Origin of the sequence: Exiguobacterium sp. s191 (assembly GCF_018618955.1) — a bacterium.
In the GTDB taxonomy this organism is placed as follows: Bacteria; Bacillota; Bacilli; order Exiguobacteriales; family Exiguobacteriaceae; genus Exiguobacterium_A; species Exiguobacterium_A abrahamii.
In genome coordinates, this window is record NZ_JACSNC010000001.1 from 1,077,305 (window position 1) to 1,307,990 (window position 230,686).

General features: G+C 46.5%; 249 protein-coding genes, 2 tRNA genes and 2 pseudogenes (3 of these 253 running past the window's edge). 31 read left to right on the forward strand and 222 right to left on the reverse strand.

All coding sequences use genetic code 11. From position 1 onward, the window contains the following. On the forward strand, position 1 holds a 1-nt sliver of the coding sequence (locus KNQ09_RS05845) for a Na(+)/H(+) antiporter subunit F1 (protein WP_369792030.1). It extends 236 nt beyond the left edge of the window; just 1 of its 237 coding nucleotides falls inside the window; the start codon falls outside the window, past its left edge; the stop codon is cut by the window's left edge — 1 of its three bases falls inside, at position 1. Then, positions 1-359, forward strand: the 3' portion of a protein-coding gene (gene mnhG / locus KNQ09_RS05850; RefSeq protein ID WP_023468544.1) for a monovalent cation/H(+) antiporter subunit G. Its footprint begins 16 nt before the window's first position; the window shows 359 of its 375 coding nt (coding positions 17-375); the start codon falls outside the window, past its left edge; the stop codon is at positions 357-359. The genes KNQ09_RS05845 and mnhG overlap by 17 nt, the downstream gene beginning before the upstream one ends. A 53-nt stretch (positions 360-412) precedes the next feature. Here the strand turns inward: mnhG and KNQ09_RS05855 are convergent, their stop codons facing one another. The 11 genes from KNQ09_RS05855 to KNQ09_RS05905 all read right to left on the reverse strand — a co-directional run bounded on the left by KNQ09_RS05855 (position 413) and on the right by KNQ09_RS05905 (position 11,387). After that, positions 413-856: an Rrf2 family transcriptional regulator gene (locus tag KNQ09_RS05855; protein ID WP_149427544.1), complete on the reverse strand. Its 444-nt coding sequence runs from the start codon at positions 854-856 to the stop codon at positions 413-415. Positions 857-1,073: 217 nt separating this feature from the next. Next, positions 1,074-1,970, reverse strand: coding sequence for a glycerophosphodiester phosphodiesterase (locus tag KNQ09_RS05860; RefSeq protein WP_214857853.1), 897 nt, complete (start codon positions 1,968-1,970; stop codon positions 1,074-1,076). A gap of 153 nt (positions 1,971-2,123) precedes the next feature. After that, positions 2,124-3,380 (reverse strand): 2-oxoglutarate dehydrogenase complex dihydrolipoyllysine-residue succinyltransferase, encoded by a 1,257-nt coding sequence (odhB, locus tag KNQ09_RS05865; RefSeq protein ID WP_050678279.1) that lies wholly within the window; start codon positions 3,378-3,380, stop codon positions 2,124-2,126. 35 nt (positions 3,381-3,415) lie between these two features. Next, on the reverse strand, positions 3,416-6,256 hold the full coding sequence (locus KNQ09_RS05870; protein ID WP_214857854.1) for a 2-oxoglutarate dehydrogenase E1 component: 2,841 nt from the start codon (positions 6,254-6,256) through the stop codon (positions 3,416-3,418). A gap of 312 nt (positions 6,257-6,568) precedes the next feature. Beyond that, on the reverse strand, positions 6,569-7,297 hold the full coding sequence (locus tag KNQ09_RS05875) for an amino acid ABC transporter ATP-binding protein (RefSeq protein WP_023468549.1): 729 nt from the start codon (positions 7,295-7,297) through the stop codon (positions 6,569-6,571). Beyond that, positions 7,294-7,938: an amino acid ABC transporter permease gene (locus tag KNQ09_RS05880; RefSeq protein ID WP_023468550.1), complete on the reverse strand. Its 645-nt coding sequence runs from the start codon at positions 7,936-7,938 to the stop codon at positions 7,294-7,296. Before KNQ09_RS05880 ends, KNQ09_RS05875 begins: the two co-directional genes overlap by 4 nt. 31 nt (positions 7,939-7,969) lie before the next feature. Continuing rightward, positions 7,970-8,737, reverse strand: coding sequence for a transporter substrate-binding domain-containing protein (locus tag KNQ09_RS05885; RefSeq protein ID WP_023468551.1), 768 nt, complete (start codon positions 8,735-8,737; stop codon positions 7,970-7,972). Between the two features lie 202 nt (positions 8,738-8,939). Beyond that, positions 8,940-9,023 (reverse strand) — tRNA-Leu (locus KNQ09_RS05890). Positions 9,024-9,065: 42 nt separating this feature from the next. After that, the gene (locus KNQ09_RS05895; protein WP_029341930.1) at positions 9,066-9,998 is read right to left on the reverse strand and encodes an alpha/beta hydrolase; all 933 of its coding nucleotides are present in this window, start codon (positions 9,996-9,998) and stop codon (positions 9,066-9,068) included. 21 nt (positions 9,999-10,019) lie between these two features. After that, a complete protein-coding gene (locus KNQ09_RS05900) occupies positions 10,020-10,361 on the reverse strand; it encodes a hypothetical protein (RefSeq protein WP_050678281.1) in 342 nt (113 codons plus the stop codon). Positions 10,362-10,376: 15 nt separating this feature from the next. Beyond that, positions 10,377-11,387, reverse strand: coding sequence for a S66 family peptidase (locus tag KNQ09_RS05905; RefSeq protein WP_149427548.1), 1,011 nt, complete (start codon positions 11,385-11,387; stop codon positions 10,377-10,379). Between the two features lie 48 nt (positions 11,388-11,435). Between KNQ09_RS05905 and KNQ09_RS05910 the strand changes: the two genes are divergently transcribed. Then, positions 11,436-11,576, forward strand: coding sequence for a hypothetical protein (locus KNQ09_RS05910; RefSeq protein WP_214770581.1), 141 nt, complete (start codon positions 11,436-11,438; stop codon positions 11,574-11,576). On the opposite strand, the gene KNQ09_RS05915 is transcribed toward KNQ09_RS05910, so the two are convergent. The 11 genes from KNQ09_RS05915 to gltB all read right to left on the reverse strand — a co-directional run bounded on the left by KNQ09_RS05915 (position 11,573) and on the right by gltB (position 26,933). Continuing rightward, a complete protein-coding gene (locus tag KNQ09_RS05915) occupies positions 11,573-11,935 on the reverse strand; it encodes a DUF779 domain-containing protein (protein WP_023468555.1) in 363 nt (120 codons plus the stop codon). The genes KNQ09_RS05910 and KNQ09_RS05915 overlap by 4 nt on opposite strands. A gap of 22 nt (positions 11,936-11,957) precedes the next feature. Continuing rightward, complete coding sequence (gene adh / locus KNQ09_RS05920) at positions 11,958-13,478, reverse strand: aldehyde dehydrogenase (protein WP_023468556.1); 1,521 nt, start codon at positions 13,476-13,478, stop codon at positions 11,958-11,960. A 196-nt stretch (positions 13,479-13,674) separates the two neighbouring features. Beyond that, positions 13,675-14,199, reverse strand: a complete 525-nt coding sequence (locus KNQ09_RS05925) for a TraR/DksA C4-type zinc finger protein (RefSeq protein WP_023468557.1) — start codon at positions 14,197-14,199, stop codon at positions 13,675-13,677. A gap of 68 nt (positions 14,200-14,267) precedes the next feature. Then, positions 14,268-15,065, reverse strand: a complete 798-nt coding sequence (locus KNQ09_RS05930; RefSeq protein ID WP_050678284.1) for a hypothetical protein — start codon at positions 15,063-15,065, stop codon at positions 14,268-14,270. 236 nt (positions 15,066-15,301) lie between these two features. Next, positions 15,302-16,444, reverse strand: coding sequence for a mannitol-1-phosphate 5-dehydrogenase (locus tag KNQ09_RS05935; RefSeq protein WP_214857855.1), 1,143 nt, complete (start codon positions 16,442-16,444; stop codon positions 15,302-15,304). A gap of 2 nt (positions 16,445-16,446) precedes the next feature. Beyond that, positions 16,447-16,884 (reverse strand): PTS mannitol transporter subunit IIA, encoded by a 438-nt coding sequence (locus tag KNQ09_RS05940; protein WP_231884652.1) that lies wholly within the window; start codon positions 16,882-16,884, stop codon positions 16,447-16,449. 34 nt (positions 16,885-16,918) lie between these two features. Next, the gene (locus KNQ09_RS05945; protein ID WP_064299708.1) at positions 16,919-18,349 is read right to left on the reverse strand and encodes a PTS mannitol transporter subunit IIBC; all 1,431 of its coding nucleotides are present in this window, start codon (positions 18,347-18,349) and stop codon (positions 16,919-16,921) included. A gap of 192 nt (positions 18,350-18,541) precedes the next feature. Next, positions 18,542-20,554 carry a BglG family transcription antiterminator gene (locus KNQ09_RS05950; RefSeq protein ID WP_064299707.1) on the reverse strand — a complete coding sequence of 671 codons (2,013 nt, stop codon included), beginning with the start codon at positions 20,552-20,554 and terminating at the stop codon, positions 18,542-18,544. Next, on the reverse strand, positions 20,547-20,840 hold the full coding sequence (locus KNQ09_RS05955; RefSeq protein ID WP_050678288.1) for a PTS sugar transporter subunit IIB: 294 nt from the start codon (positions 20,838-20,840) through the stop codon (positions 20,547-20,549). The genes KNQ09_RS05950 and KNQ09_RS05955 overlap by 8 nt, the downstream gene beginning before the upstream one ends. A gap of 157 nt (positions 20,841-20,997) precedes the next feature. Beyond that, positions 20,998-22,464, reverse strand: coding sequence for a glutamate synthase subunit beta (locus tag KNQ09_RS05960; protein ID WP_214857856.1), 1,467 nt, complete (start codon positions 22,462-22,464; stop codon positions 20,998-21,000). After that, entirely contained in the window at positions 22,461-26,933 is a 4,473-nt protein-coding gene (gene gltB / locus KNQ09_RS05965) for a glutamate synthase large subunit (protein ID WP_214857857.1), read from the reverse strand. Before gltB ends, KNQ09_RS05960 begins: the two co-directional genes overlap by 4 nt. Positions 26,934-27,227: 294 nt before the next feature. On the opposite strand from gltB, the gene KNQ09_RS05970 reads away from it, so the two are divergent. Further along, complete coding sequence (locus KNQ09_RS05970) at positions 27,228-28,070, forward strand: transporter substrate-binding domain-containing protein (RefSeq protein ID WP_058705360.1); 843 nt, start codon at positions 27,228-27,230, stop codon at positions 28,068-28,070. A 2-nt stretch (positions 28,071-28,072) separates the two neighbouring features. Continuing rightward, positions 28,073-28,750 (forward strand): amino acid ABC transporter permease, encoded by a 678-nt coding sequence (locus KNQ09_RS05975; protein WP_064299703.1) that lies wholly within the window; start codon positions 28,073-28,075, stop codon positions 28,748-28,750. 85 nt (positions 28,751-28,835) lie between these two features. On the opposite strand, the gene KNQ09_RS05980 is transcribed toward KNQ09_RS05975, so the two are convergent. Then, the gene (locus KNQ09_RS05980; RefSeq protein ID WP_483299310.1) at positions 28,836-30,677 is read right to left on the reverse strand and encodes a putative bifunctional diguanylate cyclase/phosphodiesterase; all 1,842 of its coding nucleotides are present in this window, start codon (positions 30,675-30,677) and stop codon (positions 28,836-28,838) included. 145 nt (positions 30,678-30,822) lie between these two features. Here KNQ09_RS05980 and KNQ09_RS05985 point away from each other — a divergent pair, with 145 nt between their 5' ends. Beyond that, positions 30,823-31,452 (forward strand): FMN-dependent NADH-azoreductase, encoded by a 630-nt coding sequence (locus tag KNQ09_RS05985; protein WP_214857861.1) that lies wholly within the window; start codon positions 30,823-30,825, stop codon positions 31,450-31,452. Here the strand turns inward: KNQ09_RS05985 and KNQ09_RS05990 are convergent. The 8 genes and pseudogenes from KNQ09_RS05990 to KNQ09_RS06025 form a co-directional block, all read right to left on the reverse strand. Next, on the reverse strand, positions 31,449-32,324 hold the full coding sequence (locus tag KNQ09_RS05990) for a helix-turn-helix domain-containing protein (protein WP_214857863.1): 876 nt from the start codon (positions 32,322-32,324) through the stop codon (positions 31,449-31,451). The two genes, KNQ09_RS05985 and KNQ09_RS05990, sit on opposite strands and share 4 nt — an antisense overlap. Before the next feature lie 28 nt (positions 32,325-32,352). Then, a complete protein-coding gene (locus tag KNQ09_RS05995; protein WP_214857864.1) occupies positions 32,353-33,219 on the reverse strand; it encodes a helix-turn-helix domain-containing protein in 867 nt (288 codons plus the stop codon). A gap of 36 nt (positions 33,220-33,255) precedes the next feature. Beyond that, positions 33,256-33,810: pseudogene (locus KNQ09_RS06000) on the reverse strand (tetratricopeptide repeat protein); the annotation flags it as partial. A 14-nt stretch (positions 33,811-33,824) separates the two neighbouring features. Continuing rightward, positions 33,825-34,094 (reverse strand): annotated as a pseudogene (locus KNQ09_RS17585) (helix-turn-helix domain-containing protein); the annotation flags it as partial. Between the two features lie 125 nt (positions 34,095-34,219). Then, positions 34,220-35,152, reverse strand: coding sequence for a helix-turn-helix domain-containing protein (locus tag KNQ09_RS06010; RefSeq protein WP_214857867.1), 933 nt, complete (start codon positions 35,150-35,152; stop codon positions 34,220-34,222). Continuing rightward, a complete protein-coding gene (locus KNQ09_RS06015; RefSeq protein WP_214857869.1) occupies positions 35,149-36,045 on the reverse strand; it encodes a helix-turn-helix domain-containing protein in 897 nt (298 codons plus the stop codon). The genes KNQ09_RS06010 and KNQ09_RS06015 overlap by 4 nt, the downstream gene beginning before the upstream one ends. A gap of 12 nt (positions 36,046-36,057) precedes the next feature. Beyond that, the gene (locus KNQ09_RS06020; RefSeq protein WP_214857871.1) at positions 36,058-36,945 is read right to left on the reverse strand and encodes a helix-turn-helix domain-containing protein; all 888 of its coding nucleotides are present in this window, start codon (positions 36,943-36,945) and stop codon (positions 36,058-36,060) included. Positions 36,946-37,034: 89 nt separating this feature from the next. Beyond that, a tRNA-Thr gene (locus KNQ09_RS06025) sits at positions 37,035-37,105 on the reverse strand. Positions 37,106-37,543: 438 nt separating this feature from the next. On the opposite strand from KNQ09_RS06025, the gene KNQ09_RS06030 reads away from it, so the two are divergent. Beyond that, positions 37,544-38,719, forward strand: coding sequence for a MalY/PatB family protein (locus KNQ09_RS06030; protein ID WP_214857874.1), 1,176 nt, complete (start codon positions 37,544-37,546; stop codon positions 38,717-38,719). Positions 38,720-38,979: 260 nt separating this feature from the next. Continuing rightward, a complete protein-coding gene (gene putP / locus KNQ09_RS06035) occupies positions 38,980-40,452 on the forward strand; it encodes a sodium/proline symporter PutP (RefSeq protein WP_064299697.1) in 1,473 nt (490 codons plus the stop codon). Between the two features lie 56 nt (positions 40,453-40,508). Here the strand turns inward: putP and KNQ09_RS06040 are convergent, their stop codons facing one another. Both KNQ09_RS06040 and KNQ09_RS06045 read right to left on the reverse strand, forming a co-directional pair. After that, positions 40,509-41,300, reverse strand: coding sequence for a class I SAM-dependent methyltransferase (locus KNQ09_RS06040; RefSeq protein WP_214723522.1), 792 nt, complete (start codon positions 41,298-41,300; stop codon positions 40,509-40,511). A 41-nt stretch (positions 41,301-41,341) separates the two neighbouring features. Then, on the reverse strand, positions 41,342-41,656 hold the full coding sequence (locus KNQ09_RS06045; protein ID WP_023468579.1) for a hypothetical protein: 315 nt from the start codon (positions 41,654-41,656) through the stop codon (positions 41,342-41,344). A 204-nt stretch (positions 41,657-41,860) separates the two neighbouring features. Between KNQ09_RS06045 and KNQ09_RS06050 the strand changes: the two genes are divergently transcribed. The 3 genes from KNQ09_RS06050 (at position 41,861) to KNQ09_RS06060 (ending at position 43,583) form a co-directional block, all read left to right on the forward strand. After that, positions 41,861-42,343: a GNAT family N-acetyltransferase gene (locus tag KNQ09_RS06050; RefSeq protein ID WP_064299696.1), complete on the forward strand. Its 483-nt coding sequence runs from the start codon at positions 41,861-41,863 to the stop codon at positions 42,341-42,343. 125 nt (positions 42,344-42,468) lie between these two features. Then, entirely contained in the window at positions 42,469-43,167 is a 699-nt protein-coding gene (locus KNQ09_RS06055; RefSeq protein ID WP_214857879.1) for a queuosine precursor transporter, read from the forward strand. Between the two features lie 161 nt (positions 43,168-43,328). Beyond that, positions 43,329-43,583, forward strand: coding sequence for a PilZ domain-containing protein (locus KNQ09_RS06060; RefSeq protein ID WP_251138100.1), 255 nt, complete (start codon positions 43,329-43,331; stop codon positions 43,581-43,583). Between the two features lie 193 nt (positions 43,584-43,776). Here the strand turns inward: KNQ09_RS06060 and KNQ09_RS06065 are convergent, their stop codons facing one another. Next, positions 43,777-45,447 (reverse strand): glycoside hydrolase family 13 protein, encoded by a 1,671-nt coding sequence (locus tag KNQ09_RS06065; RefSeq protein WP_214857880.1) that lies wholly within the window; start codon positions 45,445-45,447, stop codon positions 43,777-43,779. A gap of 224 nt (positions 45,448-45,671) precedes the next feature. On the opposite strand from KNQ09_RS06065, the gene KNQ09_RS06070 reads away from it, so the two are divergent. From KNQ09_RS06070 to KNQ09_RS06080, 3 genes are read left to right on the forward strand one after another with little or no spacing between them, the layout of a single operon-like run. Continuing rightward, complete coding sequence (locus KNQ09_RS06070; RefSeq protein ID WP_064299693.1) at positions 45,672-46,289, forward strand: hypothetical protein; 618 nt, start codon at positions 45,672-45,674, stop codon at positions 46,287-46,289. A 48-nt stretch (positions 46,290-46,337) separates the two neighbouring features. Next, complete coding sequence (locus KNQ09_RS06075; protein ID WP_055968468.1) at positions 46,338-47,132, forward strand: thymidylate synthase; 795 nt, start codon at positions 46,338-46,340, stop codon at positions 47,130-47,132. Then, complete coding sequence (locus KNQ09_RS06080) at positions 47,129-47,605, forward strand: dihydrofolate reductase (RefSeq protein ID WP_214857881.1); 477 nt, start codon at positions 47,129-47,131, stop codon at positions 47,603-47,605. The genes KNQ09_RS06075 and KNQ09_RS06080 overlap by 4 nt, the downstream gene beginning before the upstream one ends. A gap of 51 nt (positions 47,606-47,656) precedes the next feature. Here KNQ09_RS06080 and KNQ09_RS06085 read toward each other — a convergent pair whose 3' ends face one another. Together KNQ09_RS06085 and fumC are read right to left on the reverse strand one after the other, a co-directional pair. Beyond that, a complete protein-coding gene (locus tag KNQ09_RS06085; RefSeq protein WP_214857882.1) occupies positions 47,657-49,174 on the reverse strand; it encodes a GGDEF domain-containing protein in 1,518 nt (505 codons plus the stop codon). An 80-nt stretch (positions 49,175-49,254) separates the two neighbouring features. After that, positions 49,255-50,649 carry a class II fumarate hydratase gene (gene fumC / locus KNQ09_RS06090; protein ID WP_035396940.1) on the reverse strand — a complete coding sequence of 465 codons (1,395 nt, stop codon included), beginning with the start codon at positions 50,647-50,649 and terminating at the stop codon, positions 49,255-49,257. Positions 50,650-50,766: 117 nt separating this feature from the next. Here fumC and KNQ09_RS06095 point away from each other — a divergent pair, with 117 nt between their 5' ends. After that, positions 50,767-52,071 carry a hemolysin family protein gene (locus tag KNQ09_RS06095; RefSeq protein ID WP_055968472.1) on the forward strand — a complete coding sequence of 435 codons (1,305 nt, stop codon included), beginning with the start codon at positions 50,767-50,769 and terminating at the stop codon, positions 52,069-52,071. A 22-nt stretch (positions 52,072-52,093) separates the two neighbouring features. Here KNQ09_RS06095 and KNQ09_RS06100 read toward each other — a convergent pair whose 3' ends face one another. The 3 genes from KNQ09_RS06100 to KNQ09_RS17590 are packed head-to-tail and all read right to left on the reverse strand — an operon-like array spanning position 52,094 to position 54,649. Beyond that, positions 52,094-52,495, reverse strand: coding sequence for a reverse transcriptase-like protein (locus KNQ09_RS06100; protein ID WP_214857883.1), 402 nt, complete (start codon positions 52,493-52,495; stop codon positions 52,094-52,096). Next, positions 52,488-53,447: a CobW family GTP-binding protein gene (locus tag KNQ09_RS06105; RefSeq protein ID WP_214857884.1), complete on the reverse strand. Its 960-nt coding sequence runs from the start codon at positions 53,445-53,447 to the stop codon at positions 52,488-52,490. Before KNQ09_RS06105 ends, KNQ09_RS06100 begins: the two co-directional genes overlap by 8 nt. A gap of 11 nt (positions 53,448-53,458) precedes the next feature. Further along, entirely contained in the window at positions 53,459-54,649 is a 1,191-nt protein-coding gene (locus KNQ09_RS17590) for an HD domain-containing protein (protein WP_214857885.1), read from the reverse strand. Between the two features lie 140 nt (positions 54,650-54,789). Here KNQ09_RS17590 and KNQ09_RS06115 point away from each other — a divergent pair, with 140 nt between their 5' ends. After that, a complete protein-coding gene (locus KNQ09_RS06115) occupies positions 54,790-55,275 on the forward strand; it encodes a hypothetical protein (RefSeq protein WP_064299688.1) in 486 nt (161 codons plus the stop codon). 269 nt (positions 55,276-55,544) lie between these two features. Here KNQ09_RS06115 and KNQ09_RS06120 read toward each other — a convergent pair whose 3' ends face one another. The 11 genes from KNQ09_RS06120 to yvfG all read right to left on the reverse strand — a co-directional run bounded on the left by KNQ09_RS06120 (position 55,545) and on the right by yvfG (position 65,248). Continuing rightward, positions 55,545-56,111: a deoxycytidylate deaminase gene (locus tag KNQ09_RS06120; RefSeq protein ID WP_064299687.1), complete on the reverse strand. Its 567-nt coding sequence runs from the start codon at positions 56,109-56,111 to the stop codon at positions 55,545-55,547. A gap of 47 nt (positions 56,112-56,158) precedes the next feature. Beyond that, a complete protein-coding gene (locus KNQ09_RS06125) occupies positions 56,159-57,367 on the reverse strand; it encodes a toxic anion resistance protein (RefSeq protein WP_023468594.1) in 1,209 nt (402 codons plus the stop codon). Next, entirely contained in the window at positions 57,354-58,097 is a 744-nt protein-coding gene (locus tag KNQ09_RS06130) for a 5-bromo-4-chloroindolyl phosphate hydrolysis family protein (protein WP_050677413.1), read from the reverse strand. The genes KNQ09_RS06125 and KNQ09_RS06130 overlap by 14 nt, the downstream gene beginning before the upstream one ends. A 251-nt stretch (positions 58,098-58,348) precedes the next feature. Then, on the reverse strand, positions 58,349-59,692 hold the full coding sequence (locus KNQ09_RS06135) for a sodium-dependent transporter (RefSeq protein WP_214805123.1): 1,344 nt from the start codon (positions 59,690-59,692) through the stop codon (positions 58,349-58,351). A 173-nt stretch (positions 59,693-59,865) separates the two neighbouring features. Continuing rightward, complete coding sequence (locus KNQ09_RS06140) at positions 59,866-60,738, reverse strand: diacylglycerol/lipid kinase family protein (protein WP_195864827.1); 873 nt, start codon at positions 60,736-60,738, stop codon at positions 59,866-59,868. Beyond that, on the reverse strand, positions 60,735-62,252 hold the full coding sequence (locus KNQ09_RS06145) for an ABC transporter permease/substrate-binding protein (protein ID WP_214857887.1): 1,518 nt from the start codon (positions 62,250-62,252) through the stop codon (positions 60,735-60,737). The genes KNQ09_RS06140 and KNQ09_RS06145 overlap by 4 nt, the downstream gene beginning before the upstream one ends. Next, positions 62,249-62,980, reverse strand: coding sequence for an ABC transporter ATP-binding protein (locus KNQ09_RS06150; RefSeq protein WP_214857889.1), 732 nt, complete (start codon positions 62,978-62,980; stop codon positions 62,249-62,251). The genes KNQ09_RS06145 and KNQ09_RS06150 overlap by 4 nt, the downstream gene beginning before the upstream one ends. A gap of 184 nt (positions 62,981-63,164) precedes the next feature. Further along, on the reverse strand, positions 63,165-63,800 hold the full coding sequence (locus KNQ09_RS06155) for a 3D domain-containing protein (RefSeq protein WP_064299685.1): 636 nt from the start codon (positions 63,798-63,800) through the stop codon (positions 63,165-63,167). A gap of 348 nt (positions 63,801-64,148) precedes the next feature. After that, positions 64,149-64,358, reverse strand: a complete 210-nt coding sequence (locus KNQ09_RS06160) for a hypothetical protein (protein ID WP_023468601.1) — start codon at positions 64,356-64,358, stop codon at positions 64,149-64,151. A 60-nt stretch (positions 64,359-64,418) separates the two neighbouring features. Continuing rightward, positions 64,419-65,030 (reverse strand): NUDIX hydrolase, encoded by a 612-nt coding sequence (locus KNQ09_RS06165; protein WP_058704911.1) that lies wholly within the window; start codon positions 65,028-65,030, stop codon positions 64,419-64,421. Next, a complete protein-coding gene (yvfG, locus tag KNQ09_RS06170) occupies positions 65,027-65,248 on the reverse strand; it encodes a protein YvfG (protein ID WP_023468603.1) in 222 nt (73 codons plus the stop codon). Before yvfG ends, KNQ09_RS06165 begins: the two co-directional genes overlap by 4 nt. Positions 65,249-65,336: 88 nt before the next feature. Between yvfG and KNQ09_RS06175 the strand changes: the two genes are divergently transcribed. Both KNQ09_RS06175 and KNQ09_RS06180 read left to right on the forward strand, forming a co-directional pair. Further along, on the forward strand, positions 65,337-66,911 hold the full coding sequence (locus KNQ09_RS06175) for an FAD-dependent monooxygenase (protein ID WP_050677419.1): 1,575 nt from the start codon (positions 65,337-65,339) through the stop codon (positions 66,909-66,911). 33 nt (positions 66,912-66,944) lie between these two features. After that, positions 66,945-67,262, forward strand: a complete 318-nt coding sequence (locus tag KNQ09_RS06180; protein WP_214857891.1) for a hypothetical protein — start codon at positions 66,945-66,947, stop codon at positions 67,260-67,262. Between the two features lie 44 nt (positions 67,263-67,306). Here KNQ09_RS06180 and KNQ09_RS06185 read toward each other — a convergent pair whose 3' ends face one another. The 7 genes from KNQ09_RS06185 to recU form a co-directional block, all read right to left on the reverse strand. Beyond that, a complete protein-coding gene (locus KNQ09_RS06185; protein ID WP_214857893.1) occupies positions 67,307-67,861 on the reverse strand; it encodes a nuclease-related domain-containing protein in 555 nt (184 codons plus the stop codon). A gap of 129 nt (positions 67,862-67,990) precedes the next feature. Continuing rightward, positions 67,991-68,305 (reverse strand): cell division regulator GpsB, encoded by a 315-nt coding sequence (gene gpsB / locus KNQ09_RS06190; protein WP_050677422.1) that lies wholly within the window; start codon positions 68,303-68,305, stop codon positions 67,991-67,993. 5 nt (positions 68,306-68,310) lie between these two features. Beyond that, positions 68,311-68,871, reverse strand: coding sequence for an SLOG family protein (locus KNQ09_RS06195; protein ID WP_023468608.1), 561 nt, complete (start codon positions 68,869-68,871; stop codon positions 68,311-68,313). Further along, on the reverse strand, positions 68,868-70,052 hold the full coding sequence (locus KNQ09_RS06200; protein ID WP_251138101.1) for a ribonuclease H-like domain-containing protein: 1,185 nt from the start codon (positions 70,050-70,052) through the stop codon (positions 68,868-68,870). The genes KNQ09_RS06195 and KNQ09_RS06200 overlap by 4 nt, the downstream gene beginning before the upstream one ends. A 17-nt stretch (positions 70,053-70,069) precedes the next feature. After that, positions 70,070-72,334 carry a DEAD/DEAH box helicase gene (locus tag KNQ09_RS06205; RefSeq protein WP_064299682.1) on the reverse strand — a complete coding sequence of 755 codons (2,265 nt, stop codon included), beginning with the start codon at positions 72,332-72,334 and terminating at the stop codon, positions 70,070-70,072. A 103-nt stretch (positions 72,335-72,437) separates the two neighbouring features. Next, positions 72,438-75,104: a PBP1A family penicillin-binding protein gene (locus KNQ09_RS06210; protein ID WP_064299681.1), complete on the reverse strand. Its 2,667-nt coding sequence runs from the start codon at positions 75,102-75,104 to the stop codon at positions 72,438-72,440. Between the two features lie 20 nt (positions 75,105-75,124). Further along, positions 75,125-75,751: a Holliday junction resolvase RecU gene (gene recU / locus KNQ09_RS06215; protein ID WP_035396916.1), complete on the reverse strand. Its 627-nt coding sequence runs from the start codon at positions 75,749-75,751 to the stop codon at positions 75,125-75,127. Positions 75,752-75,825: 74 nt separating this feature from the next. On the opposite strand from recU, the gene KNQ09_RS06220 reads away from it, so the two are divergent. The 4 genes from KNQ09_RS06220 (at position 75,826) to KNQ09_RS06230 (ending at position 77,876) form a co-directional block, all read left to right on the forward strand. Then, complete coding sequence (locus KNQ09_RS06220) at positions 75,826-76,128, forward strand: DUF1798 family protein (RefSeq protein ID WP_023468613.1); 303 nt, start codon at positions 75,826-75,828, stop codon at positions 76,126-76,128. A gap of 175 nt (positions 76,129-76,303) precedes the next feature. Further along, positions 76,304-76,435, forward strand: coding sequence for a hypothetical protein (locus KNQ09_RS17540; RefSeq protein ID WP_285801428.1), 132 nt, complete (start codon positions 76,304-76,306; stop codon positions 76,433-76,435). 234 nt (positions 76,436-76,669) lie between these two features. Beyond that, positions 76,670-76,870 (forward strand): hypothetical protein, encoded by a 201-nt coding sequence (locus KNQ09_RS06225; protein WP_214857895.1) that lies wholly within the window; start codon positions 76,670-76,672, stop codon positions 76,868-76,870. A gap of 205 nt (positions 76,871-77,075) precedes the next feature. Then, complete coding sequence (locus tag KNQ09_RS06230; RefSeq protein WP_214857897.1) at positions 77,076-77,876, forward strand: hypothetical protein; 801 nt, start codon at positions 77,076-77,078, stop codon at positions 77,874-77,876. 18 nt (positions 77,877-77,894) lie between these two features. Here the strand turns inward: KNQ09_RS06230 and KNQ09_RS06235 are convergent, their stop codons facing one another. From KNQ09_RS06235 to KNQ09_RS06470, 48 genes are all read right to left on the reverse strand, one after another. Further along, the gene (locus KNQ09_RS06235) at positions 77,895-78,578 is read right to left on the reverse strand and encodes a peptidoglycan-binding protein (RefSeq protein ID WP_214857899.1); all 684 of its coding nucleotides are present in this window, start codon (positions 78,576-78,578) and stop codon (positions 77,895-77,897) included. Then, positions 78,578-79,096 carry a phage holin family protein gene (locus KNQ09_RS06240; RefSeq protein WP_214857901.1) on the reverse strand — a complete coding sequence of 173 codons (519 nt, stop codon included), beginning with the start codon at positions 79,094-79,096 and terminating at the stop codon, positions 78,578-78,580. The genes KNQ09_RS06235 and KNQ09_RS06240 overlap by 1 nt, the downstream gene beginning before the upstream one ends. A gap of 145 nt (positions 79,097-79,241) precedes the next feature. Next, on the reverse strand, positions 79,242-82,841 hold the full coding sequence (locus KNQ09_RS17430) for a pyocin knob domain-containing protein (protein WP_251138102.1): 3,600 nt from the start codon (positions 82,839-82,841) through the stop codon (positions 79,242-79,244). Positions 82,842-82,858: 17 nt separating this feature from the next. Next, a complete protein-coding gene (locus KNQ09_RS06250) occupies positions 82,859-83,485 on the reverse strand; it encodes a hypothetical protein (RefSeq protein WP_251138103.1) in 627 nt (208 codons plus the stop codon). A 17-nt stretch (positions 83,486-83,502) separates the two neighbouring features. Further along, the gene (locus KNQ09_RS06255) at positions 83,503-84,672 is read right to left on the reverse strand and encodes a baseplate J/gp47 family protein (RefSeq protein ID WP_214857903.1); all 1,170 of its coding nucleotides are present in this window, start codon (positions 84,670-84,672) and stop codon (positions 83,503-83,505) included. After that, entirely contained in the window at positions 84,672-85,028 is a 357-nt protein-coding gene (locus KNQ09_RS06260) for a contractile injection system sheath initiator (RefSeq protein ID WP_214857905.1), read from the reverse strand. Before KNQ09_RS06260 ends, KNQ09_RS06255 begins: the two co-directional genes overlap by 1 nt. After that, a complete protein-coding gene (locus tag KNQ09_RS06265; RefSeq protein WP_214857907.1) occupies positions 85,025-85,369 on the reverse strand; it encodes a Gp138 family membrane-puncturing spike protein in 345 nt (114 codons plus the stop codon). Before KNQ09_RS06265 ends, KNQ09_RS06260 begins: the two co-directional genes overlap by 4 nt. Next, the gene (locus tag KNQ09_RS06270; RefSeq protein WP_214857908.1) at positions 85,369-86,256 is read right to left on the reverse strand and encodes a phage protein; all 888 of its coding nucleotides are present in this window, start codon (positions 86,254-86,256) and stop codon (positions 85,369-85,371) included. The genes KNQ09_RS06265 and KNQ09_RS06270 overlap by 1 nt, the downstream gene beginning before the upstream one ends. Beyond that, a complete protein-coding gene (locus KNQ09_RS06275; protein WP_214857910.1) occupies positions 86,243-86,620 on the reverse strand; it encodes a phage baseplate plug family protein in 378 nt (125 codons plus the stop codon). The genes KNQ09_RS06270 and KNQ09_RS06275 overlap by 14 nt, the downstream gene beginning before the upstream one ends. Positions 86,621-86,628: 8 nt before the next feature. Further along, on the reverse strand, positions 86,629-87,195 hold the full coding sequence (locus KNQ09_RS06280; RefSeq protein WP_214857912.1) for a LysM peptidoglycan-binding domain-containing protein: 567 nt from the start codon (positions 87,193-87,195) through the stop codon (positions 86,629-86,631). Further along, positions 87,195-90,764: a hypothetical protein gene (locus tag KNQ09_RS06285; protein WP_214857914.1), complete on the reverse strand. Its 3,570-nt coding sequence runs from the start codon at positions 90,762-90,764 to the stop codon at positions 87,195-87,197. Before KNQ09_RS06285 ends, KNQ09_RS06280 begins: the two co-directional genes overlap by 1 nt. A 12-nt stretch (positions 90,765-90,776) precedes the next feature. Continuing rightward, positions 90,777-90,929 (reverse strand): hypothetical protein, encoded by a 153-nt coding sequence (locus KNQ09_RS06290; RefSeq protein ID WP_214857917.1) that lies wholly within the window; start codon positions 90,927-90,929, stop codon positions 90,777-90,779. Positions 90,930-90,978: 49 nt separating this feature from the next. Further along, positions 90,979-91,251, reverse strand: coding sequence for a hypothetical protein (locus tag KNQ09_RS06295; RefSeq protein ID WP_214810925.1), 273 nt, complete (start codon positions 91,249-91,251; stop codon positions 90,979-90,981). A 100-nt stretch (positions 91,252-91,351) separates the two neighbouring features. Next, positions 91,352-91,744 (reverse strand): phage structural protein, encoded by a 393-nt coding sequence (locus KNQ09_RS06300; protein ID WP_214857919.1) that lies wholly within the window; start codon positions 91,742-91,744, stop codon positions 91,352-91,354. A 23-nt stretch (positions 91,745-91,767) separates the two neighbouring features. Further along, on the reverse strand, positions 91,768-92,757 hold the full coding sequence (locus tag KNQ09_RS06305) for a DUF3383 family protein (protein ID WP_214857920.1): 990 nt from the start codon (positions 92,755-92,757) through the stop codon (positions 91,768-91,770). Positions 92,758-92,772: 15 nt separating this feature from the next. Beyond that, a complete protein-coding gene (locus KNQ09_RS06310) occupies positions 92,773-93,237 on the reverse strand; it encodes a phage neck terminator protein (RefSeq protein ID WP_251138104.1) in 465 nt (154 codons plus the stop codon). Next, positions 93,234-93,596 (reverse strand): head-tail adaptor protein, encoded by a 363-nt coding sequence (locus KNQ09_RS06315; RefSeq protein WP_214857921.1) that lies wholly within the window; start codon positions 93,594-93,596, stop codon positions 93,234-93,236. The genes KNQ09_RS06310 and KNQ09_RS06315 overlap by 4 nt, the downstream gene beginning before the upstream one ends. Positions 93,597-93,607: 11 nt before the next feature. Further along, the gene (locus KNQ09_RS06320; protein ID WP_214857922.1) at positions 93,608-94,117 is read right to left on the reverse strand and encodes a hypothetical protein; all 510 of its coding nucleotides are present in this window, start codon (positions 94,115-94,117) and stop codon (positions 93,608-93,610) included. Beyond that, complete coding sequence (locus KNQ09_RS06325) at positions 94,114-94,371, reverse strand: hypothetical protein (protein WP_214857923.1); 258 nt, start codon at positions 94,369-94,371, stop codon at positions 94,114-94,116. Before KNQ09_RS06325 ends, KNQ09_RS06320 begins: the two co-directional genes overlap by 4 nt. Before the next feature lie 17 nt (positions 94,372-94,388). Next, complete coding sequence (locus KNQ09_RS06330) at positions 94,389-94,799, reverse strand: phage head-tail connector protein (RefSeq protein ID WP_214857924.1); 411 nt, start codon at positions 94,797-94,799, stop codon at positions 94,389-94,391. Then, a complete protein-coding gene (locus KNQ09_RS06335) occupies positions 94,774-95,016 on the reverse strand; it encodes a Rho termination factor N-terminal domain-containing protein (RefSeq protein WP_251138105.1) in 243 nt (80 codons plus the stop codon). Before KNQ09_RS06335 ends, KNQ09_RS06330 begins: the two co-directional genes overlap by 26 nt. 47 nt (positions 95,017-95,063) lie before the next feature. Continuing rightward, positions 95,064-96,017 carry a major capsid protein gene (locus tag KNQ09_RS06340; protein ID WP_214857926.1) on the reverse strand — a complete coding sequence of 318 codons (954 nt, stop codon included), beginning with the start codon at positions 96,015-96,017 and terminating at the stop codon, positions 95,064-95,066. A gap of 26 nt (positions 96,018-96,043) precedes the next feature. Further along, entirely contained in the window at positions 96,044-96,727 is a 684-nt protein-coding gene (locus KNQ09_RS06345) for a capsid assembly scaffolding protein Gp46 family protein (RefSeq protein ID WP_214857927.1), read from the reverse strand. A 128-nt stretch (positions 96,728-96,855) separates the two neighbouring features. Further along, positions 96,856-97,074, reverse strand: coding sequence for a hypothetical protein (locus KNQ09_RS06350; protein ID WP_214857928.1), 219 nt, complete (start codon positions 97,072-97,074; stop codon positions 96,856-96,858). Further along, on the reverse strand, positions 97,071-97,997 hold the full coding sequence (locus KNQ09_RS06355; RefSeq protein ID WP_214857929.1) for a phage minor head protein: 927 nt from the start codon (positions 97,995-97,997) through the stop codon (positions 97,071-97,073). The genes KNQ09_RS06350 and KNQ09_RS06355 overlap by 4 nt, the downstream gene beginning before the upstream one ends. Then, on the reverse strand, positions 97,998-99,431 hold the full coding sequence (locus KNQ09_RS06360) for a phage portal protein (protein WP_214857930.1): 1,434 nt from the start codon (positions 99,429-99,431) through the stop codon (positions 97,998-98,000). It lies immediately after the preceding gene. A gap of 13 nt (positions 99,432-99,444) precedes the next feature. Continuing rightward, positions 99,445-99,588: a hypothetical protein gene (locus KNQ09_RS06365; protein ID WP_214857931.1), complete on the reverse strand. Its 144-nt coding sequence runs from the start codon at positions 99,586-99,588 to the stop codon at positions 99,445-99,447. A gap of 12 nt (positions 99,589-99,600) precedes the next feature. Next, the gene (locus tag KNQ09_RS06370; protein ID WP_214857932.1) at positions 99,601-100,911 is read right to left on the reverse strand and encodes a PBSX family phage terminase large subunit; all 1,311 of its coding nucleotides are present in this window, start codon (positions 100,909-100,911) and stop codon (positions 99,601-99,603) included. Next, a complete protein-coding gene (gene terS / locus KNQ09_RS06375; RefSeq protein WP_214857934.1) occupies positions 100,898-101,665 on the reverse strand; it encodes a phage terminase small subunit in 768 nt (255 codons plus the stop codon). Before terS ends, KNQ09_RS06370 begins: the two co-directional genes overlap by 14 nt. A 435-nt stretch (positions 101,666-102,100) precedes the next feature. After that, positions 102,101-102,517 (reverse strand): hypothetical protein, encoded by a 417-nt coding sequence (locus KNQ09_RS06380; RefSeq protein ID WP_214857936.1) that lies wholly within the window; start codon positions 102,515-102,517, stop codon positions 102,101-102,103. A 160-nt stretch (positions 102,518-102,677) separates the two neighbouring features. After that, positions 102,678-102,815 carry a hypothetical protein gene (locus KNQ09_RS06385; RefSeq protein ID WP_214857938.1) on the reverse strand — a complete coding sequence of 46 codons (138 nt, stop codon included), beginning with the start codon at positions 102,813-102,815 and terminating at the stop codon, positions 102,678-102,680. A 404-nt stretch (positions 102,816-103,219) separates the two neighbouring features. After that, positions 103,220-103,654, reverse strand: a complete 435-nt coding sequence (locus tag KNQ09_RS06390; RefSeq protein ID WP_214857939.1) for a hypothetical protein — start codon at positions 103,652-103,654, stop codon at positions 103,220-103,222. Between the two features lie 377 nt (positions 103,655-104,031). Continuing rightward, positions 104,032-104,865, reverse strand: coding sequence for a hypothetical protein (locus KNQ09_RS06395; RefSeq protein WP_214857941.1), 834 nt, complete (start codon positions 104,863-104,865; stop codon positions 104,032-104,034). A gap of 6 nt (positions 104,866-104,871) precedes the next feature. Beyond that, positions 104,872-105,390, reverse strand: a complete 519-nt coding sequence (locus KNQ09_RS06400; RefSeq protein WP_214857943.1) for a hypothetical protein — start codon at positions 105,388-105,390, stop codon at positions 104,872-104,874. Between the two features lie 44 nt (positions 105,391-105,434). Beyond that, positions 105,435-106,016 (reverse strand): hypothetical protein, encoded by a 582-nt coding sequence (locus KNQ09_RS06405; protein ID WP_214857945.1) that lies wholly within the window; start codon positions 106,014-106,016, stop codon positions 105,435-105,437. 291 nt (positions 106,017-106,307) lie between these two features. Next, positions 106,308-106,748 carry a hypothetical protein gene (locus KNQ09_RS06410; RefSeq protein ID WP_214857947.1) on the reverse strand — a complete coding sequence of 147 codons (441 nt, stop codon included), beginning with the start codon at positions 106,746-106,748 and terminating at the stop codon, positions 106,308-106,310. 157 nt (positions 106,749-106,905) lie between these two features. Further along, positions 106,906-107,142, reverse strand: a complete 237-nt coding sequence (locus KNQ09_RS06415; RefSeq protein ID WP_214857949.1) for a hypothetical protein — start codon at positions 107,140-107,142, stop codon at positions 106,906-106,908. After that, on the reverse strand, positions 107,139-107,372 hold the full coding sequence (locus tag KNQ09_RS06420; RefSeq protein ID WP_214857951.1) for a hypothetical protein: 234 nt from the start codon (positions 107,370-107,372) through the stop codon (positions 107,139-107,141). Before KNQ09_RS06420 ends, KNQ09_RS06415 begins: the two co-directional genes overlap by 4 nt. Positions 107,373-107,383: 11 nt before the next feature. After that, entirely contained in the window at positions 107,384-108,286 is a 903-nt protein-coding gene (locus KNQ09_RS06425; RefSeq protein WP_214857953.1) for a DnaD domain protein, read from the reverse strand. A 10-nt stretch (positions 108,287-108,296) separates the two neighbouring features. Continuing rightward, a complete protein-coding gene (gene recT / locus KNQ09_RS06430; protein ID WP_214857955.1) occupies positions 108,297-109,181 on the reverse strand; it encodes a recombination protein RecT in 885 nt (294 codons plus the stop codon). 2 nt (positions 109,182-109,183) lie between these two features. Beyond that, complete coding sequence (locus KNQ09_RS06435) at positions 109,184-110,161, reverse strand: YqaJ viral recombinase family nuclease (RefSeq protein WP_214857957.1); 978 nt, start codon at positions 110,159-110,161, stop codon at positions 109,184-109,186. Between the two features lie 12 nt (positions 110,162-110,173). After that, positions 110,174-110,311: a hypothetical protein gene (locus KNQ09_RS06440; RefSeq protein ID WP_214857958.1), complete on the reverse strand. Its 138-nt coding sequence runs from the start codon at positions 110,309-110,311 to the stop codon at positions 110,174-110,176. Continuing rightward, positions 110,308-110,556 carry a hypothetical protein gene (locus KNQ09_RS06445; RefSeq protein ID WP_214857960.1) on the reverse strand — a complete coding sequence of 83 codons (249 nt, stop codon included), beginning with the start codon at positions 110,554-110,556 and terminating at the stop codon, positions 110,308-110,310. The genes KNQ09_RS06440 and KNQ09_RS06445 overlap by 4 nt, the downstream gene beginning before the upstream one ends. Positions 110,557-110,608: 52 nt before the next feature. After that, entirely contained in the window at positions 110,609-110,758 is a 150-nt protein-coding gene (locus KNQ09_RS06450; RefSeq protein ID WP_214857962.1) for a hypothetical protein, read from the reverse strand. 102 nt (positions 110,759-110,860) lie between these two features. Next, entirely contained in the window at positions 110,861-111,160 is a 300-nt protein-coding gene (locus KNQ09_RS06455; RefSeq protein WP_214857963.1) for a hypothetical protein, read from the reverse strand. Beyond that, complete coding sequence (locus KNQ09_RS06460; RefSeq protein ID WP_214857964.1) at positions 111,147-111,440, reverse strand: helix-turn-helix domain-containing protein; 294 nt, start codon at positions 111,438-111,440, stop codon at positions 111,147-111,149. The genes KNQ09_RS06455 and KNQ09_RS06460 overlap by 14 nt, the downstream gene beginning before the upstream one ends. 16 nt (positions 111,441-111,456) lie before the next feature. Continuing rightward, a complete protein-coding gene (locus KNQ09_RS06465) occupies positions 111,457-112,134 on the reverse strand; it encodes a BRO family protein (RefSeq protein ID WP_214857965.1) in 678 nt (225 codons plus the stop codon). Between the two features lie 78 nt (positions 112,135-112,212). After that, positions 112,213-112,422, reverse strand: a complete 210-nt coding sequence (locus KNQ09_RS06470; RefSeq protein ID WP_214857966.1) for a helix-turn-helix domain-containing protein — start codon at positions 112,420-112,422, stop codon at positions 112,213-112,215. A 151-nt stretch (positions 112,423-112,573) separates the two neighbouring features. On the opposite strand from KNQ09_RS06470, the gene KNQ09_RS06475 reads away from it, so the two are divergent. The 4 genes from KNQ09_RS06475 (at position 112,574) to KNQ09_RS06490 (ending at position 115,908) form a co-directional block, all read left to right on the forward strand. Then, positions 112,574-112,984 carry a helix-turn-helix domain-containing protein gene (locus KNQ09_RS06475; RefSeq protein ID WP_214857967.1) on the forward strand — a complete coding sequence of 137 codons (411 nt, stop codon included), beginning with the start codon at positions 112,574-112,576 and terminating at the stop codon, positions 112,982-112,984. Between the two features lie 527 nt (positions 112,985-113,511). Then, positions 113,512-114,888 (forward strand): SNIPE associated domain-containing protein, encoded by a 1,377-nt coding sequence (locus KNQ09_RS06480; protein ID WP_214857968.1) that lies wholly within the window; start codon positions 113,512-113,514, stop codon positions 114,886-114,888. A gap of 153 nt (positions 114,889-115,041) precedes the next feature. Further along, positions 115,042-115,545 (forward strand): hypothetical protein, encoded by a 504-nt coding sequence (locus tag KNQ09_RS06485; protein ID WP_214857970.1) that lies wholly within the window; start codon positions 115,042-115,044, stop codon positions 115,543-115,545. Between the two features lie 126 nt (positions 115,546-115,671). After that, entirely contained in the window at positions 115,672-115,908 is a 237-nt protein-coding gene (locus KNQ09_RS06490) for a hypothetical protein (RefSeq protein ID WP_214857972.1), read from the forward strand. A gap of 85 nt (positions 115,909-115,993) precedes the next feature. Here KNQ09_RS06490 and KNQ09_RS06495 read toward each other — a convergent pair whose 3' ends face one another. The 3 genes from KNQ09_RS06495 to KNQ09_RS06505 all read right to left on the reverse strand — a co-directional run bounded on the left by KNQ09_RS06495 (position 115,994) and on the right by KNQ09_RS06505 (position 117,234). Beyond that, on the reverse strand, positions 115,994-116,152 hold the full coding sequence (locus KNQ09_RS06495) for a hypothetical protein (RefSeq protein ID WP_214857974.1): 159 nt from the start codon (positions 116,150-116,152) through the stop codon (positions 115,994-115,996). A 193-nt stretch (positions 116,153-116,345) separates the two neighbouring features. Then, complete coding sequence (locus tag KNQ09_RS06500) at positions 116,346-116,870, reverse strand: ImmA/IrrE family metallo-endopeptidase (RefSeq protein ID WP_214857975.1); 525 nt, start codon at positions 116,868-116,870, stop codon at positions 116,346-116,348. Positions 116,871-116,886: 16 nt separating this feature from the next. Beyond that, the gene (locus KNQ09_RS06505) at positions 116,887-117,234 is read right to left on the reverse strand and encodes a helix-turn-helix domain-containing protein (protein ID WP_214857976.1); all 348 of its coding nucleotides are present in this window, start codon (positions 117,232-117,234) and stop codon (positions 116,887-116,889) included. 355 nt (positions 117,235-117,589) lie between these two features. On the opposite strand from KNQ09_RS06505, the gene KNQ09_RS06510 reads away from it, so the two are divergent. Then, entirely contained in the window at positions 117,590-118,582 is a 993-nt protein-coding gene (locus tag KNQ09_RS06510; RefSeq protein WP_214857977.1) for a tyrosine-type recombinase/integrase, read from the forward strand. Positions 118,583-118,629: 47 nt separating this feature from the next. Beyond that, the gene (locus tag KNQ09_RS06515; RefSeq protein ID WP_353049747.1) at positions 118,630-119,520 is read left to right on the forward strand and encodes a DUF3800 domain-containing protein; all 891 of its coding nucleotides are present in this window, start codon (positions 118,630-118,632) and stop codon (positions 119,518-119,520) included. A 188-nt stretch (positions 119,521-119,708) separates the two neighbouring features. Here the strand turns inward: KNQ09_RS06515 and nth are convergent, their stop codons facing one another. The 13 genes from nth to bshA form a co-directional block, all read right to left on the reverse strand. After that, the gene (gene nth, locus KNQ09_RS06520; protein ID WP_149427574.1) at positions 119,709-120,365 is read right to left on the reverse strand and encodes an endonuclease III; all 657 of its coding nucleotides are present in this window, start codon (positions 120,363-120,365) and stop codon (positions 119,709-119,711) included. A gap of 4 nt (positions 120,366-120,369) precedes the next feature. Beyond that, positions 120,370-120,948: a DnaD domain-containing protein gene (locus tag KNQ09_RS06525; protein ID WP_023468616.1), complete on the reverse strand. Its 579-nt coding sequence runs from the start codon at positions 120,946-120,948 to the stop codon at positions 120,370-120,372. Between the two features lie 75 nt (positions 120,949-121,023). Continuing rightward, on the reverse strand, positions 121,024-122,313 hold the full coding sequence (asnS, locus tag KNQ09_RS06530) for an asparagine--tRNA ligase (protein WP_174316766.1): 1,290 nt from the start codon (positions 122,311-122,313) through the stop codon (positions 121,024-121,026). Positions 122,314-122,342: 29 nt separating this feature from the next. Next, positions 122,343-123,524: a pyridoxal phosphate-dependent aminotransferase gene (locus KNQ09_RS06535; RefSeq protein WP_058704903.1), complete on the reverse strand. Its 1,182-nt coding sequence runs from the start codon at positions 123,522-123,524 to the stop codon at positions 122,343-122,345. A 14-nt stretch (positions 123,525-123,538) separates the two neighbouring features. Further along, entirely contained in the window at positions 123,539-124,006 is a 468-nt protein-coding gene (locus KNQ09_RS06540; protein ID WP_023468619.1) for a hypothetical protein, read from the reverse strand. Beyond that, positions 124,003-124,173 (reverse strand): YpmA family protein, encoded by a 171-nt coding sequence (locus tag KNQ09_RS06545; protein ID WP_012370646.1) that lies wholly within the window; start codon positions 124,171-124,173, stop codon positions 124,003-124,005. Before KNQ09_RS06545 ends, KNQ09_RS06540 begins: the two co-directional genes overlap by 4 nt. Positions 124,174-124,235: 62 nt before the next feature. Further along, positions 124,236-127,049, reverse strand: coding sequence for an ATP-dependent DNA helicase DinG (gene dinG / locus KNQ09_RS06550; RefSeq protein ID WP_058713749.1), 2,814 nt, complete (start codon positions 127,047-127,049; stop codon positions 124,236-124,238). 105 nt (positions 127,050-127,154) lie between these two features. Next, complete coding sequence (gene panD / locus KNQ09_RS06555; protein ID WP_029341994.1) at positions 127,155-127,538, reverse strand: aspartate 1-decarboxylase; 384 nt, start codon at positions 127,536-127,538, stop codon at positions 127,155-127,157. 2 nt (positions 127,539-127,540) lie between these two features. Continuing rightward, on the reverse strand, positions 127,541-128,371 hold the full coding sequence (gene panC / locus KNQ09_RS06560) for a pantoate--beta-alanine ligase (RefSeq protein WP_023468622.1): 831 nt from the start codon (positions 128,369-128,371) through the stop codon (positions 127,541-127,543). After that, a complete protein-coding gene (gene panB, locus KNQ09_RS06565; RefSeq protein ID WP_035396844.1) occupies positions 128,368-129,207 on the reverse strand; it encodes a 3-methyl-2-oxobutanoate hydroxymethyltransferase in 840 nt (279 codons plus the stop codon). Before panB ends, panC begins: the two co-directional genes overlap by 4 nt. 248 nt (positions 129,208-129,455) lie before the next feature. Next, on the reverse strand, positions 129,456-130,427 hold the full coding sequence (locus KNQ09_RS06570) for a biotin--[acetyl-CoA-carboxylase] ligase (RefSeq protein WP_214857979.1): 972 nt from the start codon (positions 130,425-130,427) through the stop codon (positions 129,456-129,458). Further along, the gene (locus KNQ09_RS06575; RefSeq protein WP_235515908.1) at positions 130,397-131,530 is read right to left on the reverse strand and encodes a CCA tRNA nucleotidyltransferase; all 1,134 of its coding nucleotides are present in this window, start codon (positions 131,528-131,530) and stop codon (positions 130,397-130,399) included. Before KNQ09_RS06575 ends, KNQ09_RS06570 begins: the two co-directional genes overlap by 31 nt. Continuing rightward, positions 131,517-132,659, reverse strand: a complete 1,143-nt coding sequence (gene bshA / locus KNQ09_RS06580) for an N-acetyl-alpha-D-glucosaminyl L-malate synthase BshA (protein WP_050677434.1) — start codon at positions 132,657-132,659, stop codon at positions 131,517-131,519. Before bshA ends, KNQ09_RS06575 begins: the two co-directional genes overlap by 14 nt. Positions 132,660-132,829: 170 nt before the next feature. Between bshA and KNQ09_RS06585 the strand changes: the two genes are divergently transcribed. Next, positions 132,830-133,717, forward strand: a complete 888-nt coding sequence (locus tag KNQ09_RS06585; RefSeq protein ID WP_029342000.1) for a YitT family protein — start codon at positions 132,830-132,832, stop codon at positions 133,715-133,717. Between the two features lie 42 nt (positions 133,718-133,759). On the opposite strand, the gene KNQ09_RS06590 is transcribed toward KNQ09_RS06585, so the two are convergent. From KNQ09_RS06590 to prsW, 26 genes are all read right to left on the reverse strand, one after another. Further along, the gene (locus KNQ09_RS06590) at positions 133,760-134,440 is read right to left on the reverse strand and encodes a zinc metallopeptidase (RefSeq protein WP_023468628.1); all 681 of its coding nucleotides are present in this window, start codon (positions 134,438-134,440) and stop codon (positions 133,760-133,762) included. A gap of 45 nt (positions 134,441-134,485) precedes the next feature. Beyond that, a complete protein-coding gene (locus tag KNQ09_RS06595) occupies positions 134,486-135,088 on the reverse strand; it encodes a DUF1405 domain-containing protein (RefSeq protein WP_251138171.1) in 603 nt (200 codons plus the stop codon). Between the two features lie 54 nt (positions 135,089-135,142). Then, entirely contained in the window at positions 135,143-135,934 is a 792-nt protein-coding gene (locus KNQ09_RS06600; protein ID WP_055968607.1) for a menaquinol-cytochrome c reductase cytochrome b/c subunit, read from the reverse strand. Positions 135,935-135,974: 40 nt separating this feature from the next. Next, positions 135,975-136,646, reverse strand: a complete 672-nt coding sequence (gene qcrB / locus KNQ09_RS06605) for a menaquinol-cytochrome c reductase cytochrome b subunit (protein ID WP_012370658.1) — start codon at positions 136,644-136,646, stop codon at positions 135,975-135,977. 3 nt (positions 136,647-136,649) lie between these two features. Beyond that, positions 136,650-137,156, reverse strand: coding sequence for a ubiquinol-cytochrome c reductase iron-sulfur subunit (locus KNQ09_RS06610; protein WP_035396830.1), 507 nt, complete (start codon positions 137,154-137,156; stop codon positions 136,650-136,652). 104 nt (positions 137,157-137,260) lie between these two features. Then, complete coding sequence (locus KNQ09_RS06615) at positions 137,261-137,701, reverse strand: DUF2487 family protein (protein ID WP_023468632.1); 441 nt, start codon at positions 137,699-137,701, stop codon at positions 137,261-137,263. 181 nt (positions 137,702-137,882) lie between these two features. Next, a complete protein-coding gene (locus KNQ09_RS06620; RefSeq protein ID WP_029342003.1) occupies positions 137,883-138,413 on the reverse strand; it encodes a ReoY family proteolytic degradation factor in 531 nt (176 codons plus the stop codon). 28 nt (positions 138,414-138,441) lie between these two features. Beyond that, positions 138,442-139,728, reverse strand: a complete 1,287-nt coding sequence (locus tag KNQ09_RS06625; protein ID WP_251138106.1) for a tetratricopeptide repeat protein — start codon at positions 139,726-139,728, stop codon at positions 138,442-138,444. 11 nt (positions 139,729-139,739) lie between these two features. Continuing rightward, positions 139,740-140,996: a 3-phosphoshikimate 1-carboxyvinyltransferase gene (gene aroA, locus KNQ09_RS06630; protein WP_214857980.1), complete on the reverse strand. Its 1,257-nt coding sequence runs from the start codon at positions 140,994-140,996 to the stop codon at positions 139,740-139,742. Continuing rightward, positions 140,987-142,048, reverse strand: a complete 1,062-nt coding sequence (gene aroB, locus KNQ09_RS06635; protein ID WP_214857982.1) for a 3-dehydroquinate synthase — start codon at positions 142,046-142,048, stop codon at positions 140,987-140,989. The genes aroA and aroB overlap by 10 nt, the downstream gene beginning before the upstream one ends. Continuing rightward, positions 142,045-143,199: a chorismate synthase gene (gene aroC / locus KNQ09_RS06640; RefSeq protein WP_064299671.1), complete on the reverse strand. Its 1,155-nt coding sequence runs from the start codon at positions 143,197-143,199 to the stop codon at positions 142,045-142,047. Before aroC ends, aroB begins: the two co-directional genes overlap by 4 nt. Before the next feature lie 19 nt (positions 143,200-143,218). Continuing rightward, positions 143,219-143,995: a CheR family methyltransferase gene (locus tag KNQ09_RS06645; protein WP_023468638.1), complete on the reverse strand. Its 777-nt coding sequence runs from the start codon at positions 143,993-143,995 to the stop codon at positions 143,219-143,221. A gap of 192 nt (positions 143,996-144,187) precedes the next feature. Continuing rightward, complete coding sequence (ndk, locus tag KNQ09_RS06650) at positions 144,188-144,604, reverse strand: nucleoside-diphosphate kinase (RefSeq protein ID WP_058704890.1); 417 nt, start codon at positions 144,602-144,604, stop codon at positions 144,188-144,190. 93 nt (positions 144,605-144,697) lie between these two features. Then, positions 144,698-145,660, reverse strand: coding sequence for a polyprenyl synthetase family protein (locus tag KNQ09_RS06655; protein ID WP_023468640.1), 963 nt, complete (start codon positions 145,658-145,660; stop codon positions 144,698-144,700). Position 145,661: 1 nt separating this feature from the next. Continuing rightward, entirely contained in the window at positions 145,662-146,369 is a 708-nt protein-coding gene (locus tag KNQ09_RS06660) for a demethylmenaquinone methyltransferase (RefSeq protein ID WP_050677440.1), read from the reverse strand. Positions 146,370-146,391: 22 nt separating this feature from the next. Then, a complete protein-coding gene (locus KNQ09_RS06665; RefSeq protein ID WP_023468642.1) occupies positions 146,392-146,970 on the reverse strand; it encodes a heptaprenyl diphosphate synthase component 1 in 579 nt (192 codons plus the stop codon). 140 nt (positions 146,971-147,110) lie between these two features. Further along, positions 147,111-147,383, reverse strand: a complete 273-nt coding sequence (locus KNQ09_RS06670) for an HU family DNA-binding protein (protein ID WP_012370671.1) — start codon at positions 147,381-147,383, stop codon at positions 147,111-147,113. Between the two features lie 85 nt (positions 147,384-147,468). Further along, entirely contained in the window at positions 147,469-148,203 is a 735-nt protein-coding gene (locus KNQ09_RS06675; RefSeq protein WP_029342012.1) for a hypothetical protein, read from the reverse strand. Further along, a complete protein-coding gene (locus KNQ09_RS06680) occupies positions 148,200-148,376 on the reverse strand; it encodes a DUF2768 domain-containing protein (protein ID WP_034786022.1) in 177 nt (58 codons plus the stop codon). Before KNQ09_RS06680 ends, KNQ09_RS06675 begins: the two co-directional genes overlap by 4 nt. Positions 148,377-148,415: 39 nt before the next feature. Continuing rightward, positions 148,416-149,441: an NAD(P)H-dependent glycerol-3-phosphate dehydrogenase gene (locus tag KNQ09_RS06685; protein WP_214857984.1), complete on the reverse strand. Its 1,026-nt coding sequence runs from the start codon at positions 149,439-149,441 to the stop codon at positions 148,416-148,418. Between the two features lie 14 nt (positions 149,442-149,455). Next, complete coding sequence (gene der, locus KNQ09_RS06690; protein ID WP_023468646.1) at positions 149,456-150,766, reverse strand: ribosome biogenesis GTPase Der; 1,311 nt, start codon at positions 150,764-150,766, stop codon at positions 149,456-149,458. 123 nt (positions 150,767-150,889) lie between these two features. Then, a complete protein-coding gene (gene rpsA, locus KNQ09_RS06695) occupies positions 150,890-152,023 on the reverse strand; it encodes a 30S ribosomal protein S1 (protein WP_023468647.1) in 1,134 nt (377 codons plus the stop codon). Between the two features lie 102 nt (positions 152,024-152,125). Further along, on the reverse strand, positions 152,126-152,725 hold the full coding sequence (locus KNQ09_RS06700; RefSeq protein ID WP_214857986.1) for a lysophospholipid acyltransferase family protein: 600 nt from the start codon (positions 152,723-152,725) through the stop codon (positions 152,126-152,128). Beyond that, positions 152,722-153,396: a (d)CMP kinase gene (cmk, locus tag KNQ09_RS06705; RefSeq protein WP_050677444.1), complete on the reverse strand. Its 675-nt coding sequence runs from the start codon at positions 153,394-153,396 to the stop codon at positions 152,722-152,724. The genes KNQ09_RS06700 and cmk overlap by 4 nt, the downstream gene beginning before the upstream one ends. Positions 153,397-153,472: 76 nt before the next feature. Next, positions 153,473-154,129 (reverse strand): flagellar brake protein, encoded by a 657-nt coding sequence (locus KNQ09_RS06710; RefSeq protein WP_214723564.1) that lies wholly within the window; start codon positions 154,127-154,129, stop codon positions 153,473-153,475. A gap of 19 nt (positions 154,130-154,148) precedes the next feature. Beyond that, positions 154,149-154,826, reverse strand: a complete 678-nt coding sequence (gene prsW, locus KNQ09_RS06715; RefSeq protein ID WP_023468651.1) for a glutamic-type intramembrane protease PrsW — start codon at positions 154,824-154,826, stop codon at positions 154,149-154,151. A 168-nt stretch (positions 154,827-154,994) separates the two neighbouring features. Between prsW and KNQ09_RS06720 the strand changes: the two genes are divergently transcribed. Further along, on the forward strand, positions 154,995-155,963 hold the full coding sequence (locus KNQ09_RS06720) for an asparaginase (protein ID WP_195864806.1): 969 nt from the start codon (positions 154,995-154,997) through the stop codon (positions 155,961-155,963). Positions 155,964-156,015: 52 nt separating this feature from the next. Here the strand turns inward: KNQ09_RS06720 and KNQ09_RS06725 are convergent, their stop codons facing one another. The 8 genes from KNQ09_RS06725 to KNQ09_RS06760 all read right to left on the reverse strand — a co-directional run bounded on the left by KNQ09_RS06725 (position 156,016) and on the right by KNQ09_RS06760 (position 163,904). Next, complete coding sequence (locus KNQ09_RS06725; protein ID WP_214857988.1) at positions 156,016-157,005, reverse strand: YpdA family putative bacillithiol disulfide reductase; 990 nt, start codon at positions 157,003-157,005, stop codon at positions 156,016-156,018. Positions 157,006-157,126: 121 nt separating this feature from the next. Next, positions 157,127-158,392 carry a Glu/Leu/Phe/Val family dehydrogenase gene (locus KNQ09_RS06730; protein WP_023468654.1) on the reverse strand — a complete coding sequence of 422 codons (1,266 nt, stop codon included), beginning with the start codon at positions 158,390-158,392 and terminating at the stop codon, positions 157,127-157,129. Between the two features lie 134 nt (positions 158,393-158,526). Then, on the reverse strand, positions 158,527-159,471 hold the full coding sequence (locus KNQ09_RS06735; protein ID WP_214857989.1) for a D-alanine--D-alanine ligase: 945 nt from the start codon (positions 159,469-159,471) through the stop codon (positions 158,527-158,529). Between the two features lie 139 nt (positions 159,472-159,610). After that, positions 159,611-160,201 (reverse strand): adaptor protein MecA, encoded by a 591-nt coding sequence (locus KNQ09_RS06740; RefSeq protein WP_214857990.1) that lies wholly within the window; start codon positions 160,199-160,201, stop codon positions 159,611-159,613. A gap of 56 nt (positions 160,202-160,257) precedes the next feature. Further along, positions 160,258-161,142, reverse strand: coding sequence for a MerR family transcriptional regulator (locus KNQ09_RS06745; RefSeq protein WP_195864802.1), 885 nt, complete (start codon positions 161,140-161,142; stop codon positions 160,258-160,260). Positions 161,143-161,213: 71 nt separating this feature from the next. Further along, positions 161,214-161,408: a hypothetical protein gene (locus KNQ09_RS06750; RefSeq protein WP_023468658.1), complete on the reverse strand. Its 195-nt coding sequence runs from the start codon at positions 161,406-161,408 to the stop codon at positions 161,214-161,216. Positions 161,409-161,451: 43 nt separating this feature from the next. Beyond that, a complete protein-coding gene (locus KNQ09_RS06755) occupies positions 161,452-162,882 on the reverse strand; it encodes a RecQ family ATP-dependent DNA helicase (protein ID WP_251138107.1) in 1,431 nt (476 codons plus the stop codon). Further along, on the reverse strand, positions 162,882-163,904 hold the full coding sequence (locus KNQ09_RS06760) for a YpbB family protein (protein WP_214857992.1): 1,023 nt from the start codon (positions 163,902-163,904) through the stop codon (positions 162,882-162,884). Before KNQ09_RS06760 ends, KNQ09_RS06755 begins: the two co-directional genes overlap by 1 nt. 230 nt (positions 163,905-164,134) lie before the next feature. On the opposite strand from KNQ09_RS06760, the gene KNQ09_RS06765 reads away from it, so the two are divergent. Further along, positions 164,135-164,383, forward strand: coding sequence for a ferredoxin (locus KNQ09_RS06765; protein WP_023468661.1), 249 nt, complete (start codon positions 164,135-164,137; stop codon positions 164,381-164,383). A 129-nt stretch (positions 164,384-164,512) separates the two neighbouring features. On the opposite strand, the gene KNQ09_RS06770 is transcribed toward KNQ09_RS06765, so the two are convergent. From KNQ09_RS06770 to KNQ09_RS07100, 67 genes are all read right to left on the reverse strand, one after another. Continuing rightward, positions 164,513-165,472 (reverse strand): ABC transporter permease, encoded by a 960-nt coding sequence (locus KNQ09_RS06770; protein WP_214857993.1) that lies wholly within the window; start codon positions 165,470-165,472, stop codon positions 164,513-164,515. After that, positions 165,472-166,542, reverse strand: coding sequence for an ABC transporter permease (locus KNQ09_RS06775; RefSeq protein ID WP_214857995.1), 1,071 nt, complete (start codon positions 166,540-166,542; stop codon positions 165,472-165,474). The genes KNQ09_RS06770 and KNQ09_RS06775 overlap by 1 nt, the downstream gene beginning before the upstream one ends. Next, positions 166,539-168,068 carry an ABC transporter ATP-binding protein gene (locus KNQ09_RS06780; protein ID WP_023468664.1) on the reverse strand — a complete coding sequence of 510 codons (1,530 nt, stop codon included), beginning with the start codon at positions 168,066-168,068 and terminating at the stop codon, positions 166,539-166,541. Before KNQ09_RS06780 ends, KNQ09_RS06775 begins: the two co-directional genes overlap by 4 nt. Before the next feature lie 66 nt (positions 168,069-168,134). Continuing rightward, positions 168,135-169,208, reverse strand: coding sequence for a BMP family lipoprotein (locus tag KNQ09_RS06785; RefSeq protein WP_050677451.1), 1,074 nt, complete (start codon positions 169,206-169,208; stop codon positions 168,135-168,137). Positions 169,209-169,337: 129 nt separating this feature from the next. Then, the gene (locus tag KNQ09_RS06790; protein ID WP_023468666.1) at positions 169,338-170,057 is read right to left on the reverse strand and encodes a GntR family transcriptional regulator; all 720 of its coding nucleotides are present in this window, start codon (positions 170,055-170,057) and stop codon (positions 169,338-169,340) included. 222 nt (positions 170,058-170,279) lie between these two features. Beyond that, complete coding sequence (locus KNQ09_RS06795) at positions 170,280-171,293, reverse strand: BMP family lipoprotein (protein WP_214857997.1); 1,014 nt, start codon at positions 171,291-171,293, stop codon at positions 170,280-170,282. A 332-nt stretch (positions 171,294-171,625) separates the two neighbouring features. Further along, on the reverse strand, positions 171,626-173,773 hold the full coding sequence (locus KNQ09_RS06800; RefSeq protein ID WP_214857999.1) for a DNA translocase FtsK: 2,148 nt from the start codon (positions 173,771-173,773) through the stop codon (positions 171,626-171,628). Between the two features lie 68 nt (positions 173,774-173,841). Then, positions 173,842-175,506: a ribonuclease J gene (locus KNQ09_RS06805; protein ID WP_023468670.1), complete on the reverse strand. Its 1,665-nt coding sequence runs from the start codon at positions 175,504-175,506 to the stop codon at positions 173,842-173,844. A gap of 153 nt (positions 175,507-175,659) precedes the next feature. Beyond that, positions 175,660-176,322: a M15 family metallopeptidase gene (locus KNQ09_RS06810; protein ID WP_251138108.1), complete on the reverse strand. Its 663-nt coding sequence runs from the start codon at positions 176,320-176,322 to the stop codon at positions 175,660-175,662. After that, complete coding sequence (locus KNQ09_RS06815; RefSeq protein WP_029342035.1) at positions 176,322-177,581, reverse strand: lipid II:glycine glycyltransferase FemX; 1,260 nt, start codon at positions 177,579-177,581, stop codon at positions 176,322-176,324. The genes KNQ09_RS06810 and KNQ09_RS06815 overlap by 1 nt, the downstream gene beginning before the upstream one ends. Beyond that, positions 177,578-179,041: a UDP-N-acetylmuramoyl-L-alanyl-D-glutamate--2,6-diaminopimelate ligase gene (locus tag KNQ09_RS06820; protein ID WP_075642534.1), complete on the reverse strand. Its 1,464-nt coding sequence runs from the start codon at positions 179,039-179,041 to the stop codon at positions 177,578-177,580. Before KNQ09_RS06820 ends, KNQ09_RS06815 begins: the two co-directional genes overlap by 4 nt. A 59-nt stretch (positions 179,042-179,100) precedes the next feature. Beyond that, complete coding sequence (locus KNQ09_RS06825; RefSeq protein ID WP_214858000.1) at positions 179,101-180,333, reverse strand: M16 family metallopeptidase; 1,233 nt, start codon at positions 180,331-180,333, stop codon at positions 179,101-179,103. A 74-nt stretch (positions 180,334-180,407) separates the two neighbouring features. Then, positions 180,408-182,627 carry a polyribonucleotide nucleotidyltransferase gene (pnp, locus tag KNQ09_RS06830; protein ID WP_023468675.1) on the reverse strand — a complete coding sequence of 740 codons (2,220 nt, stop codon included), beginning with the start codon at positions 182,625-182,627 and terminating at the stop codon, positions 180,408-180,410. Positions 182,628-182,765: 138 nt separating this feature from the next. Then, positions 182,766-183,035: a 30S ribosomal protein S15 gene (gene rpsO / locus KNQ09_RS06835; protein ID WP_023468676.1), complete on the reverse strand. Its 270-nt coding sequence runs from the start codon at positions 183,033-183,035 to the stop codon at positions 182,766-182,768. A 123-nt stretch (positions 183,036-183,158) separates the two neighbouring features. Next, positions 183,159-184,088, reverse strand: a complete 930-nt coding sequence (locus KNQ09_RS06840) for a bifunctional riboflavin kinase/FAD synthetase (protein ID WP_214858002.1) — start codon at positions 184,086-184,088, stop codon at positions 183,159-183,161. A 16-nt stretch (positions 184,089-184,104) separates the two neighbouring features. Then, positions 184,105-185,013, reverse strand: coding sequence for a tRNA pseudouridine(55) synthase TruB (gene truB / locus KNQ09_RS06845; RefSeq protein ID WP_214858004.1), 909 nt, complete (start codon positions 185,011-185,013; stop codon positions 184,105-184,107). 50 nt (positions 185,014-185,063) lie between these two features. Then, positions 185,064-185,405 (reverse strand): 30S ribosome-binding factor RbfA, encoded by a 342-nt coding sequence (rbfA, locus tag KNQ09_RS06850; protein ID WP_023468679.1) that lies wholly within the window; start codon positions 185,403-185,405, stop codon positions 185,064-185,066. Between the two features lie 39 nt (positions 185,406-185,444). After that, positions 185,445-187,616, reverse strand: a complete 2,172-nt coding sequence (infB, locus tag KNQ09_RS06855) for a translation initiation factor IF-2 (RefSeq protein WP_050677459.1) — start codon at positions 187,614-187,616, stop codon at positions 185,445-185,447. A gap of 15 nt (positions 187,617-187,631) precedes the next feature. Then, on the reverse strand, positions 187,632-187,934 hold the full coding sequence (locus KNQ09_RS06860; RefSeq protein WP_023468681.1) for a YlxQ family RNA-binding protein: 303 nt from the start codon (positions 187,932-187,934) through the stop codon (positions 187,632-187,634). Beyond that, positions 187,927-188,196 (reverse strand): RNase P modulator RnpM, encoded by a 270-nt coding sequence (gene rnpM / locus KNQ09_RS06865; protein ID WP_023468682.1) that lies wholly within the window; start codon positions 188,194-188,196, stop codon positions 187,927-187,929. Before rnpM ends, KNQ09_RS06860 begins: the two co-directional genes overlap by 8 nt. 3 nt (positions 188,197-188,199) lie before the next feature. Then, on the reverse strand, positions 188,200-189,309 hold the full coding sequence (gene nusA, locus KNQ09_RS06870; RefSeq protein ID WP_023468683.1) for a transcription termination factor NusA: 1,110 nt from the start codon (positions 189,307-189,309) through the stop codon (positions 188,200-188,202). 17 nt (positions 189,310-189,326) lie between these two features. Next, complete coding sequence (gene rimP, locus KNQ09_RS06875; protein ID WP_023468684.1) at positions 189,327-189,794, reverse strand: ribosome maturation factor RimP; 468 nt, start codon at positions 189,792-189,794, stop codon at positions 189,327-189,329. A 129-nt stretch (positions 189,795-189,923) separates the two neighbouring features. Further along, complete coding sequence (locus KNQ09_RS06880; RefSeq protein WP_483299311.1) at positions 189,924-194,213, reverse strand: PolC-type DNA polymerase III; 4,290 nt, start codon at positions 194,211-194,213, stop codon at positions 189,924-189,926. Positions 194,214-194,342: 129 nt separating this feature from the next. After that, positions 194,343-196,043, reverse strand: coding sequence for a proline--tRNA ligase (locus KNQ09_RS06885; RefSeq protein WP_214858006.1), 1,701 nt, complete (start codon positions 196,041-196,043; stop codon positions 194,343-194,345). A gap of 34 nt (positions 196,044-196,077) precedes the next feature. Then, entirely contained in the window at positions 196,078-197,319 is a 1,242-nt protein-coding gene (gene rseP, locus KNQ09_RS06890) for an RIP metalloprotease RseP (RefSeq protein ID WP_023468687.1), read from the reverse strand. Positions 197,320-197,333: 14 nt separating this feature from the next. Further along, positions 197,334-198,488 carry a 1-deoxy-D-xylulose-5-phosphate reductoisomerase gene (locus tag KNQ09_RS06895; protein ID WP_058704866.1) on the reverse strand — a complete coding sequence of 385 codons (1,155 nt, stop codon included), beginning with the start codon at positions 198,486-198,488 and terminating at the stop codon, positions 197,334-197,336. A 14-nt stretch (positions 198,489-198,502) separates the two neighbouring features. Next, positions 198,503-199,303, reverse strand: coding sequence for a phosphatidate cytidylyltransferase (locus KNQ09_RS06900; protein WP_023468689.1), 801 nt, complete (start codon positions 199,301-199,303; stop codon positions 198,503-198,505). Between the two features lie 19 nt (positions 199,304-199,322). After that, positions 199,323-200,063, reverse strand: coding sequence for an undecaprenyl pyrophosphate synthase (locus KNQ09_RS06905; protein ID WP_029342046.1), 741 nt, complete (start codon positions 200,061-200,063; stop codon positions 199,323-199,325). A gap of 79 nt (positions 200,064-200,142) precedes the next feature. Next, a complete protein-coding gene (gene frr / locus KNQ09_RS06910; RefSeq protein ID WP_058704863.1) occupies positions 200,143-200,700 on the reverse strand; it encodes a ribosome recycling factor in 558 nt (185 codons plus the stop codon). Between the two features lies 1 nt (position 200,701). Continuing rightward, a complete protein-coding gene (pyrH, locus tag KNQ09_RS06915; protein ID WP_029342047.1) occupies positions 200,702-201,421 on the reverse strand; it encodes a UMP kinase in 720 nt (239 codons plus the stop codon). Between the two features lie 111 nt (positions 201,422-201,532). Next, positions 201,533-202,414, reverse strand: a complete 882-nt coding sequence (tsf, locus tag KNQ09_RS06920; RefSeq protein WP_023468693.1) for a translation elongation factor Ts — start codon at positions 202,412-202,414, stop codon at positions 201,533-201,535. Positions 202,415-202,496: 82 nt separating this feature from the next. Further along, on the reverse strand, positions 202,497-203,231 hold the full coding sequence (gene rpsB, locus KNQ09_RS06925) for a 30S ribosomal protein S2 (RefSeq protein ID WP_012370721.1): 735 nt from the start codon (positions 203,229-203,231) through the stop codon (positions 202,497-202,499). 129 nt (positions 203,232-203,360) lie between these two features. Further along, complete coding sequence (locus KNQ09_RS06930) at positions 203,361-203,789, reverse strand: hypothetical protein (RefSeq protein WP_214858007.1); 429 nt, start codon at positions 203,787-203,789, stop codon at positions 203,361-203,363. 11 nt (positions 203,790-203,800) lie between these two features. Beyond that, positions 203,801-204,574, reverse strand: a complete 774-nt coding sequence (locus tag KNQ09_RS06935) for a FliA/WhiG family RNA polymerase sigma factor (protein ID WP_047393832.1) — start codon at positions 204,572-204,574, stop codon at positions 203,801-203,803. A gap of 13 nt (positions 204,575-204,587) precedes the next feature. Next, positions 204,588-205,070 carry a chemotaxis protein CheD gene (locus KNQ09_RS06940; RefSeq protein ID WP_029342052.1) on the reverse strand — a complete coding sequence of 161 codons (483 nt, stop codon included), beginning with the start codon at positions 205,068-205,070 and terminating at the stop codon, positions 204,588-204,590. Beyond that, the gene (locus KNQ09_RS06945) at positions 205,063-205,671 is read right to left on the reverse strand and encodes a chemotaxis protein CheC (RefSeq protein WP_029342053.1); all 609 of its coding nucleotides are present in this window, start codon (positions 205,669-205,671) and stop codon (positions 205,063-205,065) included. Before KNQ09_RS06945 ends, KNQ09_RS06940 begins: the two co-directional genes overlap by 8 nt. Continuing rightward, a complete protein-coding gene (locus tag KNQ09_RS06950; protein ID WP_029342054.1) occupies positions 205,664-206,092 on the reverse strand; it encodes a chemotaxis protein CheW in 429 nt (142 codons plus the stop codon). The genes KNQ09_RS06945 and KNQ09_RS06950 overlap by 8 nt, the downstream gene beginning before the upstream one ends. Positions 206,093-206,103: 11 nt before the next feature. After that, positions 206,104-208,107, reverse strand: a complete 2,004-nt coding sequence (locus KNQ09_RS06955; protein ID WP_133207499.1) for a chemotaxis protein CheA — start codon at positions 208,105-208,107, stop codon at positions 206,104-206,106. Between the two features lie 21 nt (positions 208,108-208,128). Beyond that, positions 208,129-208,983: a MinD/ParA family protein gene (locus KNQ09_RS06960; RefSeq protein ID WP_214858009.1), complete on the reverse strand. Its 855-nt coding sequence runs from the start codon at positions 208,981-208,983 to the stop codon at positions 208,129-208,131. Continuing rightward, entirely contained in the window at positions 208,980-210,023 is a 1,044-nt protein-coding gene (locus KNQ09_RS06965; protein WP_149427587.1) for a flagellar biosynthesis protein FlhF, read from the reverse strand. Before KNQ09_RS06965 ends, KNQ09_RS06960 begins: the two co-directional genes overlap by 4 nt. 3 nt (positions 210,024-210,026) lie before the next feature. Further along, the gene (gene flhA, locus KNQ09_RS06970; RefSeq protein WP_214858011.1) at positions 210,027-212,051 is read right to left on the reverse strand and encodes a flagellar biosynthesis protein FlhA; all 2,025 of its coding nucleotides are present in this window, start codon (positions 212,049-212,051) and stop codon (positions 210,027-210,029) included. A 14-nt stretch (positions 212,052-212,065) separates the two neighbouring features. Next, positions 212,066-213,157 carry a flagellar biosynthesis protein FlhB gene (gene flhB, locus KNQ09_RS06975; RefSeq protein WP_214858013.1) on the reverse strand — a complete coding sequence of 364 codons (1,092 nt, stop codon included), beginning with the start codon at positions 213,155-213,157 and terminating at the stop codon, positions 212,066-212,068. A gap of 4 nt (positions 213,158-213,161) precedes the next feature. After that, a complete protein-coding gene (gene fliR, locus KNQ09_RS06980; RefSeq protein ID WP_029342060.1) occupies positions 213,162-213,929 on the reverse strand; it encodes a flagellar biosynthetic protein FliR in 768 nt (255 codons plus the stop codon). Further along, positions 213,926-214,198 (reverse strand): flagellar biosynthesis protein FliQ, encoded by a 273-nt coding sequence (gene fliQ, locus KNQ09_RS06985; RefSeq protein ID WP_023468705.1) that lies wholly within the window; start codon positions 214,196-214,198, stop codon positions 213,926-213,928. The genes fliR and fliQ overlap by 4 nt, the downstream gene beginning before the upstream one ends. Positions 214,199-214,209: 11 nt before the next feature. Next, complete coding sequence (fliP, locus tag KNQ09_RS06990; protein ID WP_029342061.1) at positions 214,210-214,878, reverse strand: flagellar type III secretion system pore protein FliP; 669 nt, start codon at positions 214,876-214,878, stop codon at positions 214,210-214,212. Beyond that, positions 214,875-215,366: a flagellar biosynthetic protein FliO gene (locus KNQ09_RS06995; protein ID WP_133207502.1), complete on the reverse strand. Its 492-nt coding sequence runs from the start codon at positions 215,364-215,366 to the stop codon at positions 214,875-214,877. The genes fliP and KNQ09_RS06995 overlap by 4 nt, the downstream gene beginning before the upstream one ends. Next, positions 215,363-215,728: a response regulator gene (locus KNQ09_RS07000; protein ID WP_029342063.1), complete on the reverse strand. Its 366-nt coding sequence runs from the start codon at positions 215,726-215,728 to the stop codon at positions 215,363-215,365. The genes KNQ09_RS06995 and KNQ09_RS07000 overlap by 4 nt, the downstream gene beginning before the upstream one ends. Positions 215,729-215,740: 12 nt before the next feature. Next, positions 215,741-216,874 carry a flagellar motor switch phosphatase FliY gene (gene fliY, locus KNQ09_RS07005; RefSeq protein WP_149427590.1) on the reverse strand — a complete coding sequence of 378 codons (1,134 nt, stop codon included), beginning with the start codon at positions 216,872-216,874 and terminating at the stop codon, positions 215,741-215,743. 1 nt (position 216,875) lies between these two features. Beyond that, positions 216,876-217,859, reverse strand: a complete 984-nt coding sequence (gene fliM / locus KNQ09_RS07010) for a flagellar motor switch protein FliM (protein WP_029342065.1) — start codon at positions 217,857-217,859, stop codon at positions 216,876-216,878. A gap of 9 nt (positions 217,860-217,868) precedes the next feature. Further along, on the reverse strand, positions 217,869-218,318 hold the full coding sequence (locus KNQ09_RS07015; RefSeq protein ID WP_029342066.1) for a flagellar basal body-associated FliL family protein: 450 nt from the start codon (positions 218,316-218,318) through the stop codon (positions 217,869-217,871). Then, complete coding sequence (locus tag KNQ09_RS07020; protein ID WP_029342067.1) at positions 218,293-218,529, reverse strand: flagellar FlbD family protein; 237 nt, start codon at positions 218,527-218,529, stop codon at positions 218,293-218,295. The genes KNQ09_RS07015 and KNQ09_RS07020 overlap by 26 nt, the downstream gene beginning before the upstream one ends. Further along, entirely contained in the window at positions 218,526-219,380 is an 855-nt protein-coding gene (gene flgG, locus KNQ09_RS07025) for a flagellar basal body rod protein FlgG (protein WP_029342068.1), read from the reverse strand. Before flgG ends, KNQ09_RS07020 begins: the two co-directional genes overlap by 4 nt. Continuing rightward, complete coding sequence (locus KNQ09_RS07030) at positions 219,380-219,850, reverse strand: flagellar hook capping FlgD N-terminal domain-containing protein (protein WP_029342069.1); 471 nt, start codon at positions 219,848-219,850, stop codon at positions 219,380-219,382. Before KNQ09_RS07030 ends, flgG begins: the two co-directional genes overlap by 1 nt. Continuing rightward, entirely contained in the window at positions 219,843-220,961 is a 1,119-nt protein-coding gene (locus KNQ09_RS07035; RefSeq protein ID WP_214858015.1) for a flagellar hook-length control protein FliK, read from the reverse strand. Before KNQ09_RS07035 ends, KNQ09_RS07030 begins: the two co-directional genes overlap by 8 nt. A 13-nt stretch (positions 220,962-220,974) precedes the next feature. Further along, a complete protein-coding gene (locus KNQ09_RS07040; RefSeq protein ID WP_050677477.1) occupies positions 220,975-221,520 on the reverse strand; it encodes a MotE family protein in 546 nt (181 codons plus the stop codon). Continuing rightward, on the reverse strand, positions 221,517-221,951 hold the full coding sequence (locus KNQ09_RS07045) for a flagellar export protein FliJ (RefSeq protein ID WP_214858017.1): 435 nt from the start codon (positions 221,949-221,951) through the stop codon (positions 221,517-221,519). Before KNQ09_RS07045 ends, KNQ09_RS07040 begins: the two co-directional genes overlap by 4 nt. 12 nt (positions 221,952-221,963) lie before the next feature. Continuing rightward, a complete protein-coding gene (gene fliI / locus KNQ09_RS07050; RefSeq protein WP_029342073.1) occupies positions 221,964-223,277 on the reverse strand; it encodes a flagellar protein export ATPase FliI in 1,314 nt (437 codons plus the stop codon). Beyond that, positions 223,270-224,007: a FliH/SctL family protein gene (locus KNQ09_RS07055; RefSeq protein WP_214858019.1), complete on the reverse strand. Its 738-nt coding sequence runs from the start codon at positions 224,005-224,007 to the stop codon at positions 223,270-223,272. The genes fliI and KNQ09_RS07055 overlap by 8 nt, the downstream gene beginning before the upstream one ends. Continuing rightward, complete coding sequence (gene fliG / locus KNQ09_RS07060) at positions 223,991-224,998, reverse strand: flagellar motor switch protein FliG (protein WP_050677479.1); 1,008 nt, start codon at positions 224,996-224,998, stop codon at positions 223,991-223,993. The genes KNQ09_RS07055 and fliG overlap by 17 nt, the downstream gene beginning before the upstream one ends. Before the next feature lie 4 nt (positions 224,999-225,002). Beyond that, positions 225,003-226,538: a flagellar basal-body MS-ring/collar protein FliF gene (gene fliF / locus KNQ09_RS07065; RefSeq protein WP_251138109.1), complete on the reverse strand. Its 1,536-nt coding sequence runs from the start codon at positions 226,536-226,538 to the stop codon at positions 225,003-225,005. Between the two features lie 61 nt (positions 226,539-226,599). Next, the gene (fliE, locus tag KNQ09_RS07070; protein WP_029342077.1) at positions 226,600-226,887 is read right to left on the reverse strand and encodes a flagellar hook-basal body complex protein FliE; all 288 of its coding nucleotides are present in this window, start codon (positions 226,885-226,887) and stop codon (positions 226,600-226,602) included. A gap of 17 nt (positions 226,888-226,904) precedes the next feature. Continuing rightward, positions 226,905-227,303, reverse strand: a complete 399-nt coding sequence (gene flgC, locus KNQ09_RS07075; protein WP_214858021.1) for a flagellar basal body rod protein FlgC — start codon at positions 227,301-227,303, stop codon at positions 226,905-226,907. Between the two features lie 3 nt (positions 227,304-227,306). Beyond that, entirely contained in the window at positions 227,307-227,669 is a 363-nt protein-coding gene (gene flgB, locus KNQ09_RS07080; RefSeq protein ID WP_214858022.1) for a flagellar basal body rod protein FlgB, read from the reverse strand. 249 nt (positions 227,670-227,918) lie between these two features. After that, the gene (gene codY / locus KNQ09_RS07085) at positions 227,919-228,698 is read right to left on the reverse strand and encodes a GTP-sensing pleiotropic transcriptional regulator CodY (RefSeq protein ID WP_023468725.1); all 780 of its coding nucleotides are present in this window, start codon (positions 228,696-228,698) and stop codon (positions 227,919-227,921) included. 16 nt (positions 228,699-228,714) lie between these two features. After that, positions 228,715-230,088 carry an ATP-dependent protease ATPase subunit HslU gene (gene hslU, locus KNQ09_RS07090; RefSeq protein ID WP_035406964.1) on the reverse strand — a complete coding sequence of 458 codons (1,374 nt, stop codon included), beginning with the start codon at positions 230,086-230,088 and terminating at the stop codon, positions 228,715-228,717. Then, entirely contained in the window at positions 230,081-230,632 is a 552-nt protein-coding gene (gene hslV, locus KNQ09_RS07095; RefSeq protein ID WP_023468727.1) for an ATP-dependent protease subunit HslV, read from the reverse strand. The genes hslU and hslV overlap by 8 nt, the downstream gene beginning before the upstream one ends. 14 nt (positions 230,633-230,646) lie before the next feature. Continuing rightward, positions 230,647-230,686, reverse strand: partial view of a tyrosine recombinase XerC gene (locus KNQ09_RS07100; RefSeq protein ID WP_023468728.1) — the 3' end only. It continues 839 nt past the right edge of the window; the window shows 40 of its 879 coding nt (coding positions 840-879); its start codon lies off the right edge, out of view — the gene reads right to left on this strand; the stop codon is at positions 230,647-230,649.

Sequence of the window (230,686 nt, forward strand, 5' to 3'; positions counted from 1 at the left end):
AATTGATCGTCGCGGTCTTCGCCTTGCTCGGTATGGGATTTAGTCTCGTCACCGCGCTTGGTCTGATCCGCTTACCGGATGTCTATACGCGTGCTCACGCTGCATCTAAAAGCGCGACATTAGGTGTCATGTCGATTTTAATCGGCGTCATCATCTATTTCGTCACTGAAGATGGATTCTTCTCCTCTCGTGTCGTTCTCGGCATCCTGTTCGTGCTCATCACAGCACCGATTGGAGGACATCTGATCGCTCGTGCTGCATATTACAGCAATGTTCCGTTGTGGAAATCGTCTGTTCGTGACGACTTGTCCCAGAATAAAGAACATGTGGAACCAAAGAAACGCCAAGATGACGTATAAGTATCGATATGACAAAACCCTCGCTTCCATTCACGGAAACGAGGGTTTTTTGATTAGGAACGCTGTAAAGATGAGGCAGCAAACAAGAGCGCCAACTCATCACGATTATCTAACAATTCTTCTAATGTATGCTGTTCCAGTTCCCGGATAAAAGCTCGAAGCGCTCGTCCGAGCACACCTTTTAGACGGCATCCTGGTTCGATGACACAATGACCGTTGCTTCCAAAACACTCGACGATATCCATCGGTTCCATTTCCCGAACGACTTTCCCGATGTTGATGTCTTTTGGATCACGAATCAAACGGAGTCCGCCTGACCGACCTCTTGTTGATTCGACATAGCCAAGTTTCGCTAATTGTTGTGTCACCTTCATTAAATGGTTGGATGAGATGCCATAATGATTTGCAATCTGCGGCATTGGTGTGATGACATCCCGGTGCACCCCGAGATACATCAACACACGTAGTCCATAATCCGTATACTGTGTAATTCTCACGATCCTCACTCCATTCCTTCCCAAAACTGCACTGTTATCGTACCATGAAATACGAAACTGACTACATTGTTTTGTCTCATGATTCGAAATTCTGATAAACCTCTATTAGGTTTACGTATAGAATGAAATATTGGATTTAAAATACGAGTTTTAAAAACAAAAAAACTATTTCTTCTTTCCTGTTCGAAAGAAGAAATAGTCCTGTGTCGTCCTTACTTTATTTTTTGTATAGTCCTTTCACGACATCATTAAAACGGTCGGCATAGTTCGTGAAGACTCCTGTGACACCATAGTCGAGCATACGAACCATATCCGCTTTTTCATTCACAGTATACGGGTGAAGTAACAAATCATGAGTCCGAATCGCTGAGATGTTTTCACGTGTCAATGCTTTGTAGGAAGGACCAACACCGACTGCATACTGACGGATTGCGGTTAATCGATCATCCGTCAAAGCCTTGACTTCATTTGCTTCCATCAACTGAACCAGTGGAACGTTCGGGTCGATGGCTCTGACTTTTTGAAGACTCGCTTCACTAAACGACTGAATCAAGACTTGTCCTGGTTTGACCTTGTTACTCGACAATCCGTTCTGCTTTAGTACGTCGAGCAATTTCTGTTCCATTCCGGGATACACTTCCGGTGATTTCGTCTCGATATAGTAATTCGCATGCTTCCCATACTTACTCAAGACTTCTTGAAGCGTCGGTACTTTCAAACCGACATATGACTTTTTCGCAAGCGTCGGGTTCGCTTCATTAAACCAGCTACCAGCATCAAGTTTCTTGATTTCAGAAAGCGTTTTATCTTTGACGGCACCTGTTCCGTTCGTCGTCCGATCAATCGTTTCATCGTGCATCGCAATCAATTGACCGTCTTTCGTCATCTGTAAATCAATTTCGATGTAATCTGCTTTGAATGTCTTATGTCCCATTTCATAAGCTAGCATCGTATGCTCTGGCGCGTACCCTGAAGCTCCACGGTGAGCAACATTGATGATTCGATTTGGATCAAGTAACGATTTGCCTTTTGATTGTGCGCTGACATCTTCTGTCGGAAGCCCTGTGCTTAATACGGCTCCTGCTACCATCGTCAATCCAAATTGTTTCAACATAATCAATTCCCCCTTGAAATATTCTTACAACACTTATCCTATATCGTTTGTATGAAGCTGATATAGAGAAGACGTAAATGTCGTTTCGTGATTTGATGACAAAATGATATCAACAAAAAAAAAGACCCGCATCTAAAACGGGTCTTTTTATGATTACGCTTCGAAAATCAATGACTCTGGATCTTCAAGGAGATCTTTAATGTGCTTCAAGAACGTAACGGCTTCTTTTCCATCAACGATTCGGTGATCATAAGAGAGTGCGACATACATCATCGGACGGTTTTCCATGCGTTCAGCATCAATCGCTACAGGACGCAAGTTGATTGCGTGCATTCCGAGAATCGCGACTTGTGGACCGTTTAAGATCGGTGTCGACATGAGTGAACCGAACGTACCACCATTCGTGATCGTGAACGTACCACCCGTCAAATCAGATAGACCGAGTTTATTATCACGCGCCTTAACCGCTAGTTGAATGATGTCTTTTTCAATCTCAGCGAAGTTCTTCTTATCCGCATCACGAACGACCGGAACGACGAGACCGTCTGGTGCTGAAACGGCAATACCGATATCATAGAATTTTTTGAGGACGATTTCATCGCCTTGAATCTCAGCATTCAAATATGGCATCTTTTTAAGTGCTGCGACTGCTGCTTTCGTAAAGAATGACATGAAGCCGAGCTTGACTTCGTTTTCCTTCACGAATTTCTCTTGGCGACGTTTACGCAGTGCCATGACCGCTGACATATCGATCTCATTGAATGTCGTCAACATTGCTGCCGTTTGTTGAACTTCAACGAGTCGGTTCGCGATTGTCTTACGACGGCGTGACATCTTGATTCGCTCTTCCGGTTTCCCAGGAGCGGCTGCTGGTGCTGGTGCCGGTGTAGCAGGTTTCGTAGGAGCCGGTTTTGCTTGCTCACGTGGTGCTACTTCAAACGTCGCGACGTCTTGCACGCGAATCCGACCGAGCGGATCTTGCGTTGCCACTTGTGCTAAATCAATTCCTTTTTCACGAGCCAGTTTACGGGCAGCAGGTGAAGCAATCGGACGATCCGCAACAGATGTACTTTCAGTCGCTGCTGCAGCCACCGGTTGTTCCGCTTTTTCTTCTGCTTTAGGTGTCTCTTTTGGAGTTTCTTGTACTGTTTCTGCCGCAGCCGGTTTTGGAGCCTCGCCACCAGCAGAGATGACAGCAATCGTTTCCCCGACGCGGACTGTATCTCCTTCAGCAGCCATCACCTCCGTCAACGTACCAGCTTCATCTGACGGTACTTCGATGTTGACCTTATCTGTCTCGAGCTCAACGATGGCTTCCCCTTTTTCCACGTGATCACCTGGTTGTTTTAACCAAGACGCCACCGTTCCTTCTGTAATTGATTCGGCAAGTTCTGGTACTTTGATTTCCATCGTATTCTCCCCCTATGACTCGATTCTATCTTAAGTTATGATGTGTGATTTGATACGTGTGATGGTGCTGTTGGAGTAGAAGCAGTCGATGTGAGTGCATCATTGATGATACGTGCCTGCTCTACTTTATGACCTGACGGGTCACCTTCTGCTGTACTGGAACGACGACGACGACCGATGTAACGGACGGTTTGGATACCATTCGGTGCGACTGTCTCAAGTCGAGGTTCCATGAAGGACCACGCCCCCATGTTTTTCGGTTCTTCTTGCACCCAGACCATCTCTTCGACGGATTCATAGCGCGCGATGACTTCTTTTAAGGCTTTTGCCGGGAATGGATACAACTCCTCGACCCGGACGATTTGTAGCCAATCGAGATTCTCATCTGATTTCGAAACGGCTTCAGCTAGGTCGATTGCCATCTTACCAGAACAGAACACAAGACGTTTGACACGATCTGGCGCTTCTCCGAGCCCTGACTGTTCGATGACACGTTGGAAACTACCTTCCGTCAACTCAGAGACATCCGATGTTGCAAGCGGATGACGCAAGAGACTCTTCGGCGTCATGACGACGAGCGGTCGGACTTCCTCTTTTCCGAGAATCGCTGCTTGTCGGCGCAATAAATGGAAGTACTGGGCAGCACTCGATACGTTCGCGACCGTCCAGTTTTTCTCACCCGATAACGTCAAGAAGCGTTCTAAACGACCACTCGAGTGTTCTGGTCCTTGCCCTTCATAACCATGCGGAAGCAACATGACGAGACCTGATGTTTGTCCCCATTTCGCTCGGCTAGCTGAGATGAACTGGTCGAAGATGACTTGACCTGAGTTCGCAAAGTCCCCATATTGCGCTTCCCATAATACGAGCGTTTCCGGAGCGAAGACGTTATAACCGTATTCAAAACCAAGTACACCTGCTTCAGACAACGGACTGTTGTAGACCGAGAATGATGCAGTTGCCGTTGATAAGGCATGGAGTGGCGAGAAGCCTTCTCCTGTTTTCACATCATGAAGATTAATGTTCCGTTGTGCGAACGTTCCTCGTTCAGAATCTTGACCGCTCAAGCGGATTGGTGTTCCATCTGAGAGAATCGAAGCAAACGCCAATGTTTCGGCATGTCCCCAGTCAATTCCGTTCTTTGTCGAGAACGCATCCGTCCGGCGCTTCAGGACCTTCTCAAGTTTATGGAACACTTGGAAGCCATCCGGCCACTGTAACAATTCTTCGTTGTACGCCGTCAATGTTTCAATCGAGACCCCTGTCTCAATCGTCGGAACGCCTTTAAAGACGACGTCCGGCATGACCCCACCATACTCTTTCTCCGCGTTCGGTACTTTTTCACGAGCCGCTTTCATTTGATCATTGATCGACGTTTCAATCGATTGAATTTCGTCAGCTGTCGCATCCCCGTTCGCGACAAGCGTTTTCCCGTACAAGACACGAATTGGATCATGTTTATGAATCAAATCGTATAAGACCGGGTTCGTATTCATCGGTTCATCCATTTCGTTATGACCAAAACGACGATATCCGATTAAATCAATCATGACATCCTTCTTAAACGTTGCCCGGTACTCGCTCGCGAGCAAAGCGACTGCGAGACAGCTTTCCGGCTCATCCGCGTTGACGTGGAAGACTGGGATCTCGTAACCCTTAGCCAGGTCACTTGAGTAGCGCGTCGAACGGGAGTCCGTCGGCTCCGTCGTGAAGCCGATCGTGTTGTTCGCGATGATGTGAATCGTTCCACCGGTGTTATATCCTTTGAGGTTCGCTAAATTTAATGTTTCAGCAACGATTCCTTGACCTGGGAACGCAGCATCACCGTGTATCAGGATTGCAGCAGCAGCCGCTTGCTCTTGGCGTGGTGCACCTTTTTGTGAGCGATCATCTTGTGCCGCACGTGTGAAGCCTTCGACGACTGGGTCAACGAACTCAAGATGCGACGGATTGTTCGCAAGCGTCATCCGCACGTTACGTGTCTCTTGCTCGAGTTTTCGGTTTAAACCGAGGTGATACTTCACGTCGCCCGTCCAACCGTACGTGATCCCGATCGATCCTTCAGATGGTACGAGGTCGTGGTTCGGTGCATGCTGGAACTCAGCAAAGATCATTTCATATGGCTTCCCAAGTACGTGCGCCAAAACGTTCAACCGTCCACGGTGTGCCATTCCGATATTGATCGTCTCCGACCCATTCGAGATGAGGTGTCCGACGATCGTGTCGAGCAATGGCACCATCGCGTCAAGTCCTTCAATCGAGAAGCGTTTTTGACCGACATATGTTTTGTGCAAGTATTTTTCGAAGAGGTCCGTTTCAGCTAAGCGTTTGAACAACTGTTTCTTTTGTTCAGCGTCTAGCGTCGCCGTCAAAGCACCTTGCTCGATTTTCTGTCGGAGCCATTTCTTTTCATCGAGATCGTCGACATGCTGGAACTCAACTGCGGCTGCTCCCGTGTACTGCGCTTTTAAATGTTCGATGCCTTCAAACGCGTCCTGTACACCAGTTGGTGGTTCAGGACAGACGAGTGAGACTGGCATTTTTCGAAGATCTGCCTCTGTCAATCCGTACTGACTCAATTCGAATAATCCTGTTTCTCGCGGATGGTCCTTCAGCGGATAGATATCCGCCGCAAGATGTCCTTTTGCACGAATTTGTTCCGCTAAACGATTCGCCGCAAGATATTTTTCGAAATCTCCTGTCTCGACTTGCATCGGTACGACTGGTTCCGTCACGGGTGCACCATGCTCTTCGAAATAAGCACGTGTCTCCTCATCAACGGATGTCTTGTCTTCTAAAAAACGCTCGTACAATTCAATGATGTAGCCAAGGTTTGGTCCATAGAATGCTTGTTGATCTTGCTCGTGGCCTGCCATGTACGGTTCCCCCCGTTTCTATATTTCTCCCCACACATCCAGTGGATACTCGATGTGTTTCCAGCCCTCTACCTGTTAGCGCTTTCAAAAGGAATTGCATGAATAAAACGCTGAACTTCATGAGAAGGAATGAACGTGTCATTCTTCCATGAAAGTGCCTTCGTTACTATATTACTACTCTTTTCCTGTGTGTGCATTTCGAATTCCCAAATTCTCACGCTTAAATGTATAAGTTTTTCTTATGAGCGCTTAGCCAGTTATTTATGATTCGTTAAAAAACCGGCGTATCCGAATTTAGATACGCCGGTTTCATCATAAGACTTTACTAAGGAACGATTGCGTCCGTTCGTGTTGTGGAGAATCAAACAATGCTTGTGGTACGTTCTCTTCGACGATATAGCCACCATCCATGAATAAGACGCGATCTCCGACCTCACGAGCAAATCCCATCTCATGGGTCACGACGACCATCGTCATGCCTTCAAGGGCAAGTTGTTTCATGACGGCAAGCACGTCACCGACCATTTCCGGGTCGAGCGCTGACGTCGGCTCATCAAATAACATGATTTTCGGATTCATTGCAAGCGCGCGGGCAATTGCGACCCGCTGTTTTTGCCCCCCAGATAATTCACCTGGATAATTATCCGCTTTTTCACGTAATCCGACTTTATCGAGTAGTTCAAGTGCCCGCTGTTTCGCCTGTTCTTTATCCGATTTACGCACTTTGATCGGTGCAAGCGTGACGTTTTCTAGCACGGTCTTATGCGGGAAGAGATTAAAATGTTGAAAGACCATCCCGACTTCTTCCCGGACCTTGTTGATATCGACCTTTGGACTCGTAATATCGAAATCATCGACGATGACGGTACCACCTGTAATCTCTTCCAATCGATTCAAACAGCGTAAAAACGTACTTTTCCCAGATCCCGACGGACCGATGACACAAACGACTTCTTTTTCGGCAATCGAGACGTTGATGTCTTTTAAGACTTCATTCGAACCGAATGATTTCTTTAGATTCTTTACTTCTATGATACTCATCGTAATGTAAACCTCCGTTCCAAGAACTTCGCCACTAAGGACAAGAGATAAATGATGACGAAGTACATCAATCCGACGACGGACCAGACGATGAATGGTTCAAACGTCGTTGACTGCTGCACTTGACCTTGTTGTGTCAAGTCAGCGATCCCGATAATCGACAACAACGATGTATCTTTTAAGCTGATGATCGATTGGTTCGTAATCGTTGGTAACATCCGTCGGAATGCTTGCGGTAAGATGATCTGTACCATCGTTTGACGCCCTGTCATCCCGAGTGAACGCGCAGCTTCTGTTTGTCCTTTATCAATCGACTGGATACCAGCTCGAATGATCTCCGCAAAATAAGCACCGGCATTGATTGCGACCGTCAGTATCCCTGCATACATCCGGTCCATCGATAACCATTCGAGCGAATTGAGTCCAAAATAGATGAAGAATAACTGAACGATGAACGGCGTTCCGCGAATGACATCAATATAGACAATTGCGATCCCGTTTAAGATTTTTGATGGTGATAACCGCATCAATGCGACGACTAAGCCAATCAGAAAGCCGACGATGACCGCGATGATGAAAATATACAATGTGACTTGAAGCCCTTCCAAGAAAAATGGAAATGCGGTTTTGACCACTTCCATTGGCTATCCCACTCCCTTATCGCCTTGCGACTTATTTCAGATACGTGTCAACGATTTTATCGTATTCACCGTTTTCTTTCAGATTCGCAAGTCCTTTGTTGATTTTCTTCATCAGATCCTCGTTCTCACCTTTTAAGACAGCGATTCCGTAGTTGTCCCCGTTGAGACGGTCTCCGACAAGTTTTAATCCAAGGTTTTGTTGTTTGTTTGCATATGAGATGACAGGATAATCTTCAATCAAAGCAGCAGCGTTACCGTTCTTCACTTCTTGGAACATCGCTGGACTGTCATTGAACTGTGTGACCGTGAATCCCAGTTTGTCTGCGTTATCCGTTGCATATTTCGCACCCGTCGTTCCCTTTTTGACGGCTACTTTTTTCCCTTTTAAATCGTTGACGGATTTAATACCATTCTCATCTTCTTTGACGACTAGAATAAGACCAGCTTTGAAGTATGGATCCGAGAATGTGACGACTTTCTTCCGTTCTGGCGTAATACTCATACCAGCAATGGCAACGTCCAATTGATTTGCTTGAAGTGCCGGAATAATGCCGCTAAAGTCCATCGCTTCAAATTGAATCTTGAAGTTCTGATCTTTCGCGATTGCTTTCATGAGATCGATGTCGATTCCTTTGTACGTATCCCCGTCTTTATATTCGAATGGTGGATACGTGACGTCAATGCCGACCTTATAAGTCTTTCCTTCAGACGACTCTTCTTCTTTCGAACCGATGCTACATGCACCAAGTACGAGAACACAGCTCATCAAGAGCGCTAGCAAGATACTCCCTTTTTTCATGTTTGTTTCCCCTCTCCTATGTGTTAAAGATTGTCTACTTCACTTAGTACTTTCCCTGAAGAGTACCCTCTTTAAAACGTATTTTACCAGAAAAATTCTAAAAAGATAAATATTTCTGAATTTTTATTCGTTGTAATCGTTTTCTATTCAGCAACAAAAAAGAAGGCAACCCCTTGCTGGGATTGCCTCCTTCAATCATTTATGCCGCCGAGAGGACTTGAACCTCCACGGTGTTGCCACCACTAGATTCTGAGTCTAGCGCGTCTACCAGTTCCGCCACGACGACGTTGATTTATGATATTAATATAGCGGGTAACGAACTGAGTTGTCAATCATTTCGCAAGATGTTGCGAACGAACTTCTCGACGACATCATCATACAATGCCGGATCCTCAAAATAGGCCATCGCGTGAGCGGCATTTGGAATGACGACGAGCTCTTTTTCCGTTGGACAAGCTTCATACAGCTCATATACCATATCTGTCGGTACAAACGTATCCGCCCCACCATGGATGAACAAAATCGGTACCTGTGCTTTTTTGACTTGTTTCAACGCTGATGCTTCACGGAACGTATAACCTGCCTTTAGCTTCGTCAATACGCTCGTCATGCCTAAGAACGGAAAGTGTGGTAGTCGATACATCCGCTTCATCTGATACGCAAGGACAGCATTGACGGACGTATAGGCACAATCAGAAATGATTCCTTTGATTTGTGGTGGGAGTTGTTCGCCACTCGTCATCAATACGGTCGCCCCTCCCATCGACACCCCATGCAAGAACAGTTTCGCATCCTGTCCGATCCGTTCAATCAGATAGTTCGACCAACTGAGACAATCTTCCCGATCATGCCATCCGAATCCGATATAGTGACCGTCACTCATTCCGTGTCCACGATTATCGGGCATCATGACATGGAAACCGGCCTGATGGTACAGATAGGCGAATCCGGCTAAATCCGTTCCGACGCCTCCGTACCCGTGCACGAGAATGACGATCCGATCTGACGGAACAGGTGACGGAAGAAAATGCCCGCGTAACGTTAAACCGTCTTTCGCTTCAATCTCGATCCGCTCAAGCGGTTGCTCCTTGATCCACGTCTGACCAGGTTGCATCAATCGGACCATCTCGTCACTTAAATCTCGATTATTCGATAAGAATGGCTTTGGATTCGTGGCGATTGCCATCTCATAAAAATAATAACTCGCTGCTACTAATCCGGATCCGATGACTCCGATTCCAATTTTTGTTCTGCGACGCATCTGCCCCACTCCTTCTTTCCGTTATAGCTCGATCTTCAGTTGAGCAGCATGGTCATCCTCTTCATCCTGCAAGACTTGTTGACGTAATCGTTGTTCTTGTTGCTGACGCCGGTAGGCAAATTCCTGGACAAGCTCTGTACCCGTGAATCCATCTTCTACGAGTTCGCTCAATAATTCCGTTTCTGTCTCGACGACCTCCCCCGGACGTCGCATGACGAGAACATCTCCGACTTGTGCAATCAGCAATTCATCTTCTAGACGAAGTGCATCGTAAAATGGTTCCGGTAACGTCATTCGACGTGTCTCCGGATTGATATGGACGCGTTTATAAACGCCTAATGCTTGAAACTTACGACGTGCCATTGCGTGCTCTCCTTTTTAGTTGAACGTCAGATCGATTCGTGAATCTTTCCCTTGAATACGAACCGTCCCCGTCGCTCCATTGATTAACGTCAACTGTGGCGGTTGATGACCGATGTCAAGATCATATAAGACTGGTAAGCCCGTCTCATCCGCGAGATATTGATATACGTCTAGCCATGTCAGATCTTCTATAATCCTTGCAGACGTACGGCCAAATAAAAAGCCAGCCGCATGGTCGAACCACCCAGCATACGCCATTTGTCGCAGCGTCCGGTGTACCTCTGCAGAATTCGCTTCAGACACCTCAAAGTACCAGAGTATCGGTTCTCCGTTGATCTCTTCACGCTGGAAACGCTGCACATCTCCATACGGTGTCCCAATCAGATGGCGAATCGTCTCCAGACACCCACCAAGTAACCGTCCAGCCACTTCTGTTCGCTCATCAAGTGCTTTCCATTCCGTCGCTTCCGTTAGCTGAAATAACGAACCTGTTGGACGTTCTTCATCAGTCCACTCGGGTTGATAACGATCGGAAGCCCATTGTGTGACGGTTCCTCCAGTTGGCGTCGCGAGCACCCGTCGCCAGGCACTTGTCGTCTCGTCCCATTCTTCACTCCGAAGCTCAACGAAATTCGGACCATGTGCTGTCGCGATTCCCGTCTGAAGCGTCAGACTGAGCAATAACGTACTGATATCGGAATAGCCAAGCAACCATTTTGTTTGGTAAGTAGCTAGCGTCAACTCGGGTAAAAGATCAATGGCGCGTTCCCCACCAAATGGCGGGATGACGGCATCAATCGTCTCATCCGTCATCATGTGATTCAATTCCTCCGCCCGTTGTTTGACCGGTGCACTCTCAGCAAGTTGATGCGACCAAATCGTTTCGCCTAAACGGACGTTCATTTGCCGTGCTTGTACCTGTTCAACTGCTTGTTCGACCCATTCCTGTTGCTGTTCACGTAATCCGGAGGAGGGCGCCGTCACTCCGATCGTTTGACCTGTCCAACCTAAAAATGGATATTTCATGGTGACCCCCTATAATGTCATAGTGTGAAACTATCTTCTCGTCAAAATATGAGTTCATTATACCGTTCTTATGCCGCATTACCAACTTTTATCCTGTTCGAACGTCGTGATACGAACAAAAAAACACGATTCCGTACGAGCGACCTGAATGAACAAGTCAACTCGACGAAACCGTGTTTGATTCCTTAGCTTGATGCTGATAGTTCAGCGTATTCCTCTTGCGTGAACGCACGGGAGCGTGTCAAAAAACGTTTCCCTTCGACACCTTCAAGAGAGAACATTCCGCCTCGACCATCCACGACATCAATGATGAGTTGCGTATGTTTCCAGTACTCATATTGATCTTCATGAATATAAAACGGACAACCACCGATCTCTCCCAGTTTTTTATCCTGATCTCCCAGGAATAGATCACCCTGCGCAAAACACATCGGGGAACTGCCATCGCAACAACCACCAGATTGATGAAACATCAACGGACCGTGTTTTTCTCTCAACTGGTCGATTAACTCTAGACAAGCTGCTGTCGCCTGAACACGTTCCACCATTTGCATCCACGTCCTTTCCGACTTAGAAGAAACCGAGTTTATTCGGGTTGTAACTAACGAGTAGGTTTTTCGTCCGTTGGTAATGGTTGAGCATCATCTTATGGTTTTCACGTCCGATCCCTGACATTTTGTAACCACCAAACGCCGCGTGAGCTGGATATTGGTGATAACAGTTCGTCCAGACGCGTCCTGCTTCGATCGCACGCCCAAACCGATAAGCACGGTTCATATCACGTGTCCAGACGCCCGCACCAAGACCATATAACGTATCATTCGCAATTTCGAGTGCTTCTTCTTCCGTCTTGAATGTCGTGACCGATAGAACCGGTCCGAAAATTTCTTCTTGGAAGATTCTCATCTTATTGTGTCCTTTGAAGATCGTTGGTTGGATGTAATATCCTTCTGCGAGATCCCCTTCGAGCATGTTGCGCTCTCCACCGATGAGACATTCTGCGCCTTCTGACTTACCGATTTCAAGATATGAAAGAATTTTCTCCATCTGCTCGTTCGAAGCTTGAGCACCCATCATGACGTCCGAATCAAGGGGATTTCCGATCTTGATGGCTTTGACGCGCTCAAGAACACGTTCCATGAACGGTTCGTAAATCGATTCTTGAATCAAGGCACGCGACGGACACGTACAGACTTCTCCTTGGTTCAACGCGAACATCAGTAATCCTTCGATTGCTTTATCGAAGAAAGCATCGTCTGCCTGCATGATATCCTCAAAGAAGATATTCGGTGATTTCCCACCGAGTTCGAGTGTGACTGGAATCAAATTTTGTGATGCGTACTGCATGATCAAACGTCCTGTCGTCGTCTCACCCGTAAAGGCGATTTTTGCTATCCGTTTGCTCGACGCGAGCGGTTTCCCTGCTTCAAGACCAAAACCGTTGACGATGTTAAGAACACCCGGTGGGAGTAAATCCTCAATGAGCTCAACGAGTACCATGATGCTCGCTGGTGTTTGTTCTGCTGGTTTTAAGACGACGCAGTTCCCTGCCGCGAGTGCTGGCGCTAGTTTCCAGACAGCCATCAGGAGTGGGAAGTTCCATGGAATGATTTGACCAACGACGCCAAGGGGCTCATGGAAGTGATACGCTACCGTGTCTTGATCGAGTTCGCCGACCGAACCTTCTTGGGCACGGATGACGCCGGCGAAATAACGGAAGTGATCGATTGCGAGCGGTAGATCGGCGTTGAGTGTCTCACGGACCGCTTTCCCGTTCTCAAGTGTCTCTGCATAAGCGAGCATCTCAAGGTTTTCTTCCATCCGATTCGCGATTTTATTTAAAATGTTTGAGCGTTCCGTTACAGACGTTTTCCCCCATGCTTCTTTTGCCGCGTGTGCTGCGTCAAGAGCCAGTTCGATATCTTCTTTACCGGAACGAGCGACTTGGCACAATACTTTACCGGTGACAGGTGTGACATTATCAAAATATTCTCCCCCGACAGGTGCCGTCCACTTTCCGTTGATGTAATTTTCATACCGTTCCTTGTACTGTACTTTTGACCCTTGCTTGTTCGGAATGTCATAAATCATGCATTATTTCCTCCCTCAACTAAAATGGTCAAGCAGTGAGACGGATGCTTGTATGCGCTTACATTTTAATATAGGCTAAAACAGCCCCCTCGATACCATCGTACCAAAATTATATGAAAAGTCAAAAAATTCCGGTAACTATTTATGATTTTTTTCGAGAAAAAAACATCTCCATTTTCGGGAGATGTTTTGCCGGTCAAGACCGTGTCGGGTCAATTCCGTCTTCTTGGTCAGACGGTGTATCGGAACTACCGAAATCACTTACTTTCGAGAATCCATCCGTATCACCGTCGATGTCTTTCCCGCGGGCTGTGACAGATGGATCCAGTACGTCTTCTTCGCTTGGTCGCGAATTCGGGTCGTTCTCGTTTTGTTCTGCTTCTTCTTTTGCATGCTCGATGCATAATAACGTTTCCGGAATGATATCAAGACGTTCAATCTCAATCTCTTTTCCACAGACCTTACAAATGCCATACGTTCCGTCCTCGATCGCTTTTAGGGCACGGTCCACATCCGAGAGCATATCCTCTTGCATGTCCGTGATTGCTTGATCGCGTTCCCGCAAGAACAATTCATCGCCGGAATCGGCAGGATGATTATCGTAACTCGACAATTCACCTTCATCGTAATCGGTATCGCGTTGTTCGATGTTTGATGTCGTCTTTTCTTTTTCCTTTAATAACCGTTGCTTGAATTCTTCCGTCTGTTGTTTAGATAACATGATTGTTCGACTCCCCTTCGTTAGAACCTCTGTTAAGAATGTAGCCTATTCGAAGAAGAGTTAAACCATCACGAACACTTATAAGAACGAATTGATCCATGAAGATCACAGATGACCGTCATGCATTCATTCCCATCGTTAAAACAAATCTGATGTGATCGTCCGTTCTTGGATGTCGTGATGTCATCAATCCACAGTTGCGAAGCATCTGCCGAAGACAGCATCGCAATTTTGTCACGAATCATGAATAAATCAAATGGTAACAGATTCAAGGATTGAATCGTCAAACCATGTTTACGGAAGAGTGGATCAAGCTGATATTGCGAAAGACTATACAAACACTTCTCGGCCCCACCAATCAACAACTGAATCGAATGGGAGGGCTCATGACTATCGATGCGCTCCTTGTGCAGGATGATTCGTCCTCGAACACCAGACTCATTGAAAATTCGTTGCGTATCCTCTTGTGAAAGGCGTGGTCCACCTTCCTTCACCTTTAAGACGATGTGGGCGAATTCAGCAAAATCAGGTTTCCCGATTTCAAGAGCCGGGATATGACGGACTTCTTCGCGTTCAATGATTTCAATCAAGTCACGCTCGACTTGGACACTGACCGTATCTGTTGAAAAGACACGGACGTCGATCACGAATTGATCAAGTACCGCATTTACTTCGATCGTATACGTCAAATCAAGATTTTTTTCTTGTTCAACCAACAAACGATTCAAGATGAGTTGATGCAATAAATGGACTGGCGTACGCGAAGAAAATTGACTCGAATAAATCAAATGTTTTGGTCCGGTTCCTTTTGTAGTTTTTGGTCGTGCTCCGTTTAATCTATATACGTTCACTTTATAATTCAACATATGATCACCTTCTCTTACCTGAAAAATCGGAATAGAGATGTTCCGTTCATATAGCGTACAATGTATTTTAATCGCTAAATATTCGTTTTCGAATATTCCAAATTTAATATACAAATTGTAATCAAATTGTGATAGAAGAATTTCAAAAACTGATCATTTCGATGAGGACGTCGCATTTAATTCGATATACAAAAACACCTTTCACATCCCGTGAAAGGTGTTGAGAACACTTATTCTTAAGCAATCGAATTGACTTGGTGTTGCATCGCTTCGTAATGTTCGATGATTCGAGATCCAAGTGGATCCGTTGCCGATAATTGTAAATACGCGTTTAGCGCATCTTCGATTCCATGTTTCGTAATATATGCATTTAATTCTGAAGATTCTGAATCATTTGGATCGAAATAGGTTAGAGCTGCTGCGATCCCACGCGCTAATCCATCTGCTTCGATGCCACGCTCCATCAATTCCTTTGCTGGTTTGACGAGTCGGTCACTTGGACTCAGTTTACGAATCGGTGAACGAGCGACACGTATGATTTCATCATGAATCCGCGGGTTTTCAAAGCGTTTCATATTCTTTTGGATATACGCACTATGATCGACCGGATTAAAGCCGTACTTTTCAAGTAATAGCCATCCTGTTTCGTAAAGTGCTGTCTGGACACCACGACGGATGCGTGGATCCGTTAGACTTTCAGCGATCGTCTCTTTATGGAATAGTGCTCCGAGATAAGAAGCGATCGCATGTCCCGTGTTGACGGTGAACAGCTTCCGCTCGATGAACGGTTCGATGTTCTCGACATAGGTGACACCTTCGATCCGTGGATAGGCTTCCGGTAGTCCAGTCGTCTCAATCACCCATTCAAAGAATTCTTCCACTTCGACGTACAACGGGTCTTCGTGATGTTGAAGCGGTACGATCCGGTCAACCGCTGCATTCGGGAAATACCAGTTTTCCGCTACGGGGTGATGTTTCGCTATCTCTGCTTGCAAGTGTTTTGACCCACCAATCATGTTCTCACACGCAATGACGTAGACAGATGTCTTTTGATCACGTTGACGTAACCCTTCCGCGATCAAAGGAGCTACTTTCGACAACAAGCTCGGACCGACAGCTGTTGTAATCACATCTGCATCGCGAATCGCTGCAATGACTTGATCCGGTTCAGACAAACTGTTGAGCGCCGTTACGCCGTCGACCCGTTCACGTCCCCCTTGTTCAGAGGCATAACCGACCTCATAGGTATGGCGTGCTTTTAATGCATCGACGACCGTCGTATTGACATCTACGAAACAGACTTCGTAACCCGTCTTGACAAGTTGTAAGCCGATGAAACCACGTCCGATGTTACCGGCACCAAAATGGATGGCTTTCATGGTTACACCTCCGCTGTCAATAAGGCGATGATTTCTTCTTTTGATGTCGCTGCCACGATACGCTCGACGTTCTCCTCATCGGAGCAAATGACCGCGATATTCGAGAGCAACTCGAGATGTTCGTCCCCGACGCCAGCGATACCGATGACGAGTCGTGCTTGTTCCGTTCCGAACGTTACGCCTTGCGGTACTTGTAGAATCGATAGTCCTGTTTTCTTGACTTGTGATTTAGCCGACTCTGTTCCGTGGGGAATTGCGACATGATTACCGATATAGACCGTTGATAAAGCGTGACGCTCTTGCATTGAATCGATATAACCCGCTTCGACATATCCATGATCGACGAGGAGTTGACCGGCAGCCGTAATGGCTGCCGTCTCGTCTGCGAATTGTTGGTCCAGTAATACAAGTTCCGGTGAAAGGTTCATTGTCGTTGTCATGTTTATTCCTCCTTGAATATCTCTATCTTTATTTTTAAGAAATCTTATTTCTTGCTGTTTCGATCTCATGAACGAGTTGATCATAATATCCGGCATTTAAGAAATTATCGACTGATCGGTGTTCTGCCGTTGGTACCTGTTCCTTCGCCCGCTCCGTCAAATCACGATGCGTGATGATCAGTTCGGCGTTTGGCGGCAATTGACTGATCGACGTATTCGTTACCTTGATAGGTAAGCCCGCTTTATTGATCTTATTGCGAAGGACGGATGCTCCCATCGCACTCGATCCCATACCAGCGTCACAAGCGAAGATGATATGTTCGACTTCCGCAAGTGGTTTGGCATCAGCTGAAACGAGTGTCGAGGCAATCGATTGTTTTCCTTTCATCGCACTGACGTTCGCGCTTGCTTCTTCAAGGGATGTCTCTTTTGCTTTGCTTGTCTTCAGCAGAACAGTTGAGACAACAAAGGTCACAGATGCTGAAACAAGGACACCGGCGATCAATCCGACGTAAGAACCGCGGGATGCCATTGCAAGAACCGCAATGATACTACCTGGTGAAGCAGGTGCAACTAAACCGACATCAAATAGGACGAATGTGAGGATCCCACTCATACCGCCTGCGATCATCGCAAGCAATAAGACCGGCTTCATCAAGACATACGGGAAGTAGATTTCGTGAATCCCACCGATGAATTGAATGAACGCGGCACCCGGTGCTGTTTTCTTTGCTGCACCAGAACCGAAGAACGAGTAAGCGAGTAACAATCCGAGACCCGGACCGGGGTTAGCTTCGAGTAAGAACAGAACTGATTTGCCCGCCTCGTTTACTTGATCGAGACCCAGTGGGCTTAAGATGCCGTGGTTGATGGCGTTGTTCAAGAATAAAATTTTCGCTGGTTCGATGAACAAGCTCGCTAATGGTAGCAAGTGTGCACTGACGATCGCACCAACTGCTGCAGCCATGATGTCGTCAAGACCTGTCATGAGTGGTCCGAATACTTTGAATCCACCGAGCATCAACAAACCACCGATGATTCCGACCGAGAAATTGTTGACGAGCATTTCGAGACCTGGTTTGATTTTTCCTTCGATCAACTGATCGAACTTTTTGATGACGTATCCGCCAAGTGGTCCCATGATCATGGCACCGAGGAACATCGGAATCTCTGTTCCGACGATGACCCCCATCGTCGCGAGCGTCCCGACGACGCCCCCTCTGACGTCATGCATTAATTTTCCGCCTGTGTATCCGATCAGCAACGGTAAAAGATAGGTGATTGTCGGACCGACGAGTTCACCGAGTTCCTTATTTGGTGCCCATCCAGTTGGGATGAACAGTGCCGTGATGATCCCCCAGGCGATGAATGCACCGATGTTCGGCATAACCATACCGCTTAAAAAGCTTCCGAACCGTTGAACTTGTACACGGATGCCCCGTGCTCCATTTTGAGCTGTCGCCATTGCGTTAGCCTCCATTTCGTGTATGAGTTGATAAGATGATTGCTTTGCTATGACCTTATTGTAAGAGTACTGCAAGCGCTTACTCAATCTTTCCTAGTTCAGTCTTTGTCCAAGAAGTTGGACAGACTGAAAAGAAGCCTGCTTGACGTGAAAAAATCCCTGTCACTTCAGGAATGGAGTGACAGGGATTTTTCAAGTGTGACCTAGGAATTGATCAATGACCGTTCGAAACGTTCGATTCAAAAGCAGACGAATCGTCTGTTCCTCCCCGAACTCGAATTGATCCATTTGTTCGGGACTCTCGATGATCGCAGCACTGATCGAACTGAGTAATTCAAGCAGTTCGTTCGAGGTCTCTTCCGGTGCGACCAAGACGAGGAGCCGTTCGACGGATTGTAACTGTTGATCCATTCCGAGCAAGTCGATCGGTTCAGGCAATTCAAAGATGAGGAATCCCCCTCGTTGAATCGTCGCATCGCGTCCGTGAAACAGCGCAAGCCGCGTTCCCGGAATACCAAGACCTGACATCTCATGACGACGTAGCAATTGTCCAGAGAGCGAAACAGCTGACTTCGCCAATCCTTGCTCGACCATGCGTGTACTGATCTCAAACAAGAGCGATTCAATCCCATCGCCCACGCGCTCTAACCGTTCCATTCGGAATCCGTCCGATACTTGAATGGACGATGCAACGAGCCGATGCAATTGTTCAAGATCGAGCCATTCCGTTTTCGTCTTTCGCGGTGCCGGTTGAAAGGATTTAGGCAAGGCGAGAATTAATTTCCGGATCCGTTCGACCTCATCCTGAGGAAGCAACGGGTTGACGAGAAGATGTGGTGGGCGAATATCAGGCAACGGCACAGTCGACAAAACGAAGTCGTACGAGTCGATTGGTAACCGTTCGATGCCAAACAGGGACGAGTTATCGATGTGCTCGAGTTCAGCGAATTCTTGCCGTAACCGGTTCATCAATAACTTCGAAGAACCGAGTCCAGCAGAGCAAACGACTAGAACACGATATGGTAGTTTAGGTGTCGGTTTACTCAGGACAGCTCCGAAATGCATGACCCAAAATGCTAAATCTACGTCTTCAAATGTCGCATCGGTGAAGATAGACAGCGCTGCTTGTTTGACCGCATCGAACAAGCGCGGATATTCCCGTTCGATTTGTTTGATGACATAGGACGGATTGACGCTATTTTGACGTGTGTACGATTGAATATGCGAGACGAGTCCGCGTTCTAGCGCATGATCCTTCGTAAAGTTCGTTCCATATAGTAAGGAGACATGCTCAATCAATCGTTTTACACGAAGGCGCGTGACGAGTTCTTCCGTATCCCCTGCGTCCGATTGAAAGAAAGCACGCAATTCTTCTGATAACCATTGGCGTTCAGCAATCGACAACGTGTCAGGTAAACGCTCTTCGACGCGTTCCACCCATTTGAGGATTTCGACCGGATACGCTTTTAACTCGTAACGCATCGGAAACTGATCTTTGCGTAACGCTTGTAAAGCTAAGCTGAGTGTCGCACGCATGATTTGTCGGTCATTGAGACGCCCTTCTTTCGTCAATGGTGCTATGACCGCGTACGCTTGATTGATCATCTCAAGCCAGGATGTTCGATTCATGCGTAACAGATGAGGTAATTGCCCGGCGTCGCCTTGTAACAAGCGATAGAAAGCAAGAACATCCCATTGCGTAAAGATCAATGAAATCAGTAAACGGCGTTTGTTGATTTCTTCGCCGATGACTTCGGCACCAATACCTTTTTTTCGCTTGATTTCAAGGTCATATTGTAGAAACCATTCATCAATCCGCTCTAAATCCTGGCTAACCGTGCTCGGAGCCACATACATCGCATGGGCGATTGCCTGTAATTTGACCATCCCTTCTTCTTGTAGTAGCCGATACGCTAACTCGACTTGGCGATCTTCAGCGTTCGGTAATTGTTTATGTGACAACAAGAGTTGGTCCCGTAATGCATGTTTGGCTTCGTCTGTTCCTTCAATTAAGAGACCTCTGCCGCGGACATATGTCAAACGCAAGTCATGATCTTCTAAAGATTGGGCAAGACGATCGCGTTCACGTTGAATCGTTCGTTCCGATGTCTCGAGTGTTTCCGCGATCTCTTGTATTTGAACAGGTTCTTCGCGTGATAAGAGGAAAAATAAGATATCATGTTCCCGTGGTGTAAATTCAGTCATGCAGCCTCACTCTTTTCTGCCAAGATTCGAGGATGACATCATATGCAGTCGGATCAAGAACCCGATCGACTGGATGCACCGAACAATGTGTTTTCCATACGTGTCGATGGACGAGTTGCGTTTCTCCGACGATAAAAGATGCCTGATCAGGTAGTTCTGCGATCCGACATGTCTTAACGTCTGTCGTAATACCGCATTCAAGTAAGCGCTTTCTTAAAATCGTAGCACCCATGACACTACTCGCCATTCCACTCTCGCATACGAAATAGATGATTTCTGAATTCATCTGTCATACCTCCTCTTCATTTTATAAGAATAGCAGAAATATTTTCGGTGTTTCACCTTGAAACAAAATCAATAGTTATTTTTGAACTGGCAGCTTTCTTTGCCAAACACAAAAAAGCCTGGATTTCTGATGATGCCAGAAATCCAGGCTATGTGATTTAGCCTGTTTGTTGCATTGCTTTTAAATATTGTCCGACGGCTTCCGCTACTTCACGACCTTCGCGAATCGCCCAGACGATCAATGATTGACCCCGTCTTGCGTCACCTGCGGCAAATACGCCTGGCCGGTTCGTCGCGTAACGCGTCGTCTTGATTTTCCCTCGTTCCGAGGCGACCGCTAAATGTTCGAGTACATTCTCTTCGACACCACTGAATCCGATGGCGATCCAGACTTGATCGACCGGGAAGTAACGATCGCTCCCTTCGATCTCCTCAAAGATCACTGTACCCGATTCATTTTTTGTTTTCGTTGTCTGAATCGTCCAGACACCCGTGACTTGACCCGATTCACTTGTTGTGAATCGCTTGATCGCGATCAAGTATTCACGAGGATCCCGACCGAATTGTTGAAACGCTTCTGCGTACCCATAATCGATGGAGTAGAGTGACGGTGTATCCGGCCACATGTTTCCTGTTGCACGCGTCGTACCCGGTTGTTCATGTTTACCGAATTGGACGACGGAGCGACAACGTTGACGGAGTGCTGTTGCCACACAGTCCGCTCCGGTGTCGCCTCCACCGATGACGAGAATATCTTTATCTTTTGCGTCATGATCAGCAGACAACGGTTCTTGCGAGAGCACGTGACGTGTCACCCCTGTCAAATAATCCATCGCATAACCTACTCCACGCGTTGGCGCTTCCGTTAATTTGCGCGGTTCCGTCGCGCCGACACATAAGATCACCGCGTCATACTCCGCTTCAAGTGTCTCGAGAGTGATATCTGCGCCGATCGTGACGTTCGTCCGGAAGTGAACCCCTTCCGCTTCAAGCAAATCAACACGGCGCTGTACGACCTCTTTATCGAGTTTCATGGCTGGTATACCGTACGTGAGTAATCCGCCAATCCGATCTTCCCGCTCAAAGACCGTCACTTGGTGACCGGCTTGATTCAGCTGATCGGCAGCCGCAAGACCGGCAGGACCAGATCCAACGATGGCAATCGAACGTGTCGATCGTATTGCTGGAATTCGGGGCACGACCCATCCTTTTTCAAAGCCGATATCGATGATCGTCCGTTCGATATCTTTGATCGCGACCGCAGGTTCATGAATCGACAACGTACACGATCCTTCACATGGCGCTGGGCAGACACGACCCGTGAATTCTGGGAAATTGTTCGTCTCAAGAAGGCGATCGAGTGCCTCTTGAAAACGTCCTTCTTCTACGAGCAAGTTCCATTCTGGAATCAAGTTATAGACTGGACAACCAATCTTCACTTGATCAAATACTTCCCCTACATGGCAAAACGGGGTGCCACAATCCATACATCGACTTGCTTGTTGACTCGCTTCCGCTTCCGTCAAAGCCGTCTTATATTCCTTAAAGTCACCCACCCGTTCGCTTGGATGTCGTTCCGTCCCACCCGAACGAGCAACTGTCATGAATTGATCGCGTCGTTTCATCGTACCCCTCCTGTTCTGCGCCCTAGATGTGTCTCAAATGCGAGCAACATCGCTTCTTCGGTGTTGTGTCCTTGTTTTGCGAAATCAGCCATCAACGTCGTCACTTTCTCATACGTCGAAGGAATGACGCGGATGAACGAATGAATGACATGATCCCAGTTCGCTAGAATCGCATCGCCCTGCTCACTACCGGTCCGTGCAACGTGACGTTCGATAAACGTCTTCAGTCGAGCAATCTCTTCGACATGCGTGACGGGTCCCGTCGTGACGAGTTCGCGGTTGACGCGCTGTAAAAATTGCTCAGGATTACGCGGTAAGACATAGGCGACACCACCTGACATACCGGCAGCAAAGTTTTTTCCGACATCGCCAAGGACGACGACGGATCCACCGGTCATATACTCGAGTCCATGATTACCGATTCCTTCGACGACAGCGACTGCTCCGCTGTTTCGAACCGCAAATCGCTCACCTGCCTGACCGTTGACATAGAGTTCTCCACTCGTCGCCCCGTAAAGTGCGACGTTACCAATGATCGACTGATCGGACGAGACGAACGAAATCGAACGTGGAGGATGAACGGCGATGATACCTCCGGACAATCCTTTCCCGACGTAATCATTCGCTTCTCCCGTGACATCAAGCGTTACTCCGCGTGGTAAATACGCGCCTAAACTTTGTCCGGCAGATCCATTCAGTTCGAGTTTCAATCGATCCGTCGGCAGACCAAGTGCTCCAAACCGTCTTGTCAGCATGGCACCGGTCTGTGTTCCAATCGCACGGTCTGTATTTTGAATCGTTAAACGTAGTGTCTGAGGCTGACTGAAATCTGCCGCCTCCAAATACGGCGATATTTCACGAGCGTCAAAGGAACGCTCGACATGATGCTGTTGTTGTTCAGCCGGACCGTGTGTCACATGGACGAGGAGACGCGAAAAATCAAGACTCTTCGCTTTCCAATGTGTCCGTTGTCGCTCCGATGGTTCGAGTAAATCCGTACGCCCTACGAGATCTTGCAGCCGTCTTACACCGAGTTTCGCTAAATGTTCTCGTACTTCCTCAGCAATGAACGTCATGAAATGGACGACGTCATCGGCAGATCCCGTGAATTTCTTACGGAGCTCTGGATCTTGCGTCGCGACACCAACAGGACACGTATCGAGATGACAAGCACGCATCATGATACATCCGACGGCGATGAGCGGAGCTGTCGCAAACCCATACTCATTCGCTCCGAGCATCGCGGCGAGGATGACGTCGCGACCAGTCAATAGCTTTCCGTCGGTTTCAAGGACGACACGCTCGCGCAACCCGTTTAATGTCAACGTTTGGTGCGTCTCAGCAAGACCAAGTTCCCATGGCAGTCCGGCATGTTGAATACTCGTCTTCGGCGAGGCACCCGTGCCGCCGTCATGACCACTGATGACAATGACGTCCGCAAGCCCCTTCGCAACTCCAGCCGCGATCGTTCCAACGCCACCTTTGGCGACAAGTTTGACGCTAATCCGGGCTTGATCGTTCGCACGTTTTAAGTCATGAATTAACTGGGCCAAATCTTCAATCGAATAGATATCATGGTGTGGAGGTGGGGAAATCAATCCAACACCTGGTGTTGATGCACGCACCCGTGCAATCCACGGATAGACTTTTTCACCAGGCAATTGACCGCCTTCACCGGGTTTCGCACCTTGTGCTACTTTGATTTGTAATTCGTCCGCGTGAACGAGGTAATGACTCGTCACCCCAAAACGACCAGAGGCGATCTGTTTGATCCGGCTCATCCGGAAGTCACCATTTTCATCCCGTTCGTATCGTTCCTCCTCTTCACCGCCTTCACCACTATTACTCTTTCCGCCTAAGCGGTTCATCGCGATCGCAAGCGTCTCGTGCGCTTCTTTTGATAACGAGCCGTATGACATCGCACCCGTCTTGAAGTATTTGACGATTTCGCTGACAGGCTCAACTTCTTCAATTGGGATCGCCTTCGTCTCCTTGAACGTCAACAGATGTCGTAGCACCGTTGCCGGTTCCTCCTGAATGCGTTGAGCGTACTTTTGATAAAGCCGGTAATCATTCGTACGGCATGCGTGTTGCAACAAATGAATCGTTGCTGGGTTAAAGGCATGATGTTCTCCTGCTTGACGGTACCGGAAGACACTACCGGACTCTAAATAAATCCGTTCATCTGCAACCTGTTGTGCTCGTCGGACTTCTTCTTCCATCAGTTCAAGCGTCATCCCGCTCAATTGAGAGACCGTACCCGTGAAATGCTGCTCGATGACGGAACGATCGATTCCGACTGCTTCAAAGATTTGCGCACCACGGTAGCTGAAGACCGTCGAAATGCCCATCTTCGACATGACTTTGACGACGCCTTCCGTGACTGCTTTTTGGTAACGTTTGTCGACATCCGTAAAACGATCCCCTACCGCTTCTTCAAGCGTCGCATATGCTAGGTACGGATAAATCGCATCCGCACCATATCCGAGCAACGTCGCGACATGGTGGACTTCACGAATCTCTCCCCCTTCAACGATCAAGCTGAGATTTGTACGTAATCCCTTGCGGATCAGCGCATGATGAATCGCACTCGTCACTAAGAGGATTGGCATCGGCAATGTGCCGGGGCGTACGAGACGATCCGATAATGTCAATAATTCATACCCGTTTTGTGCAGCGGTCACAGCCTCATCAACGATCATGTCGAGCGCTTCTGCAAGCGAGTCGGTGAACGTCGTCGAAATCGTTTTTTGCTTAAGTCCACTTTGTTTAAGCGCATGGGCTTCGTCTGGTCGCAGAATCGGGGTCTCTAAGCGAATACGACGACAGTTCGCGCGGTTCGGCGTCAGCAGTTCCCCTTGTCGACCAAGCCATGTCAGCGTCGAGGTGACGATCTCTTCGCGTAACGCGTCAATTGGTGGATTCGTGACTTGTGCGAACAGTTGCTTGAAGTATCGGAACAAGGATTGAGGGCGTTCACTTAAGACCGCTAGCGGTATATCCGTCCCCATCGCACCTAACGGATCCTTTTGTTCTTCGACGAGCGGGATCAAGTATTGATCGATATCTTCACGGGTATATCCGAAGTGTCGTTGTTTCGTTCCAAGTTCAACAAGTGTTTCCTTGAAGTCGTTACTTGAAAGGGAAACGACTTCTTGCGCGAGCCACTCCGCGTAGGGGTGCCGTGTCGCTAGTTCCCGTTTGATCTCTTCATCTGCGATCAACTGACCGGACGCAAAGTCGAGTAAAAGCAGTTCACCCGGTGCTAATCGTTTTTTGTACAGAATGTCTTGTTCACGAAGAGGGAGTACTCCTGCTTCTGACGACAACATGAAGTGACCATCGCGCAACAATACATATCGCGCTGGACGTAAACCGTTTCGGTCAAGCGTCGCACCAATCTGCTTTCCGTTCGTAAAGACGATCGCAGACGGACCATCCCATGGCTCCATCATGCTACTGTGGTATTCATAGTACGCACGCTTCGCTGGTCTGATTTCAGCATGTTCGAATGGTTCCGGTACGAGCATCAGTGCTGTCTCAGCGAGCGAGAGTCCGGACAGATGAAGAAACTCAAACGCATTATCAAGCATCGACGAGTCGCTACCTGTCTCATCTAGAATCGGTAACACTTCCTCTGCCCGATTACCATATGTCGTCTCAGCAAGTCGACGTTCTCGACCGCGCATCGCCCGAATATTTCCTTGCAACGTATTGATTTCGCCGTTGTGAATCAAATAACGGTTTGGATGGGCACGTTTCCAACTTGGGAACGTATTCGTACTAAAACGCGAATGCACGATACCAAATCCAGACTGATAGCGCTCGTCTTGTAAGTCATCGAAGTACGCACGCAATTGATCCGTCGTCACGAGTCCTTTGTAAACGATTGTTTCACTCGAGCTACTCAGGACGTATTGTTCAAGACCGAGTTGCTCCGATTCACGTTCAAATGCGCGACGAATCAAAAAGAGTGTTCGTTCAAATGTCAATCCTTCCATCGCCTTTGCACCAATGAAACATTGACGAATGACTGGCTCTGTGCGGCGGGCACCCGACCCAAGCACTTCGGACTGGACGGGTACGGTTCGCCATCCTAAGACGTCTTGTCCTTCCGTCAAAATGATTGACTCTAACGTTCGTTCGAGTCGCATCCGTTCCCGTTCCTCACGTGGTAAGAAAATCATGAAAACGCCATAATCCCCTTTTTTAGGAAAGGAAATGTGACGAACCGTTTCACGAAACAAACGATCTGGTAATTGCGTTAAAATACCCGCCCCGTCTCCCGTCTTCGCATCGCTTCCTTGTCCACCACGGTGTTCCATTTGACAAAGCATGGCCAATGCATGTTCAACGATTTCATGACTCGCTCGTCCTGTTTGATGTGCGTAAACCCCGATCCCGCACGCATCATGTTCCATACGAGGGTCGTATAATCCCTGCTGTTCAGGGTATTGATGAAATGTCATAGTAGCACTCTCCTTGCCTTCTTAATTTTCTGTATATTCAGTTAAATTATACTTTACACCCTTTTATGTTTATTCGCTACTATGCATAATCACCATTTTGTTCAACCTCTAGAGATAGAATTACCATATATCAACATTGATAACGCTTACACAAACTTGGATATTCATTCAATATTTTTTTTGGTTGAATTCTACACTTTGTGCGCGTATTACTTTGCCCGAACATATGATTCCGTGGTATTTTTAACTATGAAAAGAGTTATTGATCATGGAAATAAAGAGAGGAATAATACGATGAAAAAAACAATGCAATTTACGGGTCTCTTGATCGCAGGAAGCTCGATCTTATTAAGCGCATGTGGTCAGCAAGAGGAGAAGGCAACCGCATATGACAAGATTCAAAAAGAAGGAACGATTGTCGTCGCTACGGCTGGTACACTTTATCCGACATCTTATCATGAAGAGAAAAACAATAAGTTGACTGGATTCGACGTTGAAGTCGTCAAAGAAGTAGCAAAACGTCTTGATTTGAAAGTGAAATTCAAAGAGATGTCATTTGACGGTATGTTGACAAGCGTCAATACAGGTCAAGTCGATCTTGCCGCCAACGACATTACGATCACCGATGATCGTAAAGAAAAATTCGCGTTCTCAAAACCATATAAATATACGTATGGTACGGCAATCGTTCGTAAAAGTGATTTGTCAGGCATCAAGTCTCTCGAAGATCTAAAAGGAAAAAAAGCTGCCGGAGAAGCCACAACGACGTATATGCAGATTGCTAAAAAATATGGTGCAAAAGAAGTCACTTACGATAACGCGACGAACGATCAATATCTACGAGATGTCTCAAATGGTCGAACAGACGTCATCTTGAATGATTACTACTTGCAAACACTCGCTGTCGATTTCTTCAAGGACTTCGATATTACGATTCATCCTGATATCGCTTATAATCCAAGTCAGGTTGGTTTAATCATGGATTTAGATAACAAGGAACTTCAATCCAACATTAACGAACAACTCGATAAAATGAAGGAAGACGGCACGTTAAAGGAAATTTCGAAGCAATTCTATGCTGGAAAAGATGTCTCCCAAATGCCTGACGTCAAAACGACGATCGTCGATGTGAACTGACGATGTCTTCGATTGATTGGCGGTCCGTCTTCAATCCGGAATTGGCGGTCGAATCGTTTCCTTATATTTTGAGTGGACTGGGACAGACGCTATGGATTTCCTTGCTCAGCATGGCCATTGGTCTCGGAATCGGGTTAATCCTTGCCCTTTGCCGTCTGTCTCACCTTCGACTTTTACGCATCGGGGCTAGCGCTTATATCTCGTTCATGCGTGGTGTTCCGATTCTCGTGTTGCTGTTCATGTTGTATTTCGGACTGCCGGTCATCAATATTCAACTTGACGCGTTAACAGCAGCAATCACCGGTTTTAGTTTGAATAGTGCTGCGTACATGGCAGAGATCATTCGTTCTTCCTTATTATCGATTGATCGTGGGCAAGAAGAGGCGGCAGCGTCACTCGGTTTATCCAGGTATCGGACGTTTGTTGGCATCATTTTGCCACAAGCGATCCGGATTGCCATCCCACCACTCTCAAACGTCTTGCTTGATCTGGTCAAAGCTTCATCGCTTGCTGCTATGATTACAGTTCCTGAGATTTTTCAAAAAGCAAAAATCGTCGGTGGGCGCGAATTCGATTATATGACCGTTTATTTTGTTGTTGCGTTCATCTACTGGGGAATCTGTTCTTGTATCGCAGTCATTCAAGAGGTTCTCGAACGTCGTTTTGCGCGGTATCTGTGATTCATTGATAAATAGCTATACGAACAGGCGATGGACCATGTCCATCGCCTGTTTACTTTCTTTCTTTGATATATCATATCGTCAGTCAGCCTTCTCGATACATCGTTAAAAAGTGTTCTAATTGTCTTGGTTGTAACGGGCGATGGAAGAGATATCCTTGCAACGTATGACATCCCAATCGCTCGAGCAATGTCGCCTCTTCTTCTAATTCAATCCCTTCAGCTACGATTGTCATATCTAATCGCTTTCCTAACTGAATGATCGTCTCGATCATCGCTCGTTTTTTCTCTGAATGAATGGCTTCTTGAACGATTTCTTTTGGGATCTTCAATTGATCGAACGGTAACTCCACTAACGATTGCATCGATGAAAATCCCGTTCCGAAGTCATCGAGCGCAATCCGAATCCCGTATAAATGGAGTGCATTTAATGTCTCGATGATTTGCTCAGTTCCTTCGATGAAGATGTGTTCTGTCATTTCGATTTCGAGTAATGATGGAGGAAAGCCTGACTGTTTTAAGATCGCTAATACACGCTCCGTAAAATCGGGTTGGCGCAGTTCCCACGGCGAGACATTCACGGAAATCGTTAAAGGTTCCTTCCCCCCTTCCAACCATGCTTTCCCTTGGAAACAGGCTTGACGCATGACCCAACCTCCGAGAGTCTCAATAAAACGTGTCCTTTCCGCAAGTGGAATAAACTCAATTGGCGGAACAAGACCATATTCCGGATGATTCCAACGAATCAATGCTTCGACTCCTGTAATTTGACGCGTTTTTGCATTGACTTGAGGTTGAAATAAAATAAAAAAGTCGCGATCCAACTCTGCATCGTATAAGTCGCGTGTTAACTGAAGCGCCCGTTTTCGTTCATTTTGTGTCGCCAAATCTGTAATCGCATACGTATTTTTCCGATTGGATTTAGCAGTGAACAAGGCAATCTCCGCATCATTAATGACATGGTCCGTCGTTTCGTCATTTACATAGGAAACACCGATACTTGCAGTGACGTTAATCTGTTTAAAGTCAATTTGAACGCGCTCTGATACACTCGATAAAATATCGTCACAAAGGCTTCGTGCATCGTAATGGTTTGGAGCATGCAGTAAAAAAGCACTTCCGCTCGCTTTCGCAATCGTACAATCCGGAAAGCGATTCATTAACCGACGACCAATGATGTGCAAAGTGCGGTCACCTGTCCGGTAACCAAAAGCATCATTGACGGTTTTAAAATCATCCAGATCAACCAGACAAATCATGTCGCCTTCTCGTTTTTTCTTGTCCACTTCTATGACAAAAGAAGAACGGTTCGACAAACCTGTCACAGTATCCGTAAATGCTTGTTCTTGTAAACGTGCTAAGTAGTCAATATTACGTTCAAGACGGGTGACGTATTGATTATGGATCAATAAACTGATGATCGTCGCAATTAAGATAAGTCCAATTCGTGCGATATGATCAGACGCAAACATCGTAACGTTTTCTAATGAAGGAGTTTGATACCAGATATAGAGTAGGGAGATCGTCGTGATGCTTGTTGCATACAGTAGCATCGTCCGGTTGATGACGACTAAGGACGCTAAAATGAAAAGAAGGGCACATGCCCAAACCGTCTGGACTCCCCGATCGATGAATGGATAATAAATATAAGGAATCAATAAAAAAATACTCGACATCATATGAGGTTTTAAACGATCTGACAACGAACTTTTACCGATGAAATATTGCACGATTCCAGCACTTGCAATGACAAGTGCACGTATCCAATCCTCCCCGTTCAGACCAGAACGACTAAATACGTTGGCAACGATATATAAAACGGCACCACAACTCGTCAATACAAAAATGATCATCCCGAACAATTGATAATTTGCTCGAATCTCTCGATGATATTGCAGACTATTGGAAGAACGTCGCTGTGTATTCACCGCCATCCCCTCTTTCTAGTTCCTGTCGTTTATTTTCCTTATCAGAACCGAAATAAAACCTGAATTTTCTAAAAATAATAAAATATTGGGAAGTCATGATTTTAAGTAGAATGGGAATAGAGAGGTATAGAAAGGAGTAATGTTTATGTCACATTTACTATTCATTGAAGCGAACGATAGCACACATCAAAAAAAAGGCATTAGCTCTGAAATGAACGATGCCTTTTTGAACGCGTATCGTGAAACACATCCGGATGATACAGTTACGGTTTTAAATTTATTTGAAGAACGTCTTCCCTTCTTCGATTTGAAACTGGCGAGCGCGGCAGGTCGCCTCTTTAAAGGCGAGGAATTAACTGGAGAGGATGCGACACATGCACAGCGACTTCAGGAGTATTTAAACGGCTTCTTAGATGCCGATAAGGTCGTCTTCTCATTTCCGATGTGGAACTTGACGGTTCCGGCACCGCTGCACAATTATATGGATTACCTTGCTCAAGCTGGTCAAACATTTCGTTATACGGCCGAAGGTTCGATTGGACTTGTTGAAGACAAACAAGTCCTGTTGATTCATTCACGCGGTGGTGATTACTCGACGAAAGAGAAAGCACCGAGTGAACACGCTGTTCGCTACATGCTCGATCTATTGGCATTTTTCGGCATTGAGGATGTATCGACTGTCATTCTCGAGGGACATCAGCAATATCCGGAACGTGCCTCTGAATTAATCGAACAAGCACTTCAAGAATGCCGACAATTCGGTCGTTCGTTCTAAGTTGGGAAGAGAACGTACTCTGCATGTTCTTCCAGAAGCAGTTTTTCATGAAGTGGCATATCAAATGCTCGAAAGACGGAATAGGCCATCGTAAAATCGCGTTGGATAGCTGAAAGATCGCCATTCAGTTGTTGAGTGAAATATCCTCGCTGATAATAAAAGTGACCTAAGAAATGACCATCTTCTATTTGAAGACTCTCTTGAATACCTTGTTCGGTGATTTTTAGACCGGCAAGGTATTTTTTTTGCCTAGAAAGTTGTTGTCCATAGTTATATAAAATCTTGATTCGAACCTTTTTCAATTCGATGGATGGATAATTCGATTGAATCAATGCCTGGAAGATACCCTCCGCTAAATCGAAGTCACCGTGTTCAACATACAAATTCGCTATCGCCATCTGAATTCTTATATACAGAATAGCTGATTCAAACCAAAGGTGTTCTTTATTAACTAATCGTTCGAGCAATTGAATGGCTTTTAAGTAGTGAAGTTGACCACTTTTTTCCTGAACGATGACTTGATAATATGCTGCCAAATCACGAACTTCCTCAAAATCTACCGTTGAAAGAACATGTTCGATCATCTCTAAAGCATCAACGTATTGATTAGTACGCAATAGTTCTGCTAATTGCTCGTCATACGATTGAAAAACATCGCTTCGTAAATGATCCTGAAACAACATCGACAATGGTACTTTTAATCGTTTTGCGACTTGTTGGAGCAAATCGATGGTGGGTGAATTTTTACCATTTTCGATTTTACTGATTTCAGCTTGGCTACAAATGCCTTCACACAATTCTGCTTGTGTAATCTTTTTTTCTTTTCGAATTCGCTTGATTTCATAACCAATCGAGACGGGTAAGTGATCCATTATATCGTCCTTTCTTTCACTTCCGTCCTCACATTTGAAAGTGGAGAAATTGTTTTTTTCCTTTTAAGACTAACGCGGCATGATTATCATTGCCAAAGGCAGTAAAAAGGGAATAGGCAAGAGTAAACGCATCATGAATATCACACTTTCGATAATTCAATTCTTCATAGAAACATCCTCTTTGATAAAAGAAATGTCCTAACATCGCTGTATCTTTTCGTTCGATGGATAAACAAATTCCTTGTTCAGTAACCTGTAGTCCTGTTTTAAAGTCATTTTGAAAATACAACTGTTGCGCATGATTATATATGATTTTACACTGTAATTTTTTGAGTGCGTATGTCGAATACTCATACGTTAATAAATCTTCGTAGATTTTTCGTGCATATGGATATTGACCGTTCAAATAATAATAGTTCGCGACTGACATTCGAATACGTAAATAAATAACAGGATACTCTATTTCCATTTGGTGTTCATCCGATAAGCGAAGCAATTGAGAGATACATGTCCGGTAATCGATATCTTTTTTACCTTCGCGAGCGACCCAGTCAAAATATTGAATCAATAATTGAACGGAAGGAGGAAGACTAGTCGGTAAACGTTTCATAAATTCTAGCATTTCATCATAACGACGTTGCCTAGAAAAGTCCGACAGTTGTACGTCATAGTCCTGAAATAGCTTTACTTCATTTGAATCGATAAAGATTTGATCCATTGAAATATGTAATTTTTGAGACAAACGTTGAACAAGATCGATCGTTGGAATTATTTTTCCATTTTCAATCTTACTTAATTCCGCTTGACTACATACACCCTTCGCTAATTCTTTTTGTGTTAAATTTTTCTCGATTCGTAGTTGTTTTATCTGTTTACCAAATGACTCGGTACGCAATCTTCCTCCTCCTTTCTTATATTTTTTGTAGTAATCTTAGTCCAGTACAGATTGTAGAAAAGAACGTTTCGTCTTTAGAACGATGGTAGCGTATTGTTTCATCTGAAAAGCAGAGAATAATTCATACGCCATCGTATAATCATGTTTCATCTGCATAAAATTCGTATCCATCCGTTCATGAAACTCGCCACGTTGATAATACAAGTGCGCTAAGTAGGAAGTCTGTCTCAATTGTCGACTGAGCTGTATGCCTTCCTCGATGATACGAAGACCCTTTTGAGACTGATCCATTTTATATAATAATTTTGCATAGTTATAAAGGATCTTTAGTCGCTCACTCTTCAGACCACTGATTTCTGTAGTGATGCGTAATACTTCATCATAAATCTTTTCTGCTTGTTGATACTGTCCGCACTCTGCATATAAAATGGATAATGCCATCTTGATTCGAAAGTAAAGCACCGGATCTTTCACCCATAAATCCTCTTGATCCATCCATCGCGTAAATAAAACGGAGGTCGTTCGATAATCAACTTGTTTTTTTCGATATGCAATCACAATTTCATAGTAGGTCATTAATCGTCTTATTTCATCAGAAGATTCACTTACTGAGTTTTTTTCATTTCATGAAAACATTCATCGAAAGCATTCTCGCGTAGTAAGGTACTAAGTTTTTGATCAAGGATATTTACCTGCTCCAATTGATGTTCAGAATTGCTCTTTAATAATTCTGATATAGGAACACGAAGTACTGTTACGAGTTGTTGTAATAATTCCACAGTCGGCATCGTCTTCCCGTTCTCGATCTTACTAATTTCAGCTTGACTACAAATCCCTGCACTCAGTTCTTTTTGCGATAACCCCTTCAATTGTCGAAAAAATTTGAGTTACTTACCAATAGAATGTTCGTCCTTCATCTAATCACCTCTTTGAAATAAACGAGTTGCACTTTTCATGAAAAAACCTCCTTGTTTACCAAGAAGGTCACGTATCCTTTTCATTAATTCTCAAAAGTGAACAACATATACGACTCCTTCATACGAAGAATCATCTTTTTCCGAACGTCGTGTTCAAACGCATGAAACAGTGCATAGGCGACTGAGTACTGTTTTTGGAGTGTTGTATCTTTCTCACCTAGATGTTCATTATAATGAGCGAGTTGATAATAAAAATGACCGAAGAGAAATGTATGATTATGCATCAAGCATAACTCATATCCTTTTTTTGCGATGACAATACTTTCCTCAGACTTCCCTTGGTACTCAAGGATTTGACAATGATTGAAGTAAATTTTCAATAGCGAATTTAGATGGATAGTGGACTGAAGAACTTCGATTTCATTTTCTAATTCCTGATACACGGATTCCGTTAAATGAAATAAGTCTTGCTCTGAATACATATTCGCAATCGCCATTTTGATTCGAATGAACAATTGAATGGACTGAGACCAGACTTCTTTTTCAATCAACAAGTTGCTGAGTAGGCTTGCCGCTGACCGAAAATCGATTCGATTTTGCTTTAGGTCAATGATCGTCTTGATGTAGCTTTTTAAAATGTCGATTTCGACGATGCTATCCTTTTCTTGCTGGTGAATTCGCTCTAACGCCTCTTTGTATTTCTCTTCTCGAAGCAAATCGGATAAGAATCGATCTAGTTGAAAGAACTTTTCCTGATCGGTATGTTCTTGAAACAACAAAGAGATGGGAACTTGCAACCTTACAGCAAGTTGTTGTAATAAATCAACTGTCGGAGAATTTAAGCCGTTTTCAATTTTACTAATTTCAGCCTGACTACATAAATCAGCACATAGTTCTTTTTGAGAATACCCCTTTTGAACACGAAATCGTTTTAAGTTTTCTCCAATTGGATTAGCTTTAACCATTCTATCAAATCCTCCAAATATCTTAAAACGTCTCACTGTATTTTGAATCATGCTTCGTGTTTAACGGTAGACTCAAAAGTAAATAATAAATGTTCTTTCTTTAGGTCAACGACTAATTGTTTCGTCGTTTCGAATTCAAATGCGTGTAGCAATGTATAAGCTATCGTATATGTCTTTTGAAATAAAGCGTTACCGACAGCTTCTTGATAATTTCCTAATTGAAAATAAAAATGCCCTAACAGGAAAGTCTGTTGAGAATCTAAGCATAAATTAATTCCTTTTTGAATAAACACGTTCGCTTCTTCAAATAAATCTTGATACAAAAGAATTTGAGCATGATTAAAATAGATTTTTATCAAAGAAGTAATATATAAGGAACTTTTGAGTCGTTCTAATAGCGTTTCAATGTCGGAATAAGTACCTGTAGTTAAATGATATAACTCATGTTCAGCATATATATTGGCAATTGCCGTTTTAATCCGAATGAATAAAGAAATGGATTCGTTCCAAACATCATACTTGTTTAAAAGGTTACTTAATAAGGAAGTGGCTGTTCTAAAATCAAACCGATTTTGTTTCATATCCACGATGATCTGAAAGTAAGCACTTAATATGATTAAATTCATATTCTCTTTGTAATCATACTTTGAAATGAATTGTATGATTTGATCAAAATTCTCTTCTCGAAGTTGATCTGAAATAAATTTATCAAAAAAATCTATTTCTTCATTAGCTTGAGGATTCTCGAATAAAAGTGCAATCGGACTATTTAAACGAGCGGCAATTTTTTGTAACAATTCTACGGTTGGTGAATTTAAGCCGTTCTCGATTTTACTGATTTCAGCCTGACTACATAAATCAGCACATAGTTCTTTTTGGGTCATTTGCTTTTCGATACGAAATTGTTTGATTTTTGTACCAATCGATGAAGTTAAATCATCCATCTTCATCATTCCTCACTCACTTCCATCTACAGGAAATAGCAATAGATCTGATAAATGTGTTTCAAGAATTTTTCGGTATGCGTGATTATTCGTCGCAGTGAAAAATGAGTAAGCAATTGTATACGCTTCTTTAATACTTTTCTCGGAAGCGTTTAACGCTTCTAAAAAGAAGCCCTTTTGATAATAAAAGTGACCAATGTATGTTAAATCTTCTAGCTCTTTGGTTTCTTTTATCGCGTGTTCAACTTCTTTTAACCCTTCCTCGAATCGCTTTAACCGATATAAGTTACGTAAGTAATTATATATGATTTTCATTTTAATTTTTTTATACTCGCGTGTACGGTAAGGTAGTTTTAATAGCGCTTCATAAATTTGATGAGAATGCGTGTAATCCTCATGATTCGTATATAAAACAGCAATTGCCATCTGAATTCTTGTGTAGAGAAGAAATGACTTTTCAACTAAACTTTCTTCAATGACTAATTTTAATAACGCAGAAATACATGTTCTAAAATCGATGTTTCCTTTTTCATGTAATAACAGCTTTTGATGATATCGAATTAACACTTGAATTTCAAATTCAGTATTTGCTTTTGCATATTCTTCTAAATCCTTCTCCATAGCTGAGTAAGTTTTCTCTCTCATATGGCGCAACATTCGTTGGTCTATTTCATTTAATTTTTGTGAGACGATCTCATCTTCAAAAAACAATGAAATCGGGATGCGTAGTCTTCGACAAATCTGCTGTAACAAATCAATCGTTGGGGAATTTCGACCATTTTCGATTTTACTGATTTCAGCCTGACTACAAATTCCTTCACAAAGTGCTTTTTGTGTCATTCCTTGTTTTTTTCGTTCTTGTTTGATTTTATCACCAACAGAATGAATGACTGGATGCATAGAGGTCACTCCTCAAATCAAAAATATCGAACTCATGAAAAAAGTCTTCCGTTTCAAGTATATATCACTTGAGACGGAAGACGTGTCTATGCTTCCGGCGAGAATCGAACTCGCACTGCAGCATTACCATTGCTGAGGTCTGCCATTAACCTACGGAAGCTTGCAAAACCTGATTCTAGTATAACTTATAGAAAAAGACAAAACAAGAAGTCGATGCTTTTTCAGCTCAACTTCTTGTCACTAATTTACAATGTAGTTTTCGTTAGCGAGTTATCATAAACGACTAAAACTGAATAATGTTCATCCGCTTTAGACGCAACGAATGTTGAAAATTTTAATGTAATGATGGCGTTCGATCCGACCCCATTATTTTCAAAAAAGTCATTTAGTCTTTCCTCTAATTCTTCAGGCGATCGCCCGACGACTACTTTAGAATGCAACATGATCATCACTCCGTTCCGTTATGGTAGGTTCGAGTTTAGTAATTTCCTTATCGAATAAAAGTTAAACCTTTATTTTTTCGACTTGCCCCACTCTCTCCCTATCCGCTATGGTGAAATGGAGTCATTCAATTATTAAAGAACAGGAGTGAAGTCTGATGGAACAAATCAATTTCGATGAAACGATCGAGAACCGAAATACAGGATCCGTCAAGTGGGACGGGCTCCCTTCGCTGTATGGATCAGATGAGCTGATTCCGATGTGGGTTGCCGACATGGACGTCCGTCCACCACACCATTTGACAGAACGATTGACAAGACGTGCTGCTACAGGTCATTTCGGTTACTCGATGTTTGAAGACGAAGCAAAACGAGCGATTCAGCATTGGTTTCAAAAGCGGTATGACGTCACAATCACTACTGATTCCATTCTCTACTCAAGTGGTGTCGTTCCAGGACTTGCACATACGGTCCTCGCATTGACGGAACCGAGTGATGAAATCATCATCCAGACACCGGTCTATCCTCCATTTCATCAAATCATTCAGTCTAATCAACGACAACTCATTGAAAGTCCGCTTCTTTTAGACGGTGAGACGTATCAGACAGACTTTCCACTTCTCGAACGGCAAATGCGAACAGCACGTATGATGATTCTCTGTAGCCCGCATAATCCAAGTGGTAAAGTTTATCCGAGAGAAGAATTACAACAAATCGTCGAACTCGCGAAGCAACATGATGTTTATCTTGTATCCGATGAGATTCATGCGGACCTCGTCTATACAGGTTCCATGCACACGCCTATTCTCGGTTTGGATTATGAAAAACTCATTTTAGTGAGTGCCCCATCCAAAACGTTCAATATTCCGGGTCTATATGCGTCTTATTTGATCGTACCTGACATCTCGATTCGTCAACAGATCGAGCGTATCCAGCAACGTCATTTCGTTCATCCGAATGCATTGGCTTCAACTGCAATTTCGGCAGCGTATGGTGATGCTATGAGTGAACAATGGCTCTCACAATTGCTTGTTTATTTAGAAGGAAATCGTGACCATGCCATCCGTCGGATTCGCCAAGAGATGCCAAAATTAGACGTCGTCATTCCAGAAGCAACTTTCCTGTTGTGGATCGACTTCAAAGCACTAGAACTAGATAGTAAAACACGATCAGATTGGCTCGTCAAGGAGGCAAAAATCGCTCTAACGCATGGTTCTTCGTTCGGGTCTGGTGGAGAAACATTTGAACGTTTAAACATCGGTTGTCCTCGTACACAATTAGATCAGGCACTAGACCGTTTAAGCACCGCATACCAACGGTTTTGGACCAATTAACATGACATAAATGATCCTAATTTATTAGGGTCATTTATGTTTTATTTAATTATTCAGAATATTTCTAATTGATGAACTTTAACAGGGACTAAAACCGTCCCAATCCCTTAAGGCACTAGGCGTGGCAGCACTTTTCATGAAAATGAAGTGACTTGCAAAGTCGTTTTATCCCCTGTAAGGTGGGGAACATATCATTTGGCGAACAAGTCAATACATGCTTAATCGCTGAAAAAACTATTGCATTTGGAGGATTTAACTTTATGACGCAAGAATGGATTTCGATCATCCTGTATCTTGTTCTCATGTTGGCAATCGGTTATTTTGCCTACAAGCGAACGACAAATACAGAAGATTACATGTTAGGCGGACGCGATCTCGGTCCAGGTGTCACAGCACTCTCTGCTGGTGCATCGGATATGAGTGGATGGATGCTCATGGGACTTCCCGGCGCCATGTATGCAACAGGTGTATCAGCCCTTTGGCTCGCACTCGGTTTATTGATTGGATGTTACGTAAACTATATCGTACTCGCACCACGTTTCCGTCTCTATACGGAAATGGCAAACGACTCAATTACGATCCCTGATTTCTTAGAGAATCGCTTTGAAGACAAATCACGCGTGCTTCGTACCGTATCGGCACTCGTTATCATCATTTTCTTCACGTTCTACACATCAGCTGGAATCGTATCTGGCGGAAAATTGTTCGTCAGCTCATTTGGATTTGATTACCACTATGGTATGCTCTTGACGATTGCGGTCGTAATCGCCTACACACTTTTCGGCGGTTTTCTCGCAGTTAGTTGGACCGATTTCGTCCAGGGCTGTATCATGTTCGTCGCACTCGTTCTCGTACCGATCGTCGCATTGACAGACGTTGGTGGAATCGACGGTGCGTACAATTACGCTGAAAACTTAGATCCTACACTGTTTGATCCACTTAAAGGAACGACGATTCTTGGAATCATTGGATTCCTTGCTTGGGGACTTGGTTACTTCGGTCAACCCCATATCATCGTCCGCTTTATGGCGATTCGTTCCGTTAAAGATTTAAAAAGTGCCCGTCGCATCGGGATTGGTTGGATGTTCGTCTCTATCATCGGTGCGATGATGACTGGTCTTGTCGGAATTGCTTATTTTGAAGGACAAGGCAATGGACTCGGGGATCCAGAAACAGTCTTCATCCGTTTCTCGGATGTACTATTCCACCCGTATATCACAGGATTCTTAATGGCTGCGATTCTTGCAGCGATCATGTCGACGATTTCATCACAATTGCTCGTTACTTCGAGTGCGTTGACAGAAGATTTTTATAAGACGTTCTTGAAAAAAGACGCATCGGATAAAGAACTCGTCCTGACAGGTCGAATTGCCGTTCTTGTCGTTGCCGTCATCGCAAGTATTCTCGCGTGGAACCCATCAGCGACGATTCTTGCACTTGTCGGTTATGCATGGGCTGGATTCGGTTCTGCCTTTGGTCCGATCATCTTGCTTTCTCTTTACTGGAAACGGATGACGAAACAAGGCGCACTAGCTGGTATTATCTCAGGTGCCTTGACTGTCATCATCTGGGTTCAACTCGGACTCAGTACGACGCTTTATGAAATGGTACCTGGCTTCTTCACAAGCTTGATCTTTACGGTCGTTGTCAGCTTGATGACGAAACAACCGGTCAATGCCGTTCAGGAAACGTTTGAAGAGATGGAAGACGAATTAAAAGACGCCGTTCAATAATCAGCGAATTACAAAAAAGACCTCTGCCGAAACATCGGCAGAGGTCTTTTTTTGACTTACAATTCAATCACGCCATAATGCAACTTCGACGTCTTCCGCTTTGTTCGTTCGAACCCAAACCGTTCAAACAAGGGACTTTCATAATGTGCTTTTAACACGATGCGCTGACGTGCCACACGCTTCGCCTCCACCATCGCTTCCTCGGATAAGGCTTCATAATTCGCAAGCGTTCGTAAAGCGTCGAGATGCGTCGATTCTTCGACGGTCTGTTCGAACATAGGATCAAAGTAGATGACATCAAAGGAATTATCCGGACATTCTTTCAAATAGGCGAGATGGTGTTTGACTCTCACTTCAATTCGTCGCATAGCTTGATTGATCGGTTCGTAGGATTCTTCCCACCGTTTTAATCCGTTCTTGACGACAAATGCTGTCTCAACCCGGCTTTCTAACCCGATGATCCGCCCCCGCTCTCCGATGGCATGACTCATGACGATGGCATCTGCTCCAAGACCAAGTGTGCAGTCAAGCACACGCATCCCTTCCGATAAGCGTCCGATCGCAATGAGAGGGTCGCCTCCACCTGCATCAATTTGTTTGATGCGAAACACCGCACTCGAAGGATGGAAAAAGAACGATGTCGTCTCGCCTAATGGATATAAATCAAGCCGTTGTTTATCGACGACAAGCACCGGTAATCCTGTCTCCTGTTGCAAGTGTTCTATGCTTTTTTTCTGACGCACGACGTAGATAAAATGTATCGTCTCATCCGCTAACAACTGCTTCACACGATGATGTACGTCGTCAGTCGGACGAAGACATGTCGTCAGTCCAATGGTTGGTTTCATAATGTGTTCCTCCATAAAAAAATAAGCTAGCCGGAGCTAGCTCATTTCTTTTTCTTCAATAATCCTTCGATATCTTCAATCAATGCTTTTTTCGAAATCAGGTCTTCTTGCTTTTCCTGTTCGACTTTTGCATCGACCGTCGTCCGCTTCATGAGTGCCTGAAGCGTCTCATCGATGCTTGACTTCAAATGATCGCGGTCTTCTTTATTAAGGGAAAGATCATGTTGAACTTCATCCCCTTGTTCATCTAATTGGCGTAAGCGTTCCGTCAATTGTTTCGCTTCACGATTCAAGTCCGAATACAATCGTTCGATTTGCTCTAGACGCAATTTGATTCCGTCACGTTCTGTGAACACGTTTTCCAGCCCCTTCCAGTATGCAGTTGTCTACATCATTACTTTACCATATTCCGAGGTAATTAAAACAATCACAAGATGATTACAGAATGACTTTTTTTAGATTTCTTCCTGCGGATCGATTCCAGTTAATTTTTGCAATTGCACGGAGGGTATCGCTATAATGTAAACGAAGCATCAATTGGGATGAGGGAGGATTTTGTGATGGAATTGAGACGTCGAACATTACGTCATGTCGATCAAGCTGAGTATGATCATTTCTTGAAGTATGGCGAGCAAGCATATGGACTGACTCCGCAAGAAATCAAAGGGTATGACCATGAGCTTGGAGAAGAGCGGGCTTTTGATTCCGTCGAGCACAGTTATCCTGAAGATTATTACTTTGATATCGTTGAAGCAGATACAATCGTGGGACGGGTTCTGCTCTTAAAAATGGGTCACTACTTCCAACTCGACTTCATGGTGTTTGATCCCTATACGCGTCGGGGTCTAGCTACTCAAGCAGTTGCTGAAGCATTGACGTATTCCGGGGTACTAGATCGTCACGAAGTACGCGCGCGCGTCCTTGAACAATCACCGCACGCTTCGTTTGCAAAACGCATTTTGGAAGCGAATGATTTTACGTCGACAGAGAACTATTACGTCAAAGGAAGACGTCGTCGGTACTCGCTGCAACGAATGGGCTAAAGACCGTCCGAAAGACCATGGAACTCATGGTCTTTTTTTAATGTCCTCATCGCTTCATCACCTTTGACAGTTGATCGATTTCAGCGTACAATTTTCATCTGTATGAACAGAAAGGAGTACATCTCATGAACGAATGGTTATGGATCCCTTCCATTTTTTTAACGATGGGATTATTGATTTTCAGTTATTATTTATTTGGTAAGACAGGATTGTTGATGTGGATTGCCATCGCAACAATCATTGCAAACATCCAAGTTACACAAACCGTCGATATTTTTGGTTTCGTCTTTACGTTAGGGAATGTCGTATATGGCAGTTGTTATCTAGCGACAGATATCCTCAATGAAAAATACGGAAAACAGGTCGCTCGTAAAGGCGTCTATATGGGGTTCTTCTCCCTGATCACGACGACCGTCCTGATGCAGTTCAGTCTCTTATATACACCACTTGCTGATAAGGCTGCACTCGAAACATCCGATTCCTTGCATTTATTGTTTGGACTCTTACCATGGATTGCTGTTGGTAGTCTTGCCGCTTATCTCGTCTCGCAACTATTCGATGTCTTTATCTATTCAAAGATCCGTCAGAAGACAGGCGAACGTAAGCTTTGGTTACGGACAACAGGGTCAACCGTATTAAGTCAATTGCTTGATACGTTGACGTTTTGTGCGATTGCCTTTCACGATATGCCCTTCTCCATCTGGTGGCAAATCTTCATTACGACGTATCTTGCGAAATTCATCGTCGCTTGGTTCGCGACACCATTCATGTATTTAGCAAAACGTATCCACCCAACGAAACAATCGACAGACGCTGCTGCATGACCTAAAAAAAACTAGAAGACTTGACGAAATTGTCGGATAATGGGAGTGGAGGTGCCTACATGAAAATCAAACGGAATGAACCATTTCGATATACGCTGAAAAAACCAATAACAGGTGAATTTCATTTATTGAAAAATAACCAGCGTACTCCCAATGGACTGATGAAAATTCATAATATCTCACCGAACGGACTAGCAATCAGCACAGAACTAAAACTTCCACTTCACAAATCAATGAAAATCGTTGTTGAGTTCTCATTGATCGAGGGTCAAGAACCTTTATGCATCGAAGGTCAGTTATTGCATGAGAAGCCAGTGGGTCCCGAGAGACTGTATGGCATCCGCCTCAATCCGTCAACGACTGATCGCGATACGATCATCGCTCAGGTTAAACAAGTTGCTCAATTGGAACGATAATTTATAAGAAAATGATGCGTCTCACTCAACTTCTATAGGAAACAGCGCATTTATGCGCTTCAGAGACAAACAAGACCCGGTTTCCTGCTTGAATGAAGCAGGAAACCGGGTCTTGTGTCTCGCCTGAGGAAGCGGCGTGAAAAGGCGCGTCATTCTTTTTTTGAGTCAGCTCTCTGTTTTATGCCTAGATGAATTAACCTTCAAACGTACGGAAGACGACTGCTTCATAAGGTCGAAGCGTGAGTTCGTCGGTAACAACGGACCCATCATAGTTTCCGATGACCCGGTCTGACGTATCATGCGTAGACGGAATATTCACATCATGATCCGCAAACGAACAGTAGACATACCAGGTCTCCCCTTCAAGCGTTCGTGAGTAGGCGTATACTTTTGGATGATCTTCGAGTAAGAGTTCATAGCGACCATAGACCACGAGCTCATGGTCATGTCGTAGACGAATCAACTGTTGATAGTAATAAAAGATGGATTGCTCATCTGCAAGCGCCTGTTCGACGTTGATTTCCGGATAGTTCGGATTGACCTTCAACCATGGTGTTCCCGTTGAGAAACCAGCGTTCTCCGACGCATCCCACTGCATCGGTGTCCGCGCATTGTCACGTCCTTTGACATGGATGGAACGTAGTAGTTCAGCCGGTGATGCCCCTTGTTCCGTACGTTCTTTCCACATGTTCCGAATTTCGATATCTTCATAGTCCGCGATGTCTTCAAAAGCGACGTTCGTCATGCCGATTTCCTCGCCTTGATAGATATATGGTGTCCCTTTTAACAAATGCAATAATGTAGCAAGCATTTTAGCTGACTCGACGCGGTACGTCGTGTCATTTCCGAATCGACTAACGACACGCGGTTGATCGTGGTTGTTCCAATAGAGCGAGTTCCAGCCCGTCTCATGTAAGGCCGTCTGCCATTTGGTAAAGTTTTGCTTGAGTTTAAGTAAATCAAACGGAATGACGTCCCATTTCCCATTGGGACCTGAATCGATATCCATATGTTCGAACGTAAAGACCATGTTGACCTCTTTACGTGCCGGATCCGTGTAAAGAATGGCATCATCCGTCGTCGCTCCTGGCATCTCACCGACTGTCAGGACATCATATTTACCGAAAGAGGCTTCATTCATCTCGTGTAAAAATTCATGGACACGTGGTCCATTGATATAATGTTCTCCACCATCTCCATACAGTGCTCCTGGATGGACCGTCGCATCTGGTAAGCCGGGTGTCTTCGAAATCAAGTTGATGACATCCATTCGGAAACCATCAATCCCTCGATCCAACCAACGACGAATCATCCCGTACACATCGTGACGCATCTGCTCATTTTCCCAGTTCAAGTCAGGCTGCTTCTTCGAGAATAAGTGTAAGTAATACTCATTCGTTGTTTCATCATATTCCCAGGCAGGTCCAGAGAAAATCGATCCCCAGTTGTTTGGTAGCGAACCGTCTGGATTTGCCGGGCGCCACATATAATAATCCCGATATGGATTGTCCTTGCTTTGACGCGACTCCGCGAACCACTGATGTTCATCTGACGAATGATTGATGACGAGGTCCATGACGATTTTGATATCTCGTGCATGTGCCTCATCTAGAAGACGATCAAAATCATCCATCGTCCCGAATTCCTTCATGATGGCTTCATAATCACGAATATCATAGCCATTATCGTCATTCGGTGAATCATAGACAGGACTTAGCCAAATAACGTCGATACCAAGCGTCTTCAAATAATCCAACTTTTCGATGATTCCGTTCAAGTCACCGATTCCATCCCCATTCGAATCATTATAACTACGTGGGTAAATTTGATAAACGACACTATCATGCCACCATTTACGTTCCATCCTCAACACTCTCCTCTTTTATGTACGTATCGTGCTACATATTGAGCAAACGATTGCATCAATTTGTAAAAGCGCTTTCAATTATCACAACGTCATCTTAACATGTCCATGAGAGGTGCTCAAGCAAGAACCTTAACATATTTGATATCATGAAATATGAAATACAAGTGTTTACTACATCCAAGATGATGGGAAAGAAAGGTATGAGAAAGGAGTGTGGACAAATGTATCGTCGATATTTGCTCTTCCTTGTCTGGGCGATTGCTATTGTCTTCATCTTATTATTTGGAAATAATCGTGTCTTTCCAGAAGGTTTCTTGATTTCGTTTTTACGTTTCGACCAAAGTCAATTTGATACATCCGCGTTAAGTTTATTTGCCTTACTCGGTATTTATCCGTTCGCTTTCTTTTTACTATTTCTAGATGAGAAACGATTCATGCGCCCCGGACCGCTCGTCGCAAGTATTGGATCGTTCTTCTTAGGTGCCTTCGTGTTGATGCCTTATGTCGCCCTCGCTATTCCAAGGAAAACGTTTCTTCCTTTTCGTCGTCGCGGGTGGATTCCTACCGTCGTCGCCTTACTTAGCGTCGTGACGACATTATTGCTTTGGATTGCTCTTGCTCGATCTGATTGGAGTATATTCCGCATCTACTTTGAGACCAATCAATTCGTTCGAACGATGACCGTCGATTTGTTATTATTCTACATTCTGCAAGTCTATCTGCTCCGGCGCATTCGTGTTCGGAATGCACAATCATTAGAGTGGCAAGACGTGATTCCGCTCTTTGGCTTATTTCGTTATCTATTCGCAAGACATTTACCGACATCCTCAAAATCTTAATTTATGGTACAATGAAATTTGGATTTTTCGAAAAGGAGATGTCATCCGATGGAACAATATCATGCACTTTGCGAACACATTTTGGAACACGGAACAAAAAAGGAAGACCGGACGGGAACGGGAACACTCAGCGTGTTTGGTCACCAAATGCGCTTCTCCCTTCAAGATGGTTTTCCTCTCATTACGACGAAAAAGTTACATATGAAGTCGATCATCCATGAGTTGATTTGGTTCATCTCGGGTGATACGAATATTCGTTATCTACAGGAAAATGGTGTGCGGATTTGGAACGAATGGGCCGATGAGAACGGAGATCTAGGTCCTGTTTACGGGGCACAATGGCGCTCTTTTCCACGTCCAGATGGCACGACGGTCGATCAGCTGGCACAAGTCATTGAACAGATCAAAACGAATCCGGATTCTCGTCGTTTGATCGTCAGTGCTTGGAATCCTGGACAAGTCGATGAGATGGCTTTACCGCCCTGTCATCTCTTGTTCCAATTTTATGTCGCTGACGGAAAACTATCATGCCAATTGTATCAACGTTCAGCTGATGTTTTCTTAGGCGTACCATTCAATATTGCATCTTATGCGTTACTGACACATATGATTGCTCATGTGTGTGGACTTGAAGTCGGAGACTTCGTTCATACGCTCGGTGACGCTCATATCTATTCAAATCATATTGAACAAGTCAATCTTCAGTTGACGCGTACCCCGAAAAAATTACCGACGCTGCGCTTCGCTCGAACAGTCGATCGTATCGAAGACTTCCGCTTCGAAGACATCATTATTGAAGGCTATGATCCTGATCCGCACATTAAAGGTGTGGTAGCCGTATGATCACACATATCGTAGCGTATACGAAAAATCATGTCATTGGTCGTGACAATGCGATGCCTTGGTATCTTCCAGCTGATTTGGCTCACTTCAAGCGTACGACGATTGGCAAACCGATCATCATGGGACGAAAGACGTTCGAATCCATCGGACGACCGTTGCCCGGTCGAGAGAACATCGTCATTACGCGCGATCAGACGTTTGCAGCCGAAGGTGTAACGGTATGGCATGATCTATCTGCTTTACAACCATACGTCGATTCAGAAGAAGAAGTCTTTTTGATTGGTGGTGGAGAGTTGTTTGCTCAAACGCTTCCTCTTGCTCGCCGCCTGTATGTCACTGAAATTGATACGGTTCTTTCTGGAGATGTACATTATCCCGAAATCCCATCTTCATTTCAGATTACTTCCGAAACACATTATGATGCGGTCGAGGGAAACGATTATCCGTTCATCATTCGTCGATATGATCAGTAACTAAAAAACAGCCACATTGCTCCGTATGACGGACAAATGTGGCTGTTTTTTTTAAGGAATTTGCATGATCCATTCAGCAATCCATTCCTCCATATCAGAATCGAACTGTGAGGTCATGATATAGTCTGTCGCACCGCATGATAGCGCATTGGCTAAACGATCGTCTTCTTGATTTGTCACGACCAAAGCATCAATGATCGATTCCCGTTGTTGTCTCCACTCCTCTAATCGTACAAAGTTCTCGCTTGCTAACTGATCGAGTGAAAGAATCGCCAATTGTATTGGCGACGTCCGTTGATCATCTAGCGGAATCACCTCAATATGGTATTTCGGATGATCCGGCATATCAAGCGTATGTACCTGTTTAAGGAATCCTTCCTCGACACGGATATAGACTGGTATTTTTTCGATCGATATCGCTGTCGAATAGGACACCACTTGATTACGACCATTACGTTTCGCTTGATACAGAGCTTCATCTGCCTCTGCTGTTGCTTGCGCCAGGGATGTGTGGAGATCAAAAGCAAAGGAGAGACCAATCGAAACTGTTACTTTTAATCCGTTCGCAAAAATATGGCGCTCGACACGCTCGCGAATTTTATTCATACTCGCAACTGCTTGCGGTACTGTTTCTGCTGAAAACAATAAGATGAATTCCTCACCACCGAAACGAATGAATTCATCATCGAGACGAGCGGCTTGTTGAACGACGGTAGCTAGTTCGGAGAGGACCAAATCCCCCGTTGGATGTCCATGTAAATCATTGATCCGCTTAAAATGATCGATATCAAAAATCGCTAACCCAAATGTCCGCTGTTCACGTTCGAGACGTGCTACGCGACGATCATAGGCACTTTGGAGGTATTTCCGGTTATAAGCTCCCGTCAGTTCATCGACTAAGATCGTCGAAGATACGACCCTTAATTTTCGTAATAGTCTCGCTAGACGAACATGTCGTTCTTCATTCGTCACTGTCTCATCCCAGTAGTCATCAGCTCCCATCTCATAGCTGACTTGACGAATGTCAGACCGGTTCGGACCTACGATGATGACGGGAACGAATGCCGACTCCATTTGTTTGATCAGTTTTTGAGTCAACTCTAAGGATTCCGCGATAGATGCATGGTCGATGATGACAGCATCCATAGCAATATCATGTGATATCGACAACGTGTCTTCCACCGAACTGAAGAATCGTGACATATAGCGCTCCTGTTCGAGCGATTTTTTCCATTTGATATTCTCAAGAAAACGTCTTGTCACAGTGACGACCAATTCTTTTCGAATCCGATTGGCGCGTGAGCGTTCAGACAACTGGTCGACGATTGGCCGCAGTAATTCTTTAACGATCGGCTGCGTGATGACCGCATTCATTTGCTCCCACGTCGCTTTTTCCCGACTCACTTGATCGGCAAGTCCTTTAAACAGTTCCTCTCTCCCGAGCCCTTCAAGCCAGCTTGCTAATGCGAGTAATTCTGTCCGTGGCACGGTCGGCATCCGAAGTAACGTCTCCACCATGATGATCGTCTGTTGCAGTTGTTTCTCTATCCGTTTTCGACTCCGTTCCATCCAATCCCCTCTCTTTCCATACATCCGAAGAACCGTCTTCGGATAAAGAGAAAGCGAGGGAATTCCCCCGCTTTTTCAACTCACGCTTTTAAGTTTGGACGGACCATATCTGCTGGTACAATCCATTGATCATATTGTTCTTCTGTTAGTAGACCAGTCGCAAGTGCTGCTTCTTTTAAAGTTGACCCGGATTGATGCGCTGCCTTTGCAATTTTCGCCGCATTCTCATATCCAATGTGCGGGTTGAGTGCAGTGACAAGCATCAACGAACGTTCGACGTTCTCAGCGATGACGGATTGTTCTGGTTCAATTCCGATCGCACAGTGGTCATTGAACGAATGCAAGGCGTCTGTCAGTAAACGAACTGATTGTATGAAGTTATACATAATGACCGGCTTGAAGACGTTTAGTTCGAAGTTTCCTTGACTTGCAGCAAAACCAATCGTCGCATCGTTTCCAAGGACTTGCGCAGCGACCATCGTCAACGCTTCACTTTGAGTCGGATTGACTTTCCCAGGCATGATTGAGCTTCCCGGCTCATTTTCTGGAATCGTGATTTCGCCGATCCCTGCTCGTGGACCTGATGCGAGCCAGCGAACGTCGTTTGCGATCTTCATCGCGTCCATCGCTAACGCTTTGACCGCACCATGCGTAAAGACGAGTTGATCGTGGCTTGTTAGGGCGTGGAATTTGTTTTCCGCACTCGTGAATTCATATCCCGTTTCTTCACTCATCTTTTGCGCAGCCAAATCACCGAAGTCCGGATGTGCGTTGATGCCCGTTCCAACAGCCGTACCGCCGATTGCTAATTCCGTTAACGGATCAAGCGTCCGTTCGATCATTTGCTTCGAAAGTGCAAGCATCCGGACCCAACCGCTGATTTCTTGACCGAGTGTGATCGGTGTAGCATCTTGCAAGTGTGTCCGTCCGATCTTGACGATATCTGCAAACGCGTTCGCTTTTTCGTCAAGTGTCGCATGCAAAGCATCGATTGCTGGGAATAGTGATTCCAACAAGACTGTCTTCGCCGCTAAATGCATCGCTGTCGGATATGTATCATTTGAACTTTGTGATTTGTTGACGTCATCATTCGGATGAATCGTCGTCTCACTGCCTTGTTCTTTCAACTTGCGTGTCGCGACCCGAGCGATCACTTCGTTGACGTTCATATTTGACTGTGTACCTGAACCCGTTTGCCAAACGACAAGCGGAAACTCATCATCGAATTTCCCCGCGATGATCTCGTCACATACTTCAGCGATGACACCTGCTTTTTCTGCCTCAAGCACGCCCAAGTCGCGGTTCGCAAGCGCCGCTCCTTTTTTCAGGACTGCAAAGGCACGAATGACTTCAATCGGCATTTTTTCCGTTCCGATCTTAAAGTTTTCTAGACTACGTTGTGTTTGTGCGCCCCATTCCTGCGCTTCTGGTACACGAATTTCCCCCATCGTGTCACGTTCTACACGGTATTCCATAAACAAATTCCCCCTTTTGATTATTTCTCTTTTAGTTTAACGCAAAAGTAGACAGAATGGGAATGAGAGAGACAGTTTTGGGGAATAGTTTATTATCGAAAAAGGAGTGAAGATTTCATGTGGTTGATTAACTTAACGATTGTACTGCTTTTGATTCTAGCAAACGGTATTTTTGCGATGACCGAACTCGCTTTGCTTTCCTCAAAACGGTCGAAATTAGAGAAAGCAGCGAATGATGGCAAAAAGTCAGCCCATGTTGCGTTAGAGTTACTTGATCGACCAACCGATCTGTTATCGACTGTTCAAGTCGGCATCACGTTAATCGGCATCGTCAATGGTGCCTTTGGTGGTGCCGCTCTCTCAGGACCGGTCATCAAGTGGCTTGCTCAATTCGCGTGGCTCGCCCCTTATGCCAGTACGATCGGCTATATTCTCGTCGTAACGATCATCACCTATATTTCACTCGTCATCGGTGAACTCGTTCCTAAGCGTGTCGCCCTTGTCAGTCCAGAACGGGTCACGATGTGGCTTGCCCCACCGATGCGTTTTTTCTCGATTGTGCTTCGACCATTCATTTGGGTTCTAAGTAAGTCGACGAGTTCCATCTTCCGTTTGATTGGTCTGGATCGACTGCAAACAGAAGACGAGACGGAAGATGAAGTCCGGCAATTACTGATTCGTGGTACGCAAGAGGGAACCTTCAATCGGTCTGAAGCGGAGCAAGTCTCTCGTGTTTTTGATTTTCATGATTTGTACGCGTACGAACTGATGGAGCCGCGTACCGTTACCGAATGGATTGACTTAGCGGATGACTCCGATACGATCTTACAAGAGCTCCGGCAAGCGCGACATCGAAACTTACCGGTTGGTCATGGTGACTTGGATCACTTCGTCGGTTTCATCGATGCGAAAGAGGTGCTATCAACGGAACGACCTGTTCAAGAACTTGAACGGCTGATTCAATCACCGCTGATCGTTCCCCGTCAATTAAAAGCAACCGTCTTGCTTGAACGGATGCGCAAAGAGACGGTATCAATCGCATTTGTTCTCGATGAATACGGTGGTTTCCTCGGCATGATCACCTTATTCGACATCCTCGAAGCATTCGTTGGCGAAATTTCAAGCGTTGAGGAAGAACCGGAACTCGTCATGCGAAAGGATGGTTCCTTCCTCGCGGATGGTCTATTGCACATCGATGATTTAAAGCGGACGCTCGGTTATACAGAAGACTTACCCGGTGAACAGTTGAACGCCTATCATACGGTTGCTGGTTTGATTCTATATACGTTAGGTGATGTCCCCTCCCGTGGGAGTACTGTCGAAATTGGACCGTACCGGTTTGAAGTCGTTGATTTAGACGGACGACGCGTCGACCAAATTCTGATCGAGCGCATCGAACATGAACAAACACCCCTACCGTGAGGATAGGGGTGTTTGTCGTCAATCATGCTTCGTATAATCGTAACGCCTCTCGTGCGACACGATCTGCTTTGTTCTCCGACCGTGGAATCCACTTCACGAAAGCGAGTGGTAACAGTTGATAACGCGCAAAGGCAGGATCAAAAATCGTCTGCGTTCGTTTGTTCTTGACGAATTCGCGTTCGACTGCGAGTGCAACGGCTTCTGAATCCGTCCGAAACGAAATGACGCTCTCGCCTTGTGCAATCAGTTCGTGCGCCCACTCGACGGCTGTCGCAAAAGCAATAAATTCTGCTTCATGATTATTGATCGCTTGAATTTGATACATTTTTTCCGTGACTTCGCCCTCGGAATTTTTACTAAACAGCCCAACCGCCGCTTCATCATTTGAAGGACGGACCGTACCGTCAAAATAAAGTTCAACCATGTTCAATTGCCGCCTCGATTCCTTTTCGTATCGCTTGTTCATCCAGCCCTTTCCCAATGAAGACGAGCGTCGTCTTTGGTTGTTCGCTAAATGGTTCTCTGATTGCTGTGCCATAAATCATGCCAGTACCTTGTAAAATGACCTTTCGATCCGTATCTGCAAAATGAATGATTCCTTTATAGCGATAGAGATCTTCCGCATACGCTTCTAACACCTCACGTAGGACCATTCCAAATCGATTTCGGTTCAAGGGTCGTTCCTCGACAATCGTCAATGCCGTGAAATCCTCAACCGATTGATGAATCTGATCCGTTTGTTGACTGAGTCGTACTTGCTCTTCTTTTGGAAAATGGAACGTTTCAAACAGTCGGTCCGATTCAAGTTGAGCCTGTTCCGTTTCAATGATAGCTGCAGAAGGATTTCGTTCGCGAAGTAAAGCGGACAACGTTTCGCGCTTTGACTCGACAATCAAATCCATTTTATTCAGGATCAGGACGTCAGCAAAGCCGATTTGTTTCACATTTTCTTGGAACGTCAGTTGACGTTCCAAGTGATACGCATCGATGACCGTAACGACACTTGAAATCTGATAGGACTGTTCAACAGCCGGCTCAAAGTAGAATGTCTGTAGAATCGGCCCTGGATCAGCAACGCCTGTCGTCTCAATCAATAATCGATCAAACGATAACTCCCCATCTCGACGGCGTTTTGCGATCCGTAGCAACGCATCCCGTAAATCACCGCGAATCGAACAACAAATGCAACCATTCGTCAATTCGATCATCTCTTCGTCACTTCGTTCAATCAATGCTTCATCAATATGAACAGAACCTACTTCATTGACGAGCAAGGCAAACTTTTCTGTCGGTTGAGAAACGAGATGATTGAGTAGCGTAGTTTTACCGGCACCTAAAAAACCAGTAATGACGGTCGTACGTATTTTGTCTTGCATGATTTCACTCCTTAGCGTCCTTGTTGCTGACGCCATTTTTCTTTTCGTGCATCGAGTAGATCAATCGCATGAAGATACCAAGCATCTGTCGTTTGCGGCGTAACACTTGATCCCCACTCGCGTTTACCATGGTGTGATAATACCATATGCATGAGACGGTGATAAACAGCACGAGGTAATCGGATATCTTCTTCTCGAAGTGTTTGTTCGAGAACAAAACAACCATACGGCATATGACCCATCAATACACCGTCCGGATCAAGCGCAATACCCGCCAGTTCTTCCTCTTCTTCTGTTACGTGCAACAGTCTTGAAAAACGATCTGTCGATGCACCCGCATGCGTATACTCCCATAGCTTTCCGATGTCGTGCAATAAAATACCGAGCAACAACTCATTCGGATTCGGTCGTTGATCTAACAGAGCAATCCCTTTTGCCGCTTGATAGAGGGCATCAAAACTGTCATCCCAAGAAAATTGACGTATCTCTCGTTCAGCTGCTTGGAAGAGTTCATTTTTATGATCGGCTTCTGCTTCTTGAATACATTTGAGTAGCATCAAGTATGGTTGTTCACTATCACAAATTCCTCGACCAATCGTCATCATACAAGCAGTATGTTTCAGCAAACCACCGATATAGGCATGGTGATGAAACAGCGCAGCCGGTCGTGTTGAAAAATCCGCCCAGTACTGTCGCAGAATCGAGAGCGCGATTTCTTGGTAAGGAGAATCAAGTTGACCGACTAGTCCAAGCAACTGATCACGATACGTTTCAAGCGATTCATCTGCTGGTAATTGTGGTAGGAACTGCGTCGGTGAGGCGTCATGAATCGGAGTGACGCGCTGAACGGTCAATGACTTGTTTCCGGATTGCGGCGGATATTCCTCTACCTTTGCCTCGACCCGAACGATTCGTGTTTCGAGATATGGACGAAGTGCTTCTTCTGCCGTTCCTTGATTGATCCACTGTTTCCCCTTACAAGATCCAGCGGGCGAATTGAACGTGAACTGCAGCCATTCTCGTCCGGTTTGACCTGTGCGGATTTCACCCGAGGCAACGAGTAACACTTCTTCGATTCGTTCACCCGAAACAAGCGTCTCTATCGAAAGTCCAATCGGTTGATTCGATTGATGGATGGAAAAAGTATCATTTTCATAAGAAGGCATCGTCACTTCCGGAAGTGCTTTGAATAATTGAATCACGTCATCTCACTCCTTTTTCTTCACTCATATCATAGCAGACACGATTTCATCACGACTACTAGTAAACAGATATTGTAAGCGTTTTCTAAATGAATTATGATGAAACTGGAAGTCTATTTTATGCTTAAGGAGGAGAAACGATGATTCGACCACTTACTCAACTATACAGTGAAGCTGTTGGCACACTCGATCAATGGACGGTATCCGAAATCGTGACCCGCGATCAAATTCGGCAAGCTGTCCAGTTGTACGATCCATATCAAATGCATACGTCGTATGCTTTGGAACATTTGTTGATTCATGAATTGCGTGAGGCTTGTCATTATGTCCAAGAACAAGGGCTAACGTTGGCTGATGCGCAAACAGAGCTTCTCATCCTCTCTGCTTTCCAAAGTGATGCCGGCTATCAAGCAGAGGAAATTCAAGATATGTCTCCCACTGCAATCAAACGGCACTTATCTTCGCTAGACGCCGCCTTCAACCGACTATTACATCAACTATTTTTACATCAATCGCAACCAGACATCCTCTGTCAGCGATTCATGACGATCCTTTCAGGTGCGGTCGCCACAAAATGTGCAATCCGTGCTAAACGCCTCAAGGAAGCGACACTTGTTCATCCATAAAAAAAATCCTGACTCATGTGAGTCAGGATTTTTCATTCAACGACCTGGCATTCCAGCTCCTTGATTGGTTTTGTATGAAAATGCGGCGTTCCGCTTCGTCATATTCTATATTCATCATGCCAAACTATTCAAGGTCTGTCAATTCTTTTCTAAAAAAAAGTGGACCGATTTTCGATTGAAAATCAGTCCGAATGGAAGAGTGAATAATTACCATGGCAATGCTTGATTTCATCATACAATGCAATGGAAGCGTTTACAACCCCTTTTCGTTAAATTTTTTCAAGAAAATATTCGTTTGCGAGTGGCAAGTGGATGACTTCGATTCCACTTTGTCGCATGAGATTCAATCCGTCCCCATATTCATAACCTGTCGAATAAACGACACGATCGATTTTAGAAGCGATGAGCGCTAAACTACACGCATGACACGGACTATGTGTGACATAAGCTGTTGCATGACGAGCGCTCGTCGAATCAGCTGCTAGCTTACCGAGCGCGTTGATTTCAGCATGAATCTCATGTTGCTTCGACCATTCATGGTGTTCTTCCTGATTTTCGCACCGATAAAAGAGAATCCCGTTTCGTTCAATCAATTCTTCAACAATCGGGTGGTCAGGACGCGATGTATAGAGAATACCATCTTGCTTTAAGTAAATTTCGTTGCAATTCACATGCTGACTAGGTGTTCCGTTTATTCCAATTGAAATCGGCTTTTCATCTTTGACGATGACACAGGCAACGGATTTTGAGGCACATTTTGAATGACGGTCTGCCATCATCCGTGCGAATAATAACCATGTCGTATCCCATTTCAACTGCTTCTCTTCATTATTCATTCAAACTCTCCTTTCATGAAGGAAAGGAACACGAAATGTCGTGTTCCTTAGTATGGTCGATTCGGTAATTCTCTGCTTTTTGAGGCGACTTCGATGACTTTTTGTTTCAATTCATTCTCCATTCGCTCTAGTTCATGCTCTGCGTCGCGGCGCTTTTGTTTTCCTTCTTGTTGAATGCGTAATGTCTCATCCAGTGTCTCGATCAAGTTTTGGTGCGCCACTTTTAACGATTCAACGGATACGATACCTTTTTCGTTTTCTTCCGCAATTTCAATCGACGATTCCTTCAGCAACTTCGAATTTTGCTCAAGTAACTGGTTCGTCGTATTGGTGACATCCTTCTGCATTTCAAGCGCTGCTTTTTGACGCGACAGACTCAAAGATAGGACAACTTGGTTCTTCCAAAGTGGAATCGTATTGACGACTGCTGATTCAATTTTTTCCGCTAGAATTTGGTTATTTTGTTGAATGACACGAATTTGCGGTGCCATCTGCAAGCTAATCGTTCGGGATAATTTTAAATCATGGATTTTCTTTTCAAAACGATCCGTCAATTGAATCAAGTCATTCAATTCCTGTAACTTCGTTTGATCCCGCGATACCTCGACTTCCGTTCGTAACGGTTCGATTTCATGTTGACGAACGTGAGCGATTTTCGTCTCGCCAGCTGCAATATAGACGTTTAATTCTTCGAAATAACGCTTGTTCTTTTGATACATTTGATCGAGTAACGTGATGTCCTTCATCAATCCAAATTTTGATCGATCAAGATTGTGTACGACTTCTTCGAGATAAGCGCTCATTTTCTCGTATTGCAAGAAATACGTTTCCGCTTTTTTCTTCGCCCGACCGATGACCGGCACGTTCGACCAGAAGCTCTTTTTTTCTTGAAGCGTATCTGGATCCATTTGGCGGACACGCTGCATTAAGTCACTCAGCAATTTCCCTGCTTCCCCGCCGTCCTTCATCTTCACCTCACTTAAGACTTGATCAGAGAATTGTGATAGTTCACGCTGGACTGGCGCCCCGAATTGCATGACGGCATCCGTTTTTTGTAGATCGATCACCTGCAGTAGACGTTCAATCTTTTGTCGTTGTTCTGCCGGAACATCCGAAGGAATCATTTCTTCGACAGGGCGAGCCGGCATTTTGGGCGGTGTCTCCGCTACGTTTAAGTCGACCGACGGATCAGAAATCGTCGGTTGATCTTGCTCATCAGGCCATTGTTGCCATGTATCTTTATCAGAATGGGTCATGTCGGTAACTCTCCTCCTGTTTTCGTTGTTCAGTCTCTTGCGTCAACACCTTTTCAATCGTCAAGAGTTCCCGTTCTAAATCAACGGTATCCCCTTCAAGCAACAAGGTTTGTTGTTGCTTTAATTTTTGTCCGATCATTTTCAAGTTCGAAATCAATTGATTTTTCGTATCCAATTGAACTTGAGCGCCACGGCGTTCCAAATCGGCATATTTTTCTGAAATCGACAATAAGGAATCCAGATAGAACGTAAAGAAGTCCCGAACTTTTTTGACGTCGCGTGGACTTTCATATAACTCCTCGAACAAGACATGTGCTTCCCGTGAGACGATCCGCATCTCACTTCTGATTTCACCATCTCGAATCGAGGGAACGATTTGATCGTACGTCTGGATTTTTGTGAATCCTTCTTCGATCGTCCGTTGCAATACTTGAAGTTCTAAATCATCCGTCTCTTCAAATCGGCGTGTCGCCCGTTCCGGTTTTAAAATGACACTTCCGACGAACTCATCTTCGTCATCAAGTAGTAATTTCTTTTTCACATTTTTCCGCTTGATTTCGGTCGATTTCCGTTCTGTCCGATATCGTCGACCTGGTTTTGTTCGATAACCGCTCCAAATGAACCACAAACCAAGAGCGATGAAGATTCCCGAGAAGTTGAACGTATCGGCCAATTGTAGAAATACGAACATCATACCGATGGAACCAAATATCCACCATGAAGACTTCATGTCATCCCCTCTTCCTTCGTACTGATTCTTCTATCAGGTTTACGTGTCTTTATTTTAACATTACGTAACGTCTAACAAAAAGTTTCCCGTTTTTGCGAAATGTTATGCCTCGTGTATTTATATTTCAACATACTTTTAAAAATATCGCATCAGACCGAAGAATGAACTATCCGTTCTTTCTTTCGCATGATTCTTTTGACAACAAATAAGGTAGTCGACAAAATTGTCGACTACCTTAAAAAAGTGATCAATTATCCGAATAATGGCCATACAAGGATGATCAAAATCGCGATTGGACTCAAGTAACAAACACTCACACGCCACACAGGTACGATTTTTTTCATGAATGGACTCGTCACGAGTTCCTGTTCGACAAGAGTACGATCGAGCTTGTACCCAGCAAAAATCGAAATCAGTAAAGCACCAATCGGCATTAAAATATTCGAGACAAGGAAATCAACGCTGTCAAAGAACGTTTTCCCCATGAATTGAGCATCACTCAACATACCAAACGAGAGTGCGGACGGAATTCCGACGATCGCAATCGCAAGTGTCGCGAACCATGTCGTCCGCTTTTTATCACGCGATGTCGCATTCTCCTTACGATCCGTTAATGAAGCAACAACGACCTCAAGCATAGCAATCGATGACGTGATCGATGCGAAAGCAAATAGAAGGAAGAACAGTGTTAAGAACAACGAGCCAAACTGGATCTGACTGAAAACAGTCGGCAATACGATGAAAAGCAATGCCGGTCCTTCTGCAGGGTCAAGACCCGAAGCAAAAACAGCTGGGAAAATCGCGAATCCAGCTAATAATGAGACGGCGACATTCATCGCGACGATCCATGCGGCGGAACGATTAATCTCGCCACGTTCCTTCATGTAGGAAGCATACGTCAGCATCGCCGATACACCGAGCGATAAGGAGAAGAACGCTTGGCCAAGCGCACTCAGGACAGAAGTTCGGTTGAGGACCGAAAAATCAGGCTGTATGAAGAATTTAACACCTTCCATTGCACCATCAAGTGTCAATGATCGAACGACAAGGATGATGAAGCACACGAATAATAATGGCATCATGATTTTACTCATTTTTTCAATACCGGATTGAACACCACGTAAGACGATCCAACATGTCAAAGCGAGGAAAATCAATTGCCCTGAAATGACATATAACGGTGAGGCGGAAATCGTTCCGAACAATTCACCAAGCGCACCACTGTCCATCGTCGTCAGGCGACCTGTGAAACCAAGAATGGTATAAATCAAGACCCATCCTCCGATGACGCTGTAGAAAGAGAGCAACAAGAAACAAGCGATGACACCAAGTACACCAATGAATGTGAACTTCTTATGACCAAGTGCCGAGAACGCTTGAAGTGCTGTTTTTCCACTCGTACGACCGATTAAAAACTCGGCAATTAAAACGGGCAGTCCAAGTAATAAGGTAAACACGAGGAACAAGAGTAAAAACGCGCCTCCTCCGTTCGTTCCAGTCGTGTACGGGAATTTCCAGATGGCCCCCAGACCAATGGCGGATCCCGCTGCTGCTAAAATAAATCCAACTTTTGAAGCCCATGCGTTTCCTTTCATGGTGCTCCACCTCCTTTTCAAAATACTTTTTCATTGTACAGAAAGAATCATTGAAAGTCATCCTTTATCAAATATTTTCTTTAAAGCGTCAAAGCATAACCGCATATATGTACTGAAAGATAAAAAAGAAGGCCGTTTTTTATGACGACCTTCTTTTCATTCATTACTTTATATTATTGTGTGCCTCCATACATGCGCAGATACTCCGGCAATACTTTAACCGTAACCGGCGTATGGATGGCTTTCTCACCATCTGTATCGATGACTTTTGCGTCTTTTGTTTTCAACTGAAACCCACTCGTCAAGATATGTGTAAAGGAAGGATCATTGGCAAGACCAATTTTTTGAAGGATCACATCTCGAATAGTTGTCAAGTTTACTTCATCGACGATCACTAAATCAAGTTTGCCGTCATTATAGGCTCCATCTGATAAGTTCGTCTCGATTCCACCGAGCGATTCTCCGTTTGCTGCAAGAATGAGAACCGCTTCGCCGGTCATGTGACGGCCTTCATCTAAAATCAGTTCATATTCGAAGGGTTGTGCTTCTAGACTTGAGCGAATCGTCGATAGATAATATCCCATCTTCCCGAGGCGTGCTTTTTCTTCTGTATCGATGCCAATCGATGCCTCTGCGACAAGACCGACACCAAGGAAATTCAAGAAATAGCTATTTTCGACTTGTCCGAGATCGACCTGAACAACGTGTTGCATCGCGATCGCTTCTGCAGCAAGCCGAGGAGCCATCGGTAAACCAAGCGTTCGAGCGAAGTCGTTACAGGTCCCTCCAGGAATGATGCCGAGTATCGGGCGATCATCCAGTTTTGCGATCCCGTTGATTGTCTCGAACACCGTTCCATCTCCACCGATGACGACGACCGCATCAAATGCGGACGAATCTTCCGCAAATTGCATCGCATCTCCAGCTTGCTTCGTATTCTTGATGACGATTTCATCGAATAATGTACTTAATGGTTCGATGACTTCTCCAAGTAAACCCGTGCCGTTCGTCCCAGCTGTCGGGTTACTGATCAGTAAAAGTTTCATTGAATGACGCCTTCCTTCTTCAGGTAATCACGGGCGACCTCATTCGCCGTCTTCCCGCCGTATGCGACAGCTTCATTCATTTTTGACATCTCTTCATCTGAAATTTTACCTGACAATTGCTCAAGTGCTTGTTTTACTTCTGGATACTCCTCGATCGTCTCTTGTCGCAGAAGAGGAGCTCCTTCATATGGAGGGAATAGTTGCTGATCGTCTTTTAAGACGACCATGTCGTATTTCGCAATCTCCGGATCTGTCGAGTAGGCATCAATGACATCGATCTCACCTGACTCGATTGCTTTATAGCGCAATTTTGGTTCCATCGTGACGACTTTCTGGAAATTGACATCATATTTATCTTGAATCCCTTTATACCCATCCTGTCGATCCTTAAATTCTAACGTGAATCCAGCCGTCAACTGATTCGCGACCTGTTTTAAATCAGAGATCGTCTTCAAATCGTAGCGTTCTGCTAATTTCTTTGGAACAGCTACAGCATAGGTATTGTTATAGTTCATCGGTGGTAGCAAGGCTAAATCTTGTTTTTCAAGACCGGCTTTTGCCTGTTCATACACTTCTTTTGCATCATTCGACTTCGGTTTTTCATTCGTCAAACTAGCGAGAACTGTTCCTGTGAACTCTGGATACGCATCGATATCACCTGATTCGAGTGCCTTATAGACGAAGGTCGTCTTCCCGAAGTTCGGTTTGACTTGTACCGTCAAATCCGTTTCATCTTCAATGACGATCTTATACATGTTCATTAAAATTTCCGGTTCTACACCTAGTTTTCCAGCGACGACGAGATCTGGTCGTTCACTGCGACCGAAGGCAAAAGGTGCGACGACGATCGCAACCATCAAGACGACTGCCGTCACGAGACGTGCTGTTTGTCGTTTACGTGTCGCTACTTCCGTTTGACGTAATAAGCCATCAAATAAAAGCGCGAGCAGTGCTGCCGGAATCGCACCGAGCAATAATAGATAGTTATCGTTACGGTCAATCCCGAGGAGAATGATCGAGCCTAATCCTCCAGCACCAATCAAGGCAGCAATCGTCGCCGTACCAATGATCAGTACCATCGCGGTCCGAATCCCGGCCATCATAACAGGTAAAGCTAGTGGGAGCTCGACTTTCCAAAGGCTCTGCATCGGAGTCATCCCACATGCGCGTGCCGCTTCCTTAATCGAAGGATCAACTTCGGCAAGCCCTGTATAAGTGTTTCGAACGATCGGTAATAAAGAATACAAGACAAGTGCAATAATCGACGGGACTGTACCGATTCCGACAAGTGGTATCATCAGACCGAGTAACGCGAGTGATGGAATCGTCTGGATGACAGAGGTTACACCAATCGACCACTCACTCAGACGTTTGTTACGTGATAAGTAAATCCCAAGCGGAATAGCGATTACACAGGCAATGAGCAAGGAGATAACAGATAATTGGATATGTTCGATCAACGCTTGAAGCAATTCAGTCTTCCGGTCTTGATACGTTTCGATCAATCCATTCATTCGACACTCCCCCTGACTTGACGCATGAATTCTTGAACGAACGGATCGTTACTTGCTAATACCTCTTCCTTTGTACCGATGAAAGCAATCTCTCCAGCGTTCATCAGACAGATACGACTGCCTAGTTTCAACGCTTCGTTCATATCGTGCGTGACGAACAAAATTGTTTTACCAAGCTCTTCGTTTAGATGCAACAAATCATTTTGTAGTTGTTCACGTGAAATGGGATCAAGCGCAGAAAATGGTTCGTCCATCAAGATGACGTCTTGTTCTGCTGCGAGTGCCCGCATAACCCCAACACGTTGTTGTTGTCCACCAGAGAGTTCACTTGGATATTTTTTCTTAAGTGAGGTATTTAACCCAGTCAACCGAAATAATTCATCGACCCGTTGTACTACTTTCTCCTTATTCCACTTCAATAACTCAGGCACGACGCTGACGTTCTCCTCAATCGTCATATGTGGAAAGAGGGCAATCTGTTGTAAGACATAGCCAATTCGCCGACGGAGTTCATGTTCATTGATCGACATGATCGGTTCACCATCGATCCAAATTTGTCCTTCCGTATGATCAATCAATCGATTGACCATTTTCATCGTCGTTGTTTTACCGCACCCTGAAGGGCCAATCAAACAAAAAATCTCGCCTTGTTCAACCGTAAAATTCACGTGTTGCACTGCCTTTGTTCCGTCTGCATACGTTTTGCCGACATCCTTGAATTCAATCACGAACCATCCCTCGTTTCCCGGTTTATTATCTTTGTAAAATTCCCCTTTCTTAGACATTCTAAAACCTATTCCGTTCACTCTTTCCCCTGTTTTCTAAATCCAACATCGAACAGTTCGTTATTATATTCTTCATCAAAACAAAAAAGACGATGGAAACTATCCATCGCCTAACCATATACGTCTCTTATTCGAACGTCACCGTGACTTGACGGCGACCCCATTCTAAAGCTTCTTGTTTTGAACCGACAAGAAGATCCATGATTTTCCCGCGAATCGCACCACCTGTATCAAGCGCAATCGCATCGCCGAAACCTTCTACATGTACCTTAGTTCCAAGCGGTACGACCGATGGATCGACAGCAACGATGCGACGTCCTTCGTATGTAATCGTATTCGTGACGTCATAACCCGATGCCGTTAAGGCACGACCATTATACAAACGGCTTCCATTGTTTTCTGGATTCGTCGTATATGCTGTCGTCTCAAATGTTTCCGTACGTTTTGTGGAACGGTCAGCGTTTGCTTGTGTTCGACTTTGTTTCTTTACCTGTTGTGCTTCCTTTTTGGCTTCTTGTGCTGCTTTTGCTTTTTGCTCTGCTTTTGCTTTTTGCTTAGCCAAGGCTTTTAGACGCGCTTGTTTTTTCGCCTCTGCTTGTTCACGCTTTTCTTGAGCAGCTTGGCGTTTCATCTCTAATGGATTTTGTACGATCGTCTTCTCCGTACCGATCCCGATTTGTGCTGCCGATGCTTCATGATGCGGCAAAAGAATAAATATGAATCCCGTTAAACAAAGGGATAAAAGGAATGATGTTCGTTTCATGTTGATGCCAACCTTTCTCGCCGTTTTACGACCCGCACAACGTATCATGGTGACAAATAGTTTGAAAAGCGAACACTATAAATTGAAATATATCTGTCAAAAAGTAACGAAATGGTTACACGCTTACAAAAAACGCTCTCAATCGTTGTGTATCAACGTTTTTATATTTTGTAACCGTTCTGTTACGAATTAGTCTTTGTTACTCTTTTGTAATAAATGTATCTTTTCGATGTTTTCAGTCATTTTGTCCAATTCTTCAAAAATTAAAAGAATGTATGATTTCATTATTATTCAGTTCACTGGATGATCATAAAAAAGCACACCAATTATATGGTGTGCTTTCATACATTATTTTGTTTTACGTTCTAACAATTCAATCTCTGACTTTAATAAGACTTGTTTTTCGAACTCTAAGCCGAGTGCCTCAAAGTTTTTCGTGTGGGATACATCACCAACGACCGTATTTGTCAATACAGCCGTTACTTCTGCTACCCAGCCTTCTTTCGTTTTTACCATATCGCCAACGATATAATCGAATAACTCTTCTGTTTCTTCCATTTGACTCATCTCCTGACACGTTCAATTACAGTTAATCATATAAAATAACGACCGAAAAAGCTAGTCACGCGTCAATTGAGCCAAGAACTGGCGCAAGATTTTAGCGGTTAATCCCCAAATCAGATAATCACCGTGCTCATAAAAATGCTCCGTGACTGTATACGTACGATCCAGGTATGCTTCTCGATTCGCCATGCGTTCGGTCGGCACTTCCTTACCAGGGCGAATCCGCCACTCCATATCTCCTTTAATCGGCTTCGAAGTCATTAATTCCGTTAATGACACGAGAAACACATGATCGACTTCGGCCGGAGAAGGATTAAAGTCTGTCGCATGGAGAATGCCAAGATACGGGTAAATGATCGACCGGTTCGGTGTCACGAGTGGTTCTAGCGTTCCAATCACTTCGATCTCAGAAGCACTGACATTTAATTCTTCGACCGTTTCACGGATAGCCGCTGCTTTCGGTAATTCACCGCCATCGATCCGACCACCCGGAAAAGCGATTTCACCTGGTTGCGAACGTAATGTCTTGGCTCGTACTTGAAATAACAAATAGACTTCGCCATCCTGCTCAACTAACGGAACGAGTACGGCTGCCGCATGACGAGGTAAACGTTCTTCAGAATCTACGTAATGCTTTCGGATATCGGCTAAGTTCACCTGTTTCATCGCCCTTCTTGTGCAACGTGTTGGTACGCCTCTTCCAGATGGCGCATACGGACGATGAGATCCGCATTCTTAGCAATCCGGTCCGATAAAATCGATCCTGCTACCGTCTTGTAATAGGCGTTTAAGGCATGTCGTTTCGTCAGATGTGCCTCGTTCTGACGGATGTATTCCTTAAAATTCGCAATCAATCGTTCTGTCGTAAAAAGTTGTTCGTTCACAAGTTTCATCCTTTCACACGTCAAGCGTGTCATCAATAGTTTAATGGTAACGAGTTTTGGCTAAGATGTAAATTAAGGGGGGTTATCCGTGAATAAAAAATTAGATGTCCTCATTATCGGTGCCGGACCAACCGGTTTAACACTCGCACTCGCACTCTCGCGCTATGGATTATCCTTTCGCATCGTCGAACGTGCAAGCGGACCATCCGTCGTCTCAAAAGCGATTGGGATTCAAGCGCGTTCTCTGGAGTTGTTCGCAAGGCTTGGTGTTGCAGAAGACTTGATGGAGAATGCGATTAAAATCAATCAAGGAAACCTCTATGTCAATGGCGCATGGCAGGCAAAACTTGATTTTACGGATTTGAACACACCCTTTCCGTTCGTCACGCTGTTACCTCAAAGTGAGACGGAACGGATTCTTGAAGCACGACTCGCCACATATGGACACGTAGTCGAGCGCGAAACAGAATTAACAGGGTTTGCTCAATTTCCAACGTTCGTTACTGCATCCTTACAACATAAAGGAGAAACAGAGACGGTCGATGCTTCCTTCATTATCGGAGCAGATGGCGCGAACAGCTTCGTCCGTCGAGAGCTCGGACTCCCATTCAGTGGAAAGTCGTTCAAAGAATCGTGGGCACTGGCTGACATCGAGGTCGACTGGCCGCTCTCTTCTGAGGAGGTTCATATCTTCTTCTCTGATCATGGCGTCATCGAGTCTTTCCCACTTCAGTCGAACTTGTTCCGGATTACCGGCAATCTAACGAGCGGACCTGTTCCGACCGACCATAAAGCGATTGACGATTTTTTACAAAATCGAGCCAAAGTACCGTTTGAGCTCAAAAAAGTCCATTGGTATTCCATGTTTCGCGTCCATAACCGGATTATCGAGAAATTCGGACACCACCGGATTTATTTGATCGGGGATGCAGCACACATCAATTCACCCGTCGGTGGTCAAGGAATGAATACCGGAATTGCTGATGCGATGAACCTCGCTTGGAAACTATGGTGTGTCCATCAGTTTAAGGCGAGTTTTCCGTTACTTGATTCTTATAGCGTCGAACGTCGAGAAGCGGCACAAGGGATCTTACGATCAACCAATCTTGCGACGGAACTTTTGCAAATCAATATTCCTTTTTTATTGCCCTTGCAGGAAAAAGTCATTCGAAATAGTCTCAAGATCGCACCCTTACATCATTTCGTGACGAACCGAATTGCACAGCTTAACAGCCACTACCCAGCGAGTTCGACCTTCGTCACACAAGGACACTTTAGTCCATTGACACCAAAACCAGGTGAACCGATGCCTTACAGTGAAGTCGTTCACCCGCGGACGAAAAAGAACGAACTATTGTTACGTCGTGCCGATCGGAATTTCTTATTACTACTGTTCTTACCAAAAAATGCAACCGATGATCTTCTTGAGCCATTCAAGGAACTCGCCTATACCTATCCCGATCTATTTGAGACAGTACCGATCCATCAATCCCTTAAAGAGGATGGTGTCGTCGATCAAGGCGGTGAACTGGCACGACGCTTTGGCATCAAGCAATCCGGATTATATTTAATTCGCCCTGACGGTTATATCGCGTATCGCCAACAAGGTTTGAAAAGTAAATCGTTCGCCCGCTATGTTGAACGTTTACTTTATGCGCGTTAACTCGGTATGATAGTAAATGAGGTGAAGGCAAAGATGGATATACAGCTAGTTCGAACGGTTTTAATCATTCTTTTAGTCATTGCATTTCTCGTCATCGTCAGCAGACGAACGAAGGAAAACCTTCGATGGTCACTAATCGGGGAAGCATTTGGTGAAAAAAGAGAAGATTTATTAAAGGACGCTGCGCGACTCGAAGCAGCTGACTTAGAGATTCGAGTCGAACGCGGCGTCAAAACTTCGTTTTTATTCCGACGTTTCAGTAAAGACTTGGATGATCGCGTAGCGGTGTATGTCTTGAAAGAAGACTTGGATCAAGCTGAAGACATTCTTGCGTCTCGACCAAGACGATGAATTCAAACGAAAAGGCAGTGAAGCGAGCGCTTCACTGCCTTTGTTCATTCCTGTTGCTGCGCGAGATAAAACGCAACTTGTTTTCGTTCTTGCTCTTGAACAGGGGAGGATTTCTTTGAGACGATGAACGCCCGCACATCTTTAAAGCTGTGCCCCGTCGGGAATTTAATTCGTTCCGTCCGCATCTGTGGTGCATTCGGAAAAAGTGTAATGCCATGAATCGGAATGATGATCCCTTGTTCTTTTAGCGTTTTTCGAACCGCTTGAACGATTTGTTTCGACTGATGGATGGGATGAGGTGCAAACACTTTTCTTCCATGCTCAGAATCCATGACATGACAAGATTCCTCCGTCATCCATTCTACGACCGCATCGTTTTGTAACACGAGGAACAATCCTTTTGGTCCGATCAGCGCAAAAGGAATGACAATCGTGTCAGAAAGACGAATCCGATCAAACAACATCCAATCAAAACGACAAACATGACGGATTTCATTACAGAGTACATCCGTCTCACTCGTCGTCGTACTCACTTGTTTACTTGCAAAAAAACGACGGCGCGGTGGTTCAGGAACAGAAGCAGTCATGACTTGTAACATGGTTCATCATCCTTTGTAGTATGTATTATTAGTTATCTTAACACCGTTTTCGTTCAGATGACGATTCTTTCAAAAAGAAGGAAATAAAAAAGACACTTCTGATCTGACAGAAATGTCTTTTTTGATGCGTCAATCTTGGTGCGGACGTCCGAAAACGGCCTTCTCTAGATTCGAAATACGACGTAACATATCATAGTTCGATGAACTTGATACTTGTGGTTCCGCTTGTTCGACGCGGCGTTCTTCACGTCTTACCGGTTGTGCTGGTGCTTGTTTTAACGCCTCGTTCTCTTTCTTGAGACGTTCGATCTCACGTTCGAATCCTTCATAATCTTTAATGATTTGATCCAAGTATCCATCGACATCTTCGATGACATAGCCACGGAGGCCGGTTTTGAATTCCTTTTTGTAAATATCGTCCGCTGTCAACAATGGCTTATACATCCTCTTCACTCCCACTGATCATTGTATTGTAATTCTTGTTCGAGCCAAGATAAATCATCTTGTGTAATTAAAAACAACTGATAATCGGATTGTTCCATTTCTATTCTAGCACGCTCTACTAAAAATTTCGCCGATCCTCCATGTTCTTCATCAAATACCGACAATAATCCTTGGCTTTTTTGAATCATGAACTCGGTTTTATTCCGTAACTGCGATGGATCCGTATACGGTTTCTGACTGATTGCTTCGACGAAGTCCGCTTGTTCAAGAATGGAAAGGTACTGGGCTTGAACGGGCTCTTTCCAGCGTGCTTCCTGTTCCAAGAACGGCAAAAGAATACCGAGACGAATATGGGGATACTCTTCCTTTAATTCAAGTACGACCTCGCATGCCCAGATTTCGCAACCCGGTGAGGCATTCGTGATAAACCACTCTGTGCCTCGATCCTCAATTAAGCGAATCATCCGCTCTCGATAGGCTGCCTTTAAGACCCGGATACCAGGGTGTTTTTGATCAAAGATACCTAGTTCATTGGGTTTGTATCCTGTGATGGCGACAACTTTCACGCGTCACACTTCCTTTTCAACCGACGTCCTCGATGATCCAGCTCTGCCAAGATTCGTTCTTTTTTAGTAATCAACCAATGATGTCGCTCGACGTGTTGTCGTGCTCGTTCCGTATAATCATAAGCAAGCACTGGATCTTTTGCAATGTGCTCTGCCCACTTCGCAAGCTCAACATACCCTAAATAACTGTCGCTCTTCAAGAAACAATCTCGAGCTTGTTCATGGTTCTTCATTTTTTTATGCAAATATCCTTGGCGCAACCATCCTTCTGCTGATAGTTCTTTGACTTGTTGAAAATGAGCGTGTGATCCTTCATGAATTCCGAGATCTGCCAGCCAAATCGCGATGTTTTCTTGAATTGGGGAAGGCGCCTCCGCTCGATGTGTGACGAGTCGGTTGCACGCATCATACAGTCCGACAAGCGTCAGACAATCATCCAGATGATGTTGTAAGACCCCTGTCATGATATCCGGATGCTGGTGTTCGACGTACTGGAAGTAATGCATCGGTGCCAAAAATCCAGGTAGATCCCCTTCCCGTTCAAATCCGATTCGCTCTTCCATCGCAGTCAATCGATAGGAATCATACATTCCTTTAAAGATTCGCCGCGCAACATGAAGTAAATCGAGATGGCCGACTTTCGGCAAACGAGGAACACGTTCCCGAACGAAGACATGACGTGTCTTGATTTGCGGCCAATCAAAGCTTTTCCCGTTATAGGTCACAAAGCGGACATCATCTCCGATATCGTGCAGGAAGTGATGGTAAAAGGCAGCTTCAAAGTGCGGATGCGGTAAGAAATATTGTCGCATCAGCAATCCGCCCTGCTCAAAGCGCGCGAACCCGAGTAAAAAGATCGTCGTTCCGGTTCCTCGTAATCCTGTCGTCTCTGTATCAAAGAAAATGACCTGCTCGAGCGGGACATCTAACGCAAGCGGCGGATGCGGCAATTGTAAGGACTCATACACTTCAGCAAAGCTTCGGTCTCCATGTCGATCTGTTAATGCATATCGCTTGTCGATCCTGACAATCCACTCTTCTTCGAACGTCAAGATATCGGCCCCACGATCAATCCAGGCTTGCTGTTCGTCAGTCCATCCGATTGGTGTCTTCAGCGTCTCCACTTCAGGAGCGGAAGACACTTGATCCTCCGTTGCGGCGTCTGATGTAGATTTCAGCATACGTCTAAGACGATTTTTCATGATAGTTCCTTCTCCATTTCTGCTAACAACTGAATCGTTCGTTCTTTCTCATCTGATACGCCAACCATACCGATACAAGCAGGACAACCGTCCTGACAAGGGCATGTGACGATCGAATCACGGGCGGCACGCAACATGACACCGCGTTGCTTATAAATCGACTCCGCGAGACCGACACCCCCTGGATAACGATCATATAGATAAACAGTTGGCTGTTGCGTGTGTGTCGCCTTGACTTGCGGCACGACGAAGACATCACTGGCATCACACATCAAATAAAGCGGTGCGACACGTCTGAGACTATTCGCGACCCCTTCTAACACTTGTTCGAGCTCTGTCGAAGAGCGTGCGTGATCGGGTAAAGTGAACCAAACACCTGTTGTATGAATTTCTCGTTCCGGTAAGTGAATCGGACCAGACCCGATGTTCTCATGCGTACCGAACTTAATCTTCTTAAACATCGTTGCCATTCCGCGGACGCTGACATCGCCGCGCGCAACACTATATTCTCCCTCTGCATACTGTTCATCTTCTTCGAGCACGGAAAGGTCGACTGAAAAATTAGCATCCGTATAATAATCAACGTCCACGGCACGGACGAACGCTTTTTTCTCTTCAAAATCCAAATGCTCAACTTGGTATTGATCGGCTCCGTGAAGATAAATGGCCTCGTCATGTAACAATGTCATCGCACTAAACGTATCCATTTCACCGATGACTCGATTCGGTACCTCGGTCTGATCGACGATGATGACGTTCTCTTGATCACTCGACCGAAGCGATATTCCATGAGCCGGAAACGCATCGTTCATCCAATAAAAGCGATCGCCACGTTCGTGCAGGACACGCTCTTCGACTAAGTATTCGAGGATATCTTCCGTCTCGAGAGTCCCAAATGATTCTCCTTTCGTAAAAGGCAGTTCAAACGCTGCACATTTGACGTGATCGACGGCAATGATCAGATTATCCGGATCAAGTCGGGCTGCTTCCGGGGATTGATTCAAGAATAACTCTGGTCGTTCTGCGACATATTGATCGAGCATACCGGAAGAAGCGACGAGAATGATTAGTGCATCATCTTGTCGACGTCCCGCACGCCCTGCCTGTTGCCAGAGCGAAGCAATCGTTCCCGGATAACCATTCATGATACAGACTTGCAGTTGCCCGATGTCGACACCAAGTTCGAGAGCATTCGTCGAGACGATACCGGTGATCTCTCCTTGACGTAACCGTCGTTCGATATCCCGTCGCTCACTCGGCAAATAACCGCCCCGGTACCCTTCGATGGATCGAGGACCGAGTTCATGAGGATAGATGCTTCGTAGATACGTCAGCAAGACTTCAACGCGAACGCGTGACCGTGCAAAGACGATCGTTTGGAACTTTTTCTTGATGAAGCGCATCGCCAGTTGTTTCGTCTCAAGCGTCGCTGAACGTCGAATGCCGAGTTGTGCGTTGACGATGGGTGGTTGATAGACGAGAAAATGTTTACGTCCTGTTGGCGCACCGTTATCATCAATCAAACCGACTGTTTTTTCTGTCAGTCGTTCTGCTAGTTCCTGCGGATTGGCGATCGTTGCACTCGTCATGATGAAGACGGGATCACTACCATAATACCGACAAATCCGTCGCAGGCGACGAATGACATTGGCGACATGGCTACCAAACACACCACGATATGTGTGTAATTCATCAATGACGATATACTTCAAGTTCTCGAACAGTTCGATCCATTTCGTATGGTGTGGTAGGATGCCGGAATGTAGCATATCCGGATTCGTGATGACGATATTACCAGCTTTTCGTACTTTTGTTCGAATCGTCGGTGACGTATCTCCATCATAGGTAAAACATCGGATCGGCGCCTCTAATTGATCGATCAGTTCAAGTAATTCACTATTTTGATCCTGTGCGAGGGCCTTTGTCGGATAGAGATATAATGCCCGCGCGTTCGGATGCTCTAACAAATGCGATAAGACCGGTAAGTTAAAACAATAGGTCTTTCCGGAGGCAGTCGGTGTGACGATGACCGTCGACTCTCCCGCTTGTACACGTTCAAATGCTAACCCTTGGTGACGGTACAATTGCGTGATCCCACGTGTTCGAAGAGCTTGTCGTAAACGCTCCGGTAGTCGTTCTGGAAAATCGACATACCGCCCAGCTGTCGCTTCCATCGTTTTCATATACGTAATCCGCTCCATGAACGAGCGGTCCTGTTTCAATTCTTCGAGAAATGCAACGAGCGTTTGTTTCGCTTGCATGCCTTCACTTCCTTCCACTTCTCATTATACAAAAAAAGAGGCAAGACCAAAGAACGAACTACTCGTCTTTGGTCTTGTCTACTTTACAAGTGACGCTCCTTTATTAATCTTCAGAGTCATCTCCATTGTTATTCGGATTGTTGGTATTGTTGTTTCGTTCCGTCGAACCATTCGAATTGTTTTGCGCGTTTGCTCCATCATTCGAATTCGGTGCATCTGTTGCTGGTTCGTCCGTCGTCGGTTCATCCGTTGCCGGTTCATCCGTCGTCGGCTCGTCCGTCGTCGGTTCGTCCGTTGTCGGTTCGTCCGTTGCAGGTTCATCCGTCGTCGGCTCGTCCGTCGTCGGTTCATCTGTCGATGGTTCGTCCGTTGCAGGTTCATCCGTCGTCGGTTCATCTGTCGATGGTTCGTCCGTTGCAGGTTCATCCGTCGATGGTTCATCCGTCGTCGGTTCTTCTGCTTCAGGATCGGTAACCGTTACCGTCGTCGAGACCGGACCAGATTCCTCTCCAGACGCTTTCGCTACGACTTGGAACGTTGACCGTCCTGGTTTCAAACCATTGATGGCAATTCGATTCGTCGTGCTCGTACCAATCGTTGATGTTTCACCGTCAGCATCTGTCATCGTCACTTCAAACGATACATCGTCATACCCATTGGCACGAAGCGCAGCATCATTATAGTTCCAAGTCAGTTCACCGCTCTTTGTGTCTTCATCGTAAGATGCTTGTAATCCAGTCGGAGCGGGTACCGTCTTTTTTTCAACGACAGGTTCCTTCGTCCCTTTCACGTACAATTCGTTTCCGATACTGAGGACAGAACTAGGTTGTTCAAATGGTGCTGGCGTACGATCACGTGTCTTCGTGATGAAATCTTTCCAGATTTGCTGTGCCATCGTACTGTTGTACGGACCGCTAAGTCCGGCTCCATTGTTGTTTCCGGATTTCGTCGTCCCAGTCCAGACACTGATTGAGACATCCGATGTATATCCTGCGAACCAGACATCTTTATAGGCATTCGTCGTTCCTGTCTTACCGGCTGCATCAAATGACAATCCAGCACTCGGGAACGTACCACCTGGTTTTAAGACGTCACGCAGCATATCCGTCAACATATACGCTGTATAGTCTTCCATTGCCTTTTTCGATTTGATTGGTGATTTGATTTTCGATCCATCACTATACTCAATCGATTTGATGACGTGTGGCTTGATATAATCGCCACCATTACCAAGTGTGGCATACGCTCCTGCCATCTGTGTCGTATTGAAACCGTGTTTCATCCCACCAATCGCATACGCAGGCGAAATCGACTCATCGTCTTTCATCTTTAAGCCAGATTTTTCAGCGAACGCCTCGACTGAATCACCGCCGATTTCTTGATACGTTTGGATGGCCGGTGTGTTTGCCGAGATTTTTAACCAGTGGCGGATCGTATTCGTGCCACGGTATCCATCGTAATAGTTACCAATCTCTTTTCCGTTGACTTCTGTCGGTTTATCCGTCAATTGTTTCGCAGTCGACCACTTATCATTTTCGATCGCTGGTCCGTAAGCGAAGAATGGTTTTGCGGACGATCCCGGTTGATGCGGTTCATTCGCAAAGTTTCGTCGCGCTGTGCCTTTACCTGGATTTTTACCATCAACGACCGCAAGGATTTCTCCAGTTTGCGTGTTGACCGCTGTCGCAGCTGTTTCCGCATATTCCGGTAACTGAACGATTTGGTCTTTCTTGATCGCTTCATTCATATAGTCGTGCATCGGTTTATCGATCGAAGTATAGATCTTCAACCCTTGACCGTAGATGTCTTTTCCTTCTAAACCAAAATCATCTTCTAACTCTTTTGATACCATATCGAAGATGACGCTGTCGTACGATTCATCCTTCGTCGACTTTGGCGCCGGATTGATTAATTTTGAGATCGGTTGTTTGACTGCCTTGTCTCGTTGCGCTTGTGAGATGACGCCTGTCGTCAACATCGCATCAAGAACTTGTGTCTGGCGCCATTTCGTCAGTTTTGGATCTCCTTTAATTGGATCGTATGCGGTCGGACGTTGTGGCAGTCCTGCGAGCATCGCAGCTTCCGCGTAATTCAACTTATCAACTGATTTGTTGAAGTAAGCTTTTGAAGCCGTCTGAATCCCAAACGAGTTTTGACCGTAGTAGTTTTTGTTCAAGTACATCTCTAAAATTTGATCTTTTGTATAGTCCTGCTCTAAACGAATTGCGAGCCATTGTTCTTGGACTTTCCGCGTGACCGTTTTATCGAAGCTAAGGAATGATTGTTTGACGACCTGTTGTGTGATCGTCGACGCACCTTCCGATCCGAAACCATCCGTCACGTTCGCGATGATGGCTCCGCCCAGACGACGGAAATCAATTCCGTTGTGCTGATAGAAACGACGGTCCTCAATCGAGATGAATGCGTCTTTAACGACTTCCGGTACTTCATCGATTGACACGTATTCTCGACTCGTTCCGCCTTTCGTAATCTCTTCCTTATTGCTCGCATAGATTTTCAATGGCAGAGCATCTCGAAGTTCTGTCTCATCGAGCTCAGGTGCCGTAGCAATCGCGTAAGCGGCAAATCCGCCTCCGACTAACATCATGACGATGAATAATCCGGTAGCGATCAGCAATAACTTTTTCCAAAGTGGACCTTTCCCACCGGAACCTCCACCTGACTTTTTCTTTTGGGGACGTTTCGTCCGTTTCATCTTTTTCTCAGATGACTTCGTCTCTTCACGACGTGCGACACGACTTCTTTCCATATGCTATCCTTCTCCTTCAATCAAAAAGTGTCTGAATTGAAATATAGTTCGTCCACTGCCTTTAAATAATCGATGGCAGGGTACGCGCCAGTCTCGACTTTGATACCGTCTCGTTCAATGACCGTCAGCGGAATTGATTTTCGTCCGCTTTCTAGCTGATCCCACCAGGGGAACACGTGCTCGACTGAAAGCACATATTGCACATTATACAGACTGAAACGAATGATGACAAAACAAATTCCTCCATGTTCGACACATTGACGCATGTGTGCGATTTGATGGGGGTGAAAATTTTTTATCGGGAAGGACGTTTTATTCGTCGTCTCCTTCGCTTCGAAATCAATATATTTTCCGCGATAAACACCGTTATAGTCCGTCGTCGACGGTTGCTTGAAATAGGCTTCCTTGACGACCGCTGCCGACCGTTTCGGATAATCAACTTGGACGATTTGTAACGGAGTGGGTTTCTTGTGAATGATTGCCCGATTATGGGTCAGGTAAAACGTATTACTTTCATTCAATAATTTTTCGAGCGTCATCCCTCGATTCGAAAAGGTGGAATCGGTTGATCGCGCCTTCTTGATTCGGGTTCCATGCGACTCGAGTGGCTTTTGAAATTTTTTACCGTTCGGGTAATTCAAAACGATTCCCCTCCTATCGCGTTTATTGTACCATGATATGTGATTGTACCGTATCGGCCGAGAGGAGTAGTTAAAAACCAATGACAATTGAACCGTTATTACAAGAGATTGAACGTATTTATCAAGAAGGACGTGCCGGAACCGAATATGACTTCAATCGAGACGTCGTACCGTTCGTTGAACGAGCGGATCAACTGATTGCACAGTGGCAAACGAATGCCCAAGATAGTCCTTACTTACGACCTAGCATGGTCGAAAGCGCCGTTGATCAATTGAAGCAAATTTCCGTCCAAGCATTTCAGCCGAAAACGAGTCTGAAGCGCTTCAATGAAACGATTAAATCCGTTCGTTATATCGATCGCTTGATGAATGGTGAAGAATAACGATTAAAAAACAGGAATTATCTTCCTTAAGTCGAACACCTAATCATACGAAGGAATGTTTCTACGGTTTCACTTATCAGGCTATAGCTTTTCAGCCGCCTAGCGTGTAAAGTGGCATCAAGAGCATTTCTTTCGAAAAGACTGTGTAATTATTGTGCAATTGGAGGAGATTCATTTGAACAAACGGGTACAATCGAACGTCAAAGGCGTTGACGTCAAAGGATTTCCTAAGAATTCGACCCCTGCCCCGAAGAAATACATCATGTTTGTCGACGAGACGGGGAAACTCCAATTGCCCACTATATAATAGGAAGTTACGCGAAACTGTTCTCAAACATGATTGATTCCCCGTCACTTTTAGATGTATTGCTTGTGTGAAATCAGGTGTGCAATCGCACGTTTTTACTATAAGTGTGCAATGAGGTGTGCAATTAAAAATTGCACACCTCATTGTGTTTCTAAGTATTCTTTAGGTGGTAAATACTCATAAATTTATGTAATTGTGCAGCTGCTCGTCGTGGGAACGGGAGGCAAAAAGAAGATGAAGATTCTACTACTTGGAGAAAATCAGCTAGCAATCACTGGGGACGTTACTGAAATTAAACGTGTCGTCGATACACTCACGACGGGTAGTCAAGTTGATCTACTGCTCAAAACTTCTTGCATGAAAAAAATCAATGTCATCCTTCCAAATAATCGAGATATCGTCACGAATGAGCAAGTTGCCTTCGTCTTTGAATAATAAAACGGGAAAGGGGAGGTCCCCTTTCGCGAATTCCAGTCGTCATACCCTTTCGACTTCGCCCGATTTCGCCCGACCTCTCCCTGGTTCCCTTATGGGGAGTCTTAATCATATCATTAATTATCCATATTTACCCATTTTTAAATCATTGTATTTTTCCTCCTGTTTTATTATTGTGATATTTATGATGAAGAGGAGGAAAAGCATGGCGTTCAGCGTTTGGATTGATTCAGCAGCTGCAATTGCTGCGGCAGTTGCTGCCGGTTTTGCAGGTTGGTCTGCTACAGTAAGTAATAAACAGTTTGAAGCACAAAAGAAAGAAAAAGAAGAATCAGAAAGACCTCGATTGTTACCTGTAAATAAAAATATTTCAGTTGAAGTTGCTTCTATTTTTACTGATTGGGATTTGAACAAAATCAATCTAACTCCCATTAAAGATAAATTCGTAAAAGCACCTATCGAGATGATTAATACAGGCAAGTCATTCGCTGTCAATATCGAATATAGCTATCGTTTACTTGATAACAGTAGTGAATTTAAAGATTTTGATGACGAATACTCAATAAAATTCATAAAATCACATGATGGTATTTTGACGATAAGCGCTAAAAGCGAATTTGAAAATATCTATTACAGAACTGATGGAAATGATGTATTTAAAAATACTAATGTTAGAAGAGATATGAATGTACTACCTTATTTAAGATACCATCCTCTTCTTAAAAGTGAAGAATCTGCTTTTCTTTTAGTGCCAAACTATTTCGTTGTACTTACAAACCATTACATATTTCAACACTCAAGGTTAAACGAGGACGGAATAAAGTTACCTAGATTATCACTGAGGATAAAGTATAATGATCAACTTCAAAATGAGTACGTTGATATTTATGAAATGATTGCAAGTACCAAGCAGATACAGACGAATGATCAGCGATACGAAGGTTGGATTGATTTTCACCTATTGCATAGTGAAGCACCTAAAAAGAAGTCTCCTCGTTATTTCTGAGGAGACTTTTTTGGGTATTTAAAACAACATATTCCAAGTAGCTAGTCCGACGACACCATCTGAATTAAGCTTCTTCCGCTTCTGGTACGCTTCGACGGCTTTCTCAGTAGCCATGTCATACTTGCCAGTGACTGAAGCTCCGACAGCTCGTTGGATGCGTTCTACATCCTTTTTGACCATGCCTTTCGCTCCTTTGTAGAGCGGCTTACCAGGATACGGAACGATAGCTTTCCCGTCACCTTGTGATGACTTCGGTTTAACTGCAGGTTTTGAAGCTGGTATAGATCCAAGTACCTTGTCCGTGCCGTATCCTTTGTACTCATACTGCAGGTGCGGTGAATCGATGAATGTTTCATCACGTTGATTACCGTCCGAGTCCCAATCTCCGCCCCATGTGAAACCGAGACGTTGTGCTTCTTTGATTGCCTTTTGAATAACTGCCGTGTTGTATCCACCCCACACTGCTTTACCATCTTTGATTGGTACAAAATCGAGTGCTTGGCCAACGATATGATACGAGTACATCGTCTGCGACGCTCCAGAATTAACGTTATCGCGTTGTTCTGCTACTGTGCGACGAGCATCGTATACTAATACTTCAATACCATTTTTAACGAGATACTCGTACCATTTGAGTGCAAGTCGTTTTGTATTTGGAGCCAGTTCGTTCAAAGTTGCTCGATTTCGTTTATCGTAATACATTATTTTGCCTCCTTTTGTTTTTCATCCGATTTCACTTCTGCAATACTTACTTCGCTTGAGATAGGTGTAACCTGTTCTTCTTCTGCTGCAGCATTCTCGATGATCGAATCGATTGCACGCGGTTGTTTCTCTTCTTGAAGTTGCGTCAATACATCTACTAGTTGTTGCGGCAACGGGACTCCGAGCAATGCGAAATTTTCAGTGACAGATAATGCTTCTCGTGCAATGTAGTAATAGAGCACAAGCGTTCGCATGATAGGCAAGCCGTTATTGACCAGTTCGTCTACCAACACTGCGATGATGACCACAATAAAAACGACGCCCTTTCGGACGCCGCCCCAAAACATTACATCAGAATTGACTTTTTTCAACTTGTAAGCAGCTAAAAAACCGCTTAAGTAGTCGACCACCATTAACACCACTAAAATTTTCAGTGCAGTATCCCATCCTCCCATTAACGCTGTAATAACTGTCCCTAATACGGCAGTAGCTCCTTCAAATAGATAATGTGTCTTCATATGTCCACTCACTTTCTTTATAAATACTAACTCAGATAAATAAAGTTACTTAAGACCATTTTCGTATCTTATTCATTAGAACAATCCCGCTATATGTCAAAAAAGCAACACTAGAGTTGCTTTTGAGTTGTCTTATCTCTTCAATTTATAGGACCATCCACGATGTACTGATTGGAAAGAAATCGCTCGCAGTTTGAGCGTTGTCGCTCGTCCGTTGCATCGAAATTTGTCCACTGTTGTTGATTTGCCAGCGAGCGAAACGAGCGCCACCGCTTGTCGTGGTTGCCTGTGAGAAGATATGCGCTTGACCAATTGGTCTGTAGTCTGCTGGCAATGTGGCGATGATCGTATCCGCTGCAGTTACGTTTTTTACCGCCCCTCGCATGTGGACCATGTTCCCCACCTTGACGATTTGAGGTGTCCAAGCGGTTCCGTACTCGACCACGCCGTTTGAAAGGGTGAGGTTCGACCAAGATGGAGACGTGGTCATGGTCTCGACCCAAGAGCTCCACGTTCCGCCTGTCATGGATCTGTTCCACATCCGACCCGTGTTATCAAAACCAACTTGGATGCCTGATGTCGACGTACTCATCAAGACCCAAATCCGATGATAGTTGCTGTTTCCGGAAGGACTGTTGGTTAGGTTGTTTCCGTAGAAGAAACCGGACCATGTGAGACCGTTCAGGTCATACCCGCTGATTCCGGCAGTGTACCCGTCATCCTGCGTGAGCTTGAAGAGTTGCGCATCCTCTGTGTAGAGCGTCTGTTTCCAAGCTGTCCACACGCCACCACGGCAAACACGGGTATAAATTTTTGCAGCCCAGTCGTTCGAAAGATTCGTGAAACGCTGGACACAGTTCCCTGTCGTATCTGATCCCCATACTTCGAGGATCGCCAAGTCGTTCGAGTTGAACGGACGGTTGAGCAATGTACTATTGATCGGGATGTTATAAATCCCCGGAGACAGGACAGAGTTGAGATCGGTACCGGACACGACTTTCGCGGATCCGCTGTCTTGCGTGAACTTGACCTTTTGCGGAGCGTCGAGCTGTGCTTGCAGTCCGGAAATGTCGGCTGTCGTGAGTGCTTGCCATGATGGCGAGGCGGCTGTCGCACCTGATTTAAGGAATTTCCCGTTGTTCGTCGTGCCTGTTGCTGGAACGTGAAGGTTCCCGTCACCTGTCGGGTGCGTGTACACTTGCGCCGCTGTTCCGTCGATTGAGATTTCACCGTTGTTCGCGGTGTTCAAGACCTTGTTTGCTCCTGTCGATACTCCGTCGAGTTTCGTCTTGTCCGCGGCACTCATGAGACCGTTCGCCGTCGTCGTCGCTACCGCTGTGCTTGCTTTTGCCGTCCATGCCGCTTTTTCTGCGTCAGTGGCGAAACGGTGTGTCGCATCTTCAACGATCATGGTTGCGGCATGGGTTGACGGATGGGTATAGACCGTGACTTGAGCCCCGTCGATCGCGATGTTCCCGTTCGTGGCACTGTTCGCCGCTTTCGTCGCACCTGTCGAGATCCCGTTCAATTTCGCTTTATCAGCTGCACTCAAGAAGCCGGAGACCGTTGTCGTCGCATCTGCGTGGACGTGAGACGTCGCGGATTTCCCGTCGAGTGCCGCTTGCAAGCCTGTGACCTCTGCAATCGTGTGACCGTGTGAGGATGGCGTATAGGTAGCTGGCTTGTTGACGATGTCTGTCCAGTCGATGTTCGCCCATGCGAGTGATCCTGCTGTCGCTCCGGCTTCGAGGAATTTTCCGTTATTCGTCGTTCCGGTCGCAGGTACGTGCAAGTTTCCGTCTCCTGCTGGATGAACATAGTTGTTCGCATTGGAGGCGACCCCGTCGAGCTTTGACTTATCCTCTTTTCTCATCAAGCCATCGAGAACCGATGTCGCGAGATCCGTGTGAGCCAGCTCGTTCCATGCGCTCCATCCATAACTAGAATAATAGTTTCGGATGAACAACCGCGGATTGCTGGAGTTGTACGCCTGTGCCGTCTGACTCCGGTTGGATGTGGCACTGACGGACGAATAGAAGCGCGTTTCGATATGCCAGTACAATCCAAGACCCGGACTGTTGACGTGGTTCGTGAGGATATACCCTTCGAGCGTCGCATTCGGATCGGCTGTCGTGCCTGTCGTCGCCATGTTGACCGCATAGGCTTTCGCGGCATTCAGAGCGGCGTCCGCTTTCGTCTGTGCCCCTGTTGTCGTTTCCTTGGATGCGTAGGATGCTTTTTCCGTATCGCTAACGAATCGGTTACTGGCATCTTGAGCAATGATCGATGGTGGATGCGTCGACGGGTGTGCATAGACGACTTGATCCGTACCGTCGATGTTGATGTTCCCGTTCGTGGCGCTGTTGACAGTCTTCGTTGCCCCGTTCGATACACCGTTCAGTTTCATCTTATCAGCGCCGGACATGAGACCGGAGACGGCCGTTGTTGCATCCGGTGTCGAGTTGATGATTGTGACCGTATCATTCACGGCATCCGGAGTAATCGTGATGTTGTTTCCAGCGATCAATTCAAGCGTATCGCTTTGAGCCTCGGCGACGACCGTCGTAGTACCGACCTTCACGTTCGAGAAGGTGTTTTGGTTCACTTGTGCGCCGGACGCCACTCCGTCTAGCTTTGTCTTGTCGGTAGAACTCATCAGACCGTTTGCCGATGTCGTGGCGACGGTTGTACTGGCTTTCGCGTTCCATGCGGCACGTTCCGGAGCTGTGATGTGTTTGACTGCGTCTGATGCATGCGTATCGACTTTCGTCTGTGCGCCCGTCGTCGTCTCGACCTCGTTCCAAACGTTCCAAACACCATTGAAGTTGACGCGCCAAAACTTCCGGTTCCCTGTCGCTGTATTCGTGTTGATCACAAACTCCTGTGTCGTGTAGTTCGCATTGACCGCATGAACCAAGAGCCAGCCTGTGACGGTTCCAGTTGGTCCGTTTGTCATGCTCGAACCGTAATAGAATCCCGTATCTTTTACCGTGTTGAGGTCGGCAGTTGATTTGTCTTGCGAATACCCGCCTGCTTCTGTCAACTTCTTGAGCTGTGCGGCGTTCCATGTCGCACGTTCCGGACCGGTGATATGTCGGACATTGTCCGCGTTGTGGTTCGTCAGGTCGCTGTCGACTTCATTGATCGCGAGGACGACGCTTCCCTTTGCGCTTGTGACGAGCGTTGCGAGTGAGCCGACCTTTACATCGGTTGCGAGCTTGGCGTCTGTCACCGAGCCGTCCGTGAGGTTTGCGGTCGGGATGAATGGCAATTGTGCGACCGGAATCTTCGTCGTGCTGTCGAGCGTCGCCACTCCGTTTGCTACACCTTTTTGAGAGAGCAGTACTTTTTGATCATCGGATGCTTTTACCTCGTTAATGGCAGCCGTGACGGATGTCTTAGTCGCTGTCGTGAGCGTTGCCAAGGAACCGACCTTCACGTCTGTCGACAAATCCGTGTTCAGGATGGAGCCGTCCGTGATTTGAGCCGAACCGATCGCGGGAAGCTGTGCGGCAGTCAGTTTGGAATCTGCTCCGAGGGTAGCGACACCGCTGGCGACTCCGAGCTTCTCGGTATGGACGGCACTAATCTGTAATTCTTGTAAGGCATAGTACGAGTTGTACATCCACCAGTTCCACCATGCGGCAGGTGGTTTATCACCGATTGCCCATCCTGCATCGATCTTGGACTGTGGTGGTTTCGTTCCGGCGTTCTTCCATTCCGGAAGTGGTTTAGAAAATGGCATGGTTTAACCCCCTGTTGTTAGATTGGTAGGACGATTTCATCGTCAGGATCGAACGATCCGGACAAGGTTCCGCCTGTTGCTTGTGTCGTTGGTGCGAATCCGGTTGCTGTGTTGTTTTCTAGGACGTCGTATTGCGACGAAAAGTCAAACGTACCGTTCAAGTCGATAGCGGCGACACGGACACCGGATGCGACGACGCGCTGGGTGATTTTCCCGAACTGGACGGCACTCATCCCTGATTGGTTGATGACTTCGATTGGTAGATCAGTGATGACAATGGCAGCGGGTTCGGGTGTCAGAGAATCGTTGTACAGTTCCTTGATGCCGAACTTGTCCGGTGTCGTGTTCAGGGTGACGGCGAGAGATTGAATGATGCCGTCCAGTGTACCGTTTGATAGGTTACGAGCGACACGGGCACGAATCAGGATGCGAAGTACCTCATCGGTCGCAAGACCCCTCATTTGCCCGACGTTTGCCGCGATCAGGTCGAGTGTTTCCCCTTCGGCTTGGTTGATGTCTCGCCAGTCCTCTATTTTCCGGAGCGTCTCGTCCAAGTCTTCCATTTGACCCGACACGAGCAGGATCAATTTCCCGATGTTGCTGTTCGGGTTCTTCGTGTAGGACTCTGTCAAACTCCGAATCATGTTTTGAAAGATGCCCATTAGATCACCGTCACTTTCGACGTGTCCGTCTGTGCGACTTGGTTGTCAACGATGACGAGGTTTGCCGTTCCGAGAGAGCCGGCCGCTGTTCCGACACGTACCTTGGCGTCGTCAATCCCTGTGATGTTGAATACCGCCCGTGTCAGTTGAGACACGATGACGTCCTCTCCCATTTGAGAGCCGACATAGATCGTGCCGTCGCTTGCCGTACCCCCGATGAGCCGGACGATCTCGTCCTTGACCAGCGTGATGCCGTTGATAGGGAATCCGGCGTTCGTCGTGATGTCGACCTCGACGTAAATGCTGACTTGTGTCGCATAATCGAAGCGGACGGTCTGTGGGTTGCCGCATGCATCAATGACAGTCCGGACTTGAGAACCCATCGGCTTGATCCCGCCAGCCTTTTTCTCATAGATGGCTTCTGCGATGGCTTGCGCATCTCCACCGAGCACGTATGCATGAATCGATTTCGGGTCATTGCCCCCGACTGCCGTATTCTCATTGTTTTCGATGACGGAGACCGCTCGAACGTTGGGTACTTCGAGAATGGCAGCACGAATCGCGTTCGTCGTACCGTAGCCATTACCAGCCGTCGAGTCGAGCAAGCGTCCGACGAGTTCCAAGTCCGTCTCGATGTCTCGCCCTTCTGTCGCCCCGAGCGGGTTAGTGACGGTCAGGACGTCTGCTGACGGTTCTGCCTGAATCGTGATCGTGTTGGCGGGTACGTTCCCTGCTGGACCTGCAAACAGAGCGACGGCGGCTCCCGTTCCCGTTCCTGATACACTGAGTTTGACGTCTTGCGTCAGGACGAAATAGACGTCGTTCTCGGTCGTGAATTGCGTACCTTCCAAGATCGTGAAGTTCGGTGTGCCCGTGAAAGCCAGGTTGACGACTGCCGCCTGTTCCGGATTCCGCTTGGTGTTGTACAGTGGCGTGAGATAGTCGAGCTGTACGCCCTCCGCCTTGCTGACGAATGCCGAGTTATAGACCTTCTCCGCCAGCTCCCATCCCTTCGAATGGAACCATGCAAAAAGACGAATCAGAATGCCGAGCGGGGAACGCTCCGAGGTGTTGATGTCATCCCCGAATAGCTCCCTTGCCTTGACTTCCATTTCGTCGTATATGTCACTATAATTCTTCTTTTTGAATCCATTGGCATCGAGCCCCATCAAATCTCCACTCCTTCCAGCACGATGGTTTCATCTGTGTTCAATTTGGTCAGCTCCATCCTCACCTTCAGGCGACGGGTCTTGAAATCTGGTGTCATCTCGATTTCAGCGACTGCCTCGATGCGTTCGTCTGCCGTAGCCGCTTCAACGAGTGCGAGTCGTGCCGCTTCTTCATTGAACGGTTTCTCTTCGAACGGCTCACGATCCATGCCGTACTCCTCATCGAGGAACCATTCACCCTTTGCGGCTTCGATGTTCATCCGAACCGATTGAGCCAGTTCTTCATTGTCCGAGATCATGGCAAAATCCCCGTTACTGATTACGAGGTCGCCTGCTGTGACTTTCAGTGTTCTCATAGTTCGATAACCCCCAATACAACCGCGTCTCGAATGTCATGCAATCGGCTGGCGTCAGGATCGAACGGTTCTTTCTGCAGATTGTCGAGTGCTCGTTCTGCAAAACCGACGAACACGATGTCATCCTTCGATAATGCCCCGACGTGCTTGAGACAGATCGCGCTCTCAATCAGTGGGTACCGTTCCGTCGAGCCGTCCTTGTAGACGGTCATGAACAAGAGCTCGATGTCTGCTTCTTTATTGGCGGCGTCATAGCTGACGACACGAGCCGGAGCCAGTGTATGAACGGCCAAGCGGATCGAACGACTGAACTCATCGAAAAATCGTGTATTGTTCGCCATCAGACCATCTCCATTTCCGTGAAAAAGTCGTCTCGAGTCGCTACATGCTTACCGCGTACGGCTCGAAACCTTCCTTTGGCGGTCGAGGACTTGACTTGGATGATGCTGGCGACCGTTATCCGGTGCTGGAGCAACATCTTCGCCTTGTAGCCTCGTTCCTTGTCATCGTCATAGGGTTCCGGTGACGCGATCAATCCGGTCTCGTTACTAAGCGTAAACCGTTCATCGAATCCTTGCTTGAGCGGACGGATGACCAGCCGACCCCGACGATAATGAATGATGGAGCCACAATCACGGACGACCTCTTCCAAGTTGTTCAGGATGAGACCCGTGACCGTATACCCTTTCTTGTAGACTTTGTCTCGGACCAGTTCCGGCTTGGCTGCCAATTTGATGCCGAGGATTTTCACCAACTTGTTGATGATCGTCGAGCCTTTCGTGCCTTTCTTGAAGGCAATCTGTATCTTTTGTTTCTTGTCCTGCCCCTTCTTCTTACCGGACGTGTATTTCTCCGCCGGATCCGCTGTCTTAGCCGTGACCTTGATGCGAGAGTAGTCATCACCTTCCATGACGAAAACCCGCGTGATCTTATCGACACCTTCACGTCTCGTTAGGACGCGTGAAACGATGCCGGAGGATAATACACCTACATCACCGACGTAACCCGCCTCAAGGGTACAGCGGACGCCTCGTTTGATTTTCGATGTACTGTCACGGGATAGGTTGAAAATTTCGATTTCCGTCATGTTCGGTTTAGGGTCGTCGTCGAACGGCACCTCGAAGCGAATCTCAAGACCTTCGTCGCCGTCGCTCTTATAGGTCGCCTTATAGCTGCCACTGTCAAACGTGACCCGCTTGACCCGTCCGAACTGGTTAGTTCTCGCCATCTACCTCATCCTCCCCGCCACCATCCACGATATATAAGAAAACGGACTCCCCGAAGTTGTCGAAGGAAATCCGTTTCGCATTCAAGCCTATATCCAATGGGATCAACGTGGGAGCTGGTAGATCGACACGCGGTACTTCCTCCCACAATGCCCGACCGAGGATGAGCTTCTCGCCCATGATGAACTCGACGTCTTCCCCTGTCTCGCCTGTCGTGTAAAGATCAACGGTGAAAAAGTCGCCCGTCTCGTTGTAATTGAACTGCATGACGAACGTCTCGTTCCCTAAATCGATTTCGAACCGTTCAGGGAGTTCCGTCTTGTCGACCGGAATGAAGTCATATACCTGATTAGCATCGATGACCATGTTTTCACCTACTTTATCCGTAATTTGACCCCGATCGGGATGCGTCGGTCAGGGTATTTGTTGAAGGCGCGGAGCTTCGAGACCGTCGTGCCATACTTCCGAGCGAGATCCCAGTACGTGTCGCCTTTCTTGACGAGATGGTACACCTTCGGACTCGGTCGCGGTTTCTTGGACGTCGGTTTCTTCTTCCCGCCACGGGAGACAGGCTTCTGCCCCTTCTTCTTGACCCATGGACTTTTTGTGATTCTGATTTTCTGAACATCTATCGTTAGCGCAATCCCGTTCCGGATCTGTGCGTTGTAGTCACGATCAACACGGGTGATGACGACCGACGAAGCGGCGGTACGTCCGACATACTTGACGACCGTACCTTTGTTCATGTAGTTGCGTAGAGTGTTGAGACGTGTCGAGTAGTCATTCCCCAGCAGGTGAGCGGAGAACCGGAGTTTCGGTGTCGTACGTTCGACATGGTCCGAGAACGGCTCTCCTTTCTCCACTGGGTACTCGGTGACGCGGACTTCCTCGCCGACGTTCTCATTATCCACGTGAATTTTTACACTTCCGAGTTTCGCCATTAGTAAAGTACCTCCTCGTTGAACAGATCGCGAAGGTCAGCGAACATGTCGTCTGATGCGTCTTTGACTTGATCACGTACCGATTCACCGTCTGCGTTGCCATTCACCGTGATGTGGAACACCGGAGCGAATTCGATGGATACGTGTCTGCTGTTGTTCGTCGTGCTACCGCCTTGTGGTACGCCGCTGTAATCAGACGAGACAGCCATGGCGCTCTTGAGTTCCATCTGTGATGGGAGAGCGGGCATTTTCGGCATGGTCATCGCTGGTAACGCTAGATCCTTCGGCATAGCAATCGTTGAAGCGCTCATCTGTGGCATAGCCGGCAGAGAGATAGCTGGAGCGTTCATTTGTGGCATGGTTGGTGCGGCTATAACCATTTGTTGAGCTTTCATCTCTGGAGCTTGTGGGATAGCGGCTTTCGCTATGTTACGCGACATGTCGCTGACCATCCGTAGGTTGTCGGAGATACCAATCGCGAACCCTTCGGACGTCCAAGCACCGATTTGGAACAATTCTTTCGATGGTGACGCGATACCGAGAACACCTTTGACCATGCCCATGGCTTTCTCTGCGATACCGCCTGCCGCTTTCAGGATGCTGTCTCCCATCGACATGATACCGTCGAGGAATCCGCGCATCATGTCTGCCCCTGCGCCCGATAGGTCGACACTCATGATGCTGTCGAGTATGCCTTTTCCGAGTGCGATGATGGCTTGCAGGATGGCGTTCTGCATCTGATTGATTCCGTCAAGCAACGCTGTGATGAGCTTGACCCCTGCCGAGAGTAATTCCGGTAGGTTTTGGAGAATCGCTTGGATCATCGCAAGAATGAGCTGAATGGCAGCCTGTGAAAGTGCTGGCAACATCTGATTGAGTCCGGAAATCAACGAGTTGATGATTTGGACACCGGACTGAATGATCTGCGGCAGATTTGCGACCAACGTGTTCACGACTTGAGTGATCAAATTGATTGCCATCGTGACGAGCTGTGGCAACATCTGCGTGATTCCCTGAATCAGAGAGGTCAGGAGTTGCATTCCCGTCGTGATGAGCTGTGGCAAGAGCGTGACGAGCGTATTCACCAACTGATTGATGATGGACATCGCTGTCGTGATGATGATCGGTAGCAAGAGCATGATACCGTCTAGCAATGCCTGTAGAATCTGCATCCCCGCTGTCAGAAGAAGCGGAAGGTTTTGCACGATAGCATTGACCAGCGCCATGATGAGCTGGAGCGCTCCGTTCAAGATCAACGGCAAGGCTTGGACGATTCCGTCAAGCAATCCTTGTATCAATTGGACGCCCAACTGTAGGAGCTGGGGAATCAACGTGACGAGCGTGTTGATCAACGTCATGATAATTTGAATCGCAATCGGAATCAGCGTCGGGATCATGCCAAGGATTCCATTGACCAGCGTCATGATGATGTCAATTCCCGTCGTCAATAAGACCGGAAGGAGCATGACGATTCCAGCAATGAGCGCTTGTAGAATCTGCATTCCTGCTTGAAGGAGTGCCGGCAGTAACGTGTTCAAACTGTTCACGATCGTCAGTAGGACTTGAGAGAGCGCTGTGACGACTTGAGGAAGTGCTTGAGCAATCCCCTGAATCAAACTTGTTATAATCTTGACGCCTTGATTCACAAATTGTGGAACCTGTGTGACAAGGAACGTCGTAATCGCTTGGACGACCTTACCGATGACGCCTGACAACTGTGTCGCGTTCGATTGCATGCCTTCGGCAATCGCTGGGATGAATCGTGCTCCGGCAACAAGCAAGCCAGGAATCCCGCCCATCAGAAACCCGATAAGGGATGGCACGATTTGTGCGAAGATGTCACCGATCTTGCTGAAATCTCCTTCGAATACGGCAGAGATTGCAGAAGCGAACGTCGAAGCCTGCTGGACGATCTCGTTAAAGATTGGCGTCAGGAACTTCGCGAGGAATTCAAACACTTGCTGTGCGACGTCTGAAATGTTTTGCCATGCTTTCGTCACGACGTTCCGGAACTTCTCGTTGTTTTGGTACAGAGTCGTCAATCCGACGGCTAGAAGACCCAGCGCTGTCAGGATGAGCGGTATTGGACCAAGTGTAGCGAGTAACCCCGTAGCGAATGCCATGACTGCCGGAGAGGCGAGCGCTGCCATGACGATCTTGGCGGCGATACCAAGTGCGAGCAATCCTTGAGCGACTCGGTACAAGACCGGATGCGCCTTCTGGAATGCCGAAGCAAAGGCTTGGACTTTCGTGACAACGTTGAACAGGAACACGAACAGAGCGGCAAAGGCATCTGTCAGACCACCGAACACCGTGACGATCGCGCGACCGACTGCGGACATGGCTTTCAGGAATCCGCCCCCGAGCTTGCTGGTGAGGGAATCGATCATCTTCGCAAAGGCTTCGTTTTCACGGTATGCCTTCCGGAATCCGGCGACCATTCCGACAATGGCAGCGGCAACGAGATACACGGTACCGGACATCGCGGCAAGACCCGCGATGAGTGGACCAATGAGCATCCATGCGGCACCGAATGCGGCTTTCAATCCGAACAGTAATCCGATACCAATGGCAAGCGGTGACAGGATCAACGTGAGCGCCGGAATCAACATCAGGAATCCTTGTAGGAGTCGAGCGGTTGCCGGATGTGCGTCGTTGAATGCCGACACGAGATTGGCGAGCGTCGTAATGAAGTCATAGACTTTCTTCATGACCGCCCCGAAGACCTGAACCATCGGCTCAAAGGCTCTCCGTACCGCTTTTTGCATGCGGTTGAATGCTTTTTCGAAACCAGCGACACTTTTCATAGCCGCTTTGTGGAGTGAAGAGTACAAGACTGCTGACGTAATAGCGGCTGCCATCGCGACCATCTGCATCCGCATGAGACCTTGTGAGATCATCATGGTCATTTCGTTCAACTGCTTCATGTTGGCATTCGGACCAAGCATTTGAAGCGCGAGAGCGGCGGGTTGACCTTGCATCGCTATCCGGTTCATTCCGTCAGCGACTGCGAGTGCTCCCTTGTTGACCTGATAGAGCGGGTTTCTCATCCGGTCGAAGTTAGCCGCGATCTTGTTGGCTTGCGTAGATCGTGCAAGCATCTGACTGACACCTTGAATGAAGCCCATCTTCGCCATCTTGTCGGCGGCTATCATGGCGTCAGTGACTTTCTTGTGCGCCAGTCCAGCCTTCTGTACTTCCCTTATGAATTGGTTAGCGGATCCGCGATATGTATCAGCGGCTTGCGTCAGCTTGAACATGTCATACTGCGCTTTCATGAGCTGGTTACGGTATGGGATCATGGCGTCGCGCTGTGCACGATAGGCAGCCATCATTTCCCCCTTCATTTGTAGCGCTTCTTGAGACATGCCTCGTGTCTGCATCATCATCCAGTTCGTCGAATCACCCATCTTACGAAAGGCTCGGTCATAGTTGCCGCCTGTCCGGTTGATCGTGTGTTCCATCTCCCGTACTTGCCGGATGACGTCATTGATTCGTCGGTTGATCTCTCGAAGCGGGTCAGCGTTCGCCATAATGTCGACAATGATTTGATCCTCACGTAATGCCATGTCTGCACCTCCTTACTGTCGTTTTTTCTTCTGTGCCTGCTTCATGCGTTGATCTTCTTCCTTGCTATGCCGCTGGAGTGCGATGTGAGCCTTCCGGAACGTGTGAGGGTCCATTTCATTCACTTCGGTGAAGCTGAACTTCTCACTGAACACAAGCGCCCACATTGCCCACTCCTCATTGACTTCCTTTGCATAGACCTGAGTCGGAAGCGGTTTAACCCATAAGAAAGTCGCCTGTCTCTTTCATGAGCTCCGTGAAATTCGTGTTGCCGATCTCTTCGACCGTTTCCCATGTAACACGTGGCTGGACGATGACGTTCTTCATGTACTCGTCATAGAGTTTTTCCTCGACGATGTTTCCGAATTGGTTCTTTGCACGGTCACGGATCTTGACACCTTCACGAACGCCCGGATGTTGGAGCGTGTATTCTACTTCACCGATTGTTACGACCTTCTGTGTTCCGTTTGCTGTTTTAGCGTTTGCCATTGCGAGCATCTCCCTTTTTTTAGATGGACTGTTAGCCATGATTTTTTAACTCCCTTTGATGTAATAAAAAGAGCGGAGCAAGCGCCCCGCTTCATTCGTCTTACTTATCCGTGTAATCGAATACGCGAATCTCGAGCTCACGGTCTTCGATCTCGTCGCTCAAGCCGCCGGATGGTGACTTGACGAACATTGCTTTCGTACCGCCGACCGTCTCCGATGGTGTCTTGACCCAAATCGGGAACATGGCACGTGAAGCCGCCAAGCGTTTCAATGCTGGTAACGATGGTGACGTTTGAGACAACGTGAGCGTAATTGTACCTGTGTTGTTGTTCGTGATGGCGACGGAAACCTCTCCAAGCGCCGATACTTTAGCGTTGAAGTTGTCCTCGTCCTTCTCCCACTCGACGTAAGAGCCTTCTGCGAATCCTGTGACAAAAAGATTGTTGATATTGACGGACGTTTCTCGTGCGTCATGTGAGCGTACATCTGGCATGTTGTTTTACCCCCTTGTTTGGTTCAGAAAGTGATTTGTCCGTATACGTCGACTTCGTGGATGGCTCCTGCCGCCGTGTAGCGGAATGAGAGACCTTTGTACACACGATTTGCACGATCCGAAGCGGTTGATTCTTCACGAGACAATGCTGTGATCTCGTAGTCCGGCAACTTGTCCTCTGTCTGTGCAATGATGCCTTGATTGAAGGCACGTTGGAGAGTCGTTGTTGCCGCTCCCTCGATTAACCCGATACCACGATTGTCGTACGGGATCTTCGGTGCGTTCTGCAGTACGGTTTGAATCTCGTTCTCCATGTTGACCTTGACGAAGTCTTTCCCGTGAAGGTTGTCGATGAATTGCCCTGTGCCCGTGATACCGTTCGAGAGCTGACCTTTACCGCCTTTGACGACGTATGCGATGGCATTGTCTTGTTCGATTTCCCCGAGCTCCCCTTCTGACAGGTAACGTGGCGTCACTTTGGCAAATCCGCCTTTGAACTTCCACGTGATCGAGCCGACTTCGAGCGAACCAAGTGCGCCGACTGCCGCCGCATCGAGATGTTCTCCAGCCGTTGGATGGTCGAAGATGATCGTCCGCTTGTAAACCTTGAGTGCTTCTCGCCCTGTGTTGTCCGAGACTTGCGCCGCGAAGAACTTGAAGTCGAGACCATCGACGAACTGTGCGACCTTGACTTGATCGGCAGAGACCGAGCTGACCAAGAGTGCGAAATGCCATGCGCGGTTGGCGAACTGCAACAAGGCTGAATCCGGCGCGCCCGTCTGATACGTGGCAACGGCAACCATCGCATCGTGATTCGCTTGAGACAAGTACGTCTCTGCTTTCTTGAATGTAGCCGTGTCCGCTGGGAAATCGACTGCGAGTGCTTCAAGACTTGTGTATTCCTTGTATGATACGGCTCCCGTTTTCTCGACGAGGATCAACGGACGACCGAGACCGACCAATGGTGCTGGTGTAGCCAGGTCGATAATTACTGATACGTCTTTTAATGGCATGATGTGTGCCCCTCCTTATAGTTGTTGTTCGTATTCTACTGTTTCGATGAGCTCACCGCTCGACGTCTCGATGTGACGAGTCCGGAACCGGATGTCGACTCCGTATTTTCGTTCAGTGTCAATCGATAGGAACGTGTCACGGCTTTGGATGCCCTCCACCTTGACGAATGAAATGCCAAGATCACCGAGCGCTTGTCGATGTTGTGTCAGCTTGAAGAGCATGACCGTCTGATGTGCCAACTCCTGTACCTCTGTCGCGTCGGTAGAGTGCCACGTGAAGGAGAACACCATCTCGACGTCCTCAATCAACTGACCATCTACCTCTGCCTCTGAAACGGGCAGATACGGAGAAGTTAGGGTATAGGCACAGAACGGGTACGCTGGCTGTGTATCATTCGACCCTTGCAAGATGACCTCATGACCCGTATGCGTCTTGATATGCTGGACGAGGATGCGTTTGATCTCGCGGTAATTGATCATGTGTCCACCTCGTTGAAGACGCTGACGTACTTGACCGTGTACGAGTTGAAATCTGAATAGTTGTCATACGGATTGACCCGCACGATGCTGTACAGTTTGTCTTCGTGTGCAATCCGTGTACCTTCTTTCAAGCGCTCTCCTGTGAAATAGAGCGTCCTGTCGGCTTCTGTGAGCGTTCCGCCGCTTTGTGCTATTTGACGTTCCCCCAAGGGTACTAACGCGCCACGGTGAGACTCCCAGCTCCTCTCGCCGTCCTTCCATTCCCCAATGTCGTCACGTTCGCCAGCGGAGACCACCTCAAGCAGGAAGTCGAGACTGAATTGATCGATTAACCCTTTGAACTGAAATATTTGCGGCATGTTCTCGCCTCCTACTCAATTTTGTGGTCCATGCTGCCAATCATGTTACCCGAATCGACCAGCGGGTTACTTGAACCCTTCTGTTTAATCGTCAGACCCGCGTTTGCTGGGTCTTTGAGATCGCGAGCAAACTCTTGGAGCTTGCCTTGTGCTTCGAGCGCGAGAGCGGAGAGTAGCGCTTCGGGTGCGACCCCGTTAAGGATGGCTTCCCCAATCAATCGCGTGTACTTGTCGAGGATGTCCGGACCATGTTGATCCCATCCCGCTCGAATGAACGAACGTTCCGGAATCCGGATGACGGTGGTAGTCTTTTTCAAGCTGATACCGAACTGGAAACGGAAGAAGCCTCTCATCTTGTCCGTCACGGGGATGTCACAACCAAATTCATGGATGTGAGCAAGCATCTGCGGGAATCCCTCCCCGAAGTACCCGACACGGATCCAGCGACCGTCGAATTTATGTGATGTGGCGATGGCTTTCGGTATGTTGTTCTTACTTTTGATGCGCGTACGTGCCCTCATGACTTCTTCGCCGCCGATGCTTTGGCTGGTTTCGCTTGCAATGCCTTGAGCACGAGTCGCAAGTCGCCCACCTTCGCATCAGGGTCATAGTTCGCACCGAGACGATCCAGCTCCGCGATCACTTCCTCGCGGGTCATTTCGACGACGGTCTTCTGTGTCCAGCCAAGCGGTTTGTAATAGAGTCGGAAATCCCGCTCTGTCACATCCAGCTCATAGCCGTCACGTTCAATCGTGATGATGTCGCTATCTGCCATTTGTAAAACCTCCCCTCTCAGCGTTTATATGAGTCGTACGCGCTCGTCACCGGTGTGAATTTCATGCGCTTGTACTTGCGCCATAGTCCAAATACGTCCGCATAGGTCGAGCTTGCACTTGCCCCTGTGACGAACGTTTGAGACATGCCTGCCATCGATTGGGATTGGACTCCCTCACGACCAATGGCAGCGGTATCGATTTGAATCATCTTCACGATCCCCTTCTTGATGGGTCCAGGCAGTCGTAAGACGCCCAACTCATCTCGAAAGGTGTTGTTACACCACTCAACGGCGTATTCGTAACCGTCCACGATGTCGACCTCTAATGCCGCGTCTCGCGTCGTGTCGTCCTCACGAACACCTAGTCTTTGCTTGATGTCCGGAAGAAGCAGATTGACCTCCTCAGGTGTCAGGGTTATCAGTTCCATCGGTGTCACCTTCTTCCTCGGCTTGAAGCGCTTCGAGTAACTCGTCTTTCTTCATCGAGCCGTACCCTTCGATGCCTTTTTCCTTGGCCAAGTCTTTCAGCTCATCCACCTTCATGTCTTTCAGCGGCTTCTGCGCGTTTTGATCATCGTTCTGTTTCGCTTCGACTTCTGCTTCAGCTTTCAAACGTCGCATCCGGTTAAATGCTGCCATTCCCATTCGTCTCACCTCCATGAACGAAATAAAGAGCGCTCAAAGGCGCTCCATTACCCAAGTTTGTGTTTGTATTGTACGACGCGGATCTTCTTCGGATCGAAGACACGAGTCCAGTTGGCAGCCGTAGCAATCTCGACGTTCGTTGGAGATACGCCAGCGACAGATGCCTCGTTCCATTTCACGCCACGTGGGTGAAGGACGAAGTGACGACGGTTGATGAGGTAGTCTTCCCCTTGCAACGAGTCACGGTCTGTTTCAGTCGGTACTTTCGGAGATCCATTCGCATAACCGAATGCTCCACGACCGAAGAGGTAAGACGTGTACACGCCACCGACGACCGGCATGTTGTCATCGACCACAATGTCAAGTCCGCGGTATTTCGCGATTGGCTTGCCTTGTGAGTCTGGAATGAACTCGATCATGTCTTTCTCCAACATAGCGGCATACGTCATCGAATGGACTGCGATGGCTGTGAGTGCGTCGTATGCATCACCGAGTTTGAATTGAGCCGTGAGGAATCCTTTTGATGAGAACAATTCAGAGCCGTCAGTCGCCGCGGATGGGTCGTAGATGTTTCCTGTCATGTTAGCGGCAGAGAAGACACCTTTGAGCGATGCGATGAGGATGCGTTGCTCATCACGTACCCAGAAGTCCGAGACCAGCTCGCCGATCGCTTTCATTGGGTCAGAACCAGCAAGAGCACCAGCCAAGTCGTTTGCTCCCCAAGCATTCCCGCGCATATGGAGACGAGCTTGGTCTTGACCAGTCGTGATCTTGTCGACGTTCAACGGTACTGTGTCCGAAAGGACTTGTGATTCCCCTCCGAGATCGTTCCAGTGTGGCATGTGGATGATTTTCCCGCCTGCTGATGCGAGAGCATCGAGTTCAGGGTTCGTTGCGATGATGCCTGAACGGACGAGAGCGGATTTATCTGTGACACGGTTAATGACGTAAGGGTTGAAAATCTCCGGTACGATTACGTCAGCAATTTTAGTTGTTGGCATGGGTGAAGCCTCCTAGTTCGATAGTTTTATAGTGTGTAGCCATGTTGTGAAGCCATCTGACGAGCTTTGCCAGCGTCTTCACGGAAAAGTTGTCCTTGAGCCGTGAGGTCGAAATGCTCCGGTGACCAAGGATTCTTATCTGGTCCGCCTGCTCCGCCGCCTCCTGCTGGATTCGTGCTATGATCTTTGAACTTTTTCTGCACCTCTTCTGCGACCAGCTCGTCGATATGAGACTTGAGCGATGTAACCCGCTTCGAAATCTCCTCTTCTGTGTCAGCGAGAACGAAATCTGCAAATTTCTGTGGGATTTTAGCGTCGTCCAGCTTGTCGCGTACAATCAAGCGGTTCTCACGGTCCTGTAATTGCTTCTCACGATCCGCGAGTTGTTTCTCAAGGTCTTGCGCCTTCTGTTCTTGCTGTTGTTTCTCATAGTCAGCTCGTTGCTTGTCCGTCATTGCGTTCTTCTTGAGTTCCTCGAACTGACCGGACAGGTCGGTGAACTGACCCTCAATCTTCTTCTTGTCCTCAACGAATTGATTCGTACGACGATCGAGCTCACGTTGGAACTCTTCTTGCGTGTACGTCTTGACTTGCTGTTTATCTTTGTCATCAGGATTACCGCCTCCGCCACTAGACGGGTCCGGATCATCTGCAAAGAACTGAAGGTTGAGTGGTAAACGATAGTTTGATTGCTTGATAGATTGTTTCACGTTGATTGACTCCTTTGTGCGTTACCATATCGCCGCCCCGTCGTTCGCCCCAGTGTTCAGCCCCAGTTCCCCGTTGCCTACTGACCGTTGCTACTTGCCGTTGGTTTGTTATGATCCCGCGAGTAGTTTTATTGGATCGTGTTACTGATTGTTTGATCTACCGGATAAAAGCCGCCTGCTGGGTCGAATGAGTAGACCTTGACTTGAGCATAGTTCCGGATGAGCTCGCCATGTTTTGACTCACGGATGGGAACCGCAAAAAATAACTGCCCTTCAATGGCAGCCACTTCATGAAGCGTCTCTTCTCTTGTATAGAAGCGGTCACCGACTTGGTATAACTGCATCACACCGCACCTTCCTTCCATTTGTTGAAATCACGGGTTAAGTTCTCCTGACCAGTCTTGAAATCAATCTGCTTGACGCCAGCGACTTCATAGCGGGCAACACATCGACAGTTGATGTCGTTCTGTGGCGTTCCGCTGTGACCTGGCATCTGTGCTCTCACGCCGTGTAACAAATCGAAAGGCTCGTTGAGCTGGCGCTTCTGTCCTTCCAATACGATGTGATTGGCTTTGCCTGTATGACGTACCTTCTCATCGCCCATGTTCATCCAATACTTGACCATCAGGATGCCTTGAGCGTCTGCATTCTGTGCGCTGTCGTTGTTGGCTTTCTCACGGACTCGGTGTGACTCGGTCTGTGTGATCACTTTGGCGCGGTTGTAATCCATCGTGAACACCGTTTGAATCTCTTCGGCCATCTCTTGAAACGTGTAGCCAGCGACGAGACCATTCTGTATCGATCGGTTGATGTCCGCGACAATCTTGGCTCGTGAGCTTTCGAGTGACTTGTCTAAGCGGAGACCATAGACCGGATTGTCCTCCATGATCGCAAGGAGTTCTGGCATCCGTGGCGTCTTGTTCACCAGTGTCTTGTCGATAGTGTTCTCAATGCCGAATGACATCCAGTCGTAAGAGAGCTCGTAGATGTCTTCCAGTAGCTTTCCGATGACAGTACGGTTGTACCTACCCAAGCGGTTCGCTTGAGCCATGGCGGTCTGTTTTAGCCGCTGTAGCTCACGATAACTCTTGATGTCGGCATAACCGATTTTGCCATCCTTGCCAAGACGTGAGTAAATGACCCCGACTTGACCGATGAGGTCACGGACGACTGTCTCGTATTCCCTCCGGATCGCTCGGACGACTTCTTGTTCCCGTTTCGTCATCAGTTTGTACACATAATCGAAGAATCGTGTCCATTTACATCGCATTTAGACCACTTCTTTCGGTTGTGGGTCAGTCAATGGCGTATTGGCGAGTGGATCAAGCTGTTCGTATGCCGCTCTGTCCTTCTCGTTCTGCTGATCGATGAGCTCTTGCTCCTTCTCCGGATCCGTAATCTTCGGGAATAGTGACAAGCGGGTGATGTTGCTGACCGCTCCCATGAGTAACTTCTGTACTCGTGCCTCATACTCAAGGTCTTCCGGTAGATTCCGCTTGAACTGCATCTTCATAGCGAATGGGTCGAACACGATGTTCTTCTTGCTCCAAGCGGTAGCAAGTACCTCGAACATGCGGATGCTGGACGCCTTGTACTTCTTCTCGAACGTCGAGCGCTTGTTTTCGAAGCCTGTGAGCTTGTGTTCCAGTGAGACGCCAGTGGCATTCCCAGCGAAGCTGTCGTCATTCATGTTCGGTGTCGAGGACTTCTCATAGATCTCGTCCTTCATGCGTGTGAGGTGGTTCTCAATCGCCGTGTCGTTGATCTGTTGTGAGAAGAAGTCGATGTCCATGTCTGCCTCGTCGAGGTTGAACACGCCCGTCTTTTGGACCATCTCAATCATTTCCTCATCGACTGCGAATCCCCGCGCCTTCATGTAGGCAAGACGCCAGCTCTCGATGAAGCTGTTCATGTCTGACAAGGTGCGGTCATACCCGTCTATCAGGCTTAGATGCTTCTCGATGTCACTCAAAAGCTCCGAGTTGTTCTCATAGCCGATGACCGGACATAGATCGTACAGGTGAGCCATCGGGTTGATGTGCTCGTCTTCGTCCTTGATAAAGCCTGACCCGTTATCGATGTAATAGAACACGAACGTGTCGGTATAAAACTCGACCCGCTGCACGATTTCTCCTGCATTGATCTCGTAGTCGTAATAGCGAATAGCGAATTCCGGTTCGGAAATTCCATCATCTCCAAGGAGAATCGTTTCCCATGGCTTGAGCGTCTTGATGCGTTCCTCTCCACCCTTGAGATAGAGCAAACGGGCACCATACCCGCATAACGAGCAAAACTTGGTGACTTCCTCGTCTTTGTCGTCGATGATGTTGCGCTGGGTGAAGGTCTCGAGCTGGCTGTTGGCTCGCTCAAACTCCGGCTTGGTCTTGTCGTAGCTGTATGCTATCGGCTCACCGGCGAAATATCCTACCTTCATGTCGACAATCTGCCCGACGAAATCGACGTTAATCTTGTTGTTCACGGCTTTGCTGTTCCGCTTGAGCTCACGAGTGAAGATGGGTACGTCCATCTCGTCCTCTCGGGCAAGGTAGCGGCGGAAGTTCTTCTTCATGACCTCTGCTCGTTTTATGTGCTTGTTGATAGCACTCTTGAGCGTTTCAGCAGATGGCTCTGACTGCTCGCGGATTTCTTTGCGGAATTGGCGTAGCTCGTAGTTAAAATCCGGCAATACTGACTCGGTCGACACGTTATCACCTCTTTCATTCTTCTTTGGCTTGTTGGATCGTGCGGAACACTTCTGCCGCTTCGTGTAGGTCCATCTTGTCTGTCTTATCAATCAGCTTGATGATGAGTTTCTTTTCGAGGTCTTCCCTCAATTCCTCAAGGCTCTTGCCCTCGCTCATGGTCAACCCTCCTTAAATCGGAACGGCAACACCAACTGAAGCACCTTTTCGCATGACAACCGTTTGACAGAAATAGCGGAGTGCATCCATCGCATGATCGTGCTCTTTCATCGGTTTGTCCTCACCGCGATCCTTTGCCGCCTTCTCATCCCATATATAGGAATGGAACTCGCGGAACGTGTGATTCAGTCCTGCGAAGAATTTGATCTTGCCTTGAATCATGGCCGTCTTCGTGTTTCGTATGCCGTCGATGACTTCGTTATGAGCCTTCTTGACTCGGAAACCGTCACGGCGCAATTGTGTGATGAACGAAGCCGCGGATGGGTCGACGATGATCCGCTTCACCTTGAATCCAACGATGAACTCCCGCATAGCTTCGCTGTACTCGCTGTCCGTCTTCTGACGCGAGGTTTCCCGACCGGAATGGTAATACTCCTTGATGGCATACCATGTCTTGCCGAGCAATCCCCACAGGATGAACACTGTCGGGTTCTGTGTACCATAGTCGACACTGACCTCAAAGTCTGTCATGCGTCCAACAAAGGCGTTCTGCTCCGCTGGACTATTGAATCGCTTGACGTCCTTCTCTTTGTCGAAATTATCAAAGATAAGTCCTTCCGACATGACCCAAAGCCCCATAATATAGCGCTGATAGAACACACCGCTGTATAGTCGCTTATATCGTCCTCTCACCTCGTCTGAAAGTGACGGGTTGTCGTCCATCGTAAAGTGAATATGAAGTGCATTCTTCTCTTTCGTCTGATCAAGCCATTCCAGCTTGAACCAATGGTAAGGACCAGCGGGGTTCATGTTGAACCAGAGCTTTGATCCCGTCACTGAACAACGAGCGGTCGCTTGATTGACGAATGATCGTGGCATGAGTGCTGCTTCATCAAAGAACATGCCGGCAAGCGTGATACCCTGAATCAAGTCCTGCGAGCTCTCATCTTTCCCACCGAATACATAAAACGTATTGAACTTGCCGCCCTTGCTAACTTCGAGGCAGTTATCTGCCCGTTTATCTTTGACCTTGTATCCGCGACCTTTCAGCATCTTCTTGAGCGGCTGAATGACGTTCCGTCTTAAAGAACCGATTGTTTTCCCTGCCATGCCGAGCTGTTCGTCATCAAATGTTTCCATTGCCCACAGAACGTAAGAGAGTGACATGATCAGCGTCTTTCCCGATCGTACAGATCCGTCACAGATGATGGCATCATGCTGTTTCGCGGATGGATGCTTCCACCACGTCAACACCTTCATCTGTTTGTTCGAGAACGGTTTGAACTTGAAAACGTTCCCTTTCGATTTCTTAGACGTCTTCATGATCTTCACTCCATACTTCGTCCACTTTGCCTTCCAACGCTTGGATGAATCCGTCATCGTCCATCTCGTCCGGTTCGTCCTCTCTTCTGAGACGATCGATCTCCACTTTCAATTTCTCAAGACGTAGCTGCTTCTCTTCATCGCCATTCGTCAGATGTTCATACGAACGGATCATGCTGTCGAGCCGTCCTTGGGAACGAGCGAGTGCTGCCATGAACGACGCTTGTTTCTCATAGGCGAACATGACTTTCCAGCCATCTTTCTTTTCGCCTTCTTCCGTCTGCTCTTTCGACAAATCATCTTTGTCTTCTACATACATTACTTCAAGCGAATGTAAGATGTTCGCATACATCAACTGGATCTGGTCCCACAGCATGTCAGCGGGATTACGGTCGTGTACGATGTCCATGATGTCCCGTATCTTCTGGGGTAGGTACTCGGCATAAAGTCCATGCAGCCGTGCGTTCTGATTGCCAGCAGGAGCACCGCCAGCATTCCCTAATGCATGCGTATTTCCTTTCTTCGCACCACGGACACGTTTAAGAGCGCTCCTATTCGAATTAGGAGCGCTATTATTCGTATCTTGATTGCTTTCATCTTCCCAGCGGTCGGTGGCTTTCCACTTTCGAACGGTATTTGGAGTGACTTCGAGTTGTTTTGCGAGATCGACAAGTTTTAAGTCTCTTCCCTCTTTTACACTCAAAATCCATTTCCGCTTCGCCTCGTCCCGCCGGGGGTCTCGAGGTCTAGCCACTTCTACCACCACCCTTCATGAGCACTGTTCGTCCTCGATTTGATTATGTGTTGTTCCGCAGTCAACTGATCCTACGTCTCACGATTAACGTTCTGTGCGTCTGACGCTTCGCTCCTGATGCAATGATGCGATTCACATGCCAAGATGTGTCCCGCTCGTAGCGTGCTTCATATGGGATTCTGACGATGCTTTTTCGCTTCGACTGCTCGACTACTTTACTCATTCTCTCTTTCACACTTTGAAAGAATGCCTTGACCGCATCCCACATTTTCCGAGCAGCTGTTGCAAACGCCCGAAACGCTTCCCGTATCAATGATCCGTTTGAAGTCATCATCATTCTCCTCTCTTATGCTCTCCAACGAACCGACTAGATCAATCTCCATCCGCTCGTTGCAAGGCACAAAAAAAGCATCCCGAAGGATGCTAAACAAACAATCAATCTTCTTTTGCTAATTCTTTGAGTTCACCTTCTACGAATTCATATATTCCACTTAAATCAGCGCCAATACCCACAAGTGATGAGATTTGCATTAGTACGCTACTTAGAGTTCTTTTCTTTTCCTTTTGTGAGGCTTCCATCTGCATCATTATTTGAACAGTAAAACGAATAACAGCGTCGCGTTGTTCATTTGCATTTTCACTAACTTTTAACAGCTCTGTAAGTTTCTTAACTTGTTGTTCCAAGAAGTCGACTTGTTTTTCCGAAAGTTTGACGAGTTCTTTATTTCCTTCGACTATTTCTTCATGCCTTCTCTTCTTTTCATCATGCACTTCTTGAATAGCACGTCTTCTTATTTTATCTGCTTCTCGTTGTTGTCGTCTTAAAGCGTTTAACGGGTGCTCATGACTCATTTCAATTCCCCCTTATAATGTAACTCAAGATACATTGTAAGGGATTAAAACATAGATGTCGCTTAATTTACTTTTCTTCCCAACAACGCACGACTACTCCGCCCTCGTGTTTGATTCACGTTTCTATTGGCTGCGTCGCACGCTGTTGGCAAGAAGCGAATCATTTCATTCGCTCAAGTTCTTTCTTCCAGAGGTATTTCAACCAATCACTTTGCGGGATTTTCTTTACTGCTCCCGTTCGTTTGTCTTTACGATTCTTGTCTACCTTCCAGCTGATTATGAATGGCTTTTCCTTCATCATGTTTAACTCCTTTATATGTACAAATATCCGGATGAGTACGACAGCTTCAGGCATCTGGGGAATGACAGGGAGCTATGGTAGTAATTGATTGAGGAGGTCATCACCTCATCCGGATACTTCTGCATACAAAAAAGACGCCCTGTCCGTTACAAGGCGTCTGCTATGTGAGTAATGCTTGTGTCCTGTAGAACAATGCAACCGTCGTCGCACCCGCTTCGTCTACATGGAAAGAATATCACGTATTTGGCAAGTTTTTGTATCAAGATTGTATCAAAAGAGTATTAAAAGTGTATCAATATAAAAAATAAATATGAACTATTTATCATTTTATTTCACCAGAATATTTTTTTATAAATCTTATTGATATTTAAGGTACTAATTTAAAAGAAAACACATGGTTATTAAGCGTCTTTTTTGATTAATAATGATTCTGTAAGTATTAGCATATGTCTTAAATACAAGACCTCGACAACGTCAAAATTATATAAAATATGTAAACAGTAATTTATCAACTCTTCTCTTTGATTTCTAAAACTTTCGTTATCATAAATTTTATCCTCTTTAAACGGATCTCTAAGCAAAGCCAACATTCCATCGACATCTGAAATTAGTAAATTAATTTCGTCATAGTACTCTTCATCATTTTTAATAAATAATTGATACGATTGTACCCTCATACACAACGATTCTATTGTATGCAAAATTGAGTCATCGAGTTCTAAATTCGGGTTAGTTATTGTTTCGACCCTACCACTATGGAAAAGCTTCGCTATATCCAATAGTTTATCCTGTAGTGAATCCGTCAATATAGTAACGTTGCTTTTTAATTCTAGCATTCTTTGGTAAAGCGCATCATTTTTATCAACATATTAATGAATCAACTTACTTTTTTGTTAAAAATTATTCATCAATTCATTCTTGTATTCGAAAGTATATGTTTATGAGGAGAGCGATAGCTACAGGCAACTATGAATGATATGAAGCTACCTTAGTAATAATGATCTAGGTAGTCATTACCTCATTGGGATATTTTCGCATACAAAATAACGCCCTGCTAGTCACAAGGCGTCTACTATTTGAGTAATACTTATGTTCTGTAGAACAATGTAACCGCCATCGTCTTGCTTTGTCTACATGAAATGAATACCATCTATTTAGTAAGTTTTCTTATCAAAATTGTATTATGATTCAGAAATGAAAAATTTATCATGATTTATTTACAAAATACAATTGATTTATCTTTCCCGTACAACGAAATAAAACCATCATTCCATTTTTGAAGAAAATCTTGAATAGATTGTTTATAAAATTCGTTATCAGTACGTTTCAATGCGTTATTTAACTTATTTGTTATAAACGTATAGTCGTCTTCATCAAGTGTATTGTAACTAGCTAATATAACTGAAACTTCACTTATTTCACTTCTCACTGAAATTTTTTCAATTAATCCGTTCATTAAAAATATTTTTTTTAAAGATTCTTCAGATCTTTCAATTTTCCTGTTTGCTCTAGCAAAAAAACTTAAAACATCTGCTTTACATTCTATAAAAGTTAACTTTCCTTTTTCTTTTTCAATAAAATAAAGAAAATCTAAATCACTATTTACTTCTGCAACAATAGAAATTGCTGAATTAGAGGTAGTTACAATCACTTCCCTAATTAAACTCAATTGTTCTTCACTAAATTTTTCTTTTATAGCAGAATCCCAAAATTCTTCTAAAAGAACTCCTCTATAATCGTTAAGTTCAGGAGGATTTAACCCCATTAATGATTCAAATATACTCTTTACTTCATCAGAGTAAAACTCAATTTCCTCGTCAGTTAAACTACTAGCATCTATAAAACTCTTAAATATTTCATTATTCTTCTCCCACAAAAAAGCACTACTTGGGGTCTTAAAATGTAATAAGAATTGAAATACGATTTCAGCGAATCGAGAATCTTTTAGCATTATCGAAATTAAAGGCTCCATCAAGGAAAAATTCTCAGGAGTTTTGGATGCGGTTTTTGAATTAAAAACTAAACAATCGCTATTTAAATTTGACATAGCTGATTACCTTACTTCTTTATCAATATTTGCTTGTCTACTTATCATGCTCTCTACAACGTTATCAGTTAAAGAAAGTTCTTCATAATTAGTTTGGGACAAAGACATATTAAAAACTAATTTAAATTTTGATATTGTATTTTTCACCATTTGCAATCTAAATTCTCTAGATGTTACTTCATCAATATCTTCATGACTTACTGGTTCCGTAAATTCAACTTTATATTGAGTTTGACTTCTAAAAATCATCTCATCTTCATCAAACTCATCATTATCTTTTGGATTCTCACGATCCTCTAAAAACGTAACAAAAGAAAAGTTAACCAAGGCGTAATTATAATCGCTATCCTCAGGATTGCTAACATTATATTCAAAATAAGCACCAATAATAAACCTATCTTTTAATAAATTCCTTTCTTTATTGCTGATTATTTCCATTACCTCTTTTTCATTTACCACTTCACCTAATTCAAAAGAATATAATTTCATTTTTATAGAATCTGTATCGTAAAATTTATGAACCACAAGAATACCTCCAATTGAATTTCTTTTTCTTTCTAACACCCTTTTTAAATGAGTGGTAAATTTATTCTATGGGATAGTGAGCGTTTAACGGTCTTTGTTTTTAATCTTTTCTTAGAAGTCATCAATAAACTAATCAACATAATAACTTTATCTTCATTATCAATTTCACCAAAAAATTCGAGGTTTTTTTCAAGAAAACTTATTTCTTTTTTAATATCATTTTCACTTGGTTTTCCGCTCATATTTTCAAAAGCTTCACTTTGAAACAAATAAATCTCTAAGTCATCTTCAATATCATCAGTCATAGGAATATGCTTTAAAAAATCCCAAATTTTTTTATCTAAGTTATTATAAATAACATTTAAACTTTTTTGATGATCTTCAATACTTTTAGATTTAGCTCTCGCCTTTTTACTTATTTCTGTAATGTCAATTGCTTTAATATCTTCTTGGAAAGTAATATTTTGCAAGCTAAATAATCGGATTATTTCATCTGTGTACATTGGTATTATAGTTTGTTGATGTTTTGATATATTAGTTTTAATTCTACTAGTTGATGTTATAGAATTTCTTCTATCTTTTTCATGAATTTGATTTACCTTTTTAAGATAAAATAATTTACTCATCCCCTTGTCTCCCCTTATATATTCAATTTAATTTGCAATTTTAAAAGTGAAATTTTGAATGATTATTATTTAGAGTATCATTTTTGATAAACTTTTGATAACTTTCGATAGCCTTAATCATAATACATACTTAACTATTAACTTTTGCCCTTTTTCACTTATTAGGTAAACATTATTTCTATAATAATAAATTTTATAATTTCTTTCTGGAATTAAATAATGCTATATTCCTATATAAACCACTATTTTTAGTTATTTCATCGTATCACAATCCTGTATTGTGAAACCATGTTAATAGTCTCTCCAAATACTCAATCGATCCGCGACGATACCAAGTAGCTTGTCTTTCGCTTCGTAATACGTGTTCCGGTTGCCGTATCTCATCATTTCGATGACGACGTTGTCCGTATATTTGAACTTCGGACGGTACCGGAGATTCCAGATCTCGTTCAAGTCCGGATCCGTCTCTTCCAACTCCTCACGAATCCGAAGCAAGAGTCGTTGTTCTGCTTCCGCCTGTCGGAGTTGTTCGAGCAGTATGACTGCTTTCTCGACGTTGCTTGACGGACGACTATTTCGCTGAACCTCACTTGCTTTATAGCCAGCTGTAATCGACGGGGCAGAACGTTCCTTCAAAGACTCGATACGAGCTGGAAGCGTGTAAAGACTTTTCAATTTGTTCTCGACAAGGACACGCTGTGATTTCGTCAGCTTATGTGCGATATATTCCATTCAGTGCCGTCTTCCCTTTCGTGTTAGAATCGGGTTGGTGGCCACCCATCCTTGATCATCTTCTGCGTTTCATGTTGCGTGGCTTCTGGGATGTACAGCACTATGTACTGTTTCTTTTCGTAACGCTTGAATAGTTGTGGCTTCGTGCCACTATGTTTTATACGTCGAGTTGGTCAGGCCAACGTCGTGTCACCTCATGTTCATCAAGAGCACGACCTTCAAGCATCCATTCCTTCCGTTCCCTTGAGAGCATGACCGCAATACCGATCGGTCGTAGACCTTCCTCGATCTTGATCAATCGTCCTCCACTTAACGTGTGGCGACGGATCTGATTCGAGATGAACAGGACTTCTTCACGATTATCATGCTTCTTTCGAAAAACGAGTGTTTTCATCGTCTAATCCCCTTTCTTGGCTTTCGCTCTGGGAGTTCCATCACTGCGACATAACGAATATATTCATTTCGTGAAACGAACGAGACACGACCAGAGAATTCATCTTTCGAGAACTGCTTACTACCTTTTACGAAATGATCCCGCCGGACGAGCCGGGCTCCACGGTTCTCATGGTCCGCGATACGCCGGTCAAGTCCTGCCTCACTGACATCCGTCAATTTGAACTGCATGCAGCACCCTCCTAGTCTTGATGGAGAGAGCGAAGGAGTTCCTCCACTTCCGCATCATCCGGAACGTTACTTTCGAGTTCTTGCTTTCTGCGTTGTTCGAATGCTTGTTGATCTTCCTTCTCTTTAGCGAGCCAGGCCGGTTCTTTCATCTTGGAATGGCTTCGACGATTGCGACCGTACCCTTTCGGCGCTTTTGAATTACTTCGCTTCGCTTCGTGCAGCTGGATTGCTTCGAGCGTGAACAATTTCTTTTCTGCAAGTTTACGGATGATCGCTTTGGCATACTTCCAGTTCCGTACGTCGTTGAGAACGGATTGTTCGAGAGCGTATTGAATGAGCTCGTAGGATGTGTCGTTGAGCGTATGCTGGATATCATCAATGACGTAACTGGACGCCAGTCCAATTTCTTTTTGAAAGAAGCTGACCAATTTCGAAAGATCATCGGAATGATTTGATACGCCCTCTGATGATGATGAATTACTTAAAGGGTTATTCTTAATAGGGTTATTCTTAGGGTGCATCTCCTGCACTACCCCAGGTGCACCTTGTGCACTACCCCAGTGCATCTCCTGCACCACCCCTAGTGCATCCTGTGCACCCCTAACAAAATGGTTAATGGTGTAAATGTTCGATGTTTGATCACCCATCCGATCTACCCGTGTCTTTTTCGAGATTAGATTTCGATCAACAAGAGATTGTACTGCATCAATAGCTTTTCGTTTAGAACACTGTGCTTCTTTCGCGATAGTTGCATACGATGGGAACGCCCCAGTACCATTGACCGCATGACTCTTCAAAATGAAGTAGACCATCTTTTCGTAGATATCCCCGAAGGTCGCATTATCGCGTACGACCTCGTGGGGAATCATCGTGAAAGGTATCGTATTACTGTCGTGAATCTGATCTTGGCTCATATTCCTCACCTCACGCATCGAACGGGAACTGTTGCCCCTCGGACGACTCGTCTTCGACTGGTGGCGGTACTTGCTCCGAATCTTCTTCCGTGAACTCAGCATCCGTATAGTCGATTGCTACTGGATCCGATGTGATGTCTTTTCGGACCGTTTCATCTTTCGATACGTTGTCCTGAATCTCGATGGAAATCGGCAAGTATTTGAACATGCGACGAATGACGGTTTTCTTTGCCATCTCTTCGTAATGATCTTTCCAAGGTCCATACGTTCCAGCTTTGGAACTACCTTTGATCCGCTCGATTTCCGTCTTACTCATGATTTCCATGTGATATCCACCATCTTTGAAGTGTGCGACCCCGTAGACATAAATCAATGCACCTCGGTCACCGATTGCTGGCTTATGATGCAACTTTGGTTCGAGTCCGAGTTCATACTCGAACGCATCATTCTCGTGGACCGTATAGGCATAGATGTTTTTCATGTGTCCGGACCGTCGTGCGAGATCAATCATTCCCTTGTAACCAATGAGGAACTGGACGTCCTTCTGCCATACATCTTTACCATCGATCTTCTTTTTGTTGTTGAATGGGACGAAGTAGCAGTGACCAATCAACCCCGGCTCGAGCCCAAGTTGTGCTGCTTGGACAACCGCTCCTAGAAGAGAAGGGATGGTGCATTCCAGTAATTTCGGATTGGAGCGAATCACAGTTAATGCGATGTTCGTCATCCGTTCTGGTGTCATGTGAGCCGGCAATGCCTTAGAGATATCTCCTTGCATGCTCTCGAGGTAATGTCTGACCTGTTGCTTAGGTGTGAGTTGTGATACATCCTTCTTCGCTACCGTACCGTTGGCTTTATTAGCGAGTGCCGCTTTCGTATCGTTGACGTTTGCCATGATTATTTCGCTCCCTTAATTTTCTTGATCCCGAATCGACGTGAGACGGATGGCTTGATGACTGCTTCGTAGACATCCGGATATTCCGTTTTTAACAGTTTGCTGTCGACTCGGTTCGATATCGTCGACTTCCATGTCACGATATGATCCGATGTTTGCCCCGTCTCCATGTCTCCCATCATCTGCTTCAACCGGTTCTCGTACGTCTTGACGAGCTCATCGATTTTCTTCTTCGATTCTTTCGCTTCTTCCAGTTCACCAATCAATTCATCTGCAGCATCATCGAGCTCCATCTCGGAACCCGGTTCACCTCGGAACATGTTCGAGAGGAAGTCGGTCGAGGCATCGGAACCATCGATTGCCGGTGCGAACCCGGTCCTCACGTGGTTCTCCCAAAAATCCTTTTCGATGGCAATCAGATGATCGATGACCTCTTCATCCCGTTCGATGCGTTTATAGACGAATTTATTTCCTCCGATCAGGACGGCGAACCAGACCGCTTTCGCACCCGTGACTGCAAGGTAATGCATCCCTTGGATGTAGTATTGTTGAGGAAGCTCTTCTCCTTCCCACTCACCCTTGAGATATTCGGATGCCGTCTTGCATTCGAGAATCTCATTGGTCCCGACGACGCGACGATCGATGTTCGCAAGCATCCATGGGTATTCAGGATGCGCCATCATGCGGTTATCCCGTCGAACCTTTAACTTGGAACGGAGCGTGAACTCTGCGGCCACTTTCTCCTCGTTCGCATTACCGAAATATGCTGCTTCGCTGCCACTCAGAAAGGCACCGTCTTCGTCCGTGACGTAGACTTCATCCGACACGACCTGACCTGTCTTTTCAAGGAAAAGCGTGAATGGAGACTTATACTTATTCAGCCCAGCGACGACGGCTGCATCACTTCCTCCGATTCCTTTGTTACGTAGTGCGAGCCATTCACTGCGCTCCATGTGTTTCGTATTTGCAATGACGTTCATTCCAGTTCCTCCTTATAGGACGGCGTTTCGATAATCGCTCAGCTGTTCCTTAAGTTCCGGATCCAGTTCGAACGTATCGAAGCCTGATTCAGTAGTAGTTTCATCTGACTCATGATCTTCGACGAGATCATTCCAATGGTCGGTAGTCATTTCGACCCCTCCTTCGCCGTGTCTAAAGCAATTTTCAACGTCTCGATTTGATTTTGAAGCACCTGGACGAAGGAATAAGCCGGTGCATATGTGCCGAGTACGAATCCTAAACGAGACAACGTCTGCTCTATATCAGCGATGGTCTGGTCGACAGATTCTGCAGCACGGTCGAGTTCAATGTCCGCCTTCTGCTTTTTGATGAAGAGCAGCCGCCCGATCCGTTGCGCGCGATTGATCGTGTTCATGGTTTTCCTCCTGTCCGGAGCGTGATACACTTAAGTTCCTACGCAAAAGTGGTCATCGCTCTCTCGAGTGATGGCTTTTTTTCATTTCTTTTCGCTTGTCTTCAGCACGTTCTGCCCGGTGCTCAAACCACATGGCTGGAGTCAAGAACACAACGCCGATCACCCAAGCGACTGAGAGCATGTACGTCAGTTCCGGTGACATTTCCTCACCTCCTTTCCCATTTGCTCTTCCGTTCGTCCCACCACCAGCCACCGAACGCTGTCAGTACAGCAACCGATGCAAAACCATAGATGATGTACGCATTCATTTCAGCTTGATCAATGGGTCCATTTGAATCAGGTGCATTTCGAATGTGTCTTCCATCAGGTGCAGGACATGCTGCTTGTTGATGGCATCAATCACGATAATCGGATCATTCTTGACCATCTGCTTGAAATGAACCATGGCATCCTGCTCTGATTCCTCGACCATCTCCCGTGTGACATCGACGAGGATGTTTGAGATGACGTCTTCGACATTGATGAGCGGTAAGAGTGTCGGGTTCTCATGGAATCGATCTACGAGCGTATTGGCTAACACATCGAGATTTTTATACAGTGGCATGTCGTTTCACTCCTTCGATTGATTGATTCCAGTCATTGCACTCGACTCGCTGATCGAGCCATTTGTACAGATGTTCGCGACGGATGATGATTTTGCCGTCGACTCGAGTGATCGGTAATCCATTCTCTCGAATCTGTTTGTCGATCATGCTGCGGCTACAGCGGAGTTCCTCGCATACTTCCGGAACCGTCAGATATTCGCGTTTACGAGCGATGGCTGCGAGTGACTCTGCAATCCCGTCTGCAATCATGCGCTTGAATTCTTGCTCGTTGAATAACATGACCTTCCTCCTTTCTTCAGACGAGCGCTGGGCGCCAATGCTTGACGTACAAGAGTGCTTCTTCGAATTGATTCTGACGGATGTCACGATAGGATGAGACGGCAAAAGCCCGCTTGATGTCGCTACCGAAACGACCGTAAAGTTTGCCTTTCGTGTCATACAAATCAGATGGCTTTTCGATCAACTCTCTCCAAAGTTCTTCCGCTCGACGTTTCTTAGCTTGTTCGATCGCCAGCTGTTGTGCGTAATCCAGAGTCATGCGTAAATCAATCTTTTCTGTGAGCACTGTGATCGCGCTCTCCGTCTCCTCTTGCTTCTCGAGTAGTTGAGCGGTCGCTTGGAACAATTCAGCGAATGGGATGTTTTTTGGTACTTCATACGATCCCGTACTGCGGATTGAAGGTAGGATATCTTCCATGATCCAGTTTTCGAAATCTTGTGCTGCAGGTAACTTCGAGTTGATCACAAGTCGATAGACATCTGATTCTCGGATGACTCGCATTTCCTGAACTCGACCTAACGAATCCGTGATGCCCCGTTTCAGGGTGACACCCTTACAGTGACGATTGATCGCGTTATTCGGTTTTTGATATCCCAGGGTAAAGGCGACATCTACTGCAACAAACAGCGGAGTTCCTTTTTCTTCAACCATCCGAATGTTGTTGCCATTAAATACTTTAGTGAGTTGGCTCATTTGTTCGATCCTTCATGATTTTCAGTTTTAGAAATCGGGTAAACATAATTTAGATAGGCGTAATTACCGATTCGGTAATCAATCAACAAAAAAATAATCTAACGGCTTTCCGTACAATGTTGATAATTTCTTTAGAAGTGTTGATTTGATTCCACGCTTTCCAGACTCGATTCTACTGATTGTCGCAGCTGACTCATAGCCTGTAATTTCAGCAACTTCCCTGAGTGAGAGGTTGCGCTCTTTGCGAGCCAGCTTCAATCTGGATAAATCAATTTGAGGATCTCCCATTGTCTTTCACCTCTCCTCTCATTACCAATTCGGTAACTTGTATATTCAATTTACCTTACCAATAAGGTAATAGTCAATACCTTATTTCCATTTTGGTAATAAACATTTTCCATTTTGGCAAAAGTGCTATATTGAAAGGAGATAATTGATTATGGAGATGATGATTATGGAGAAAGCCTTTAGAGGAGATCGTCTTAAAGAATTACGCCTAAACCGCGGATGGCCACAAGATGATACCGCCGCAAAACTCGGCATTACACCAGCAACTTTATCTAGATTCGAAAACGGTAAACGACAGCCGGATCCGTCTACCCTAGTGTTATTAGCTGATACGTTTGATGTAACTGTAGACTATTTGGTTGGTCGAGTAGACAACCCTGAAAATACACTGACTGATTATATCGAACAAGTATCAATCACTAATAAATTGATTGGAATGCACTTTACTGAAGAAGAGCTCAACACCTTAACGCAAGAAAAGATAGATAAAATTGTTTCATACATGAAGGACCAAATTGCCTTGTCTATCTCTGAAACATCGAATAAAGAACAAAAAAAATAAAACTAATCGACGCGTCTAGTTAGAAGCGTCGATTAGTTTTATTAGGGAGTCATGCCATAAGTCAGATTTAGAATTTCTGATTTCAAGATCACAATTCGTAAAGAGTACGTATGCTTCTAATTCCTCACTCCAACATCCAATCAAAGGAATAAGCCCCTCTTTTGTTTTCAACAATATTTTCTCATTGTGCAAATCATTCATCCTAATCCCCCTAAATAAGAACACACGTTCCTTATGCTGTTTTTAGTATGCATTATGTAATTTTTATTTTCAAGTATCATCCTGTTCTTCACAATCTCAATAATTCGACATTTTTAACACTCTCTTTCTATCAACAAACCTGTATTTCAGAATAGTGAAAGTGATTGATACAGATTTTTGCCGAAAGCTTTATTCTTTAATTAGATTATAGTTGTCGAAAATTGTCGGATGTTTTTTCACATTCTCTACCTTTATTTACACAAATGTAATTAAAAGTAATCATTTATTAGTAAAATTAGAATGAAGTAGTAAAAGGAGGAAATGTAATGTGGTTTAATGATTGGTTAAATGCTAGTAAAAATCGGAAAGAAGTAGAGCGATTAACAAAAGAACTTGAACTAATTCAACTTTCTAAGGAAGAGCTTGAGTATTTAGATGTAAAACGAGAACTTGAATTAATTAGAGAACAATTTGCTAAAGAAAAAACTGACTTGGAAGAAGAACATCTGAAACTTGGAATAAAACTTGAGAATGAGCATATGAGTCAACGTGAGAACCTTAAAAAAAAGTTTGAAGCAGAAAAACAAGACCTTCTTGAGAGTAATAAAAAACTTAAAGCTTTAAAACTAGAATTAGGTGAATATGAAGATAGACATTTGATGCATGAACACGGTCTTTACGAACCTACTTTTGAATTTGATACCTCAGATGGTTATAAAAACATGCTAACCACAATTCGATCAGAACAAAAAGAAATGATACGTAAAAAAATTGCTACTGATCATCCAAATCAATACTTCGTCGACGGAGATAAAAAACGAGGTAAAGAGTTTGTTAATGACACTATTAAACTTTCTCTTAGAGCTTTTAATAACGAATGCGATGTAATCGTTTCAAACGTTAAATCAACTAACCTTGAAAAATCTCATGCAAATATCGAAAAAGCATTTAAACAGATTAATTCATTAACTGATATGCAAACTATATCTATTCGGAGACAATACCTTCAATCAAAGCTTCGTGAGTTGCATCTTAAGCATGAATTAGAGGTAAAGAAGCAAGAGGAAAAAGAAGAACAACGCGTTATTAAAGAACGTATACGTGAGGAAGCTCGTGTCTTAAAAGAGATAGAGAACGCACGCAAGAAAGTCGAAAAAGAAGAATTTCATTTCAGAAGTGCCGTCACTTCGGTACGTGCCAAGCTAGAAGAAGCCGATAACTCCGAGAAACAGGCACTTCTCTCGAAACTTGCTGAACTAGAAGCCAAGCTGGCTGAAGTTGAGTTGATCAAAGACGACATCGAAAACCGTGAGAAGAATACACGTGCTGGTTACGTCTACGTCATTTCGAACATCGGTTCGTTCGGTGAGCATGTCTACAAGATTGGAATGACGAGACGCCTTGAACCACTCGATCGGATCCGTGAGCTTGGGAGTGCCTCTGTACCGTTCACGTTCGACATTCATGCGATGGTCTTCTCAGAAGATGCCCCGACTCTTGAAAACAAACTTCATCATCGATTTGCAACTAAACGCGTCAACCAAGTGAATCTACGTAAGGAATTCTTCAAAGTCGAAATTGAACAGATTGCGAAAGTCATCAAGGAAGAGTTCGATGAAACACTTGAAATCACGTTGGCGGCACAAGCTGAAGACTACTATCGTACATTGCAATTGCGTGAATCAGCAATTATAAATCTCTAAAGAAATGTCAATTGAACCATCGTTCCCTCCTTGTTAAAAGAAGAGTATATAAACACCTATTAACGGGTAAAATTATACGGTAGAAATCTTTGCAAAAAATAAGCAATTGAATCCTAAATTTCTAAATTCATTTAAGAAACGGAGGCATTTGTTATGATCACCAACTTTACAAAATTGAACGAGCGGTTCGCTTTAATTGAGTTTCCAGTAACGTTAACCACTATGGATGAAATCAAGATGGAATTTCCTAAAAGTGAACGTGCCTTCTATGAAATTACGTTGAAGGAATTAAAAAAGCATTTCAAACCGACCGATCAGTTGTTTACTTTCGAGGGTGTGCAGCCTACCATGACAAAGTATGGATTTATGATTTTGATGAAGGATGAGATTGTATTATCCCTTCATTCACCTGGACTATTCCCAAAAGCAAACCTCGAGCGGATTCCTATGAAGAAAGTTACTGAAGTCGACTTTGATATCGCTCCGACTCCTTTCGGTAATCCAGCGAACTTCGGTTTAGGTGTCATTCACATCAGCTACAGTAAAACATTCGGCACAAAAAAATTTACGATTCGAAATATCGATACTCAGAACTTAGATAATATAGTAGCTCGCACTCGTGCTCTAGTAAAGCAGGCTCAAGAAAGTAATGACTAAGCACCCATTCAGGGTGCTTTTTTGTACATATAAGAGTATATTCTTTGATTATTTTTGATCAAATCCAGCATAATGAGAAGCAGCAAGATGCTACACAACTTTATCCACTATGAAAGGATGTTGTTTATGTCATCAAAAGAAGTTTGGTCAGTGGAAGGATACGAAAAAGCCGATAACAATCTAGACTTGGAGTACGCCTTTACGAACGAGGCTGAAGCACGCGAGTCTGCTAAGGAGATGGCTGGTCTGTACGATAATCTTGCTGTATATGTCAAATATACTAAAACGGTTAACGGCGGCATAATAGAAGAAAGCCACTTCAATTCTAATGGAACTTATGATGATGAAGGTGAACCCTGGTAACAACGCTGCCGTCTATATGACGGCTTTTTTATACAAAAAAAGCTTGATCGAAAAGGGGCTGCACCCTCATCCATCAAGCTGTTGATTAATCTTCTGTTTCGTTCTCTAGCTCATCAACTGGAATGAACCACGCTTTCAAGCCGTAATTCTTTGCCCACATTTTTTGCTGGGTTTTCGGATTAGTACGCCAAGGGCGGAACACTCCGTAACATCCGTATTTCTCGCTGTAATATAATTTTCCCATGATTATCATGCCCCATTTCTAAAGTTTACACTTGTAAAGGGGCCAACTAATTTGATATTATGAGTCTGTACTTCCCGACCAAAGTTAGTACAGGATCATAATGCAGCAAATCAAATGATGTATCTTTACTTCGTTGGCCCTCTACAAGGGCTATTTTTTTTGACCATTTGTAAATCTCCTCTCTTAGAAGTGCTTATTTATTATTTTGGACGTCGTTAAATCTTTTCAATGCTGCCTGTCGCGAAATTCCGAATGTAGATGCAATTTCTGATGGCGAAAGATTTCCAAGCAGATGAGATGGTGCTAAAAATTCTGCTGCAAATACATCCGCTTGCCATTCTGGATCCTCGTAAATTTTTCTTTTCACGTCTGATCGGGCAAGTTGTTTTACGTTTTTATGCAAAAACAAATGCCCGATTTCATGTGCAATCGTAAAGCGATGACGCGGATTCATATTAGCAGCCGCAAGATACACATCTTCACGAATAATGATTTTATTCAAATCAAATCGATAAAGTGCATATTCTTCCATTTCACACGTTTCGACTATTTCAAGTTCTAGCGACTCACCAAATGCTCCTAGTAAGTCATGTTCGAGTATGCGGATGATGTCAATTTGAGGTACGTCTTCCATCTCAAGAGCGCTTCTTAGCCCAAATGCAAACTCCCTAAGATCCCTCTTAGACCTCGGCTTAGCTTTAAATTGCGATTGGCTCATTTGTACCTCCTGAGAATTAGTTCAAGATTTCGAACATTTTTTTCAACTGCTCTTCGGAGAGATCACCTGATTTTCTAGCCAGAGCTTTTAATAAAGCTGTACTGTTCTCTCCTGTTTCTTCCAATGAGAATGAAATCATTTTTTCTGACTCGATGATCGCCTCTTTCAATTCCCACCGTTGTTCATCCCCCAGACCATACGCGTCTGAAATCATCTGCTCCCAAGATGCTGGGACACTCCGTTTACCATTTTCGACCGCCGATAAATATGAAACAGTCACATTTAAGTCGGAAGCCATGTCTTTTAGGATTTCGTTCCGATCAATCCGAAGTTTACGACAGAATTTTCCGAATGGAGTAAGCAAAATGAAACCTCCTTTTTCACAACCCTTGATTTCCTACATCCTTATCTTACAACATTAAAAATAATTATTCAACATTTTTGTTGAATTAATTCTATTTTTAATTGATTCTAGCTTTTCTTCTTCTAATGAGCAATTGCTCATAAATGAAATTCTTACAAATTATATGGATAAATTTGATAAGATGAAAGGTGAGAACAGTATTTGTCGTGCAGGAAGGGGAAGCTATATGACGAATATAAAAAAGAACCCCACTACAGGTAAATGGGAAACGAGGGTCAGCCTAGGCTTTGATGAGCGAGGAAAACGTATCCAACGCTTTAAAAGCGCGGATACGAAGCGAGAACTGGAGTATTGGATGGCCAACCTACTCAAGGAACGCGAGGATGGATCCATCAAACGGCGACAAACGAAAATGAAGGTAGCAGATCTGATTGCGGTCTATTACGAACGTCGTGCTCCTCAACTTGCAAAAGCAACACTCTACAACCGTCGTAAGATTTCAGGACTGCTCGAGAAGGAACTCGGTAAGATGTTGCTCGAAAACGTCCGGACACACCATCTAGCGGATGTCATGATGAAATATGCGGAGTTGCGGGAGTGGAACGCAAACAGTTATAATACGATGCTCCAACAAGTCCGCGCCTTCTTCCGGTATGCCGCCGAGATGGAGTACCTCAAGGAAGATCCAAGCGCTGCTCTTGCACAGGACCGTCGCCGCGCCGTCAAGAATCATCAGGTATGGAGCCAGGAGGAATGTGAGCTCTTCATCGAGACACATGAAAAAGAACTACGCGCCCTCCCAATCATCTTGATTCTGCATACTGGGATGCGGATCGGTGAAGCCATCACCTTGCGTTGGTCGGATATCGATTTTGAAGAACGTACGGTACTCGTGAAGCGCTCGGTCTCCGACCACAACCGTTCGGCTCATCAAAACGAGAAAGCGCCTAAAAACGGACACTCTCGTCTCATCGTACTCAGTGATGCTGCAGTCGACTACCTGAAGAGCATGAAACGAGTCCAAGCGTTGCACCAGTTGAGCAAAGGTTATCGGAATGACGACGACTATGTCTGCCTGAATACGCTCGGAAGACCATTCAGCTCGACGATCGTCCATCGCTCGTTCAACTGGTTGACGGAGCTCGCAGGTGTTCCACGGATCCGGATCCACGATCTGCGTCACACACATGCCACCCTACTGCTCGAGCAGGGTGTGCATCCGAAAGTTGTGCAAGAAAGACTCGGTCATGCGAGTTATACGATAACGATGGATTTATACAGCCATGTCAGTGTAAAGTTGCATCATGAGGCTGCCGAAATGCTCGTTTTCAAAAAAAGTGTGCAATAATTGTGCAATCGGAGGAGATTTGATTGAATAAGAGAGAAACAAAAAACGTGAAATACGTTGATACAAAAGCGTTTCCGAAGGTTAACAACACTGTTCCTAAAAAATATGTCATGTTCGTCGACGAAACTGGGACACCGAAGGGTAATACACAATTCAACTTAACGGGTGTCTTGATGGAATATAAATATGCCATCGATTCGGACGAGACCGGTGAACCAAGTCCGCTTCGTCAACGTTTGATGGATTTTAAGGCAAAAGTTTTTGAAGATCCGCATATTCCCCTTCATTTGAAGGAGATTTTAAAAGCTGAGCATCCGTATGGTAAAGAAGATGGTATCACGATCGATATGTTACGTCATTTCTGGATCGCCTTACCAGAATTTTTAGTTGATATCGATTGTACGATCGTCAGCGTCGAAGTCGATAAACAGAAGCTACAAGACTTCTTCTCGACACCAAAGGATCCGTATGTCGTTGCCTTCGCCCATCTGATGAAGTCGTTTTATTCCTTCCTCGATGAGACAGAAGCAACGAGTGCGCGTGTCGTTCTTGAAAGCCGTGATGATTATCAAAACTTGCTCATTCAAAAGGCGTTCTTCGATATCTTCAATTCGGGAACGGTCCATCTCGACGTCGAAAAAAGCCGTCAAAAAATCAAAGGCTTCATCTTTGCTGAAAAAGACAGCGACCTCTACCAATCTGGTCTTGAGATTGCCGACTTGGTCTGCTTACCTTTATCTCGCGTCCGTCGTGGTGTCATCGAGGTAAAACCACGGTTTGTCCATTATGGGGACGAAAACCGGATTTTTAAAGCCATCAAAGATAAGATTTACATTCGACGCGATAGTCCGGACCAAGATTTCCGAAACTGGGGATTCAAAAAAGTACCGATCACGAAAAAGCGTCGTGAATGGTCCGATACTCCTTGGAATGGGTAATGACTCAAAAATTAGTCTCTACAAAGATAAGGGTGGCAGAATGATCTGTCACCCTTATCTAATAAAAAAGAATGACTCGTCTTTTCACGCTCTTTCCTCAGGTCTTGTTTGTCTCTAACAGCGCAAAATGCGCTTTTCCTGTAGGAGTTGCGTGTGACGAGTCATTCTTTTTTTGAGTCTGTCCCTTTTTAGGGTGTAGCTATTCCTTTTGTTCGTTTTTTCCCTTCTCGACACATGTCGAGTAACGGGCACGCTTCACAGTTCGGACGTTGTGCCTTGCAGTGATAACGTCCAAAGAAGATGAATTGATGATGGAGCTTTGACCAACGCTCCCGTTTGAAACGACGCATCAGTGTTGCTTCGACCTGCGTGACATTATCCTTCCAGCGACAGATCCCGAGGCGTTTCGAGACACGTTCGACATGTGTATCGACCGCAAAGGCCGGTACATCAAAGGCGACAGACAAGACGACGTTCGCCGTCTTGCGTCCTACGCCAGGTAAGGCTTCGAGCCCGGCGCGTTCCGTCGGGACTTCTCCGTCGTGTTGCGCAAGGAGCTGTGCCGCAAGCGCCTTGATGTTTTTGGCTTTATTCCGGTACAATCCAAGTCGTTTGATTTTGTCCTCGATTTTCTCGACGGGTGCCGCAGCAAGCGACGCAGGATCCGGATACGCTGCGAACAACCCAGGCGTCACCTGATTGACAAGTACGTCGGTCGCTTGTGCACTGAGTGCAACCGCTACGACCAGTTCAAACGGGTTGCGATGAATCAACTCACAAAATGCATCTGGAAACATCTCTTCTAACGTTGCTTCAATCCGATCGATTTCTGCCTTTCGTAACATCTCCTTAACCTCCCCGCCCTGCGAGATCCTCAAGCGTCTTGATCCCTTCACGTTCCCACGTCCGTAAAATTTGATTGATATAGGTCATTTTGCGGACATTATGATAGACCGCTTCTCGAAGTGCGGCAAGTACTAGCTCTTCCGAAATGTTCTCGATCGTCAACCACTGAATGATCTGCTCCATCTGAAACGGTGACATCATCCCGAGTTCCCGCTCGAATTGTTGGAAGACGGACGGATTGATCGTATCAAAGTTCGGTGCTTCCTGTTCCGGTGGTGCCATCAGCTTTTCGTAAAGCGGAACAAGCGAATAACGTTCAGACCCGTTGACGTTCTCCATTGCCAGTAATCCTTTTTGTAATAAACCGAGTGTCGTCTCGATCGTTTCCGTCTCGGATAGTCCAAGTCGATTACTTAACTCTTCCGGTGACGGCATCTCCATGCCCTCTGCCCGGCAAGCAAACAATTGACCAATTAACGTGAACTCGACAAAACTGATGCCTAACCGTTTTGCCTCGGTGAACAATCGTTTCGGTAAGACGACCGTCCCTTCCTCGAATAATTGCACTAAATTATGATTCATCGTATTTCCTCGATTCTCTAGTCTAAACAAGAAATCGACCCGTCGAGACGATGGGTCGATGTTTTTCCTTACTGCTTATGGATAGAGGCGGTTTAGCAAACGTGGGAACGGAATTGTTTCCCGAACGTGCTCGACACCTGTGATCCAAGCGACTGTTCGCTCTAAACCAAGACCGAAGCCACTGTGTGGAACAGAACCGTATTGGCGTGTTTCGAGATACCATTTATAAGCACCTGTCTCGTCAAGACCATGTTTCTTCATCTCAGCGAGGAGTTTTTCATGATCTTCTTCACGTTGTGAACCACCGACGATTTCCCCGTATCCTTCAGGGGCAATCAAATCATCACACAAGACGAAGTCTGGGTTTTCCGGATCTTCTTTCATGTAGAACGGTTTGATTGCTTTTGGCCAGTGCGTGATGAAGACAGGACGTGCGAAGCTGTTTGCGATTGCTGTCTCGTGTGGTGCACCAAAGTCATCGCCGAATTCGATATCGTCGAATCCTTGCTCCTTGAGCATGTCGATTGCTTCCGTGTACTTGACGCGCGGGAACGGTGCTTTAATGTTTTCAAGGACCGTCAAGTCACGTCCAAGCAACTCAAGTTCCGCACGACAGTTTTTCAGTGCTGATTGCACAAGGTGCGAAACATAGTTTTCTTGGACTTCGAGGTTCATCTCGTGATCGTGGAATGCCATCTCAGGCTCCATCATCCAGAATTCGATCAAGTGACGACGTGTTTTTGATTTTTCAGCACGGAACGTTGGACCGAACGAGAAGACCTTTCCAAGTGCCATTGCTGCCGCTTCCATGTAAAGCTGACCCGATTGTGAAAGGTACGCATCTTCATCGAAATATTTCGTGTGGAACAATTCTGTTGTTCCTTCTGGTGCGCTACCTGTCAAGATTGGCGGATCCACTTTAATGAATCCTTCTTGGTTAAAGAATTCGTACGTTGCACGAATCAATTCGTTCCGAACGACCATGACCGCATGCTGACGCTTTGAACGCAACCAGAGGTGACGGTTATCCATCAAGAAGTCCGTTCCGTGTGCTTTTGGTGTGATCGGATAATCGATCGCTTCATGGATGACTTCGATTTTTGAAATTTCCATTTCATGACCGATCGCTGTCCGACCGCCATCTGATTTGATGACACCTGTCACCCAGAGTGATGATTCCTGCGTTAAGCCTTTTGCTTGCTTGAATAAGTCTTCGCCGACTGTTTCTTTGACGACGACACCCTGCATGAATCCAGAGCCATCCCGAAGTTGGAGGAAGGCGATTTTACCGCTTGAGCGTTTGTTTGCTAACCAACACCCGATCGTCACTTCTTCTCCTACATATTTGTTTACATCCCGAATCATTGCTTTCAACAGTCAACATCCTCTCTCTATTAAACGGCTGTATGTGCCGTGATGAATCCTTCAATCCGGTCGAGTGCCTCTAGGACACGTGCCGGATCCGTCGCGTAAGATAGGCGGACATAGTCCGGTGCACCAAATCCTGAACCTGGAATCAAGGCGACCTTCGCTTCAGATAAAACAGCTGTACACCAGTCATCGACATTATCGAATCCACACATCTCGGCAGCTTGCTTTGCATGTGGGAACAAGTAGAATGCCCCTTCTGGCTTCAGACACGTCAATCCTTTGATTTCAATGAGTCGTGCATAGATTTTCTCAAGTCGTTCCTCAAAGATGACACGCATCGCTTCGACCGGTGCATCGCCTTCTGCATACGCAGCAACCGATGCTGCTTGCGCAATCGATGTCGGGTTCGACGTCGAATGGCTCGCTAAGTTCGTCATCGCTGAGATGATCTCTTTCGGTCCGATTGCATACCCGATCCGCCAGCCTGTCATCGCATGGGACTTCGAGACACCATTGATGATGACCGTCCGTTCGCGCATCTCTGGCAAGGACGCGATCGAAATATGTGTCGCACCGTTATAGAGCAACTTTTCATAAATCTCGTCACTGATGACGAGTAGATCGTGCTTGATCGCAACATCTGCTACCATCTCGAGCTCTTCTTTCGAATAGACCATTCCTGTCGGATTCGATGGTGAATTCAAGACGAGTGCTTTCGTTTTTGGGGTAATGTGTTGCTCGAGCAATTCCCGTGTCACTTTGAAGCGAGACGATTCGTCCGTTTCTAAAATGACCGGTACGCCGTCACTGAGTTTAATTTGCTCTGGATAACTGACCCAGTATGGTGCTGGGACGATGACTTCATCGCCTGGATCGAGAATCGCTTGGAACAACGTTGATAGTGCATGCTTTGCTCCTGAAGCGACCATGACTTCTGAGCGTTCGTATGGCATCCATAAGTCACGGCGTGTCTTTTCGATGATTGCATCCTTCAAGGCAACCGTTCCGCCAGACGGCGTATACTTCGTATCGCCCGCTTCTGCTGCCTCGAATGCTGCTTGGATGATGAATTCCGGTGTATTGAAGTCGGGCTCTCCCGCACCTAAACCGATGATGTCTTGACCTTCTTCACGTAGTGCCTTGGCTTTCGCTGTGATGGCTAGCGTCGTAGATGGTGTCAATTGTCGTACGCGTTTCGATAACATGTCGCCCACTCCCTTTACTTGATTCGTAATCGTTTGATGAAAGAACCTTCTTGATACGTGTAATACGAATAATCATAGCCTGTCGTCGTCTTTGAAACGATCTCGATGACGGCACGATCCTCAAAGCCGTACTTAGCAGACACGATGTCTCCTAGTTCCGGATGATCCGCGATGACCGTTTTGATGGCAATACCATCAGCAACTGGTCGTGTCTCAATCGTTCCTTTTTTCGGAACGAACGCCCGTACCGCCTGTCCATTCTGCTTCATCGTAAAAACGACATATTGACGTTTCCCGTTAAAGACAGATTCGAACCGGACGTCCGTCGGTTTGAGTTCTTTTTTCAGACGCGCCTCTGCTTGTTCGGCGACGCTCTGTTCCCGGTCTTTTGCCTCAGCGATCGTCACCTGATAAACGGCGGTGCCAAGTACAGTCAAAAGGATGAGTGCACTTAGCAGACCAAGCGTGATTTTCCACTTCATGTGCGGTAGATGGTAAAGACCATCTGCTCCTTGTCTTTTTCATCGAGAGCAAGACCGAACATTAAATCTTCCGTTTTCAGTGTCCGATTCAACAAGTCGACGATTTTATACGTATCGTCATGGCGGTTCACTTTGACGGTCGCAAGTGTTTCAATTTTTGAATCCATCTGTATGTCCTCCCTCATTTTTCTCTATCTATTATAATGCGATAGGGTTTATCTGAATAGACTTAATCGCCATCATTCAAGAACAATTCTAGTTCTGCCGTCAGTTCATCAAGTGGTTTTGATAAAACAGGTACTTTCGGCAGACTCGTGACGAACCGTTTTCCATAACGCGTCGTCTCAATCCGGCGATCAAGTACGAAGACGACACCTCGGTCGTTCGTCGTCCGGATCAAGCGACCAAAGCCTTGCTTAAAGCGAATGATCGCTTGCGGTAAGCTGTATTCGAAAAATGATGATTTCCCGAGTTTTTCGATCCGTTCCGAGCGTGCCTGGACGATCGGTTGATCCGGTGGCGCGAACGGTAGTCGGACGATGACGAGACAACTGAGATCATCTCCTGGGATATCGACCCCTTCCCAAAAGCTAGCCGTCCCGAACAAGATACAGGCGTCGAGTTGCTTGAACTGTTTCATCAGTCGTTGCCGTGAACCTTGCGTGACCCCTTGCGAGAGTAACGTAAACCGGTCAGGTAACAGCGGTTTCGTCGCTTCATGCGTCAGTCTTAGCAAGTCATTTGAGGTAAACAAGACGAGCATCCGTCCTTCCGTCACCTCTGCGATTTGTAAGATGGCTTCCGCAATCGTCTCTGCGAATTCCGGCAATGGTACATCCTGTAGGAGCGGGAGATCCGTCGGAATCATCAATCGCACGTTATCGGCATATCCGAACGGCGACGGAACGACGAAACGACGTGTCTCAAACGCATCGAGCCCTAAACGGTTCTCAATGAACTGGAACTTGTTCGAGACTGTCAGCGTCGCAGACGTCAGGATACACGTCCGTTTCGAAAAGACATCGCGTCGCAGTCGCTCTGAAATGTCGATTGGTTGTGTGTAGACCCGTGTTAGTTTCCGGTTCTTAACAGACGTCTCGATCCAAGATACCGTCTCATCGTGCGGGGCAAGCATCGTCTCAAAGATGGCGAGTTCCGCTTCTTCGATTTGTGACGTGATCGCTTTTAAATCTGCGACGAGTGAACGTTCGCGATAACTCATCTGCTCCCGGTGTTCATGGAATAGTTTATGAATCGCCCGGATTGCTTGACGCAAACGCCGCAACACCAATTCAACCCGCTTGGCACTTTCCTGGACGGCACGCATCGAACGGTCGAGTCGCTTGAAGCGAATGCTGACCATTCCTTCCCGTCGTGCTTTGCGGGAAGCCAGTTCGAGCCCGTATGCTTGAATAATCATCAATAGACCGTCTGCCTCTTCGAGCAACGTCGTCAGTGCCTCATCGACCGTCTCACTATGGGCTTCGACCATCTCGGCGATGTCCCATTCTTCCGACAGATCGAGCAAGCGGTGTAATAATTTTTTATCGGACGAATACCCGAGTTGTCGGAACAGACGATCAAACGTATGTCCATCAAAGACGAGACCAAAATGATGGCTCGCGACCTCTTCGATTTGATGTGCCTCGTCAAGAATCAACGGACTTCCTTTCGGTAAGACCCCGGCTTCGAACTGCAGATCACTAAACAACAAGGCATGGTTCGTGACGATGATCGTTGCATCCTTTGCTTGGCGAATCGCATGTTGGAAGAAGTCCCGGCTGTACCACGGGTCAAACCGCCCGAGTTGCGATTGGCTATCAGACTGGATCAACTGTTTGATCCCGATATTGCCTTGCGCTGCACCGCCTGGTAAGCTGACTTCTTCTAAATCTCCCGTTTCCGTCTCCGTCAACCAGACGAGTAGAATTGCTTTTGCGAGCGTGAAGTTGTAAGCATCCTCTTGATCATTCAAGAAAAATTCGAATTTCCGTAAATCAATATAGTTACTCCGTCCCTTAAGCAATGCAATCTGGACCGGCGCATCGAACAGTTGACGCAAGAGCGGTAAATCACGCGCGAATAGTTGCTCCTGCAATTGAATCGTGTGCGTACTGACGACAATCGGGACTTCATGTTCAAGTGCGTAATGCGCTGCCGGAACAAGATAACCGAGCGATTTTCCTGTTCCTGTTCCCGCTTCGACGAGTAACGGTGTTTCTTGATCGAGCGATTGATAGACATGACGCATCATCTCGAGCTGCCCACGTCGCTCTTCATATCCTTCGAATAGACGAGGGAACGTAACGGTGTTCAATTCATCAACGAATGGTCCGAACGGTTCAAGAACGGGCGGATGTGCCAACCGCTCTATCGTCTGGCGCTTTTTCAAAGCGATTTTACGGAAACGATCAAACTGTGAATCCTCCTCGATGCCGACTAAACGAATCGCATGGTCGATTTCCTCTTCGATGGCACTGAACAGGCGTGGTGATAAACGTCTTAAGTGCTTCAATGTCTCAAGCGGCAACGTATGTAGTCGTTTGAGTAGTTCAAGCAACAATTCAGCCGTCGCCGAAGCGTCACTCCCTGCCCGGTGCGCCTCTTGATGGGCAAGTTGTAATGACTCTGACAGATGCGACAGCGCGTGGCTTTCTGCTGTCGGAAGTAAGATTCGTGCGAGTTCGACCGTATCGATGACAGGACCTGTGTACGGCAAGTATCCTTCCTCTTCTAACGCATCGTTTAAGAAGTTTAAATCGAACTGCACATTATGTGCGACGAAGACACCACCGTCGAGCAATGATAAGACACGCGGTGCGATGACATCGAATGTCTCGGCCTCTTTGACATCCTCATCCGTGATGCCCGTCAACTGGGAAATGAATGGAGGAATCGGTTGGGTCGGACGCACGAAGGCAGACAATTGTTCTGTCAACTGTCCATCTTCAATGACCGCCATGCCGATCTCAATCATCTCATCGCCAGCCTTTATGGAATGACCTGTCGTTTCCAGGTCGACTACGACGTACTTTTTCTTCAACACTGATCCTCCACCTTTTATCCATCCTCTCCATGACCGGATGGCATTTCATTCTTCATCTTAACAAAAAAAGAGACCCGCTGACATGATCGGGTCTCTAAAATTTCATAAGATCGTGTGGGCGATTTCTTGAGACAACATTTGTTTGATGTCGTTCTGTTCATTTAGAACAGCCACTTTTGGAACATGTGTCGCGATTTCTTCCGTCGATAGTTGCGCGTACGCCATGATGATGACCTCATCCCCGACTTGGAAATGGCGTGCTGCCGCACCATTCAAACAGATGACACCTGAACCACGAGCACCTTTAATCGCATACGTTTCAATCCGTGCACCGTTCTGATTGTTTGTCACTTGGACTTTTTCATTTTCAAGAATCCCGACAGCATCGAGTAAATCCTCATCGATCGTAATCGAACCAACATAGTGTAAGTTCGCCTCGGTGACCCGGGCCTTGTGTAGTTTAGCGTGCATGAATGTGCGTAACATCGTCATGCTCCTCTCGTATATAGTAAATTATCGATCAAGCGTGCCGATGCAAACTGCACGGCGACTGCTAAGAGAATCGTAGTCGTTTGTTCAGTGACGGGTCTTAGTGACGGGTAGTCGACGGCTTCGACGTAATCGATCGTCGTCCCTTCGAATCGAAGTGCTTCGCGCGTCCGCTCGAGAACCGTTTCAACAGGCACCCCTTGATCGAGTGCTTGTTTCGCTTGTTGCAACGCCTGCTGAATTCCTGGTGCTTGCGCCCGCTCCGTTTCCGAAAGATAGACATTGCGTGACGATTTTGCTAGACCATCCGCTTCGCGAATGATCGGGCAACGGACGATCTCAACCGGAACGAAGTAATCAGCGACATACGCTTCAATCAATGCGAGCTGTTGTGCGTCCTTTAAGCCGAAATAAGCACGGGTTGGACGGACGACGTTCAATAGTTTGCTGACGACCGTCAACACACCATCAAAATGTCCTGGTCGTGATGCGCCGCATAAGACATCATCACCGGAGCGGACCGTAACACGGGCCATATCCAGCGGATACATCGTCTCGTTCGTCGGATAGAACAGATAATCGACCCCTTCTGCCTCCGCGATTTTCTGATCGCGTTCCGCGTCTCGTGGATAACGATCCAAATCTTCGTTTGGTCCGAATTGTGTCGGGTTGACGAAAATACTCAAGACGACGACATCATTCTCTTGTCGTGCTTGTTTGAGCAAGGAGGCATGCCCTTCATGCAAGAATCCCATCGTCGGTACAAAACCGATTGAACCGGCTCCCGCTAAACATTCGCGTAACGTCTGGACGTCCTGAATGATCTTCATTCCTTAGTCCCTCCATAAAGCGCACCAATCAATTCTTCGTCCATCTGGAACGAGTGTGCTAGTTCAGGGAAGGTGCCGGCTTTGACGTCTTTGACGTAAGCAGCAATCGCTTCCGTTCCTGAAGTATTCCAGTCCGTGTACGCTTTGACGAACTTCGGTAAACGACCGACACCATACGTCAAGATGTCATGATAGACAAGTACTTGACCGGCGACGTCTGCACCGGCACCGATTCCGATGACCGGAATCGAGAGGAGCTCTTGAATGCGTTTCGCGAGCGGATGCGGCACACATTCGAGGACGAGCATCTTCGCTCCGGCACGCTCTGCTTCCAAACTGTCTGCAATCAGTTGTTCGGCTGCTTCTAATGATTTCCCTTGGACTTTGAATCCTTCAAGGACACCAACGGATTGTGGTGTTAATCCGAGATGCGCGACGCAAGGCATCCCAGCGTCCGTCAAACGACGAATCGTCTTTAAGATCTCCCCTGCCCCTTCCAGCTTCAAGGCATCTGCCTGCGACTCTTGAAAGATACGCGCCGCTGATTCAAGCGTGCGATCAAATGAACCGTGATAGCTTGCGAACGGCATATCGACGATCATGAACGTCTGTGGTGCGCCGCGGCGTACCGCACGCGCATGATGAACCATGTCGTCGACCGTGACGGCAATCGTTGAGTCATAGCCGAGGATGACGTTTCCGAGGGAATCGCCAACGAGCAACATATCAACTCCTGCTGCCTCCGATAGTTTTGCTGAAGGATAATCATACGCCGTCAACATGACGAGCTTCTCTCCAGCTTGTTGTTTTTTGAGTATTGGACCCATTGTGTGCATCGTGTTCTCTCCTTACGTGTGTAGGGAGGACAAAAGGAAAACGCCTTCTTCTCCAAAATAAATGCATGCGGAAAAGAAGGCGGAATAATTGAATATCGTCCTTCTGTCCCTGTCCGTTAAGATCAAGGCAGTTGAAACAGCTAAAACTGGCACCTGTCAATTCGGTATGGTTCCGGCAAGCGGATACCATCCGTGGCTTTATTATACATGACGGGAAAAGCTCTCTGCAAACCGTCTGATTCAAACCTTTATTCTTTTTCCCAGTAAATCAGCTCTGCCGAATGGAAACGGGTTTCCCCCGTTTCCGTCTCAATCCGAATCGTTCCCGTCTCGTCAATACCGAGCAATGTTCCAGAAGCGGTCATCTGACGTGTCCGTAGTGTCACTTGTTCATGTAAACGATCTGCGAGTGTTTCCCACTCGGAGACGAAAGATCCGAATCCTAGCTCGAGCCACTGCGTGTATAGTCGTTCAAATCGATTTAAAAACGTCGCGACGACCTCCGCACGTCGGAAAGTTCTTCCTGATTCTCGGACGAGCGAGGTAGCACGGTCTTTGATCCCTTCCGGAAATTGCTCGTGATGCACATTGATGCCGATGCCAATGATGACTGAACTGATCCGATCCGCCTCGGTCTGCATTTCCGTCAAGATGCCTGCCACCTTACGACCGTTGATCAAGATGTCGTTCGGCCATTTAATCGTAACTGGAACATCGAATGTCCGGAGAGACTGTGCAAGTGCAATACCTGCTACGAGCGTTAATTGACCTGCTTGGTGCATCGGTACATCTGGTCGGACGAGTAGACTCATCGCGATGCCCTCATTTTTCGCCTCATGCCACGTTCTCCCTAGCTGTCCGCGTCCATTCGTCTGGTGATCGCATACGACGAGTGTTCCTTCCTGCGCTTGCTGTTGCGCTTGCTCATGTGCAATCCGCTGCGTCGTGTCCAGTTCTTCGAAATGAAGGATGTGGCGACCAAGACGTGCTGTCGTTAACCATTGTTCAATCGCAATCGGTGTCAGCAAATCGCCTTCATCGACTAATTGATAGCCTTGTTTTTTATTCGAGATGATCTGGTATCCTTCTTCCTTCAAGGTTTGCATATGTTTCCAAATAGCGGTACGTGAAATATTTAGTGTCTCTGCTAATTCTTGTCCGGAGTACCACGTTCGCTGACGAAGTGCGATCAAGATTTGTTCTCGGACTGAGTGCGCCATCGCTCTACCTCCTTCAATAATGTTACGCGGTCGTTTAGGCAAGCGCGCGTGACGACACTGTATTCCAAATGCAAAAGTGCTTCTTTGATCTGTTGTTTTTGAAGACCGAGGCGGATCATGTCTTTTCCGTCGACAGCGAGCTCTTTACGACTGCGAATCGGTAAGTCTGATCGCTCCGGATAATCCGTTCCGGTCATTTCCCGAAGGATCATCAGTTCCTCGTCCGACAATCGATAACGATCCCAGTCTTGTAACGGTCGGTGTAACAGAGGTATTAAACGCGTTGCGAGCTGCACTTGATGTTTCGATCGTTTCCAGCGCGTCAATTGATCTTTCGCGAGACCGGCATCGAGTACGAGTGTCCAGACGGCATCCTTTGAAACACCCTGAAACGACTGCTGCGCGAGTCCTTTGACGATTTCTGAAGTCATGCCGGGAAGGTAGCGTTCGATTCCTGTCCGGAGCATCGCCTGTAACGCCCGCTGTTTTCCAGGACCAAGTAAGAGCTTCTCGAACTCGATCGCGATCCGCTCAATCGCAACGGCCGCTAGATGCGGAGCGAGTTTAACGATTGCTTGTTCAGTTGCTTCGTCAAGCGAGAAATCCAGTTGGCTCATGAAGCGGAACGCCCGCATCATTCGAAGTGCATCTTCATTAAAACGTTCGGCTGGTTCGCCGACCGTCCGGATGATCCGCTCTTCGATGTCACGCGCTCCTCCAAACAGATCGACACGACCTGATGGTCTGAGTGCCATCGCGTTGATCGTAAAGTCACGCCGGGTCAAATCCTCTTCCAAACTAACGCCAAGCGTCACCTCGTCCGGTCGCCGGCGATCGCTGTACGTTGCTTCCGAGCGGAACGTCGTGATCTCGTACGGCACGTGGTTGAGAACGACCGTCACGGTTCCATGCTCGAGTCCTGTCGGAATGACGACAGGGAATAAGTCGATGATCTGTTCCGGTAACATCGAGCTCGCTAAATCATAGTCTCCTGGTGTCCGGTCGAGTAACATGTCGCGAACGGCGCCACCGACGATATAGGCTTCACCACCGGCCTCCTCGATCGTCTGAATGATATGATGTGCGCCTTCAAGCAAGTTCATGACGCGCACACACCCGTTCATAGACTTGTTCATAACGACGGACGATCTCATTCGAATCAAAACGACGACGCGTATCACGAATGCCCTCTTCTGCCATCCGTTCCCGTAACATCGGATCATCCGCGAGTTCACCGATTCGTGCCGCAGCCATTTTGACGTCGTAAGTCGGAACGATATATCCGGTTAATCCGTCCTGGATGACTTCCGGTAAGCCACCTGCTGTCGAGACGACACTCGGGACACCAATTGCCATTGCCTCAAGGACGACGAGTCCGAACGCTTCTTTTTCAGACAACAGGACATGAATATCACTAATGGCGAGCAATTGCGCGACGTGTTCCTGTTTACCTGCAAAGATCACTTTATCGTAAATGCCGAGTTCCTTTGCGCGACGTCTCGTTTGTCCCATCTCTGGACCATCCCCGACGAGTAACAGACGCATCTTCCGGTCTTTCGCTGCAATGGCGAACGCTGCAAGCGTATCATCGATTCGTTTGACCGGTCGGAAGTTCGAGATATGAATGACGACGACTTCGTCCGCTTCGATGCCGTAATGCCGCTTCAAGCGTTCATCCCGCATCGGATAATAGACACTCTCATCAATCGAGTTCGCAATGACATCGATGTCATAGTGTGCGTTAAGCGTCGCATTCGTCTCAAGCGCTAGACTCTCGGAGACGGCCGTGACCGCGTCTGATCGTTCAATACCGTACCGAATTGCCGGTTGCATCTCTAAGTCTTGCCCGATGACCGTGATGTCCGTCCCGTGTAACGTCGTCACGACGGCGACGCCTTTTTTCTTTGCCATGTTTCGTCCGAGATCAGCACAGACCGCGTGCGGAACGGCGTAATGGGCATGGATGACATCAAGATCGAATAAATCAATGATTTCTGCGACTTTTGACGCCAACGTAATGTCGTATGGTGGATATTTAAAAACGGAATACTGGTTGACTTCAACCAAGTGGACCGTGATGTTTGGCCGATATTCCGTCAGGCGAAACGGCATGCTCGACGTAATGAAGTGGACGTCATGTCCACGGTCCGCTAATTTCATACCGAGTTCCGTCGCGACGACCCCACTCCCGCCGACGGATGGATAACAAAGAATCCCAATTGCTTTTTTCATGATAAAACCACACTCTCTTTATGACTTCTATTCGTCTCTATTCTAAGCAATATCAATCGGAATGACCATACTGATCACTTTTCGACTGATTTTCATAGGAAAAGCTAGTCTTTTTCCGACCGTGCCGTTACCCTAGAGAAAGAGTCTTGATTTGAAAGGAGCATACGGAAATGGCACCTCCATTCCAATTTCCGATTCGGATCCAGAACATTTTCTGGATTTTGGTCGGATCATTCATCTTTGCTTTTGGTATTTATCATTTTAACGTTCAAAATGAGTTAGCAGAAGGCGGTTTTACTGGGATTACCTTGATCTTAAAAGGACTGTTCGGATGGTCTCCATCGATCACGAACTTAGTATTGAATGTCCCACTTTTTTTCGTCAGTTATAAAATTCTTGGTCGGACGACCTTCGTCTACACGTTGATCGGTACATTCAGTTTTTCCTTCTGGTATGGATTGATTGCGAAGTATTCACCTCTCGTCATAGACCTGCGCGACGATATGGTGCTTGCTGCGCTTTTTGCGGGTGTATTCATCGGAGTTGGTCTTGGTATCATTTTCAACAACGGCGGTACGACAGGTGGTGTCGATATCATCGCGCGTTTGACGAAACGCTACTTCGGTTGGTCGATCGGTCGAACATTCTTGATCTTCGATTTCTTCGTCATCGTCGCATCCTTGACGTATCTCGATTACAAACAAGCAATGTATACGTTACTTGCCGTCTACGTCGGCGCTCGCGTCATCGATTGGATGCAAGAGGGCACTTATGCTGGTAAAGCAGCGATGATCATCAGTGATCACCGGACGGAAATCGCCGACGGCATTCATGCGACGATGAATCGTGGCACGACCCGTCTGATCGCGAAAGGCGGTTACTCTGGACGGGATCTCGAAGTACTGTACGTCGTCGTCGCTCGCAATGAAATCAATCGCTTGAAGACGCTCGTTAAAAGTGTCGACCAGCACGCCTTCATCACGTTGCATGACGTCTATGAAGTAACAGGAGAAGGTTTCACGTTCGACGAAAATCGGGTCCCAATCAAAGAAACGTAAAAAAACACGGATCGCTCAAACGAGCAATCCGTGTTTTTCGTTTTAGTCATCACTTGACGGGTTGAAGACGAGCAGTGCGAGACGAAGGAACTCGGCAACGGCAACGAGTGTTGCTGCTACGTACGTCCAAGCTGCTGCATTCAAGACACGACGTGAACCACGTTCTTCTTCGGCATCAATGATACCATGCTCCGTTAACTGCGCCATCGCTCGATTCGAGGCATCAAACTCGACCGGTAACGTGACGAGTTGGAAGATGACGGCACCAAGCATCAAGACGACACCAAGCATTGCAAGACCACTGAACCCAGCGAACAGACCAATCAACAACAGTGGGAACGATAAGTTCGACGTGATCGACGCGACAGGTGCAATCCGGTGACGGACACGCATCATATTGTAATCCGTCGCATCTTGAATGACGTGACCGATTTCGTGAGCTGCGATCGAAACGGCTGAGACCGTCGAACCGTAATAGACGTCTTCCGACAAACGAACGACTTTGTTCGTCGGGTCATAATGGTCGGACATCGTTCCACCGATTGGCTCAAGACGGACGTTCGTGATGCCGTTCTGCTTCATGATGAAGTCTGCGACCTGCGCTCCCGTCACCCCACTCTGAATCGGAACATCTTGATATTTTTTATAGGTGCTCCGCACCCGCATCTGAGCCCAGATTGGGACGATGATGATGATCGCGAGATAGATCAAATAGTTTGCCACGAGACATCGTTCCTTTCTTTTTTTGATTATAGGTCTATTTTATGTTCAAGTGATCTTATTGTCAATTGAATCGCGCGCGACGAGCAGATATCCCATCAAAAGACATATTCCGGTCAACCAGAAGGAACCATATCCGATCCACTGGATATGCTCCGCAAGTGCCGGGTAACGCGGCCACTGACCAAGAACATAATCGACGACATCGTTGTGGATGACCCAGATGGCGACGAGGACGAGTTCCTTGACACGAAACGTCATTAGCGGACTGTATAATAACGCCTGGAACGCCATCGCTCCGTGCGATACCATCAACATCAGTGCCATTGCTGTTAAGAACGGATCCTCCGTTCCGAGTTGATTCAACATCAACGCATTCATGACGACTGCCCAGACACCATATTTAATCAGTGTCACGAACGCAAGCGCTTCAAACAAGCGAGAACGTCGTCCGAAAATCCAAAGAAAGACGATGATCGTAAAGAACAGGGATGCAGTCGGGCTATCCGGAATGAACGGATAGTAATACCACTTCGACGTTGCGAGTTGTGGTTCATACCAGTAGTAACCGTATAATGTGCCTGCTAAGTTGATCAACCCGACAATCCAGAGTACTGCTTTATGTCGGAGTAATGTCAAAATACCTTGCAATCGTTTCACCTCATCATCGACAAAAGCCGGAGGATTGCTCCCCCGGCTTTTGGCTTATTTATTGTTTTCGCCGCCTTCACCGTATGAAGCGATGAATTTCGCGAGTTCTTTATGATCGGCATCTGATCCTTTGAACTGACCAGCAGGCATCGAACCGATACCTTTGACTGCGATATCATAAATTTCTTTTTCTGTCTTTTTCGTACCAACGAGTGCCGGCGCTGCTGCGCCACCCTCGAGGTTCTTACCGTGACAGTTGACACATGACTGATTCGAATAAATTTCAAATCCTTTAGCCGATGTATCAATTTTTGGTCCTTCGTTCATCGTCAATTCACCTTGTTTATGGATTGTATCCCAGTGAGTCGTTTGAACAGATTCCCAAGTCAAGAAGACGATCGAGACGACTGCGAGGAGCATCATGCTGACTGCGATCGGACGTTTCGCAGGACGACGTTCAAGACCTTGGTCGAGCCATGGCGCGACGAGAAGTGCTGTGAACGCAAGACCTGGGAGGATGACCGTTCCCATCAAGATGTATGGACCTGCAGCGAATTGGTATTTCAAGAGCTGATAGAGGAATAGGAAGTACCAGTCCGGAAGTGGAATGTACGACGTATTCGTCGGATCGGCAATGTTTTGAAGTGGTGCTGCTTCTACGATTGTCAATGTCATGAAGCCGATCAAGAAGACCGCTCCAACCATCCATTCGCGAAGTAAGAAGTTTGGCCAGAACGCTTCCGTTCGACCTGGATATTCCGAGTAGTCTTTCGACTTGTTCGGCATCCGGTTGTTGATCGACACCCGTGAATCGGTGACGAATTTCATTCCTTTACCACGATGCATCGTGTTCTCCCCCTTTTTTGTTGTCTAGATGATAGTCGGTTTAAAGTGGTCCAGAGATCCCTTGTTTACGGATCATCATGAAGTGGGCCCCGAGCAAGACGAACAATGCTGCAGGAAGGAAGAAGACGTGAATCGCAAAGAATCGAGCGATTGTACTTGCGCCGACGATTTCTCCACCCGCAAGGAGGGTCTTCGCGATACCACCGATGACCGGAATACTTTCAGCAATCTGAATCGTAACTTTTGTCGCGAACAACGCTTTCATGTCCCAAGGCAATAGGTATCCTGTCAGACCGAGAGCTAAGACGACGAAGAACAAGAGCACTCCGACAACCCAGTTCAATTCACGTGGTTTCTTGTATGAACCAGTGAAGAAGACACGTAATGTATGTAGGAACAACATTACGATAACGACCGACGCACCCCAGTGGTGCATACCACGAACGATTTGTCCGTGTGCGACTTCATTTTGAAGATAGTAGACGGACGCGTGTGCGTTGATGATGTCCGGTACGTAATACATCGTCAAGAACATCCCCGAAAGAATCTGGATGACGATCGTAAAGAACGTCAATCCGCCAAAACAATAAACGAAAGCTGAAAAGTTATGTGCCGGGTTGACGTGCTCCGGTACTTCATGATCGGCGATATCTCGCCAAAGCGGCGTAATGTCAACGCGCTCATCGATCCAATCATAGATTTTTTGCATCATCGCTTACGCACCTCTTTCGACTGGTTTACCAAGGTAGAGGTAACCATCTTTCTGTTGCATTTCATACTCATCGAGTGGTTTCGTCGGAGGCGTACCAGGTACGTTCGTGCCATCCTTCGTATACCGTCCGAAGTGACATGGGCAATAGAATTGCTCCGGGTGCGTCGGATCTGCGCCGAAGCTGACTTGGCAACCTAAGTGTTTACAAATTGGTGAGAGGGCTAAAATTTCTCCCTTATCATCTTTGAACACCCAAGCAGACAATGTTTCTTCGAACTCATACCACGCATCTTGCGTTTGTTTCTTGAAGTCGACCCGTTTTGGTTCTGTCGTGATATCCGACAACTTCATTACTTTTACTTTATCGCCTGCTCCTGATTTCTTCAGGACTGGATCAACTGCGAAGTTGACCATCGGCATGACCATTGTCGCAGCCATGAAACCGCCGACGCCTGTCAATGTATACGTCAAGAACTGACGACGTGTTACGTTAGACCCGTTTTGAGCCATCTCGATCCCCCCTTGTGATGTACGCTGTGCCCCAAGACGACAGTACTTCACACAAATTTCTCACATGGTAATAGTATCTTAATAAAATCATTGCGTCAACCGCTTCATAGCGCGGTCCAACGGTTTCCTAACTGTTCGAGAACTTGTCCTACGAAATTCCCGACCATCTGACCTTGTTGGTCACGACTCATCGTCTCAAGAGCTAGACGTGGCACGTAGATAATCTCTTCGGCGGCAGTCTCCTTCCACCTTAAATCAGCAGTGATGAAGGTGATGAAACGGAATTGCCCGGAAGCAGCCGCTTGACGCCATCCTTCCAACTGTTCGATCGACGGTGCATCGATATAGGTCAGAGCAGGAACGAGCAACGCCCGTCCGGATAGCTGGCGTTCGACTTCGGACGCCACCGTCAATGTCATGTCTGCGCATTCCGCGTAAGCATGCATCGCCTCATCGAAACCGACCGGAAGCAAAGGCACGATCAGCGTATCGATGTACGCTTGCTCGCTTCGTGTCCGCTGTACGTCGGATGGTTTGAAACGCAAGTCATTTCCCCCTTTCTTCGTACTTACAATTCGTCACATTTAATGTATCATATCCGCATTTCCTCCTACTCTCTTAATGTGAACGTTTTATGAAATTCCACTCTATTTTTCTTCATATTTTGCACAAATCTTCACATACGAAAGGACCCTACTACCTCTGCTGGGCAATAGAGTCCTTCTGTTAAGGAAGTTGACTTCGAACGAGCCGTAACTGTTCGGAAAGAGAGTGGAATCGATGTTGATCGCGTGCATCCAGCGCTTCATCAATCAAGCGGACTAAACGTTCTTCTTCCTGCCGATTGACCGTGACCGCGATGAAATGTGTCGCTTCATCCGCTAAGCGCGGTTCAACAGCAACTTCTGGGCGAAACGGATTTTCTTCTAGTAAAGACAAATACTCGTCATCCATCATCATACCTTGGAAGTTCAACTCGATATAGATATCTTCCGAGGTCAGGCGGATGTCATGATACGCTTTTTCTGGATCTAACGTCGTGACATCCCCTTTTTTGAAGAGAAACGGTTCTGCGTCGAATCCGTATGTCGTCATGATGATTGCCTTCGGAGCGAAGGTCGCATTTTGAACGAAGTGTACTTGCTCGAGTTTTGCCTCATTGCGCAGCCAATAATCGATGATCCATTTCGCTTCCCGTCGCTTTAACGTGTAATAGGTCAAGATGCGGCGTAAGAATCGCTGCTTTCTCTCTATCATCTCAATCCTACTCCCTTCTCCCGTGAAGTCATCCATCCATTCGTTCAACATAGTCGACGAGCTCGTTATCTTCTGGTGTCAACTTAGCAGCGCGGCGGAGAAGACGTTGTCCCTCTTCACGCCGTCCTTCCTCGACGAGTGCGAATCCATACTCTTTCAAGAAGAGCGCATCTTCCGTGAATGCACCTTCGACTATCGCATAATTCTCCATCGCTTGCGTGTATTCCTCTAAGGCATACAAAGCGCGTGCCCGGTACCATGTTAGAATCGGAGCCGTGACGTGTTCTTCGATGGCAGAGATCGTCTCGATCATCGCTTCGTGGTCCTCGTCTTCAGCAAGTAACGACAGCAAACGTTCCGCTGCGACGATCGATTCCGGATTCAAGGCAAGCGCCTCACGTAGCGCTTGGACGCTTCCAGCGCGATCGCCGAGTTTCAGAAGGAACAAGGCTTCCATCGTCCGCAACTCATCATTGTAATCGTCGCGCTCCATTCCTTGTTTGATGACGTTCAGTGCTTCTTTTGTCAAACCAAGTTCGGCTTGGCTTTCCGCATATGGTACGTACGCCGACGTATAGTCCGGATCCTGTGCAATCAATTGCTGGAATGTCTCGACCGCTTTTTGATGTTGACCGACACGGTGAGCCGTCATCGCAAGACCAAACAGCGTATGCAGGTCGGAGCGTTCTGCGACAGCACGTTCGTACAGTGGAATCGCATCTTCAAATTGTCCTGTCATCGCGAGTGATTCCGCGTAAAGGGCATCGAGCGGCAATTCAGCACGTAACTCTGGTCGCTCCGCGATTTCGGCGAATAACGGTACCGCCTGATCAAACGCACCGAGCGTCATGTAGAGCTCAGCCAAACCGTATGCCAGTAACGGTTCGTCCGGTGCAAGGTTACGCGCTTCCTTCAGCTTCGCTAACGCTACTTCGTCAAGACCTTGCGACTGATAGAGGTCAGCGAGTAATACGAGAGAACGCGGACCATATTCCGTGTCCATTGTGTCGACCTGTTCGAGGACGGAGATCGCTTCTTCTTCGCGATCCAAATCGATATAACACTCTGCTAATAACAAGGCTACTCCCGCGTTACCCGCATATTCGACGTAAAGTGGCGCCAAGAGATCGACCGCCCGGTCAGACAATCCGAGTTCGATATAGAGATCGGCAACGGCGAGGCGGTCCTCATCCGTTCCTGTCTTTTCGAGTTTTTCTAATGCTGCTAACGCTTCCGAGGTGTGACCATGTTCTAATTCTTCGATGATGCCATTCAATAGTTGTTCATTCAAGGCAAGCGCCCCACTTTCTGTCATCCGCCTATTGCTTACTCAGATTGGTCGGATTGAAGTTTCTTTAAATCATCATAGAACGTTGGATAGCTGACTTCAACTACTTCGCGTCCATGAACCATAATTTCCGGATTGATCGTCGCCGCGATCGTCAACATCATCGCGAGCCGGTGATCACCTGCACTGTCGACTTCCGCTGCTTGCAAAGGTGTCGGTCCTTCGATGATCATGCCGTCATCCGTCGCCTCGATATTCGCCCCAAGACGCTGTAATGCCGTCACGACCGTGTCGATCCGATCCGTTTCCTTGACACGAAGCTCTTGTGCATCGCGAATGATTGTTCGTCCTTCCGCTTGCGTCGCAAGCAAAGCGAGTAGTGGAATCTCATCAATCAAGGATGGAATCTGATCACCTTCGACGGTAATCGCTTGTAACGATGTCGTCTCGACGGTCACATCTGCCGTCTCCTCTCCACCGTCTTCTGAGCGATGATTGATTTCGACACTTGCACCCATCTGTCGTAACGTCTGTAAAAAACCAATCCGTGTCGGATTCATCAAGACGTGAGTCGTCGTAATGCGACTATCCTGCCCGATTGCTGCCGCCGTCCACCAAAACGCTGCTGACGATGGATCGCCTGGAATGTCGAGTGACGTTGCTTGTAAGCGTACAGGACCTTGAACACGAATATGCCGACCATCCTCGCGTTCATCGATCGCTACGTCAACGCCGAACTGCGGCAACATCCGTTCCGTATGGTCCCGTGACAGGATCGGCTCGATGACTGTCGTCTCACCCGTCGCATGCAGACCTGCGAGCAACACGGCACTTTTCACTTGTGCACTTGCAACTGGCAACGTATACGTCGTTCCGACAAGCGGCGTTCCTGTGATGTGAAGAGGTGCCGTCTCACCTGTGATGTTTGCTCCGAATAAGGCAAGCGGTTCCGTAATCCGTTTCATCGGACGTCTGCGTAAGGAAGCGTCTCCATCGAGCGCGTACGTCGCTTGACCACCTGCTAGGATACCGCTCAAGAGACGAATCGTCGTCCCCGAGTTTCCGCAATCGATCGTTGCTTCTTGGAATGTATCCGTTCCGGTGATCCAAATTTCCTCTGGTGTTCGATCGATTTGTGCACCAAGTGCCTGCATCGCTTCTAGTGAAGCAAGACAATCGGCCCCTTCAAGTGCGTTTCTGACACGTGTCGTTCCCTCGGCGATTCCACCGAACAGGAAAGCACGGTGCGTCATAGATTTATCGCCTGGTACTTGTACTGTTCCTCTTAAGCCCATTCTAAACACCTCACTGTTTGATTGAATGCTCGACGCAATCGTTCTTCGCTGATCGCTTCTAAAATGAAGCGTCCTTCTTTTTCAAGGACGAATCGAATCGTTGCTTGGTGGTTCTTCTTGTCGCGACGCATCAGTTCAAGGTATGTCTTAAACGATTGTCGATCCGGCAATTCTGTCCCAAGACGGTGGAGCAATTGCCCGAGCTGCTTCGCCTGTTCGTCATTTCCTTCCAAGAACTTGACGAAGACAAGTCCGATCCCTACTGCCTCGCCATGCGCAAGACCAGGACTTGCATATTCAACGGCATGACCAAATGTATGTCCATAATTCAAGAAGGCACGCATCCCTTGCTCCGTCTCATCTTGTTCGACGATATCCCGTTTCACATTGATCCCCCGTGCGAGCCAGTCTTCTAAGTCGAGTCCTTTGACAGCATCCAGCGAAATATCGAGTAACGAATCCGCAAATGATGGTCGCGAAAGGAACCCATGCTTGACTAACTCAAAGAAGCCACTTCGCCATTCCCGGTCTGGTAATGTCTGAAGGAGCGTTAAATCATATACGACACCACTTGGCTGATAAAATGCACCGACTAAGTTTTTACCGAGGGAGAGGTTGAGACCAACCTTTCCACCAACACTTGAATCGTGCGCTAACAGTGTCGTCGGAATTTGAATGAACGGGATGCCGCGCAAAAAGGTTGCCGCGACGAATCCCGCTAAATCACCAATCATTCCACCACCGAACGCAAGGATAAGGCTATGACGTGTCATCCCATACCGAACCCCTTCTTCGAGTAGAGCGCCATAAACGGCAAGCGACTTACTGTTCTCCCCAGGCGCAACGGTACTGATATGAACATCGATCGACGGCGATGCATCCGCTAATGCAGCCTGCAATCGATCCATCTGCAAGTGATGTACCGTTTCATCCGTGATGACCCAGATGCGGTCCGCCTCGTTCAGCTCTGAAAGATGCGATAACCGGGCTAATGCCCCATTTCCGACAAGTACTGGATATGACGTGTTCAACCGGATATCAAATTCGATCAAAACGTCCGAACCTCCTCTTTGTAGGCGGCGACGGCAGCTTGAAGACGATCGAGTGTCGATGTCCCGAACATTTCAAGGATAGCAACCGCAATCTCAAACGCGACGACGGCTTCTAAAACAACCGATGCGGCTGGAACGGCACAGGCATCACTTCGCTCGATTTGTGCCGTGAATGCTTCCTTCGTCTCGATATCTACCGATTGCAGTGGACGATAGAGCGTCGGAATCGGCTTCATTGCTACTTGGACGCGAATCGGCATGCCTGTCGACATCCCGCCTTCAATTCCACCTAGATGGTTCGTACGTCGATGATATCCGGATGCATCATGAACGATTTCATCTTGGACGGTACTCCCCTTGCGACGACCAAGTTCATACCCGTCACCAAAACCGACTGATTTCATCGCATTGACGCTAATGACAGCTTGCGCAATTCGGCTGTCGAGCTTTAGATCGTTTTGTGTAAAGGACCCGACGCCTGGCATCATGCCTGTCACGACGACTTCGATTTCACCGCCGAGTGTATCCCCTTCTTTTTTGGCCGCATCGATTTCCTCCATCATCCGTTGTCCTGCTTGTTCGTCAGCACATCGAACGGGTGAAGCATCAATCGTTTCCTGATGTTCCACAGGATCCTTCCACGGTGCATCGATTCCACCAATCGACCGTACGTGCGAGAACACTTCAATCCCGAGTTCATTCAGTAATTGTTTAGCGAAGGCGCCGACTGCAACACGTGCTGCCGTCTCACGAGCGGAAGAACGTTCTAGTACATCGCGTAAATCACGATGACCGTACTTCAATCCACCAACGAGATCCGCATGTCCGGGACGTGGACGCGTCAACGTCCGCGGGCGCTCCAACTGTTCTTCGAGTGGTTCCGCTTGCATGACTTGTGTCCAGTGCGTATGATCCTTATTCTCGATGAACAAACTGATTGGTGATCCCGTCGTATATCCATGACGAATCCCACCACGTGCATCGATTTGATCCTGTTCGATTTGCATGCGTCGTCCGCGTCCGTATCCGCCTTGGCGACGTGTCATTTCACGCTGGATGGCTTCGAAATCAATCGTGAGTCCTGCTGGCATCCCATCGATGATGACGGTCAACCCTTTTCCGTGTGATTCTCCTGCTGTCATGTAACGCATTCGCTTCATCCCTTCCTGTTTAACCGATTTTTTCGTAAAAGAAGCTCTGTTTCATCTTTAATCCAAACCGTTCGGGCTGGAAAATTTGTTCCGTTCCACCAACGAATAGGATTCCACCTGGCTTTAAGGCCTCGACGAACGAACGATAGACGTGCGCTTTCGCTTCTTCTGTAAAATAAATCAGCACGTTGCGGCAGATGATTAAATCAAACCCTGTATCGTACCGGTCTCCTAACAGATTATGTTTACTGAAACGAACGAGTCGTTTGATTTCTGGAACGACTTCGAACGTTTGCTCTTGCTCGATGAAATATTTCTTTTTACGCGCTTCGACGACTTCATTTAATGCAGAAGCTCCATATCGACCAAGCTTGGCTTTTTCAAGAACGAGTTCATCCAAATCCGTTGCTTGAATCGTAAAGGCGGATGGATCGAGCCGTTCACTTAAAATCATCGCGAGAGAGTATGGTTCTTCTCCGGTCGAACAAGCTGCGCTCCACGTCCGGATTCGTCCATGTGCTCGCGACTCTAGGATCGGTAAGATATCTTGTTCCAATTGTTGCCAACGAATCGGATTACGGAAAAATTCACTGACATTGATCGTCATCCGGTCTAAAAACTCGTCGTATAACGATGTGTCCTTATCCATTGCCTGCATATAAGAAGCAAATGTACTATATCCTTTTTTGTCACGTAACGCCGTCAATCGCCGCTTCATCTGTGCTTCTTTATACTGACCGAGATCAATCCCTGATTTGGTCTTGAATCGTTGAATAAAAAGTTCATAATCTTCCAATTGGCACACCTCGCTCACTCTCGATATCGAATGGTCATTTCCATGACCGGTTCAACTTATTTTCTATAGTAGCATAAAGCTATAGGCATTCCAAAAAGCAATTAGACAATTGGGTCATTCCGTTTTACAAGAACACGACAAAAGGGATTCGATCAAATCGAATCCCTTCCCCGTTGTCTTTCTATTCATGTATTACGCGTTGACTGGTTGTCCTTGAAACCAGAGGGCAAGCTCACGCTCCGCACTCTCGACACTATCTGAACCATGGATGACGTTCTCACTCATCGTGTTCGCGAAATCACCACGAATCGTTCCAGGTGCTGCTTCAAGTGGTTTTGTTTTCCCGATCATCAAACGCGAGACGGCAACGACATCTGTGCCTTCGACGCGAAGTGCAACGACAGGACCCGATGTGAGGAAAGTGACCAACTCTCCAAAGAACGGTTTCTCCGCGTGCTCTTCGTAATGTGCTTTTGCTAGCTCTTCTGTGACGTTCATCATTTTCATTTCACGAATGATGAATCCTTTGCGTTCGATCCGTCCAATGATTTCCCCAATCAATCCACGTTCTACGCCATCCGGTTTGACCATCAAAAATGTCTGTTCCATCTCTAGTTCCCCCTATGAAATGCTTTTAGAAAAGCGCTTACATAGTCAGTTTACTGGCTTTTGAGAAGAACAGCAAGAAATTTTTGACAATCTTCATCCTTTTCGTTTTCCAACGTAGCGTGCGACTTCTTCAAGCGATCGTTTAGCAGAAGATTTAGGTAATGGTTCGAGACGTTTGATGGCACGATGGATATAATGATCGACTGTTTGTTGCGTTCGTTCGAGAGCACCCGAAGTTTGAAGAAACGACAATAAGGGTGCGACTTCTTCATGTGTTGGCATACTCTCGATTTTTGAAAGACGTTCATAAAAGACAGCATCTTCTGCACCATAAAAGACAGGTAACGTTTTGTGTCCATGACGCAAATCTTCTGCTACGGGCTTACCAAGTTCTGTGCGATTCGCTGTGAAATCAAGCAAATCGTCAGCAATTTGAAAAGCAAGTCCGATATCTCGTCCAAACAACCGTAACGCTTTCGTATCGGCTGCAGAACAGTTCGCAACAATGGCACCCAGGTGACAACTCGCTTCGATAAGAATGGCTGTTTTTCGTTCAATCCGTTTGATGTAGCGTTTAATCGACTGTTCCCAATCATATTGGTCATAGATTTGTTCAATCTCACCTTCGCAAATTTCACGCATCGTATGGACCATCACTTGGACAAGTTCCGGCTTTCCGACTTCACCAATCAATCGAATCGCCTCTCCAAACAGATAGTTCCCGGAATACAGTGCTACTTCTTCATCAAAGTATTGCATGACGGTCGGTTTTCCTCGTCGTAGTTCTGCGTCATCAATGACATCGTCATGGACGAGTGATGCCATATGGACAAGTTCAAGACTTGCCGCCACACGAATCAGCTCATCCCGATCTGCCTCACCGAATTTAGACGCTAACAATACGAATGCCGGTCGAATTCGTTTTCCACCAGCCTTCAACAGTTGCTTTCCAGCCGCATCGATCGTTGGTTCCTCAGAAGCGATATGACTGATCAGAAAACGATCGACTAAATTAACTTCCTTCGTGACATCACGGTATATGGAATGCAGTGACATCTCACCACTTCTTCCCAAGGTGCATCGCAGCAGCCCCACCCGCGAATGCTTTGACTTCCACTTGCATGAAGCCTGCCTGTTCGAAGAGTTGTTTCAGTTCGACGCGGTCGAGGAACACTTCCGTCGATTCTTGTAGCCAGTTGTATTGATCGTATGATTTCGCAATCAATCGCCCGACTTGTGGCATGATTTTTCCGAAATACAATGAATATGCTTCGCGGAAAATCGGTGCCGTCGGTTGACTCGTCTCGAGACAGACGACCGTTCCACCTGGTTTTAAGACACGATGCATCTCTTTGATGACCTGTAGATAATCCGGTACGTTTCGTAGACCAAAACCAATCGTCACATAATCGAACGAGTTATCACCGAACGGTAGATCCATCGCATTTCCGTGAATCAATTCGATGTTTTTCATATCGAGCGCTTCTACCTTCTCCACGCCGACTCTTAGCATGTTTTCTGAAAAATCAAGTCCTTTGATGACACCTGTCGGACCGGCTGCCTTCGCCAATTGAATCGTCCAGTCCGCTGTTCCACAACAAAGATCGAGACATTTAGCGCCAGGGAAGACTTGCATCCGGCGCATCGTCTCGCGTCTCCATAACTTATGCAGTCGGAAGCTGATGACTGAATTCATTTGATCATAGTTCGTTGATATCGATTGGAACACTTCATATACTTTTTTTTCTTTATCTTTTGCCTGCACACCGCTCACCCTTTCCAAGATCTCATGCTACCGCCATCTGCTCGAGATGCGATAACAGTAATTTCTGTGCGACCAGATCCAATTGTTCTGCCTGTTGTTGAATGATCTGTCGCCCCTGTCGTGTCAGCCATTCTCGTTTCGTGATTGCCGCGAGTCCTTGCATTAATCCGAACTCTGCTGTTAACCACAAGAGAACCCGTTCTTCCGTCGATGCATAATTCATTTCGTGAAGGGCACACTTTGCTTCGTTGACCCGTTGAATCGTCCGTCCGAGTGAAACGAGAATCTCTTTTGGTAACCCAGCTAGCTGTTCGAAAAAGTAGCTCGAGAATAAATCCCCTGCTAATACAAGCAACTGTCGCTCCTTCGAACCGCGTAGCGTTTCATTGACACGCTCATGCAGACGTAGCGCTACTTGTGCGAAATGAATCGCTTTGACGAGTGCTTCCGTATCCAGCGTGTCATGTTGAGCGACATCAATCAACCAACTGATCTGTTCACGATCGATGGAAGGGAAATCCACATGTCGAGCCAATCGTGTCGTTTGTTTAGTGGTGAGTGCAGTGATGATTTCATCCACGCGCAGCTCATGTTGTTCCATGCTTTTACCCCCCGATCTCCAGTGCCATCTCGTTGATGGACGTTCTTCTTTTTTAATATACCATAATCGGCGGGCTTTCACGCTTCTGAATGTCCACAAAAAAGCCGCCCGAGAAAATCTCGGGCGACTATGTAGCCGGATTACTTCACAGCATCTTTCAATGCTTTACCTGGTTTGAAGGCAGGTACTTTGCTTGCTGGAATCTCGATATCTTCTTTCGTACGTGGGTTGCGACCTTTACGGGCTGCACGCTCACGGACTTCGAAGTTACCAAATCCAATCAATTGGACTTTCTCTCCAGACTGAAGTGTCTCAGTGATCGATTCGAATGTTGATTCAACAACTTTCGTCACGTCTTTTTTTGTAAGACCTGATTTTTCGACGACTGCTTGAATGAGTTCAGTTTTGTTCATTACTTTCACCCCCTCCCAATCACTTCTTCGAGGGTAATCATACCCCATAAACGTTGCTATTACAACATTTTCGTGTAAATAACGTTCAATTTTCAGATTCTTCGCTCGATTCCTCTGAAAACACAGGTTCGCCTTTTTCGTTTATCGTGTAGCTTTGGGAATAGGCAGGAACAAAAGGCTGATCTTCATAGAGCAAATACCGAATATCTTGACCGACTTTCGGCTTTTTCTTCGCAGTTTGAACAGCTTTCTTCAACTCAGGTAAATAGTTGATGAAGAGGCGTCCTTGACCATCGACATAGATCGACAACTTTTCATCTGAATACGGACTTGGGACAGTCGGTTCTTTTTTGATGAATAGTTTTTTATAGTCAAGCGTAAACTGGTTTTTTCCGAACGATCCTTTAAACGGATACTTTTCGTTCTTCTTCCGATACGCATCAATCCGAACTTGGAGCTTCTGTAACTCTTCTGCAACAAGTAAATCCATCAACTTAACAGTCGGTTTCGTGTCGACATCGACTAACAGATAGATGAATGTTCCGCCACCTTCAAAACTGTTCGATGGTGGATCACTCATATAACGCGGAATGAGCCGCCCTAATTCGATTTGATAACGCTCCATAAGCGGAGTATCTGCTTCCATCGTCTTGATGGGCAAAACACCCGTGTCTTTTTGATACGCATCGACAGCATCCTGTACGGTACGCAACTGTTGTGGATACGGTACGCGGTTCGACGGTTTCTGACTGTCTGGAAATAGACAACCCGATAACAACGTCACCGGAATGAGCATGAGGATCACGAACCACTTCTTCATGCGCTTGGCCCCGCCATGACGATGAATACCATGATGATCGACGCAACGATGAAACATACGAATGCCAATGTCGATACGAGAACCTGCCATATCCCCTTCAACTTCGTCCGACTGACCGTGACCAGCAAGACACTGATCGCAAAGAGTCCAATGCCAGCGAACGAGATCCACATTTTTATTAATCCTGGACTCAAGGTTTCCACCCCACTCCGTTAATCTTTCGTCGTGAAGAGATGCTCGATCTCATTTTTCTGTGGTCGTTGCATCAACTTTTTGACTTCTTCTTCCGGTGTATGACCGTCAAAGAGAACATGGTAGAGAGCGGAAGTGATTGGGAGTTCACACTGTTTCGTCTCCGCCAAATCATATGCCGCTTGGGTCGCGCGAACACCTTCGACGACCATTCCCATGTTTTCTAGCACCGTCTCTAATTTTTCACCGCGACCGATGGCATTCCCCGCACGCCAATTTCGACTATGAACCGATGTACAAGTAACGATCAAGTCACCCATTCCCGTCAATCCAGTGAACGTCATTGGGTTAGCTCCAAGCATCGTACCAAGACGAGCCATCTCGACCATTCCACGCGTAATCAACGCTGCTTTGGCATTGTCCCCGTAACCGAGACCATCCGTCATACCTGCGGCAAGCGCAATGATATTTTTGAGCGCCCCACCGAGTTCAGCTCCAATGATATCCGCATTCAGATAGACGCGGAAGTTTTCATTCGTAAACAGCTCCTGTACACGACCAGCCTCTTCTAAATCATCCGATGCGATGGTCACTGTCGTTGGTTTACGTAACGCGACCTCTTCGGCATGCGAAGGACCGGTCAAGACACAAACCGCTTTGCGTTTCGCAGGATCGACCTCTTCTTCGATTAATTCTGACAACCGAAGATGCGTCTTTGGCTCGATTCCTTTTGATGCATGAATCAAAACGACTGGTTCCGTCAACAATTCATTCAATTGTCGGGAAACCGAACGAATCGCAGAGGACGGTGTGACGATCAAGATATGCGTTGCGCCTTCGACCGCCACTTTAAGATCCGTCGTCGCCTTCAATGATTGTGGTAACATGACACCTGGCAAAAATTGCGCGTTTTCATGATGTTCATTGATGCGGTCGACAGTTGTTTGTTCACGACCGTAAAGCATGACTTCCTGATCATTATCGGCTAAGACGAGCGAGAGCGCTGTTCCCCAGCTCCCCGCTCCGATGACAGCGATTTTGGTCATACTGACTCACCTCATTATTGTTTTTGACGAGCTAAAATCCGGATTGGTGTACCTGTAAAATCAAATGCTTCCCGAATCCGATTCTCAAGATATCGTTTATAAGAGAAGTGCAGCAATTCTGGATCATTGACGAACAAGACGAACGTTGGTGGACGTGACGCGACTTGAGTCGCATAGTTGATCCGAAGACGAACCCCTTTATCCGTCGGCGCCGGGTTCATCGCGACAGCGTCAACGATGACATCGTTCAAGACGCTTGTCTGAATCCGTTGTGCATGGCTGTGCGCTGCTTGTTGAATGACCGGTAACAACGTCTGCAAACGACGTTTTGTTTTCGCTGAGACGAAGACGATGGGTGCATAGTCAAGGAAACGGAATTCTTCCCGAATCTCTTCTTGCATCTTTTTCATCGTCTTATCATCTTTTTCGACAGCATCCCATTTATTGACGACAATGATGACCGCGCGACCTGCTTCGTGAGCATATCCCGCCACTTTTTTATCTTGTTCGATGATACCTTCTTCGCCATCAAGCACGACACAGACGACATCTGCCCGTTCGATTGCTTTTTGTGCACGCATGACGCTGAAACGTTCTGTTGATTCATAGACTTTCCCGCGTTTTCGCATCCCGGCCGTATCGATGATGACGTATTCTTGATCATCCCGCGTAAACGGTGTATCGATCGCATCGCGCGTCGTACCAGCGATGTTCGAAACGATGACACGTTCTTCACCGAGAATCGAGTTCGTCATACTTGATTTTCCGACGTTTGGACGACCAATCAAGGCAAACTTGATCGTGCTTTCGTCATATTCTAATTCTTCTTTATCTGGTGCGAGTTCAAGGACACGGTCGAGTAAGTCACCTAGACCAAGACCATGTGTACCAGAAATCGGGAACAAGTCTCCGAATCCAAGGGAGTAAAATTCATACATTAAATCACGCATTTCAAAGTTATCGACTTTGTTGACAGCTACGACGACTGGTTTGTTCGAACGGAATAACATGTTCGCGACTTCCTCATCCGCTGCTGTGATTCCTTCGCGTCCGTTCACCATGAAAATGATGACATCCGCTTCATCAATAGCGAGCTCCGCCTGATGACGCATCATTTGAAGTAGGGGCTCATCCCCGACTTCGATTCCACCTGTATCAATCAAATGAAAATGACGATTCAGCCATTCTCCAGTTCCGTAAATACGGTCGCGGGTAACGCCTGGCTTGTCTTCTACGATTGAAACCCGATCTCCAATCACCCGGTTAAAAATCGTCGACTTTCCGATATTTGGGCGACCTACGATCGCCACGACTGGAATTGCCATCCCAACACCTTCTTTCTCTTCTCTCGCTTCATAGCCGTTCTATTGTATCAAATCAAACTGTCATATACCATAACAAACCGCATATAAAAAGCGGACACGCTTGTGTCCGCTTTGTGTCATTGCTTATTCTTTCTGATCAGAATCGTCCTCAGTCAAGTCAGCGACCGAGAATCCTTCTGATTGATTCGTATAATCCGAGTAATCGTCAGCAGATGATTCTTCCTCTTCAAGGACACGTGTTGATAGCGAAATCTTATGCTCATCAAGACGTACTTCGAGTACTTTCGCCTCGATTTCCTGTCCTTCTTCGAGTACTTCCGAAGGTGAACCGATATGACGGTTCGCGATTTGCGAAATGTGCAAAAGTCCTTCTACTTGCGGCGCAAGTTCGATGAAGGCTCCGAACTGGACGAGACGACGTACACGTCCTTTGACGATATCGCCAGCTTCGATCTTCCCTTCCATCTGTTGCCATGGACCAGGTTGTGTTTCCTTGATCGACAACTTGACCTTTTCCGTATCACGGTCGACACCAAGTACTTTGACTTCGACTTTTTGACCTTCCGTGACGATATCCGAAGGACGTTCGACACGGTGGTGTGCCATCTCCGAGATGTGAACGAGACCGTCGACGCCACCGATATCAACGAAAGCACCAAAGTCCGTTAAACGTTGGACTGTACCTTCGAGGATTTGACCTACTTCTAAATTTTCGAGTGTCTCTTTTTTCTTCGCGTTCAATTCGCCTTCAACGACGGCTTTGTGCGAGAGAATGACACGGTTCTTCTCTTGATCGAGTTCAACGACCTTGACTTCGATCGAACGACCGATGTAATCCGAGAAATCCTCGACATAATGCCGTTCGACGAGTGACGCCGGAATGAATCCGCGGACACCGATATCAACGACGAGTCCACCTTTGACGATGTCTTTGACGACAACTTCAAAGATCTCACCTGATTTATACTTCTCTTCTACTTGCTCCCACGCTTTGAGCGCGTCGATTTCTCGTTTCGAGACGACGACCTCTTCATCCGTGATTTTCTTGACCTTCACTTGTAGTTCATCTCCGACGTTCAGCACGCCGCGAATATCATCGAGATGAAGACTCGATACTTCGCTGATCGGTAAGATGGCTTCTGTTTTATATCCGATATCAATGAGTGCTTGCTTGTCTTCAATTTTCACGACCATTCCGGTAACTACCTGGTCCCGATGAATTTCAAAATCAGGCATATCTTTCATTTCTTCGACCATTCCAAAACAACCTCCTCACGATGAGTACAAGAAACGCCTGACATATGTCAATGCGTTTATCCTGCTTCTAACTTCTTACAATTCTGACTATTTGTCAAGGTATTAAGCGTGATTGAAGTAGACGGATTTGATTTCGTCCATGATTCGGTCAGAAATCGATTTCGCTGCGCCCCGCTGGTCTCGTAAATCCGAAATATCAACCGGTTTTCCGACCGCAACGTGCATCCGTTTGAACGGGCGGTATGATCCGATGATTGCAATCGGTAAAATCTGCGCATTCGATCGTAAGGCAAAGAACCCGACTCCTGGTTGTGCTGCTGTAAATTCACCTGGTGCGGAACGTGTTCCTTCTGGGAAAATACCGACCGTCTCATCTGAATTCAATAGTTCAATCGTCCGTTTCAAGGCTTGACGATCTCCTTGACCGCGACCGACAGGATATGTTCCTGCCGCAATCATTAATTGTTTTAAGGCAGGAACTTTGAACAGTTCTTCTTTTGCCATGTAACGCACCGCACGTTTTGGCGGAATCGCACTGACGAGGAAAACTGGGTCCCAGTTCGAGCTGTGATTGGCACAGACGAGTAAGGAACCGTCTTTCGGAATGTTCTCTTGCCCTGTCACTTTCAATCGGAAGACTGTTTTCGCGATGACCCAGACGACAAACCGCGCAATCCGGTAAATGGTATCTTGACGTTTCATTTTAGGACACCCTCTGCTAGCTCCATCAATCGGACGACGACTTCATCAATCGTCATCTCTGTCGTATCGAGATATAGCGCATCGTCAGCTTGGCGCAATGGAGAGACTTCACGCTCACTGTCGCGCTTATCACGCAGTGCGATCTCTTCTTGAAGAATCGTGATGTCGCTGTCCATCCCACGCGCGATATTTTCGCGGTGTCTTCGAGCTGCACGCTCTTCCACAGTTGCCGTCAAAAAGACTTTTAATTCTGCATCCGGCAATACGACTGTGCCGATATCACGTCCATCCATGACGATCCCGCCGCGTTCAGCTAATTTCCGCTGTGCCGTGACGAGTGCAGCCCGGACTTCTTTTTGACGAGCGACGAACGAGACATTATTCGTGATTTCGATCGAACGAATCGCATCCGTCACTTCGCGATCACCAATAAAGACACGTTGCCCGTTTTCGCCTGGTGTTAAACGAATATCAAGCGATTTCATCAATTCGCCGAGCACTTCACCATTGTTGAGGTCAAGCGATTGTTCAAGTGCTGCCAGCGTCACGGCCCGGTACATGGCTCCTGTATCGATGTATACATAGTCAAGGCGCGCTGCCAATTGTTTTGCGATCGTACTTTTTCCAGCACCCGCTGGTCCATCTAAAGCGATTTGAATCTTTTTCATCATCCATCCAATCCTTCCATCTTCCCTATGATTACCGGGAATTCATTCTTCCGAACGTTATCATAGCAAAAAAATGCGGTCAGGTGAATGGATTCATGCCCCTTCTTGAACTTTTCATTTGCATTTGATAACAGTGACGCAATACAAGTTCACGACTTCTGTCGGGAATCATCGTAAATTGAAATGCTAATTCATATCGTTCTTCGCGCCGATCAACTCGGACGAGTTCAGCGATGACATCCAACGTACTCGATATGCCCTCACTTGTAGGCAAAATGAATGTCATTTCCACCTCTTCCTCTTTTTGAACCGGTAATTGATCCGACAAGATCATCATCCCTCCAGCCGATAGATCGAGCGTCACCGTTGTAAACGGCTCGAACTGCGTTTTATGAGGGTGTACAGCAACATCGAGTATTTGCGGTACTCGGACGAACTGACGTCGTTGGATGCGTTCGATTTGATCATCCTTCGGTCGTTTCAAAGCATATCGTTGACCGCGAAGTGGATCATTTTGTCGTTCAACGACGACCGTATCAAATCCAAATAATTTGCCCTTCTCCTTAAAGAAATAAAATGAAACTTCTTCTTGCTCTGACAAGATGAATGTTTTGAGTGTCGCGACCTCACTCGGTGCTTCAATCCAAATCAATCGATTCGTCACAGCCGTCACCTTTGAGCGACCTTGTCGATCCTCACTATTCGAAAGCATTACCAAATCCCCGATTTCCATCATACTACTTCGCTCCTACTCTCTATTCGATGCCATCTGAATGTTGTTTTTTTCGTTTAAATCGCCGATTTAAACGATTGGCACCTCGTACTTGAAATAATCCAATCGTCCATAGGATGACCATGAAGACGATCGGCAAAAAAGATATACCACCATTTTCCAATATTAACAAATTAAATAAGATATGCGCAAATACCGGAAGCGCAATCGAGAGCGACAACCAGCGATAAGGATGAGGCGAGAATTTCGCCATCCCCATGAAGAATCCCATGATGACCGCAAACAAAGCATGACCAGATACGGGTAAGAGTGCCCGGAACAGCATATGTTCGACTGTTCCATTCACCATCAGATATAAGATATTCTCAAGCGTTGCGAATCCAAGTGAACAGGCTACCGCGTAGATGATCCCGTCGTAATAATCATTAAACCGTTGATGGATATAGACCGTATAAAAGACGACAAACCATTTGGCGAATTCTTCCGTAACAGCTGTTCGAATCAACTGCACCTCTTCACGCCCACCAAATTCGGTCTGGACGATATAGTCGATGAACATCAAGGGAAAGACGAGTAAAATACCGAAAATGAAACTTCGAAGGATATAGCCGACTGGCTCCGACTCATGTTCGTGACGTAGATAAAAATAAGTTAGGAGTGCGATGCCTGGGGCAACTCCGGAGAAAACGATTTGAACCACGCTTCCTCTCCCCCTTTCTTCCTCATTTATAAGAATAAAGGTTTCTTGGAAAAAAGAAAACGTCCTCGTTGTTTCAAGAGGGAAAAAGGTTACAATATGGGAGAACGAATCGAATCCGTCATAGAAAGTAGGTGAAGGTCTTCTGTCTGTAGACAAGGACCCTTTAGCATGAAATCATTATTACTCATTCATACGGGTGGAACGATCGCCATGGCACAGGATCATTCTGGTCATGTCTTACCAAACGATATCAATCCACTCGACGCTTCACTCCCGCGTGCAACAGATATTGCCAACATTACGACGCGTCACTTCGCAAACTTACCTTCTCCGCATATGACACCTGATATCATGTTGCGTCTAGCCCATTTCATCGAGAGTGAGCTCAAGAAGGAACATTACGACGGCGTCGTCATCACTCACGGAACGGACACACTGGAAGAGACGGCTTATTTCTTACATTTGACGCTTGGTGCACCTGTTCCGATCGTTTTGACAGGAGCCATGCGTTCTTCTAATGAGGTCGGATCCGATGGTGAGTTTAATCTGATTACGGCACTTCGTGTCGCTGTCAGTGAAGCTGCGCGCGGAAAAGGTGTCCTCGTCGTCTTCAACGGGGAAATCCATTCGGCATTCAACGTCACAAAAACGCATACGTCATCCGTCGATACATTCAAATCCGTTCATTTTGGAAATCTTGGGATGGTAACGAAGGATCATGTCTACTTATTCAATACACCGCTCTTGAAACAAACACATATGGTAACTTCGCTCTCAAAACGGGTCGCCGTTCTTAAAGTCTATGCCGGTATGGAACCCGACCTATTACTTGCTGTGAAACAACTCGGTTATGATGGACTCGTCCTTGAAGTCCTCGGTCAAGGAAATGTACCACCAAGTATCGTGGATGCCATCGCTGAATTGATTACCGTCATGCCGATCGTCATCGTCAGCCGTTGCTTCAACGGAATCGTTCAAGACGTCTACGGATATACGGGTGGCGGACAACAATTAAAAGAACTCGGCGTCATTTTCTCGAATGGACTGAATTCACAAAAAGCGCGGCTTAAACTGATGGTCGAACTCGAAATCGATGCCTCACAACTAGAACTCGAAGAATCATTCCGCGTTGAATAAATGAAAAAACCTCTTGATCCGGAAATTCATCTTCCAAATCAAGAGGTTTTGTTTAGGCTTGTATCGATGCACCACGTAGCCGTTCAACGAGATGGTTGGCAATGCTTGCACCGTGAAAACGTCCATTTTCAATGAATATTTTATTGGCATCATATCCTGCTGCGACGACTCCTGCGATATAGATGCCCGGGACATTCGATTCCATCGTCTCTTCGTCGTGACTTGGAATACCTGTTTTACGATCAATCGTAATGCCTGTATCAGCGAACAATCCGACATCGGGTGTGTAACCTGTCATCGCAAAAACAAAATCAGCACGGACGGTCTGCTTATGTCCATCTATTTGATAAACCACCTCTTGCTTCGTAATTTCTTCGATTGACGCTCCAAAAATCATCTTGACCTTTTCCGAACGAACGAGAGATTCGAAGTTCGGCAACACCCATGGTTTGATGGATGGACTATACTCCGGTCCACGGTAAAGGACGGTCACACGTGCTCCCGCTTTTTCAAGTTCAATCGCTGCATCAACGCTCGAATTTTTCCCACCGATCACGACGACATCTTGATCAAAATACGGATGTCCTTCCGTAAAGTAGTGCGAGACATGAGGTAATTCCTCTCCAGGAACATCCATTCGGTTCGGTAAACCATAATAACCTGTCGCAAGCACGACGGAGCGAGCTTCTCGGCTTCTTTTTTCCCCGGAACGCTCCGAGTGGATGATAAAATGATCCGCTTGACGTTCAATCCGCTCGACCGTCTCAAACGGACGAATCGTCAATTGTTTTCGTTTGACGACTTCTCGATAATAGACGAGCGCGTCGAGACGTCGCGGTTTTAATTCTTTATTGATGAACGGTACACCACCAATTTCTAACTTCTCACTACTTGAAAAGAACGTTTGATGCGTCGGATAACGATAAATCGCTTCGACGATATTTCCCTTTTCGAGCACTTCGACGTCTAGTCCCCGATCTTGCATTTCGATCGCTGCCGATAACCCACACGGTCCTGCACCGATTACGATACAATCTAACATTCGAATATCTCCTCTTCCGGTTGCTTTTTTTATATCTTAGCAAATCTCTACCATAGACGAAAGAAATTGCAATGCAAAACGCCCGCTCTTCGCAAAGAAGAAGCGGACGTTCATTATCATATTAGACCCAACCACGGAAACGAGATGCTTCCGCCATCTTCCGGACACCTACCATATAAGCGGCAAGTCGCATGTCGACATTACGCGTCTGCGCTGTCTGATAGACTTGGTTGAACGAGTTCACGAGTACTTTTTCAAGTTTCTCGTGTACTTCCTCTTCCGTCCAGTAATACCCTTGGTTGTTTTGGACCCATTCGAAGTAAGAGACCGTTACGCCACCACTCGAAGCAAGAACATCCGGAACGATCAGGATGTCACGTTCAGCGAGAATTTTCGTCGCCTCGTTCGTCGTCGGACCGTTAGCCGCTTCAACGACGATCGCTGCTTTGATATCGTGCGCATTGTCTTCTGTGATTTGATTCTCGATTGCTGCCGGAACAAGAATATCACATTCAAGTTCAAGCAATTCTTTATTCGAGATCGTATTTTTGAACAATGTCGTCACGGTACCGAACGAGTCACGACGGTCGAGTAGGTATGGAATATCGAGACCGTTTGGATCATGGAGTGCCCCGTACGCATCGCTGATCGCGATGACTTTTGCACCTAAATCATACATGAATTTCGATAAGAAACTTCCGGCGTTGCCGAATCCTTGAACGACGACACGCGCGCCTTCGAGCGAGATACCCTTTTTAGCAGCCGCTTCCCGAATCATGATTGCGACACCTTTCGCCGTCGCTGTCTCACGACCGTGTGAGCCACCGAGGACGAGCGGTTTCCCTGTAATGAAACCAGGTGAGTTGAATTCATCGATTCGACTGTATTCGTCCATCATCCATGCCATGATTTGCGAGTTCGTGAAGACGTCAGGTGCTGGAATATCCTTCGTCGGTCCAACGATTTGACTGATAGCACGGACATATCCACGGCTGAGACGTTCAATTTCACGGAAGCTCATCTCACGTGGATCACAGATGATTCCGCCTTTACCGCCGCCGTATGGTAAGTCAACGATACCTGCCTTCAGACTCATCCAGACGGATAATGCTTTGACTTCGACTTCCGTCACGTTCGGGTGGAAACGAATTCCACCTTTCGTTGGTCCAACGGCATCGTTATGTTGCGCACGATATCCTGTGAAGATTTTCGTCGAACCATCATCCATCCGTACCGGAATCCGGACTGTCAACATCCGGAGTGGTTCTTTAAGTAATTCGTACATCTCGTCTGGATAACCAAGTTTCCCTAGTGCCTCCTTGACGATTTCTTGTGTCGCTTCCAGTACGTTCTTGCGGTGATTCGCATGTTGTTGGTCAGTGATCATTCCAACGTTCCTCCCCATAAGTGGCATCCCCTATGCCGTTTCCTTGTTCGGATAAAGTATACTCTTTTCTCGAACGTAATGAAAGGGGTTACGCCTATATTTGTAAGCGCTTTCTCACTTCTTTTCCTAGGATATCATTGATTTGGTTGTTTTGTTTGACGATGTCGTTCGATCGCCAGTTCCATGAAATATTCGACCAGTTCCGGATATTCGATTCCCACTGCTCGTGCACCGTCCGGGAATAAACTGGTCGAAGTCATACCAGGAAGTGTATTCGTCTCCAAGATGACTGGATTTCCGGATTCCGGTACTAGGAAATCAGATCGCGAGTATCCTGCACAGCCAAGGACTTGGTGCGCTTTAACAGCCCATTCTTGAAGTTTTTCTGTCGTTGTCTCATCCAGCTCAGCAGGACAAATATGCTCCGAACCTCCGATGGCATACTTTGATTCATAGTCATAAAAGGCGTTCTTCGGAATGATCTCGATGACCGGCAGTGCTTTTTCTGCACCTTTATGACCGACGACAGGGACTGTCACTTCACGCCCTTTAATGAACTGTTCGACAAGCACTGCATCGTCCGCTTCAAAGGCTTTAGCGATTCCTTCACGTAACATCGTCTCATCTTGAGCAATCGTCAATCCGTTTGATGAGCCTTCTTGTGCTGGTTTGACGACACAAGGAAATTGACCATTCCACTCTGCGATTTTTGCTTCGATATCATCTCCACGCTCTAACAGCACATCACGGGCGATCGTAATGCCTGCTTTATCAAAGTGAACTTTCGAACGTGCCTTATCCATCGCTAGCGCTGACGCTAACACACCTGAACCTGTATATGGAATGTCTGCCAGTTCAAGCAATGCTTGTACGCGTCCATCTTCACCAATTTTCCCGTGAAGAGCGATGACAGCCACATCTACATCCAGTTGGAAGAGCTCATGCGCTTGATCAGGGTGGAAATCAACAGCCGTGACCTCATGCCCTTTACTGTTTAATGCTTCCATGATCGACTTTCCACTGTTTAATGAAACCTCCCGTTCTCCTGAAGTCCCACCGTATAAAACTGCCACTTTCATCCTACTTCACTCCTTCTTCTTACGTTCAATGATTATCATACCATCCTTCTGACGATGAAAAAATACAAAATGGTGCCACTTCCAGCAGAAGACAAAAAGGTGCGGCATTCCCCTATGAGGGAATATCGCACCTGATGTTTTACATATTAAACTGTTCAGCTATCGTTGCGACGGCATGTTCCGCCTGAATCGTTTTCCCATACTCCGCCATGACAAGTGGACTTTTTGGGCTCGGTTCACCGTATTCAGACAAAATCGTCGTCACCGTCTGCTCGAGCGCCTCATTCATTCGTTCTTGGAAATAGAGATAATAGCTTCCCTCGAAGAAGTAGAGGCTACCACCTGTCTCTGTCTGAGGCATATGTCGCAATAATCCATGACTCGCTTGAATGACGTCTTCTAGCGATTGTAGAGCATATAAGACGTGATGGACGATATCGACTGTCATGCGGATTTCGACTTGATCGAACTCCTCGTTCATCTCCTCTGGCAAATCGCCTTCACGACGTACATCAACGAGCATTCCGTCATTCGGAAAGAATGTAACGAAAAATTCGAGTGTCCCCGCTGCTTGAAAACCAAAATTCGATTCAGCTTCTTCTAATAGATTACGCAATAAAGCTTGTCCCTTCCCGACAGCCAACGTTTCTGGTCGAACGTCGTGAAGCGATAACTCCTGCTTTGTGATGAAGACACGAAGGTGTCCTTGTTTCATTTGTTCAAACCTCATATAGACTCCTCCAGTCAAAACCGGAAACCTGATGTCTCCGTTCGCTATGAATCATACTATACACCAGTTGTCGGAGTGAGTCGACTTAACCAACTTTTCCAAGATTGATCGTCTGCACCAAGTAAATGTGGACCATACCGTTCCGGCAGCTGATCGACCGCATAACCTCCAAGACCAATCTCAAGATCCGGAAAATCAGCCATCAAACGTGCCAGCGCTTCATCGAGCAACGGTAAATGATCCGATAACGTGCAGGAAAGAATAACGGCTTTCGGTTGCAGCTGGTGTGTGACCGTCACCAAATCCTGAACCGGTATACCGGAACCGAGGAAAATGACATCAAATCCAGATTGTCGTAAATAAAGTGTAAAGAAAAGTAGTCCGAGTTCGTGTTCTTCTTCCGGCGCACAGACACAGACGATTCGTGGTAAGAACGGATTGATCGGCATCTGTAACGACAATGTCGAGAGACGGGCTCTCAGAAATGCCGTCGCAAAATGCTCGTGCGCAATCGTGATCTCACCCGACTCCCACTTCACTCCTATCTCATGCAAAAGTGGACCGACGATGTCCTGAATCACTTTATCGAAGCTAAACATCGAGAATGCTTTATTCATGATGTCATGCGCATGTCGTTCTTCAAAGTTCGTCAATGCCTGAAATAACTGATCTCGCAGTTCGACTCCGTAATCGTGCGGTACTTCAGCCCGATTGACAGGCATCTCATACAACTGGATTGCTTTAGAGACAGACAATCCCTCTTTTTGTTTATCGACGATCCAGCGTAATTTCGCGACGTCGTTATCACTATAAATGCGATGTCCGGATTCACTTCGATCCGGATCGAGCACCTGATATCTCCGCTCCCAAGCACGAATGGTCGTCGGGTTGAGTCCCACTAACGCAGCGACTGCTTTGATATTATATTTCCCACGATCCATGCATCGTGCCTCCTTCCCCTTCCTTTCTAGTATACGCTGAAAGGAAAAAAATCTCCGTTCACAATGTGCCCTTACATCATGAAACCGATGGAGACGAAGGCGATGATGATCGTGATCATGAGTACCGTCAGCGTGATCGCTAGCGGATTTTTTCGAAACGGTTGTTTCAATCGCTCGTTACGAACGTGTTCGATACGCGAAGAACGCGGTGGAAGTGACTGATCCTCTTCGTTCTGATGCAACCGTCGTTGATCTTGTTTACTCAATGTTTATCACCTTTTCTTGAAAAATATAACGATATTGTCTAGTTTACACCGAATCTGGTGATGAAAAAAAGACTTGTTCTAAACGCATTTTCCAATCTACCGGTTGATGTGTCCTTCTCTGCACTGGACTTTCCCACTCAATCGTTCCACATATATCACAACAACGCGGTTGTACGATTGCCTGCTCATCAAAATGATGCAATAACATTGAACGGCGACATTCGTTCCGGTGAACGTAGTCCATCATCTGATTGACTTCTTGTCGTTTCAATTGTTTACGTTCCGTTTGCCACTGGATGATGCGTTCTTTCGACCACCCATTCTCGAGTTGTGATTTGAGTAAGCGGTATGCCGGATCTTCCGGATTAAAACGAAAACGACTTTCGATTTTGGCATAGGATTCGCCTTGATTCATTCCTTGTTGCAATTGATCGATCCACAAGACGGGTGCATATTGCGTGTCAATCAAGTACGTTTGTAGTTGTTCATCTTGAGCAGCGTAGAGTAAAATTGCCGTCGCCTCTTTACCGTCACGACCGGCACGTCCAACTTCCTGCATGTAGGCTTCGATCGTCGCAGGCATCGTATAGTGAATGACCGTCCGAACGTTCCCTTTATCGACACCCATTCCGAATGCACTCGTACACACTAGACAATCAATCTCATCATGAAGAAACTGTTGTTGAACAAGCTGGCGATCTTCTATCGTCAACCCAGCATGATAATAGGTCGCGCCGTCAATGATTCCAGCAATTCGTTCCGCTTCTTTACGAGTCGTCGTATAGATGACGCATGGGCGAACGATGCGTTTCATCCACCGATTGACTGCCGCATCCTTTTCTTCTCGATCAACGCGATCGACAACATATTGGATTTCTGGTCGGTTGACAGAACGACGGATGATTTGTGGATCGTGCATACGCAATTGTGTTCGAATATCTTGCTCAACAGCACGCGTCGCTGTTGCCGTTAAGGCAAGACATGGTGGAAGGCCAAGTTCTTGTCGAATGTGACCAAGTCTTGCATACTCCGGTCGAAATTCGTGTCCCCATTGGGAGATACAATGCGCCTCATCGACGACGAAGAGCGCAATATTAATCTGTTTTAGCCGAGCCCGAATCTGCGGCAGCGCCAGTTGCTCCGGTGATAAGTAAAGATATCGTAGATGTTCGAGTACAGATAAGATCTGCTCCTTCTCTTCTCGTGTCTCGACAGAAGTTAATTTAGCGACAGATCGCTCCCCTCTGCGCTTAATTTGCATGACCTGGTCTTCAATCAACGAGAGTAACGGAGACAAAATCAACGTCAGTCCTTCATTTTGTACATAAGACGGAAATTGATAACAAACAGACTTTCCTCCACCAGTCGGCAAAATTGCTAGTGTATCTGTTCCGTTTAGGATGGAATCGATGATTTGGCGTTGTCCAGGTCGAAATGCTTCGTAGCCAAAATGACGATGCAATAACGCTTCCATTAAATCCCCTCCCATTTACTACGTGCTAACACAAGTCGAATTTGAAAATAAGATATCTCGGATTGCATCTCACTCTTGATCCGTTTCAGCGCGTAGGTTCTAAGTCGCTGTGCAATCTGTCGTACCTCTTCTTGCTGAGATAACGTGACAAAATGATCCAGCGGAAAAGAAGGAGCATACATCGCAATCTCAACGAGGTGATCTTCCATCGTACTATTTTTTAATCGTCTTCGAATCGCAACCTCTTCAACGGTCAACCCCTGTTGTAGTAATTCCCATGTCATTTGCGCAGACTGGGTCATTTTTGTAGCGAGTAGATCAGCACCTATTTGCTTTAGAAGTGGTGTTTTTTCTAAGTCATCGATGCACTTTCGCCAAGCGATCGTAAATTCGTATTGAACACTCTCCACATCCGTTTTCATCATTTGAGCTAATTGCGGATAAGACCATCCTGCCTGCACGCCAGACAAGCGGTAACTGATTAATGTCGCTTCTCGCTCTGGTAAGCGCTCAAGGAGAAATATTACCTCTTGGTGCATATCATGTAACCATTCTGCTCGATTCGAGATGGTCGGAAGAACACTTTTTACCCATTCACGGACGCTGGTTTCCTGTTGCACAGGAATAAACGGCTGTTTCGCTTCCAAACAAACCATCGTTTGAACCAAAAGGCTGAGTCGTTTCCACATCATCTCAGCATAACCGCGAAGTTCACCACCTAGTTGATCAATGATCGCACGATCCGTTTGCTCTACTAGTCGCGCACCTTCGTGCGTCAGTCGCAGTGTCTCTTGCCGCTCAATCCAATTCTTCTGCACGAGTTCAGCCAAGATTGTTTCGAATCGCTGTTTACTGACTAATACAGTACCGAATACCGACTCTAAATCATAAAAATGAGCATCTTGCAGAGAAGTAGCTGATTTTTTCCCTTGAAAAACATGATAAAGGCTCCGATCTGAGCGTTCATCTCGAAGACGTTGAATCGATTCCAGAAAAATGCGCTCTAGTAAAGAAATTTCCATATGTCACGCTCCCTTCTAATGTAAATTGTTTATCAATTTGAAGATGATTTCCCATCCTTTTTCTTTTCGTTACGTTTTAGACATACTATTTGCGGGCATGTGATGATATATACATTTTCTGTTGTCACTTACGCTTCGTCATTGAAATGCAACGATGAGTCCGATACAATGACATATAGATGAGAACAGCGTGTTTCAATAATGTTTTCGTATAGAGAGGAGACCGTTCAATGGCTAAATTTACGATTGTCGACAAAGATACTTGCATCGCTTGTGGTGCTTGTGGAGCAGCGGCACCAGATATCTATGATTATGATGATGAGGGTTTGGCGTATGTCATTCTTGATGATAACAATGGTACTGCCGAAATTCCAGAAGCATTATTCGACGATATGATTGATGCATTCGAAGGTTGCCCAACGGATTCAATCAAAGTAGCAGATGAATCGTTCGATGGCGATGCGTTAAAATTCGAATAAGTGAATAAAAAAAGATGTTTCCTCGCGAAGCATCTTTTTTTATTGGACTTTTTCTCATTCGATATAACGATTATCTAAAAAAACCGGATGTCGCCAATTGGCAACATCCGGTCTATGATCAGTAAAAATTTAGCGTTTTCCTTTGATATACGGTACACCGACAGCTTTTGGTGCATCCGCACGACCAACGACACCAGCAAGTGCTAAGATCGTCAATAAATACGGTGCAATCAACAGATAAACTTGTGGAATTTGATCCAGTAACGGCAATTGCTGACCAATGATCGAAATCGCTTGAGCGAACCCGAAGAAGAGGGCTGCCCCCATGGCACCGAGCGGGTTCCATTTTCCGAAGATCATCGCCGCAATCGCGAGGAAGCCTTGACCGAGAATCGTCGTCACACTGAAGTTCAATGAAATCGACGTCGCGTATACAGCACCAGCAAGACCACCGAAACCACCAGAGATCATGACGCCGATGAAACGCATCTTCGTGACATTGATTCCCATCGTGTCCGCTGCCATTGGGTGTTCTCCGACAGAACGTAAGCGAAGACCGAATGGTGTCTTGAAGATGATGTACCATGCGACGAACGCGAGAACAATCGCGATATACGATGTGTAGTAGACGTTTGCGAAGAACATCTTCAAGACTGGAATATCAGACAAGAATGGTACATTCTCTTTCGAGATCCGGTTTGGAATCGAATCTGTCTGTCCTTTACTGTAAAGCGCACGGACAAGGAAGATCGCAAGACCGACTGCGAGCAAGTTGATCGCTACTCCAAGAACCGTTTGGTCTGCTCGGAAGAGGATTGCTGGAATCGCAAGGAACAGCGAGAAGATCGCTCCGACGACGATTGCAATGAGCATCGCAAGCCAAGGACTCGCAGCACCCAAGCCCATTTTTGATAGAGTCAATGCCGTGACGACGCCTGTGAAGGCACCCATGACCATTAATCCTTCTAACGCGATGTTGACGACACCAGAACGCTCACTGAAAATGCCACCAAGTGCTGCAATGATCAACGGAGCCGAATAGGCGAGTGCGATTGGCACGATGATATAAAGTACTTCAAGAAAGCCCATTATTGACCGGCTCCTTTCGCTTTTTTAGATTCTTTCTTAACCGTGAACTTCTCGATGACGAGACGAATCGCGTATCCAGAAGCAACGAAGATGATGATGAATGCGATGATGATTTTGATCAGTTCCGGTGGAATACCAATCTGTTGCATCGACAGACCACCGATGTTAAGTCCCGCAAACAGTAACGCCGCGAGAACGACACCGATCGGGTTATTCGCACCTAACAAGGCAACCGCAATTCCGTCGAATCCTACCCCAGTGAAGGATGCATTCAATGTCATGTTTTGGAACGTCCCAAGACCTTCCATCGCTCCAGCGAGACCTGCAAAGACACCAGAGATAACGAACGATAGGATGATGTTCCGGTTAACGCCCATACCTGCATACTCTGCAGCATTCTTGTTGAATCCAACTGCTCGGAGTTCATAACCAAGCGTTGTTTTCCACAAAATGAACCAGAAGACGAGGGCAGCAACGACTGCGATGAAAATCCCGTTATGCAAACGTGAAAAATCCGTGATCTCTTGTAAGAACGGTGACGCAAGGGATGCTGATTCCTTGACTGACTCCGTTCGCTCGTTCGTAATACCGATGACGTGACGTAAAATATCATTCGTCACATACAACGCGATATAGTTCATCATGATTGACGTGATGACTTCATGCACGTGGAACTTCGCTTTTAAGATACCAGGAATCGATGCCCAAAGTGCACCTGCTAAACCTGCTCCAATTAGAGCAAGCGGTAAATGAATCGCCATCGGTAGATCAAACTCAATCCCGATCCAAACTGCGACCATCCACCCGACGAGAACCTGACCTTCAACCCCGATGTTAAAGAGTCCCGTTCGGAAAGCAAACGCGACAGCAAGACCAGCAAAGATCAACGGAGCTGCTGCTCGCAATGTTTCACCGATGCTGTATGGTTCGCCAAAAATACCATAGAATAACTGATCAAAACCGGCAATCGGATCATACCCGCCGATGACCATGACGATCGCCCCGACGACCATTCCAAGGATGATGGAAAGAATCGGAATGAGGATGCCGTAAAAACGCTCTAACTTCATGAATGACCTACCTCCTCTTTCTTACCGCCGGCCATCAAGAAGCCAAGCTCGATCTCATTCGTTTCTTTTGGATCCAAGAAGGCAACTGTTTTTCCTTCATAAAGAACGGCAATCCGATCTGATACTTGAAGAATTTCTTCGAGTTCGAATGAAATCAACAAGACAGCGCGACCTTTTTCGCGTTCAAGAACCAACTGTTCATGAATGAACTCGATTGCTCCGACATCAAGACCACGTGTCGGCTGTGCTGCAATCAATAGGTCTGGTGAACGATCCACTTCACGCGCAATGATCGCTTTTTGCTGGTTACCACCTGACAAGGCACGAGCAAACGTCTCTGGACTTGGAGTTCGGACGTCGAACTTCTCGATGAGCGTTTTTGCTTTTTCCATGACTTGTTTATAGTTCATGATGCCTGCTTTTGAATACGGTTGTTTGTAATACGTTTGTAAGACCATGTTATGTCCGATTGAATAATCGAGGACAAGTCCATGTTTATGACGGTCTTGCGGAATGTGACCGACACCTGATTCCGTCACTTTACGTGGCTTCAAGTTTTTGATCGATTTATTGTTGAGGAAGATTTCCCCACTATCCGCTTTACGAAGACCAGTGATGGCTTCAATCAATTCCGTCTGCCCGTTTCCGTCGATTCCGGCAATTCCGACGATCTCTCCAGCACGAATGTCGAGATTTAATCCATCGACGGCTTTGATGCCACGACTGTCCTTGACGACTAAGTCCTTGATGTCGAGAACGAGTTCTTGTGGAGTTGCCTTGGAATACTCCGCATTAAAGTTGACTTCACGACCTACCATCATTTCAGCAAGACGCGACTGTGTCATCGTCTCATCGATATCGACCGTTCCGATATACTTACCACGGCGAATCGTCGTACAGCGATCAGCTACTTCCATGATTTCTTTCAGTTTATGCGTGATGAGGATGATCGACTTTCCTTCTGCGATCAAACGATTCATGATCTGAATCAATTCCTTGATCTCTTGTGGTGTCAAGACAGCAGACGGTTCATCGAAGATCAAGATGTCTGCACCACGGTACAACGTCTTTAAAATTTCAACACGCTGTTGCATTCCGACTGAGATATCCTCGATTTTTGCATCAGGATCAACAGCAAGACCATACTGTTCAGAAATCTGGCGTACCTTCTCACGTGCAGTTGCACGGTCGATCTTAATTCCGGCACGTGGCTCTGCACCTAAAATGATGTTTTCAGTAACAGTGAAATTTTGAACGAGCATGAAGTGTTGGTGCACCATACCGATTCCAAGATCGTTCGCGACGTTCGGACTCGTAATATTGACTTTTTCACCACGTACACGAATTTCTCCAGCCTCAGGCTGATACAAACCAAATAAGACGTTCATCAGCGTCGATTTTCCGGCACCGTTTTCACCAAGTAAAGCGTGAATCTCACCTTTCCGAAGCTGGAGCGTGATGTTATCATTTGCGACGAAACTGCCAAACTCTTTTCTGATGTTTAGCATCTCAATGACGTATTCCAAGAAAATCCACTCCCATGTTTAGTTTAAAAGGGGGAGCCGCAATGCTAGCGACCCCCGCTTTCATTATTATTTCAGTGACGCTTCGTATTCTTTGTACTCGTCGTCTGTCGCTGGGACTTTGATGTCACCATCGATGATTTGTTTTTTGTACTCTTCAACTTTGTCGAGCGCTTCTTTCGAAACGTTGTCTTTTGAAGGTGCGATATCAACACCGCCGTCTTTCAGACCGAACTCAACGACTTTACCTGCTGGGAAGTTGCCGTCTTTCGTATCTTTCGCGACTTGTTCAACTGCTGTATCAACGCGTTTGACCATCGATGTCAATGTGACGTTCTCTGGCATACCTTCTTCGACTTGGTCACGGTCTACACCGATAACCCAAACATCTTCACCGTTTTTCTTACGGTTTTTCGCTTCTGTGAATACCCCTTGTCCTGTACCACCAGCTGCATGATAGATGACGTCGACTTTTTTACCGTACATACCTGAAGCGATCGCTTGTCCTTTTTCAGCAGCGTTGAAGTCTTCTGCATATTGAACTTCGATGTCAGCGTCTGGGTTGACTGCTTTAACACCTGCTTTGAATCCACTTTCGAACTTCTTGATCAAGTCAGAGTTAACGCCGCCGACGAATCCGACTTTATCTGATTTCGTCGTCAAACCAGCAACGACACCAACGAGGAACGATCCTTCGTTTTCTTTGAAGACGATTGACGCGACGTTTGGCTTGTCAACGACCATATCGACGAGTGCGAAGTTGCTCTTTTTGAACTGATCCGCTACTTTACCGATATCTTCTCCCATCAAGAATCCGATACCGAGGATCAAGTCGTATTTAGCACGAGCTAATTGCTGAAGGTTTGGTTGGTAATCCGATTGTTTTGCAGATTGAAGATATTTGTAGCCAGTACCTTCTTTTAGGTCGTTGTCTTTTCCAAACTTCTGGATACCTTCCCAAGCAGATTGGTTGAATGATTTATCATCCACGCCGCCTGTATCTGTAACCATACCTACTTTAAAGTCTTCTGATTTGCTGCCGCTACCTGAATCTTTTGAATCGTCGTTGCCACCACATGCTGCAAGGACCGAACTCATTGCTAAACCTGTTGCTGCTAATGCGAGAAGTGACTTCTTTTTCATCTGGAAAATCCCCTTTCGAATATGGTCATACAAAGTTCAAGACTACGTCTAGCACCCGAGGCTGGCGATGAGGAGCGTTACGTAGGTTATGACGGAAAGCGCTTTCAGTATTCATCCTAAAACAATGGCTCACACACGTTTACGGATGACGTGGAAATCAAACTTATCTGCTCGGAAATAGTTCGCTGAAAAAAGAACGGAACGGTCGAGCTCATCATAATGCGTTTGACGCAAAGCGAGCAAAGGTTGGTCCGTATGTAATTGTTCAGCGATTTTCGGATCAATACGTGGCTCGATGTGCGTCACGGCATGCGTGACACGTCGTCCAAGTTCTTTTTCTAAAGCATCAAATAATGATGTCGAAGAGGTGAACTGCTCTTCATTTTTAATATAATGGCTTGGAATCTTATCGATACAATAGACGACAGGAACATCCCCTGCGAGTCGGATTCGTTCGATTCGATAAACCAATTCATCCGGACCAAGTTGAAAACGCTCTCGGTCGCGCTCAGTCGGTTGGACCATCTCGGATGATAACACTTCTGATGTCGGAACCATACCTGCGCGCGCAATCATTTCTGTTACGCTGTACAATTCTTCGATTCCAGAAGTAAACGGTGGTCTTGCATTGATAAACGTACCGACACCGTGTTTACGGATGACGATGTTCTCATCTTCAAGAATTCGTAAAGCCTCTCGAAGAGTAGCTCGACTGACGCCAAGTTGCTTTGAAAGTTCAAACTCTGAAGGGAGCTTCTCGCCTTCCTTGTAAACGCCGTCATCGATGTCAGACTTGATCTTTTCAATCACACGTAAATAAAGCAAACGATGATCTAATTTAATCGACATGACGCATCTCCATCCTCTATCTAGTTGTAACCAGTGCTCAGACTTCTGACGTATGAGAACTCCAGCCAAGATAAGTATATGACGCCCAACACAATCCTGCAATCATTTTGTAACAGGTTAGAAGTCTGACTTCTGGCGCTTTTGTAACCCTTTTCATAACGCAATCAATAATGGAAGAAAATAGGGCATTCTACCTAAGAATGCCCCTTCTTTTTTCAACGCTTATTGCTCAGGTACTTCGATTTTTCCAGAAACGACATCTGATTTTGCTTTCTCAAGCACAGTCAACGTCTTCTTCGAAATCTTTTCAGATGGTACGATATCAACGCCATCTTCTTTCAGACCATAACGAATCGTTTTGCCGCCCTCGAGTTTACCATCCTTCGCTGCGTTTGCTGTATCTTCGACTGCACGGTCGACACGTTTGATGACAGAAGTTAATGTAACGTCTTCCGGCATACCCTCTTCTTTTTGGTCTCGGTCGACACCGATGACTGAGACGTTTTCACCGTTTTTCTTGCGGTTTTTCGCCTCTGTGAAGACACCGTTTCCTGTACCACCTGCTGCTGGGAAGATGATATCTGCGCCTTTACCATACATTCCAGCTGCGATCGCTTGACCTTTTTCTGGAGCTGCGAAGTCTTCCGCATATTGGACATCGATTTTAATCTTCGGATTGACGGATTTGGCACCTGCTTCGAAACCGGCACGGAAACGCTCGATGACGTCCATCTTCATCCCACCAACGAAACCGATATGATCTTTTTTCGTCTCCATTGCAGCAACGATCCCTGCAAGATATGCTCCTTCATTTTCCTTGAATGTGATCGACGTGACGTTCTTTCCTTCAACGACGTTATCGATGATTGCGAATTGTGTGTCTTTGAATTGATCAGCAACTGTTTTGATATCTTCATTGAACGTGTTCCCGATTCCGAAAACTAAATCTTCTCCCCCACGAGCAAGACGTGATAGATTCGGCTGATAATCTTGTTGCGATTTAGATTGTAGATAAGAGAACCCTTCATTCTTTTGAAGTTTGTTGTCTTTACCGTATGCTTGCAGACCTTCCCAAGCGGATTGGTTGAACGATTTATCATCGATCCCACCCTTATCGGCTACCATCGCTACAGAGAATTGATCTTTTTGATCGGCTTTCTCACCTGAACCACCACAAGCAGCAAGACCAACCGTCGCTACTGACATCATCGATACGATTACCTGTTTCTTCTTCATTTCATCCATCTCCTCTGCAATTATGAGAGCGCTTTCATTATCTATTTGTGAAAAATCCGCTCCCAGCCCTCGTGTTGAAGGTCGGTCACTCATATGACTGAGTATGCCAAAAACACTACTGAAAATCAACAGACGTCTGACAACTATTTTCATGAAAGCGATTTTATTTTTGATGCATTTATGAATTTTTCCAGTCATTTCTATTTATACAAAATCATCATGTCTTTTTTTCATGTGTCTTTTCTTTTTTTCGAGACACCGGTTCTTATCTATACATTTTTTTAGAAAAGAAAAGAAGCCTTGGAATATTCCACGACTTCCTTTCTACTCGATTAACGTCCCATGACGCGACGTGGTTTAGATCCTTCAGATGGACCAATCAGACCGTTTTCCTCTAACGCATCAATAAGACGGGCAGCTCGGTTGTAACCGATGCGGTACTTTCTTTGAATCATCGACGTAGATGCCGTCTCTTGTGTCAGAATGAACTGGACGACCTCATCGTAAAGTGGATCGTCAACCTTTGTTTCGCCCTCTGGCACATCTTTTGGAATCATCGCTTCAACATACTGTGCCTTTTGCTGACTGATGACATGATTAACGACCTTCTCGACTTCTTCGTCCGATAAAAAGGCTCCTTGTACACGGACCGGTTTGTTCATGCCATTACCAAGTAACAACATATCTCCTCGTCCGAGCAATTTATCAGCACCTCCCGTATCAAGAATCGTCCGCGAGTCGGTTGCGCTCGATACACTGAATGCGATCCGCGACGGGATATTCGCCTTGATGACACCAGTGATGATATCAACACTCGGACGCTGAGTCGCGATGACCATATGAATTCCTGCTGCTCGTGCCATTTGTGCAAGTCGCATGATCGCATCTTCGACTTCGTTTGACGCGACCATCATCAAGTCGGCTAACTCATCGACGATGACGACGATGTACGGTAATCGTTGATGCACTTTTTCCTCAGCATTCATCTTATCGATCAATGCATTATAGCCTTCGATGTTACGCGCTCCGTTTTGACTGAAGATCTCATAACGACGTTCCATTTCTGAGACGACCTGTTTTAACGCCTGCGCTGCTTTTTTCGGATCGGTGACGACCGGCGCTAAGAGATGCGGAATCCCGTTGTAGACGTTCAATTCGACCATTTTCGGGTCAATCATCATCAAACGGACTTCATCTGGTCGTGCCCGCATCAATATCGAGACGATCATCCCATTGATACAGACCGATTTACCGGAACCGGTCGAGCCGGCAACTAAGACGTGTGGCATCTTATTCAACTTCGCTGTCACCGTCTCACCAGAAATGCTTCGTCCGAGTGCAACGAGTAAACGATCGCTGTCGGATTGGACGCTCTCCGCTCCTAGTACTTCTCGAAGTGATACCATGGCGACTTCACGGTTCGGCACCTCGATTCCAACAGCCGCTTTACCCGGAATCGGTGCTTCGATCCGGATATCTTTTGCGGCTAACGCTAGCGCTAAGTCATCGGCGAGTCCCGTGATTCGACTAAGCTTGATTCCTTGTTTTGGTTCAATCTCGTACTTCGTGACACTAGGTCCGAGATGAATCTTTAAAACTTTTGCTCCGATCCCGAACGACTTTAAGGTCGCAATCAATTTCGTCGCATTGTCCTTCAATCGTTTGTTCTCACCGGACAAGTCTTTTGATGTTGGTTCTGCTAACAAATCAAGCGACGGCAATTGATAACCGTCGGGTGTCTCTGTCATCGTCAACGGTCCTTGTGTCTCCGCTGCTTGCGGTTCAACGTGATCCGTGAAACCGATGATCGGAACGTCTTGAATGTTGACGGACGGATCTTCTGCTTCGTGTTCCGTTTCGATCGGTTCCTCGACAGTTGCTGGTCGCAACGTCTTCGGTTTTTTCTCACGAACCGGTTTCGGTTTCAACTCTTTTTCGACACGAGGACGTGGTGTCCGTTCACGATTGCGAAACTCTTCTGCACGTTCCCGAAGCCCAAGCCACAACTCTCCATAAAACGATGGGTTTAGGATATGAACGGCCGTTCCGATGAAGAACAGACCAATCAAGAAGGCACCCGCGCTCGAAATATAATAAGCTGCGTTTTGATAGAGCCATCCATTGAGAATACCACGCGGTGCTCCGAGCAATAGATCAATCCAGACGACTGAACCCATCAGTAACATCGACCATGCCCATTTTTGAGCACGTGACGCATTCGAGAGTAGTAAAAGTAGCACAGCACCGATTCCACCATATAATAAGGAGCCGAACTGACCAATTAACCGCTCTCCTCCATCAGCTAGCGTCAGTCCGACTTTCCCGAACTCCCCAAACGCGAGAACGAAAGCTAGTAATGAGACGATTGCGATGATAGTCGCATATGTACGATACGCAATCGGCTGACGTTGTTTCTTCGCTGCCGGTCGTTTCCGTGGCGGCGTTTTTTTTCGTACAGGTTTTCGTTTCGTCGTCGCCATACGTCATCCCTCCTGATAAAAAAACGGCTCAGTGGACCAGGTATTGGTCAATCTGAGCCGCTCGTTTGTTAAATCTCCATGATGATCGGAAGAATCATCGGGCGGCGTTTCGTCTGTTCATAGAGATAAGCACTGAGTTTATCTCGAATCAACGACTTCATCTCCGTCCAATCCAATTCTCCGTTTAATTTACCTTGTAGTTGTTTCGCAACGATTCGGTTCGCTTCATTGATCATATCCTCTGATTCACGCATGTAGACGAATCCGCGAGAGATGATTTCCGGTCCCGAGACAATCGTTTTGTTTTTCCGGCTAATCGTAATGACACAAAGGACGACACCGTCTTGCGATAACAAACGACGATCACGAAGGACGATGTTTCCGACATCACCCACACCGATTCCGTCGATCAAGACGTTTCCGGCGTTCACTTTGCGCGACATCCGTGCTTTGCGCTTCTCGAACTCAACGACATCCCCATTCTCGATGATGAAGATGTTGTTCGCATTGACGCCAACCGTCTGTGCGAGACGACTATGTGCCTTTTGCATCCGGAATTCTCCGTGAATCGGTAGGAAGAATTTCGGTTTGATCAAGTTGAGCATCAGCTTCAGATCTTCCGCATGACCGTGACCGGACACGTGTACTTTCCGTTGGTTGTAAATGACATTCGCACCAGCACGGAATAAGAGATCGATCGTTTTCGAAACCGACTTTTCGTTACCTGGAATCGGCGAAGCCGCAACGACGACCGTATCGTTCAAGCGAATATTGACTTGCTTATGTGCGTTACGCGCCATTCGTGTCAAGGCTGCCATCGGCTCACCTTGCGATCCTGTCGTCAAGATGACGACTTGGTTATCGTCGAGGCGGTTGATGTCAGATAGATCAATCAATGTTTTCTGTTTGAAGCGTAAGTAATTCAAACGCTGTGCCACTTCGACGTTATTGACCATGCTACGACCGACGACCGCTACTTTTCGATTGTTCGCTTCTGCTGCCGCAAACACTTGTTGTAGACGATGAATGTTCGAAGCGAATGAAGCGACGATGACACGACCTGGTGCCTCATAGATGACGTCGTTCAGTTCAGAACCGACGATCGATTCTGATCCAGACATCCCTGGCCGCTCTGCATTCGTTGAGTCAGACAGTAAGCAAAGCACTCCCCGTTGACCAATTGCTGCAATCTTCCCGAAATCCGCCTGTTTTCCATCAACTGGTGTGTAATCGAACTTGAAATCCCCTGTATGGACGATTGCACCTTGAGATGTTTGAATACATACCCCGACTGCATCCGGAATCGAGTGGTTGACCCGGAAGAACGTAATAAAATGACCTGCAACGGTTAATTTCGTCTTGGCATCAATTGGACGAAGATCTGCCTTTTTCAATAAACCGGCTTCTTTTAATTTGTGTTCAATCAAACCGAGCGTCAAACGTGTTCCGTAAACCGGTACTTTTAAGTCACGCAAGACGTAACTGAGTGCTCCGATATGATCCTCGTGACCATGGGTAATGAAAATCCCTTGAATCCGCTCTTTGTTTTCTTTTAAATAACTGATGTCTGGAATGACTTTATCGATTCCAAGCATCTCGTCTCCTGGGAACATTAATCCGGCATCGATGACGAAGATGTCCTCGTCGAGTTCGACGACGTACATGTTCTTCCCGATCTCACCGGCGCCACCAAGAGCAAAGACGCTTACTTTTTCCGTCTTCTTCTTTGACACAACATGACCTCCTATAATTCATATTCACTTTTCGTGAGCCGTCCACTTATCACTATCACTATTCTAGCCGAATTTTCACAATCTGCCAACAATCGGACTAGGAAATCTAAAAAAAACGTCATTCCTGCCACATTACTCCAGGAATGACGTTGATCACGTATTCAACAAATCTTCAACTTCTTCCGTTCGTTTCGCTTTTTCCGAACGGCTTGGACGTTCACCAGCCTTCAGTTCGTCGAGCGAATAACCAAACGTCATCTCAAAATGAGGATAGTCGACGAATCGTTTCCAATCGCCTCCCCATTCGAAACCGAGTGCTTTTCCGATATCCGCGACTTCGCGCCAATCACTTTTCCCTGACCGATTCCCGTCATACTCAAGGTCATACGAAATCTGTCCATTCACGAGCTGAACGAAATCGACGGCGAGTCCATAATTGTGCATCGATTCACCACCTCGTGCATTCGTGACGACTTCCCCTGCCTTAGAACGTCCTTGTTCATAAAGCGCATTCTGTTGCTGAATCGAGCGGTATCCTTGCGTAATCTTGATATCGATATTGTAGCAAGAATGCGCCACACGGATCAGATCCTTTGCCCCCGCTTCGACAGCTGGGTGGAGACGCTTCAGGTTCGTCTCGCTTGTATTAATCAAACGATTTTCTCCCGCTACGTCCCGTGGACAACTATCAATCCCGAGCTCCGGTTGATCCATTAAAATCGTCGGCATCCGATTCATGGATGCCGCAAGAAACAATCCAATCGCAAACATCGTCAATAAAAATACGATCCAACCGAAGATTGTTCCCCGTTTCATCAGCGGCGAAGCTTCTTCCGAAGTTTTTGTAGAATCGGTAACCCAGTCTCAAGCAACAGATAGAGCGGACGATTGAGTACGTAATCGAACTCACCGATTTTTTCAATCATCCGGCTGCCCCAACCAGATTTAAAGGCGTAGAGTCCCGCGTAATGATCATCCGGGTCTGTCGAACCACTGACTCCACCGAAGTCATAGGAGAGCGCACCATGTTCTTTCGCATATTGCATCATCGTCCATTGCATCAAGTGGTTTGGCATGAACTCCCGGTACTCGTTCGATGAAGCGCCGTATAAGTAATACGAGCGACGACCAGCAAGCGTCAAAAGACCACCAGACAGGATGACACCGTTTGGATGTTTGGCAGCAATCGTCATCAGTTCTGTCTTCGACTTCTCCGCTTTTTCGATTTGTGCTGTCGTCTGCTCCAAGCGATTGTTTAAGCTTTTTAGCTTCTTCTCGGCCGTCTCTTTCTCGAGCTGACGATGAATTTTCGAGAGTTCCTTGTCAGCTTGAAGTAATAAGGCTTCTGTATTCTCAAGCGCACGAACGACATCGAGTTTCGTCAAAAACAAGACTGCATCACCTTTTGGGTGAAGATGATCGTACAGATTTTCGAAATAATCCAGACCGCGGATTGAAAAACCATCCCGTTCGCCCGTCTCGACCATCAGCTTCGCGAATGTCTTTAGCCCTTCACGATCCGCTTGTTCGCATACGATCCCTTTGCGTTCAGCAAGGCGGACGTTATAGCGGAACTTCGAATGGAAACCGTCGAAGATCTCTTTTTCTGTCCCTACAAGACTCGTCTCCATCGTAAAGCGTGGCTGCGCGTAGTCAAAACCGCCACCGAAGCCATTATGTTTAAAGCCAAGTCCTTGCATCTCCTGCAACAGACCAGGATATTCTTCCCGCTCGACGTTTGGATCAAATTTAATCGCAATTGCCTTCTGTTGTTTTGCGACACGAATCGCTTCGTCACGAAGGGCGCGAAGTGCGTCCGTATCCGTATAATCGACGACGAAACCGCGCGGTGCATAACAAAGCGTGAACGGTAGCTTCGGTACTTTCTTGAACAAAAGAAGACCAACTCCGGCAATCTCACCGGAAGCCGTTCCGACCGCGATCCGTTCATGTGTCCATCCTGTCGCGCTTTTGACTTCTCCCCATGCTGGAAGCTGGAGTAAGTCGCCTTTGGGATGTGTTTTTACGAATGTTTCAAATTGATCTATGGTTACAACGATTGGTTGATAAGTCACTTCTGTTCCTCCATTTGCCGTATCATCTCTTTGACGATGATTTCCTCATCGAGCGGGAATTTCTCATCCCCAATGATTTGATATTTTTCATGGCCCTTACCGGCTAAGATGACGATATTGTCTGGTCGTGCGAGTCGCGCTGCGTAACGCACGGCCTCTTCCCGATCACCGATTTCAACGAACTGATCGTGAGTCATCCCTTTGGCGATGCCGGATGTAATCGACTCATATGCTTCATATCGTGGATCATCCGTCGTGATGACGACGGTTCCTGCGTACGTCGAAGCGAGTTCGCCCATTTTTGGTCGTTTCGTCACATCGCGATTTCCACCTGTCCCGATCAGGAAGACGATCTTTTCCTTCGGTACGTCAACGAGTGCTTTCAGACACTGTTCGATGCCGTCAGGCGTGTGCGCATAGTCGACATACACGTTATATCCTTCAATCGGCAAGCGTTGCATCCGACCTTTTGCCGGACGAATTGCTGAAATCGCGCCTGCGATCGTCGCTAGATCATATCCGCAAGACAAGAGGATCCCTGTCGCAAGCAACAGATTGTAAACGTTGAAGCGACCGATGAAATTCGCCGTGACATCGACTTGTTCTTCCTTGTACAGCATCGTAAACGTCGTTTGTTGAAGCGACTGTTCAATCGCTGTTGCTCGGAGGTCAGCTGCGTTGTCGATGCCGTATGTCATGACACGAGCACCTGTCATCATCTCATACAGCTCACTCGTCGGATCATCCGCATTCAAGACCGCAACTTTCTCTGTCGACAGCCGTTGACCGAGTTGTGCGAACAACAATCCTTTGGCACGCGCATAGTTTTCAAATGTTTTGTGGAAATCAAGGTGATCATGCGTCAGATTCGTGAATCCCGCAACGTCGTAATCGACACCCGTTACCCGACCAAGCTCTAATCCATGTGAAGAAACTTCCATGATGACATCTTGGACATCTTCTTCATGCATCTGATGCAGAAATGCTTGTAACTCGGAGCTTTGTGGTGTCGTATTGCGACTTGGCACGACGCGGTCACCAATCTTGACTTCAACCGTACCGATGATGCCCGTCTTCCGACCAAGGTGCGCTAATATATCACGGACGATCGTCGTCGTCGTCGTTTTCCCATTTGTTCCCGTAATACCAATCATCCGCATCTTTTCAGAAGGATAATCATAGAATTTGCCAGCCAACTCGGCAATGGCACGTGATGTACTACGAACAAGAATGACAGGAATCGACACGTCGACCGGTTGTTCCGCGACGATTGCGACCGCTCCTTGTGCTTCCGCCTGTTTAGCATAGTCGTGTCCATCAACAGTATATCCTTTGATGGCGACGAACAATGTTCCCGGTTTAACATCCCGTGAATCGGTCGTAATGGACGTAACGTCCACTTCTACCATTCGTTCGATTTTTTGCGTCTGTATGACTTGAATCAATTCAGCTAAATTCAACGGTATTCCTTCTTTCTCGACATCGTCATTTCATATGTTTCATCTATTCCGTTCTGCTATCATGCTTCCTCTTCTTCGTCTGCCGGAAGAATATAGGCCTTTGCCGGTTCCTCCGAAAAGATGTGCTCAATCAGCCCTTCGATATCCGATGGACGAATCCGTTCGACATCCGCTAACACTTCTTCAAGTGATGGGTGACGATGCAGATGCAACTCATTTCGGGCGTTTCGATTCATGTGACTCGATGTGCCTTCGTTCCCTAGAATCAGAGAACCTTTCAGCTGTTCAATCCCATCTTCGAGTTCCTTCGTCGATAATCCATCCTTCTTCAAGCGATCGATTTCAGCAGCAAGGACCTGTTCGACCTCTTCGACTGATTCCGGAGACGTGCCGACATAGATCGTGAACGTTCCATGATCGTCAAACGTCGTGTAATAGGAAAAGACTGAATAGGCAAGACCGCGTTCCTCTCGGATGGATTGGAACAAGCGACTCGACATCGTCGCACCGAATGCATTATTGAGTAAGGCGAGGGCAGGCAAACGTGGGTCAGCAGAAGGAATCGCACGGAAATTATAACAAATATGAGCCTGCTCCGTATCCTTTTCCTTACGAATCACACCATTTTGTAACCTTGGCTCTGTAGTCTCGCGTGTCTTCGATCGTGATTCGAGAATCGACATCCGCTCTTGAATCTGCGCAATCAGCTCGTCTGAGACGTTTCCGGCAACGGAAATGACGATTTGATCCGGAGCATACGCTTCTTCGAGATATCGTCCGATCATCGTTCGATCAATCCGAAGCACACTCTCTTCCGTTCCAAGAATCGGTCGAGCCATGACATCCTCTCCGTAAGCCGCAACAGCTAATAACTCATGGACGAGATCATCCGGTGTGTCATCGTACATCTTGATTTCTTCAATGACGACCTTTTTCTCTTTTTCCAGTTCATCCGCGTCAAACGTCGATTCGAGGAACATGTCCGCCAATACGCGAAAGGCTTCTCCTGCATGTTCATCTAGTGTCTTGACGTAATAACACGTTTGATCCTTACTCGTGAACGCATTAATATTTCCACCAAGTCGGTCAAAGTAAACCGCAATCTCTTTTGCCGTATGGCGTTTTGTTCCTTTAAACATCATATGCTCGATGAGATGACTGATCCCATGCTCCTCGATCTGTTCCGTCCGGCTTCCTGCTTGAATGAAGATTCCGGTCGCGACGCTGCGTGCTTCCGGCATTCGTTCAACGATCAGTCGAACTCCGTTTTCTAATTGTATCCGTTCGATCATAGTAATTCCTCCAAATATAGGAAACAAGGTGGCTCTCGTTGCATTCTCTGCACCGTCGAGCCACCTTGGATTCATTAGTTACGACGTGGTGGACGTTGTCCGTCACGTGGTGGGCGTGAACCCTGATCCCGGCGTGGCGGGCGGTTCTCACGCTCTGTCTTTTTCTTTTCTTCATACGCTGCACGATCTTCTTCGCTTAAGCCTTCGACGAGCAGGACTTTGTGCGAAGCGTTGACGCGTCCCTTGTCATCGATTTCTGTGACACGGACTTTTAGCTTATCTCCAAGTTTGACGACATCTTCCGTTTGACCGACACGGTTAAGTGCGAGTTCCGAAATGTGGACGAGTGCGTCTTTTCCTTTGAACAATTCGACGAATGCACCGAATTTCTCAACACGACGAACTGTTCCATCGAACTCTTCTCCGACAACGACTTCACGGACGATATCTTCGACCAATTGACGGGCACGATCGATGCCAGCTTGATCCGTCGATGCGATGAAGACGGTTCCGTCTTGATCGATGTCGATCTTGACGCCTGTCTCATCGATGATACCGTTGATGACTTTACCACCAGGTCCGATGACATCACGGATTTTATCTGGATTGATTTTGAGTGTGACGATTTTTGGTGCGTATTGTGACAATTCGACACGTGGTTCAGCAATGACCGTTTGCATATGCTCAAGAATGTGCAAACGACCAAGACGTGCTTGTTCGAGTGCTTCTTCGAGGATTTGACGCGTGATCCCGCCAATTTTCATATCCATTTGCAGAGCTGTGACACCTTCGTGAGTTCCAGCGACTTTGAAGTCCATATCTCCGAGATGATCTTCCATCCCTTGGATATCTGTCAAGATCGAGTAATTGTCGCCTTCCATGATCAAGCCCATCGCAATACCAGCGACAGGTGCTTTGAGTGGAACACCCGCATCCATCATGGCAAGGATCGAACCACAGATTGAAGCCTGTGATGAAGAACCGTTCGACTCAAGGACTTCCGACACGAGACGAATCGTGTACGGGAAATCGACTTCATTCGGAAGAACTGGTAAGAGTGCGCGTTCTCCAAGTGCCCCGTGACCAATTTCACGACGACCTGGTGCACGCATCGGACGTGCTTCTCCGACTGAGAATGGCGGGAAGTTATAGTGGTGCATGAAGCGTTTCTCTTCCTTCAGACCAAGGCCATCGATGATTTGAGCGTCACCCGCAACACCGAGTGTCGCAACAGACAAGACTTGCGTCTGACCGCGAGTGAACAAACCTGAACCGTGTGCACGTGGTAAGAGACCGACTTCTGAATCGAGTGGACGGATCTCAGCAAGACCACGACCATCCGGACGGACTTTATCTTCTGTGATCAGACGGCGGACTTCGTCTTTGACGAACTTGTTGAGAACGCCTGATACTTCTGCCAGTTGCTCTGCTGTGACTGACTCGTCAGCTGCATACAACTCGATGTATTTTGCGATGACTTCGTTGATGGCAACGTCACGTGCTTGTTTTTCTTCGACTTGAACTGCTTGTGTGACTTCTGCCAATGCTTCTGCTTTCAGGCGATTGACGATTGTCTCATCGAAGCTTGATACCGTATAGTCGAACTTCTCTTTACCGACTTGTGCGACGATCTCCTCTTGGAAAGCGATCATTTCCTTGATGACATCGTGTCCAAGCAAGATCGCTTCAAGCATTGCTTGTTCCGATACTTCCTTCGCACCTGCTTCGACCATGTTGACGGCATGTTTTGTTCCGGCAACTTGGAGGTCGATATCGCTAACTTCCATTTGCGCTGAAGTCGGGTTCACGACGAACTCTCCGTCGACGCGACCGATCGTCACGCCTGCGATTGGACCATCGAATGGAATATCCGAGATCGAAAGGGCAATCGAAGCCCCGATCATCGCAGCGACTTCTGGTGAATTGTCAGCATCTGACGAAAGGACTGTCGTCGCCACTTGTACGTCGTGACGGAAACCGTCCGGGAATAATGGACGGATCGGACGGTCGATCAGACGCGAAGTCAAGATCGCACTCTCTCCAGGGCGTCCTTCACGTTTCAGGAATCCACCTGGGATTTTCCCTGCCGCATATAATTTTTCTTCATAGTTCACTGTTAATGGGAAGAAATCTAAGTCCTTCGGTTGTTTTGATGCAACGACCGTAGCAAGAACGGCTGTATCGCCGTAGCGAATCAATGCTGCTCCGTTCGCTTGTTTTGCTAATTGACCGATTTCAATCGTTAATGGACGTCCACCGAGTTCGGTCGAAAACGTCTGTTTTGTTTGTGACATGCACAAATCTCCTCTCACTGCTATCCGTTTTTTCATTCAAATCTAATTATGTAGGTTCTTGCGCAAAAAGTCCATGAATCGGCAAAAAAAAGAAACAGGAGACGATGCTCCTGCTTCCCTACCTCGTTCTCGTCGGGATTAGCGACGAAGACCAAGACGCTCGATCAACGAACGGTAACGTGCAACATCCTTGTTACGAAGGTATGTGAGCAAGTTACGGCGACGACCGACCATTTTCAAGAGACCACGACGTGAGTGGTGATCCTTTTTGTGTGTACGTAAGTGATCGTTCAAAGTTGTGATCTGTTCAGTTAAAACAGCAACTTGTACTTCCGGCGAACCAGTATCGCCTTGTTTCGTAGCATATGCTTCGATGATTTCGTTTTTACGTTCTTTTGTGAGTGCCATTGTCACTCCACCTCCATCTTATGAATGACCGTATTCCCGAGCATCGGATGGTGAGACCAGATGCCAAGCGAATCGGCTGTACGTGATCGTACTGACCTATCATAACGAACCCTGTCCGTACTGTCAAACGCTTAATCGTGCATTTGCCTCTTCACGGTCCCGCGCCAATTGTTCTTTCAATTGATCGATACCATTGAAGGCTTTTTCATCGCGTAAGTAAGCGATCCATTCAAGCGTCAATTCTTGACCATAAAGATCCTCATCAAAGTCAAGAAGATGTGTCTCAATACTGACGTCTCCCGTCTCATAAAATGTCGGGCGTCTTCCGACGTTCGTCATCGCTTTGAATCGACGACCGTCCGCTAAGCGAACGAATGTCGCATATACACCGAGTTTCGGAATGACGTAAGAAAATTCCGGACGCATGTTGGCTGTCGGGAAGCCAATTTGTCGACCACGTGCGTCACCGTGAATGATTGTACCTTTGATTTGGTAGGGTTCTCCAAGCAAACGTGCAGCCGGTTCGACTTCTCCTGCAGCAAGTAAACGACGAATCCGGGTTGAGCTGATTTTTTCTGCTTCTTCTTGGAACTCTGCTACAACGGTGTGTGTGAACGTGCCCCGACTATGAAAATCAAGCGTCGTCATTTTGCCAGCTCCGAAGCGACCGTAGGAATAATCAAATCCAGCGACGACATGCTCTGCACCGGACGCAATCAGATATTCATCGACGAAAGCTTGCGGTGACAATTCCGAGAAAGGAATCGTGAACTCAATTACATAAACACGATCGACACCAAGGCGTTCGATTTTCTCTAATTTACATTCAAGCGGCGTGATGTAGCGGACCGGTTCATCCCCTTTACCAAGTACTTGTTTCGGATGTGGATCAAAGGTCATGACAGCCAAAGGCAGGCGACGAGCCTCCGCTTCTTTCCGTGCTGCTGCGATGACTTGCTGATGTCCGAGATGTACACCGTCAAAAAAGCCAAGTGCGATGACAGCAGGGGCTTTTTGAGGCTGTTCCGGATATGTCAAATGTATGATGTCCATGATGCTCTCTCCGATCTTAATCGATTTGTAGCATGACCTCGACGCGTGCTACCTGTTCTTCTGGAAGACGTCGATATAGCGCTAAAGGTACGTCCTCTTCATTATAGACAGTAAACAGCTCGAATTCGACTGGAATGCTTGTCAGCTTTGCTCCGTTCAAGACACGTTGCGCTGTTGCTGCATCAACCGTCAATCGTGGCCATTTTTGGATGACGTGTTCGATCGGTAGGACGTGCTGCATCCGTTCTTCGACCGTCTCATACGATTCGAGTGTTTCGAGTGTGACGGTATCCGTCTCAGCAATCGCACCAGATCCTGTCCGGCGTAAGTCGCTCATGTGTGCCGCATAACCAAGTCGTTCTCCGATCTCGACTGCTAGCGTCCGGATATACGTCCCTTTCCCGCACGCGATATCGAGGCGGAATCGGCAGAGACCATCTTCGAACACAAGGTCCGATGTCCGTTCTAATCGATCGATGCGAACGATCCGGGTCGGTCGCTCGACTTCAATCCCTTTTCGTGCATATTCGTATAACTTCTTCCCGTTCACCTTAACAGCTGAATAATACGGTGGTGTCTGCTCGATCTCCCCTGTCAATGCGCTCAGGATATCAGCGATCGCCTCTTCAGTAATACTTCCGGGTTCGACCAGCGTTTCACGAATCGTCTCTCCGTGTGCATCTTCTGTCGTCGTTGCGAAGCCGATCGTCACTTCCGCCGCGTAACGTTTTCCTTCATCCGTGATGAAGCGGGCAAGCTTCGTCGCTCGACCGAGACAAATCGGTAAGACACCTGTTACTTCCGGGTCAAGCGTTCCTGTGTGTCCAACCTTTTTCGTCTGAAACAAACGACGTAGACGAAAGACACAATCATGACTCGTCATGCCGGCTGGTTTATCTAGTGGTAATACTCCGATGGGTTCCACGTGATGTCCTCCTTGAAAAAAGGCAACCACACGCGTGGTTGCCTTAGGTGTTAATCTTTGTTCAAATTCCGAAGCAACTCATCAATGCGTGATCCGTATTCGACAGAAGAATCGACCTCGAACAATAGTTCAGGTGTTTTCCGTAGACGAATCCGCGATCCGATTTCCTTACGCATGAAGCCTTTCGATTTTTCAAGACCGATGCGCGCATCCTCACGTGCTTTTTCGTCACCGAGGACCGAGTAGAAGATCGTCGCTTGTTGCAAGTCTCCTGTCACTTCGACACCTGTGACGGTAATCGGCTTGACGCGTGGATCCTTGACATCTTTGATGAGCAGTTGCGTAATTTCCTTACGCACCTGTTCGGCGACACGATTCGAGCGTAAACTCATGTTTGTTCCCTCCAGTTCGGAAGAATGGATTCCGTTCTGTTACTTCCGTTTGACTTCTTCCATGATGAACGCTTCGATGACATCATCAACTTTTATGTCATCATAACGTTCGATCTTAATTCCACACTCGTAACCAGCAGCGACTTCTTTGACATCATCTTTAAAGCGGCGAAGTGTATCGAGTTTTCCTTCGTAGATGACAATGCTGTCACGAACGACACGGACACCTGCATCACGCGTTAACTTACCTTCCGTGACATATCCACCCGCGATCGTACCGACTTTCGATACTTTGATGACATCGCGGACTTCAGCTTGACCGATGATTTTCTCGACGAATTCAGGATCAAGGAGACCTTTCATCGCTTGCTCGATTTCTTCAATCGCGTTATAGATGATCCGGTGAAGACGAATTTCAACCTTCTCCTGATCCGCCATTGATTTCGCGTTACCATCCGGACGAACGTTGAATCCGATGATGATCGCATTTGCTGCCGAGGCGAGGATGACGTCACCTTCCGTGATCGCACCAACACCTGAGTGTACGATGTTAATTTTAACACCTTCGACATCAATTTTCTTCAATGAACCGGCTAAGGCTTCAACTGAACCTTGGACATCACCTTTGATGATGATGTTGAGGTCCTTGACTTCGCCTTCTTTGATGCGGTCGAAGAGATCTTCTAAGCTAACTTTCGCTGAATCGCGACGTTGTGCTTCGATTTCACGTTGGTAACGTGCTTCACCGATTTGGCGTGCTTTTTTCTCATCTTCGAATGCGAAGAATTGATCGCCCGCTTTCGGGACATCGTTTAGACCTGTGATTTCGATTGGCGTCGATGGTCCGACTTCTTTGACACGACGACCGATATCGTTGACCATTGCCCGGATACGACCGAACGTGTGACCGACAACGATCGGGTCACCAACGCGAAGTGTTCCGTGTTGAACGAGAAGGGTAGCGACTGGACCGCGTCCTTTATCGAGTTTCGCCTCGATGACTGTTCCGCGACCGTTCATGTCTGGTGTTGATTTGTATTCTTGAACTTCTGAGACGAGAAGGATCATCTCGAGCAATTCGTCGATGCCGTCTCCTTTAAGAGCTGAAACCGGTACGAAGATCGTATCGCCGCCCCAGTCTTCTGCAACGAGTTCGAACTCTGTTAATTCTTGTTTGACACGGTCAGGGTTCGCACCCTCTTTATCCATCTTGTTGACCGCGACGATGATTGGAACGCCAGCTGCTTTCGCGTGGCTGATCGCTTCCTCCGTCTGCGGCATGACACCGTCATCTGCTGCAACGACGATGATCGCGATATCCGTGACATCTGCTCCACGTGCACGCATCGTTGTGAACGCCGCGTGACCTGGTGTATCGAGGAACGTGATCTTCTTGCCGTCGATCTCAACTTGGTAAGCACCGATGTGCTGCGTGATCCCGCCGGCTTCGCCTGCAGTGACCTTCGTGTTGCGGATCGAGTCGAGCAATGTCGTTTTACCGTGGTCGACGTGTCCCATGATCGTAACGACCGGTGGACGCTCAGACAATTCGTACTGGTCAAGGTTCAATTCGTATTGATCAAAGTCCGTCTCATCGACTTGGACTGTCTTTTCGACTTCAAAACCAAACTCTGTCGCGAGCAGTTCGACTGTTTCGTCATCAAGATCTTGGTTGATCGTCGCCATGACACCGAGACCCATCAATTTCATGATCAATTCATTCGGTTTTTTCGCCATTTTTTCAGCGAGTTCTCCGACTGTCAAGTTATCAGAGTATTGAACGACGTTTGCCATCGCCTCTTCTTGAGCCCGGCGAGCTGCTTTCCGTTGACTCGACTTCGAGTTCGGATCCGCTACTTCGAGTTTACGCGGTTCTGCTTTCTTTTGGTTCGGACGACGTTTGCCGCCACGGTTGTTACGGTTGCCGAATTCTGGGCGTCCGCCTTTGCTGTTACGTGATTGGTTACCTGCTGGTTTGTTTGTACTTCCTGGTCGGTTCGGTTTATTATCTGATTTCACTTGTTTTGGAGCCTCCGTCTTTTGAGCCCGATATTTCTCGGGATTAAATACTTGATCGAGTTGCTGTACTGTCTGTTCATCTAATACTGCCATATGATTCTTGACTGGTTTCTCCAGCTTTTCGAGCTGGGTGATGACCTGCTTACTTGTTACGTTTTGTTCCTTGGCGAATTCGTATACACGTTTACCCAAAGGATCCACCTCCAATTAGTCGTTCGAGAGGAGTTCAGTTAGCTTCTTCGCAAATCCGGCTTCATTGACTGACACGACAACACGCGCATCCTTTCCTAATGCTTGACCGAGAATCGTCCGGTCGGCGACTTCTAGGTAAGGAACCTGATAACTCGTACATTTATCTGTGACTTTCTTACGCGTGGCAGCCCCCGCATCTGCTGCTAAAAGAACAAGCTTCGCTTGTCCTCCTCGTACTTCTTTCAGTACGAGTTCTTCTCCCGTCGTCACTTTTCTAGCTCGATTCGCGAGACCGAGAAGGGATTCCCATTTACTCATTTGTACCTCCCGCGATTTCAAGCAATTCATCGTATAAGGCATCTGTCGTCTTGACCTTCAAATGATGATCAAGCGTCCGTTTTTTCTTCGCCGTCGCAATGACTGCCGCATCTTTCGATAAATAGGCACCTCGCCCATTCATCTTACCATTTAAATCGATGACGACCTCTTGTTCAGGTGTCCGGACGACACGAATTAATTCTTTTTTCGGTTTCATTTCTTGTGTGATGACACACTTACGTAATGGTACCTTTTTTTGCACAAATTATTCCTCGCCTTCGACTTGGACCGCTTCTACTGCCGGCTCTTCCGTCGCGAAGACATCTTCGAGATCCATTGCTTCCGCTTCAGACTCGCTCTTGATGTCGATTTTCCATCCTGTCAATTTCGCTGCGAGACGCGCGTTTTGACCACGTTTCCCGATTGCAAGCGACAGTTGGAAATCTGGAACGACGACGATTGTCGCTTTCGCTGGTTCGTTGACATAGACCGCAACGACTTGAGCTGGGCTGAGTGCGTTCGCGACATATTCTTTCGGATCATCCGAGTAACGGACGATATCGATTTTTTCCCCGTTCAAATCATTGACGATGCGTTGAACACGCGCCCCTTTTTGTCCGACACATGCACCGACTGGATCGATGTCGTCCGCTGCGACTGCGATTTTCGAACGGTCGCCCGCTTCACGCGCCACAGACTTGACTTCGACTTCGCCACTTGAAATCTCTGGTACTTCGATTTCAAAGAGACGTTTTAAGAGACCTGGATGTGTCCGTGATACGAGAATCGATGCCCCTGATCCCTTGACCATCGGATCAACCTTCGTGACGTACACCTTGATGCGATCACGAATCCCGAAACGCTCGTTCGGCATTTGCTCGTGTGTCGTCAAGACAGCTTCGATACCTTCTAGGTTGACGTACAAGTTGCGTGCATCTTGACGCTCGACGATACCTGTCATGATCTCGTCTTCACGATCCGCGAAGTGATTGTAGATGCGTTCGCGTTCTGCTTCACGCATTTTTTGTGTGACGATCTGTTTCGCCGTTTGTGCTGCAACACGACCGAAGTCGCCTGGCGTCACTTCGACTTTATGGAAATCGCCGAGTTCATATGTCGGATCGATCTCGTGCGCTTCTTCAAGCGAAAGTTGCTCTTCTGGTTGTGTCAATCGTTCGACGACTTCCTTAAGCGCGAAGACACGGATGTCTCCTGTCTGCTGGTCGAATTCGACTTTTACAGCCTCCGATTCTTTTCCGAAGTTGCGTCGGTACGCTGAAATCAATGCCTGTTCGAGCGCATCGATGATGATGTTCTTGTCAATTTCCTTCTCTTTCGCGATTTGATTGATCGCCTCGAGTAACTGTGGTCCCATCGTTCTCTTCCTTTCCGTCAGAACATTACCGCAAGTCGCGCAAGTGAAATCTTGTCGACCGGTATCTCAATTTTCAATTTTCTTGTTTTGACACGCACTTCGATTTCAAGCATCTCAGGTGTGTACGCGAGCAACGTTCCTTCGAATTCAACCGCATTCTTTACTGGATCGTGCGTTTTGATGTACACATGTTTCCCAATCGCCTTTTCGAAGTCCTCGTCTTTCTTCAGTGGACGTTCCGCTCCTGGACTAGCGACGTCGAGGTAATACGGCTCGTCGATCGGATCATTGTCATTCAATGCTTCCGATAACTGTTCATTGATTTTGACGCAGTCTTCAAGATCCACGCCACCCTCTTTGTCGATGGAGACACGTAGGAACCAATCCGCCCCTTCTTTGACGAATTCAACGTCGACTAGCTCCATCCCCTCTCGTTCGACGATTGGTTTTGCGAGCGCTTCGACCTTTTCCGTTACGTTCGTCATCTTCATCCTCCTTCAAAAAACAAACAAGAAAGGAGCAGGTCCCCCTACTCCTTCCAAGTCGTAGTATAAAAAACATTTCCTCACTCAATATAGCATAGGAAAGCGCTCAAAGCAAGTGTTCCTAAGGGCTTACAAGTCGAACAAGGAGAGCTGATTCTCGTCCGGTAACCCTTCGAGACAGCCTAGGTTATCGAGCGTCTCAATGATCGATTTCGATAACTTAGCGCGTTTTTGGAGGTCTTCCTTCGAGAGGAATTCGCCGCCTTTACGTGCTTCGACGATCTGCTTCGCTGCATTCGTCCCGAGACCTGTCACGGCATTAAACGGTGGTAACAACGTATCTCCGTCAATGAGGAATTCCGTTGCGCTTGAGCGGTAGAGATCGACCTTTTGGAACGTAAAGCCACGTTCGATCATCTCAAGCGCGATTTCAAGAACCGTATACAGCCCTTTATCCTTCGCCGTCGCTTCAAATCCTTTATCCTTGATGTCTTGCAAGACTTTCCGAACGGCAGCAGAGCCTTTATTCATCGCACCGATATCAAAGTCACCCGCACGAACCGTAAAGTACGAAGCGTAGTAATACATCGGATGGTGGACCTTATAGTAAGCAATCCGGACGGCCATCAAGACGTAGGCGGCAGCGTGGGCTTTTGGGAACATGTACTTGATTTTTTTACAAGAATCGATATACCAAAGCGGTACGTCATTCTCGATCATCGCCTCTTCCATGTCAATCGAGAGTCCTTTCCCTTTTCGGACCGACTCCATGATTTTAAAGGCAAGCGACGGTTCAAGACCGGCATAGATCAAGTAGACCATGATGTCATCTCGACAACCGATGACGTCTTTTAGTTCACATGTTCCGTTGTAAATCAATTCGCTGGCGTTTCCGAGCCAGACATCCGTTCCGTGCGAGAGTCCTGAAATCTGGACGAGCTCCGAGAACGTCGTCGGTTTCGTCTCTTCTAACATTTGGCGAACGAACTTCGTCCCAAACTCCGGAATACCAAGCGTTCCCGTTTTCGAATCAATCTGCTCCGGCGTCACGCCGATCGATTCCGTCGAACTAAAGATTTTCATGACTTCCGGGTCATCGACCGGAATCGTCTTTGGATCTCGTCCTGATAAATCCTGTAACATCCGGATCATCGTCGGGTCATCGTGACCGAGGATATCGAGTTTGAGTAAGTTATCGTGAATCGAGTGGAAGTCAAAGTGTGTCGTCTTCCATTCAGAACCCATATCGTCTGCCGGATACTGAATCGGACTAATGTCATAAATATCCATATAGTCCGGTACGACGATGATCCCACCCGGGTGTTGCCCGGTCGTCCGTTTGACACCGGTGACACCACTGACGAGACGATCGACTTCCGCATTCCGATACGTCAGCTCATTCTCCGACTGATACCCTTTGACATAGCCATACGCCGTCTTCTCGGCGATCGTTCCGATCGTTCCGGCACGATAGACGTAATCGTCACCGAACAAGACTTTCGTATAGGCATGGGCTTGCGGCTGATATTCTCCACTGAAGTTCAAATCGATATCCGGTACTTTATCCCCTTTAAATCCAAGGAACGTCTCGAATGGAATATCATGACCATCCTTAAACAACGGGATATCACATTTCGAACAGGATTTATCCGGTAAGTCGAATCCCGAACCAACGGAACCGTCATCAAAGAACTCCGATTCCTTACATTTTGGACAGACATAATGCGGTGGTAATGGATTGACTTCCGTGATTTCGGTCATCGTCGCAACGAGACTTGATCCGACCGATCCCCGTGAACCGACCAAATAGCCGTCGTCCAGCGACTTTTTAACGAGTTTATGGGAAATCAGATAGATGACGGCGAATCCGTGACCGATGATCGACTTCAACTCTTTTTCGAGTCGGGCTTCGACGATCTCTGGTAACGTGTCGCCGTAAATCCGGTGCGCCATATCGTACGACAAGTTTCGGACTTCTTCATCGGCCCCTTCGATCTTCGGTGTATAGAGGTCTTTTGGAATGATGTCGATGTTCTCGAACTGTTCCGCGACGGCTTGACTGTTCGTGATGACGAGACGTTCCGACACATCCGGTCCGAGGAACTTGAAGTCGTCCATCATTTCCTTCGTTGTCCGGAAGTGCGCCGGCGGCAATTGTTTTCGCATGTTCAGCATGTTCGCTCCACCTTGCGTCCGGATCAAAATCTCCCGGTACGTGGCATCATGTTGATCGAGGTAATGCACATTCCCTGTCGCGACTGGTAAGATATCATGTTCTTCCGCGACGCGGATGATCTTTTTAATCAGTTCGCGCAGTTCGAGTTCATTCTGAACGATTTCCCGTTCGATCAAATGTCCATACATCGCGGGTGGCTGAATCTCGATGAAATCATAGAACTGCATCACTTTCGCTAAATCTTCGTCCGACTTGTTCAAGGCGGCATCAAACACTTCGCCATTATCGCAAGCTGATCCAATGATCAATCCATCCCGGTGCGCGACGAGTTGCGAGCGCGGTGTGCGGACGACACGGTGCACGTGTTTCGTGTGAGCAATCGAAATCAATTGGTACAGATTCTTCAAGCCTGTCCGGTTCTTCGCATAGACCGTCGCGTGGTATGGTCGTGCCCGCGAGATATCTTTCCCCATCTCCCGGTTGAGCGAGGCGTGTGTCTTCATGTCGAACATCTCATCTGCCATTTGAAGCAATTTGACCATCAAATAGCCTGTCGCTTCCGCGTCATAGATGGCGCGGTGATGCTGCGTCAATTCGATGTCAAATCGTTTCGCGAGTGTGTTCAATCGGTGGTTTTTTAGCGTCGGCATCAAGACACGGGCTAGCTCAAGCGTATCAATGACCGGCAAGACCGATTCATCGTGTCCACCGGATCGTAGCGTCGCATTCAAGAATCCGATATCAAACGAAGCATTATGGGCAACGAGAATCGAGTCGCCGACCCAGTCCATGAATTCCTTGACGACTTGTTCCGGATCTGGTTTTCCCCGGACCATATCATCGGTGATCCCTGTTAAATCAATCGTCGTCGCCGACAACAGATGCTTCGGATCCGCGAATGCTTCGAACTTATCGATGATATCACCGTCGTGGATTTTGACGGCTGCAAGTTCGATGATCTTGTTGTACATCGCGGATAAACCAGTCGTCTCGACGTCAAAGACGACGAATGTCGCGTCATCTAAATTGCGTTCCACCGGATGATAGGCGACTTGCACCCCATCATCGACGACGTTCGCTTCGATTCCGTACAATACTTTGATATCGTTTTTCTTTCCGGCATAGTAGGCATCCGGGAAACTTTGTGCACCCGCGTGATCCGTGATCGCAACAGCAGGATGACCCCATTTCGCCGCGCGTTCAACGTATTTCGTCACGTTCATGACGGCGTCCATTTGACTCATTTGCGAGTGCGCATGTAACTCGACACGCTTCTCGCATGCCCAAGGGTCAGCAGGGGCTTCCATCTTCACCTCTGACAGTTGGGCAATCATCATACAAAGATCGCGCAGGAACGTATCGAACTCAACGCGACCTGCCGCCTGAATCCACATGCCTTTTTTGATGGCTGAGAGGATCTTGACGTCTGTTTCGTCACGCGCAAACATCTTGACGACGAGGGAGTCCGTATAATCCGTCATCTTAAACGTAAAGATCGTCTTTCCACTTCGTAGTTCACGACTCTCTGCCGAGAAGACGAGACCACGGATCGCAATCCGTCGTTCCTCATCTTGGATCGTCTTAATCGGGACAATCTCATCTTGAATTGGTTTCCCGATCCGGATCTCAACCGGTCCTTCATCGTCATCCCGCGATTGTTCCCGCTTGAATTGCAACTCGAGCATCCGTTTTGCTTCTTCCATGTCTTCCTGTTTCACCTGATTGCGCAACGCTTCTTGTTTCGATTCGTTGATTTGAACAATCGGTTCACAGTTGAATTTCGGAAATCCGTAAGCACTGTAAAGTAACTGCAACTCTCCACATAAGCTACTTTTTAAGAATCCTGCTTCCGGTTCACTCCGGACCGGAATGAATAATTTCTGTTCTTTGAACTCCGGTAAGACCCGTCCAAGTTGTGTCCGCATCGCCGATGAGACATCTGCGAGATCCTGCACGACGTATGGCCAGTAATCATGATACAGGCGTTCGTCTGGTCGACCATCCGCGTATAGGATGACCTTGACTTCGGCGAATTGCTGATACCGACTTATCAAGCGACTCGTAAAGAGTTGATAGACGTTTTGTGGCAAAACCTGTGGCAAGCGGATCTCAAATGTCCAGGTTGCTTTTGCTTTATTGACGCGAAGCTTCTCAAGAACTGCTTCGTTAAAGTATTCTTCAATGATACCATTCGGTAATTCCAAGTCACTAAGCAACAGTGACATGCGTTGTTGTGTATCCACTCGCAATTGTGCTGTCTGATCGCTTCACACCGTGACAGCAACTCCTCCTCCTCTTGCGGATTGCCCAAGGGGCGAATGGGTGTGAGACAAGAAAACAGTCACTTTATGAAAAGTGACCGTCTCCATTCTTTATTCTAAACCTTCATAGAGTGAACGAACAGCCTCAACGACTTGTTCTTGTCCAATTTCTTCTGCATCGCCACCACGACGGGCTTTTAATTCGACGATTCCTTCTGCCGCTTTTTTGCCGACGTTCAAGCGAACCGGTAGACCGATCAAATCCGCATCGGCGAATTTGACGCCTGCTCGTTCTTTCCGGTCGTCAAGTAGGACGCTAAAACCTGCAGCTGTCAACTCACGGTATAGTGTTTCTCCGAGTTCAAGCTGTTCCGCATTTTTACCATTGACGACGATCAAATGAACATCGTATGGTGCGATCGCTTTTGGCCAAATGATCCCGCGCTCATCATAATGCTGTTCGACGACTGCCGACAATGTCCGCGAGACACCGATGCCGTAACATCCCATGATGAGTGGTTGTGCTTTACCGCCTTCATCGAGGAACGTCGCTCCCATTCCTTCAGAGTAACGTGTTCCGAGTTTGAAGACTTGACCGACTTCGATGCCACGTGCGAATTTAACGTTTCCGTTGCCGTCTGGTGACGCGTCACCTTCTTCAACGAAGCGCAAGTCTGTATATTCTGCTTTGAAATCACGACTTGGGTCGACATGGATATAATGCGTTTCCGCTTTGTTTGCACCACAGACAGCGTTCGTCAAGGCACGAATCGCGTAATCGGCGACGATCTTCATGTCTGCCCCGATTGGTCCGAGTGTTCCAGGCGTTGAGTGAAGCGCTGCTTCAATCTCTTCGTCGCTCGCCATCGTGATGTCGAGTGCTCCCAGATAGTTTTTCAACTTGATATCGTTGACTTCGTGATCGCCCCGGACGAGTGCCATGACAAGCCCTTGCTCCGTCTTGAAGATGACGGTCTTGATTGATTCGTTTGCTGGTAAATTCAGATGTGCGCTGACCGCTTCGATCGTCTTCGCATCTGCCGTATGCACTTCTTCAAGTGCTTCTGGTGCTTTGTCTTGCTTCGGATAGGCATCGATGGACTCTGCCATCTCTAAGTTCGCTGCATAATCCGATTGGTCCGAGTAGACGATCGTATCTTCACCGATTGCTGCTAACGCATGGAACTCATGTGTTCCACTACCACCAATCGCACCTGAGTCAGCGACGACTGGACGGAACTCAAGACCAACACGTGTGAAAATCCGCGAATACGTATCAAACATGTTTTGATACTCTTCGTCTAAGCTCTCTTGTGAAGAATGGAACGAATAAGCGTCCTTCATGATGAACTCGCGACCACGTAATAAACCGAAACGTGGACGGCGTTCGTCACGGTACTTCATTTGAATCTGGAAGAGATTGACCGGTAACTTTTTGTACGAGTTCAATTCATCACGAACGATTGAAGTGATCAGTTCCTCGTGCGTCGCTCCGAGCGCGAACCGGCGATCATGACGATCCGTCAAGCGCATTAATTCAGGTCCATAGATATCCCAGCGTCCTGTTTCTTCCCATAGTTCAGCTGGTTGAATCGCTGGCATCAGTAATTCTTGCGCACCCGCCGCTTCTAATTCCTCGCGGATGATCGTCTCGATGTTTGCGAGTACTCGTTTTGCGAGTGGTAGATACGAATAGATCCCAGCGGCATTTTGACGCATGAATCCTGCACGAAGCAAGAGTTGGTGACTGATGGCTTCTGCATCAGATGGTACTTCACGCAACGTTGGCATGAATAGTTTTGATTGTTTCATAATGAGTCACGAACTCCTTTGACTGAGTGATTAATTAAAAGAATTTTTGAATGTCGTTCCAAGTGACGACGAGCATGAGTAGCATCAAAAGCGCAAAACCGACGAAGTGAACCAATCCTTCTTTTTGAGGATCAACTGGTTTACCGCGTAAGGCTTCAAGGAAGAGGAACAGCAAGCGTCCTCCGTCAAGTGCTGGAAGTGGCAATAGGTTGAAGACTGCTAAGTTAACGGACAACAGTGCAGTCCATGTCAAGAGCATCGAGAACCCACTATCTGCGACCTGATCGGTCATCTTGACGATCCCGACTGGCCCTGATAATTGATCGACGCCAACGACACCGGTCACGAGATCTCCAACAGCTCCGACGATGAGCGTCGACATCCGCCATGTTTCTGAAACGCCCGTTTGTAGTGCTGTTCCGAATGATTTTTCTGTCTCATTCGTAACACCGATGATGCCGACCTTCTGTTCTCCTTGCTGTTGCACTTTTGGCGTGATTTCAGTTGTCGTCTCTTTCCCATCACGCTCATATTTTACTTCTGTCGCTTTCCCAGCACGATCTTGGAATCCAGCACGTAAATCAGTCCATTTGGCTGTATCCTGTCCGTTGACTGAGATGATCCGGTCACCTTCAACAAGTCCTGCTTGATCAGCAGGTGAACCTTTTTGTACTGTTCCGATGACGCTTTCCCCTGTTGGAGAGCCATTATATAAGGCAAGACCGAATAAAATGACGAACGCGAGGACAAAGTTCATGAACGGTCCTGCAGCAATCGCAAGGACACGTTTCCATACGGATTTCGAACCAAATGTGCGGTCATACGGCGCAATTTGTGTCCGTGTCTGACCTTCGACAAGAAATGCTGTCGGTGAGACAGGATATCGAACCGATGTCTCGTCTTGTAACCCAACGAGTTCGAGTTGACGCAACAAGTCAATCCGCTCGACAGTAACGACTTGATCGACTTGTGGCTGATCTGCATCGAAATAAATCGTCTCGATGACACCGTCCTTTAACTGTAATCCGACGGTTTGACCTGATTTGATCTCTACGAGTTCAGGTTCTTCACCCGCCATCTTGACGTAACCGCCAATCGGCAACAGGCGCACCGTGTACAACGTCTCATTCTTAAACACTGAAAAGATCTTTGGTCCAAATCCAATCGCGAATTCCCGACAGAGAATACCTGCCCGCTTCGCCATTACGAGATGACCCCATTCATGGACGGCGACGAGTACACCGAACATCAGCACGATTGAAATAAAGGTCGTCATTACTTATCCCATCCTTAGTTAGCGAATGTAAGAGACGATACGAACTCACGCGCCCATCGATCAGCTTCAAGGATTTGATCCAAGGAAGGCTCGTCGATAAGCTCATGAGCTTGAAGCGCCGCCTCGACGCTCGCTTCGATTTCTAAAAAGCGAATGTCCCCTTTTAAGAAACGGTCCACCGCTTGTTCGTTCGCAGCATTGAGTACTGATGGCATCGATCCACCGGCTTGACCCGCTTCAAAAGCAAGTCGTAACAACGGATAACGATCAAATGATGCATCAGCAAAGTGTAAGCGTCCGATTTCCTTTAAGTTTAACCGTTCTCCCCCTTGGATTTCAAGGCGGGACGGATATGTAAGAGCGTACTGAATCGGTTCTCGCATGTCGGGCATACCAAGCTGAGCCATGACAGCTCCATCATTGAATTCGACCATCGAGTGGATGATGGATTCACGGTGAATGACGACATCGATATCCGCATAGTCGACATCAAATAACCAGTGCGCTTCAATGACTTCGAACCCTTTGTTCATCATCGTCGCCGAATCAATCGTGATTTTTGCTCCCATCGACCAGTTCGGATGCGCGAGTGCTTGTTCGACCGTCACGTCTGCCAGTTCTTCACGGGATTGATCACGGAAGCTTCCGCCTGATGCTGTCAAGATGATTTGACGCACATCTTCTCGCCGCTCCCCGTTCAAGCATTGGAAAATCGCCGCATGTTCACTATCAACGGGTAAAATCGTCACGTTTTTTTCACGTGCGAGTTTCATGACAAGGTGCCCTGCCGTAACGAGTGTTTCTTTGTTCGCAAGACCAATCGTCTTACCCGCCTCAATCGCGGCAAGCGTTGGACGTAAACCAACAGCTCCTACGACCGCTGTAATGACCGTATCGACTTCAGGATGCGTTACGACATCAAGCAATCCTTCTTCACCGATGACGATCGTCGGCTGATAGGTTAACTGTTGCTCGAGTTCTTGACGTGTTGCCTCATCTTGGACTCCGACAAGCATCGGTTGCAAACGATTCAACCACGGTACAGCAACCGTCGTGTTGCGACCAAATGCAAAACTCGTCAATTCAAAAAGATCTGGATTAGCCGCAATGACATCAAGCGTCTGCGTACCAATCGATCCCGTTCCACCGATGATACTGATTTTCTTCATAATGAAGCGCCTCCTCAAGCAAAGATATCGAGTACGACGAGGACCGTAAAGACGATCATCATGCTGTCGAACCGATCAAGAATACCACCATGACCCGGTAGTAACGTTCCAGAATCCTTCACACCATAATGGCGTTTGTAAGCGGACTGGACCAAGTCACCAAGTTGCCCAACGACGGCAACGATGATGGCAAGGACAATGACTTTCCCAAAACCGACTGTCGGTTCGATACTTTCGAACACTACACCGAGTAAGATGGCAAGTAACACGCCACCGACTGCCCCTTCAATCGTCTTGTTCGGGCTGATTGACGGCCACAGTTTATTCTTACCAAATCGCTTCCCGACGAAGTACGCCCCTGAATCCGTAAACCAGATCAAGAGAATGATCAAGAGCGACCACGTTAATCCATGTTCAAGTAAGCGGATGTAGGCGAACGATGCAAAACCGACACCAACATAAACCGCAGTCAGCAGTAAAAAGGCGACATCATCGAACGTAAAGACATTTTTCGAAAACACGTTCCAAAAGAGACCGATCAATAAAATGATCATTGCCCAAGCGATTGGTGAAAGTCCGATTGGGAGTGTCCGATCGACTGCCTCTTCATAGATACCGACGAATGGTAATAATGTGCCGATCCCGAATAAAATCCGTGGAATGCGCGAGCCGCTCCATTGTCGCATCCGGACAAGCTCGGTATAACCGAGAATCGTTAGTACTGCCATAAACGCTAAAAAGGGAAGTCCACCGATGTACAAAAGCGCCAAAAAGATGGCGCCTGCCCATATCCCTGTGATAATCCGAGTTTTCATAAGCTAGTTCCTCATTTAATCAGACGCCGCCAAATCGGCGTGTCCGTTGATTGTAATCTTCAATTGCTGCCAAGAAAGCATCCCGACGAAACTCTGGCCACAAGACATCTGTAAAATAAAACTCTGCGTACGCCGCTTGCCAAAGTAAGAAGTTCGATAACCGTTGTTCGCCACTCGTTCGAATCACGAAATCGACATCGGTTACGGATCCTGTCATTAGCTCGCGCTCGATCGTCTCCGGTGTAATCGCATCCGGTGACAATGTTCCTGCCTGAACCTGTGCGCCCAGTTTTTGCATGACTTGTACGAGCTCATCGCGTCCTCCATAATTCAGAGCGAAAATCAGACGAAGTCCTGTATTGTGTTGCGTATCCAGTTTCGCTTGTTCCACTGCCTCACGTGTGAAATGAGGGAGGCGTGACACTTCTCCTGCTACCTCGACTTTGACATTTTGCGCGTCTAACTCTTTTAAATCCGACTCTAAAAATTGTGCCGGTAGCTTCATGAGAAAACTCACTTCTTCTTCCGGACGCGTCCAATTCTCCGTCGAGAAGGCGTATAATGTCAGACTCTTAACGCCGAGTTCATTTGCAACCCGAACGACTTCACGAATCGATTTCATACCTTCGCGATGTCCCATGATACGCGGAAGTCCGCGTTTTTGTGCCCATCTACCGTTTCCATCCATGATGATAGCGACGTGCTCAGGCACCCGGTCATAGGTTTCGGTTTCTTTCGTCTGATTCAACCATTGAAACATCCGTACTTCCTCCTCTCTCAATTATGAAGAAAGGGACTCTTCGTGTGACAAAGAGTCCCCCCCATGACGATCCGTCGCGTCATACTTCCATGATTTCTTGTTCTTTTTCCGTTGCTGTCTGATCAAGTTGTTTAACGAACTTGTCTGTCAACGTCTGAACATCTTCTGTGTATCCACGCAAATCATCTTCTGTCAATGCACCATCTTTTTCTTGTTTCTTTAACTGCTCGTTCGTATCACGACGAATGTTACGGAGGGCAACCTTACCTTCTTCCGTATACTTCTTGACGAGTTTGACGAGTTCCTTCCGACGCTCTTCCGTTAGTGGTGGAATCGCAAGACGGATGACCGTACCATCAGATGATGGCGCAAGACCAAGATCAGCACGTTGAATCGCTTTTTCAATCTCGCTGACCATTGATTTATCCCATGGAGTGATCAAGATCAGACGTGCTTCTGGTGTGTTGACGTTCGCTACTTGATTGAGCGGTGTCGGTGCACCGTAGTATTCGACTTGAACGGGATCTAAAATCGCAACGTTCGCACGACCAGCGCGGAGTGTCGCAAGTTCTTTCTTAAGTGAAAGATGTGCTTTTTCCATCCGTTCTTCGGCTTGTTTTAAAATTTCTTTTGACATATTATTTCCCCCTTACGATTGTCCCGATTTCGTCACCGATGACGACACGTTTGATGTTACCTTCTTCCATCAACGAGAAGACGATGAGCGGGATGTCATTGTCCATACAAAGTGATGTTGCTGTAGAATCCATGACTTGAAGTCCATCCTTTAAGACATCCAAGTAAGAGAGCGTTTCGAATTTCTTCGCTTCTGGATCAACATTCGGGTCAGCTGAGTACACACCATCGACGTTATTTTTCGCCATCAAGATGACCTCTGCTTCAATTTCAGCTGCACGAAGAGCAGCTGTCGTATCTGTCGAAAAGTACGGGTTCCCTGTACCTGCTGCAAAGATGACGACACGTCCTTTTTCGAGGTGACGCATCGCACGGCGACGAATGTACGGTTCTGCTACTTGGCGCATCTCGATTGATGTTTGAACACGTGTTTCAACACCTACATCTTCTAAGCTGTCTTGAAGCGCAAGCGAGTTCATGACTGTCGCTAACATCCCCATATAATCGGCGTTGGCCCGGTCCATCCCAAGTTCTGCACCTGTTTTGCCACGCCAAATGTTTCCAGCTCCGACAACGACCGCTACTTCGACGTTCAATTCAACTAATTCGCGAATCTGTTCCGAGATAGATTTGACGATGACAGGATTGATCCCAAACCCTTGATCTCCTGCGAGCGCTTCTCCGCTCAATTTTAACACAATCCGGTTATATTTCGGTTGCATGACTATGTCCCCCTTGCTAAATTCCGTAAAAAAGGAACACGAACCACTTCCACACGAAAGTGGATTGAAGCATACGTGTTCCTTCTCTTGTCATCAGGATGATCCCGATTCTTATTTTTTAAGTTGGTTCATAACTTCTTCAGCGAAGTTCTCTTCGCGTTTTTCCATACCTTCTCCAACTTCGAAGCGTACGAATGACACGACTTTACCGCCTTTAGATTCTACATATTTACCAACTTTGAAGTCTGGATCCTTGACGAACGTTTGATCGACGAGGCAGATTTCCTCGAAGAACTTGTTCATACGACCAACGATCATTTTTTCAACGATGTTAGCTGGTTTTCCTTCGTTCAATGCTTGCTCAGTGAGGACTTTTTCTTCACGTGCTTTTTCTTCTTCTGTGACAGAAGTACGGTCAACGTAAAGTGGACGTGCTGCTGCAATGTGCATTGCAACGTCTTTTGCAACTGTTTCGTCTGTCGTACCTTCGATGACGACGACTGAACCGATGCGTCCACCCATGTGGAGGTAAGAACCGAAGACTGCATCATCTGCTTTTGTGAAGAGCGCTACGCGACGGAGTGAGATTTTCTCTCCGATTGTTGAAGCTTCTTCTGAGATGTATGTGTCGATTGTTTTACCTGCTTCGTATTCAGAAGCAAGAGCAGCTTCTGCTGTCTCAGAACCGTTACGGAGAACAGCGTCTGCGATGTTTTGAACGAGTGTTTGGAAACGTTCGTTTTTCGCAACGAAGTCTGTTTCTGAGTTGATTTCGACGAGTGCCGCTTTGTTGCCGTCAACTGCAACTGCAGTCAACCCTTCAGCTGCAATACGATCGCCTTTTGCTGCTGCTTTAGCAATCCCTTTTTCACGCAAGAAATCTACTGCTGCGTTCATGTCACCGTCAGTTTCAACGAGTGCTTTTTTGCAGTCGAGCATACCTGCACCTGTTTTTTCACGAAGTTCTTTAACCATTGCTGCTGTAATAGCCATTCGATATTCCTCCTTATAACATCCTTAGTTTCAAAAAAAAGGTGATAAAAGGTCGATTCCCTTTATCACCTGGCATCACGAATTACTCAGCGTCTGCTACTACTTCTTCAGTAGTTTCAGGTGCTACGTTATCTTCGCCTTGTTTAACTTCGAGGATTGCGTCAGCCATTTTACCAGTGAGCAATTTGACTGCACGGATCGCATCGTCGTTCGCTGGGATGACGTAGTCGATTTCGTCTGGATCACAGTTAGTATCAACAATCGCAACGATTGGGATGTTGAGTTTGTGTGCTTCTGCAATCGCGATACGCTCTTTGCGTGGGTCAACGATGAAGAGTGCATCCGGAACGCCTGGCATATCTTTGATACCGCCGAGGAATTTCTCAAGACGAGTCATTTCTTTTTTAAGAATGATGACTTCTTTTTTAGGAAGAACTTCGAATGTACCGTTCTCTTCCATTTTTTCGAGTTGTTTCAAACGGTTGATACGTTTTTTGATTGTAGAGAAGTTCGTGAGAGTTCCACCCAACCAACGTTCGTTGATGAAGTATTGACCTGCACGGATCGCTTCTTCTTTCACAGTGTCTTGAGCTTGTTTTTTCGTACCAACGAAAAGAACGTTTCCGCCTTCTGACGCTACTTCACGGATGAAGTTGTATGCTTCGTCTACTTTTTTGACCGTTTTTTGAAGGTCGATGATGTAGATTCCGTTCCGTTCTGTGAAGATGTATTTTGCCATTTTTGGGTTCCAACGGCGTGTTTGGTGACCGAAGTGTACACCAGCTTCTAACAATTGTTTCATCGAGATTACTGCCATGATGAATTCCTCCTTTTGGGTTTTGGATGTCCTCCGCGATGATCGTCTGTCCAGCTAACCTATTAAAGGCACCGCAGCTGGCGATACATGCGTGCGTAATTAACACCGTAGACTAATATAGCATAAAGATTACCGAGGGGCAACCTTCGTTTGATGAGAAAGTTTAGCAATCAAAGCAACCTCGCCCGTCCCCCGATTCAAAGACCTTGCAAGCGTCTCAAGATCCGCTCCTTCTCGTAGCGCCTGCTTGACATCTGTTAACGGTGGTTCTTTTGAAATGGATCGCTCGATTTCGACGGTTTCCGAGTTCTCGTATGTAGCCGCCTTCACCATCTGTGGAGACGCGTTCGGTACTTGATCAACCTGTTCGTTCGCTTCAATTACGGATGTCTCCGTCATGGCGTTGACGTTCTCCATGAAATGAAGCAACACTTGTTCCGTCTCATTCTTTTCACGTTCCAACCGGGTAATTCGGTCTTTAAGCGCTGCCTGCTGGCGAAACAACACCAGCAGCGCATAACAGACTAGAGCAGCTAATAAAATATAAACGACAGTCATAATTCTTCCTTTCACATGGCGACACGATCTGCTAAGTAGGCACTTCCGAGCGCATTCTTCAACTTACGAAGCGCTTTTGAATGGATTTGTGAAATACGGGAAGTCGAGAGCCCGAGGACTTCTCCAATTTCAGTAAGCGTCAATTCTTCATAATAGAACAACGAGACGACAAGTTGTTCTTTTTCGGATAACCCTTCGACTTCCTCTGCCAGTTTAGCGATCAACTCCCGCATTAATAACATATCTTCCGGTGTAGCAGTATCTGGATCTAAATAGGAGACGGTCATCGCCTTCCCCTCATCCTGTAGCGTGACTGCTTCATCGATCGATAATACATTCGCAAAATAGCTTTCTGCTAAAGCACCCTTGACCTCGTCCGGTGTCATGTCGACGATGGAAGAGACTTCGTCTAATGTCGGCGTCCGTTGCAAAGATTGTTCAAGGATCTCGACGGCTGCCTCGACCCGTTTTGCTTTTTCCCGTAAGGAACGTGGTAACCAATCGATTTTACGAAGCCCATCTAAAATAGCTCCTCGAATCCGAAAGGCGGCATACGTGTCGAATTTATTATTATGATTTTGATCGAATTTTTGAAGCGCATCGTACAATCCCATCATCCCTAAACTTTTCAACTCGTCTCGATCGACACTTTTAGGCAACGTCGCACTTAAACGCTGAACATGGTATTGAACAAGTGGTTCATAATTGTGAAGTAACAGGTCTGCCACCGCAATATCGCGTGTGGTCAGCCATCGATCCCAAAGTTGTTGTAATTCCTCACGCATGACCATTCCTCCTCTAGATTTCCAGCGTCCCGACATTCACCGTCCGGATGACGAGACGCCCTGATTGTGAGTGGAACTCGATCGTTCGTCCATTCGTGCCGCCAACATCTTCGGCAACGAGTGGAATTTTGACTTGTTGAAGCATTGCTTTGACCGCAGCGATGTTTCGCTCACCAATCCGCATTGATTCATGTTCATACTTAAATTGAAACATCTGAGCCCCTCCCGCAATCTTCGCACGTAATCGGATGGCTCCACTTGCTCGTAATTCGCGGGCTACCTCTAGAATTGCCGTATCCGCGAACTTTCCGACTTCAAGCTCCCGATTCCGACTGATCGCTGAATCAGGCAACATGACATGCGCCATACTCGATAACCCTCGTTCCTGGTCATAGATGACAACGCCTACGCACGATCCAAGACCCGCTGTCCGTAAAATGACGGGGCGTTTACTGATGGCGTACTCCGCAATCCCAATCCGTACGATTTCATCCATTCAAGTCCACACCCAATCGTTCGAAGACCGTCTGAAAGGCGTTCGCTTCAGGCAACAAAAGTAAATGTCCGGTCAAATCGTTTCCTGCACTAGACAAGTGCGTGTCGATATAGACAGCCATATTGCCTGGAGTCGTAGATTCAAGTAAGGCTACTTCAAGTAACGCACCAACCATATCAAACGCTGATGCAGGAACACTGACATGTAACGATAAATCAAGCCAATCGGAGATAGCCCGAGCATATGCTCCTATTAAAATATTCCCAATTTCTTCCCAAGCAGAAACCCCCATTTCGTGGGAATCGGAAAAAAAGTGGAATTCCGTCTGCATCAATTGGCTCACGAGCTTCTCTGCATCACGAAGTGGCATCAAAAAAAGTAACGTTGCTTGAATATCGCCAGAAAAACGTAACAATGCACCAGCGGTATACGTTTCCGCTCCTCCACTTCGCTCGATGATCGTCGTGAAATCCTCAAGTTCAGCGGAAGGTACCTCGATCTCAATCGGTTGTCCAAGTAAGGTCGAAAGTGCTGTCGCTGCGTGACCAGCTCCAATGTTGCCGACTTCCCGTAAAATGTCCCGTTCGTTTGGATTAAGCATGAACGATGTCCTCAAATAAGCGATTCGGTTCAATCAACGAAAATAATTGCTGATCGCCTTTTGCGACTGCAGTCAAATACGAGGCATCCTCCTGCTTTTGTTCACTGAGCGGTTCAATCCGAACATCCGTTGATTCGACGACTTCGTTTGCCCGGTCGACGATGAATCCAGCGTCCCCATGCTCCAAAGTGGCGATGATGATACGTGTTTCTTCCGTTTCTTCCATTAATTCGAATCCAAGACGGGCACGCAGGTCAATCACGGGGGTGACGACACCTCGCAAATTGATGACTCCTTTGACATAAGATGCAGCGTTCGGAATCCGTGTGATCGGGATGAGCCGTTCGATTGAACGAACAGACTGTACATCAATACCGTATGCATTATCTTCTAATTGAAAAACAACCCATTTTTGTTCCATCTTCGTTCCCCTCACTTCCGTAATAGTGCATTGCTGTCAATGATCAATGCGACCTGTCCGTCTCCAAGAATCGTCGCGCCAGAAATGGCACGGATGCCTTCTAGATAACTACCGAGTGGCTTCATGACGATCTCCTGTTGACCGATCAATTCGGATACGATCAACCCTGCTAATTTTTCGCCACTCCGGACGACGACGACCGAATAGGCTTCTGCCTCATGTTGTGGCAATCCGTAAACTTCATTCAGCGAAATAAGTGGAACCAATTGTCCACGGAAATCAAATACTTTTTCCCGGTGCGCTTGCAGGATCGCCGATTTACGTAAAGATGTCGTCTCGATGATGGCAGTCAGTGGAATTGCATACGTTTCTTGTCCGAGCTCAACGAGCATGGCTGAGATGATCGAGAGCGTCAATGGTAAACTGATACGGAAAATCGTTCCTTCTCCGCGGCGTGTCTCAACGAACACTTCTCCACCCAATGATTCGATCTTCGATTTGACGACGTCGAGACCAACACCACGACCAGACAAGTCCGTGACTTCTTCTGCTGTCGAGAAACCAGGTGCGAATAACAGCATCGAAGCCTCTTCGATCGTTAATTGCATCGCTTCTTCTTCTGTGATCAATCCTTTTTCAATCGCAATCCGTGTGACACGTTCGTGATTGATACCTGCTCCATCATCTTCAATCTCGATGAAGACTCGGTTTCCTGAATGGTAGGCACGAAGCGAAAGATTTCCTTCGACCGGCTTATTCGCTAAAATCCGTTCCGCTTTGTTTTCAATTCCATGATCGATCGCATTACGGATCAAGTGGACAAGTGGATCACCAATCTCATCGATGACTGTGCGATCAAGTTCCGTCTCAGCACCTGTAATGTGTAGTTTGATATGTTTTCCGACATCCTTCGAAACGGAACGCACCATTCGTGGGAAGCGGTTGAATACTTGTTCGATCGGCATCATTCGTAACGTTAAAACGAGTGATTGCAATTCGTTCGTGCCCCGTTTGATCCGTTCGACCGTATCTGTCAATTCCGGTGAGCTGACTTCTGCTGCAATACGCTCCAAACGTCCGCGGTCGATGATGAACTCTTCGAACAGATTCATCAAACGATCAATCCGCTCGAGATTGACACGAATCGTTTTCGAAGCGACAGGCACAGATAGATCTGTCTGTTCTGGTGAATCCGGTGAAGCTATTGGTGCAGGTACTGATGTCGCAACCGGCACTTCCTGTGGAAGGGTGGATGTCGCCACCTCTGCTTCTGGTGTTGCTTCGAACACGTCCATCGTTACTGTTGCGACTTCAGAAACCGAGGCAACCGCCTCTTGAATGACCGATTGCTCTTGTTGTGTCACGAATAAAACAGAGAATGACGTCTCAAAATGTTCTTGCTCCAGTTCATCAGATGTCGGATTCGACAAAATGACATCTCCGAGCTGTTGTAAACGATCAAAGACCATGTAGACACGTGCCGCTTTTAAGATGACGTCTGCTGAAAGTTCGACTTGGACGATATAGGCTTGATAACCGGACGCAATCGATTGTTTGACGACCGCTTCCGAATAGACATCACATTCGAATGTTGATGGTGCAGTTGATGGCGTAACCGAAATGATCTCTTCTTGTTCGGGACGAATGAACTGCTGTAATCGTCTCACTGTTTCCGTAACGTCAAGTTTCCCTTTTCCACCGCGACTGATGTCTTCTACCATCGTTTCCAGTTGCTCAGCAGCAACGAATAGGACATCGATCAACTCAGCTGTAGCGGGTTGTTTCTTTGATCTGACTAAATCAAGGGCGCTCTCCATCTCATGCGTCAAATCAGCGATCGCATCATATCCCATCGTTCCTGCCATCCCTTTTAGCGTATGGGCAGAACGGAAAATTTGATCGATGACCGCTTCATCGTCTAATCGTTCTTCAAAAACCAATAAGCTTGTGTTAATAGCTTGTAAATGCTCCATCGACTCATCGAGGAACAACCCCACATATTCATTTAAGTCCATGACTGATACCCTCCTTTAATCTTAACGGACATGATCTTTTCGTTTTTTCAGACGATGTAACAATCGATCTAAAAACTTCCGTTCTTTGACTTGTACACCTGTTAGAGACGTCGTGATATGATCGAGTCGCCAACTGACGTCACTCGTTCGATCCATCAAGTAAAATGGCATCTGTGCCTTGACTGCTTTGACGACTGTCGGATCTTCCGGCAAAAAACCGGTAAAGCGCAGTGGCTTTTGTAAAAATTGTTGGCTGACGAGCGCTAGTCGATCAAACGTTTCAAGTGCTTCTCCACCATTCGTCGCCCGATTGACGACTACGGAAATCGGAAGATCCGTCGCATGATGGTGTGCCAGTTTGACGAACGCATAACCGTCCATGATTGAAGTCGGCTCTGGCGTGACGATCAACCAGGCTTCGTCTGCACTACTGATAAAATCGAACGTCTGATGATTGGCGCCGGCTCCTAAATCGAGCAACACAAAATCATACTCATAGAAAAATTGGAATTCCCGCAGTAGGAACACGACATCCTCCTTCGTCAGATTCGTCAGTTCCGCAAATCCACTCCCGCCATGAATGAAATGAAGGGATGGCGACTGTTCAACGATTGCGTGCTGGAGTGATTCTCGTCGTTTGACGCATTCCATCAAGGATGACTTCGATGATTTACCGAATAGAATACCAATGTTCGCCATCCCGATATCAAGATCAATCAAGAGTACTCGTTTGTCTTGTAACGATAATGCCACGCCAAGATTCACCGCGACATTCGTTTTTCCGACGCCACCTTTTCCACTCACGATGGCAATCGTCTTCGTTTCCTTGACGGTCACTTTTGATCGTAAGACACGTGCTTGATCTTCTCGCATCATCTCATCCCTCTCTCGACGATCATTCGGGATAACTCATCCGCCGTAGCGAACGTGATGTCTTCTGGCACTTCTTGACCCGTTGTCACGCAATAGATTGGTAACTCCGTCTCTGTCATAAGTCCAAACATCGACCACAGTTCACTTGTTTCATCTGCTTTCGAAAATACGATCCCTGATAAGGGAATCTTACTGAAACGATCGTGGATCTGTAATAAATCTCGATATTTCGATGTCAAACTAAGAACTAAAAATACATCCGTATCCTCAAAGTCATGACGACTTCGTAATTGCTCTACATATGCTTCGTCAAGGAAATTCCGTCCCGCTGTATCGACAAGTACGATGTCGCATGACGTTAGCGCCTGCTTCGCTCGTTCGAAATCTTCCAGGTCGTATGCAACATGAATCGGAATACCTAATATGTCGGCATATGTCTTCAGTTGTTCAATCGCTGAGATCCGGTATGTATCGGTTGTGATGAGACCGACTCGTTGATTTTTGATGAGCGTATGATGCGCAGCGAGTTTAGCGATGGTTGTCGTCTTTCCGACGCCAGTTGGTCCTGTTAACATGACATAACGTGCAGTCGACGGCGTCACGCGCAATGCCGACTTCACTTCTTCCGTCAAGAGATCGGTTAATTCCGTTTGCTGCGTTTGATAATACGCAGTTAGTAATCGCTCATGCAATCGTTCAGACACTTGTTGTAACGCTGGTTCTGCCAACAGCGGCGCATAATGTCGCAATTCTTTTGGCAATGGTCGTTCGCCGACCGTAACGATCGTCGGACGCACGGGGATCGGTTGGATGGTTTCCACAATGTCCTTCCGACTCGTTGCTTGCTTCGAGACGATCGGTTCGTTCGACACATGTTCATCCACCGATGCAACCAGTTCCACTTTTTTCTTCGCAAATAAGCCAAAGAATCCGCCCACTTTGATATGGCGAGTATTTAATATGATGGCATCGTTACCGAGTTCGCGTTTGATGCGTTCCATGGCTTCGCTAACGGAATCCGCCGTGACTTTTTTGACTATCATCGCTTAAATCACCCCAATACTCTTAACTTCAATCGTCGGCATTAATTCGTTATAAGACAAAATCGGAATATCTGGAAAATACCGTTCTGTCAATTGACGGACGAACATCCGGATACTTGGAGAAGTCAGGATGATCGGATGCGCCCCGTACCGTTCGAATTCCGCTGCCCTCTCTTGCAATGTCTCGATGAAACGTGTCGCTTTTTCGGGATCAAGCGCTAAATAATTTCCGAACTCCGTCTTTTGGATGGCCGACTGGATATCCAGTTCCATCTCACTCGAGACCGTCACGACATGTAAGACATCTCCTTGCATGACTTGTTCCGTAATTTGACGCGATAAGGATTGACGGACATATTCAGCAAGCAGTTCGCTGTCTTTCGTCACAGCTGCATAGTCCGCGAGCGTTTCGAAAATCAATGGTAGATTTCGAATCGAGACTTTTTCTTTTAATAATTGAACGAATACTTTTTGAAGTTCCCCGATTGATAACAGTTGTGGTGTTACTTCCTCGACCAAAATCGGATGGGATTCCTTCAAATGATCAACCAACTGTTTCGTCTCTTCTCGACCGAGTAACTCAGCTGCATGTTTCTTCAAGAGCTCCGTTAAATGTGTCGCAACGACGGATGGTGGATCAACGACCGTATAGCCTGACATCTCTGCTCGACTGCGTGTCTGTTCATCGATCCAGAGCGCCGGCATACCGAAGGCTGGCTCAACCGTCTCAATACCTCGAATTTCTGGATCATCGACACCCGGGCTCATCGCTAAATAATGATCCAGTAATAGCTCACCACTTGCCATCTCACTTCCGCGAATCTTGATTCGGTACTGGTTCGGTGATAACTGCAGATGATCACGAATCCGAACGGTCGGTAGAACGAATCCAAGTTCGAGTGCTAGCTGCCGACGAATCATGACGACACGATCGAGTAAATCGCCACCTTGCGCTTCATCAGCGAGTGGAATCAAACCGTAACCGAATTCAAATTCAATCGTATCGACATTCAGTAAGGAAATGACCGATTCACTCGAACGCAAGTTTTCGCTCGGCGCTTCCTCAACGGCGACCTCTTCTTGCATCGTCTTCGTCGTCTGCTTCATTCGCCAAGCGAAGAAGCCAAATAACGCTGCAATCGGCATCGTGACGTAATCGGGAATCGCAGTAAATAGCCCGAGTAAGAAGATTGCTCCAGCTGCGATTCCGACAAGTAATGGTGTGCGTGTCAATTGACCGATGACATCTTCACCAAGATTTCCGTCGGATGTCGAGCGCGTGACGATGATTCCGGTCGCAACCGAAATCAACAGTGCTGGAATCTGACTGACGAGACCGTCCCCAACTGTTAACAACGTATACAATTTGACTGACTCCGCCATCGGTAAGCCTTGCTGAACGACACCGATGATCATTCCGAAGATCAAGTTAATGATGACGATGATGATACCAGCGATCGCATCTCCTTTAACGAACTTCGAGGCCCCGTCCATCGCCCCATAAAAGTCTGCTTCCGATTGAATTTTTTGGCGGCGGGTCCGGGCTTGCACTTCGTCAATCATGCCGGAGTTCAAGTCGGCGTCGATTGCCATCTGTTTTCCGGGCATCGCATCAAGCGTAAAACGTGCCGACACTTCCGAAACTCGTTCCGAACCTTTCGTGATGACGAGGAACTGGATCAAGACGAGAATCAAGAAGACGACGAATCCGACGAGCGCATTTCCGCCGACGACGAAGTCACCGAATGCTTCAATGACTTCGCCACCATTTCCGTTTGATAGGATCGCCCGTGTCGTCGAGACGTTAAGTGCCAGACGAAACAAGGTGACGATCAATAACAACGTCGGAAATACAGAAAACTCAAGTGCCTCTTTGGCATTCATCGCAACGAGTAATACCATCAAAGCAATTAAGATATTGATGATGATTAAAAAATCGAGCATGATAGCGGGCAGTGGAATGACGAGCATGAAGACGATCATGATGACGCCTAGCAGAACCGTTAAATCTCGTGTTGATATACTCATGATGCTTCATCCTTTCATTTTGCTTGTTTCAGTTGATAGACAAAGGCGAGTGTTTCAGCGAGCGCCTGATAGAACGTTTCATCCACTGCCATACCAATCTCTGTTTGAGCGAACAACGCCCGCGCCAGCGGACGATTTTCAACAATCGGGACATCAGCTACTGTCGCCTTCTCCCGAATCCGGAACGCGACAGCATCTACGCCTTTTGCAACGACGATCGGTGCCATATGTTTTCCGTCATCGTATTGAATCGCTACCGCATAATGGGTCGGGTTCGTGATGACGACGTCGGCATTCGGTATTTCTTGCATCATCCGCCGCATCGCCATCTCCCGTTGTTGTTGTTTAATCTTTCCTTTGATTTGAGGGTCACCTTCCGTGTTCTTATGCTCATCCTTTAAATCCTGTTTACTCATTCGAATCGACTTTTCAAAATCAAATTTTTGATATGCGAAGTCCAGAATGGCTAACGCGATCAAGGCGATACTGACCGACAAACCGAGCAAAAATGTTAAATGACCAATGATAGCTAACGCATCGCCGATTGGTTCCGAGGTCAGCCTCGAAATCTCGACCTTGTTATTCCACAGAACAGTGCCACTCGTGACACCGATGACTAACAGTTTAAAAACGGATTTCAAAAACTCGACGAGTGCTTTAACGCTAACGATCCGTTTGACGCCTTGAAGCGGATTGATCCGGTCCAGCTTCGGCTGAATCGCCTCACCACTTAAGAGCACACCAATCTGAACGAAGTTTCCAAGGATCCCGATGACGACCGCTGTTAAAAAGAAGGGGGCGACTAAAATCCCCATTTGTATCAGCATCTCGACTAAAATCTGTTCAATTCGTCCCTCTTCAACAGCTTGCAGAACTTGACTTGCACTGAGACCATCTTGTAGGACGAGTACGAATCGCCGTCCTAGAAATGGACCGAAAAAATAGAGAACAAGAAACATCGCGAATAACATAAAACTACTCGTTAAATCTGCTGATTTTGCGACCTGTCCCTTTTTACGCGAGTCATCCCGCTTTCGAGGTGTCGCTTTTTCCGTCTTCTCACCAGCGAAGTACTGAAGATCAAGGCGTAATCGATATGAATGCATGTCCTTAACCTCCTAGTAATCGAATGGCGTCTGCAAGTACATCTTGCAACAATGGAACGAATCGACCGATTCCTGTGATCGTCGCTCCTGCTAATAAAAACAGAATCGCGTATCCCATTAACAGTTTGACGGAAAAACCAATCGCAAAAATGTTGAACTGGGGTGCCGTTTTCGCTAAGAAACCAAGTGCGAGATCCACTAAAAAGAGTGAAACGACAAGTGGCATCGCCATTTGTAAGGCAGTCAACATCGCAAGTCCGACGACACGGATGACCAAACTCATTCCTGCGTCGCCTGATACCGCAATCAGACTGCCCGGCGGAAAGATCTGAAAGCTCGTATAGATGCCGTCCAGTAAAATGAGATGCATATCAGAAGCGAGCAGGACGAGTAACGTCAGCATGTAATAAAATCGTCCGACGATTGGTGACTGTCCGCCAAACATCGGATCATAAGCGGAAGCCATCGCAAGACCCATCTGTAAGTCAATGATCGAACCCGCAATTTGTGGGGCGTATAATAAAAAACTGGCAAGTAAGCCAAGAGCTAGACCCACTAAGACTTCCGTTCCCATCCGAAAGAAAAAATCGAAGTCTTCTACACGAACGTCCGTCTTCACGGCGTAACTCGCAAAGTAAGCAAGACCCGCTGCAAGTGCTAATTTATGTTGCGCTGGTAATTGTCTTGATGAAAACAAAGGCGCCGCAACGAGAAAACCGACGATCCGTCCAAAGACGAGCAGAAAAACACTCAGGAAAGAAAGTAATGTCATTTTCGGGAAACCTCAGCGATTTGTTTGAATAGATCAATCGTAAAGGTCTGTAACTCCTGCATAATCCAAGGTCCAAAGAAGACGAGTGCTAAAAACACGGCAACGATCTTTGGAACAAACGATAACGTCTGTTCCTGAATCTGCGTCGTCGCCTGCAAAATACTGACGAGCAGACCGACGACGAGCGAGACGAGTAACAAGGGGGCCGATACTTTGAGTAATGTCCAGACAGCAGAACTCGCCAACTGAATAATCATTTCTTGAGTCATCTTTTCTCCCCCTAACGCATACTGACGAGCAGTGATTCAACAATCAGGTGCCAGCCATCGACTAAAATAAATAACAGCAATTTAAACGGTAACGCAATCATGACTGGCGGTAACATCATCATTCCCATCGACATCAAAACACTCGAGACGACCATGTCGATGACAAGGAAAGGAATGAAGATCATGAAGCCGATTTGGAAGGCTGTCTTCAATTCACTAATCGCATATGCTGGAACGAGTGCGACGAGTGGAATATCTTCAATCTTTTCCGGTTTTTCATAATTACCGTATTTTAAGAATAGTTCTAAATCATTCGTTCGCGTGTGCTTCGACATGAAGCGTTTCATCGTATCTCCTGCTTTATCAAACGCTTCATCTTGACTAATTTTATCAGCCATGTATGGTTTTAAAGCCGTCGTGTTTAATTCCGATATGACGGGCGACATGACGAAAAGCGTAATGAATAAGGCCAGTCCGACGAGTAGCTGGTTCGGCGGCGTCTGTTGTGTTCCGAGAGCCGAACGGACGAACGACAACACGACGACGACACGCGTGAAACAAGTCATTAAGATTAGTAACGAGGGCGCCAGTGATAACAACGTCAGTAATACGAGCAGTTTAATCGATGTTGCTGTTCCTGACGGAGTATCGAGTGAGATCAGGTTTTCAATCGTATTCATGAGCGCCCTCGATTCTTCTGCAGTTGCTCGAGTTGTTGTTTGAACGTCTCAAGAAATGGTGAAGGTGCTGATTTCGAAGATGCCTCTTCAAGATCCGTCGGTTCGTATCCCTCTAAATCGTCCAGCGTGTCTAAGAGTTGCACGTTCTCACCAACACCGACGACATAAATCTTATCCTGCACTTTCACTAACTGAACCGATCGATCCTTACCAAGTGGTACACCACCTAGATGGGTCAATCGTCCGGAATGTCTGACGCCTCGCGTCCGCTCGTGAATAAAACGTGTCACGAGGATGAATCCGCCGATCAAGACGACGAGAACGACGACTCCTTTAAAGATGGTCAATGCCATGGAAGGACTCTCATCGACTTGCTGAGTCGTCGGTGCATCGTTCTTGGTTGGATTTAATTTTTCTTCGACCGTTTCAGCCTGTACAGGAAGTGTCAGCAGAAACAGAAGACAAATCAGCAAAGTCACTTTTTTCATGACGAGACAGTTTTCGAGACCGCTTCAAGCACACGATCCGCTTGGAACGGTTTGACGATGAAATCTTTTGCACCTGCTTGAATCGCGTCGATGACCATCGACTGTTGCCCCATCGCTGAACACATGATGACTTTAGCGGCAGGATTGAATGCTTTGATTTCTTTAAGCGCAGAGATTCCGTCCATCTCAGGCATCGTAATGTCTAGCGTGACGAGGTCTGGTGTCAATTCCTTATACTTCGTGACCGCTTCGCGTCCGTTTTCTGCTTCACCGACGACATCATAGCCGTTCTTCGATAGAATTTCCTTGATCATCATCCGCATGAAAGCGGCGTCGTCTACGATTAATACTTTTGCACTCATATTAGTTCCTCCTTAGAACATCCGAAGACGTTCTTTTGTATTTACGATTTCCGTAATGCGTACACCGAAATTCTCTTCGATGACGACCACTTCACCCGTTGCGATCAATGTATTGTTGACAAGAACGTCAACTGGTTCCCCTGCCAGTTTATCCAGCTCGATGACAGAACCTTGTGTTAATTCCAATATGTCACGAACGGAGCGGCGTGTCCGTCCTAACTCAACCGTGACGTTCAACGGAACATCATATAACATTCCGATATTTCCTGGCGTGCCCTCTACTTCCATCTCACCTAACTGACTAAATTGAACTGGACTGACACCGACTGGCGTTGCTTTCGGTTCAGGTGGTGGGACGACCGTTCGTTGTTCCATCGCTGGTGCCGGTGTCGGTTGCGCTTGTGGTTGTGGTTGTTCTGGTTGCGCTTGTGCCGTTGCTTGTGGTGCAGGTTCTGCTTGTTGAGTCGTACTCGCGCTAAAGAGTTTTTGAATCAATTGTTTCGAGAAATCCAGTGGTGCTAATTGAACGATTTTTGAATCGATCATCGTGCCAATCTTCAGATCAAACTCGATGATGACCATGTTCTCCCAAAGAGAAAAGCTATCGACAATGCTCTTATCTTGTGAAAAATCAAAAATTTCAACAGCAGGTGGTGAGATATCGATTCGCATGGAGAACACTGTCGACATCGATGTCGCAGCAGCTCCCATCATCTGATTCATCGCTTCCTGTACAGCAGATAGAGCAATCGGCTCCATCTCCAGCGATTCATCAATGACACCATCGCCTCCCATCATCAGGTTCGCGATGACAGAAGCATCTCGCTGTGTCAGGATCAGGACATTTTCTCCTTTAAATCCTTCTGTATAGCCGACACGCAACGCGACGTGCGGAATCGGATAACGACTTCGTAATTCTTCCATCGAAATCATCCGAACATGTGGTGTCGTGATTTCTACTTTTTGATTCAACAATGCCGATAAGGCCGTTGCTGAATTCCCAAGTGAGATGTTTCCGACTTCCCCTAGCGCATCGATTTCCATATCATCTAATATTTCCTCTGCGTCCGAATCTTGCGGTTCATCGTTTGATGGCGTTCCGCGTAACAACGCATCGATTTCATCTTGCGAAAGCATATCGCTCATGTTATTCCTCCTCAATTCGTTGTAAGACTTGCAAAGCGAGGTGTTTCCCATTTAGTCCCGGTCGGGCTTTGAACATCTTCCGGTCATCGACGAATACATCGACGGCATCCGAGGCTCGCGTCTTCAGGGATAAACAATCGCCTACTTCGAGGTGTAACAATTCACCAAACGATAGCTCTGTTTGGCCGAGCACTGCTTTTAAATCGACGACGGAACTCATCAACTGCGTTTGCATGTGTTCAGACTCTTGATTATCTGCTGTCGTTCGCTTTTCTTGTTGCATCCAATAATGACTTGATAATTTCGGAAGAACGGATTCAAGGGTCACGAATGGCAAACAGACATTCAACGTACCGCTCACTTCTCCAACCGTTACGTAAATCGATACGAGGATGACCGTCTCATTCGGAGAAACGAGCTGTAGAAACTGCGGATTGATTTCTAAATCGTCGTACTCCGCCTCGACTTCCGTCACCGATTCCCAAGCGGCGCCATATTGGACGAAGGCACGTTTGAACAATTGTGTCAGAATACGCGTCTCGATCTCCGTCAAATTTTCAATCTTGTTCATCCCTTCACCCGGTCCTCCAAGTAATCGATCGAGCATCGCATAAGCAATGTTCGGATTGACTTCGAACAAGACTTTTCCATCAAGCGGATGAAGGTTCACAAGATTGATCAATGTCATGTTCGGAATAGAATGAATGAATTCATCGTACGGGAGTTGCTCGACTGTATTGACCGTGAACTGGACGTACGTCCGAAGTTGTGCAGAAAAATGCGTCGTCAACACTCGGGCGAACTGTTCATGGATACGCGTCAAATTCCGTAATTGATCTTTTGAGAAGCGAAGCGCTCGTTTAAAGTCATAGACTTTGACACGGCGCTGCTCCTCTTGGCTTCGGATTTCCTCGACTTCCATATCTCCGCTTGAAATGGCTGATAGCAAGGCATCGATTTCATGTTGGGATAATACTTCGCTCATGCTGCCACCTCACTGGATGATTTTTTTCGTCGTATAGACACGCTGGACATCACCTTCTTGGATGAGCTTCTTGAACTGCATCCGTAACCGTTCTTCGAGCTTCTCCATATCCGCTTTTGAGTCTAAGTCCGACTTTTTCATCGCAGATAAATCACCTAAGATGATGTTATTGATTTGAAACTTTCGTAATTCTAAATCATCACGCGTTGCTTGATCGTCTGTAACGATCGTGAATTGGACATTCAAGAACCGTTCGTCTGCGATGTTCGTCGTCAAGTCGTCTGTCTGAAGACTTCGTGCATCAAGTTCTTCACCCGTCGGCTGTTCGACTTTTGCTTCTGTCGTATCATTAGCTAAAAAGTAATTCATGATCATATAACCTGCCCCAACCATCAGTGCTGCGACAATGATCATGATTAAAGGGATTTTTAGTTTACTCTTCTTCTTTTCCTCGGCCATCTTCGAGCCTCCTTACACTGTTCAAGCCCGCTAATCCGATTTGTTGATAAAAAGCGATTGCGATTGCCTTGACCTCTTCTATTGATTCCTTCACGACATAAATCTGTCCGCCAACGAGTTGAATCGTCGTATCCGGAGTGGAACGGACAGATTCAATCAGAATAGCGTTTAGTACGAGTGGTGCATTACGTAATGTCGTTAGCGTAATCATCGTTTCAGGTTGACCAATTCCTCAAGAACTTGGTCAGAAGTCGTAATGATTCGCGTATTCGCTTGGAAACCACGTTGGGCAATGATCATCTCCGTGAATTCTTCTGATAAATCGACGTTTGACATTTCGAGCGTTCCAGATGTCAATTGACCCATTCCGTTCAAGCTCGGTGTTCCAAGTACTGGCTCACCTGAGTTTTGCGACGCTGCGAACACGTTGACACCTGATTTTTCTAAACCACCTGGGTTAGCAAAGTTCGCGATCGTGATATAACCGACGTTTTGTAATGCTCCTGTCGTATCGACGTAAGTGACGAGACCGTCTTTACCGATTGATAAGTTACGTGCATCCGTTGGTACTTTTAGTTTTTGGAATCCTGCGCCACCTGCTTCCGGAAGGGGTACCGGTGGTGTCTCGCCATCTGCAATTGCTTGAGAGTCACTACCAATCAAATAGTTTCCGTCGCCGGTAACCAAGTTTCCTTCAAGATCGGTATAGAAGTTACCCGAGCGTGTATAACGAATCCCTTCCGCCGTGACGACTTGGAAGAATCCTTCCCCAGAAATCCCGACATCGAGGACGCGACCCGTATTTTGAAGCGCACCTTGGTTATACACATTATCGACTGTTGACATCGATGCTCCAAGACCGACCTGTTTCGGGTTCGTCCCACCGACATTGCCGCCTGCACCGGATGATGAACCAACCGATTGGCTGACGAGATCCTTAAACGTCACCCGTCCTTTTTTATAACCGAACGTGTTGACGTTCGCGATGTTATTCCCGACGACATCCAGTTTCGTCTGGAAGTTCTTAAGCCCACTGATTCCTGAATACATTGAACGTAACATTATTTTTCCTCCTTTGATTGAATCTGCGTCAACTCGTATACACTAATCTGTTTTCCGTTCGATAATTCGGCCATGATATCCAGCCCATCCCGTTTTACACTAACGACACTGGCTGTCTCTTCGACGGTCGTCGTCTGTTCTGCTCCAGAAGCATCGGTCGTCTTTGACTCTGCTTCATAACTGACGTTCTTACCAATCAGATTGCTGTAGGATAATAACGCCGTCGCATGTTGGTTCAAGACCATCGTGTCCATCGTCTTCCCGATTGCTTGCATCTGTTCAAGTGAAGAAAACTGCGCCATCTGAGCAATGAAATCCTTATCTTCCATTGGTGCCGTCGGGTCCTGATTCGACAGCTGGGCAATCAGAATTTTCATGAACATATCTTTATCCATTGCTTTATTCGTCGGTACTTGTGACTTTTCAGGAAGCTGGTATGAAGTACCATCTGTTTTGATTGCATCAGTCATCGTCTTCCTCCTCTTCTTCCTCTACTGGAGCGGGTGTTTCTTGATAAGGGGACTCATGCTCCTGCTGATCACGTGTGAAGGACTGTTGAAACTCCCGTGCACTAGATGCGATCATCCCCGTCTCGATCTTCACGACCGGCGTCTGCTGGTGTAAAGCTGTCTGCAATTTTCCGAGTTGTTGCTCGATCGATTGTTTCGCTTGTTCAGTACTCGCAAACAGTTTGATGGTCAATGCCCCCTCCTTACGATCGAGTTGAACGACGACCTCTCCAAGCTGTTCTGGATAAAGACGAATCGACAATCGAGTTGACCGGTCAGCACCTTTTAAGAACGGTGCCTGTTGAAGTGCAGCTTCAATCCGTTGTTGAATCTGTTCTGGTACGGGTAGCGGCACTGGACGAATCGTTTGCAACGGGGTACCCTTGTAAATCGGCATGCTCATTGGAGTCAGCGCGGCTTTTCCTTCTGGATCAACGGCCATGGTCGCTTTTCGCATGAGTGAAGCGAATACCAACGGAAGCGGTGTCTTTCCTTTTGCCTGCTCAGCTACAGCTACAGTGTCCGACTTGAGCGCTTCGACAATAGGACCAGTTTGCGGGAGCGTCTGTTTCACAGGCAACGCGGAAATGTCTCCTTCAATCGTAGTAAGTAATGGTTGTTTTAAGTTGTTCGTATGATGATCTTTCATTTTGATCGTATCGTTCGTTACTGTCTGCAAGACGACTTGCTGAAGCAATGGTGGCAATTGATCGAACTGATTTTTCGCCTGCTCGACATTTCCCTCAAGCAATTGTTTGACGAACGCTAGTAGTTGTTCCATTTTCTTCGGTTCTTGTTTTAACGCCTCTACTTCCGGTTGTTTCAGTAAAGAGAGAAGCTCGTCCGGTTGATCTACGAGTTCTTGTATCCAATCCGGTAATAGTGGTGTCTCCACTTTCGTCTCGAGTGCTGTCAAATCAGCTGAGACCGGTGACGATGACGTTGTTGGTAACTTTGTCAGATAATCCAGTAACGAAGCAAATTGACCACCAACCGTGGTCATCTCTCCTTTTTTCCCTGTTCCAGTATTCAAGTTCGGGGAGGATGATTGTATTACTTCCGTCATGTTCATCTGGCTTCCCTCCTTACTTCGTCGCGAGTAGCTGTGTTAAGGCCGCCGCTTTTTTAGCATCCATCTTGGCAATGATCGCCGCCTGTTGTTCCGCATCGATGTCCTCGATGATCGGTACGACTTCTGTCGGACTGAGTTCGTTTAAGATGAGCGCAGCATCCTTTGGTGCCATTTCAGCATAGACATCAGTCACAGATGCTGCTTTTTTCTTCGTCGTCTTCGTTTGATCCGTCGTCGCGGGCGTCGGTGTTTGTTTTAAACGATCTCGTTCTGCAATCAAACGTTCGACTTCCTGTTCTTTAGCTTTTAAAGTATCCGATTGTTCCTTGCTTTGATTGCGTAGTTTCTTGATTTCTTGATTCGCTACTTTCAGACGACGTTCGAGTTCTGCTGACGGATTTGCTTGATTCGTAGTCGTTTTTTCCGTTGCGAACGGTAAGGATAGCAGTGGACGTCCATTCGCATAATTTAATACGAAATAAGCTGTCAGCAAGATTAAAATCAAAGGGATGATCAATAAAGGTAAGATCCATCCTTTTGACGTTTTATTTTCACTCATATCATCCGTCCTCTTCCAAACTGTAACAATGCCAGTTCATCTAATTGATTTTGTTCCGTCAATGCTTCGATTCGTTTTGTTTCAACCGTATGATTCTCCTGCAGACAACTAAACTTCTTCTCCTCGATCAATGCTCGTTCGAGTGCTTCCTGTGCGCGTTCATAGCGATTTTTCGATTGTGTCACGTACAGTTGTTGCCGTTCGATTTCTTGTTTCACGACATCTCGAGCCCGCTCCCGATATTGCGAAGACGTTAATTCGACGATGCCAATCTCATCTTGCGCTTTCAGAAAGGATTCATATCGGACGAGCAGATGGTATAGTTTTTCGACTTCAATCTCATATTGTTTTTTATGAAGGCTCAATTCTTTTGCGACGCGATCTTTCTCTGCTTCAGCCAAAGGAATGATTCGTTCATAAATCGTCTTCATCTTCCGTCCTCCTTACTGAATCGTTGCCATGAGTTGCTGACAAGCTTTTTCGAAGTCACTGTCTTCATGGATTTGTTGTTTTAAAAAACGGATCAGCTCCGGATATTTATCAACGGCACGATCAATTTCTGGGTTCGTCCCTTTTTTGTAGGCGCCGATATTGATTAAGTCTTCCGAATCAAGATACGTCGATAACAGCTGGCGAAATGCGACGGCAGCTGTCTTTTGTTCAGCAGTCGTGATTTGATTCATGACACGACTGATGGATCGTAAGACATGAATCGCCGGAAACTGTCCTTTGTTCGCAAGATTACGATCAAGAACGAAATGACCATCTAAGATCCCTCGTACAGCGTCAGCAATCGGTTCATTCATGTCGTCTCCATCGACGAGCACAGTATAAAAAGCCGTAATCGACCCATCTTGCGTTTTCCCGCTACGTTCGAGTAACTGAGGAAGAAGAGCAAAAACGCTTGGTGTATACCCTTTTGACGCAGGCGGTTCACCTGTCGCAAGACCAATTTCTCGTTGTGCCATCGCAAAACGTGTGACAGAGTCCATCATCAAGACCACATTCTTACCTTGATCCCGAAAATGTTCGGCGATGGCTGTTGCCGTATAGGCGCCTTTTAGACGAACAAGTGGCGGTTGATCACTTGTCGCTACGACCAAGATGGAGCGTTTCATTCCTTCTTCACCGAGTTCTGCCTCCACGAATTCCTTGACTTCGCGTCCTCGTTCACCAATCAAGGCAATGACGTTGATGTCTGCTGTCGATCGTTTTGCAATCATACCGAGTAGTGTCGACTTCCCAACTCCTGATCCTGCAAATAAACCAACGCGTTGCCCTTGACCGACTGTTAGTAGCCCATCGATGGCACGGATGCCCGTCGAGAGAACATCACTGATACGAGGTCGCTCCAACGGACTAGGTGGTTTACGAACGATTGATGTCGTACGTAAATTTTCTAATGACTCCCCATCCAGTGGTCTCCCTAGACCATCGAGCACCTTACCGATCAGTTCATCCCCTACAGGGACGTGGAGTGGTTTTCCTGTCGCAAGAACAATCGAGCCTGGAGCAATCGATGTCGTTTCACCATACGGCATGAGTAGGACGTGACCTTCTCTAAAACCGACGACTTCCGCTTCAATCGTCTGCCGTTGTTGAATTTGGATCAAACAACGCTCGCCGATTGCGACAGCCGTTGGTCCACGTGATTCAATCATCAATCCAATCACTTGTACGACCTTTCCGGAATGCTGAACGAGTTCTTCCGGACGAATTTCTCGAACTGCGGCTTGAATCGCATTTACGTTAAACATGATGTAAAACCTCTTTGATTTTGGTTTGTAGGGCTTCAAAGCCACTTGTCAAACCACCTGTGATTGCTCCATTCTCCGAGTCGATCCGATAATCGCGTGCTTTAAGCGCTGGATCAAATCGTAATTGAATCGTCGCATTGGCACCTAGAACACCTTGGAGTTGCTCTTCAAGCAGAACAACCCGTTCAAAATCCGCTGGTGAAGCGTAGATAATGATCTTTTCACGATCTCGGAACTGAATGATCAACTGATGTAATAATTGGTATAATGCCTCTTCTTCTTCATCATGTAACTGCTCTAGAAACTGATGCGTCACCTGGAGTCCAAGCACACACAATTCATGTTCCAATCGCATCAATCGCTCTTGATTTTGCTCTTCGATTCGTGCAGTAAACGTATTTGTCATTGCGATTTGCTCTTCGAACGTTGCTTGTCCTTCCGCACGTCCTGTTTCAAATCCAGCCTGGTGTCCTTCTTCATATCCTCGTTGACGTGCTTCCTCTAATGCCTGAAGACGTTCTTGTTCAAACTCACGCTGACGCTGTTCAAACTCTAGAACCATCACCTGGCGAAGACGTTCTAGTTCAGCGTGACCTTCTGCCATCCGCTCTTCATAGAACGTATCTGGAACGATTGCCGATTCTTCCTGAGCATTTCGGACTTGAACGAGTGTTCGTTCCTGTCGTTCAATCACAGCTTGTCTTTTGATGACGTTAGACAACAATATCATCTCCTCCACCACGAGCCACGACGATCTCACCCATGTCTTCTAAGCGGCGGATGATTCCGACGATTCGACTTTGTGCTTCTTCGACGTCTCGGAGACGAACAGGACCCATGAATTCCATATCCTCTTTGAACGATTCGACCATCCGTTGTGACATGTTGCGGTAGACCATATCCTTGACGTCGTCTGACGATACTTTGAGTGCCAACAGTAGATCTTCGTTCGATACTTCGCGAATGATGCGCTGAATCGCCCGTGCATCGAGCGTGACGATATCTTCGAAGACGAACATCCGTTTTTTGATCTCTTCTGCGAGTTCTGGATCCTGAATCTCGAGCGTATCGAGAATCGTTCGTTCCGTTGTCCGGTCGACCCCGTTCAATACTTGAACGACCGCCTCGATACCGCCAGACTGCGCAAAATCTTGCATGCCTGCTTGTGACAAATTCCGTTCGAGAATTTGCTCTACTTCGCTAATGATCTCCGGGTTCATTCTGTCCATCGTCGCAATCCGCCGTGCTACATCGGATTGTGCTTCTGCCGGTAGCTCCGAGAGAATCTGTCCTGATTTGGCAGGATCAAGATGGGCAAGAACAAGCGCGATTGTTTGCGGATGTTCATTTTGAATGAAGTTCAATAGCTGTTTTGGGTCTGCCTTTCGTGCAAACTCAAACGGTCGGACTTGTAACGTCGATGTCAGGCGATAGATGAGTTCCATCGCCTTTTCTTCACCAAGCGCCTTCTCAAGAACCGATTTAGCAAACCCAATTCCACCTTGAGTGATGTAGTTTTGCGCCATTGCTAGTTCATGAAACTCATCGAGAACGACTAACTTATCTTCTGGATCGACTCGTTTCATACTTGAGATTTGAAGGGTCAACCATTCCATCTCTTCTTCCGATAAATGTTTATATACACTGGCAGCGACTTCAGGACCTAACGAAATCATGAGAATCGCAGCCTTTTCCCGACTGTTCATTTCTAGCTTCTTCATCTCATCAATCCTCCGCTAACCAAGTACGTAATAATTTCGCAAACTCATCCGGATTGGATTCAGCGAGTTTTTCAAGCTGTTTGCGTTTGACTGCACCATCGCTCGTATCTTCTGTTGATAATTCCGGAATTTCCGTCTCAATCGGTGTCCATTCCTCAAGTTCTTCGATTTCATTCGCTCTCCGTCGACGCATGAGGAGGATGACTGCTCCAATGACGAGGATTGCCGCTCCACCAAGGGCGAACCAAACCCACATCGGTGTTGCCGTCGTCGTTTTCGTCGCTGCCGTCGTTTCCGCGAATGGTCGAGACATGACAACGACCTTATTGGCAAGTTCTGCATCCGTCAGCGTTGCTTTCGCATCTGTCTTCGTTAATGACGTCCGGATGATGGAGTACATCATCGTCTGTAAGTCCGTTTGTAGTTGTGGGTCGATCTGATTCTGACCTTTTGGTGGCTCGACGATGATTTGAATTCCTAAATCACGAATCTCGTAAGGAGCTCCTGTGATTTGTTTTGTGATTCGATTGACTTCATAGTTGATGATATCGTGTGTTTTCTCACTCGTATCACCCGTCGTTCCAGTACCCGCTGGGAAATTCGTCGTCTCATTTTGCCCCGTACCTGCTGTACCAGCATTTGCAGAGCCTGTGTACGCTTCTGCTACTTTTTCAGCAGACGTGACGATCCCTTCGATTTTATCGGGATCTACTGGCTCAACAAGCTTTTGTTCTTCCTGACGTTTCGTGACATCGACATCTGCCGTGACTGAAACGAGCGCTTTTTGTGGACCGAGAACGACAGATAGCATCTGCTGAATCTGCTTGCGTAAATCGTTTTCCGTCGTTTTCTTCAGCGCCATCGGATCGGTTCCACCCGCTGTTTGTGTAGCAGATCCTGGCTCGTAATACGTAAAATACTGATCCATGATCGTAATGTTTTCTTCTTTAAGGTTCGGAATACTCTTTGCAATCAAATGATACAACCCTTGAACCGTCTGATTGTTAAGATTACTACCCGCGCTAGAAGTCAAGACGACAGAAACCGTTGAAGATTCCTTTTCATCAGATAGAAAAACACTCTTCTCCGGGAGAGTGATCATGACTTTTGCTGACTCGATCCCATTAACTTGTGTGATCAAGTTTTCAAGTTCCGTCTGCATCGTATCGCGTTCGAGAATGTTCATCTCTTTATCCGTCGTTCCGAATCCAGCGTTTTCACTGAAGAAGGAATAGTCGATTTGACCGGATTTTGGTATACCAGCCGTCGCTAATTCGACTTTTAAGTTTTCAACGTTTGCTTCTGGAACAAGTATCGTCACACCGTTCGCTGAGCTGACGACTTCCGATGCGATTCCATCTTCATTTAGCTTTTCCGTCACTTGCCCCGCCTCTTGAGGGGATAGCTTCGAATAAAGAGGCGTCATTGTTGGTTTAGATAACCAGATGATCGCAACAATCAACGCCGCTAAAACGACGACGATGATTCCTAAAATCGTCGCCTTTTTCGCAAGTGACCATTCTTTCCATGTTGTATTCATTGCTCCCAATCGAGCTTTTAAACGTTCGTTCATTCAACATCTCCCACGCTTTCCTTAACAGTCACAGTTGCATACGCATCATTTCTTGGTATGCTTCGATGCCTTTGTTACGGACTTCAAGGGCGAGTTGCATAGAAAGCGATGCCTCTTCTGTTTTAATCATGATGTTATGTAGATCCGTCGTCTTTCCTGTCGCGAGATCGACGCGCGCTTGAGATGAGGCATGTTGCGTTGCATTCAGTCCGTTCATCGCTTCGCTGAGCACCTCACTAAAATCACTTGGTGTCGTCTTAGCGACTGTCTGCGTGGGTAGTACCATCTGCATGTTTTGAATTGGTTGAATTGCCATCTCGTCATCTCCTCTACTTATTTACCAATCTCCATCGCTTTGATGAGCATCGCTTTTGTCGCGTTCAAAGCCGTTACGTTCGCTTCGTAAGAGCGTGTCGCGCCCATCATGTCGACCATTTCTTTTAAGATATCGACATTAGGCATCTTGACGTACCCGAGTTCATCCGCATCTGGATGCGTCGGATTATATTCTAATTTGAATGGTTCAGGATCCTTCTTCAATTCACTGACCGTGACACCATTGGCAGTCTCTTTCAACACAGCGAGTTTTCTCGCGTACGGTTGCCACTGTCCATTGACGAGCTCACCTCGTGTCGTTTGAGCATTCGCAATGTTTGCTGAGACCGTATCAAGCCGCAAACGCTGGGCAGTTAAACCGGACGCAGACGTATGAAATCCGTTGAACATACTCATCGATTACTTTCCTCCTCGGATAACAGACTGAATGCCCGAGAATTTGCGATTCAACTGTTCTACCAACGCCTCGTACTCAATTTGATTGCGTGATAATTCAGACATCTCAAGATCGATATCGACACCATTTCCATCGTTACGCATCGTATTTGGTCGATCGACGATGCTACCAGAAGTTCCGATTGTTGCGTGTCGCTTTAAACTCATTTTCATCTCTAAATCGAGCACATCTCCAAAAGTGACACGCTTTGCCTTATACCCAGGCGTATCGACATTCGAGATGTTCTTAGCGATAACTTCCTGTGCCATAACCGTTCGATTGACAGCTTGTGTCATTACGTTATAGTCAGACCCTAACCAATTCATCTTCTTTCCTCCACTCATGGAAACTATATTCAAATTCACGACAAAAAGTAAGTCGTTAGTAACATATCTGAAATAATTGAAACAAATAGGTCAATGTTTGAAAAGAAGTTTTTTGAAAAATAGGGTAATGAGATGTTAATAATCTGTTTTTTATTCCCTTTTCTTATAAAAATGATAAATAATACCTAGTCAAACAAAAAAGACCTAGTGCTTAACTAGGTCTTCTCTCTATAAGCAGCAATTCCCTTTTTAGTTCGATTTAATTCGTTCTAATTCATATAGGAAATTATCGTTTAAGATTTTGATGTATGTTCCCTTCATCCCGAGCGAACGTGACTCGATGACTCCTGCACTTTCGAGCTTACGAAGCGCATTGACGATGACGGAACGAGTAATACCGACACGATCCGCAATCTTTGAAGCGACGAGTAACCCTTCATTTCCTTCAAGCTCTTCGAAGATATGCTCAATCGCTTCGAGTTCCGAATAAGACAGTGAATTGATCGCCATCTGAACGACCGCTTTCTTCCGTGCTTTATCTTCCGCCTCATGAGCCTTTTCACGAAGGATCTCCATCCCGACGACTGTCGCACCATACTCTGCCAGCACGAGGTCTTCTTCGTTGAAGTCTTCAACCATACGACCGAGGACAAGCGTACCAAGGCGTTCTCCACCACCAATGATTGGTACGATCGTCGTTTTCGACGTTTCGAACGTGTCACGGTTATCGACCGGGAATGCCGTATGTTCGCTATCGATGGCAATGTTTGCCGTCGTTTCCGTGACGTTAAATAATTTTTTCGTGTAATCTTCCGGGAATTGACGTTCTTCTAAGAAACCACGGACCCGGTCATTTTCGATTTGTTGCTTGATTGCGATACCCAGTAACTTACCGCGCCGACTTACGATGAATGTGTTTGATTCCATGACTTCACTGAGACGGTCAGCCATGACCTTGAAATCAACATGTGTGCTCGCTTCCTGTTGTAACATCGTATTCAGCTTCCGCGTTTTCGCCAATAAATTCATTTTTTCTTCCTCCACTTTATAAGATGAACTGACTTAAGTCACGATCATCTGCTACTTTTCCAACTCGATCCGTCACGTATTGTGGCGTGATCGTCACATCCGTTTCCGGCATATCTGCTGCTTCGAAAGATAATTCCTCGAGCACGCGCTCCATGATCGTATACAAGCGCCGCGCTCCGATATTATCCGTCTCATCGTTCACTTGTGCAGCAATCCGTGCGATTTCACGAATGGCTTCTTCTGTAAAGGTGACATGAACATGCTCTGCACCTAATAATGCTTTATATTGTTTGAGTAATGCTTGATTCGGTTCAGTCAAAATTTTGACAAAGTCATCTTCTGTCAAACTATCGAGTTCGACACGGATCGGAAAACGACCTTGGAGTTCAGGAATCAGATCAGATGGTTTCGCCATATGGAACGCACCTGCAGCAATGAACAAGATATGATCTGTCTTGACTGGACCATATTTCGTAACGATTGTTGATCCTTCAACGATCGGTAAGATGTCCCGCTGAACACCCTCTCGTGAAACACCTGCTGAATCATGTCCTTTTGTCGCAATCTTATCGATCTCATCGACGAAGATGATCCCCATTTGTTCTGCGCGACGGACCGCTTCGTCATGGACTTCGTTCAAGTCAAGCAACCGTTCCGCTTCTTCAGCTGTCAAGATCGGTCGCGCTTCTTTGACTGTGAGTTGACGCTTCTTCGTTTTCTTCGGCATGACTTGTCCGAGCATATCCTGAAGATTCGCAAGCCCCTCCATACCTTGTTGCCCAGAGAATAAATCCACTTGACGTTCTTCGACATCGACCTCAATCATTCGATCCTCGAGTTGCCCCGTCAGTAATTGCTGACGAAGTAACGAACGGTCGGCTGTCGCTTCCGATGTATCCGGCTCTTGTTGCTTTTGGTTCCCGCCGAACAACATCTCAAATGGATTCGTTCCACCACCGAGACCAGATGACGCTTTTTTCCCAGACAACGCATCAACGATTCGTTCATTCGCCACTGCTTCCGCTCGATCCTTGAGCGCTTCTTTTTTCTCATCTTTGACAAGACGCAGAGACGCTTCCACGAGATCCCGCACCATTGACTCCACATCACGACCGACGTACCCTACTTCCGTGAACTTCGTTGCTTCAATCTTGACGAACGGCGCCCGAACGAGTTTCGCGAGGCGTCGCGCAATTTCCGTCTTTCCGACACCGGTAGGTCCGATCATCAGAATGTTCTTCGGTGTGACTTCGTCCCGCATCGATGCATCGAGTAACTGTCGACGATAACGATTTCGTAAAGCAATCGCCACCGCACGTTTAGCATCTGCTTGTCCGATGACATGTTCATTCAACTTCTCGACGATTTGTCTTGGCGTCAATTCATGCATGGTCATTGCCTCCGATCGTTTCTAGGATGATTTGATCGTTCGTAAAGACACAGAGTTCACCAGCCGTCTCAAGAGCTGCGCGGGCGATTTCCTCTGCCGTGAGATGACTTGCGTGTCGAGCTAACGCGCGACCTGCTGCAAGCGCATAATTACCACCTGAACCGATTGCGAGAATGCCATCATCCGGTTCAATGACTTCCCCGTTTCCGGATACAAGTAAGAGATGTGTTCCATCCATGACGAGTAAGAGTGCTTCTAGTTGACGCAGCATCTTATCGCCTCGCCATTCCTTCGCTAGCTCAACTGCTGCCCGTTGTAAGTTCCCGTTATACATTTCAAGCTTCGCTTCGAATTTTTCAAAGAGTGTAAACGCGTCCGCGACACTTCCAGCAAATCCGGCAATGACTTTTCCACCATAGAGGCGCCGTACTTTTTTCGCACTTTTCTTCATGATGACTTGGTTTCCGAAAGTCACCTGTCCGTCTCCGCTCATCGCGGATTGTCCGTTATGTTGAATCGCAAAAATCGTCGTTGCATGAAACATCAATGTTTCCTCCCTTAGGCACGAGGATGTGCTTGTTGATAAACATGTCGTAAT

Coding starts and splice junctions, on each gene's coding strand:
- KNQ09_RS06095 (WP_055968472.1), top strand. CDS start 50,767: ATGTGGTTGATTAACTTAACGATTGTACTGCTTTTGATTCTAGCAAAC.
- KNQ09_RS06050 (WP_064299696.1), top strand. CDS start 41,861: ATGGAATTGAGACGTCGAACATTACGTCATGTCGATCAAGCTGAGTAT.
- KNQ09_RS06130 (WP_050677413.1), bottom strand. CDS start 58,097: ATGAAGTCTTCATGGTGGATATTTGGTTCCATCGGTATGATGTTCGTA.
- fliQ (WP_023468705.1), bottom strand. CDS start 214,198: ATGACTCAAGAAATGATTATTCAGTTGGCGAGTTCTGCTGTCTGGACA.
- cmk (WP_050677444.1), bottom strand. CDS start 153,396: ATGATGAAAAAGATTCAAATCGCTTTAGATGGACCAGCGGGTGCTGGA.
- KNQ09_RS06305 (WP_214857920.1), bottom strand. CDS start 92,757: ATGCCATTAAAAGACGTATCAGTAATTATCGACCTGGCTACACCAGCA.
- KNQ09_RS06535 (WP_058704903.1), bottom strand. CDS start 123,524: ATGTTATCGAAACGCGTACGACAATTGACACCATCTACGACGCTAGCC.
- KNQ09_RS05990 (WP_214857863.1), bottom strand. CDS start 32,324: ATGGATCACTTACCCGTCTCGATTGGTTATGAAATCAAGCGAATTCGA.
- KNQ09_RS06740 (WP_214857990.1), bottom strand. CDS start 160,201: ATGAGGTTTGAACAAATGAAACAAGGACACCTTCGTGTCTTCATCACA.
- KNQ09_RS06445 (WP_214857960.1), bottom strand. CDS start 110,556: ATGAACACGATCAATCGCGCGCAACGGATCGGGCGGCTGCTCTTCATC.
- KNQ09_RS06665 (WP_023468642.1), bottom strand. CDS start 146,970: ATGGAACAACATGAGCTGCGCGTGGATGAAATCATCACTGCACTCACC.
- KNQ09_RS06950 (WP_029342054.1), bottom strand. CDS start 206,092: ATGGAACAAAAATGGGTTGTTTTTCAATTAGAAGATAATGCATACGGT.
- KNQ09_RS06220 (WP_023468613.1), top strand. CDS start 75,826: ATGACAATTGAACCGTTATTACAAGAGATTGAACGTATTTATCAAGAA.
- rbfA (WP_023468679.1), bottom strand. CDS start 185,405: ATGAGTTTACGCTCGAATCGTGTCGCCGAACAGGTGCGTAAGGAAATT.
- rpsO (WP_023468676.1), bottom strand. CDS start 183,035: ATGGCACTCACAAAAGAACGTAAAAACGAAATCATCGAAGCATATGCT.
- KNQ09_RS06295 (WP_214810925.1), bottom strand. CDS start 91,251: ATGGCAAACGCTAAAACAGCAAACGGAACACAGAAGGTCGTAACAATC.
- KNQ09_RS06240 (WP_214857901.1), bottom strand. CDS start 79,096: ATGAAGACACATTATCTATTTGAAGGAGCTACTGCCGTATTAGGGACA.
- KNQ09_RS05910 (WP_214770581.1), top strand. CDS start 11,436: ATGAGTTCATTATACCGTTCTTATGCCGCATTACCAACTTTTATCCTG.
- KNQ09_RS06895 (WP_058704866.1), bottom strand. CDS start 198,488: ATGAAGAAAATCAGTATCATCGGTGGAACGGGATCGATTGGTACGCAG.
- KNQ09_RS06335 (WP_251138105.1), bottom strand. CDS start 95,016: ATGGGAATGGCAGCATTTAACCGGATGCGACGTTTGAAAGCTGAAGCA.
- KNQ09_RS06440 (WP_214857958.1), bottom strand. CDS start 110,311: ATGACTACCGACCATTGGAATGATCTCGTCGAAGATCATGAGTCAGAT.
- fliR (WP_029342060.1), bottom strand. CDS start 213,929: ATGACATTACTTTCTTTCCTGAGTGTTTTTCTGCTCGTCTTTGGACGG.
- KNQ09_RS06680 (WP_034786022.1), bottom strand. CDS start 148,376: ATGTGGATCTCGTTCGCTGGCATTGGACTCTTTGCGATCAGTGTCTTG.
- KNQ09_RS06465 (WP_214857965.1), bottom strand. CDS start 112,134: ATGAGCCAACTCACTAAAGTATTTAATGGCAACAACATTCGGATGGTT.
- rpsA (WP_023468647.1), bottom strand. CDS start 152,023: ATGGTCGAAGAAATGAAAGATATGCCTGATTTTGAAATTCATCGGGAC.
- KNQ09_RS06475 (WP_214857967.1), top strand. CDS start 112,574: ATGGAGATGATGATTATGGAGAAAGCCTTTAGAGGAGATCGTCTTAAA.
- KNQ09_RS06945 (WP_029342053.1), bottom strand. CDS start 205,671: ATGCTTAATCCAAACGAACGGGACATTTTACGGGAAGTCGGCAACATT.
- KNQ09_RS06320 (WP_214857922.1), bottom strand. CDS start 94,117: ATGAGGGCACGTACGCGCATCAAAAGTAAGAACAACATACCGAAAGCC.
- KNQ09_RS06860 (WP_023468681.1), bottom strand. CDS start 187,934: ATGAGTAAATGGGAATCCCTTCTCGGTCTCGCGAATCGAGCTAGAAAA.
- KNQ09_RS06060 (WP_251138100.1), top strand. CDS start 43,329: ATGAAAATTCATAATATCTCACCGAACGGACTAGCAATCAGCACAGAA.
- KNQ09_RS06290 (WP_214857917.1), bottom strand. CDS start 90,929: ATGTGGGCGCTTGTGTTCAGTGAGAAGTTCAGCTTCACCGAAGTGAAT.
- fumC (WP_035396940.1), bottom strand. CDS start 50,649: ATGGAATACCGTGTAGAACGTGACACGATGGGGGAAATTCGTGTACCA.
- KNQ09_RS06460 (WP_214857964.1), bottom strand. CDS start 111,440: ATGTTATTCAACGAGCAAGAATTCAAGCGCATGATTGCAGACGGGATT.
- fliM (WP_029342065.1), bottom strand. CDS start 217,859: ATGAGCGAAGTATTATCCCAACATGAAATCGATGCCTTGCTATCAGCC.
- KNQ09_RS06585 (WP_029342000.1), top strand. CDS start 132,830: ATGGCACCTCCATTCCAATTTCCGATTCGGATCCAGAACATTTTCTGG.
- KNQ09_RS06755 (WP_251138107.1), bottom strand. CDS start 162,882: ATGGAAGCGTTATTGCATCGTCATTTTGGCTACGAAGCATTTCGACCT.
- bshA (WP_050677434.1), bottom strand. CDS start 132,659: ATGAAAAAAGCAATTGGGATTCTTTGTTATCCATCCGTCGGCGGGAGT.
- KNQ09_RS06300 (WP_214857919.1), bottom strand. CDS start 91,744: ATGCCAGATGTACGCTCACATGACGCACGAGAAACGTCCGTCAATATC.
- qcrB (WP_012370658.1), bottom strand. CDS start 136,646: ATGATGCAAAAAATCTATGATTGGATCGATGAGCGCGTTGACATTACG.
- KNQ09_RS06330 (WP_214857924.1), bottom strand. CDS start 94,799: ATGGAACTGATAACCCTGACACCTGAGGAGGTCAATCTGCTTCTTCCG.
- adh (WP_023468556.1), bottom strand. CDS start 13,478: ATGATTTATGACATTCCGAACAAGCAAGGGTCAAAAGTACAGTACAAG.
- KNQ09_RS06500 (WP_214857975.1), bottom strand. CDS start 116,870: ATGAGCCAATCGCAATTTAAAGCTAAGCCGAGGTCTAAGAGGGATCTT.
- KNQ09_RS06080 (WP_214857881.1), top strand. CDS start 47,129: ATGATCACACATATCGTAGCGTATACGAAAAATCATGTCATTGGTCGT.
- KNQ09_RS06405 (WP_214857945.1), bottom strand. CDS start 106,016: ATGAGTAAATTATTTTATCTTAAAAAGGTAAATCAAATTCATGAAAAA.
- KNQ09_RS06610 (WP_035396830.1), bottom strand. CDS start 137,156: ATGGCTCAAAACGGGTCTAACGTAACACGTCGTCAGTTCTTGACGTAT.
- KNQ09_RS06960 (WP_214858009.1), bottom strand. CDS start 208,983: ATGATGCGAGAAGATCAAGCACGTGTCTTACGATCAAAAGTGACCGTC.
- KNQ09_RS06710 (WP_214723564.1), bottom strand. CDS start 154,129: ATGATGGAAATCGGGGATTTGGTAATGCTTTCGAATAGTGAGGATCGA.
- KNQ09_RS06930 (WP_214858007.1), bottom strand. CDS start 203,789: ATGACTGTCGTTTATATTTTATTAGCTGCTCTAGTCTGTTATGCGCTG.
- KNQ09_RS06995 (WP_133207502.1), bottom strand. CDS start 215,366: ATGAAAAAAGTGACTTTGCTGATTTGTCTTCTGTTTCTGCTGACACTT.
- KNQ09_RS06735 (WP_214857989.1), bottom strand. CDS start 159,471: ATGAAAGTGGCAGTTTTATACGGTGGGACTTCAGGAGAACGGGAGGTT.
- flgC (WP_214858021.1), bottom strand. CDS start 227,303: ATGAGTATGTTCAACGGATTTCATACGTCTGCGTCCGGTTTAACTGCC.
- KNQ09_RS06480 (WP_214857968.1), top strand. CDS start 113,512: ATGTGGTTTAATGATTGGTTAAATGCTAGTAAAAATCGGAAAGAAGTA.
- KNQ09_RS06040 (WP_214723522.1), bottom strand. CDS start 41,300: ATGAAACCAACCATTGGACTGACGACATGTCTTCGTCCGACTGACGAC.
- KNQ09_RS06020 (WP_214857871.1), bottom strand. CDS start 36,945: ATGCATCCAGTCATTCATTCTGTTGGTGATAAAATCAAACAAGAACGA.
- KNQ09_RS06205 (WP_064299682.1), bottom strand. CDS start 72,334: ATGCAAGCGAAACAAACGCTCGTTGCATTTCTCGAAGAATTGAAACAG.
- KNQ09_RS06485 (WP_214857970.1), top strand. CDS start 115,042: ATGATCACCAACTTTACAAAATTGAACGAGCGGTTCGCTTTAATTGAG.
- KNQ09_RS06420 (WP_214857951.1), bottom strand. CDS start 107,372: ATGCAGTTCAAATTGACGGATGTCAGTGAGGCAGGACTTGACCGGCGT.
- aroC (WP_064299671.1), bottom strand. CDS start 143,199: ATGCGTTACATGACAGCAGGAGAATCACACGGAAAAGGGTTGACCGTC.
- KNQ09_RS06795 (WP_214857997.1), bottom strand. CDS start 171,293: ATGAAGAAGAAACAGGTAATCGTATCGATGATGTCAGTAGCGACGGTT.
- KNQ09_RS06700 (WP_214857986.1), bottom strand. CDS start 152,725: ATGAAACGTCAAGATACCATTTACCGGATTGCGCGGTTTGTCGTCTGG.
- KNQ09_RS06250 (WP_251138103.1), bottom strand. CDS start 83,485: ATGATTCGGAGTTTGACAGAGTCCTACACGAAGAACCCGAACAGCAAC.
- nusA (WP_023468683.1), bottom strand. CDS start 189,309: ATGGGACCACAGTTACTCGAGGCGATCAATCAAATCGCGAAAGAGAAG.
- KNQ09_RS06825 (WP_214858000.1), bottom strand. CDS start 180,333: ATGATCGAACGGATACAATTAGAAAACGGAGTTCGACTGATCGTTGAA.
- KNQ09_RS06525 (WP_023468616.1), bottom strand. CDS start 120,948: ATGAATCATAATTTAGTGCAATTATTCGAGGAAGGGACGGTCGTCTTA.
- KNQ09_RS06935 (WP_047393832.1), bottom strand. CDS start 204,574: ATGCGTGAGGAATTACAACAACTTTGGGATCGATGGCTGACCACACGC.
- KNQ09_RS07040 (WP_050677477.1), bottom strand. CDS start 221,520: ATGAGTGAAAATAAAACGTCAAAAGGATGGATCTTACCTTTATTGATC.
- KNQ09_RS06575 (WP_235515908.1), bottom strand. CDS start 131,530: ATGAACTTGCTTGAAGGCGCACATCATATCATTCAGACGATCGAGGAG.
- KNQ09_RS06675 (WP_029342012.1), bottom strand. CDS start 148,203: ATGAAGAAGTGGTTCGTGATCCTCATGCTCATTCCGGTGACGTTGTTA.
- KNQ09_RS06395 (WP_214857941.1), bottom strand. CDS start 104,865: ATGTCAAATTTAAATAGCGATTGTTTAGTTTTTAATTCAAAAACCGCA.
- KNQ09_RS06085 (WP_214857882.1), bottom strand. CDS start 49,174: ATGGAACGGAGTCGAAAACGGATAGAGAAACAACTGCAACAGACGATC.
- odhB (WP_050678279.1), bottom strand. CDS start 3,380: ATGGAAATCAAAGTACCAGAACTTGCCGAATCAATTACAGAAGGAACG.
- KNQ09_RS06280 (WP_214857912.1), bottom strand. CDS start 87,195: ATGGCGAAACTCGGAAGTGTAAAAATTCACGTGGATAATGAGAACGTC.
- KNQ09_RS06155 (WP_064299685.1), bottom strand. CDS start 63,800: ATGAAACGAACATCATTCCTTTTATCCCTTTGTTTAACGGGATTCATA.
- KNQ09_RS06570 (WP_214857979.1), bottom strand. CDS start 130,427: ATGGCGCACTCAGTCCGAGAACAAATCTTGATCGCACTTCGTCAGCGA.
- KNQ09_RS06965 (WP_149427587.1), bottom strand. CDS start 210,023: ATGATAGTCAAAAAAGTCACGGCGGATTCCGTTAGCGAAGCCATGGAA.
- KNQ09_RS06310 (WP_251138104.1), bottom strand. CDS start 93,237: ATGATCAATTACCGCGAGATCAAACGCATCCTCGTCCAGCATATCAAG.
- KNQ09_RS06655 (WP_023468640.1), bottom strand. CDS start 145,660: ATGTCACTGCATTCCATATACCGTGATGTCACGAAGGAAGTTAATTTA.
- fliG (WP_050677479.1), bottom strand. CDS start 224,998: ATGAAGAAGCTAGAAATGAACAGTCGGGAAAAGGCTGCGATTCTCATG.
- gltB (WP_214857857.1), bottom strand. CDS start 26,933: ATGACATTTCATCAATACCCTGAACAGCAGGGATTATACGACCCTCGT.
- KNQ09_RS07030 (WP_029342069.1), bottom strand. CDS start 219,850: ATGACTGATGCAATCAAAACAGATGGTACTTCATACCAGCTTCCTGAA.
- KNQ09_RS06075 (WP_055968468.1), top strand. CDS start 46,338: ATGGAACAATATCATGCACTTTGCGAACACATTTTGGAACACGGAACA.
- KNQ09_RS06685 (WP_214857984.1), bottom strand. CDS start 149,441: ATGACCAAAATCGCTGTCATCGGAGCGGGGAGCTGGGGAACAGCGCTC.
- KNQ09_RS06055 (WP_214857879.1), top strand. CDS start 42,469: ATGAACGAATGGTTATGGATCCCTTCCATTTTTTTAACGATGGGATTA.
- KNQ09_RS06030 (WP_214857874.1), top strand. CDS start 37,544: ATGGAACAAATCAATTTCGATGAAACGATCGAGAACCGAAATACAGGA.
- KNQ09_RS06720 (WP_195864806.1), top strand. CDS start 154,995: ATGAAATCATTATTACTCATTCATACGGGTGGAACGATCGCCATGGCA.
- KNQ09_RS06065 (WP_214857880.1), bottom strand. CDS start 45,447: ATGGAACGTAAATGGTGGCATGATAGTGTCGTTTATCAAATTTACCCA.
- KNQ09_RS05935 (WP_214857855.1), bottom strand. CDS start 16,444: ATGAAAGCCATCCATTTTGGTGCCGGTAACATCGGACGTGGTTTCATC.
- KNQ09_RS06600 (WP_055968607.1), bottom strand. CDS start 135,934: ATGCATCGTGGTAAAGGAATGAAATTCGTCACCGATTCACGGGTGTCG.
- rpsB (WP_012370721.1), bottom strand. CDS start 203,231: ATGGCAGTAATCTCGATGAAACAATTGTTAGAAGCTGGTGTACACTTC.
- KNQ09_RS05955 (WP_050678288.1), bottom strand. CDS start 20,840: ATGAATTCAGAAATCATCTATTTCGTATGCGAGAGTGGAATGGCGAGT.
- KNQ09_RS06210 (WP_064299681.1), bottom strand. CDS start 75,104: ATGGAAAGAAGTCGTGTCGCACGTCGTGAAGAGACGAAGTCATCTGAG.
- KNQ09_RS06670 (WP_012370671.1), bottom strand. CDS start 147,383: ATGAACAAAACTGAACTCATTCAAGCAGTCGTCGAAAAATCAGGTCTT.
- KNQ09_RS06435 (WP_214857957.1), bottom strand. CDS start 110,161: ATGAACGTCATTGCAAATACGAAACACATGGAGCGCAGTGAATGGCTC.
- KNQ09_RS06900 (WP_023468689.1), bottom strand. CDS start 199,303: ATGAAAACTCGGATTATCACAGGGATATGGGCAGGCGCCATCTTTTTG.
- KNQ09_RS06115 (WP_064299688.1), top strand. CDS start 54,790: ATGATTCGACCACTTACTCAACTATACAGTGAAGCTGTTGGCACACTC.
- KNQ09_RS06255 (WP_214857903.1), bottom strand. CDS start 84,672: ATGGGGCTCGATGCCAATGGATTCAAAAAGAAGAATTATAGTGACATA.
- KNQ09_RS07055 (WP_214858019.1), bottom strand. CDS start 224,007: ATGATATTGTTGTCTAACGTCATCAAAAGACAAGCTGTGATTGAACGA.
- KNQ09_RS06160 (WP_023468601.1), bottom strand. CDS start 64,358: ATGGAAGAAACAGAAGAGTTATTCGATTATATCGTTGGCGATATGGTA.
- KNQ09_RS06260 (WP_214857905.1), bottom strand. CDS start 85,028: ATGAGAACACTGAAAGTCACAGCAGGCGACCTCGTAATCAGTAACGGG.
- KNQ09_RS06425 (WP_214857953.1), bottom strand. CDS start 108,286: ATGAGCCAAGATCAGATTCACGACAGTAATACGATACCTTTCACGATG.
- KNQ09_RS06135 (WP_214805123.1), bottom strand. CDS start 59,692: ATGAAAGGAAACGCATGGGCTTCAAAAGTTGGATTTATTTTAGCAGCA.
- KNQ09_RS06495 (WP_214857974.1), bottom strand. CDS start 116,152: ATGGGAAAATTATATTACAGCGAGAAATACGGATGTTACGGAGTGTTC.
- KNQ09_RS05860 (WP_214857853.1), bottom strand. CDS start 1,970: ATGTTGAAACAATTTGGATTGACGATGGTAGCAGGAGCCGTATTAAGC.
- KNQ09_RS05945 (WP_064299708.1), bottom strand. CDS start 18,349: ATGGCGACAGCTCAAAATGGAGCACGGGGCATCCGTGTACAAGTTCAA.
- KNQ09_RS05895 (WP_029341930.1), bottom strand. CDS start 9,998: ATGCGTCGCAGAACAAAAATTGGAATCGGAGTCATCGGATCCGGATTA.
- frr (WP_058704863.1), bottom strand. CDS start 200,700: ATGTCAAAAGAAATTTTAAAACAAGCCGAAGAACGGATGGAAAAAGCA.
- hslU (WP_035406964.1), bottom strand. CDS start 230,088: ATGCATGAATTGACGCCAAGACAAATCGTCGAGAAGTTGAATGAACAT.
- KNQ09_RS06325 (WP_214857923.1), bottom strand. CDS start 94,371: ATGGCAGATAGCGACATCATCACGATTGAACGTGACGGCTATGAGCTG.
- KNQ09_RS06730 (WP_023468654.1), bottom strand. CDS start 158,392: ATGATCACTGACCAACAACATGCGAATCACCGCAAGAACGTACTGGAA.
- KNQ09_RS07015 (WP_029342066.1), bottom strand. CDS start 218,318: ATGGCCGAGGAAAAGAAGAAGAGTAAACTAAAAATCCCTTTAATCATG.
- KNQ09_RS07020 (WP_029342067.1), bottom strand. CDS start 218,529: ATGATTACGCTAACGACATTACGTAATGCACCACTCGTACTAAACGCT.
- pyrH (WP_029342047.1), bottom strand. CDS start 201,421: ATGCAACCGAAATATAACCGGATTGTGTTAAAATTGAGCGGAGAAGCG.
- nth (WP_149427574.1), bottom strand. CDS start 120,365: ATGTTACGAAAGGCAGAAATCGATCGGATTGAAGCAACGTTAGAAGAG.
- KNQ09_RS06105 (WP_214857884.1), bottom strand. CDS start 53,447: ATGCAAGACAAAATACGTACGACCGTCATTACTGGTTTTTTAGGTGCC.
- KNQ09_RS06455 (WP_214857963.1), bottom strand. CDS start 111,160: ATGCCACTGTATAAAAATCTCGATGTGTTAGCCAATACGCTCGTAGAT.
- KNQ09_RS06390 (WP_214857939.1), bottom strand. CDS start 103,654: ATGCTAGAATTAAAAAGCAACGTTACTATATTGACGGATTCACTACAG.
- KNQ09_RS06070 (WP_064299693.1), top strand. CDS start 45,672: ATGTATCGTCGATATTTGCTCTTCCTTGTCTGGGCGATTGCTATTGTC.
- pnp (WP_023468675.1), bottom strand. CDS start 182,627: ATGTCACAAACAAAACAGACGTTTTCGACCGAACTCGGTGGACGTCCA.
- KNQ09_RS05985 (WP_214857861.1), top strand. CDS start 30,823: ATGTCACATTTACTATTCATTGAAGCGAACGATAGCACACATCAAAAA.
- KNQ09_RS06940 (WP_029342052.1), bottom strand. CDS start 205,070: ATGGATGAAATCGTACGGATTGGGATTGCGGAGTACGCCATCAGTAAA.
- KNQ09_RS05875 (WP_023468549.1), bottom strand. CDS start 7,297: ATGAGTATCATAGAAGTAAAGAATCTAAAGAAATCATTCGGTTCGAAT.
- KNQ09_RS06385 (WP_214857938.1), bottom strand. CDS start 102,815: ATGAAGGAAAAGCCATTCATAATCAGCTGGAAGGTAGACAAGAATCGT.
- KNQ09_RS06785 (WP_050677451.1), bottom strand. CDS start 169,208: ATGAAAAAGAAGTCACTTCTCGCATTAGCAGCAACAGGTTTAGCAATG.
- KNQ09_RS05930 (WP_050678284.1), bottom strand. CDS start 15,065: ATGTTGAATTATAAAGTGAACGTATATAGATTAAACGGAGCACGACCA.
- KNQ09_RS06545 (WP_012370646.1), bottom strand. CDS start 124,173: ATGGATTCAAAAATTGAAACACTTGCGACCGTCAAAGTGAACCGCCAT.
- KNQ09_RS06285 (WP_214857914.1), bottom strand. CDS start 90,764: ATGGCATTACGTGAGGATCAAATCATTGTCGACATTATGGCGAACGCT.
- fliF (WP_251138109.1), bottom strand. CDS start 226,538: ATGAATACAACATGGAAAGAATGGTCACTTGCGAAAAAGGCGACGATT.
- flhA (WP_214858011.1), bottom strand. CDS start 212,051: ATGAGTATATCAACACGAGATTTAACGGTTCTGCTAGGCGTCATCATG.
- KNQ09_RS06165 (WP_058704911.1), bottom strand. CDS start 65,030: ATGAAACAGGTGAACTTAGCCGATATCCGAAAGCATTACGTAGATTCT.
- flgG (WP_029342068.1), bottom strand. CDS start 219,380: ATGTTACGTTCAATGTATTCAGGAATCAGTGGGCTTAAGAACTTCCAG.
- KNQ09_RS05940 (WP_231884652.1), bottom strand. CDS start 16,884: ATGACAACGACAATGAACCTTTCACCGGAACTTGTATTACTGGACCAA.
- KNQ09_RS06490 (WP_214857972.1), top strand. CDS start 115,672: ATGTCATCAAAAGAAGTTTGGTCAGTGGAAGGATACGAAAAAGCCGAT.
- KNQ09_RS06450 (WP_214857962.1), bottom strand. CDS start 110,758: ATGTCACCGGAACTGACGTACATGCTCTCAGTCGCTTGGGTGATCGGC.
- flhB (WP_214858013.1), bottom strand. CDS start 213,157: ATGCATTCATATCGATTACGCCTTGATCTTCAGTACTTCGCTGGTGAG.
- KNQ09_RS06840 (WP_214858002.1), bottom strand. CDS start 184,088: ATGGACATCATACATTTGACATATCCGGAACAGCCTCAAAAAGCCCCT.
- KNQ09_RS06230 (WP_214857897.1), top strand. CDS start 77,076: ATGGCGTTCAGCGTTTGGATTGATTCAGCAGCTGCAATTGCTGCGGCA.
- KNQ09_RS06775 (WP_214857995.1), bottom strand. CDS start 166,542: ATGAAGTTAGAGCGTTTTTACGGCATCCTCATTCCGATTCTTTCCATC.
- KNQ09_RS06355 (WP_214857929.1), bottom strand. CDS start 97,997: ATGCGATGTAAATGGACACGATTCTTCGATTATGTGTACAAACTGATG.
- KNQ09_RS07045 (WP_214858017.1), bottom strand. CDS start 221,951: ATGAAGACGATTTATGAACGAATCATTCCTTTGGCTGAAGCAGAGAAA.
- KNQ09_RS06625 (WP_251138106.1), bottom strand. CDS start 139,728: ATGACAGAAAGTGGGGCGCTTGCCTTGAATGAACAACTATTGAATGGC.
- KNQ09_RS05880 (WP_023468550.1), bottom strand. CDS start 7,938: ATGGAAGTGGTCAAAACCGCATTTCCATTTTTCTTGGAAGGGCTTCAA.
- KNQ09_RS06470 (WP_214857966.1), bottom strand. CDS start 112,422: ATGGGAGATCCTCAAATTGATTTATCCAGATTGAAGCTGGCTCGCAAA.
- KNQ09_RS05925 (WP_023468557.1), bottom strand. CDS start 14,199: ATGTTATCTAAACAACAGACGGAAGAATTCAAGCAACGGTTATTAAAG.
- KNQ09_RS06955 (WP_133207499.1), bottom strand. CDS start 208,107: ATGGACTTAAATGAATATGTGGGGTTGTTCCTCGATGAGTCGATGGAG.
- KNQ09_RS06015 (WP_214857869.1), bottom strand. CDS start 36,045: ATGGATGATTTAACTTCATCGATTGGTACAAAAATCAAACAATTTCGT.
- KNQ09_RS05870 (WP_214857854.1), bottom strand. CDS start 6,256: ATGGCAGGCCACGAGCAAGATCAACAAGCATTCTATGGACCAAACCTT.
- KNQ09_RS17430 (WP_251138102.1), bottom strand. CDS start 82,841: ATGCCATTTTCTAAACCACTTCCGGAATGGAAGAACGCCGGAACGAAA.
- KNQ09_RS06415 (WP_214857949.1), bottom strand. CDS start 107,142: ATGAAAACACTCGTTTTTCGAAAGAAGCATGATAATCGTGAAGAAGTC.
- hslV (WP_023468727.1), bottom strand. CDS start 230,632: ATGTTTCATGCAACGACGATTTTTGCGATTCAACATAACGGACAATCC.
- asnS (WP_174316766.1), bottom strand. CDS start 122,313: ATGATTCGGGATGTAAACAAATATGTAGGAGAAGAAGTGACGATCGGG.
- putP (WP_064299697.1), top strand. CDS start 38,980: ATGACGCAAGAATGGATTTCGATCATCCTGTATCTTGTTCTCATGTTG.
- KNQ09_RS06410 (WP_214857947.1), bottom strand. CDS start 106,748: ATGGAATATATCGCACATAAGCTGACGAAATCACAGCGTGTCCTTGTC.
- KNQ09_RS06725 (WP_214857988.1), bottom strand. CDS start 157,005: ATGTTAGATTGTATCGTAATCGGTGCAGGACCGTGTGGGTTATCGGCA.
- ndk (WP_058704890.1), bottom strand. CDS start 144,604: ATGGAACAGACATTTTTGATGGTCAAACCGGATGGCGTAGAACGTGGA.
- der (WP_023468646.1), bottom strand. CDS start 150,766: ATGGCAATTCCAGTCGTGGCGATCGTAGGTCGCCCAAATATCGGAAAG.
- KNQ09_RS07000 (WP_029342063.1), bottom strand. CDS start 215,728: ATGAGTGCAAAAGTATTAATCGTAGACGACGCCGCTTTCATGCGGATG.
- KNQ09_RS05905 (WP_149427548.1), bottom strand. CDS start 11,387: ATGAAATATCCATTTTTAGGTTGGACAGGTCAAACGATCGGAGTGACG.
- KNQ09_RS06235 (WP_214857899.1), bottom strand. CDS start 78,578: ATGTATTACGATAAACGAAATCGAGCAACTTTGAACGAACTGGCTCCA.
- KNQ09_RS06185 (WP_214857893.1), bottom strand. CDS start 67,861: ATGTTACAAGTCATGACTGCTTCTGTTCCTGAACCACCGCGCCGTCGT.
- panC (WP_023468622.1), bottom strand. CDS start 128,371: ATGAAGATCATTCAGGACGTCCAGACGTTACGCGAATGTTTAGCGGGA.
- panB (WP_035396844.1), bottom strand. CDS start 129,207: ATGCACACAATGGGTCCAATACTCAAAAAACAACAAGCTGGAGAGAAG.
- KNQ09_RS06765 (WP_023468661.1), top strand. CDS start 164,135: ATGGCTAAATTTACGATTGTCGACAAAGATACTTGCATCGCTTGTGGT.
- aroA (WP_214857980.1), bottom strand. CDS start 140,996: ATGGGCTTAAGAGGAACAGTACAAGTACCAGGCGATAAATCTATGACG.
- KNQ09_RS06370 (WP_214857932.1), bottom strand. CDS start 100,911: ATGAAGACGTCTAAGAAATCGAAAGGGAACGTTTTCAAGTTCAAACCG.
- KNQ09_RS06265 (WP_214857907.1), bottom strand. CDS start 85,369: ATGGCGAACAATACACGATTTTTCGATGAGTTCAGTCGTTCGATCCGC.
- KNQ09_RS06365 (WP_214857931.1), bottom strand. CDS start 99,588: ATGAGCGAGGGCAAGAGCCTTGAGGAATTGAGGGAAGACCTCGAAAAG.
- flgB (WP_214858022.1), bottom strand. CDS start 227,669: ATGAATTGGTTAGGGTCTGACTATAACGTAATGACACAAGCTGTCAAT.
- rimP (WP_023468684.1), bottom strand. CDS start 189,794: ATGACGAACGTAACGGAAAAGGTCGAAGCGCTCGCAAAACCAATCGTC.
- rseP (WP_023468687.1), bottom strand. CDS start 197,319: ATGACGACCTTTATTTCAATCGTGCTGATGTTCGGTGTACTCGTCGCC.
- KNQ09_RS06140 (WP_195864827.1), bottom strand. CDS start 60,738: ATGAAACTTTTACTGATCAGTAACCCGACAGCTGGGACGAACGGCACG.
- KNQ09_RS06010 (WP_214857867.1), bottom strand. CDS start 35,152: ATGATTCAAAATACAGTGAGACGTTTTAAGATATTTGGAGGATTTGAT.
- KNQ09_RS06270 (WP_214857908.1), bottom strand. CDS start 86,256: ATGGCGAGAACTAACCAGTTCGGACGGGTCAAGCGGGTCACGTTTGAC.
- KNQ09_RS06745 (WP_195864802.1), bottom strand. CDS start 161,142: ATGGATCGTGGGAAATATAATATCAAAGCAGTCGCTGCGTTAGTGGGA.
- KNQ09_RS06790 (WP_023468666.1), bottom strand. CDS start 170,057: ATGTCGATTAAATTAGATCATCGTTTGCTTTATTTACGTGTGATTGAA.
- KNQ09_RS06760 (WP_214857992.1), bottom strand. CDS start 163,904: ATGGAAATTTCTTTACTAGAGCGCATTTTTCTGGAATCGATTCAACGT.
- tsf (WP_023468693.1), bottom strand. CDS start 202,414: ATGGCTATTACAGCAGCAATGGTTAAAGAACTTCGTGAAAAAACAGGT.
- KNQ09_RS05970 (WP_058705360.1), top strand. CDS start 27,228: ATGAAAAAAACAATGCAATTTACGGGTCTCTTGATCGCAGGAAGCTCG.
- fliP (WP_029342061.1), bottom strand. CDS start 214,878: ATGAATACGATTGAAAACCTGATCTCACTCGATACTCCGTCAGGAACA.
- KNQ09_RS06100 (WP_214857883.1), bottom strand. CDS start 52,495: ATGGTTGAACTTTATTTTGACGGTACGGTCCGTCCTTCAAATGATGAA.
- fliE (WP_029342077.1), bottom strand. CDS start 226,887: ATGGCAATTCAACCAATTCAAAACATGCAGATGGTACTACCCACGCAG.
- KNQ09_RS06810 (WP_251138108.1), bottom strand. CDS start 176,322: ATGAAACGGGGAACAATCTTCGGTTGGATCGTATTTTTATTGACGATG.
- KNQ09_RS05900 (WP_050678281.1), bottom strand. CDS start 10,361: ATGGCACGTCGTAAGTTTCAAGCATTAGGCGTTTATAAACGCGTCCAT.
- KNQ09_RS06540 (WP_023468619.1), bottom strand. CDS start 124,006: ATGAAGTGGAAAATCACGCTTGGTCTGCTAAGTGCACTCATCCTTTTG.
- gpsB (WP_050677422.1), bottom strand. CDS start 68,305: ATGTATAAGCCATTGTTGACAGCGGACGATATTTACAAAAAGGAATTC.
- KNQ09_RS06510 (WP_214857977.1), top strand. CDS start 117,590: ATGGCCAACCTACTCAAGGAACGCGAGGATGGATCCATCAAACGGCGA.
- KNQ09_RS05960 (WP_214857856.1), bottom strand. CDS start 22,464: ATGAAACGACGCGATCAATTCATGACAGTTGCTCGTTCGGGTGGGACG.
- KNQ09_RS05950 (WP_064299707.1), bottom strand. CDS start 20,554: ATGACTGAATTTACACCACGGGAACATGATATCTTATTTTTCCTCTTA.
- KNQ09_RS05915 (WP_023468555.1), bottom strand. CDS start 11,935: ATGGTGGAACGTGTTCAGGCGACAGCAGCTTGTCTAGAGTTAATCGAC.
- fliI (WP_029342073.1), bottom strand. CDS start 223,277: ATGTTTAACGTAAATGCGATTCAAGCCGCAGTTCGAGAAATTCGTCCG.
- KNQ09_RS05975 (WP_064299703.1), top strand. CDS start 28,073: ATGTCTTCGATTGATTGGCGGTCCGTCTTCAATCCGGAATTGGCGGTC.
- KNQ09_RS06315 (WP_214857921.1), bottom strand. CDS start 93,596: ATGCCGCAAATATTTCAGTTCAAAGGGTTAATCGATCAATTCAGTCTC.
- KNQ09_RS06340 (WP_214857926.1), bottom strand. CDS start 96,017: ATGCCAACAACTAAAATTGCTGACGTAATCGTACCGGAGATTTTCAAC.
- KNQ09_RS06225 (WP_214857895.1), top strand. CDS start 76,670: ATGAAGATTCTACTACTTGGAGAAAATCAGCTAGCAATCACTGGGGAC.
- KNQ09_RS06885 (WP_214858006.1), bottom strand. CDS start 196,043: ATGAAACAATCAAAACTATTCATGCCAACGTTGCGTGAAGTACCATCT.
- KNQ09_RS06145 (WP_214857887.1), bottom strand. CDS start 62,252: ATGAATGGATTGATCGAAACGTATCAAGACCGGAAGACTGAATTGCTT.
- KNQ09_RS06200 (WP_251138101.1), bottom strand. CDS start 70,052: ATGCTGAAATCTACATCAGACGCCGCAACGGAGGATCAAGTGTCTTCC.
- KNQ09_RS06800 (WP_214857999.1), bottom strand. CDS start 173,773: ATGGCGACGACGAAACGAAAACCTGTACGAAAAAAAACGCCGCCACGG.
- KNQ09_RS06125 (WP_023468594.1), bottom strand. CDS start 57,367: ATGACCCATTCTGATAAAGATACATGGCAACAATGGCCTGATGAGCAA.
- KNQ09_RS06905 (WP_029342046.1), bottom strand. CDS start 200,063: ATGTTTCAATGGTTGAATCAGACGAAAGAAACCGAAACCTATGACCGG.
- codY (WP_023468725.1), bottom strand. CDS start 228,698: ATGAATTTATTGGCGAAAACGCGGAAGCTGAATACGATGTTACAACAG.
- KNQ09_RS06275 (WP_214857910.1), bottom strand. CDS start 86,620: ATGGTCATCGATGCTAATCAGGTATATGACTTCATTCCGGTCGACAAG.
- KNQ09_RS07035 (WP_214858015.1), bottom strand. CDS start 220,961: ATGAACATGACGGAAGTAATACAATCATCCTCCCCGAACTTGAATACT.
- fliY (WP_149427590.1), bottom strand. CDS start 216,874: ATGAGCGATATGCTTTCGCAAGATGAAATCGATGCGTTGTTACGCGGA.
- KNQ09_RS06380 (WP_214857936.1), bottom strand. CDS start 102,517: ATGAGTCATGAGCACCCGTTAAACGCTTTAAGACGACAACAACGAGAA.
- KNQ09_RS06120 (WP_064299687.1), bottom strand. CDS start 56,111: ATGAATAATGAAGAGAAGCAGTTGAAATGGGATACGACATGGTTATTA.
- recT (WP_214857955.1), bottom strand. CDS start 109,181: ATGGCAAACGTCAACGATACGAAAGCGGCACTCGCTAATAAAGCCAAC.
- KNQ09_RS06620 (WP_029342003.1), bottom strand. CDS start 138,413: ATGATAGAGAGAAAGCAGCGATTCTTACGCCGCATCTTGACCTATTAC.
- panD (WP_029341994.1), bottom strand. CDS start 127,538: ATGTTACGCACATTCATGCACGCTAAACTACACAAGGCCCGGGTCACC.
- KNQ09_RS06770 (WP_214857993.1), bottom strand. CDS start 165,472: ATGGGCTTTCTTGAAGTACTTTATATCATCGTGCCAATCGCACTCGCC.
- KNQ09_RS05885 (WP_023468551.1), bottom strand. CDS start 8,737: ATGAAAAAAGGGAGTATCTTGCTAGCGCTCTTGATGAGCTGTGTTCTC.
- KNQ09_RS06180 (WP_214857891.1), top strand. CDS start 66,945: ATGGATATACAGCTAGTTCGAACGGTTTTAATCATTCTTTTAGTCATT.